Raw genomic sequence first — 230,686 nt, 5'->3', positions numbered from 1 at the left:
CCCAGTTCTGCCAGTTTGCGTAGGAAGACATAGCTTTCGGAGAGTTGCGAGGTCTCGCGGACATCGGGGATGTGCAGCGGTTCGCTGGTGTTGATGCACTCTTCGAGCAGCGTCTGATCGGGGTGAAAGCGCAGCCGCCCGATCGGTTCGGGCTTGCCGTCGCTGTACGCCTTCTCGAGATAGATATCGCCGCCCGGCGCGATGATCAATACGCCGATCCAGTCGACGGGTATCAACGGTGGCAGCGTCTCCGACAGGGTTTTCAACGTGCCCTCGAGATCGGCGCCCTGTTCAAGGCGGGTCAACAATTTGCGTAGGCCATCCATGCGGGTCGCGAGGTGGTTGAAGGCGCTCGCCAGCCAGCCGATTTCGTTGTTACGCAGCACCGGTACGCGGTGCGAGAAATCACCGTTGGCGACCTGCTTAAAGCCCTCGACGGTGGTCGTCATCGGCGCCATGACACCGCGATAGAACCAGACGGCGATGCCGACCGATACCAGCAGCGCCGCGCCGAGCAGCAGGCGGTTTACCATGTAGGCCCATTGTGCGCGGGCCTCGACGTCTTTCTTGAGTGTCGACATCAGCGTCTGCGAGATCTTTTCCAACGTCTCGTTCTGCTCACCGATCAATTCCGCCGCCCACTCGAGACGGGGTTCGTCCTTGTCCGGCCCGATGCGCTCATCGAACTGCTGCATGAAACTCTCCCATTCCGCCGCGAGCTGCCCGGCGACGGCGTGCGATTCGGGCGGCAGGTGCGGCTGCATCGCCATGTGCCGCCCGGTCAGCGACGCGTCGAAGCGGTTGTTGGCGAACGCAGTGATCAGTTGATCGAGTTCGGTGCGGGTCTTTTTCAGATCTTCGAAGTACAGCCGCAGGTCGCGGTAGTAGCTGGGATAGTCGCGCGGTGCGTTCTCGCGGTAGCGCATCGCTTGTACGGTCAGGTGTTGCTGATTGAAATGCACCCGGCCGGCGAGCTGAACCAGCACGTCGTCACTGTGCTGCTGGTCGATCACATGCAGGGAATACAGCGTGGAGGCGGCAAACAGCGCGGTCAGCACAGCGATTGCGACAATGATCTGCAGTTTCAGAGAGTGGAAGATTTTCGGCAAAAGGATGTCCTGACCGTCGTGGGGTTGCGGCGTCGCCTGTGTGGGCCAAAGTATAAGGAAAGCAGCTTTGCGACTATAGTGTGCGCCGCGCCACCGGCAGCAAGGTCTGAAATCTACCGGTGCCGACGAATCGGGGTAGGGCATCAATGGGAGCGGGCATGCAGAGTCCTCAACAACATGAACTGATAACACTACGGGATTGGATCCGTTGGGGCGCCAGTCGGTTCAATGAGGCCGGTCTTTTCTACGGACACGGCACCGACAACGCGATCGACGAAGCGCTCGCGCTGGTGCTGCATTCGCTGCACCTGGATCACGATCTGCCGGCGGACTATCTCAATGCACGTGTCACCGGCGATGAGGCGGCGCGCATCGAAGGGCTGTTTACCGAGCGCGTCGATCTGCGCGTACCGGCGGCCTACCTGATCGGCGAGGCGCGTTTTGCCGGGCTGAAATTCTTCGTCGATGAAAACGTGCTGATCCCGCGGTCGCCGATCGCCGAGTTGATCGAGGAAGGCTTTCAACCGTGGCTGGATGCCGATCACGTCGGCAGCGTGTTGGACCTGTGCTGCGGCAGTGGCTGCATCGGTATCGCCTGCGCTTATGCCTTTCCGAACGCCCTGGTGGATCTCGGCGACATCTCGCAGGCCGCGCTCGACGTGGCGGCGCGCAATATCGAACGCCACCAACTCGATAACCGGGTGCGTGCGCTGCACGCCGACGTGTTCGATGGGCTCGACGGCGAGCGCTACGATCTGATCGTCAGCAATCCGCCGTACGTCAGCACCCGCGAGATGGCGACCTTGCCGGCAGAGTACCGGCATGAGCCGGAGCTCGGCCTCGAAGCAGGCGACGACGGTATGGATGTCGTCGCGCGCATCCTGGCGGGAGCCGCCGATTACCTTCAGCCCGGTGGTATCATCGTGATCGAAGTCGGCGCCAGTGCCGATCTGCTGATGGCTCGCTATCCCGATGTGCCGTTTTTGTGGCTGGATTTCGAGCGCGGCGGCGACGGGGTGTTCCTGCTGACCGCCGAGCAGGTGAACGAGTATCGTGAGCAATTCGAGGAGAGCCTGGCATGAGTCTGCACCGCGCACGCAGTGCCGAAGAGTATGCGGAATGGGTCAAACAGGCCGTGTTCGAGGTGGGTGATCTGAAAGACTGCCTGCTGTACGAAATGGAAGACCTGCAGCGTTTCCCGGCGTTTATCGAACCGCTCGAGGAAGGAGTGCAACAGGTCTACGATGCGATGCTATCGGGCAGCTACCAGTTCGGCCGCGAAGACCTGGCTTTTATGGACGTGGTGCGTCGCTACGAAGACCAGATTCCCTTTCATACGCTGCTCAAACAGATCAACGAAACGCATCGAAAAGGTCTGGATGTGCCCGACGAGGGCTGACAACCTTTTTGACGCTCGTCAGTCCGCGCCGGGTGGGGGACGTCTAGAATGACCGCTATGCAACAGACACTCGTTCTCGATCAGGATCTGATCAAGCGTTACGACCAGTCCGGCCCGCGTTACACCTCGTACCCGACCGCGGTGCAGTTCCACGACGGATTCGGGCCGCAGCAATACCGCGCTGCCGCCGAGGCCAGTAATGCCAGCGGCCGACCCTTGTCGCTGTATTTCCACATCCCGTTCTGCGACACCGTGTGTTTCTACTGCGCCTGCAACAAGGTGGCGACCAAGGACCGCACGCGTGCGCAGCCGTATCTCGACCGCGTGTATCGCGAGCTGGCGATGCAGGGCGAACTGTTCGACCGCAGCCGCCCGGTGGAGCAGCTGCACTGGGGCGGCGGTACGCCGACCTTCATCAGCCACGACCAGATGCGCGAGTTGATGACCAAGACCGGCCGTCACTTCCAGTTACTGGACGACGACAGCGGTGAGTATTCGATCGAGATCGATCCACGCGAGGTGACCGACGAGACCATCGGACTGCTGCGTGAGATCGGCTTCAACCGCATGAGCCTGGGTCTGCAAGACCTCGATCCGGCAGTGCAGAAAGCGGTCAACCGCATTCAGACGGCCGAGCAGACCTTCGGCGCCTTGACCGCGGCGCGGCGCGAAGGCTTCCGCTCGATCAGCATGGACCTGATCTACGGCCTGCCACTGCAGACGGCAGATTCTTTCATCGCAACATTGGATCGGGTGCTCGAAGCCGAGCCCGAACGGCTGTCGGTATTCAATTACGCGCATCTTCCCGAACGCTTCAAGCCGCAGCGGCGGATCAACGAAGACGAGCTGCCGTCAGCAGAACAGAAGCTCGAGATCCTGCAGCAGGTGGGCGAGCATCTGGCCAAGGCAGGTTATGTCTATATCGGTATGGATCACTTCGCCCGACCGGACGACGAGCTCGCCGTGGCGCAACGCGAAGGTCACCTGTATCGCAACTTCCAGGGTTATTCGACACATGCGCACTGTGACCTGGTTGCCCTGGGGGTGACATCTATCGGACTGGTTGGCAACACCTACGCGCAAAACGTACGCACGCTCGACGAATACTATGCACGCATTGATGCCGGCGAGCTGGCCGTATTCCGCGGCATCGAGTTGAGTCGCGACGACGAACTGCGGCGCGATGTGATCACCGACCTGATCTGCAACTTCGCGCTCGACATGGCCCGCGTCGGCAAGCGATGGGATATTCAGTTCGACGACTATTTCCGTGGCGAGCTCGAACGCCTGCACGGCATGGCAAAAGACGGTCTGCTCACTATTGACGGCGGACGCATCGAGGTGATGCCGGCAGGGCGCTTGTTGATCCGCAACATCTGCATGGTGTTCGACCATTACCTCGGTGCCGACGGCCAGACGACGCGCTTCTCCAAGGTTATCTAAGCCAGAAGACTCTCCGGCAGGCGGGCCCGGTCCTGGGCGAAACGCGACCGCCTGCTAAGCTTTTCGACATTCGCTAAACGGAGTACCCGGATGTCGACACCCGAATCGATCCCAGCCGTATTTCGTCGCACTGCCGGGGAGTTTGCGCAAGCGCCCTTGGTCATCACCCCGGAGCATCAAACGTCGTTCGCTGCGGTGGATCGGGCGTCCGACGGCATCGCCACGACATTGCTTGAGCGCGGAATCCGCAAGGGCGACCGCATCGCACTGTATTGCCCGAACTGCGCCGAATTTCTGATCACCTATCTGGGTATCGTCAAGGCCGGGGCAGTGGTCGTGCCGATCAACCTGCTGATCCAGCAGGAGGAGATTGCCTATATTCTTGAAGATGCAGCGGTCAGCGGCGTCGTCTATCACGGTCTATTGGGCGAAAGGCTGCAAGCGCTGCGTCACACACTGCCATCGGCAGGCCTGTGGATAGGCGTCGGCGGGTCGTCGCTCGACGACGCCGATCTGGACTTTGCCGATGTTGTGGAGAACGCGGACGGCGCATCGCTGCCGGAGCCGGCATTGGATGCCGAATGCGATCTCGCTGCGATCCTGTACACCTCGGGTACCACCGGCAAACCCAAAGGTGCGATGCTGACCCACCACAACCTGGTGGTGAACACGCGCAGTGTGCTCACTGCGCTGCAACTGCGCCCCGGCGCGGACCGCATGCTGGTGGTGTTGCCGATGTTCCATTCTTTTGCGGCAACCGGCGGCATGCTGACACCGGCACTGCACGGCGTGGCCATGGTGCCGGTGCCGAAGTTCGATCCAAACCTGGTCAGCGACGTGATCGGCGCGACCGCGGCCACCGTGTTTCTCGGTGTGCCGTCGATGTACAACCTGATCCTGCGAATCGACGACGACCAGTTGGCCAAGTGGCGCAGCGTGCGTTTCGGTGTCGCCGGCGGCGCGGCCATGCCGGTTGAGCTGATGCGGCGTTTTGAACAGCGCTTCGGTTTTCCGATTCTCGAAGGTGATGGCCCCACCGAGTGTTCGCCGGTCACCTGCGTCAATCCGCTGAGCGGCGAGCGCAAACCCGGCTCGGTGGGACTGGCCGTCGATAACGTCGAGATCGCGATCTTTGACGATGATGGCCACCCGCTGCCGGCCAACGAGATCGGCGAGATCTGCGTGCGTGGGCCGAACGTGATGGCCGGTTACTGGCGTCTGCCCGAGGCGACGGCAGAGACGTTTTTTGGCGAATGGCTGCGCACCGGCGACCTCGGCTACCTGGACGACGACAGCTACGTGTTCATTGTCGATCGCAAGAAAGATCTGGTGATCGTCAACGGCATGAATGTCTACCCGCGCATGGTCGAGGAGGTGCTCTATCGCCACCCGGACGTACTCGAAGCGGCCGTGATCGGTGAGCCTGACGATCTGCACGGCGAGGTCGTGGTGGCCCACCTGGTGCCGTGTGAGGGGTGCACGCTCGACCCGGGCGAGTTGCGCGCTTTTTGTCGCAAGCACCTGGGCCCGCACCAGCTGCCGCGGCGTTTCGTGGTGCGCGAATCGTTGCCGAAAAACGCGACCGGCAAGATCCTCAAGCGCGAACTGCGACGTGCCGGAGAGCTCGAAAGGGGCGTCGATTTGTCCTGACCGAGTGCACGGTCAGGCTCTTGATCAGACCGGCCGCAGGCCCGATTGCACGGCGATACCGGTAACCGTCGGGACCGGGGGAGATCGAGTGGCCGGGCCTGGATCGCAGATGTCGGAGCAATCTCGCGGCATTCCGCTGTTTCGGGGCCCCGTGGGTTTTGTATAATGCGCGATTCGCATCGGCATGGCGAAAGTGGCGGAATTGGTAGACGCGCTGGATTTAGGTTCCAGTGGGGTAACCCGTGAGAGTTCGAGTCTCTCCTTTCGCACCATCTGACCGGTGCCCAACCATTCGGCCGGCCTTGTGCCGGGAAGTTTAATCCGACAAGAGTTAACAGGCAGTACAACTGCTGGAGTGATTTGGAATGCAAGTTTCTGTGGAATCGGGCGAGGGCCTCGAGAAGCGTCTTTTGGTTGATCTGCCGGCGGAGCGCGTCACCGCTGAGATGGACAAAAAACTGAAGGATCTCGCGCGCAACGTTCGTTTGGACGGTTTTCGTCCCGGCAAGGTGCCGATGCGTACCATCAAGCAGCGCTTTGGTGAGCAGGTGCGCCAGGAAGCCTACGGCACCCTGATCCAGGAAACGCTGTACGAAGCCGCCAACCAGGAGAAACTGACCCCGGCCGGCGAACCCAAGGTGGAATTGCGCGAGGCGGCCGAAGAAGGCGGTCTTGGCTACACCGCGACCTTCGAAATCATGCCTGACGTGCAGTTGAACGATCTTTCGGGTCAATCGATTACCCGTCCGGTCGCCGAAGTGACCGAGTCCGACATCGACGAGATGATCGACAAGCTGCGCAAGCAGCGCACGGTCTGGAACGAAGTCGACCGCGGCGCCAAAGACGGCGACACGGTCCATATGAATTTCAAGGGCTTTATCGATGGTGAGGCATTCGAAGGCGGCACCGCCGACAACGTGCCGCTGGTACTCGGTTCCGGGTCGATGATCGCTGGATTCGAATCGGGCCTGCTCGGCGCAAAAGCGGGCGATGATCGCACCCTCGAGGTGAAGTTCCCCGACGACTACCGCGCTGAGCATCTGGCCGGCAAAGACGCGACCTTCGAAGTCCAGGTGCTGCGCGTCGCCGAACCGCAGTTGCCGGAGATCGATGAAGAGTTCGTCAAGGCCTTTGGTGTCGAAGAGGGCACGGTCGAAGGTCTGCGTGAGGATGTCGCCAAGAACATGCGTCACGAGCTGAAGCAGAAGCTGGAGAACATGGCCAAGGAAAAGGTCATGGATCTGCTGATCGAGACCCATCCGATGGATATCCCGAAGGCCATGGTCGACCATGAAGCCGGGCGGATGAAACAGCAGATGCAGCAGGAAATGCAGCAGCAGGGTCAGCCTTCGAGCGTCGACCTGCCGTTGAGCGTTTTCGAGAACCAGGCCAAGCGCCGCGTTCACCTCGGCCTGCTGGTGGCCGAGATCATCGAGCAGCACAAGCTCGAGGCCGACGAAGACAAAATGCGGGCGACCATCGCCGATTTCGCCGAATCGTACGAAAACCCGCAGGAAGTCATCGACTACTACCTGCAGGATCCGAACGCACGCGCCAGCATTCAGAACCTGGTCCTTGAAAATCAGGTGGTTGGCTGGGTTATGGACCAGATTCAGGTCGGCGACGAGAACAAGGAATTCTCCGACATCATGGATAATCAGGGGTAATCCGAGGCTTGCGGGGTCGGGGTTTTAGGGGTAGCTTCAAGTAATCCCAGTAACATCCGATAAGCAGGACATGAACCAATTGGAACCGATGAATCTCGGCCTCGTGCCGATGGTTGTGGAACAGAGCGCGCGCGGCGAGCGGGCTTATGACATCTACTCGCGGCTGCTCAAAGAGCGCGTGATCTTCTGCGTCGGTCCGGTTGAAGACCACATGGCCAACCTGATTGTCGCGCAGTTGCTGTTTCTCGAGTCCGAGAACCCCGACAAAGACGTTCATTTATATATCAACTCGCCCGGTGGTTCGGTAACCGCCGGGCTCGCCATCTACGACACCATGCAGTTCATCCGTCCGCACGTCACTACGATGTGTATCGGGCAGGCCGCGAGCATGGGTGCCCTGTTGCTGGCCGGCGGCGAGAAAGGCAAGCGTTACGCACTGCCGCATTCGCGGGTGATGATTCACCAGCCGCTGGGCGGTTTCCAGGGCCAGGCCACGGATATCGAAATTCACGCCAAAGAAATCCTGTTGATCCGCGAAAAGCTCAACAAGATTCTGGCCCACCATACCGGACAGGATCTCGACCGGATCGGCCGTGACACGGATCGCGACAATTTCATGAGCGCGGACCAATCTGTCGCCTACGGTCTGATTGACCAGGTTTTGAACCGGCGACCGGAAAAAGACGCATAAAAAGCGCCCTAAAGCCATGTGGTTAGAGTGGCTTGTTATCCGAATTCATTCGGATATTATGAGTTCGAGGGGCCGCGGTTTCTGCGTGGTCGGCACAACGAGGTGATGCGGTCACGCAGGTTAATTAGGTGAACGACTATGAGCGACGATAAGAAGCACGGCAAAGGCGAGGACGGCAAACTTTTGTATTGCTCGTTCTGCGGCAAAAGTCAGCATGAGGTGCGCAAGCTTATCGCGGGCCCATCTGTCTTCATCTGCGACGAATGCGTTGAACTCTGCAACGATATTATCCGCGAGGAAATGCAGGAAAGCGTCGGCCAGACGACCGACAAACTGCCGATCCCGGCGGAAATCAATGCCACCCTCGATCAGTACGTCATTGGTCAGTCGCGCGCCAAAAAGGTGCTGTCGGTAGCGGTCTACAACCACTACAAGCGCCTCGAGGCCAAGAGCAAGAAAGACGATGTCGAGATCGCCAAGAGCAACATTCTGCTGATCGGTCCGACCGGTTCGGGTAAAACGCTGCTGGCCGAAACGCTGGCGCGTCTACTGAACGTGCCGTTCACGATTGCCGACGCCACCACGCTGACCGAAGCCGGTTATGTCGGTGAAGACGTCGAGAACATCATCCAGAAGTTGCTGCAGAAGTGTGATTACGACGTCGAGAAGGCGCAGACCGGTATCGTCTATATCGACGAAATCGACAAGATCTCGCGCAAGTCGGACAACCCCTCGATCACCCGCGACGTTTCCGGCGAGGGTGTGCAGCAGGCGCTGCTCAAACTGATCGAAGGTACCGTCGCCTCGGTTCCGCCGCAGGGCGGCCGCAAGCATCCGCAGCAGGAATTCCTGCAGGTGGATACGGGCAACGTGCTGTTCATCGTCGGCGGCGCGTTCGCCGGCCTCGACAAGGTGATCCGCGACCGTTCCGAGAAGGGCGGCATTGGTTTCTCTGCAGAAGTCCGCAGCAAGGAAGACAGCCGTTCGGTGGGCGAGATCCTGACCGCTGTCGAACCCGAAGACTTGATCCGCTACGGCCTGATCCCGGAATTCGTCGGTCGTCTGCCGGTGGTGGCCACGCTCGAGGAACTCGACGAAGAGGCGTTGGTGCAGATCCTGACCGAGCCGAAGAACGCGTTGATCAAACAGTATCAGCGCCTGTTCGAGATGGAAGGCGCCGAACTCGAGGTGCGCGAAGATGCGTTGCGTGCGATTGCTCGCAAGGCCATGGATCGCAAGACCGGAGCACGCGGCCTGCGGACCATTCTCGAACATGTATTGCTCGACACGATGTACGACCTGCCGTCGCTTGAAGACGCCAACAAGGTCGTGATCGACGAGTCGGTCATCAAAGGCGAATCGGCACCCTATATCATCTACGGCGGTTCTGAACCGCGTCAGATCGCCGCTTCCGATTGACGTCAATCCATTAAGCAAGCAAGACCCCGATGCACCCCGCATCGGGGTCTTGCTTTTGCGTCAATCATTCCAACGCCTCGTCCGCCGAGTCTCCACAGGGGCTGTCTTCGACAGCAGCGCTCCGTACCCAGCATTTTGCAGTTTTTTTGCCGCGTCGGTTTCTGGTGGTATAAAGATCACGCGAGCGTCACGATGCTTGAAATTCAGGCCTTAAGTCCTCATGTTGACCGGAATCGTGACCTTACTGAACCCGCGCAGGCGCGTTCACCCAATTATTCACCGCACGGTTGTGCGGTCGGAGGAAAGCAATGGGACAGGAAGACAAGACACTGAGTGTGCGTGAAGATCAGCCAAGCGCTGTCCCGGTACTTCCGCTGCGCGATGTAGTGGTATATCCGCATATGGTAATTCCACTGTTCGTCGGGCGCGAAAAATCCATCAAGGCGCTCGATGCCGCGATGTCCGACAATAAACAGATTCTGCTGGTGGCGCAGAAGAGCGCCGATGTCGACGAACCGCAACCGGACGACATGTATGAGATCGGAACGCTCGCCAGCATCCTGCAGCTGCTCAAGTTGCCCGATGGCACGGTCAAGGTGCTGGTAGAGGGCGGCGAGCGCGCCAAGATTACCAGCATGATCGGCGGCGACGGTTTCTTTGCCGCCGACCTTGAGCCGGCCGAAGACGTCATCGAGCTTCCCGAACGCGAAATGGAAGTGCTGATGCGCTCTGCCACCACGCTGTTCGATCAATACGTCAAGCTCAACAAGAAGGTGCCGCCCGAGGTGCTGACCTCGTTGGCCAGCATCGATGAGCCGTCGCGCCTGGCCGATACCATGGCCGCCCATATGGCGCTCAAGCTCGATGAGAAACAGCATGTGCTCGAGATGTTCAACGTCCGTGAGCGCCTCGAACACCTGATGGCCTTGATGGAAGGCGAGAACGATATCCTGCAGATGGAAAAGCGCATCCGTGGGCGCGTGAAGCGTCAGATGGAGAAGAACCAGCGCGAGTACTATCTGAACGAACAGATGAAGGCCATCCAGAAAGAACTGGGTGAGCTGGATGACGCCCCGAATGAGCTCGAGGACCTGGCCGACAAGATCGAGAAGGCGGGCATGAGCAAGGAGGCCAAGTCAAAGGCGACGGCCGAGCTCAACAAGCTCAAGCTGATGTCGCCGATGTCCGCCGAGGCGACCGTGGTGCGCAACTACATCGATGCCCTGGTCAGCGTGCCGTGGAAGAAGCGCTCCAAGGTGCGCAACGACATCTCCAAGGCCGAAGAGGTGCTCGATACCGATCACTACGGGCTGGAGAAGGTCAAGGAGCGCATCCTTGAGTATCTCGCCGTACAGCAGCGCGTACGCAAGCTCAAAGGGCCTATTCTGTGTCTGGTCGGACCACCGGGCGTTGGTAAGACCTCGCTCGGACAATCGATCGCCCGCGCGACCAATCGTAAGTTCATCCGCATGGCCCTGGGTGGTGTGCGCGACGAGGCCGAGATCCGTGGTCACCGGCGTACTTATATCGGCGCCATGCCGGGCAAGATCGTGCAGAACCTGACCAAGGCCGGCACCAAGAACCCGTTCTTCCTGCTCGACGAAATCGACAAGATGGCAATGGACTTCCGCGGCGACCCGGCATCGGCGCTGCTCGAGGTACTCGACCCTGAACAGAACCACACGTTCCAGGACCACTATCTCGAGGTCGACTTCGACCTGTCGGAGATCATGTTCGTGGCCACTGCCAACAGCATGAACATCCCGCCGGCGCTGCTCGACCGCATGGAGGTCATCCGCCTGTCGGGTTATACCGAAGATGAGAAGGTCAATATCGCCGAGAACTATCTCATTCCGAAACAGATCACGAACAACGGCCTGAAAGAAAAAGAGTTGACGATCGGCGAGAACGCGGTGCGCGACATCGTGCGCTACTACACGCGCGAGGCGGGCGTACGAAATCTCGAACGCGAGGTTTCGAAGATCTGTCGCAAGGTCGTCAAAGATGTGTTGCTCGACGAAAAGAAAGGTAAGCACGTTACGGTCACGACCAAAAACCTCGACAAGTACCTCGGGGTCAAGCGCTTCCGCTATGGTCGCGCCGACGAGCACGATCAGGTTGGTCAAGTGACCGGTCTGGCGTGGACCGAGGTGGGCGGCGAGCTGCTGCGCATCGAGACCGCGTTGACGCCGGGTAAGGGACGTCTGACCCATACCGGCCAGCTCGGCGATGTGATGAAGGAATCCATCCAGGCGGCCATGACGGTGATCAGGAGCCGCGCAGAGGCCCTGGGGCTCGACGACGACTTCTACCAGAAGAAAGACGTGCACATCCACGTACCGGAAGGTGCGACGCCTAAGGACGGTCCCAGCGCCGGTATCGGCATGGCGACATCGCTTGCCTCTGCGCTTACCGGCATCCCGGTGTGTGCGGATGTTGCGATGACCGGTGAGATCACCCTGCGTGGCGAGGTGCTGCCGATCGGCGGTCTCAAAGAAAAATTGCTGGCCGCACATCGCGGCGGAATCCAGACCGTCATCATCCCGGAAGAGAATGAGCGCGACTTGGTCGAGATTCCGAAAAACATCAAACAGAATCTTGATATAAAACCGGTTCGCTGGATCGACGAAGTGCTGGAAATCGCGCTTGCCGACCGCCCTACGCCACGTTCGGGAAAGGGTGAAGCAGAGCCGAAGTCCGCAGAAAATAAAGACGAAAATGCCGAGGATGTGAATGACGCCCTGCGTCATCATTGAAACTAACCGGCAACGCTGGTAGAAAACGGTGTCTAGCGAGTTGAGCCGTATACCGACAATGCTCGCTTGACACTGTTTTTTGGCTGCTGCTATAAAGCGGCCCGCATAACAGAGTCAGGCCAACTGACACTTTCGCATTCCACCAATATCTGCAGCCAACCAAGGACAGGGTTGTATTTTTCCAAAAAGGGGGCACCGACCGAATGAACAAATCTGATCTAATTGAGGCTATGGCCGATTCCGCTGACATCTCCAAGGCCGCAGCCGGTCGGGCACTGGACGGCTTGATTGAAGCAATTACCAATGCCGTGAAGAACGACGACTCTGTGTCGATCGTGGGCTTCGGCACCTTCCTGCTGCGCGAGCGTGCAGCACGCACCGGTCGCAACCCGAAGACCGGTAAAACCATCGAGATCGCCGCTTCAAAATCGCCTGCATTTAAGGCTGGCAAAGCGTTCAAAGACGCAGTAAACTAGCGCGCCTCGTAACCGGGGTGCTTAGCTCAGCTGGGAGAGCATCGCCCTTACAAGGCGAGGGTCGCAGGTTCGATCCCTGCAGCACCCACCACGAATTAGGAGTGGTAGTTCAGTTGGTTAGAATACCGGCCTGTCACGCCGGGGGTCGCGGGTTCGAGTCCCGTCCACTCCGCCAACTCTAGGGTCAAACGGGGTATCATTCGATACCCCGTTTCTCTTTGCACAGCTTCCGACAAGAAAACCTCAACCATGCTTCAGGCCATAAGAGAAAAAGCCCAAGGCTGGATTGCCTGGGCCATCGTTATCCTTATCAGCATTCCGTTCGCGCTGTGGGGCATTCAGGAATACCTGGGTGTCGGCGGCGAGCCGGAGGTGGCCGAGGTCGATGGTGATGCGATCACCGAACGCATGCTCGACCAACGCGTACGTGATTTCCGCGACCGTATGCGCAATCAACTCGGTGAAGCCTATCGCGCCGACCTGTTCCAAGAGGGCGTGCTGAAAGAACAGGTTCTCGACGCAATGATCGACGAGATGGTTCTGGTCAACAGTGCACGCTCGTGGAATCTGCGTACCAGCGATGCGCAGGCTTACAGTTTTATCTCCAGTGTTCCGTCCTTCCAGCGCGATGGCCAGTTTGATCAGCAGATGTATCAGGCCGCCGTGCGCAATCGCGGTATGTCGGAAGCCGGTTTCGAACAGACCGTTCGCCAGGACATGGCGGTTGCGCAGATCCGCAACGGGATCGAGGCTACCGTCTTCGCAACGCAGAACGACGTCAACACGATGCTTCGCTTGTATGAGCAGAAGCGCAAACTGCGTTTTGTGCGAGTGCCTGCAGATGCGTTTCGCGCTGACGTGAAGATCGATGCAGATGCGGTGCGCGCTTATTACGAAAAGCATCCGGCGCAGTACCGCGTGCCTGAACAGGTGAAGCTCAATTACCTGTTGTTGGATGAAAGCACGCTCGGTGGCCTCGTTGAAGTCAATGAAAACGCGTTGATGGAGTACTACGAAGGCCACAAGTCAGAATTTTCTGCGGCGGAAACTCCGCAAGCGATCGACCAAGCAAAGAAGAAAGCCGAACAGTTGCTGCAGCAGATTCGTGACGGTGCTGATTTCGCGGAGTTGGCCAAACAAAATTCGGACGATCCAGGATCTTCAGAAAATGGCGGAGATCTCGGATGGGTAGAACGGGGCATGATGGTCCCGCAATTCGAAGATGCCGCGTTTGCGCTGGACGCAGGCGCCGTGAGTGATGTGGTAAAAACCGATTTCGGTTACCACATCATTCAGGCTGTTGAGATCCGAGACGAGAAAAGATCTTTGCGGCATATTTTGGTCGCGGCCAAAGGCAATGCCGATGATACGGAGTTCGCCGATGTGCGCGCTCAGGTCGAAACCGCCTACCGCAAGTTCGAGGCGGAGAATCTCTACTTCGACTATGCCGAACGTCTGGCCGAAACCGCCTACGAGAACCCTTCGACCCTCGGGCCGGCCGCCGAAGCACTCGGTATTGCGGTGCAATCGACCGATTGGTTGAGCCGCGAATCTCCGCTGCCGGCACAGCTCGATTCTCCGAAGGTGATCGACGCTGCGTTCGCAGACGATGTGCTGAACGAAGGCAACAACAGCCAGTTGCTGGAAATCGGTCCGCAGCGCGCCGTGGTGTTGCGTGTGGTCGAACATGCGCCTGAGACGGTCAAGCCGTTCGAAGACAACCGCGTGGAGATCGAACAGGACTTTGTGAACGCGCAGGCGTCAGAAGCGGCGGCTCAGGCCGGCCAGCAGGCGCTTGAGGCGTTGAAGTCCGGACAGGAGACGCTGGAGCAGCTCGTGTCGAGCAGGCAGTGGGAGGCCAAGGAGCCGGGGCTGGTGGGTCGTAACCACGCCGATGTCCCGGCCGAGGTGCTGGACGAGGCTTTCTCGCTGCAGCCGCCGGCTGAGGGCGCTGCGGCGTTCGGCGGCGTGGTATCGGCCGAGGGTGACTACTTCGTTGTCGCGGTGGATGCGGTTGAGTACGGCAATCCGGACAAGCTGACGGAAACGGAAAAGCCGATGTTGGATGCCCAGATCGGGCGCAAGGTCGCCACGGCGCAGATGCAGGATCTAATCAACAGCCTGCGTGCGCGTGCCGCCATCGATATCAAGCTCAAAGAAGAATAGCGGCCCAAGTGCTGCACGAAAAAAGCGGCCTGTCGGCCGCTTTTTTTTGCTCGGTAGGACGGTGGTTAGACCATGCCGAGAATGTGGTAGCCGGAGTCCACATACAGCACGTCACCGGTGATGCCGGACGCCAGGTCCGAGCACAGGAACGCGGTCGCGTTGCCCACCTCGTCGATCGTCACGTTGCGTCGCAACGGCGTCTTCTGCTCGACCTCGGCCAGCATGCTGCGGAACCCGCTGATGCCGGATGCAGCCAGGGTACGAATGGGGCCTGCGGACACGGCATTGACGCGCGTACCTTCCGGGCCGATCGAATCTGCGAGGTAGCGCACGTTCGCTTCCAGTGCTGCCTTGGCGACTCCCATAACGTTGTAGTTCGGTACCGTGCGCACGGCGCCGAGGTAGCTCATCGTCACAATCGATCCGTTGCGGCCTTGCATCATGCCGCGCGAGGCCTTGGCCAGCGCTGCCAGGCTGTATGCGCTGATGTCGTGCGCCACGCGGAACCCCTCGCGATTGACTGCGTCTATATAGGTGCCTTCGAGTTGATCGCGTGGGGCAAAACCGACGGAATGGATCAGGCAGTCCAGCCCATCCCAGTGTTTACCGAGTTCGGCGAACACGTTGTCGATCTCTTCGTCGCTGGTGACATCCAACGGCAGCACGATGTCTGAGCCGAATTCGGCGGCGAAGCCGGCCACACGGTCACGCAGTTTTTCGCCCTGGTAGGTGAAGGCGAGTTGTGCCCCTTCGCGATGCATGGCCGCGGCTACGCCGTAAGCAATCGAGCGGTTGCTGGCGACACCCACGATCAGTGCACGCTTGTTGTCCAGAAATCCCATGTATAGTGCCTCGCGGTGGTTGAGGGGAACAAACGGGCTGACAGAAATCGGCTGCGATGCCATCATCGGCAACTGGTAGCCAATCCCGGAGCCTGAAGTCGATATCGTGAAAGAATGGCGCGTAAATTAACCCAAAGGTACTCAGCGTTCAAAGTTTCGCCGGCACTCTTGGGGCGGGTGGCCATCGTGATTCTGGCAGGTGCGATTGCTTTGCTCGGCGGTTGCGGCGATCAGAACTGGAACAATCCCTACCGCGCGGGACAGGCATCCGAGCCGATTTACTACAGTTCCTTCTCAGAACGCCCCAAGCACTTCGATCCGGCACGTTCGTACAGCGCCAACGAATGGGCCTTCATCTCGCAGATCTACGAACCTCCGCTGCAATATCATTTTCTGCAGCGCCCCTACAGCCTGGTGCCATTGGCCGCGGCCGATATGCCGGAGGTCACCTATTTCGACAAAGACGGCAATCGCCTGCCCGATGATGCGCCGGCCGAAGAGGTCGCCTATACCGACTATGTCGTGACCATCCAGCGCGGCATTCAATATCAGCCGCACCCGGCATTCGCGACCGATGATTCCGGCAAGCTGCATTACTGGCCACTCGCGCCGGGCTTGTTGGACGAGATCAACACGCTCGGTGATTTCGAACACGTGGGCACGCGCGAACTGGTTGCCGACGACTACGTCTATCAGATCAAGCGCTTGGCGTTTACGCCGAACCATTCACCGATTGCCGGCCTGATGGCAGAACACATACGCGGTTTTGCGCAGTTCATGAAAGCGGCCAAGCAGGCTAATGATGCGCTCGATGGTGAAGGGGATAAAAAGCCCTGGCTCGACCTGCGCCATATCGAACTGTCGGGTGTCGAGGTGCTCGACCGTTATCGCTACCGAATCCGTATTGAAAACAAGTACCCGCAGTTCATCTATTGGCTGGCGATGAATTTCTTTGCCCCAATGCCGTGGGAGGCAGAGCGCTTCTACAAGCAACCGGGGCTCGACGAAAAGAACATCAACCTGCACTGGTACCCCGTTGGAACCGGCCCCTTCATGCTGGCCGAGAACAATCCCAATCTACGCATGGTGCTGGTGCGAAATCCCAACTTTCATGGCGAACGCTATCCGTCTGACGGCACTGACGAAGATCGGAACGAAGGGCTGCTGGACGATGCCGGTAAACCGATGCCGTTCATTGAGCGCGCCGTTTATTCGCTTGAGAAAGAGGCCATCCCGCGCTGGAACAAGTTCCTGCAGGGTTATTACGATGTCTCGGGGATCGGGTCAGACAGTTTCGATCAGGCGATTCAGTTCACCAGCGGCGGTGATGCGGCATTGACCGACTCGATGAAGGCGATGGGCATCAAGTTGGACACGGCCGTTGAGACGTCCGTGTTCTATACCGGGTTCAATATGCTCGATCCGATCGTCGGTGGAGACAGCGAACGTGCCAGATTGCTGCGACAGGCAATAGCGATTGCCGTCGATTTCGAAGAATACATCTCGATCTTTGCCAACGGGCGAGGGGAGGTGGCGCAAAGTCCGCTACCGCCGGGTATCTTCGGCAACCGCGAAGGCGAAGCCGGCGTCAATCCAGTTACGCATGTATGGAAAGACGGCCAAATGCGCCGCCGACCGATCGATGATGCGCGGCAGTTGCTGGCGAAGGCTGGTTACCCCGATGGGCGAGACCCTAAGACCGGTGGACCGTTGGTCTTAAACTACGACACGCCGGCTGCCGGGCCCGACAGCAAGTCGGTGTTGCAGTGGTATCGCAAGCAATTCGACAAATTGGGTATCCAACTCGTCATTCGAGCTACCGACTACAACCGTTTCCAGGACAAGATGCTGAAAGGCACGGCGCAGATCTACTCCTGGGGTTGGAATGCAGACTATCCCGATCCCGAGAACTTTTTCTTTCTGTTGTACGGCCCGAACGCCAAGGTTGAGACCAAAGGTGAGAACGCGTCGAACTTCACCAACGCTGAGTTCGATCGCCTGTTCGTGAAGATGAAGGATCTGCCGAACGGGCCGGAACGCCAGCAGGTCGTCGACGAAATGGTCAGCATCTTACGCGTTGAATCACCCTGGTTGTTCGGTCATTTCCCCAAGGGATTCAGCCTGCATCATGCCTGGTACAAGAATGCCAAGCCGCACCTGATGGCCAACAATACGCTGAAGTACAAACGTATCGATGGCGAACAACGTGTGGCTGCGCAGGCCGAATGGAACACGCCGGTGCTGTGGCCGGTCGTGCTGTTCGTCATCGTGTTGATCGTTTCCGTGGTTCCGGCGGTTCGCGGCTTCCGGCAGCGTGAGAGGAGTAAGGCGCTGTGACCGCGTACATCGTACGTCGCCTGTTGTACGCGATTCCGATCCTGATCGGGGTCAACGCGTTAACCTTCGTGTTGTTCTTTGTCGTCAATTCGCCGGACGACATGGCGCGGATGCATCTGGGCAACAAACGCGTAACCGATCAGGCTATTCAATCGTGGAAAGAAGAGCATGGATACGAAAAACCGCTGCTATACAACGCGGGAGCGGATGGTGCCGGTAAGCTGACAGAGACCATTCTTTTTCAGAAGTCGATCAAGCTGTTCGTGTTCGACTTTGGTCAATCAGATAGCGGGCGGGATATCGGTTTCGACATCTCGCAGCGCATGTGGCCGAGTCTTGCGATCGCAGTGCCGACCTTGATTGTCGGATTGCTGGTCAACATCACCTTTGCACTGACACTCGCGTTTTTCCGCGGCAGCTACCTGGATTTCTGGGGGGTGGTGCTGTGTGTGGCGATGATGTCGATATCCGGTCTGTTCTACATCATCGGTGGGCAATACCTGGTCGGCAAGCTACTCAATCTGGTGCCGATATCGGGCTATGACACCGGTATTGCCGCGTGGAAGTTCATGGTGCTGCCGGTGGTTGTCGGGGTGATCGGCAGCGTCGGGGCGGGCACGCGCTGGTATCGCACCCTGTTCCTTGAAGAGATCAATCGCGACTTCGTACGCAGCGCGCGCGCCAAGGGCCTGTCGGAACACTGGGTGCTGTTCCGCCACGTGTTGCAGAACGCTTTAATACCGATTTTGACGGGTGTAGTCGTTGTGTTGCCGGCGCTGTTCATCGGCAGTCTGTTGACTGAGTCGTTTTTCGGTATCCCGGGCCTGGGCAGCTACACGATCGATGCAATTCAGAACCAGGATTTCGCGATTGTGCGCGCGATGGTGTTTCTCGGTGCGGTGTTGTACATCATCGGTCTGCTGTTGACCGATATCTCGTACACGATCGCCGATCCGCGGGTGAGGCTCGAATGAATATCGGTGGATTCCAACCGGTCATCCTGTGGACCGATGCCCTGGTGTTCCTGCTGGTGCTGCTGGTCGCCGCCGGATTCTGGTATGCCAGTAAGCACGAACATCTGATGCAGCCTTGGCGCCGCGTGGTTGACAGCCGCACCGGTCAGGCGGCATTGGTGGTCCTGCTGTTCTATATCGTCGTTGGTCTGCTGGATACGGTGCATTTCAACGAGCAGATCGATACCGACGACCAGGGCGCGCCGATCTACTCCACGGAGATCGTCAGCCTGTTCGATGTGGTCGCCGGCACGCTCGAGAGTCAACGCGAAAAAAGCTATTCGGCACCGTTCGCCACCCATCTCTACAGCAAAGAGACGGTCGAGTTGGCGGACGGCACCAGCACGCGCGAATACCCGCTATTGGAATACGGCGGACAACATCTTGCCGAAGGCGACAGCAAGGCGGCCGACATTGCGGCCAAGGCGCTGACGGGTGCGATCAAGGGCACGCTGATATGGGCGATCCTGATTGCCGTCATCGTGTTGATGAAAGGCAAGGGGGCGGTATTGGTCGGCCGACTGCTGCGCGCAGAACTCGACAAGCCGTGGCATGTGGGAGCCTGGACGGCCTTGTTCGTGTTTGCGGTATTCGGATCTTTCTGGGAACTGTCCGCCTACTACCACATACTCGGCACCGACAAGGTCGGCGAAGACGTGTTCTACCAATCCCTGAAGAGCATACGTACCGGCCTGGTTATCGGAACCCTGACCACGCTGGTGATGCTGCCGGCGGCCTTGCTGCTGGGCATCATGGCCGGCTATTTCCGCGGCTGGGTCGATGACGTCATCCAGTACCTGTACACCACCTTGAACTCGATCCCCAGCGTGCTGTTGATTGCCGCGGCCGTGCTGATGATGCAGGTGTACATCGACAACAATGCCGATCAGTTCAACAGCGTCACCGAGCGCGCCGACCTGCGCCTGCTGTTTCTGTGCCTGATACTCGGAGTGACGAGCTGGACAGGTCTGTGCCGGTTGTTGCGTGGTGAGGCGTTGAAGCTGCGAGAGCTCGAATATGTGCAGGCTGCGCGCGCGTTCGGTGTGCGTAACTTCCGCATCCTGATGCGTCATGTGTTGCCCAATGTCATGCACATCGTGTTGATCACCATCGTGCTGGACTTCAGTGGGCTGGTATTGGCCGAGGCAGTGCTGTCTTACATCAGCATCGGTGTCGATCCGTCGACCAACAGCTGGGGCAATATGATCAACGGCGCGCGCCTCGAATTGGCGCGTGAACCGGTCGTCTGGTGGTCTCTGCTGGCCGCCTTCGGCTTCATGTTCACCCTGGTGCTGGCAGCCAACCTGTTTTCGGATGCGGTACGCGATGCGTTCGATCCTCGCCTGAGAAAACAACGATGAGCATGATCGAGAAAGCGATGAGCGAGCGGCCCGACACACAGCAGGCGCTATTGACGCTAGACCAACTGTCGACACACCTGGGCAGCGAGAGCCGTCCCGTGCGTGCGGTCGACGGCGTCAGCCTACATATCCACCGTGGCGAGACGTTTGTGCTGCTCGGTGAATCCGGCTGCGGCAAGTCGATGATCGCGTTGTCGATCATGCGCTTGTTGCCGCATTCAGGACGCATCGTCGGTGGTGACATTCAGATCGACGGTCGCTCGCTGCGCGGCTTGTCGGAGGCCGACATGCGCAATGAGCGCGGCGGTCGTATCGGCATGATTTTTCAAGAGCCGATGACCTCGTTGAATCCGGTCATGCGCGTCGGCGACCAGGTCGCCGAGGCGGTACGGCTGCACGATCCGGATAGCCGCAACAATATCAATGGGCGGGTCGTCGAGCTGTTCCGGTCGGTCGGCATTCCCGATCCTGAGCGACGCGTCCGAGAGTATCCGCACCAATTGTCCGGCGGCATGAAGCAGCGCGTGATGATCGCGATGGCGCTGGCCGGTCGACCCGAACTGCTGATTGCCGACGAACCGACCACGGCGCTCGACGTGACGATCCAGGCGCAGGTACTCGATCTGTTGAAAGACCTGCAACGCGAAACCGGTATGGCGATCCTGTTGATCACTCACGATCTTGGGGTGGTCGCCGAGATGGCCGACCGGGTGGGCGTGATGTATGCCGGGCAGTTGATGGAGGTGAACGACGTCCAGAACTTCTTCGATCAGCCGGCGCATCCCTACAGCCGCAAGTTGTTTCGTTCGGTGCCCAAGGCCGAGAAGCGCAACCAGGGGCTCGATGTGATCCCGGGTATTGTCCCGTCGCTCGATCGCGAATGGGATCACTGCCGGTTTGCGGACCGCTGCGCCGTGGTGCGCGATGTGTGCCGCGAACAACTGCCCCCGTGGCAAGGCGAAGAAGATACCGGTTATCGCTGTCACCTGTCGCTGCAGGATGTGCGTGAGGCCATGCCGTCGACCCAGGCCGTCGGCGATACTGCGCCGAGCAGCGACGGCCTGTTGCTCGAGGTCCGCGACCTGAAGGTGCATTTCCCGATCCACAAGGGTGTACTGCGGCGAGTCGCTGGGCATGTAAAGGCCGTCGATGGCGTGGATCTGGCGATCGCGCGCGGGCGCACCGTGGCGTTGGTCGGCGAGTCGGGCTGCGGCAAGACCACGGTCGGCAAGGCCATTCTGCAACTGCATCGGCCCACCGGGGGCAGCGTGCTGTTCAATGGCACCGATCTGGCGACGGTCACGGGCAGCGCGCTACGCAGTCTGCGTCGTGAGTTCCAGATCATCTTCCAGGATCCCGCCTCGTCGATGAATCCGCGCATGCTGGTCGAGGATGTGATCGCCGAAGGCATGGTCGCGCAGAGTATCGGCAGCAATCGCGCCGAACGCCGCAGCAAGGTCGAAGAGCTGCTGACGCAGGTCGGCATGCAGGCGAGTGCTGCGAGCCGTTATCCGCACGAGTTTTCCGGTGGCCAGCGGCAGCGTATCGCGATCGCGCGGGCCCTGGCGGTCGAGCCACGTCTGATCGTGTGCGACGAGCCGACCAGCGCGCTCGATGTATCGGTACAGGCGCAGGTGCTCAATCTGCTGAAGAAGCTGCAGCTCGAACTCGGCCTGTCGTACCTGTTTATCACCCACAACATCTCGGTCGTCGCCTACCTGGCGCACGAGGTTGCGGTGATGTACCTGGGGAGGATCGTGGAATACGGTTCGGTCGACCAGGTGCTGCAGCAACCGCTGCATCCTTATACGGCGGCCTTGCTCAGTGCCGTGCCCGTACCGGACCCGAAACACGAGCGCGAGGTGATCCGTCTCGAGGGCGACATGCCGTCACCGATCAACCCGCCGAGTGGTTGTCATTTTCATCCGCGCTGCCCGCAGGCGATGGATATCTGCCGTTCACGGTATCCCGCATCGACCGATGCCGGCGATGGCCGGCGGGTGAGCTGCTGGTTGAATGTACCCGAGGATGAACGTCGCTGAGGCGGTCAGGTATCCGCGTCGGGGTCGATGAACACCGTGATGCGTTCGCCGGGGCGGATGAAGCGACCGACCTGGTTCCAACGCTTGAGATCGGCGATCGATACCTGGAAGCGGCGGGCGATCTTGTACAACGAATCGCCCTTACGCACTCGGTACTTCAGGCGTTGCTTGGCATTACCGTTGGAGGCCGTGGTGGTGAAGTTGGCGCCGTCGGACAGCGGTATCTTCAGGTGTCTGCCGGCGCGGATCGATGAGCCTTTGAGGTTGTTCGCCTGGCGGATCACATCGGCGGTAACCCCATAGCGACGCGCGATCTGGCTGAGAGTGTCACCGGGTTTGATGGCGTGGCGTTGCCAGCGCAAACGCTTGTCCGTCGGCAGATCGGCCAGCGCCGTTTTGAAGAGTTCGGCGTTGTCCGCCGGCATCAGCAACTCGTGCGGCCCGTCCGGGCTGCTCGCCCAGCGTCGGTGGCCGGCGTTCAATGCCAGCAGTTCTTCGACCGACATCTCCGCCAATTCGGCGGCAACGTTCAGATCGATCTGGCCGGCCGTATCGGCGACCACGAAATAGGGTTGGTCGAGGATCTCGGGCAGATCGAGCGCGTAACGATCCGGATTGGTGACCACGGCGGTCAAGGCGAGCAGACGCGGCACGTATTGGTCGGTCTCGCGCGGCAGGTCGAGCGACCAGAAATCGGTCTTGCCGCCCTTGCGCTCGGCACGCCGAATAGCGCGGCTGACGGTGCCGGCGCCGGCATTGTAGGCCGCCAGGGTCAACGCCCAATCGCCGTCAAAGCGCTCGTTGAGCTGCTTCAGGTATTTGATGGCGGCCCGGGTCGAGGCGCGTACGGTGCGCCGCCGGTCGACCCACCAGTCCTGCCTGAGGCCGAGCATCTTGCCGGTAGCGGGCATGAACTGCCACAGGCCGGCTGCGCCCGAGGTCGAGTAGATCTCAGGTCTGAAGCCGCTCTCGACGGCCGGTAGCAGGGCCAGTTCATAAGGCAGGCCGGCTGCGTCGATCTCGTTGAGAATGTGATACAGGTAGGGCTCGGAACGCGCCATCATTGCCCGATAGGCGTTCGGATGGCGCTGCAGGCGGCTGATCTCCTGCTTGACCCGCGGGTGTTCGAGAACGTCTAGAGAGAATCCTGAGCGCAGGCGGGTCCAGATCGGTTCGGGCGGGATGACGATCTCTTCGGCGTCGGCCAGATCGTTGTGTGTCAGCATCTCCAAGGCATGCTTGTCGACGATTTCCTGCTCGTTCGATTTCGCATGAGGCGAGGTCGCATCGGTCTTGGTACCCTGTGTGCCGCAACCGCCTAATAGGGCGGCGAGGGCCAGGGTCAGAGCCGGAATAGTAGTGCGGCGACGTTGCCGACCGGTGATGCTTTGTTCAGAATCAGACATGCTACTCGCCGCTGTGAAAGCCGGTGCAGTTTACGAAATGCAAGAACCAGGTTCCAGCACCCAACCGCCAGATGACGTCATCCAGATTCTGTGATCGCGAAAACAAAGAAATCGGCCAAGCTCTGTCAGATTGGTATTTGACATCGCCGGGCAGCCGTGTCGCGGCACATGAGCGTGAAGTCGTGTCATCGATGGTTACCGACCTCTTTGGTTACCAGTTGCTGCAACTGGGTGAATTGGGTTCCGATACCGCCTACCTCGCACAGTGTCCGGTGCGTAACAAGACGTTGATAAGTCATCGACCGGATGCGGGGCATCCTGAAGTGATCGTCGGCGCATCGCAGTTGCTGCCGATCACGGCCGACAGCATCGACGCGATGATCCTGGTCCACACGCTGGATTTCTCGCCCGATCCGCACCAGGTATTGCGCGAAGTTGAACGGGTGCTCATTCCGGAAGGTCGGGTGATCGTTATCGGCTTCAATCCGTACAGCCTGTGGGGCCTGTGGCGACTGTTCGGCCGCTGGCGAGGCAGTCTGCCCTGGTGCGGCAATTTCCTGTCGTATCCGCGCATGAACGACTGGTTGACCCTGTTGGGCTTCGGTGTGGAACGCATGGACGTGATGGAATTTCGACCGCCGACCAAATCGAACCGCTTCGAATCGATCGAACGCGTCGGTCGCCGCGTCTGGCCGATGCTGGCCGGTATCTACGTGGTCAGGGCAGTCAAACGGGTATCGCGCATCACACCCGTTGGCCAACGTTGGTCGCGTCTGCGGGTGCTGGGTCCGCGAGCTATCGAGCCACACGCGCCGGCCCCGGGGCATTCGGCGATGGATTGGCCGCCGATGGAAGATGAACCGCGCAAACGAGGTTTTGGATAGAGTCGCATGTCAGATCGCGTCGAATTGTTTACAGATGGTGCCTGCAAGGGAAACCCAGGTCCGGGCGGATGGGGCGCCATCCTGCGTTTCAGCGGCAAAGAGAAAGAGTTGTTCGGCGGTGAAGCCGAAACCACCAACAACCGCATGGAACTGACGGCCGTCATCAAGGGCCTGGAGGCGCTCAAACGGCGCTGCCCGGTGGATATCACGACGGATTCCCAGTATGTGAAAAACGGCATCACGCAGTGGATTCATAATTGGAAACGCAATGGCTGGCGCACCGCGGCCAAGAAACCGGTCAAGAACGAAGACCTGTGGAAGCAGCTCGAACAGGCCGTCAACGAACACGATGTGACCTGGCATTGGGTCAAAGGGCACGCCGGACACCCGGAGAACGAGCGTGCCGATGAGCTGGCCAATCGGGGCATCAGTGCGCTGCATACCAATATCGATTGACCTGCCTGCACCTCGAACACCGCCTGAAGGACAGCGACAGCATGAGACAGATCGTACTGGATACGGAAACCACCGGCCTCGAGCCCGAGCAGGGGCATCGCATTATCGAGATCGGCTGCGTCGAACTGATCGAGCGCCGTCTGACCGGCAACAACTTTCATGTCTACCTGCAGCCGGATCGCGAGATCGATGCAGCCGCCGTTGAAGTACACGGCATCACAAACGAGTTTCTCGCCGACAAACCGCACTTCGACGACATTGCCGATGATCTGTTGACGTATCTGAAGGGCGCCGAACTGGTGATCCACAATGCGCCCTTCGACGTCGGCTTTCTCGATGCCGAACTTGCACGTCTCGACGGCATGGGGGCGATCGTCGATCACTGTGAGGTGCTCGACACGTTGGTGATGGCGCGCAAGAAGCATCCGGGGCAGCGCAACAGCCTCGATGCACTGTGCGGCCGCTACGAGGTCGACAACAGCCGGCGCGACAAACATGGCGCCTTGCTCGATGCCGAGATCCTCGCCGACGTGTATCTCGCCATGACCGGCGGACAGGGCGCGCTGTCACTCGATGCCAGCAACGACAATGAAGGTGAAGGACAAGGGCAGGCAGGTGTTCGCCGGGTCGACCGCGCCGGCCTGTCGCTGGTAATCGTCAGTGCCAATGAAGAAGAACTGGCGGCGCATGAGGCGCGCCTGGATGCGATCGACAAGGCAGCCGGCGACGGTGCCGTGTGGCGTCGTCAGTAGGCCAGATCGAATTACGCCGGTTTTAACAGGCGAACCGGAACCTGCAGATCAAATGCGGCGTCAGTCGAGGCGTGCGCTGTTCGAGCCCGGCAGCACCAGTCTGCCTTCGATGCGCCACGACTCGTCCTCGGGACGTAACTGCAGTTTCCAATGGGCCGGCCCGAGCGGATCGAGCCTGCCTGCGTAACGGCCGTTACCCAGTGGCGACAACTGCTGTTGTTGATCCTGGTCGGGGCGGGTGGGGTGAATCACTTTCAATACCAGCAAGCCTGCGCCGTTGGTCAGTGGTTTGTCCAAAGCCAGGGTCAAGGCGCCGGTATCGGTATCGAAGGTAATCTCGCCGGCAATGCCCAATGCCGCGGCTTTCGCAGCGCTGTCGGCATCCTTATGGATCGCCAGGCCTTCTTTGTAGTAATCGTCGGTGACCAGGCCGTCATCGGTCTGGATCGCGATGTTGATCGTGATGATCGCAGCGATCACGACACTCAGCGGCAGGGCGATCAGGAACCATGGCCAAAACTGCTTGTACCATGGCACGGTATCTTCGCGGGGCGGTCTCATTCAGTTGTCTCAGCGCATCACCGGTCCGAGGAAGCGGGCGTGTTCGTCGATCGCTATCTCCGGCGTGATCTCGGATTGGATGTGGAACAGGATTTCACTGCTGGACGATTTTATCGCAATCGGGTCGACCTGCACGCGTAGCGGCAGGTCGGCAACCGCGCCGCTATCCAGTTCGATGCCCGTGGTTTGACCAATCACTTCCATGCCTTCCAGGCCGGACACCGCCAGGGTGTAGCGCTGCGGCCGATGATCCATATTGATCAGTTTGAGGTTGTAGACGTTCTGCACCAGGCCTTCATCGGTCTCGGTGTACAGCACGTTGCGGTCACGAATGATATCGACCTCGAGCGGTATGCGGGTCAGCAGTGCGTAGATCAACGCGACACCGACAAAGGTCAGTATGCCGATGTAGACCATGATGCGCGGGCGAACGATCTTGGTCTTCTGGCCCTGCAAGGCGTTTTCGGTGGTGTACTTCACCAGGCCGCGCGGATAGCCCATCTTGTCCATGACTTCGTCGCACACGTCGACGCACGCCGCACAGCCGATGCACTGGTACTGCAGGCCGTCGCGGATATCGATACCGACAGGGCAAACCTGAACGCACAGCGTGCAGTCGATGCAGTCGCCCAGGCCGGCTTCGGCCGATGGCGTGCCGCGCTTGCGTGAACCGCGCGGATCGCCGCGTTTTTCGTCGTACGAGATGATCAGGGTGTCGTGGTCGAACATCGCGCTTTGGAAGCGCGCATAGGGGCACATGTAGATGCACACCTGCTCGCGCATGAAACCTGCGTTGCCGTAGGTGGCGAAGCCGTAGAAAAAGATCCAGAAGGTTTCCCAGGGGCCCAGGTTCCAGCCGATGAAGCTGGTCCACAGCTCCTGAATCGGCGTGAAGTAACCGACGAAGGTGAAACCCGTCCACAGAGAGAACACCAACCATGCCGCGTGTTTGGCTGCCTTGACGCTGTAATACGATGCGTCTTTCGGCCCCTGGTCGCGTTTCTTCTGTTTCTTCGATCCGCCTTCGATCTTGCGCTCGATCCACATGTAGATCTCGGTCCACACGGTCTGCGGACAGGCATAGCCGCACCACAAGCGTCCGGCGAGCGCGGTAAACATGAACAGCGAGATCGCTGCGAGGATCAGCAGCATCGACAGGTAGAAGAAATCCTGCGGCCAGAAGGTCAGGCCGAAGATGTAGAACTTACGCGCCGGCAGGTCGAACAATATCGCCTGGTGACCGTCCCAGTTGATCCATGGCGTACCGTAGTAGATGCCGAGCAACACCCCCATGGCCGCCAGGCGCAGTGCGGCAAAGATGCCGTGCACCTCTCGCGGATAGATCTTCTCGCGCTTCTTATAGAGATCGGACTCGAGCGCGGAATCGTTGTTGTTTTCGGCAGGCTGCGACATCGTCTGCGGTTCCGTGGTCAGGGCGTTTAGTTGGATTTGGGCATGTTCTGCCGATGTGTGGGTCGGCGGAAATAGCAAGTCAGCGCGCAGCTCATCGACGTCAGCAACCAGAAACAAAAGAAGCCGATGGTATAGCCGCCCATCCGGGTGATATCCGGAAAGCCGCCGATCATGCCCAGTTCGGTCGGATCGAACAGGGTGAAGAAGATGATGGTGGCCAGGCTCGCGGTAAGGAACGACGGCCACATGACGGAAACGATCTGCTGAACAACCGGCAGCTGATTTTTGTCTTGCTCAGTAGCTGGCAGGGTAGACATGCTGGGTTCCTTAGGTCGCGCCGGACAGTGGTGTCCGACTTTGGTCATCGTTCAGCTACAACTCCCGGGTGGAGCCGATGCTGAAGGGCGCCTAAGGAGAGAAATAGCCGTTGAATTTTGGCCCTGAACCCCCGCGGAAGTCGTTGATAAATCGCATTATCGACGTTTTCCGAGGGGCCAGGGCCAGGGTACCGCTTATTGGTTCGACAGACTATAGACGTAAGCGGTCAGCAGGTGCACCTTCTCGTCGCCCAGCAGCTCCTTGTGAGCTGGCATGACGCCGGCACGGCCCTTGGTCAGGGTCTGCTTGATAACGCCTGCGCTACCGCCATACAGCCAGACCTTGTCGGTCAGGTTCGGCGCGCCGAGCATCTGGTTGCCGGTGCCGTCGACACCGTGGCAGCCGATACAGCCGACGCTCATGAACACCTCTTTGCCGGCTTCGGCCTTGGCGGCGTCCACGTTGCGGCCCGAGAGGCTCTCGACGTAGCTGGCGACCTGGTCGATCTTGTCGTCGCCGATGTGGGCGTGCGCCGGCATCACGCCGTTGCGGCCACTGGCGATCGACATCTTGATCTGCTCAGGGCTACCGCCCCACAGCCAGTCGCCGTCGGTCAGGTTGGGGAAGCCCGGCGTTCCGCCGGCATCCGAACCATGACACTGCATGCAGTAGGTCAGGAACAGACGCTTGCCCATTTCACGCGCTTCTTGGTATTCCGGCTTGCCCGCCAGATCGGTCACTGCGACGGCCGCGAACTTCTTGAAGATCGGGTCGTACTTCTCGGCGGCCTGCGCCATCTCGCCCTGGTACTGCGAACCTTCGATCGAGCCCAGCGTGTTGCCCGATGACCAGCCCCAGATGCCCTGGAACTTGCCCAGGCCGGGATACAAGGCCAGGTAGCCGGCGGCGAAGATCAGGGTGATGTAGAACAGCCACAGCCACCAACGGGGCAGGGGGTTGTTGTATTCCTGCAGATCGCCATCCCAGGTATGACCGGTAACGTCACCTTGCGCCGCCTCGTCGGTACGGCGACGCATGGTCCACCAGACGAGCCACAGACAGGCGAGGATGTTGCCGACGGTAAGTACGATAATCCAACCACTCCAGAAACTGCTCATGACAGATTCTCCTTCTCAATCGATGCCCGGTGCTTTTTCTCGTCGGCAAAGGGCAGGTTTGCGGCCTCGTCGAAATCACGCTTACGACGTTTGCTGTAGGCCCAAAATACGATCCCGATGAAACAGATCAGCAGGACGACGGTGTGCCATGCACGCAGATCGTTAAGTTCCATAACGATCACCACTGCTTGGAAGCGAGGCCCAGACCTTGCAGATAAGCAACGAGTGCTTCCGCCTCGGTTTTTTCAGCCACTTGCTTCTGGGCATCCGCCATGTCCTGCTCGCTGTAGAGCTCGCATTTCGGACAGGTCGCACCGATCGCGATGTTGAGTGCCTTCATCTTCGCGGCAGTGTCATTGCCGGTCAGTTTGTTGTCGCTCAACCATGAGTAGGAAGGCATGTTCGACTCCGGCACCACGTCGCGTGGGTCGTTCAGATGGGCGTAGTGCCAATCGTCACTGTAGCGACCGCCAACGCGGGCCAGGTCCGGACCGGTGCGCTTCGATCCCCACTGGAAGGGGTGGTCGTAAACCGACTCACCCGCAACCGAGTAGTGACCGTAACGCTCGGTTTCCGCACGGAACGGACGGATCATCTGCGAGTGGCAGTTGTAGCAACCCTCGCGGACATAGATATCCCGACCTTCCAGACGCAACGCACTGTACTTGGTGACGCCAGGCGCCGGCTCAGTGGTTTCCGTGAGGAAGAACAGCGGGACGATTTCGACCAGGCCGCCGACACTGATAACCAGGATTACCAGGATCGCCAGCAGGCCGACGTTCTTTTCAACGACTTCATGTGACATTTTCGGTACTCCTTTCTTATCAGTGGGCTGCCGGTGCCGGAATGGCATCGTCAGCGTCGGCTACACGGCCCTGCGAGGCCGTTTTCCAGACGTTGTAGGCCATCAACAGCATGCCGCCGAGGAACATGGCCCCGCCGAGCAGACGGACGTAGTAGAACGGATAGGTACGTTCCACCGATTCGATGAAGGAGTAGGTCAGGGTGCCGTCGGCGTTAACTGCACGCCACATCAGGCCTTGCATGACACCGGCGATCCACATGGCAGCGATGTACAGCACAACGCCGATGGTGGCCGTCCAGAAGTGCAACTCGACCAGCTTCATGCTCGCCATCTCAACCCGACCGAACATACGTGGGATCAGGTAGTACAGCGAACCGATCGATACCATCGCAACCCAACCCAACGCACCCGAGTGCACGTGGCCCACGGTCCAGTCGGTGTAGTGCGACAGCGCGTTGACGGTCTTGATCGACATCATCGGACCTTCGAAGGTCGACATGCCGTAGAACGACAGCGAAACGATCAGGAATTTCAGGATCGGGTCGGTGCGCAGCTTATGCCAGGCGCCCGACAGGGTCATGATGCCGTTGATCATGCCGCCCCAGGACGGTGCCAGCAGGATCAGCGAGAAGATCATACCGACCGACTGTGCCCAGTCGGGCAGTGCGGTGTAGTGCAGGTGGTGCGGACCGGCCCACATGTAGGTCGAGATCAGTGCCCAGAAGTGGACGACTGACAGACGGTACGAGTAGACGGGGCGACCGGCCTGCTTCGGTACGAAGTAGTACATCATGCCGAGGAACGCAGTGGTCAGGAAGAAGCCCACGGCGTTGTGGCCGTACCACCACTGGACCATCGCATCGATGGCACCGGGGTAGAAGCTGTAGCCCTTGGTCAGGGTGGCCGGGATGAACGCGCTGTTGACGATGTGCAGTACCGCAATCGTCAGGATGAAAGCACCGTAGAACCAGTTGGCTACGTAGATGTGCTTGACCTTACGTGTGGCGACCGTGCCGAAGAATACGATCGCGTAGATCACCCAGATGACGGCGATCAGCAGGTCGATCGGCCATTCGAGTTCGGCGTATTCCTTACCGCTGGTGATACCCAGGGGCAGCGTAATGGCAGCCAGTACGATGATCAGGTTCCAACCCCAGAAGGTGATGGAGGCCAGCGGACCACCGAACAGCCGGGTCTGACAGGTGCGTTGCACCACGTAGTACGACGTGGCGAACAAGGCCGAACCGCCGAAGGCAAATATGACAGCGTTCGTATGCAACGGACGCAGGCGGCCGTAGCTGAGGAACGAAATACCATCGGTGAGTGTCGGAAAGGCCAGCTGAGCCGCGACGATAACGCCGACGAGCATCCCGACGATGCCCCAGATAACCGTCATCACCGCAAACTGGCGCACGACCTTGTAGTTGTAGGTGGTCTGTGACTCCATTACGCGTCTCCCAAGTGAAAAAACCATCGGTTGGTTTCAACACGGAACCAACCGATCTGGGGCGCACACTAATTGTTAATAAGGAGTCGCTACTTTGATGTGGGTCAACTGGGTGTCGCAGACCCACATCGCAATGATTTTTGTCGCTTTCAAATTGAGCTAGATCAATTTGATGGTCTTGCGCGATGACGCTCGCAATGGGTTTGATGCGTAACCATGGAACGCAGTCGTTCCAGATCGAGGATCTGCACGTGTTTGCGCTCGACCTTGAGGATCTTCTCCTCCTGGAAGCGGGTAAACAGCCGGCTCACCGTTTCCAGCGCCAGGCCGAGATAACTGCCGATCTCCTGGCGTGACATGCTGAGGAAGAAATCCGACGCCGAGAAACCACGTCGATGAAAGCGGTCGGACAGGCTCAGCAGGAACGAGGCAACCCGCTCTTCAGCCGTGCTGCGTCCGAGCAGCGTCATCATCTCTGCGTCCTGGCTGATCTCTTTGCTCAGCAGACGGAACATCTGGTGCTGCAGGCTGGGGATGTTGGAGGCCAGGTCTTCAAGCCGCTCGAAGGGCAGCTCGCAGATTGCGGTGGTTTCGAGTGCACGCGCGCTACAGCCGTGCAGATTTTCCTGGATCGCATCCATGCCCAGCACCTCGCCGGGCAGATGGAAGCCGACGACCTGTTCATCGCCGTCATTGGTCTGCGTATAGGTTTTGACCGCCCCCGTCTTGACAACGTACAGATTGCGGAACGGTTCGCCCGAGCGGAAGAGGTGATCGCCGCGTTGCAGCGGTCGATTACGTTTGACGATCGCATCCAGACGATCGACATCCTCCGGTCTCAGGCCCATGGGGAGGCACAGCATGGAGAGGCTGCAATCACGACAAGCAACCTTGATTTTATCGAGTGAAATGACGTTCTTCTCAGCCAAGGTGAATGCCTTTGTTGGTTCCCTGAGGGTTGATCGGAAACTGCACTGTGATTGTGCGAATTTTTTTGACCTTGATCAATAACCTTAGTTAGGTAGAAAGAGACGCGCAAAAAAAACCCGTCCACGACGGGACGGGCTTTGGTGCTCGAGCGAGAAGCTTATTCGCTCGCGGCCGGTGCTGCGGGGGCCGCAGGCGGTGCTACCGGAGCACCCCAGCCGGGGCCGTAACCGCCGCCCCATGGGCCGTAACCGCCGTAACCGGGGCCGTAACCGTAGCCGCCCCAGCCGGGGGCGCTGTAGTTGTAACCGCGGCCATAGCCGTCACCGTAGCCGTAGCCACTGCCGTAGCCACGCATATTGGTGTTGCCGCGGCCGCTCATATTCATGCTGAAATCACCGGCGCCGGCGGCATCGCCCGAGCCCCAGCCGTCGCCCCAGCCCGAGGTGTTGCCGTAGCCGTAACCGCGGTTGTAGTTGTTGTCCCAGTTGTTGCCGCCCCACGGGCCACCGCCGCCCCAGGGGCCGCCACCCCACCAGGCGCTAGCCGATGACATGGTTAATGCAGCTGCGCCGGCGACGAGCGCAGCGCTAAGTGCTTTTGCGAACTTCCGCATTTCGTTAACTCCTTGAGTGAGCTTTTGTGTGAGTGAGGTGAGCCTCCCTGCGTCGACGGGACTCATGGCACTGCCGGGGAGATGAGTCGTCGGCACGGAGTCGGGATCGTTCCTTCCCGAGCAAGACTGAATATAGACCAATGCATTGGCTGCCACTAGCGCCAAAACCGGCGAATTGCCGCTAAAACGTTGGAATATAAGGGCAAATTGACACTGCCTCTGATCCTGATCAAGTTCCCAGAAGTTAAACCCGGTCGCGATTTGTGATTGAGTGCAGAGGGGCTCTCTGGTACCGTTTAAGCCCGTCCGTTGCAACCTCCTTTTTGAGCCCTCCGGCCCATGGCTAAATGCATTTTTATTACGGGCGGCGTTGTGTCGTCCCTAGGCAAAGGTATTGCCTCTGCTTCGCTTGGCGCTTTGCTCGAAGCGCGTGGCCTCAAGGTCACGATGATCAAGCTGGATCCCTATATCAACGTCGACCCGGGCACGATGAGCCCGTTTCAACACGGTGAGGTATTCGTCACTGACGACGGTGCCGAAACCGACCTCGATCTGGGGCACTACGAGCGTTACATCCGTACCACGATGGGACGCAACAACAACTTCACGACCGGCCAGATCTACGAGAACGTGATCCGCAAGGAGCGCCGTGGCGATTACCTCGGCGGTACCGTGCAGGTCATTCCGCACATCACCAACGAGATCAAGGAAAGCGTGCGCCGCGGTTCGGCCGATGCCGACGTTGCGCTGGTCGAGATCGGCGGTACCGTGGGTGACATCGAATCGCTGCCGTTTCTCGAGGCCATCCGTCAGATGGGCGTCGAGATGGGGCGCGAGAACGCCTTGTTCATGCACCTCACGCTGGTGCCGTACATCGCGGCCTCGGGTGAGATCAAGACCAAGCCGACGCAGCACTCGGTCAAGGAACTGCGTTCGATCGGTATCCAGCCGGATGTGCTGGTGTGCCGCGGCGACCGTCCCGTGCCCGACGGTGAGCGCCGCAAGATCGCGCTGTTCACCAACGTGCCTGAGCGCGCCGTCATCTCGGCAGTCGACGCCGACAGCATCTACCGCATCCCGTTGCTGTTGCATGCGCAAGGCCTGGACGAGATCGTCGTCGATCAACTGCGCCTCGATGTGCCGCCGGCCGATCTGAGCGAATGGCAGGCGGTCGTCGATGGCCTGGATCATTCGAAAGGCGAAGTCGATATCGCGATGGTCGGCAAGTACGTCGATCTGACCGAATCGTACAAGTCGCTCAACGAAGCGCTGATCCATGCCGGCATCAAGACCGGCCACAAGGTCAATATCCACTATATCGATTCCGAGGCCCTGCAAAGCGACGGCATCGGTACGCTGAAGGATATGGACGCGATCCTGGTGCCGGGCGGCTTTGGCGAGCGAGGCGTGGAAGGCAAGATCGCCGCGGCGCAGTATGCGCGTGAAAACCGCATCCCTTATCTGGGCATCTGCCTGGGGATGCAGGTCGCTGTCATCGAATTTGCACGTCATGTTGCCAAACTCGAAGGTGCGCACAGCACCGAGTTCGATCCGGCGTCGCCTTATCCGGTGATCGCGCTGATCACTGAATGGCTGAACGCCGACGGCTCGATTGAGCAACGCGCGGCGGATGCCGATCTCGGCGGCACGATGCGACTGGGTGCGCAGCAGTGCAAACTGGCCAAAGGCACTATTACGCGCAAGCTGTACGGCAAAGACATCATCAGCGAGCGTCATCGGCATCGTTACGAGTTCAACAACGGCTACCGTCAGGATCTCGAGGACAGCGGCATGAAAGTGGCGGGTACATCGATCGACGGACGACTGGTCGAGATGATCGAGATTCCGTCACATCCGTGGTTCGTCGCCTGCCAGTTCCACCCGGAGTTCACGTCGACACCGCGCTACGGCCATCCGCTGTTTCAGGGGTTCGTCGAGGCAGCCGCTACCCATCGCAATAAAAACGTCGAAGAGGCAGTTTCAGCATGAATCTATGCGGTTTCGAGGTCGGCCTCGATCATCCGTTCTTTCTGATCGCGGGTACCTGTGTCATCGAGAGCGAGGCATCGGCGCTGTCGGTTGCTGAAACGCTCAAGGGCATCACCAGCGAACTGGGTATTCCCTTCATCTACAAATCGTCTTTCGACAAGGCCAACCGTTCGTCGCACAGCAGCCCGCGCGGTCCTGGTCTCGAAGAAGGCCTGCGCATCCTCGAACGCGTCAAGACCGAACTGAACGTGCCGGTGTTGACCGACGTGCATGAGGACACGCCGATGGACGAGGTGGCCTCGGTCGTCGACGTATTGCAAACGCCGGCATTTCTGTGTCGCCAGACCAACTTCATTCAGAGCGTCGCCAAGGCGGGCAAGCCGGTCAATATCAAAAAGGGCCAGTTCCTCGCGCCGTGGGACATGAACAACGTCGTCGACAAGGCCAAGGCCACCGGCAACGAACAGATCATGGTGTGCGAGCGCGGTGTGTCGTTCGGTTACAACACGCTGATCTCCGACATGCGCGGTCTCGCCGTCATGCGTTCTACCGGTTGTCCGGTGGTGTTCGATGCGACCCACTCGGTGCAGCAGCCCGGTGGCATGGGCAATAAATCGGGCGGACAGCGCGAACACGTGCCGGTGCTGGCGCGCGCGGCTGTCGCCGTCGGCATCGCCGGTCTGTTCATGGAGACCCATCCGGACCCGCAAAACGCGATGTCCGACGGCCCCAATTCCTGGCCGTTGGATAAAATGCAGCGCCTGCTGCAAACCCTGGTCGAGCTCGACCGCTGCGTCAAACAGCGCGGTTTTATCGAACAGGAACTCGTCGGCTGACACGGCATTCCGCTGTCGCCGACCCGACAGTTGACTAGGTTTATCGGAGAGCCGGCAGCATGCGCCTTCCAGCGCGGCTGCCGGCTCTGCCACGAATTTTTTTGAGTTCAGGAGTACCCATGTCTGACATCATCGATATCCGCGCCCGAGAGATCCTCGATTCGCGCGGCAACCCGACTATCGAAGCCGATGTGCTGACCGCCGACGGTGCGATTGGTCGGGCGGTAGCCCCTTCCGGCGCATCGACCGGTTCGCGCGAGGCGCTCGAACTGCGCGATGGCGACAAGCACCGTTTCCTCGGTAAGGGGGTTTTGACTGCGGTAGGCAACGTCAACGGCGAGATCCGCGACGCCTTGCTGGGGCAGGAGGTCGGCGGACAGGAAGCCATCGATCGGCGCATGATCGACCTCGACGGCACCGACAACAAATCGCGCCTCGGCGCCAACGCCATCCTCGCCGTGTCGCTCGCTGCCGCGCATGCCGCGGCGCAGGAAAAGGCGATGCCGCTGTATCAATCGCTGGGTAGCGGCACCTACAAGATGCCGGTACCGATGATGAACATCATCAATGGCGGCGAGCATGCGGACAACAGCGTCGACCTGCAGGAGTTCATGATCCTGCCGGTGGCGGCAGGCTCGATTCGCGAGGCCATCCGCTACGGCGCCGAGGTGTTTCATGCACTGAAATCCGTACTCGGCGGGCGCAAGCTGGCGACCACCGTCGGTGACGAGGGCGGTTTCGCCCCCGACCTGCGCTCCAACGAAGAGGCCATCGAGGTCATCCTCGAAGCGATCACCAAGGCCGGCTTCAAACCCGGCGACGACATCTACCTCGGCCTGGATGCCGCCAGCTCGGAATTCTACAAAGACGGCAAGTACGTGCTGGCCTCGGAAGGCAAGTCGTTCGACTCTGCCGGTTTTGCCGACTTCCTGACCGGCTGGGTCGACCAGTACCCGATCATCTCGATCGAAGACGGTATGGACGAAGGCGATTGGGACGGCTGGAAGCTGCTGACCGACAAACTCGGCAAGCGCGTACAACTGGTCGGCGACGATCTGTTCGTGACCAACACCAAGATCCTCAAGGAAGGCATCGACAAGGGCATCGCCAACTCGATCCTGATCAAGTTCAACCAGATCGGCACCCTGACCGAGACACTCGAAGCCATCGGCATGGCACACGATGCCGGTTACAGCGCGGTGATCTCGCACCGCTCGGGCGAGACCGAGGACACGACGATCGCCGATCTCGCGGTCGCCACCGCGACCGGTCAGATCAAGACCGGTTCTCTTTCGCGCTCCGACCGCGTGGCCAAATACAACCAGTTGATGCGCATCGAGGATCAGCTCGGTGATGAAGCAGAGTACGCCGGTAAGAGTGCGTTTCCCTGCTTCTGACTCTTGATCCGCGCGCTGTGAGCTGGAAGCTTCAGGTAGCGGTTGGCGTTCTGCTGCTGGTGCTGCTGGGATTGCAGTACCGGCTGTGGGTCGGTGAGGGTAGCCTCGCCGAGGTTGCGATGCTGAAGCGCCAGATCGCCGACCAGCGCGCGGAACTCGAAGATCTTCAAGAACGTAACGCGACGCTCCAGGCCGAGGTCGATGACCTCAAAGAAGGCCTGGCAGCGATCGAGGCGCGAGCGCGCAGCGAGCTCGGCTTGATCCGCAAAGACGAGACCTACTTTCAGTTGGTTCCGCCCGAGAGCCGCAAGCCGTGAGCGCACCGTCGTTTTGGTGCATCGTGCCGGCGGCCGGCGTCGGTCGTCGCATGGGCAGCAAGGTCCCCAAGCAGTATCTCGACCTCAACGGTCGCAGCGTGATCGATTACACCATCGAACGCCTGTTGCTGCATCCCATGGTCGATGGCCTGTATGTGGCGCTTAGCGAAGAAGACGGCTGGTGGGACGACAGCGAGTTTGCCGGCCATCCGGACCTGGTGCGGGTTACCGGCGGTACCGAGCGTTGTTTCTCCGTGTTGAACGCGCTGGCGGCGCTCGAACCGCGTGCTGCGGCCGACGACTGGGTGCTGGTGCATGATGCGGCGCGGCCCTGCGTTCGCCGACACGACATCGATCATCTCGTTTCCATGGTGCGCGATCAGGAGATCGGCGGGCTGCTGGGTATGCCGGTGCGCGATACGATGAAACGTACCGACTCGGCCGATCGCATTCTCAACACCGTTGAACGCACCCACCTGTGGCATGCCTTCACACCGCAAATGTTTCGCTTCGGCACCTTGTTCGATGCGATGCGCGGCGCGCTCGAAGCCGGCGTGTTGGTGACCGACGAGGCGAGTGCCATCGAGTGGGCCGGTCACCAACCGATCATGGTCGAGTGCTCGGCCGACAACATCAAGATCACGCGTCCTGAAGATCTGCCGTTGGCCGCTTATTATCTTGAGCGCCAACGCGACGGCAAACCCTGGTAGTCGCGGTTCGTCGATACCGAAGTCGTCCGCTCGCGGTCGGCTCAGATCAATCCCAGTATTTGCTTGGCATTGGCTGTCGTCTGCGCGGCAACCTCGTCCTCGCTCATCTGCTTAAGCTCGGCCAAGGTTTTTAAGACGTCGGGAAGGTAAGCGGGGCTGTTGCGTTCGTACTGGTGCGACGCGACCGTCATATCGGGGGCATCGGTTTCGAGCACGATGGCCTCGACTGGCAACTCGGTGGCGAGCCGGCGCAGGCGCGATGAACGTTCGTAGGTCAGCATGCCGCCGAAGCCCAGGCAAAAACCCATGTCCAGATAACGCCGTGCCTGTTCGAGGCTGCCGTTGAAGGCATGGCTGAAACCGCCTGTCAGACGATAGCGCTTGAGCGTGTTCAGCATTGCATCGTGCGCCTTACGCACATGCAGCACCACGGGCAGCCCGGCATCCTGTGCAACCTGTAGTTGTCGCTCCAACAGTGCCTGCTGTTTGTTGCGATCAAGGCCGTCGACATACCAGTCAAGGCCGATCTCGCCAATGGCGATCGGTTGATGCCGCTCCACGGCCTCGACCAGTGCCGGGATGTCCGTATCCTGATGCTGTTGCAAGTAGACCGGGTGCATGCCCAGCGCCAGGTGGAGATGCGGATCACCCTCGCACAAAGCGATCAGCGAAGGCCACGTCGAACGCTGTACGCCCGGCACCAGCATGTCTTGCACCCCCGCAGCGCGTGCCGCGCGCAACACCTCGGCGCGATCGGCGTCGAAGTCTTCTACATCGATATGGCAATGGGTATCGAAGATCGGCATCTCGTAAGTTTAGCGCTCCCTGAGTGCTATCATCGCCCCGGTTTGATGAGGGGAACAGCATGCGGGTTGGTCACGGTTATGATGCTCATCGGTTCGGTGTGGGCGACTTCGTTACGATCGGCGGTGTCAGAATCGATCACGACAAAGGGCTGGAGGCACATTCGGACGGCGATGTGCTGATACATGCCGTATGCGACGCGTTGTTGGGTGCTGCGGCGCTGGGCGATATCGGCAAGCATTTCCCCGACAGTGACGATGCCTATCGTGGCATCGACAGCCGCGTGCTGTTGCGCCGCGTGCGCGATGCCTTGGCCGAGCGCGGTTGGCGCGTCGGTAACCTCGACAGCACGATCGTTGCGCAGGCGCCACGCATGGGACCGCATATCGCCACGATGCGCGAGCATCTGGCCCAAGACATGGGCGTTGCGCTCGATGCCGTCAACGTCAAGGCGACCACCACCGAACGCATGGGGTTTACCGGGCGTGAGGAGGGCATCGCCGCACACGCCGTGGTGCTGCTGCTCAAAATCTGATGGACGAGACTGTTTTCTCTGCTGACCCGACACGCGATCTGCCGTACGCCTTGGGCGGTCCGGTAGTGACCGGCGTGCTACGCCAAACCCCCGAAGATTTCATCGTTGTCGAAGAGCTCGGCTATGGTCCGTCGGGTGACGGCGAGCACGAGTTTCTCACCGTGCGCAAACGCGAACGCAACACGCACGAGGTGGCGCGCGAGTTGGCCAAGCTGGCCGGTGTCGGCCAAGTCGCCGTGGGCTATGCCGGTCTGAAAGATCGCAATGCGGTGACGACACAACACTTCACCGTGCAACTCCCCGGTCGCGAGGCGCCTGATTGGCGTTCGATCGAGGATGACTCGCTGCAGATCCTCGATGCGCAGCGTCACAATCGCAAGATCCGCCGCGGCTCGCTGCGCGGCAACCGTTTCGAGATCACCGTGCATTCGGTTGGCGGGGATCGCGATCTGGCGGAACAACGGCTGCGGCAGATTGGTGAGAGCGGTGTGCCGAACTACTTCGGTACGCAGCGCTTTGGCCGCGAAGGACAGAACCTGGCCCGCGCGGATGCGCTGTTTGCCGGACGTGGGCGCAAACCGAAGCGCGAACAGCGCAGCCTGCTGTTGTCCGCGGCGCGTTCGCAGCTGTTCAACCAGGTGCTTGCAGCGCGTGTTGCGGCCGGCACTTGGGATGCAGCGATGGATGGTGACGTGTTGCTGTTGGCCGGTGCGATGCGCCAGTTCATGCACGATCCCGACGATGCATCGATCGCGGAGCGGATAGCGGTTCGCGATATCCATCCAAGTGGTCCGCTGTGCGGTCGTTCGAGTCGCGCCTTGCTACCCGCTGGAGAAGTGCTGCTGCTGGAGCAACAGGCGCTGGCCGACTGGCAGCATTGGATCGATGGACTGCAGCGGTTCGGTCTCGACGCAGACCGTCGCGCGCTACGCCTGGTCGTCGACGATCTGACGTGGCGATGGCAGGACGACGCCTTGGCCCTCAGCTTCGGCCTGACCTCGGGTGCCTATGCGACATCGGTGTTGCGCGAGTTGGTCAGCGAGCCACAGCGCGCAGCGTCGATCAGCTAGCGGTATCTGCACTCACAGAAAGTCAACGCGCAGATTTACGCGGCGGTTGGCGGCGCGACCTGCCGCGGTGGCGTTGTCGGCGATCGGCTTGGCATCGCCATAGCTGATCGAGCGTACACGATCGGCATCCAGGCCGGCGTTCAACAGGAAGTGCGTAACCTGATTCGCGCGTGCCGCGGCCAGCTCCCAGTTCGATGCGAAACGACCGTGGTGGATCGGACGGTTGTCGGTGTGGCCTTCGATCGAGATCTCGGCGTTGACCGTCTCTTTCAACGACAGCGCGATCTGTTGCAGCACGGGTGTGGCGTGCGGTTTCAGCTCGGCCTTGCCGGAGTCGAACAGGATCACCTCGGCGATTTCCAGCGAAACGCCGCGTTCCTGCGGGATGATTCTGACTTCGTTGCCGAGGGTGTTTTCGATCGCATTGACCAGGCGGGTCTGGGCCGAGTCGGCGGGTGCCTCTGCTACGGCCGATGGGGCCAGTGGCTCGTCGAGCGCCGCCGGCGCCGCTACGGGGGTGGGCAGCCACATCGGCGATTGCAGATCGAGCAGGGCAGTGGTTGCCAGCAAGTCCGACATGGTTTCGCGGGGTGCTGCTGGCGTGGCCAGCGGCGGTTCGACGATCTGTGTCACCGGCTCGTTCACCGCGGTGGTCAGAAAGCCGGGCTGCGACGCTGAATCTTCAGGCAGCTCGATCGTCAGCGGCGGCGGGATGCGTAGTGGGCGCGTTACGGTTTTCGGCTTCGCCGGTGCAGTCACCTTGGCAGGTTCGACCGGCACGGCCAGGCGCTTGTCGGGTTCGGTCTCGATCAACTCGGTTTGCATGATCGCGGTGTGCCCGAGCAGCACCACCATTACCACCAGGATGATGCTGAGTACGTCGACATAGGTGAGCAGCCAACTGGTTTCCGACTTCTCGGTATCCCAGGAGTACCAGTTGAGCGCGTCCAGCGGCGACTGGCCGTTGGACGGGATGGCTGCGTCGAAATGCGACATCAGGCGTGTGCCTTCGCCAGTTGCAGTTGCAGCGACACCTTCTGCATATCCTGCAGCGCGTTGAGTTCATCCATCATCTCGCGGATCAGCTCGGCGTGCTGGCGATCGAACAGCATCATGATGGCCTGCAGATGGGCCACGCGACGGTTGATCACGCGGCGGCCGCGTTGTTCGAGTTGGCTGGCAAGCGGCTTGAACACGAGGTTCGACAGCACCAGGCCGTACACGGTGGTCAGCATGGCGAATCCGGTGGCCGCACCGATACTGCCCAGGTCGCCCGAGCCCAGGCCGAACAGCATCTGCACCAGGCCGAGCAGGGTGCCGAGCATGCCGAATGCCGGCGCGTAGTTGCTCATGGCGCGCAACATGTCGACCGGGTGGCGCAGTTGGTCGCGCTCTTCGGCGATCTGGCGTTGCAGGGCCAGGCTGATTTGCTCGCGCGGAAAGCCGTCGAGCACGAGTTGGGTGCCGCGTCGCAGCACCGGTTCGGCAATCTTGCGGGCGGTGACCTCGGCCGGCCGGATTTCGCCGCGGCGGAAAGCATTTGCCGCATGGAAGAAGCGTTGCAGGCTTTGCTCGTCGTCGCCCAGGTCCTTCGGCTGGCGGCGAAAATCCACGACCAGTTGCCACAGCATCTTGATCGAGCTGCCCGAGTGGCTCATCAGCGCGGTCAACAATGTGCCGCCAAGAACCAGGAAAAAGCCCGAAACGATCGCGATCAGGCCGGAGCCGGGGGCAAAAACCTGAATGGCGACCGCGGTCAGCACGGCCAGCGAAAGCGCTTCAATGCGGTAACGTTCGAGCATGGTGAATCTCCGTCATCGTTCTCTCTGAGCGGAATTCAGCAAGATGCAGGCCAAGCGCTTCGGCGACTGCGGGTGAGTGGCGAGGAACGGGATTCGGGTTGTGCGCGTCGGATCAATCGGTGCGACGAAACTTGCCCGATAGCAGCACGTAGACCGCCCCGGTGCCGCCGTCCCAGCGCGGTGCGGTGGCGAACGCCAGCACGTCTTCGCGCTGCCGCAGCCACTGGTTGGTTTTCTGCTTGAGTACGGGCTGCTGGCCGGATCCGCGACCTTTGCCGTGGATGATGCGCACGCAACGTCGACCGATGTCGCGGTGGTAGTTCAGAAACCGCACCAGGGCCGGCTTGGCCTCGTGCACGCGCAGCCCGTGCAGATCGAGCGTGCCTTCGGGTTCGATCACGCCGCGCTGCAGGTCGCGGAACAGGCGGTTCTGGATGCCCGGGCGGCGGAACTCGAGGAACTCGCCGGTTTCGATCGCCAGGTCGGCGAGTTCGTCTTCCTGTTCGTCGCCCACCGGCAGGTTGAGCGGCTCGGGGCGACGTTTCTTACGGTACGGCTCGACCTGCTCCGGCGTGATCGGCTCAACGTCGCCCATCGCGGTCTGAAACAGGTCGCTGTCGTCGTTTTCGGGGGTGTCAGGTGGATCGCCCATGCTGTCGATTGAAACGGGTTCCCAACCATAGATCAAGGTGAGGCGGTGCACGGTTTGCAGTATCATCGGCGGCTTCAAGACCGGCCCGCAGTTGGGGGCGGTGCACAACTAGGACGGCATGCGAATTCTCCTCAGTAACGACGACGGCTATCAGGCACCGGGCCTGAAGGCACTGCACGATGTGATGGCGACGATCGCCGACACGGTGGTGGTCGCGCCGGACCGCGACCGCAGCGGTGCGAGCAACTCGCTGACGCTGGAGATACCGATTCGTGCTGCGACCGCGGAGAACGGTTTTATCCGGGTCGACGGCACGCCGACCGACTGCGTGCACCTGGCGATTACCGGATTGCTCGAACAGGAGCCGGACATGGTCGTCTCCGGCATCAATGCCGGCGCCAACATGGGTGACGACGTGCTCTACTCGGGTACCGTGGCGGCCGCGACCGAGGGACGGTTTCTGGGATATCCGGCGATCGCCGTGTCGATGTCGTCGCACACGCCGCAGCATTTCGATACCGGCGCTCGCGTGGCCGCCATGCTGGTGAAGCGTTTGTGCGAGCAGCCGATCGCGTCGGATTCGATTCTGAACGTGAACGTACCCGATATCCCGTTCGATCAGTTGCAGGGATATGCAGCGACCCGTCTGGGGCACCGCCACAAGGCAGAGCCGGTGGTGAAATCCGAAGACCCGCGCGGGCGACCGATCTACTGGGTGGGCCCAGCCGGCGCAGAGCAGGATGCCGGTCCCGGCACCGACTTCTACGCGGTGAGAAACGGCTTTGTCTCGATCACTCCCTTGCAGGTGGATCTGACCCGACACCAGGCGCTACCGGATCTTGCCGCCTGGTTGGAGGCCGGCGTATGACGCCGCTGAATCAAGGCATCGGCATGACTTCGCAACGCACGCGCGAGCGTCTGATTCAGCGTCTGCGCGACGAGGGTGTGCGCGATACGCGTGTGCTCGACAGCATGCGCAACACGCCGCGTCACATGTTCGTCGACGAAGCGCTGGCCAGTCGTGCCTACGAAGACACGGCGCTGCCGATCGGCAACGGCCAGACAATCTCGCAACCCTACATCGTCGCGCGTATGACCGAGGCGCTGATCGCCGAAGGACCGCTGGAAAACATTCTCGAAGTGGGCACCGGGTCCGGATATCAGACTGCCGTGTTGGCACCCTTGGTGCGCCGCGTCTACACCGTCGAGCGCATCAAGGTACTGCTCGATCAGGCGCGGCGGCGTTTTCAGGCACTGAAGATTCGTAACATCGTGACCAAACACACCGACGGCGGAATGGGGCTGCCCGAGTACGCGCCGTTCGACGGCATTATCGTGACCGCAGCACCGGAAGGGATACCGCTCGCCTTGGTCGAACAGCTGCGTCCCGGCGGACGCATGGTGTTGCCGATCGGTTTGCGCGATCAGCAGGCCCTGGTGCGTGTGCATCGCACCGATGACGGCTACGAGCATGAGATGTTGGAGCGCGTCAGTTTTGTTCCTCTGCTCGGCGGAGTCATCTGAGTGAAAATCTTTTCGTCGTTGTACGCCAAGGCGATGGTCTGGGCGCGCCATCCGCATGCGCCGTGGTATCTCGGTGGCCTGAGTTTCGCCGAATCGTCATTCTTTCCGATTCCGCCCGACGTGATGCTGGCGCCGATGAGTCTGGCGCAACCCAAGCGCGCCGTGTGGTTTGCCACGCTGGCCACGCTCACCTCGGTCGCCGGCGGTATCTTCGGTTACCTGATCGGCATGTTTGCCTTCGAGTTGGTGCAGTCGCTGCTGACGGAAGGCCGTTACGCCGAACCTTTCGCATTGGCCAAGCAGTGGTTCGAAGAGTGGGGCTTTGTCGCCATCTTTGCCGCCGGCTTTTCACCGATTCCGTACAAGGTCTTTACGATCACCGCCGGTGTGCTCAGCATGGCGTTTCTGCCGTTCGTGCTGGCATCGTTCATCGGACGCGGTATGCGCTTTTATCTGGTGTCGTTGCTGATGGCCTGGGGCGGTGAGTCGATGGAAGCGAAACTGCACCGTTGGGTCGACTGGCTGGGTTGGTTGACGGTCGCCGCCATCGTCATCATAGTGCTGGTGTATCGTTATTAAGTATGCGCTGAAGAAGCGGGGATCTTGAAGCAGGCAACCTTCTGGACACGCGGGCAACCCTACAGGTCTCTCAGGAAGGGAAACCTGCCGGCATTGCTCTGCTCGCTGTTGATCGTCGCGATGCTTGCCGGTTGTACAGCGAGTTGGCGTGCGCCGGTAGAAACGCGCGGTGCCAAACCGCCGGCCCGCACCGCACCGGCGCCGCGTCCGACGGTAAGCGGTGATGTCTACCGCGTGCAACGCGGCGACACCCTCTACGGTATAGCCTGGCAGAAGGGCATCGATTACCGCCTGGTCGCTGCATGGAACGGTATTCGCCCGCCTTACCGCATCTACCCCGGGCAAACCCTAAGATTGTCGGCACCCACGACGCGCCGTGCATCGTCGGCCACCTCGCATCGCTCATCGACGCAGACGCGCGCGCTGCCGGCTACGCGCCCACCGACGCGATCGACGGCCACGCCGCTGCCGAAAACGAAGCCGCGCACCTCGGCCAAAACTTCTCCGCCGAAGAAATCTACACCGCCCGTGGCAAAACCCACATCGACCAAAAGTGGTCCGACGTACCTTGCATGGGCATGGCCCGTGAGAGGAAAAATCGTATCGCAGTTCAATGCCTCTGATCCGTCGCGTCGCGGCATCAAGATCGGCGGTCGGATTGGGAACACGATTCAAGCCGCCGAAGGGGGACGCGTGGTCTACAGCGGTAGTGGACTGATCGGCTATGGGCGGCTTATTATCATCAAACATAATGATAAATATCTGAGTGCCTACGGACACAACAGAAAGATCCTGGTCAAGGAAGGCGACCAGGTCACCAAAGGACAGAAGATTGCAGAGATGGGTACCGCGAATAACGGCGACGCACTACTGCATTTTGAAATCAGACGTGACGGTAAACCGGTCGATCCGAAAGGGTTGTTGCCCAGACTGTAAAACCGGCAGTTACTGCACCTTTGGTTCACGTAGTCACAAAAGTGATGGAGGGGTCGCATGCCCGCTAAGCGCGAGGAAGCCGACGTAGAGGTCGATGACGATATCGAAAATCTCGAAGAAGATTTGGAAGTTGACGGCGACGACGAGGTAAAAGCCGAATCGTCGAATGACGACAACGACGATAACGACGACAGCGAAAAGAAGTACGCTGCCGGCGAGGTGCCCGATAGCCAGTTGGATGCAACGCGTTTGTATCTCAACGAAATCGGTTTTTCCAAACTGCTGACCGCCGAAGAAGAGGTGTACTACGCGCGATTGGCGCAAAAGGGTGACGCCTCGGCACGCCGTCGCATGATCGAATGCAATCTGCGCCTGGTGGTGAAGATTGCGCGGCGTTACATGAACCGTGGGCTGGCATTGCTCGACCTGATCGAGGAAGGCAATCTCGGGCTGATTCGTGCGGTTGAAAAGTTCGACCCTGAACGCGGTTTCCGTTTCTCGACCTACGCGACCTGGTGGATTCGCCAGACGATCGAGCGCGCGATCATGAACCAGACGCGCACGATCCGCCTGCCGATTCACGTGGTCAAAGAGATCAACGTCTACCTGCGTGCGGCGCGTCAACTTACGCAAACCCTCGACCACGAACCGACCGCCGAGGAGATCGCCGATCTGCTCGACCGTCCGATCGACGAGGTCAAACGCATGCTCGGCCTGAACGAACGCGTGACCTCGGTCGACACGCCCTACGGCAAAGACGCCGACAAGCCGCTGCTCGATACGATCGCCGACGAAAGCGCGACCGATCCCACCGAGCACATCCAGGCGGATGATATCTCCGGTCACCTCGATGCCTGGCTGGCCAAGCTGAATGATAAGCAGCGCGAGGTCGTCGAGCGGCGTTTCGGATTGCATGGCTACGAGAACTCGACGCTCGAACAGGTGGCCAACGAACTCGGCGTCACGCGTGAACGCGTGCGCCAGATCCAGATGGATGCGCTCAAACGCTTGCGCGGTATCCTCGAGCAGGAAGGCTTCTCGATCGAGACCATCTTCAAGTAGACGTAATTCGCTCAGGCGTCCGTGGGCCGATATTGGCTCACGGGCCGCATGGCTTTGGTCAGGACGATTCGGGTATCCTGTCGGCAATCAAGCTACGGAGCCCGGATCATCATGAGCGATGAGAGCCGCAAAGAACGAGAAATCCTGGTGGTGATGCGCAAGGTATTGGCGCAGATCATCAAGGACACGACCCCGCCCAGCCGGGCGATGAAACATCCCCTGTCAGACCAGACCATCCAGGACGTGCGGCATTGTCTCGGCCTGATCTCGTTGCGTGAGCGCGAGCTGGCCGATGCGGCAGGCGTTGCCCAGGAGCGTCCTTACTTCACCGACGAACCGGCGCCGGCCGACGTGGTGCCGATCAGCCGGATCGGCAAGGCGCCGAAGAAAGACGACAGCTGAACGAGTAGGCCGATAACAGAACCCGCCTGGCAGTTCGTGCCGGCGGGTTTTGTTTTGCTTACTGGGCGGCTTCCTGAACTTCGATATTGGCCTTCTTGCGGATTGCCGACACCGCCTCGGTCACCTGTTCCTGCTGGATTTTCTGCGTAATCTCGGCGCGTACCGTATCCAACGAAGGCGGGGGCGACTCACGGCTCTCTTCACGCAGGATCACGTGCCAGCCGAACTGCGTCTGAACCGGCGCCTTGCTGTAGGCGCCGTCTTCCAGCGCAGCAGTTGCGTCGGCGAACTCCGCAACCATCTCGTCCGGTGCAAACCAGCCCAGATCGCCGCCGACTGTCTTGCTCGGTCCGATCGAGCGCTGCTTGGCCAGCTCGGCAAAGTCGGCGCCGCCATCCAGCTCCTTGATCAGGGCCTTGGCGTCTTCTTCGCTATTGAGCAGGATGTGGCGCGCCTTGAATTCCTGACGTTTCTTGTTGCCGTACTGTTCGTCGTAGATCTTCTTGATCTCGTCTTCGTCGATCTTGACCTTGGCGATCTCCGAGCGGATGAAGCTCTGCGCCAACAAGCGGGCGCGCGCCACTTCCAAAGCCGCTTTGACCTCGGGTTCTTCGGCCAGGGCCTGGCCTTCTGCCGATTCGGCCACCATGAAGTTGTTGATCATCTCGTTCAACAGGTCGATCTGCGACTCGGCATCCTCCGGCTGGCGGCCGGTCTGGGTGACGAACAGCGCAAAATGCAGGTTGGTGATCGGCTTGCCATCGATCGTCACGATGGTTTGCGGTTCGGTGGTTTCCTGGGCTGCCTGATCCTCGGTGGCAGTCTGTTCGGCGGTCGCCGGCAGGGCGAGCCCAAGGCACAAGACCAGTGCGCCGAATCGAGTTGCGGTGATTCGCATTGCGGTTTTCTCCTGACGCCTTGGCGGCGTTATTTGGGAAAGACTTGTTTGAAGGGTTTGACGATCACGTCGGCATAGACGCCGGCGGCGATGTACGGATCGGCATCGGCCCAGGCCTTGGCGGCATCCAGGTCGGCAAACTCGGCGACGATCAGGCTGCCGGTGAATCCGGCCTCACCGGGATCATTGCTGTCGACCGCCGGGTTTGGGCCGGCCAGTACCAGGCGGCCTTCTTGTTGCAGTTGTTCGAGTCGCTGCAGATGGCCTTCGCGCGCACTTTTGCGCAGCGGCAGGCTGTCGGCTACATCGGTGCCAACGATGCAGTAAAGCATGGCATCAATCCTCTTGCGTTTGCGGTGAATCGGGTTCGGCTTGCAGGTACTTCGCGAGATAGAAACCCTGGGCGATCATGAACAGCAGCGTCAGGCCGAGGAAGCCGAACAGCTTGAAATTTACCCAGGTGTCTTCCGAGAAGTTGTAAGCAACAAACAGGTTGATCGCGCCCGAGGCGAAGAAGAACACCACCCAGGCGATGTTCAGGTTGCGCCACACGGCATCGGGCAGCGTCAGCGACTGATCCATCATGCGACGTAGCAGATCGCGTTTCATGAAGATTGATGACAGCAGGAAGCCGGCGCCCAGCAACCAGTTCACGATGGTTGGTTTCCACTTCAAGAAGGTTGGATCATGCAGGAACAGGGTCAGTCCACCGAGGACCACCAAGAAACCCAACGTAATCCAGTGCATCGGTTCGACACGACCGCGGCGCAGTTTGAGGTAAGCCACCTGCAACACGGCAGCGCCGATGGCGACTTGCGTAGCCACGTAGATATCGGTCAGCTTGTAGGCGACGAAAAACAGAATGACCGGAAACAGGTCGACGAGCATCTTCATCGGCAGTTGTCGTTCCTTTAGTGCAGGCGCCGCGACGAGGCAAACATCAGAAAATAGCGCCGAATCACATCGCGTACCGCTTCGGGATAATCGATGATGGTGATCTGCTCCATCCCCTCGGCGAAGAATCCCCGGGCATCGTTCGGCAGCATTTCGACCACGGCGTCGAAGGCGGGTTCCATGAGTTCGGGATTGTGGCTGCGGGTGGCGACAATCGCGCGATTGAGCAACAGCAGGCGCCACGGGTGTTGCGGATCGGTTCCCGAGGCATCTTCACACGCCGGGCTCACCGCATCGATCAATTCGCAGCACTGGGTGTAGAGCGCCGCCATCTCCTGCGGGTGGCTGACCTGGTTGGCGTAATGCGCCAGGGCGTTGACCACCGGCTGCAGGTGACGGATCTCGCCGCCATGACGCGCAACCCACAGGGCGAACGGCATGGCCAGGTGTTCGATCTCCGACGCGAGCCGGGTCTGATCGAGGCTGGCCGCGACCTTTGCCAGTTCGTCGATCAAGTGCAGGCCGTATTCACCCACCGTGTTGATCTCGGCGCTGTCGGCCGGCGACTCGTCGGTACCGATCAGCCGCAGCATGTCGATCAGCTGCGACATCGCGTCGCGCAACAGTTCCGGGGTGTCGACGTCGTCGTGGGCGAGGTTGGACGATTCCCATAACTCGTGCACTCGCGTGGCCAGTTCGCGATAGCGTTCTCGAAGGTGGGAAAGGTCGACCGGCGGGACTTTCATGGCGCGGAAGTGTAGCACGCACAGTTGATCGCACAGGGTGCATAGCGCCGATTACCACGGCCTTTGTCGGCGAACGGCGGCGCGGGTGTTCCTGTAAAATCGGCGCTATGCCCAGTTCATTTGATTTACATGCCCATTCCACCGCCTCCGACGGCACGCTGACGCCGCGCGAGCTGATCTGCCGCGCCCAGGCCGGGGGTGTGGAGGTGATGGCCCTGACCGATCACGACACGCTCGAGGGTGTCGCAGAGGCTGCCGACGCGGCGCGCGAGGTCGGCATCGGTTTCGTGCCGGGTGTCGAGATCTCGGTCACCTGGCAATCACTGACCATTCACATTGTTGGTCTGAACGTGGCCGCGGACGACGAGCGCTTGAACGGCGGCCTGGCAGGTTTGCGCGAGTTTCGCGATTGGCGCGCTGAAGAGATCGGTCGGCGCCTGGCCGCCAAGGGCATCGACGGTGCGTTCGAGGGCGCACGCGCACTATCCAACGGTCGTTTGATCAGTCGCACCCATTTCGCACGATTTCTGGTGGATAATGGCCACGCCAGCGATGTGCGCGCGGTGTTCAAAAAGTACCTGGTGAACGGCAAGCCGGGCTATGTGCCGGGCGAATGGGCCGAACTCGAGGATGCGGTGCGCTGGATTCGGCTTTCGGGTGGGCAAGCGGTAATCGCACACCCGGCGCGATACCCCCTTACGCGAACCAAGCTGCGGCGGCTGATCGGCGAATTCGTCGAGGTCGGCGGCGCGGCGCTTGAGGTCGTCTCGGGGAGTCATAGCAAGGACGACTACTTCACGATGGCGCACCATGCGCGTGATTTTGGTTTGCTGGCATCCGCCGGTTCCGATTACCACGGACCGGAACAGCCCTGGATCGAGCTCGGTCGATTGCCCGAGCTACCGCAGGGATGTAAACCAATTTGGAAGGATTGGCTGATAAGCCATTGATTTAAGATGTCTCAGTTTTTTCAGATCCACCCTGAGAACCCTCAGGCGCGGTTGATTCGTCATGCCGCGGACATCGTGCGCGACGGCGGGGTGGTGATCTATCCGACCGATTCCAGTTATGCCATCGGCTGCCAGATCGGCGACAAGACGGCGATGGATCGTATTCGTCAGATCCGGCGTCTCGACGAACAGCACAATTTCACGCTGATCGGACGCAGCCTGTCCGAGCTCTCGGCCTACACCAAGATGGACAACCAGGCCCACCGCCTGATCAAGAATCTGACGCCGGGTCCGTACACCTTCATCCTGCAGGCGACGAAGCAGGTTCCCAAGCGGCTGATGCACGCCAAGCGCAAGACGATCGGCGTGCGCATCCCGGACAACCGGGTGGCCCTGGCGCTGCTCGACGACCTCAACGAGCCGCTGCTCAGCAGCACGCTGATCCTGCCGGGCGAAGACATGCCGATGATGGACCCGTACGAGATGCGCGATACCCTCGGCCATGCGGTCGATCTGATCATCGACGGCGGCTACTGCGGCTATGAGCCGACCAGCGTGATCGATCTGCACGAAGACCCGCCCAAGGTGCTGCGCGCCGGACTGGGCGATGTGTCGCTGTTCACCGACTAGCCCGAACACTTCACCAGTATTCGCAGAACTGGCGCGTTTCGCAGCCGTTGAGGCGCCGGCTTGGAGCGAAAGGTCATAGCCGTCGCTATGGCTTGATTGAAAGCCAAGCCGCAGCGAGCGAGAAACCGCAGGAATCCGAATAGAACGACGCCGGGTACAAACTGTAAATGTGGCGTTCGCATCACGATTCAAGGAAATCCTTGCCGCTCCAGATACTTAAAACAATGGCGTTGTTCGGCTGGTGAAATGTTCGGGCTAAGCGACCCATGCAGGCGCGCCAGCGGCACAACGCAGCGATATAATCGCGGCCATGGAAGAATTATCCCTCGTGCAGTGGATCGCGGTCTGGGCGTTGCCGCTGATCTTTGCCGTCACCGTTCACGAGGCCGCACACGGCTGGATGGCCGACCGCCTGGGCGACCCGACGGCGCGCAAACTCGGCCGGATCACCTTCAATCCGCTGGCGCATATCGATCCGATCGGCACCGTGCTGGTGCCGCTGCTGATGCTGAGCTTCACCGGCTTCGTGATTGGCTGGGCCAAGCCGGTACCGGTCGTACCCGAGCGCCTCAACTCGCCGAAGCGTGACATGGCGATCGTCGCGGCCGCCGGTCCCGGCGTAAATTTCCTGATGGCGGTCGCCTGGTCGCTGCTGTTGCTGCTGGCGCACAACCTGCTGCACACGATGCACGCCGTGGCGCTGCCGTTACTGTTGATGGGCATCGCCGGCGTGATCGTCAACGTCATGCTGATGGTGCTGAACCTGCTGCCGATTCCGCCGCTCGACGGCGGGCGCATCATGACCGGGCTACTGCCGGCCGAATTGTCGAAAATGTACGCGCGGATCGAACCTTTTGGGATGTTCATCCTGATAGGATTGCTGGTCACCAAGGTGCTGGGACAGCTGCTGTGGCCGATGGTGGTCGCCGTGGTCGGATTGCTGCCCGGCAGCGACGTCGTCTTGGGTATACTGCCGGTCCCGTCTTGAGTGGAGTAATCAATTGGCTGCCGTAGCTGCGCAACACGCACGCGTTCTATCCGGGATGCGCCCGACCGGGCGTTTGCACCTGGGTCACTATCATGGGGTTTTGCGCAACTGGGTCGAGTTGCAGCACGAGTACCAGTGCTTCTTCTTCGTCGCCGACTGGCATGCATTGACCACGGATTATGACGATCCAAGCAAGGTGCCGCAGGCCACCTGGGACATGGTGGTCGACTGGCTGGCCGCCGGCGTCAACCCGGGCGAAGCGACGCTGTTCGTGCAGTCGCGGGTGCCCGAGCATGCGGAGCTGCACCTGCTGCTGTCGATGATCACGCCGCTGGGTTGGCTCGAGCGTGTGCCGACCTACAAAGACCAGCAGGAAAAGCTCAAAGAGAAAGACCTGTCGACCTACGGCTTTCTGGGCTACCCGCTGCTGCAGTCGGCCGACATCCTGGTGTATCGCGCCGGCCTGGTGCCGGTCGGTGAAGACCAGGTGGTGCACGTCGAACTCACGCGCGAGGTGGCGCGCCGTTTCAACCACATCTATGGCCGCGAACCCGACTTCGAAGAGAAGGCAGAGCAGGCGATCAAGAAGATGGGCAAGAAGAACGCCAAGCTGTATGCCGGCTATCGGCGTTCCTACCAGGAGCAGGGCGACGAAGCGGCACTCGAAGCAGCGCGCGCCTTGCTCGAATCGCAACAGAATATCGGCATCGCCGATCGCGACCGTCTGTTCGGCTACCTCGAAGGCGGTGGCAAGGTAATCCTGCCCGAGCCGCAGCCGCTGCTGACCAAGGCGTCGAAGATGCCGGGCCTGGACGGGCAGAAGATGTCCAAGTCCTACGGCAACACCATACCGTTGGATGCCCTGCCCGAAGACGTCGAGAAGAGCCTGCGCACCATGCCGACCGATCCGGCGCGCGTGCGGCGTACCGATCCGGGCGATCCGGCCAACTGCCCTGTGTGGCAGTTCCACGAGGTGTATTCGGATCAAGGTGTGCAGGAATGGGTTCAGCAGGGCTGCAAGTCGGCCGGCATCGGCTGCATCGAATGCAAGCAGCCGGTGATCGATGCCGTGCTCGCCGAACTCAAACCGATGCAGGAACGCGCCAAGGAATACGCCGAGCAACCCGACCTGGTGCGCAACATCATCAACGAGGGTTGCGAACGGGCGCGTGAAGTGGCGCGCGAGACGATGGACGAAGTCCGACACGCGATGTCGCTCGACTACTGACAACAACGGATAGCCCTGCATTGAGCGAGCCACAAGCCGAAGCCGTCAAAACCCCGCAGCAGGAAGAGATGCCCTTTGCCGTCGTGCAGGGGCAGCCGCAGTACAACCTGCCCAAAGACCTCTACATTCCGCCCGACGCGCTCGAGGTGTTTCTCGATGCGTTCGAAGGCCCGCTCGATCTGCTGCTGTACCTGATCCGGCGGCAGAACCTCGACATCCTCGATATTCCGATTGCCGATATCACCAAGCAGTACATGGAATACATCGAGTTGATGCAGGATCTGCGTCTCGAACTCGCTGCCGAGTACCTGGTGATGGCGGCAATGCTGGCAGAGATCAAGTCGCGCATGTTGCTGCCGCGCCCACCGGCCGACGAAGAAGAAGAGCACGATCCGCGCGCCGAGCTGATTCGCCGGCTGCAGGAGTACGAGCGCTTCAAACAGGCGGCCGAAGATATCGAGGCACTGCCGCAACTGGGGCGTGACGTGTTCCCCGTGGTGGTCGAGGTGCCGCACAAGCACATCGACCAGGACCCGCCGGAAGTCGACCTCAAAGAGGTGCTGCTGGCACTCAAAGATGTGCTGCACCGCGCGGACATGTTCAGCAGTCACCATGTCGCGCGTGAACCCTTGTCGCTGCGCGAGCGTATGAGCCGCGTACTCGAATCGGTCAACGCCGAGCGGTTCACCCAGTTCACCGATCTGTTCGATATCAGCGAAGGCCGCCAGGGCGTGGTCGTGACCTTCATGGCGGTACTCGAACTGATCAAACAACAGTTGATTGAATTGGTGCAGGCCGAGTCGTTTGCACCGATCCATGTGAAGGCACGCTAATGGCTGCACCTGAGTTAAAGAATATCGTCGAGGCGGCATTGCTCGCCGCCGGTCGGCCCTTGTCGTTGGACGCATTGCAGACGCTGTTCACCGAGATCGAGTGTCCGGAAAAGAAAGAGCTGCGCGAGGCGCTCGAAACGTTGGCGCAGGACTATGAAGGTCGCGGTATCGAGGTGGCCGAGGTCTCCAGCGGCTGGCGCATCCAGGTGCGCGCCGACTGTTCGCCGTGGGTGTCGCGTCTGTGGGAAGAAAAGCCGGCGCGTTATTCGCGTGCGCTGATGGAAACGCTCGCGCTGGTCGCCTACCGACAGCCGATCACACGTGGCGAGATCGAAGACATCCGAGGTGTGTCGGTCAGCACCAACATCATGAAGACGCTGCTCGAACGCGAGTGGGTGCGTGTTGTTGGGCATCGCGATGTACCCGGCAAACCATCGCTGTACAGCACCACCCGGGAGTTCCTCGACTACTTCGGCCTGAAGTCGTTGGACGAACTGCCGACGTTGGCCGAGTTGCGCGATCTCGACGAGATCAATCGCGAGCTGGATCTGAGCGATCCGGACAAGGCGGGCGAAGAGGGTGCAGAAGGCGCTGAGGGCGATGGCGAGTCGCTTGACGCAGAAGCGACCGAGGACACACTTGCCGAAGCCGAAGCCGAAGCCGAAGCCGAAGCCGAAGCCGAAGCCGAAGCCGAAGCCGAAGCCGAAGCCGAAGCCGAAGCCGAAGCCGAAGCCGAAGCCGAAGCCGAAGCCGAAGCCGAAGCCGAAGCCGAAGCCGAAGCCGAAGCCGAAGCCGAAGCCGAAGCCGAAGCCGAAGCCGAAGCCGAAGCCGAAGCCGAAGCCGAAGCCGAAGCCGAAGCCGAAGCCGAAGCCGAAGCCGAAGCCGAAGCCGAAGCCGAAGCCGAAGCCGAAGCCGAAGCCGAAGCCGAAGCCGAAGCCGAAGCCGAAGCCGAAGCCGAAGCCGAAGCCGAAGCCGAAGCCGAAGCCGAAGCCGAAGCCGAAGCCGAAGCCGAAGCCGAAGCCGAAGCCGAAGCCGAAGCCGAAGCCGAAGCCGAAGCCGAAGCCGAAGCCGAAAAGCGCGAGCGGCCGATTCTGAGCAGCGATGAAGTCTGATCCAAAGGGTGGCGAGCGCCTGCAGAAACTGCTCGCCAATGCCGGCCTCGGCTCACGCCGTTATCTCGAAACGCTGATCGACGAAGGCAAGGTCAAGGTCAACGGCAAGGTCGCCAAGCTGGGCGACCGGGCAACGCCTGACGATCACATCGAGGTCGACGGTCGACCGGTGGGCGGCAAGCGCCTCGCCGGCAACCAGCGATTCGTGATTCTGTACAACAAGCCGGAAGGCGAGTTGGTCACGCGCAATGACCCCGAAGGTCGCAAGACCGTATTCGATCGTCTGCCGCGTCTACCCTACGGCCGGTGGATCGCCGTTGGTCGTCTCGACGTAAACAGTGCGGGCCTTTTGCTGCTCACCAACGATGGCGAGCTGGCCAACCGCCTGATGCATCCGCGCACCCAGATCGATCGCGAATACGCCGTGCGCGTCAAAGGCGAAGTCACCGATGACATGGTGCGGCAGCTGGTCGAAGGTGTGCAGTTGGAAGACGGGCCGGCGCGCTTCGAAGACATCGTCGATGCGGGTGGCGAAGGTGCCAACCATTGGTTCCACCTGGTGATCATGGAAGGTCGCAAGCGCGAGGTGCGCCGTCTGTGGGAAGCGGTCGGTGCGACCGTGTCGCGACTGAAGCGCGTGCGCTACGGACCGATCTTTCTCGACAGCAGCGTCAAAGCGGGTCAGTGGCGCGAACTGAGCGCTGAAGAAAAACGCGAGCTGCTCAACGTAGTCGACCTCAACGACAAACGCCCCTGGGGCACGCTGGAACGTACGCCGGGCAAAAAGCCACCGGCCAAGAAACCGTCTGCTCACGGTTCACCGTGGAAGTCGCGCCGCGAGCGTTAGGCACAATCCGTTCGTGATTCGATGGCGAGTCGCAAGTCACCTGCATTTGCTCCACCCGCGAAGGTACTCGTCAAGCTCTACGACGATCTGCTCGCTGCCTACGGTGAGCAGTCGTGGTGGCCGGCGGATACCGCCTTCGAGGTCGTCGTCGGTGCGGTACTCACGCAGAACGCCGCCTGGTCGAATGTCGAGAAGGCGATCGATCAACTCAAGCGTCTCAACTTGCTTTCGCTCGACAGCATTCTCGCCAGCGATCACGACACGCTGGCCGATGCAATCCGTCCGTCAGGCTACTTCAACATCAAGGCACGTCGCCTGCGCAACCTGTGCGAATACCTGGCGGAGCAGGGCGGTCTGGAACGGTTTGCCGAACGTGATCTGGCTGCGCAGCGCGAAGGCTTGCTCAGCGTCAATGGCGTCGGGTGCGAAACGGCTGACGATATTCTGCTCTACGCCCTCGAACAGCCAGTATTCGTGATCGATACCTACACGCGCCGTCTGTTGGAACGCATGAACCTCGCCAAAGGCGATGAACCCTACGACGACCTACGCCTCGGCTTCGAGCGTGCGTTGCCCGCCGATGTGGCGATGTTCAAGGAATACCATGCGTTGATCGTTATACATGCCAAGGCGGCGTGCCGGAAGTCGCCGATGTGTCAGGCGTGTACCATTGCAGGTGGATGTCCGACTTCATCGGTTTAGCGTTGCCTCGCCCTAACGCGCGCTTGAACGCCGACTATCGGATCGCTGGAGCCAGGCCGACAAACACAGCAAACGGAGTAGCTGAGAATGACGTTCAAATATCAGAACAAGAGACGCGTCGCTTTTCGATTTGGCCAAATCGCCACCGTGTTTCTGCTCTTCGTGCCACTCGCCGGTTGCAGCGACATCAAGGACATCACGTCAGAGATGCGGGCGGAAGAACTTGCGCGCAAGTACGGCGATCGTCTGTCGGTGGACGAATTGGGACCGTATGCGGATTTCACCCGCGAGCAATACTTCAAGCATAAGTGTGAGACCGAGGCGGGCGAGTTGATCTATAAGACTGTCGGTGATGTTGAAGGCATTCTTCAGATGCGACCTCGAGATCCACGGGACTATTTCCAGCGGCTAAGGGTCGAAGATGTGCCTGAAGACCCCTGGGGCCACACCAATTCTGATGCACGATCGCCGTGGGGACCGTTTATATCGCGGTATCGGTTTTTCGAAACAAACAAAGCGTTGCCTGATTTGAAAGACGATTGGAAACGGAGTGTTTTCTCATCGGCACCACCGCGTGGTCAATCTCTGTACTGGCGTTTTCGGCTCGGCTCGCAAGATGGGAAAGATTATTTCTACCGAAGAGTAGGTGAAAGCGTTGGCCGTCCACTGGTCATCGAGCCTATACAGCGGCCGGAAAGTCGCTTCGGATATACATGGCGTGAAGTTCGAGACAAATATGATCGTCACTTCGGGGTGTGGGGCGGCGAGATGCGCGTCGTTGACCTTCAAAGCAACGAAGTGCTCGCCGTAAAGCGAGGGTTCTTTGACGCGCGATACGAGATCTGTCCCAAAGACAAGGATGTGTTCTATACCTACGACTTCGTCAGCAAGGTGCTGAAGCCCAGACCCTTCGAACCATCAGCAAGCGGAAAACCAGGCGAAGAAAAGCGCCAATAGGGCAAATAAACCCGATCTCGCCTGTCGCTTTCGAGTCACGCAGTTCAACGAACTATCGTCGGATTCACTCGATGTTGCGCTACGCTAGCGAATCTGCAAGAGAATGCTTAGAGGTAGATGTGCCACAGCTGCTGCAGGTGGATTGGCCGGTTTAATCAGCGCTTAAATTTGCTCAGTAGATTTGAAGGAAGATTCGGTGAGGATGTCATGGCTTTTGAGAATGTCTGGGCGACGCCTGAAGATGTGAAGAAATACAACTTGTCCAGGTTCTGGACAAAGTATCACCTCTACCAATGGCAAGACGAGAACGTTCGTGGCAGGGGTGTCGGTTTCACGATTGATCGTAAAACGGGTATCTATCTCGTGCCTTATTCGGGTTTTCGGGAATCGATATATAAGAGGGAGTTTGTATTACATTGGCGCGACGAAGATGTCTTTATGAGAGTTGATCGCGATACAGAAAAGAGTTCCGGTTGGTTTGATGAGATATCACCATATCGAATCGTTTGGGATCTACTACATGTTGGTCCGCCGAGTCATATGAATGAGCAAAACCAAGAACTTCTCGATGTGTTCAAGGGCGCTCTGCGAGCGTATCGCGACTGTGGCGTGCATAGCGAGTATCCGGACGCGATCGTTGATTTTAACTTTTAGATGAACGCGTTTTGGAACTCAGTTGGGATCAAACTGTTTCAAAGATTTTGACCTTAGTTCACCAGCAGATTTGATGCTCGCATCGCGATCGAATGCAGTGGGCGATGACTTTGGGCGAATCTCGGTTCTTTGCCTGCTCAGTGGCGAGCACTCAGGCGAATCAGTTTAGACGCCAACGATACCGCTCTTGATAGTGGAGCGCGAACGAGTTTTGTTGTCTTGGCTTCCAAAGTGATCCGGTAGCTCGATCAAGCGGTAAGGTTGTCGATGAGCCTCACCAGCAAGTCTTAGGGCTAAGCTCATTTCACATTGCTGAAAGTCCCACCTTGCGTTCGGGTCTGGGACCTCTCAGAAGAGTTCATAACGCCAAATTCCATCCGTAAGGTTCTTTCACCACAACGTCGTTGGATTGCAACGCGGCTAAGACACGTCTTCCCTTGATGCGCCTGGTCATGGATGAGGTACAGCCGTGTCCGCTAATCGAAATCCGGCAGTTTCTATCACTCGTATCGTTAACCAACCATCGTCCGATTACGCCCATTGCGCTTGGCCGAGTACAGGGCTTGGTCTGCACGTTCAAACAAGCCTTCGGCTGTATCGGCTTCGTTCAATTGCGCAACGCCGACACTGGCGGTGACCTGAGTATCGCGACCACGGATGGTGGCGATAGCGGCGATGTTTTCGCGGATTCGCTCAGACAGCAGCTTGGCGCCTTCTTCGGCGGTGTGGCTCGCCAGCACGACGAACTCTTCACCACCGAAGCGGAACATCAGGTCGCTGCGGCGGATCGTGTTGGCGATGCTCTGCGCGACGGCGACGAGCACGTCATCGCCGAAGGCGTGACCGAAATCGTCGTTGAAGCGTTTGAAGTGATCGACGTCGATCACGAGGATCGACATCGGCAGGCCTTGGCGATGCGCCAAGTCGACCTCACGTGCCAGTGAACTGTCCAATGCCATACGGTTGGGCACACCGGTCAGCGGATCGCGCGAGGCGAGTTCCACCGCCTGCTTGTAGGTGAGGGCGTTGCGCAACGGGTAGACCAGCGCACACAACAGGTTCTCGAGTGACGCGATCTCCTTTTCGGCGAACGGCACTTCGCGGTAGACGCGCACCGAGCCAAGCGAGCGCTCTTCGAGCTTCAGGTCGTAGGTGGCGCGATGCGATGCCTCCTGTCCGTACAGCAGGCGATTCTCGCCATCGGGCAGGGTGTACAGCAGACCGTCCACGGAGAGGTAGCGCTGAATTTCCTTGCCGAACATCTGCACCTGCAGTTCGAGTTCGAGGGTGGTTTGCAGAATGCTGGATAACTCGAGTACACGCGGGCCGAGGTTTTCGGGCGCTGTCGGTACGACGGTGCCGTGAGACTGAAGCGGGTTCACCAAAGCGAGGTTGCCTGTGTTTTTGAAGCCAAGAGTTTCCATGTTCTGCGGTCTCGTTTACGAATTGAGCGCTTACAGTTCTGCGAAACTCGTGCCAAAGGTGGTAAATCTTTAATAAACAGTAATTTAGGGTTCATCATCGGGTCGGTGACGGTTTGGTGTCGGAATTTCCGCACTACCCCGCATTCCCAAAGCGTCGAAACTCCGACGAAATCCGGGAATCAGGTTCACCGGCAGTATTCCGACATAGTAGCCAAAGTTTGACACTTGACCACCACTGTATGCCGTAAGATATCGCCACAAAAAGAAGAAATAGTTTCGTAGCGGAGAGGATGAGAGATGCATGTAGGCCGAATTCTTGGGTTGGCGCTCTGCTTGGTCGGTCAGCTTGCGACAAGCTTTGCGGCGCAAACGGGGGCACACGAAGGGGGGCTGACCCCGGGTTTGGTGAACCCCGGTTATCACGACAAACCGGCCTGGTTCAAAGAGTCGTTTCTCGATATCCGCGAAGACATCGGCGAGGCGGAAGCGGCGAACAGGCGTGTGATGCTGTATTTCTACCAGGACGGCTGCCCTTACTGCGCGAAGTTGTTGAACGATAACTTCGGAAACCCCGCAATCACCGAGAAGACTCGCAAGCACTTCGACGTGATTGCGATCAACATGTGGGGTGACCGCGAGGTTGTCGGTATTGACGGCAAGGCGACGACCGAGAAAGCGTTCGCCAACAGTCTGCGCGTTCAGTACACGCCAACGCTGTTGTTTTTGGGTGAACAGGGCGACGTGGTGTTGCGCATCAACGGCTACTTCCCGCCGCAGAACTTCGATGTTGCGTTGGACTATTTCGCCGGCCGGCACGAAAACAGTGGCCCGTTTCGCGACTATCTCGCCCAGTCGAGATCGGCACCCCAGGATCAGAAGATCAAACCGATCGCCGAAGCCTTGCCGCATCCCTTGCGGTTGCGCGAGCGGCCAACGCCGCAACGTCGGCTGCTGGTGTTGTTCGAGGAAGCGCGATGCGCGGCCTGCGACGACCTGCATCAGATTCTCTCACGCGACATGATTGCGTATGCGTTGACGAACCTCGACGTCGCGCAGGTGGATATCGATGCGAATGACGTTGTGCAGACCCCGGACGGGCGTGAGCTGAAGGCGGGTGATTGGGCGCGCGAGCTGGGTATTCAGTATGCGCCGAGCCTGGTGTTCTTCGACGCGGCGGGCAATGAGCTGTTTCGTACCGAGGCGTTGTTACGGTCGTTTCATGTGCACGGCGCGATCGACTATGTCGTATCCGGCGCGTACCTGTGGCAACCGTCTTTTCAGCGCTTTCTACAACACCGTACCGAAACGCTCAGGGCGCGGGGCAAAGACATCGACTTGATGCAATAGCATCGCAGCTGCCGCCCGTCACCCACGCAATCTGGGTGACATGGCGAAGGACATGATCGACCAACCCGGTCGATCATCAGGCGTTAGACGAGATTGGTGATCTCGTCGTCGGACATGCCCTTGATCTCGTCTTCGAGCAGGCCGATCGCATCGATCAGGGTTCCCGATACACCGAGCAGGTCGCGCATCAGCGTCTCTGCCTCTTCGTGCTGCTTCTGCTTCAATTTACTTTTTGAGCCGAACAGTTTTGCAAAGGCGGAGCGGTCGTCTTCACCAAACATCAGCTGGAAGATCTTCATATAGATCTGGTGCAGCATCTCGTGAGGTGTGTCGATAGCGGCGTAAGTGCTGAGCGAGGCCAGTCGCTGGCCGGGCCCGTAATACCATTTACCGAATTTGCAGTTGGTGTGAATGACCGGCACGTGATCTTGTTCGACCGGAATGCCGGCAATCAGTGCCTGTGCATACGAGCGCCACTGAATGTGGGCCGACTTCGCAGACCGAAGCTGGGTCAAGATCTCTTGTTTATTCATTTGCTTCCTCGAATTTCCCTATGAAGCCAAACGAACGGGCTGGCGCCGACACGTGGCGAAGCCGTTTCGACCGTCAGGCGAATCATCGTAAGTGATCTATCGGCTATATCGGTATTTACTAAAGTGCGAACGCGATCGCATTGCGAGTTTTGATTTGGATTCACTTGCGTTTTATCAATGCAAAACGTAGAAAAGAACGGAATTCATGTAAAACTCTGCAAAGCGCCGTTGAGTAAGAACGCCGCGTACTGAAGCAAGCGGGGAAGGTCGATGGGTTGCCGAGGTGGCGACCGTTATGCGTCCCAGCTCAGACGTTTGCCGGTGGTTCCCTTGCTGTCCGGGCCGATCGCCCACAGGTAAAGCGGGGCCAACGCGTCGGGCGTTTTCAGCACGCTGTTGTCTTCGGCGGGAAACGCGCGCTTGCGCAAAGCGGTGCGCGTGGCACCCGGATCGATACAGTTGACGCGGACCGTGCTGTTCTCGAGTTCGGCGGCGAGAATCTGGGTGAGCCCTTCGATACCGAACTTGCTGACGCCGTACGCCCCCCAGAATGCCTTGCCGTCGTGACCGACCGCATCGGTGGTGAAGATTACGCTGGCGTCTTTCGATGCCTGCAGCAACGGCATGCAGATCTGGGTGATTTCGAACGGGGCATTCAGGTTCACCTGCATGACCTTCAGCCAGTCTTCGATTTCATAGTCCTTGATGCGCGCGAGGTAGGGCAGGATGGCGGCGTTGTGCACGATACCGTCCAATCGCCCAAACGCCTGCTGCAACGATGCCGCCAGCTCGTCATAGTCGTGCGGTGTCGCGCCTTCGAGGTGGATCGGATAGATCGCCGGTGTCGGTCCACCCGCTGCCTCGATCTCGTCGTACACCGATTCGAGCTTGGCGACCGTCTTGCCGAGCAACACCACGGTCGCGCCGTGCGCGGCGAAACTCAATGCGATGGCACGCCCGATACCTTCGCCGGCGCCGGTAACCAGAATCACACGCTCTTTGAGCAGGTCGGGGGCGGCGTCGTAATCAGCGTACATTGAGTGTGTTGTCTCCATAATTCAGTGGCAACGCCAGGCGGTCCATAGATGCGCGAGCGGCGACCGTTCCACCGGTCGGTCGGCGACCGCGTAACCTGTGCGCTGCATTTTACGGTCGATAGCGCTCGACAGGGCAAACAGTCGCCGCGCAACACCGGCCAGCGTCGCGGTGACGTCGCGATCGAGCTGCAGGTGCTGCAAGAGTTCGCCGATTCGCACACGGCGTTGGTGCGTTGACCAATCGCGCAGCGCATTCAACGTCATGTCCGGCGGCAGACGATCGGGATAACGCGCAAACTGGCGTATGCTCTCGATCGCTGCGCAATAGGCGCCATGATCGATGATTTGCCGGCGCTTGCCAACGCCTGCGCGGTTTTGCGTCAACAGAAGAAACAGCTTGCCGCCGTCGCCTCTGCAGTTTTCGATGAAAGCTTTGTCGTTGGCGGGCTGTGGTTGTCGAATCCGTTGTTCGGCGGCATCGACGATGTCTTGCATGATGCTCACCGTGGCCGGCTCGATAGATCGCTGTAACGCGAAAGCAAGCGGGTGACGCGCGCGACCGGCGGCCAGCTCCTTGAGCTCGGTATGCCACCAATCCAGTTTCAGACGCGCGACGCCCGGATCGTTCGGGTGGTCGCAGATGTCGCGGATGGTCTGATGCCATGCAAGCAGCTGTGCCTGGTGGTCGCGTTCTTGCGGTGCGCTGAAACGTACGGCGTAGTATGCGGCTGATCCGACCGGTGTCGCCCGATTGGGAAAGCTCCACTCGTCGATGTCGTCAGACGGAGCGGTCCGCATCGGCCAACAGGTCGAGGAGCTGGGTCGGTTGCTCTATGGTGATGTCGCATTCCCAGGTATGCGGCGGATCGTCGGGATGCAGATAGCCGTAAAGCGCGCCGATGGTGTAGCAGCCGGCGGCATTGCCGGCCTGCATATCGCGCCCCGCATCGCCCACGTACCAGGTCTGCTGCGGTGCGCGGTCGAGCAGTGCGCAGGCATGCAGGATGGGTTCGGGGTGTGGCTTGCGGTTGCTGCAGGTGTCGCCGCTGACCACGCAGCCGGCGCGCGTCACCAGTTGCATGGCCTCGATCAAGGGATCGGTCAACCAGGCCGGCTTGTTGGTTACGATGCCCCACGGGATAGCGGCGCGCTCGAGCGTTTCCAGCACGGCCGCCATGCCGTCGAACAGCACCGTGTCCCGGCACAGGTTGTCGGCATAGACATCGAGCAGGTACTGGCGGCGCTCGTCGAACCCCGGCGCATCCGGCTGCATGCCGAAGCCGAGCTTGGTCAATGCGATACCGCCGTGCGATACCACCGGCCGAATGGTCTCGTAGGGCAGGGTTGCCTGCCCATAGTGTGTCAGCGTTGCGTTGAGTGCACTGGCCAGGTCGGGCGCAGTGTCGGCGAGCGTGCCGTCGAGATCGAACAGTACGGCGCTTGGCTTGTGTCCCACAGTCACTCCGCGCGCGTGGTGGCGACCATGTAGTTGACGTCGATATCTCGCGGGTTGAGCTTGTAGATGCCGGTCAGCGGATTGTAGGTAAGGCCGATGATGTCCTGGTTGTCGAGCCCGGCGTCGCGAATCCAGCGCACCAGCTCCGAGGGGCGGATGAACTTGGCGAAGTCGTGCGTGCCCTTGGGCAGCAGTTTCAGCACGTATTCTGCGCCGATGATCGCAAACAGGTAGGACTTGGGATTGCGATTGATCGTCGAGAAGAATACCTGTCCACCCGGTTTGACGAGGGTGGCGCAGGCCTTGATGGTCGAAGCTGGATCGGGCACGTGTTCGAGCATCTCCATGCAGGTGACGACATCGAAGGCACCGGGGGATTCTTCAGCGAGGGTCTCTGCCGGAATGCGGCGATAGTCGACATGTTCACCGCTTTCGAGCAGATGCAGACGCGCCACTTCCAACGGCGCCTCGCCCATGTCGATGCCGGTCACCTTGGCGCCGCGTGCCGCCATCGATTCCGACAGGATGCCGCCGCCGCAGCCGACATCGAGTACCGTCTTGCCGCTGAGCCCGACGCGCTCATCGATGTAGTCGAGGCGTAGCGGGTTGATCTCGTGCAGCGGTTTGAATTCACTGTTGGGATCCCACCAGCGCGATGCGAGCTGCTCGAACTTGTTGACTTCGACATGATCGACATTTGCGGCAGACATGACGGGGTTCCTGCAGTTGAGTTCCAAGCCTGATTATACGGTCTCGACCGGATACGCGGTGGCGACTCTGTTGTGCTTTACGCGGTTATTTCCATGATTTTCTCGCGCCATGCCGCGGCACGCGACAAGGTCTGGCCGAGATCTATGCTGGTCAATGCACGATCGTTGAGCACGTGTCGGCCATTGATCCATACATGGCGGACCTGCTCGCGGCCGGCGGCATACACGATCTGCGACAAGGGATGGTAGACCGGCTGTGTTTCGGGTTGTGACAGATCCACCGCGACGATGTCGGCCGATTTGCCGACGGTCAGCGAACCGATTTCGTCTTCCAGGCCGAGGGCGCGTGCGCCGTTCAGCGTCGCCATCTGCAGGGCCTGCTCGGCGGGCAGGGCGCAGGCGTCGCCTTGTTGACCTTTTGCCTGCAGTGCGGCGCTTTGCATCTCGGCCAGCATATCGAGGTCGTTGTTGCTCGCCGCGCCGTCGGTGCCCAGGGCGACATTGACCCCGGCATCGACCAGCTTGGAAACCGGGCAGTAACCGGACGCCAGTTTCAGGTTCGACTGTGGACAATGCACGACGTGCGCGCCGTTCTCGGCGAACAGCTCGATCTCGTGTGGCTGGAGTTGGGTCATGTGCACCGCGATCAGCGACCGGTCGATCAGGCCGAGATCGTTCAGGCGCTCGATCGGGCGAACGCCAAACTGATCGATACCGCCCTGTACCTCGGCAGTCGTTTCGTGCACATGCATATGGACCGGGATCTGCAACTCGTTGGCCAGCTTGGCAACCCGTTTCAGCGGCGCATCCGATACCGAGTAGGGCGCATGCGGTGCAAAGGCGGTACGCACCAGGGGATCGCCGCGAAACTGGTCGTGCACGGCGTTCGCTTTTTCGAAGTAGGTATCGGTGTCGCCGGCCCACGCAGACGGAAAGTCGATCAGGATCAATCCGATCGATGCGCGAATACCGGCCTGGGCGGCGACGCGGCCGGTGACATCGGGAAAGAAGTACATGTCGTTGAAGCAGGTCGTCCCGCTGCGCAGCATCTCGGCAAACGCCAGGCGCGAACCATCGGCCACGAACTCTTCGTGCACCCAGCGACCCTCGGCCGGCCAGATGTGGTCGTTGAGCCAGGTCATCAACGGCAGGTCGTCGGCCAGTCCGCGGAACAGGCTCATGGCTGCATGCGTGTGCGTGTTCACCAGGCCCGGTATCAGCGCGTGACCTTTAAGCTCGAGCGTTCGCTCGGCGCTGATCTGCGACTCGGCCTCGCTGCGTGGGGCTATCGCGGCGATGCGTCCGTCGTTGACGGCGATGCTATGGGATTCGAGAACACCTGCGGAGTCGACCGGAACGATCCAGTCGGCGTGGATAAGAAGTTCTACCTGCACGTTTCGTTGCCGTTGCTGCTTGTCTGCGGGCTAAAATACCGCAAAAACCCGTTGTTCGCGCCATTGCCTGTGCGGCGACTGCCGGCAGCGGCCCTTTCCCGACTCGATTTGAGAGCATTCCCGAACCGTCATGCAAGAAGTCAAACTCGATATTCCGGTCACCGCCGATTCAGCCGTGCTGTGGCGCGAGGATTCTCTGTATCTCCTCGACCAACGCCGCCTGCCGGCGACCGAGCTGTTCATTCACTGCCGCAACGTGCAGGAGACCGCCGATGCGATACGCGCCATGGTTGTGCGCGGTGCGCCGGCTATCGGGCTGACTGCTGCGTATGGTGTCGTGGTCGCAGCACGTGCGCGTTTTGCCGAGGACGCGGCGAACTGGCGTAAGGCCATCGAGGCGGATCTCGACGTGCTGGCGGCATCGCGCCCGACGGCGGTCAACCTGTTCTGGGCGATCGAACACATGCGCAAGCGGATTGCCGACAGCGGCGACGGCGACCCGGTGCCCGGCCTGCTCAGCGAAGCCATCGCACTGCACGAACGCGACCGCACCGACAACCGCCGCATGGGCGACTTCGGTGCCGGATTGATCCACGGACCGACTTCGGTCATTACCCACTGCAATACCGGTGGCCTGGCGACCGGCGGTTGGGGTACGGCGTTGGGCGTGATCCGCAGCGCGCATGCCGCGGGCAAGCTCGACATGGTGTATGCCGATGAAACGCGACCCTGGCTGCAGGGCGCGCGCCTGACCGCATGGGAGCTGGCGCGCGACCACATACCGGTGAAGCTGATGGCCGATAGCGCGGCTGCTGCACGCATGGCGGGTGGCGGTGTTGGCTGGGTGATCGTGGGGTCGGATCGCATCGCCGCCAACGGCGACGTGGCGAACAAGATCGGCACCTACAGTCTGGCAGTCGCAGCGCGCTACCACGGGGTTAAGTTCATGGTGGCGGCGCCCACGTCGACAATCGACATGCACACCGCAGACGGGGCATCCATCCCGATCGAAGAGCGTGCGTCCAGCGAGGTGCTCGAATGCCTGGGGCAACGCATCACGGCCGAAGGGGTGGGGGCGTGGAATCCGGTGTTCGACGTCACGCCGGCTTCACTGGTGGATGCGATCGTCACCGAGCGCGGCGTTATCGAGAAACCTGACCGGGAAAAGATCGCGGCGCATATGGCCGGCGTGGCATAGCGCGCAAAAAAATGCCGGCCCTCAAACGGGCCGGCAGCTCAACAGCTCCACACGACTTTTGGTCAGCTTTGCATCTTGAATCGACTGACCAGCGATACCAGTCCGTCTACATTGTGCGACAGGCCGCGCGCCGCTTCTGACGACGACGAGATCTGTGCAGCGTTTTCTTCGCCCATGTGGCTGATGTTGTTCACGTTGCGGTTGATGTCTTCGGCCACGTGACTCTGTTCTTCAGCCGCGGTCGCGATCTGAATGCTCATCTCGGTAATGGTGTTCACCGAATCGGAGATCGCGGTCAGGCTGTTGGCCACGCGCGTGGCGCGCTCGACCGTGTTGTCGGCGCGATCGTGGCTGCGCTTCATGACGTCGACCGTCTGCGCAACGCTGTTCTGCAGGCTCTCGACCATCTCCTGGATCTCGGTGGTCGACTCCTGGGTGCGGTGGGCGAGCTGACGGACCTCGTCGGCGACCACGGCAAACCCGCGACCCTGTTCACCGGCGCGTGCGGCTTCGATCGCGGCGTTCAACGCCAGCAGGTTGGTCTGCTCGGCAATCCCACGGATCACTTCGAGTACGGTGCCGATGCGCTCGCTTTCGCCATGCACACGCTGCACGGTGTTCGACGCCACCTCGATGTCGCCGGCCAGGTCGTGAATCGCCTGCGAGGCGTCGCCGACGGCGGCGTTGCCTTCGCCGACCGCGCTCATGGTCTTCTCCGCGGTAGAGGCCACCTCGGAGGTACGGTTGGCCACTTCCTGAACGGTGGATGACATCTCGTTCATCGCAACTGCGATCTGCGCGGTCTCGGCCTGTTGTTGCGAGATCCGTTCGCTGCTCTGCAGCGATGCCTCGGCCAGCGAATTGGCGACCACGTCGATCTCCTTGGCCGAGCGTTTCACCTCGCTGACGAGGTCGCGAATGGTCTCGACGAATCCATTGAAGCCTTTGGAGAGGCAAGCAACCTCGTCTTTGCCCTGGTCATCCAGCGCCACATCGAGGTCGCCATCGCCCTTGGAGATCTCGTTCATCATCGCGGTGGCGGTCTGCAGCGGCTTGGCGACGTTCTTACCGATCATCCATACGCCCAGGCCGAACAACAGCATGCCGATGGTGGCGGCGGTGAAGAACGACATGTTGATTGCGCCCAGCTGGTTGGCGAAGAAGCTGCGGTCCTTGCCGACCATCAGCACACCGATCACGTTGCCGGAGAAATCGCGCACCACGTCGGCATACACGGCATAAGGCGTGTCGCCGATCTTGGCGCCGGTGCTCGCCGGTTCGCCGCGAGCAACCGTCATCAAGGTGTCGGTCGACATCGGTTCGGCGTCGCCGAAGGTGCTGGCGAAAGGATCGAGTTTGCCGTCGCGCAGCAGGTGCAGGCTCAGTTTCACGTCATGCGCTGCGGTGTAGTCATCGAAAAACGCCTGGCCGAACGACATGCCCATCTCGACGGTACCGACATGCTGGCCGTCGGCACGGATCGGCACCACGCCGCGAACGCCGAGCCCTGCGACACCGATCTCGAGCCCCTTGATCGCGCTCGACGAGTTATTTGCCTCGACAACGGTTTTGCGGAAGCTCGACAGGTCGTCACCGAACTTCTGCGGCTTGTGCACGCGCAGGAAAGAGGTTGCCGGCGGCAGGTGGAACTGGAACTGGCGCACCTTGTGGTCGGCCTTCATCTTGCCGAATCCCGGTACGAATACGTTGGCCAGGGCTTCGCGGTCCTGATTTTTCATCGCCTCCTGCACTGAGGGCATGCCGGCGATGAGGGCACTTAGCGAAATCGCCTCGTTGCCCAATGCGCCGATCTCGGCCGACACGTTCTGATAGACGGCGCGCAACTCGCGCTGCTCGGCGGTGGCGAAGCCGTCGTTGATCAATTGATAAATAATGATGAACACCGCCGCGCCGACGATGGCGCCGCCGGCCAGCACGGTGCCGACGAGTCGCGGGACGATAGGAATATTGCGAAGCATGGGTTCGGATCTCTCGAGTGTTATGCCGCGGTGTTCGGCACGAGATTCGCGATCTTTAGCTTCCCGACGCAATAATGTCGCCGAAAAGGCCGCACGATGCGGCCGGTTTATCGGCTCAGGCCGCGATGCGGCTCATTTCGGCCCGGTTGAGCGCCGCCAGTACGGCGCGCATCGAGGCGCTGACCGTATCTTTGTCGAATGCGACCCCCGAACTGCGGTGCCCGTCGATATTGAGCTGCACATAGGCCACCGCTTCGGCCGCGGTGCCCTCGCCGAGGGCGTGCTCGCTGTAGTCGACCACGCTGATTTGGTTGCCATAGGCACTTATCCAGGCGTTGACGAAGGCCTCGATGGCGCCTTCGCCACTGCCGCGAATCGTGCGCTGGACACCGTTGTGATCGACCTGGGCATCGATCGTGTCGATGCCGTTCTGACGGTCCAGCCGGTAACCGGCCAGCGCGACCGGGTGGCTGGTGGTCGCGAAGTGCTGCATGAACAGTTCATGGATGCGTTCGCCGCCGATCTCGCCGCTGACCGATTCGCTCTCGTGCTGAACCACCTGCGCCAGTTCCACCTGCATCCAGCGCGGCAGCGTCAGGCCGTAATCGCGCTCCAGCACGAAGGCCACGCCGCCTTTGCCCGACTGGCTGTTGACACGGATCACCGCCTGGTAATCGCGCCCCAGGTCTTTCGGGTCGATCGGCAGGTAGGCGACCTGCCAGTGTTCGTCGTCCGACTGGCGGCTCAGGCACTTGCGGATCGCATCCTGGTGGCTGCCGGAAAACGCGGTGTACACCAGCTCGCCGATCCACGGATGGCGCGGGTGCACCGGCAGGCCGGTCGATTGTGTGTATACCTGGATGATCTCGTCGGGCGACGACAGGTCGAGCTTCGGATCGACACCCTGGCTGTACAGGTTCATCGCCATGGTCACGATGTCCATGTTGCCGGTGCGCTCGCCGTTGCCCAGCAGGGTGCCCTCGACGCGATCGGCGCCGGCCATGATCGCCAGTTCGGCGGCAGCCACGGCGCAGCCGCGATCGTTATGCGTATGCACCGACACGATGATGCCGTCACGTCGCGCGACATGGTTGCAGAAGTACTCGACCTGGTCGGCGAACACGTTCGGTGTGCTGCTCTCGACGGTGGCCGGCAGGTTGATGATGCACGGCTTGTCTGCGGTGGGCTGCCACACGTCGGTAACCGCATCGCAGACCTCGACCGCGTAATCCCATTCGGTATTCGAAAAACTCTCCGGTGAATACTGGAAGACCCACTCGGTGTCGGGATAGCGCGCCGCGGTATCGCGCAACATGCGTGCGCCATCGACGGCAATCGCCTTGATGCCGTCGCGATCGCGGTTGAACACGCGTTCGCGCTGCACGGTGGAAGTCGAGTTGTAGACGTGCACGATGGCGCGCCTGACGCCTTTCAAGGCCTCGAAGGTGCGCTCGATCAGGGCCTCGCGCGCCTGCACCAACACCTGGATGGTCACATCTTCGGGGATGCGGTCTTGTTCGATCAACCAGCGCACGAAGTCGTAGTCCGGTTGGCTGGCCGACGGGAAACCGACCTCGATCTCTTTCACGCCGATCTTGACCAGCAGGTCCCACAGGCGACGCTTCTGCGTGACGTTCATCGGTTCGAGGAGCGCCTGGTTGCCATCGCGCAGATCGACACTGGCCCAGATCGGTGCGGCGTCGATGGTGTTGTCCGGCCAGCGGCGGCTGTGCATCGGCACGGGCCGGGTCGGGCGGTATTTGCGGTGGTCGAATGTGCTCACGTGCGGCGCTCCTGTTTCGCTGTTGTGTTCCTCGACCCTCCCCCTGGTCGGGGGGAGGTTCAGGGTCGACTCGGCCCTTGTGGGGCGCTGTGTCTGCGCGGTGCCGGGTCGGCGGTGCGCGGGGTGCCGGCTTGTGGCCGACGTAGGAAAGCTTAGGGGTAAACTGGTGGCAAAAGATTGCGAATTGGCTGTTGATTCGGTCTTTTCGTTTGCATATATGCTAAGTTTTGTTTTTTAGACGCAATAAAAAGTTTCTCAGTGCCAAAAGGGGGCAATCTTGGAGCTCGATCGTTACGACCGGCGGATACTCGAGGTGCTGCAGCAGGACGGCCGGATCAGCAACCAGGATCTGGCCGAGCGCATCGGCCTGTCGCCGTCGCCTTGTCTGCGCCGAGTGCGTGCTTTGGAAGAGAGTGGAGTGATCGCCGGCTATCGGGCGATCGTCGATGCGCGCCAGCTGGGCCTGACGCTGCTGGCGCTGATCCATATTTCGATGGACCGCCACACCCCGGAACGCTTCGCCAATTTCGAGGAGCGCGTCGCCGCCTTGCCGGAGGTATTGGAGTGTCTGCTGATCACCGGCCAGGACGCCGACTACCAGCTCAAGGTCATCGTGCGCGACATGGAGGCCTATCAGGCTTTGCTGCTCAACAAGATCACGCGCATCGAGGGGGTCAGCGGGGTGCATTCGAGTTTCGTCATGCGCCGCGTGGTCGACAAAACCGCCGTGCCCCTGCCCTGAATGACCTGGGTCAAGCGGGTTCGGCGGCGTGTTCGGTAGACTTTTGTCGTTTCCGCCGCCGTGCAAGGTGTCTGTTGATGCGAGCTTGGGTGTTTGTGGTCGCGTTGGTGTTCGTAGGCCAGCCGCTGTGGGCGGCCGATGCGGCGACGAACGACGACTATTGCCGCTGGCAGGCCGAGAACTTCGCGATACAGCAACCGTTGTGCGGCCTGCAGGGCGACCCCGAGCGCGGCCGTAAGATCGCGGCCGACAGTCACGCCGGCAACTGCCTGGCGTGTCATAAGATGCCGATCGACGAAGAGCCGTTTCACGGCACCGTCGGGCCGCCGCTGCTCGGTGTCGGCGCACGCTATACGGCGGCCCAGATCAGATTGCGCATCGTCGACGAACAGCAGATCAACCCAATGACGATCATGCCGGGCTTCTACCGTGATCCGAAACTCGCCAACCGGGTGGCCGAAGAGTTCTGGGGCAAGACGTTTTTGACGGCGCAGCAGGTTGAAGACGTCGTCGCCTACCTGGTGACCCTGAAGTGACCCGCTTACTCGCAGCCTTATTCGTTGTGCTCGCTGCGCCCGCATTGAACGCGGAGCCGATCAGCGGCTATGAGTTTCTCGATGAAAGCACGCGCGCCATGCAGGACGACGAGTTCGAGAACCCCGGCATGGTGGCGGTCGATCGCGGCCGTGAACTGTTCAACGAACAACGCGAAGACGAGATCGCCAGTTGCGCCACCTGCCACGGCGAAGACGGTGTCGACCTGAATACCGAGGCGATCGCGCAGTACCCGGTCTTCAATCCGAACATCGGCGGCCTGCTGACCCTGCAGGAACGCATCAATCACTGTTACGAGATCAAGCTCGACCGTTTTCCGCTGGTGTCCGGACATGCCGACCTGATCGCCCTGGAGACCTTCGTGCGTTTCACGGCGCGCGGCGAGACGGTGAACGTGCAGACCGAGGGTGACATGGCGCCGCTGATCGAACAGGGCAAGAAGCTGTACGAGACACGCTTCGGCCAGATCGACATGTCGTGCTCGCACTGCCATGTGCAGCACCAGGGCCAGATGTTGCGTGGCCAGAAACTCAGCCAGGGGCAGGCCAATGGCTTTCCGGAATACCGCCTCGGCAAGGGCCGGATCACCAGTCTGCATCAGCGCCTGACCGAGTGTTTCGTCTCGTTCCGCGCCGAGCCATTTGAGCCGGGCTCGCAGGAATACAAACTGATCGAGCTGTACGTGATGTCGCGTGGCAACGGGCTGAAGATCGAGACCCCGGCGGTCAGATTCTAATTCCCTCAGCCGGTACCGGTTCGGATTCAGGCAATTGTCGAAAACGTCTGATTTTCGGCCGTGAGTTTCTCTCTGGCGGGCTGTAAGCGCGTCTGTGCCGTTTTTTCTCTGTGTCGCACTATCGGCATTGTGTTACTATTCAGCGCTTGATTCGCCCCAAAAATTATTACAAGCACCGGGCCACGAAGACCCGGTTTCCCGGCAACAGGGGGCAAGGTTCAGGAACCGTTTATGAGCGAATTCGCTAAGGAAATCCTCCCCGTCAATCTCGAAGACGAGATGCAGCAGTCCTATCTGGACTATGCGATGAGCGTCATCGTCGGGCGCGCACTGCCCGATGTGCGCGACGGCCTCAAGCCGGTACACCGACGCGTTCTGTTCGCCATGGGTGAGTTGGGCAACGACTGGAACAAGCCATACAAGAAATCCGCGCGCGTCGTCGGTGATGTCATCGGTAAGTATCACCCACACGGTGATACCGCCGTGTACGACACCATCGTGCGTATGGCGCAGCCGTTCTCGCTGCGCTACATGCTGGTCGACGGGCAGGGCAACTTCGGCTCGGTGGATGGCGACGCCGCCGCGGCAATGCGTTACACCGAAGTGCGCATGGCGAAGATCGCACATGAACTGCTCGCCGACATCGACAAGGAAACGGTCGACTTCGTACCCAACTACGACGAGTCGGAGCACGAGCCGCAGGTACTGCCGGCCAAGATTCCGAACCTGTTGATCAACGGGTCGTCGGGTATCGCGGTCGGCATGGCGACCAACATTCCGCCGCACAACCTGACCGAAGTGATCAGTGCCTGCATCAAGGTCATCGAAGAACCGGCGGTCAGCATCGACGAACTGATGGAGATCGTACCGGGTCCGGATTTCCCGACCGCCGGCATCATCAACGGTGTTAGCGGCGTGCGCGAGGCGTATCGCACCGGGCGCGGCAAGGTCTACATCCGCGCGCGCACCTCGGTCGAAGACATGGATGGCGGCAAGCAGCGCATCGTCGTCACTGAGCTGCCGTACCAGGTCAACAAGGCGCGGCTGCTGGAAAAGATCGCCGAGCTGGTCAAAGACAAGAAGCTTGAAGGTATCACCGACCTGCGCGACGAGTCCGACAAGGACGGCATGCGCATGGTGCTCGAGCTGCGCCGCGGCGAGGTCGCCGAGGTGGTGCTGAACAACCTGTTCCAGCAGACCCAGATGCAGAACGTGTTCGGCATCAACGTGGTCGCGCTGGTCGACGGTCAGCCGCGCACGCTGAACCTCAAGCAACTGCTCGAATACTTCATCCGCCACCGTCGCGAGGTCGTCACACGGCGCACCCTGTACGATCTGCGCAAGGCGCGCGAGCGGGCGCACATTCTTGAAGGCTGGGCGGTCGCGCTGGCCAACATCGATGAGGTCATCGCAGTCATCAAGGCGGCAGCGAGTCCTGCCGAGGCCAAGAAAGAACTGGTCGAGCACACCTGGCAGTCCGGTACCGTCGAGGCGATGTTGGCGCGCGCCGGCGCGGACGCCTCGCGCCCCGAGGATCTGCCGGATGGCTTCGGTCTGACCGATGCAGGCTACCGCCTGACCGAGACCCAGGCGCAAGCGATCCTCGACCTGCGGCTGCAGAAGTTGACGGGTCTCGAGCAAGACAAAATTATCAGTGAATTCCAAGAGATACTGGATAAAATTGCCGATCTACTTGAGATTCTTTCCAGTCCCGATCGCTTGATGCAGGTGATCAAGGACGAGCTGACCGACATCCGCGAGCAGTTCGGTGACGAGCGCCGCAGCGAGATCGTGGTCAACCAGATGGACCTGACGCTGGAAGATCTGATCACCGAGGAAGACGTGGTCGTGACCCTGTCGCACCAGGGCTACGCCAAGTCGCAACCGATCGGCGACTACCGGGCGCAGCGCCGCGGCGGTCGCGGCAAGACGGCAACCTCCACCAAGGACGAGGACTTCGTCGAGAAGCTGTTCGTCGCCAACACCCACGACACCATTCTGTGCTTCTCCAGCCGCGGCAAGTGCTACTGGCTGAAGGTCTACGAGTTGCCGCAGGCCGGTCGAACGGCACGCGGTCGGCCGATGGTCAACCTGTTGCCGTTGGAGCAGGGCGAGCGCATCAACGCGGTGCTGCCGGTGCGCGAATACGCCGAAGACCTGTTCATCTTCATGGCGACCGCCTCGGGCACGGTCAAGAAGACCCCGCTGATCGATTTCTCGCGGCCGCGTTCGAGCGGCATCATCGCCGTCGATCTGCGCGAAGACGATCAATTGATCGGCGTGGACGTCACCGACGGCTCGCAAAGCATCATGCTGTTCACCTCGGCCGGCAAAGCGATTCGTTTCCAGGAATCGGACGTGCGCGCCATGGGTCGCACCGCGTGCGGTGTGCGTGGTGTGAAGCTCGGCAAGGATCAGCGCGTGATCTCGCTGATCATCGGCAATGAAGGCGATGTGATGACCGTCACCGAGAACGGCTACGGTAAGCGCACGCCGATCGATCAGTTCCCGATCAAAGGTCGCGGCGGCATGGGCGTGATCTCGATCAAGACCTCGGAGCGCAACGGCGACCAGGTCGGCGCGGTCAGGGTCGACGAAGAAGACGAGATGATGCTGATCACCAACGGCGGCACCCTGGTGCGCACCCGCGTGGCCGACGTGTCGCGCATGGGTCGTGATACCCAGGGCGTGACCATGATCCGCTTGTCGAGCGACGAGAAGTTGATCGGCATCGAGCGCATCGAGGCCTTGGAAGGGGACGAGGACGAAGGCGTCGAAGATACGGAAGGTGCCGGCCCGGACGACGCTGCTGAGCAGCCAGAGGGCGGCGACGAGGATTGACGGATTCCCCGGACCGCTACGGGCCGCACCTAGAATTGACATGAAGGTAGGAAGATAAGTTATGACTCGCGTTTATAATTTCAGCGCCGGACCGGCCGCGCTTCCGGAAGAAGTACTGGCCCAGGCGCAGTCCGAGTTGCTCGACTGGCACGGCTCGGGGATGTCGGTGATGGAGATGAGCCATCGCGGCAAGGAATTCATGTCGATCGCCGAAAAGGCCGAGGCCGACCTGCGTGAACTGATGAACGTGCCGGCCAACTACAAGGTGCTGTTCCTGCAGGGCGGCGCGTCGAGCCAGTTTGCGATGATCCCGATGAACCTGATCGGGCGCACCGGCAAGGCCGATTACATGCGCACCGGTTCCTGGTCGAAGAAGGCGATCTCCGAGGCCAAGCGCTACGGCGAGATCACCGTGACGGTGGATAGCGAAGTCGACGGCAAATTCACCAGTGTGCCGGCGGCCGGCGACATCGAGGTCTCGTCGCGTGCGGCCTATGTGCACTACACGCCGAACGAGACGATCGAGGGCGTCGAGTTTCCGTACATTCCGGATACCGGCGATGTGCCGCTGATCGCGGACATGTCGTCGACCATCCTGTCGCGCCCGGTCGATGTGTCGAAGTTCAGCATGATCTACGCCGGCGCACAAAAGAACATCGGCCCGGCCGGCCTGACCCTGGTCATCGTGCGCGAAGACCTGCTGGGCAATCCGCTGGACGGTACGCCGACCATGTTCAACTATGCGACGCACGCCGAAGCCGGTTCGATGTACAACACGCCGCCGACCTACGGTTGGTACCTGGCGGGCCTGGTATTCCAGTGGTTGAAGGACAAGGGCGGTCTGGCCGGTATGGCCGAGATCAACGAACGCAAGGCGAAGAAGCTCTACGATGCGATCGATGCCTCGAGCTTCTACGCGAACCCGGTCGATCCGGCGTGTCGTTCGTGGATGAACGTGCCGTTTACCTTGGCCAACGCCGATCTCGATGCCGACTTCCTCAAGCAGGCCGGTGAAGCAGGCCTGAAGACGCTCAAAGGCCATCGCTCCGTCGGTGGTATGCGGGCGAGCATCTACAACGCGATGCCCGAAGCAGGCGTCGACACGCTGATCGAATTCATGCAGGAATTCGAACGCAAGAACGGCTGACAAACACAATAAAAACTCAGTAGGGTGACCGGCCGTGGTGTGGCCGGTCGAACACACAGGACTGGCCGCCGGCTGGCGGCCGCGCAATGGCAGGCAGAGCCCATGTTCAAGATTCAAACCCTGAATAACATCTCGGTGGTCGGTCTCGACCGCTTCCCGCGAGACGCGTACGAAATCGCCTCGGAGATCAGTCGACCCGACGCCATCCTGGTGCGTTCGGCCAAGATGCACGATATGTCCCTGCCGGACAGCATCAAGGCCATCGGACGTGCCGGCGCAGGGGTCAACAACATTCCGGTCAACGACATGACCGCTTTGGGTATCCCGGTATTCAATGCACCCGGCGCCAACGCCAACGCGGTTAAAGAGCTGGTGGTGGCCGGCATGTTGATGGCGGCGCGCAACATTCCGCAGGCCTGGCGCTTCGCGACCGGCTTGTCCGGTGAGGATGCGGCGATCAACAAAGAGGTCGAGGCCGGTAAAAAGAACTTCGTTGGTTTCGAACTGCCGGGACGCACGCTCGGCGTGGTCGGCCTCGGCGCGATTGGCGTCAAGGTGGCCAACGCGGCACGTGCGCTGGGCATGAACGTGATCGGCTACGATCCGACCATTACGGTGCGCGCGGCATGGGCACTGGAGTCGGATGTCGAGCAGGCGCTGTCGGTCGACGACCTCGTTGCACGCGCCGACTTCATCACCTTCCATGTGCCGCTCACCGATGCGACGCGCAACATGATCAACGCCGAGCGTCTGCGCCTGATGAAGAAGCAGTCGGTGCTGCTCAACTTTGCGCGCAACGGCATCATCGATGACGAGGCAGCCGTTGCCGCGCTCGACAGCGGTCACCTGTATGCCTACGTATGCGACTTCCCGAGCAACCTGCTGAAGGATCATCCGCGCGTAATCACACTGCCGCATCTTGGTGCATCGACCGGCGAGGCGGAGGAGAACTGCGCGGTCATGGTCGCAAACCAGGTGCGCGACTGGCTGGAGAACGGCAACGTCAGCAACTCGGTCAATTTCCCCGAGATCATGCTGCCGCGCACCGACGACGGTTACCGCATCGCGGTGGTCAACAGCAACGTGCCCAACATGGTCGGACAGGTCTCGACCGATCTCGCCGACGCCGGCCTGAACATCGTCGACATGATGAACAAATCGCGTGGCGATATCGCCGTCACGTTGATCGACGTCGACAAAGAGCCGGGCGAGGAGGCGATCAAGCGCATCGCCGATATCAAGGGCGTGTTGTCGGTGCGTTGCCTGGGTTGCGAAGGACGCTGAATGCGGTGCCGCGGTCGTCGGGCTATCATGCATAACCATCGAGGTTTGAGCCTCGGGCTGACCCAGGCATTCGAAGGCAACGGCGAGTGAGCAGCGAAGAACAGAAACTGGCGGAGATCCGCGACCGCATAGATTCCATCGACCAACAGATTCAGGATCTGTTGAACGAGCGTGCCAAGGCCGCCCAGGACGTCGCGCACATCAAGCTCGCGTCCGACCCGCAGGCGGTGTTCTATCGTCCGGAGCGCGAGGCGCAGGTGCTGCGTAAGGTCAAAGAGCGCAATACCGGCCCACTCGACGCCGAGTCGATGGCGTGGTTGTTCCGCGAGATCATGTCGGCCTGCCTGGCATTGGAAATGCCGCTGAAGATCGCCTTCCTCGGTCCGGAAGGCACCTTCACCCAATCGGCCGCGCTCAAGCATTTCGGACATGCGGTGACGACGGTGCCGCTGGCCGCGATCTCCGACGTGTTTCAAGAGGTCGAGAGCGGCAGTTGCCACTACGGGGTCGTGCCGGTCGAGAATTCCAGCGAAGGTGTGGTCAACCATACCCTCGACATGTTCCTGAACTCGCCGCTGCAGATCTGCGGTGAGGTGACCTTGCGCATCCACCACAACCTGCTGGGCACCCAGGCCGACCTGAGCAAGCTGCGCGTTGTCTATTCGCATCAGCAGTCGTTGTCGCAGTGTCGTGGCTGGCTCGATCGCCACCTGCCGCACGTCGAGCGGGTCGCGGTCGGCAGCAATGCCGATGCCGCCAAGCGCGCGGCCGAGTCGGACGGTGTCGCGGCGATTGCCGGCGTGACCGCGGCCGAGCTGTATGGCCTGCAGGTGCTTGCGCCCAACATCGAAGACGAACCGGGCAACACCACGCGCTTCCTGGTGATCGGTAAACAGGCGGTGCCCGCATCGGGTGATGACAAGACCAGCCTGCTGTTGTCGACGCGCAACGAGGCCGGTGGTCTGCACCGGTTGTTGGCCCCTCTGGCCGAACACAGCATCAGCATGACGCGTATCGAGTCGCGTCCGTCGCGCCGCGGCAACTGGGACTATGTGTTTTTCATCGACATCAACGGTCACCGCGACGATCCTGAGGTGGCCGAGGCGCTGGCCGCGTTGAAGGCGCATGCCGGCATGTACAAAGTACTCGGCTCATTTCCCAAAGCGGTACTTTGATGACCGGCAGACCGGGTCGCCTGAGCTGACCGGTTCATCATTCGCCATCACGAGCTGCCGCAGGTTCCACCGCTAACTGGTTCGACACATAACTGTATGACTAATCGATTCATCGAATCCGCTGCCCCCGGCCTGGCTTCATTGAAGCCGTACGTGCCCGGCAAGCCGTTGTCGGAACTCGAACGCGAGCTAGGTATCACCGGCTCGATCAAACTGGCTTCGAACGAGAATCCCTTGGGGCCGAGCGAACGCGTCAAGCAGGCCTTGAGTGCACAGATCGCCGATCTCACTCGCTACCCCGATGGCGGTGGTTTCGAATTGCGCGGTGCGATTGCAAAACACCACGGTGTCGAGCCGAACCGCGTGACCATCGGCAACGGCTCAAACGACGTGCTCGACATGATCGCGCGCGTGTTTCTGTGGCCGGGTCGCGAAAGCCTGTTTTCGCAACATGCCTTTGCGGTCTATCCGATCAGCAGCATGGCGGTCGGTGCCACGCTGCGTGTCGCCCCGGCCGTGGACTATGGACACGACCTCGACGCGATGCGCGAGATGATCACCGACGCGACCGGTGTGGTGTGGATCGCCAATCCGAACAACCCGACCGGCACCTATCTCGGCGAATCGGCACTGCGTGCGTTCGTTGAATCGGTTCCGGCGCATGTGGTCGTCGTAGTCGATGAGGCGTACTTCGAGTACGTGCAGCGGCAAGACTATCCCGACACCAGCACCTGGCTGAACGATTTCCCCAACCTGATCGTGACCCGCACCTTCTCCAAGGCCTACGGACTTGCGTCGCTGCGCGTCGGCTACGGTTTGTCGCATCCGGATATGGCGGATCTGCTCAACCGTGTACGCCAGCCGTTCAATGTCGACAGCTTCGCGCAGGCCGCCGCGGTTGCCGCGCTCGGCGATCAGGCATACCTCGAGCAATCGATCGCGCTGAACGATGCCGGCATGCAACAGTTGGTCGACGGTGTGAACAAACTCGGGCTGTCGTACATCCCGTCGGTTGGTAACTTTCTGACGATCGATATGGGGCGCGAGGCGGCGCCGATCGATCAGGCGCTGCTGCGGCTTGGTGTGGTGACGCGTCCGATCGCCAACTATGAGCTGCCGAATCATCTGCGGGTCAGCATTGGGCTGCCCGAGGAAAACGCGCGCTTCCTGTCTGCCTTGGAGCAGGTGCTTTGAGCTTTCGCATAAAGCGGCTGGCGATCATCGGTGTCGGCCTGATCGGCGGTTCGCTGGCGCGTGCGTTGCGTGCCGCCGACGTGGTCGATGAGATCGTCGGCTGCGGTCGTGGCAAGGCCAATCTCGATCTGGCCGTCGAGCTCGGTGTGATCGATCGCTACAGTCACGACATCGCCGAAGCAGTGCAGGGCGCCGACATGGTGTTTCTCGCCGTGCCGCTCGGCGCGATGCGCGATGCCTTCGCCGCGATGTGCGATGTGCTGGGTGACGATGCCTTGATCACCGACGGCGGCAGCGCCAAGGGTAGCGTGGTCAACGACTGTCGCGACGCCGCGCCGGACCTGCTCGCGCGGTTCGTGCCGGGCCACCCGATCGCCGGCACCGAGAACAACGGTGTGGCCGCGTCGTTTGCCGAGCTGTATCAGAACCGTCGCGTGATACTGACTCCATTGCAGCAGAACAGCGCAACGGATATCGATCGGGTCGCGCAGATGTGGCAGACCTGTGGTGCCGAGGTCACGAAGATGTCGGTCGCACATCACGACGAGGTGCTTGCCGCCACCAGCCATCTGCCTCACATGCTGGCGTTCGGCCTGGTCGACATGCTGGCCCGCCTGAAAGAGAACGATGAGATCTTCCGTTACGCGGCCGGCGGTTTCCGCGACTTCACGCGGATCGCTTCGAGCAACCCGGTTATGTGGCGCGACATCTGTATCGCCAACCGCGAGGCACTGAGCCCGATGCTGGCGGCGTTCGCCGAAGAGATGAACGAGTTGGCGCAACGTATCGGCTCGGCCGATGCCGATGCCTTGCTCGAGATCTTCGAGCGCGCCAAGGCGGCGCGCGATCGCTACGTCGACGGCCTGAAGCAAGACTGACGACAACGCGTTGTTTTCCCCGTAAATGGTTGTTTTTTCGGCGGTCTGCGACTAGCCTTTCGCCCCTTCTTTTCGACAGGACATTCCATTGGCGTCTGACAAGGTTCAATTCGTCGCCCGTCCCGGCGGCAAACTGACCGGCAGCCTGCGCGTGCCGGGAGACAAATCGATCTCGCATCGTTCGTTGATGCTCGGCTCACTCGCCGAAGGCACGACCGAGGTCAGCGGTTTTCTCGAAGGCGAAGACAGTCTTGCCACATTGAACGCCTTTCGCCAGATGGGTGTGTCGATCGATGGGCCGCATGACGGCCGGCTGGTGATTCAGGGTGTCGGCATGCACGGACTGAAAGCACCGCAAGCTGCGCTCGATCTGGGTAACTCCGGCACCGCCATGCGTCTGATGGCCGGATTGATGGCCGGGCAGGGCATGGAGGTCACGGTGATCGGTGACGAGTCGCTGTCGCGCCGGCCGATGAAGCGTGTCACCGATCCGTTGGCCAAGATGGGTGCGAGCATCGATACCACGGAAACCGGCACGCCGCCGCTGCAAATCCATGCCGCGGATGCGCTCAACGGTATTGACTACGACATGCCGGTTGCCAGTGCGCAGGTGAAGTCCTGTTTGTTGCTGGCCGGTTTGTATGCGCAGGGCAAGACCTGCGTCACCGAGCCTGCGCCCACCCGTGACCATACCGAACGCATGCTGCAGGGCTTCGGCTATGCCGTGCAGCGTGATGGTAGTCGTGTGTGCGTCGAAGGCGGCGGCAAGCTCAGTGCCTGCAACATCGATGTGCCGGCCGATATCTCGTCGGCGGCGTTCTTCCTGGTCGGCGCAAGCATCGCACCGAATTCCGATCTCACCCTGCAGCATGTCGGTATGAACCCGACCCGCGATGGCGTGATCAACATCCTGCGCCTGATGGGCGCGGATATCACCGTGATGAACGAACGCGAAGTCGGCGGCGAGCCGGTCGCCGATCTGCGTGTGCGCTCGGCTGCGTTGAAGGGCATTCGCATTCCTGAAGACCAGGTGCCGTTGGCGATCGATGAGTTTCCGGTGCTGTTTGTCGCCGCAGCCTGCGCTGAAGGCGAGACGGTGTTGACCGGTGCTGAAGAGCTGCGGGTGAAAGAGTCTGATCGCATCCAGGTGATGGCCGACGGTCTGCACACCTTGGGCGTCGATGCAAGGCCGACGGCCGATGGCATCGTCATTCAGGGTGGGGCGATCGGTGGCGGTCGGGTCGACAGCCACGGTGATCACCGCATCGCGATGGCGTTCACGATGGCCGCGCTGCGCGCCCAGGGCGATATCGTGATCGACGACTGCGCGAACGTGAACACGTCATTCCCGAGATTCGTCGAACTCGCCGCCGGCGTCGGCTCGCGCGTCGAGGTGAGCAATGGCTGACCAGGTGCCGGTCATCACGATCGACGGACCCAGCGGCTCGGGCAAGGGCACGGTCAGTCAGCTCGTCGCCGATCATCTCGGTTGGCAGATGCTTGATTCCGGCGCCTTGTACCGGCTGGTGGGATACGCCGCGAGCTCGACCGATGCGGACTTCGGTAATGAAAATGAAATCAGTGAGATAGCATCGAATCTTAAAGTTGATTTTGACGCTGGACGCATTCTGCTGGCAGGTGCCGACGTGACCGATCTGATCCGCACGGAAACGGCCGGCAACAATGCCTCGAAGGTCGCCGCCATGCCCGCCGTGCGCGCCGCATTGCTCGATTGGCAGCGTGATTACGCGCGTTCGCCGGGCCTGGTCGCCGACGGCCGCGACATGGGCACGACGGTTTTCCCTACTGCGGGGGTCAAGTTTTTTCTTACCGCCAGCGCTGAAGAACGCGCGCAAAGACGCTATAAGCAGTTGAAAGAAAAAGGATTGCCTGCTAATCTCGCCGCCCTTACGGCAGAGATCGAAGAGCGCGACGCGCGTGATCGAAGTCGGACGGCGTCTCCCCTGGTGCCGGCAGCGGATGCAATCGAAATCGATTCGACCGTGCTGGGCATCGATGAGGTCGTTCGCATTGTGTTGCAAAAGGCGCACGACGTCTACGCCACAGCGCTGTAGTTGTCTGCCGTTAGGTAATGGGTGCCCGCCTGAGCGGGTTGTCTTTAAATCGGAAAAATCCGGATAGCCCTCGGGTTACCGGTACTAATGGTTCGTTCCGATACGAACCGGGAAACTTACATGTCTGAAAGCTTTGCAGAGCTCTTTGAACAGAGTCTCGTCAACACCAACCTCCAACCGGGTGCCATCGTCATCGGCACCGTCGTCGCCATCGAAAATGACCATGTCATCGTCAACGCCGGATTGAAATCCGAAGGCGTGATCCCGAAGAGTCAGTTCACTGACTTCGACGGTAATGTCGAATGCGCGGTAGGCGACCAGGTTGAAGTCGCACTCGACGCCGTAGAAGACGGCTTTGGTGCCACCCGTCTGTCACGCGAAAAAGCCAAGCGCCACCACGCGTGGAACAAGCTGGAAAAAGCTTTCGATGCGGACGAAATCGTTATTGGCCGTATCAATGGCAAGGTCAAAGGCGGTTTCACCGTCGAACTCGATCAGATTCGTGCGTTCCTGCCGGGCTCGCTCGTCGATGTCCGTCCGGTACGCGACACCTCTTACCTCGAAGGTAAGGACCTCGAATTCAAGGTCATCAAACTCGACCAGAAGCGCAACAACGTTGTGGTTTCGCGTCGTGCCGTCGTTGAGCAGGAATACAGCGAAGAGCGCGACAAGCTGCTCGAGAACCTGCAGGAAGGCCAGGAAGTCAAAGGCGTGGTCAAGAACCTCACCGATTACGGTGCGTTCGTCGACCTCGGCGGCATCGACGGCCTGCTGCACATCACCGACATGGCGTGGAAGCGCGTCAAGCATCCTTCGGAAGTCGTCGAGATCGGCGACGAAGTCACCGTCAAGGTCCTCAAGTTCGATCGCGACAAGATGCGCGTGTCGCTTGGCCTGAAACAGATGGGCGACGATCCGTGGACCAACATCACCCGTCGTTATCCGGAAGGCACGCGTCTGTTCGGTAAGGTCACCAACATCGCCGATTACGGTGCGTTCGTTGAGATCGAAGACGGTGTTGAAGGCCTGGTGCACGTCTCCGAGATGGACTGGACCAACAAGAACGTTCACCCGAGCAAGGTCGTTACCCTGGGCGACGAAGTCGAAGTTGTCGTACTCGACATCGACGAAGAGCGTCGTCGTATCTCGCTGGGCATGAAGCAGTGCCAGGCGAACCCGTGGGAAGACTTCTCGCAGAAGTTCAACAAGGGCGACCACGTGCGCGGTGTTATCAAGTCGATCACCGACTTCGGTATCTTCATCGGTCTGGATGGCGGCATCGATGGTCTGGTGCATCTGTCCGACATCGCATGGGACGACACCGGCGAAGCGATGATCCGCAACTACAAGAAGGGTCAGGAACTCGAAACCGTCGTGCTGGCCGTCGATCCGGAGCGCGAGCGTATCTCGCTGGGTATCAAGCAGTTGGATAAAGATCCGCTGTCGAGCTTCCTGGCGCTGAACGAGAAAGGCGCTATCGTTACCGGTACCGTGCAGGAAGTCGACGCCAAGGGTGCTGTGATTGCACTGGCCGATGGTGTTGAAGGTTACCTGCGCGCTTCTGAACTGTCGCGCGATCGCGTTGAAGACGCCCGTTCGATGCTGAAGGAAGGTGAAGAGATCGAAGCCAAGTTCATGGGCATCGATCGTAAGAACCGTTCCATCAGCCTGTCGGTCAAAGCCAAGGACTACGACGAAGAGAAAGCGGCTATCGCCACTTACTCGAGCGATGCGTCCAGCGCGGGTACCACGGCCTTCGGTGATCTGCTGAAAGATCACCTGGATGCCAACAAGGACTAAGCGATCGGACTGTCGCTAACTTAATGACGGCGGCTTCGGCCGCCCGATTCACCTGGAGATTGGGCTGGGTTTTAATGACCAAATCAGAGTTGATCGAAGTCATAGCTCGGGAGCAAAGTCATCTGGCGTATCGTGACGTCGAGCTGGCGGTTAAATGCATGATCGAGCAGATGAGCCAAGCATTGGCATCCGGAGAGCGAATCGAGATTCGCGGCTTCGGCAGCTTTTCATTGCACTTCCGCCCGCCACGCATGGGTCGCAATCCCAAAACCGGTGATTCGGTAGAACTCAGCGGTAAATACGTCCCGCATTTCAAGCCGGGCAAAGAGCTGCGCGAACGCGTCAATCTCAAGTTCCAGTCAGATCAGGACGATCGCCAGGAGAACGTCGGCTGACAGTCTGCAGGCGTCCTTGAAAGGTTTGAAAAACCGGCTTCGGCCGGTTTTTCTTTGTCTGTAAGAAATGCGGGGGTGGCGTTCCAGTCGCTGCAATGAATCGAACTCAGTTTGCTGAGTAACGCGGAGACAGGGCTGTTAGCGCAAACGCTACGCGGCGGCAACTTGAATATTCCGCGTTCGCCGACAATTATTAGGCAGATATCTTCTGCAAACCGCCCGAAGGAACGAGCAACAACAATGACGGAACATCAATGCCGCCCGATGCTTACGACAGGGCGCTCACATGCCGCTGCATGCAATAGGCAGACTCTGCCTATCTCGGCAAACACAGAGTCTATGCATGTTGTTTCGCGCAGAGTCTGTCTATTCTCCTGTTAGATTTACAAAGGCAACTGAGCATGGAGAGAAAAAATTTCGCCTATATCGATGAGTCTGGAAACGCGGATCTTGAAACCCAAAAAGCTGGTGCCAGTAAGTATTTCATCGTGTGTGCGATTCTTGTATCGGAACAAGATAAAAGCGTTCTTGCGGAAGAAGCTGAAAAAGTCAGAAAGAGGTATTTTCAGTCTGGTGAAATGAAGTCGAGCAGTGTCGGCAGTAATGCCCAGCGAAGAGCGAAAATTCTCAATTCTCTTATCAGCCTTGATTTCAAATTTTATGCTCTTTGCATAAACAAGGAGCGTGTTCTAAGAGATAGCGGTCTTCAATTCAAGAAGTCGTTTCTCAAATATACAAGCGGTAAGCTCTATAGTGTCTTATTTTCATCATTTCTCGATGTGCACGTAATCGCTGATGAACACGGCGGTGCTGAGTTTAAGGCTAGTTTTAAGGGGTACATAGAAGAGAATCACAAACCAGATATGTTTTACCGGTCCGAATTCGATCTTGTGAACAGCAAGGGCGAAATACTCGTCCAACTAGCAGATTTTCTTGCCGGTACACTTGGGAAAATCTACGAACAGAAGATTTCTGGTGAACTGAGAGAAGCGTACATAAAGCTCATTGAGAGTAAGGCGTTGTCGATTGAGGAATGGCCTACCAAATATCAAGCGTACTCTCCGAAAGATCGAACCACCAAGGAGTTCAGTGAACTGATCTATCGATATTCGCTCGGGAAGGCCGAGGCGTTTATTGAGAAGAACGAAAAACACCACGCAGAAGAAACGCGCTTGCAAGTGGCGACATTGAGGCACTTGGTATTTCATAGTCGCATGGTCGAAAAGCAGGCTTACATCGCAACCGCAGCCATAATCAAGTATTTACAGGGTCTAGGCTTTTCGGAAGTAACGAGTTACACCATTCGGTCAAAAATAATTGCTCCGCTGCGAGATCTTGATGTCATTGTTACCAGTTCGAACAAGGGCTACAAAATTCCCTGCGATTTTTCCGATATGGAAGAGTTCGTTGAGCGTGTTAATTCCATAGTTACCCCTCTGCTGAACCGCCTAGGGAAAGCAAGAAAAAGCCTGAATATCGTCAGTAAGGGCGAAGTCGATATTTTGAAAGGCCCGGATTATCCACATCTAGTGACGTTCATCGAGATGCTAGAAAAAAGTGAAAAAAGAGAAATCTAACAAGGCGTTCAAGTCGCTCGCTATGCTCGCTGGGACGTCCAGTACTCCGCGCCTTATTGCGCATGGCTTCGCCATTTTTGCGCAAACGGCGCTACGCACTGGCCGCCCCTTAACACGGCGTTAAGCAATCAAAAAGGAACTTACATTAAATGGTCAGAGTAATATTGCTTTTTATAGTCTTTCTATCCAATTCACCTCATGCGGCAAGTTTTGATTGCAGTATGGCTGAAAGAGAATTAGATAAAATAATTTGTTTTAATAAGGAGCTCAACAGGCTTGATGAAGACATGTCTTCATATTATTTAAAAATTAAAAACACTCTCGATAGTGACAAAGCTGGAGAGCTTATTGAGGATCAACGAGTATGGCTAAAGCAAAGAGCCGTAGAGTGTGTGGATAACAATTCTGACTGTCTTGTAACACTTTACAAAGAAAGAATTCTGGAGTTGCGAAAGGAGCACGAAAACTTTATCCCATATACGTATGCGACGAGCCGCAAGTTTCAAGGAGTAAAAGGAGCATGTAGCTTCGACACAGAAGTTATTTCTAGTAATACAGATATATACGCTGGTGGATCATATAGTGGAAATGAAATCAACTTTCAGATCGACCAGAGTGGGCATCAAGCAACTCAATTTGAAGTGATCGTAAATTCTCCTGACAGGCCAGTTGCTTTAATTCTAGGCGCTTATGAGCCTTCTATATGGAATGTGGCCTGGACACAGGGAACAGAGATATCAGCGGTTGTTGCTACAGGCTATCACAGACAGGCTGTAGCAGGCTTGCCAAAAGATATTCCAATACTTATAAGCTCCTACGACAATCGTGGTCCATGTGGTTATACCTATATCACTGAGAAAAACTTAAGAAAGATTAACCCTCTATCTAGGAGGGTTTTTGGCAGAGATGTTACTTTGGTGCATTACGCTAGTAAAGGCAGCTTGGTTTTTGGCAACGAGATCAATCAGAACGATAATTTACTTACTTCGAAAGACACTCCGCCAGAAATGTTTTTCGATAAAACTGTTCCGCTAGCAGGTCAAGCTGGCTTGGAAGATTTTGCAAGGAAGGGATTGATCCGAAAACATACTAATCAAGATTCTGAAAGATGGGCAAAAATGAAGGCCGATATGTATAAAGGTGAATTGCCACCAGTAGCTTCAGGTTCTAGCTCATCGACATTTAAACCGAGATATGTTCATAACGGTTACGTAATACTTAAAAAAATCACCATTCCTGCAGGCTTGTATGGTGGCAATTCTGCTACATTTTTTTTAAACGAAGGTGTGCCTTATCCTGAAGGTAAACTAGGTCATTCTACATTGTATGATTTTAATACCATGTCTTGTTCTGGTACTGGCTGTGGGAGGTGAAAAATACCTAACAAGCGCATGTTGATTGCTCCTGCGGGGCGGGGACCTCCGTTCCGTTGCGCATCAATGCGGCCCCAAATGCGGGCGTTAGGGCAAAAAAGAAATGAATACCTCGGCGCATAACGGATCGATTCGCGCTTCTGTCGTTGCCGGGGTAATCAAGGGGTCAGAGTTCTTGATCACGAAAGGCCATACTCTTGCGGCAGTTCGGAAAATCTGATCACCAGATTCACCGGGTGAAGGTATGTCCAAAAAATGCCTCAAATGTGGGTTCGAGCGATTGCCGACCAGCGAAGTGCCCGACTACGAGTGTCCAAATTGCGGGGCCATCTACGCGAAGGTGGAAGCTGCGCTCAACAGATCGAAGGGAGAGGGCGTACCTCAATCAGCAATCACCCGGTCTAGGAATCAAGCAGTTCAATGTCGGAAAGAAGGGCTTGGCGGCACAAAGTCACTGCTTGGGTGGACGGGCTCAATTGCACTTCTGGTTAGCGTTTTCGCACCAATTGTCAGCATCCCACTTCAGGGGGAGATGCGTTACTTCGATATCGGAAAGGCGGAAGGAGTACTCGTTGTCGTACTCGCGATCACTGCATTCATGTTCGTATTGACGAGAAAGTTCGGCTTGCTATGGGTTCCGGGAATTGGCGGTCTAGGATACTCACTGATGGCGTATGACCATTATCGATCGCTGACGATCCAAGCCAAAGCAAGGCTGGAAAGACTCTCGGAAATGGTTTTCTTGCCTGGCATGGAGGATCCCGCCCTGGCGGAATTTCCACTTCAGTGGGGATGGGCCTTGCTTTGCATGGGGGCATTGTCGCTGATTGCTAGCGCAGCAATAGATGACAGATCAAGAAAGAATGGTTAGCGAAGGATCGATTTCAGGTGCTGGGTTCTTGATCTACTGCTTGGGCTTTGGCGATAGAGAACTCTGACCCTTTGATTCCCACACCGGTCTTTCGCAGGTCCAGCATTTCGTGCCGTTGCGGAAGCCGGCATGGTGCGGCGGCGGATATTTGGGTCGCGCAAGTCGATCAGGCAGGACCAAGTGCTGCGAGCCACCAAAAAGCCGGTTTATACTGCCTATGCGCCGCGACCTGTCGCCATGCCTCGAACAGCAGAGCTTGTTCGACCCGCTCCAGCGATGAAAGGCGGCTGCGGCGACCCGCTATTCGAAGTCGCGATAAGCGATTGAGGCGAAGATACTTCTAAACTCGTCTGTAGAAACGAGGCAGTACCCAAAGAATGTCAAGACAGCGTGCCCCAAACAGAAAGCGGATCGCGATTCTAGGTTCGCGTGGAATTCCATCCGAGTTTGGTGGCTTCGAAACCTTTGCAGAACAGTTGTCGATACGACTCGTCGAAAAAGGATTTGACGTTACTGTTTTCTGCGAGCGTTTCCAGCAATACCACGAGCCAACCTACAAAGGCGTAAAGCTGATCTATATCGCTACGCCGAGACTTGTTGGTCTTCGCTCCGTGTGGTTCGACATTGCCAGTGTTGTCAGAACCCTGCGGGGTTATGACGTCGTCTACATGCTGGGCTACCACGCAGCATTCGCCTTCGTGCTTCCATGGATCTTCCGAACCAATTTTTGGACGAACATGGATGGACTGGAATGGAAGCGAGACAAATGGTCATCTGGGGCGAAGCGATACTTGCGCGTAATGGAATGGTTCGCCGCCCGTTTCTCGCGGCGCCTCGTCGCCGACGCAGAAGGCATCGCGGAACATCTCCGTACTCATTACGGTGCGGCTGAAGAGATCAGCATGATTCCCTATGGTGCGCACGTGGTCGACGACTCGTCCGCTCCGAGTGCGGAAGATCTTTTCGGACTGTCAAAAGACGAGTATTACCTTGTCGTATGCCGCCTTGAACCGGAGAATCACGTCAGGGAGATCATTGAAGGCTTTGTGATGTCCAGTAGCAGCCGGTCGCTGATCATCGTCGGCGATCATGAAACCCACACGGCCTACGTGCAGAGTTTGTTGAATGTGGCCGACGATAGGGTGCGTTTCGTCGGAGTGATTTTTGATTCGGTCCGGCTTGCGATGTTGCGTCGCAACTGTCGCGCCTATTTTCACGGCCATAGCGTCGGGGGTACGAATCCTTCGCTGCTTGAGGCGATGGGTTGTGGAAATTTTGTCGTTGCCCATGACAATAGATTCAACCGTGAGGTAACGGGAGGTCATGCAATGTTCTTCAGCACGCCAGATGATGTGCGCCAAAGCATTGAGCGCCTTGAGTCAGACGTGCCCACCGGTCCGCGGCAAGCATTGCTCGCCAGGATAGAAACCATCTACAACTGGGAAATTGTTGCAGATACGTACGAAAAGCTTATCGAGTCCAGCTGATGAGATCTGTAACTGGAGTTGATTTTCGACGCTCAGCATCATTCTCGCGAAGGGGTGAAAGGCCTGCTGTTTGCGGTCTCTCCGTATGAACTAATGGACGCCAACGCCTCACCTGTCATCATTTATGGAATGCATCGGTCTGGAACAACCTTGGTAACAAAGGTTCTCGAGGCTCTGGGGTTATTCGTAGGATTCCGGAAGGACACAAACCAGGAGGCACAGTTCTTTCTGCAGCTCAATGATTGGATGATGCTGCAAGCCGGGGCGGCCTGGGATCAACCCGAGCCAATTGGTGCCATGCTGCAGGACGGCGAATTGAAGCGGGCTTTGCGCGAGTATGCGTGGGATCTAATGCATAGTGGCCGCAGCATCTCGTATCTGGGAGTCGGAAAGTATCTGCGGTACCGCAACGTCTCCGCATTAAGCATCCCCTGGGGCTGGAAAGACCCTCGCAACACTTTCGTGCTGCCGATCTGGAGCGACCTTTTCCCAAACGCCCGTTACATACACGTGAAGCGGCATGGGTGTGATGTGGCGCATAGCCTTAAGACTCGCAGCGATCAACTCAAGCCGAAGCTGGCCTTCTTTTTGAACCGGCGCTACCCAAAGTTTCTTCCGTTTCCACCGCGAAGAAGGCCCGTCGCGCGGCAGATTTCGGCAAGGCTCAATACGTATGCTGGGGCATTCTCACTCTGGTCAGAGTATATGCTTCAGGCACAGCAAATGGAGTCACAACACCACGGCAACTCCCTCTCGATACGCTATGAAGATTTCCTCGAGCGACCTCTCGAGTTTCTACCTGAACTTGCGTCGTTTGCCGGGCTTCCGTCAAGCACATTGGAAGAGCATGAACGCATCGCTTCGACCATCAAAGCGTCGCGGGCTTACGCATACCGCGGATCAGAAGAGTTGTTGAAACTCGCGACAGAGAACGAAGAGACGTTGTCACGCTTCGGGTACTAATCGGCGTCGCATAGTTCGATTGCCTTGAGCGCTCCGTCAAGGTACCTTGCAGAACAGAATAGTCTCACTCGTATGGGTAGTCGCGTGCCTGAAGTAGAACTCGTAGCCAAGATCAAGTTCATTGATCTGATGGATTATTCCAGAGAAATCACTCATCCCATGGTAGATACTGATCGCCAGTTTGGGCTTGAATCGTCTGAGGGTTTTGACAGCGCCCGCAATCGCGAAGGGTTCAGCGCCCTCGATATCCGTTTTCACCAGATCAACACGATCAAGTTTTTCGCTTTCCACAAAGTCGTCGATCGTTGTTGTCAGGCTCTGACCATCGCTCCCGGGGAAATTCGAAAAATTGACCGTACTCGATGCGCCCTTGTCGGTGTAATACACGTCCAGGTCTGACGTGTCCCACAGAGGCTTTTCGACAACCTCGATGCGTTGACTTAATTCCGGATTCAGGTCCAGATTCTTGCGGAGAATCTCGAGGTTTCCGGGGATGAACTCGAAAACAAAGACTTTGCCACCCGCACCGACCTCGTTAGCGAAATACAAAGCAGTGTCACCATAGCATCCGCCCAGATCCAGAACGGTGTCGCCAACCTCTGGGCCGATACGAATCGCCGCATGCGCTTCCTTGTGACAATAGTGCGGCAGGCAGAACACCGTATGCACCGCACGAGCGTACAGGTACAGTTTTATCGGGTAACCGTAATCCGAGAGATCATGAAGGGGCAGAACCCAGGGCTTGTAGGGTACTTTCAACGCCCGCTCCTTGTCGCCGGCGTCATCCACAGCTTTTCTGGTCGACCAATAATCTGGTGTATCCAAAGGCAACCTGACCTTGACGGCTCCGAGGATTCTATACGCGAGAAGCTGAAGGAATAAATCCTTCGACTGGTCGGTGGCTAGGAGATCGTGGAACTTATCCAGTCTTTCAAAGTAAGGCTGGATGTTCCCATTGACTTTCAAGAAGACGCTGCGAAAAAACCACGGACTGAGGAAAGCAACGTGAAGCAACGTCGGTCGAAAGAGCACTCGCTTCGCCAGGCCTATTGCCTTTTTCTTGAACGGCCTTTTCTGACCTTCGTATAAATTGTTGAACTTGTCTGGATAGTAATTGCGTGCTTCACGAAGCAATCGCTGTTTAAGTAGCTGTTCGAACTTGCTCATTTCCATCTGCATCCGGATCAAGGTTGTGCACTGCCCTGAACACCCGGGCTTCTCAGGCATTATCTTCAACGATAGGCCACAACACCAACATGGCCGCCCTCAGGTCCGAGAAACGCCGATTCAGCCCTTGCGATCATATTCTGCCAATTGATCGCGAACGGTAACTGCCGCATCGACCGGCTACCCGAGGAGAGCGGGTAGCCAAGTCATGAGCCGGGTAGGGCGCGCTGTGAGAACCGGATCTGCGCTGCCGCACCACCTCGTCAACCGGACCATGTCAGGTCTCGCTCGGCACTCCCTCCACGCCAACAACCGAAGACTCACCGGATCATTTCACGTAAGGGCTCGAGATCGCGGCGCGTTGTCGTCATTTGTCGCTTGCTGATATCTTACTCTGGCAGTTCGAGATAGCCTGCCGACGATGACTTTACGCGCTACACGGATTTCCCGCACAACAGCCTCGTGCGTGATGTTGGCGATATTCGGTCGAGTCGGCAAACGCTCGCGGTCGATCGATATCGGAGATTCGTACAATGAACGTGTTTACCGAGGGTTTCGTGCAACACACTCAGGCAAGGCCGACTGGCAACTCGAATCGGGTGCTGTTGAGGCCGGGGATGTCTCGCCGCTCAGAACCTTCTAAGGTCAACGGGTCGCGCAATGCTGGCTAAGTGTTACTTTCTCAGATGGACGCATGCCGTCCGCTATTGGTTGCAAAGGCGACACACAACGAAACCGAGTGTTCGGATAGTGCGCAGCCAGTCCAATCCATTGTTGAGCACGGACTTCAACCCTGAGCTTGGCGACAACATCAACGGCCCATCGGTAATATCCGTTCCGGAATGGCTGCCGAATCCGCTCGGCCGCTACTATCTGTACTTCGCACATCATAAAGGCAAGTACATACGATTGGCTTATGCCGACTCGCTAGACGGGCCATGGCAGGTGTACGCGCCGGGCGTTCTGCACATCGACCAAAGTGATGTTTTCCATGACCATATCGCTTCTCCTGACGTTCACGTCGACGCGGAACGGCGCGAGATCCGCATGTATTTTCATGGGCGCGTTCAGAATAGAAGCGGGCAGTGGAGCGGCTGCGCCACCTCCGTTGATGGTCTGAACTTTGTTTCGCGCGAAGAAGTACTGGGACAGTTCTACTTTCGCGTCTGGCGCTACGGTGGATATTGGTATGCATTGGCGAAGCTGGCCAATACCGGTTGGCAACAAGTGTATCGCTCACAGGACGGCTTTACCGGCTTCGAGGCGGGCGGGATTACCCTTCCGTGCGCACGACATACGGCGGTCGTGCGCCGAGATGACCAATTGTTGGTTTTTTACAGCCGCGTTGGCGATGCGCCGGAGCGAATCCTGTTGTCGACGATCGATTTGACGCAAGATTGGCGGGGCTGGCTCAGCAGTAGTCCAGTCGAAGTGCTGCGCCCTGGCGTCGAATATGAAGGTATCGGGTATCCACTGCGACCTTCCAACTTTGGGGCCGCCACCCGGGTACGGCAACTGCGGGATCCATTTGTGCTTCAACTCGAAGACCAAACGGCCTATCTTTTCTACACCATTTCAGGCGAGATGGGCCTTGCGCTGGCTGAGTTGAAAATCGATGCTGAGTCCTGAAAAACCAGGCAATTCAATAAAAGGTGCAATTGCCATCTTTGTGAATCAGAGGGTGGTCTTTTGCGCAGAATATTGATGGTTCATGGCATGAAGCGAAGCGGCAATCATGCCATCGTCAACTGGCTCGTCGCACAAGGGCAATTTGTCTTTCTGAACAACGTGATCCCCATCGCCCCGGTTTTGCAGGGTATTCGCAGCATCCCCGAGCCGGCGCCCTTCAACAGATGGTTCTTTCGGCAGTTCGGAGTTAAGAACGTCGTGTCAGCATTACGGGCGCGTTGGCGGCTGCGAGAACGGGACCTCATCGTGAGTCTTGAAGACCATGATCTGAATCTCGAGCCGTTTTATGCGGCGCCGGTTCCGGTTCAGGAAATCGTGATTCTCCGGGATCCTGCCAATCTGTTTGCCAGCCGAATCCGTAAGGCTTCTCGGACCGACAATCCGGCATATGCCCGTGAGCCTGGGGAGTTCAACAACCGCGCGGTAAAGCACTGGAAGCAGCATGCACATGCGTTTCTGAACGATGATGCCGAGAGATCAGGGGTGATCGGCATCCTATACGATGCCTGGTGTCAGAGTAGCGCCTATCGGCAAGGTATCTGTGAGCGATTGGGGCTTACGTTTACCGACGCGGGTCTGGACAACGTGCCTGGTGACGGTGGTGGCAGCTCTTTCGAAGGTACTGCATTCGATGGCCGGGGACAGGAAATGGCTGTCACACGTCGGGCGGAAATGCTGGAGCCGCAGGAGCGTGATTTTCTGGAGTCTATACTGGCGGACGAAGAAATGGCGACGTTGAGTGAGAGACTTGAGCGGTACACCCATGAACTCGTCCGCTAAACCGCCGACATCAGTTTCTGCCGAAACAGATACGCAGATTCCGCGACTTATTTGGATGTTGTGGTGGCAGGACATCGAGCATGCCCCCGAGGTTGTGCGCGTTTGTCTAAAGTCCTGGCAGCATCACAATCCGAACTGGAAGCTGGTATTACTGAATCAGCAAAACGTGTTCGACTACGTGAATGCGGAAGATATGCCGGATCTGTCCCGCGAAGATATCTCGATCCAGAAGATGGCGAATCTCATCCGTATCAATCTGTTGAAACAACACGGGGGAGTATGGGCCGATGCCACCAGTTTCTGCGCCAGGCCGCTGGATGACTGGTTGAACGAGGCTGCGCCTAGTGGATTTTTCGCCTTCGCAAATCCGGGGCGTGACCGCAAGCTGTCGAATTGGTTTCTTGCATCGAGCAAACAACATCCACTGATTTCCTCTTTCTGTGCTGCGCACCAAGAGTATTGGCAGCGCAACAGGTTTGACAGACAGAACACGCTCTTCGGCAAGCTCGCAAGTGCTTCTTCCTCGCGTATCGTTTCCGCTTTGCCGTTCCTCGGTGACTTCTGGTTCAGCGATTTCTGCACCCGCTATGTGCGCGTTTATCCATACTTTGTCTTTCACTATCACTTTGCGCTTCTGCTGAGGCAGGATGCTGATTTCGCGCAACAATGGGCTGCAGTGCCAGAGCTTTCGGCGCGCGATGCGCACAAAGTGCTAAAGTTTGGTGTCTATTCGCGCTTGTCCAAGGAGGCCATACGCCTCATCGACGACGTGTGCAGTCCTGTACACAAGCTCAGCTGGAAGGCACCGAAAGAGCGCGGGGATGGAATGACCATACTCGATTACCTAGCAGCCACGCTTTCCACCGAAGGCATCGCCGGCGATATCGACAGCCATGGTGATTCAGGGGATTCGCTCGCTTGAATCTGGCGCTCGCTGAAACCGAAGGGTCAGCGTCGTGCGGCTACCGCAAGCGCATAGCCTCTCGTGATCAGTATCTCCGGCCCTTTGAGTCCAGGTTGATAGCCGAACTTCCTTTCTGAAAGACGAGTTTCGGTGCTCGTTATGTCCGTCAATCGACAACGACCGCGAACGCAAGGTAGTTTTGTTCTCTGCGAAACACCGTAGAAAAGCTGACCAGGACCGATTTCGAATGAGGCTCGTAGATACCGAACCTCGGCCAAGAGATTGTGGTGCTCGATTGGGCGCGAAGGTTTGCAATATTCACAGAGTCGTCGAAAGCATCGGCAGTCGGCATGTCCGTGAAATCGAAGTTGATTTTTCGGAAGCCTATTATTTCTTGGAACCCAGGCATCAATAAACTGAGCATTTCTTTTTGAGAAATACTGATATCTCGAAGGTCCGAGCGACCGACATTTGTGAATACGATACTGAAAATATCGTCGTTCGCAATTACCTTGATTTGCAGCTGCGATGTCTGCTCGTAGCCCATGGCGTCGGAGTCGATTCTGTAACGGTCCATGAACTCGAAAATGTTCCTAGCAGGGGGGGCGGGGGGTCTGAGGAAAGGGAAAGTACGATAAAGCCACATTCGTCGGTGGGTACGGCGACGCAGGTGGTTCTTCGATAGGCCTTCTACGAACTTGCGATGGTTGAGGACGCCTTTTTCGTGTCGATTCGGCTCGCCTTCGGCCTTGAGGTTGAAGCGTCCCCAACGCGGCTGCCATACTCGCTCGATCTCCCTTATCGTTTCTACGATACGGCTGGTTGGGTATTTGCGGGTTACAAATGTCTCGGACATCCATGCTGGGTTCCATTCGGTAAATACGATGGGATCTTGCCCAAACACGAGTACCGAAAAACCCTGAAAGGCATCTCTGTCTTCCCATATCGTCGTTTTCAATCGGAAAAAGAGGATGCCGCGTTCTTCGTCGTAGGCGCACGGCACCCAATCCTGCTCGCGGGCTCTAGGCATCCGGTCATCTGAAATTTTTAGTCCGTTGAAATTCAGATGATGTCGGGGAATCTCAGATAACTTCCTTATTTCGAACGTCACGTAAAACTCCGTTTTCGATCTGCGACGCGAAAGTTTTGAGGCTCTCGCAGAATAATCAATGCCTCGCTTTACGAATTTTCTAGCTGGGGGCTCAAAGTTACAACTGTTGCGATCCATTGGGATGAGGGTGAGCGTTACGTTCGTAGCCGAAAAAACGCGACTTGCGGCATACTGGTTTCTGTTCACACACCGAATTTCTCTTCAAAATCCGGATAGGCAGTAGCCTTCTGCGAAGCTCGACTTGCAGTCACGCAGTCATTTATTGCCTCGGCCGTATCCACTTTCTGAGACATGTTCGAATCAGCGTGAGTCTTCGTCAAAGTTGGTCTATGCCATCAAACCTCTGAATGCCAGACATCACTCATCACTTTTATGCGGCAAAGCCGGCGGCTCTTCGTCGCGAAATCGAACCGACGATATTTGATCGCCGTTCGGTTGGTTCTGATCGGTCGACGTTACTGGACTGCGCCGACCGACCTGCTGTTTTCCCTCAACCTGCCGTTCGCCGGCCGACAGCAGTTCCTGGTGCAAGGCTTTGCCGTACGCCAGTCGGTGTACCCGAGGTTCGTCTCCTTCTTTCGATCTGATCCACAAGAGTATCTGGCCGGCGGTATTGGTGGGTTTGTCCGGTTCAACCACCTCGTAGGCAACCAATCTGAACTCGTCGGGAAGCTTGGCATCGCTGGGCCAGCCTTGCAGGCGATCGAGCAGGTAGTAGTGGCCAATGTAAAAAACGGGCAGCAACGTGAGCGCGGTGATCAGCAGCCAGCGCGGCCGGTACGTTTCGCGAGCGAACAGCAGCCCCAGTAAGGCGAGAGGTACGCTGTACAGCAGGGCTATCGCGAGTTCACTGGGCAACGCCATGCTCATCCCCCTGCATCGAGTGCATAAGGCGTCAGCCGCTTCGGAAGCTGGTTGATCGCTTCGATGGCACCGGTGTTGTCGAGCGTGAATCGCACAACGGTTTGTTCGTCGTCCTGTTGAGGCAGCGCAACCTTGCGCACATAGACGGTCTGTAGCGTCGGGTTCACCTTTTCGACCTTTACCAGGGCCTGGACCGGTAGGGGGTCTGCTGCTGCGTAGTAATACAGGTTGACTGTGTATTCACCGGGAATGATCCCGCGGATCGTGACGACCTCCTGGTTGATGGGATAGACCACCTCTTTGCCGTCGATGATGATGGTGTCGTTGACCTCACCGCGGTCGTCGCGGTCGAGGTGCAGCCAGCCGGCGTCTTTGCGCAGATACGACACGGTATCCCCGATCGGGTCTTGCACCCACAGATCGATGTCGTCTGACAGGTAGTCCGCCCAGGTGACGGAGATGATGTACTCGGCTTTCAGGTTGATCCGGCCCTTGCGTGCGTCCGGGTTCATGAACATGACCGAGACCAGAAACAGAAAGGTGAAGCCGAGCAGGGCATTGAATAACAGATCGATGAACGGATCGGTTGAGCGGTACTGGCGACGTTGCCGGCGACGAGACACGCTCGGTCAGACCTCGAGCAGACGCCGCAGTTGCGAGGTGATATGCACCTCAGCCAGCTCGATGATCTCGGCCATCAGGCGGTCGACTGCACTGTCGAGCAACCGGTATTGAAACCCGAGCAGGATGCCCGCGCCGAGTCCGGTCAGCGTCGTGTACAGGGCGATGCGCATACCGCCACTCATGTTGGTCAGCAGTTGTTGCAGGGCATGGATGTCGACGCTCGATACATGCGCCACCGAGCCCAGCATGAAGATGAAGCCAATCACCGTGCCCAGCAGGCCCAAGCGGATCATCAGGTCGGCAATGAACCAGCCGGTTTCGTGGCCTCGGCCCAGCGTGGTTTCGAGCCGTTCGAGCAGCAGGTCCTGGCTGCACAGCGTGCCGTGTTGCACCGTTTTGTTGGCGAGCAGCAGAACGTGGTGGTGAGCGAATGAATCGCCGGACTCGGCGTCGACGAACCGCAGAAGGTCTTCGTCGCGCTTGTGCTCGAATAGGAGCTGCTTGGTTTGCGCGCGCTGCGACAACTGCATTGCGGTGCACAGTTCGTTTCCCAGTCGCCAAGCGCGTCGGCCGGCATCGAGGCTGGCGATCAGAAACAGCGCGAGGATTACCGCGGACAGGTAGCTGTTGTCGGTGCCGAACAACGCGGCGAACAGGTCGTGGTGGAATGCTGCGAATGCACCGAATACCACGAGACCGAAGAAGATCAACCAGCGGTAGAAGGTGCTGTAAGCCCCGGCGCAATGAGCCATGGAAGACGGGTTACCTGGGTGACACGACTACCGCAGTATAAACAAAGCAGGCGGAGCGGCGTTCAGGGCAATCCGAACGGGTGCAGGAGGTTAGGGTGAGGCAGTCCTTTGCCTCGGGGGTTCTCACCTTGGGTGGTTAGGCACCCAGTGCAAGGGCGAGGACGTAGCCGGCAACGGCGGCCGCGAACACGCTGATCTCGAGGATCGAGCGGGAGCGGTTCTGGCGCATTGCGACGTTGAAATTCATGATGTTGTCGACCTTGCGGCCGTTGAGATCGCGCATCAAGTAAGGGCTGTTATGCATGGTCGCTACCTTCAATGTTCTGTTTACGTTCTCCATATGCTAGCAGCAAAAGAGAACAAAGCAAGAACAATTTGAGGTAAAGAAACGTCAGGGGGTAATCTCCCTAATTGAGACTATGTGGGTATATGCCGTTATACTTATGTCTCAAACTCGCTGGGGGGCGCGGTTTTGAATCAAAGACTCGTTGAGCAATGTGTCGAAAGACTCTGTCAAAAGGGCTGCCGATCGGTGTGGTCCGATATCGATGCATTGGAAGCGGGTAAACGGTTGCCGGAGGCCGCCGGTCTTTCGGCGATGGAAGTCGGCGAGGTGGTCACCGAACTCAAGGCGATCATGGCCGTTTACGAAGGTTCCTGCGTCGCCAACTGACCTTGTCAGCATTTTGTCGGACGTTCACACTTAGCGTTCGTATTCCTAATTAAAATCTCTGTTCCATGCGTGTTGCCTTGCGCATCGAGGTCAGTTCCGTGCGCGGTCTGCGCGAAGGAATCCCGAACCTCTTGCGGTTATTCAGCGAATTTCAGGTTCGCGCCAGTTTCTTCTTTCCCTTCGGTGCCGATTATTCGGGGCGACAGCCGCTGCAGACGTGGCGGCAACGGCAGGCCCTGGGTACGTCGGCACTGGCCTACGGTACCTTGATGCCGGCACCGCCGTTGGCCGAGCTCAGCACGCATTGGATGAAGAACGCCCGCGACAACGGCCACGACGTCGGCCTGCTCGGGCTTTCGCCGCAGCTGTGGCGTATCCGGCTGGGCTATGCCGACGATGAGTGGGTACGCCAGCAAACCGATGAACTGTGGTCGACATACACCGCGGCGCTCGGTGAAGCGCCGGTCGCACTGGCCACGCCCGGGTGGCAGGTGCATCCGGCCCTTATGGGCGCGTTGCAGGGGGCGCGCTACCAGTACTCGGCGATGACGCGCGGTAAGTTCCCTTATCTTCCGTTGTTGCAAGGCAGGCGTTCGTCGGTTCCCGAGATACCGACCACGCTGCCGACCATCGGTGAGCTGCTGCAACAGGCGGATGTCGACGAACACAATGTGCACGAATACCTGTATGCCGAGAGTCGTCACGTGCTGCCGGCCGGTCACGTGTTTGCGGCGAGCGCCGAATACGAGGGCATCCTCGCCCTGCCTTTGATGGAGAAGCTGTTGGTTATGTGGAAAGGTCAGGATGGTTCGGTGCGCGCACTGGCCGACGTACTGAAAGATATCGATACCGCAACGCTGCCGCATCATCAGATCGGCTGGGGCGATGTGGAAGGCGCCGGTTCGCCGATGGCGATGCAGAGCGTGCAGGTGCCTGCATGAGCAAGCAAGACATGCGGGCGACCGACGGGCAACTCAGTGTGGTGGTGTATGTCAGCGAGTCGGGCATTCACGGCAAGGGCGTATTCGCGGCGGCGTCGCTGCGCAAAGGCGACTACATCGGCACCTTCTCCGGGCCGGTCGCCAAGCGCAACGGTACGTATGTGTTGTGGGCCTATGAAACGGAAGACGCCGAAGAAGCGGTTGGCCGTAGTGGCCGCAACATGCTGCGCTTCCTCAACCACGCGCTGCCGCCCAACGCCGAGTTCGACGGTTTCGAACTGTATGCCCGTCGCCGCATCCGACCCGACGAAGAGATCACCATCGACTATGGCTGGCGTGATTGACCTCGTGGCGCGTCGGTTAGAACTGCCATGAGCGATAAGCCCGACCAAGACCGGCTGTATGCCGGCGACGGCCAGTCGGCGAGCGGTGACTTCGTGTTCGACGAGGCCGTTGCCGCGGTCTTCCCAGACATGATCAAGCGCTCGGTGCCCGGCTATCCGGCGATCATCAACATGATCCAGCTGTTGGCGGAGCGCTACGTTCAACCGGGCAGCCGGTTGGTCGACCTCGGTTGTTCACTGGGCGCCTCGACGGTTGCCCTGGCGTTGGGTGCAGGAGAGGAAGACTGCACGGTGGTGGGTGTCGACAACGCACCGGCGATGCTCGAGCGCGCACGCGACAACCTGGCCTCGCGCCATCCGGCAATTGAATGGGTCTGCGCCGATGTGCGCGACTATCCGATCAGTGACGCGTCGGTCGTCGTGCTGAACTTCACGCTACAGTTCTTGCCGCGCGAAGACCGGCTGACGCTGTTGAGCCGCATACATGACAGCCTGCGGCCCGGCGGGATCTTGATCCTGTCGGAGAAGATCGCCGGCCGCGACGAAGCGGCCGATACCTTGCTGACCGAGATGCACCATGCCTTCAAACGTGCCAATGGCTATAGCGAGTTGGAGATCAGCCGCAAGCGCACGGCGTTGGAGAACGTATTGGTACCGGAAACCATGCCCACGCATGAGCAGCGCCTGACGTCGGCGGGATTCTCGCGGGTCGACCTGTGGTTTCAGTGTTTCAACTTTGTCTCGATGGTGGCGCATAAGTGATCGATGCCTCGCAGGTCGCCGCCATGCTGCGTGCGAACGGACTTGAAGCGTGGTCTGAATGCATTACGGTGCAACTCGATCGTGCCTTGGAGCAACAAAGGCACGGCGACTGGGACCGCTGGCAGGATGCCATCGATGGTCTTCCGTCGATCGGTGAGGGCGCTGTGGCCTGTGTCGACGGAGCCATTGCATTGCAGCCCGCGCAAACGCCGGACGCTGCAAAACTTGCTGAGCTGGCGCAACGGTTGAAGGAGATGCATCCCTGGCGCAAGGGTCCGTTTCGTATCGCCGACGTGCACATCGATACCGAGTGGCGATCGGATTGGAAATGGGATCGCGTGTTGCCGCATCTTGCGCCGTTGCAGGATCGCTTGGTGCTGGATGTGGGTTGCGGCAACGGCTACCACTGCTGGCGTATCGCGATGGACGGCGCACGGCAGGTTATCGGTATCGATCCGACCAATGTGTTTCTCGCGCAGTTTCTGACGATCAGAAAACTGTTGGCACCGATGGACGCCGACCTCGCGCAACGCGTCGAACTTCTGCCTTTCGGTATCGAAGACGTACCGGCGAAACTGAAGCGCTTCGATACCGTGTTTTCAATGGGTGTGCTTTACCACCGCCGTTCGCCGATCGACCACCTGTACGAGCTGCGCGATACGCTGCGTCCGGGCGGGCAGTTGGTGTTGGAAACGCTGGTGATCGAAGGTCCCGACGATCAGCTTCTGGTTCCCAAGGGACGCTACGCCAAAATGCGTAACGTGTGGTTCATACCGACGACAGGAATGTTGCATAACTGGCTGGAACGCTGCGGGTTTTCATCAGTCCAAGTAGTAGACGTCACGCCGACCGGCACCGACGAGCAGCGTGCGACCTCATGGATGACATTCGAATCGCTTGCAGATTTTCTCGACCCCGCCGATAACGGGTTAACGATCGAGGGATATCCGGCGCCGAGGCGTGCGGTACTGATCGCTGAGGCCTGATCAACCGGGTTTGGAGACTTGCAAAATGACGGCGAATCCTAAATTTTTTGTCGGACAGATCGTCCACCACAACCGCTTCAACTACCGTGGCGTGATTGTCGACGTCGACGCCGATTTCCAGGGTTCGGAATCCTGGTACGAGCACGTTGCGCGCTCGCGTCCGCCGAAAGACAAGCCCTGGTATCGCATCCTGGTCGACGGCAGTGAACACGAAACCTACGTCGCCGAGCGTAACCTCGCCGCGGCCCCGGACATGGCACCCGTGTCGCACCCGGCGGTTGAAACGATGTTCAAGGGTTTCAAAGACGGCATCTACTTTCCGCAGAAACACTAAGCACACCTTCAAGCGGTGGTTGCGTTAACCGCAACCACTGCCGGCGCTATCCGCTTCAGTGATAGCGCCGCATCTGACCGACCAGCACTCCCTGAATCTGCACCCGCTCGGGTGAAAAATGCATCGGCGACAGGCTCGCGTTGGCCGGATGCAGCACCACTTCGTTTGAACCTTTCTCCAGACGTTTCAAGGTCGCCTCTTCGCCATCGACCAGGGCCACGACGATCTCGCCGTTACGCGCCTGATCGCGGTGTTCGATCACCACCCAGTCGCCGTCGAAGATGCCTTCTTCGATCATCGAGTCGCCGCGCACCTCGAGCACATAGCAGGGGTTGGGCGTGCGTAGCTGCGGCGGCACCTCGATCGTTTCGGGATTGCTGATGGCCTCGATCGGTCGGCCGGCGGCGATGTAGCCGTACAGGGGCAGGGCGTCGTTGTCGGCGCCGACCACCGGCTCGTCGTCTTCCACCAGGCGGATGCCGCGGCGCAGGTTGTTCATCGGTTCGACCAGACCGGCCTCGATCAGCGCTTGGATCTGTTTGTGCAGCGATCCTCGCGACTTGAGCCCGAGTGCATCGCACAGCTCGTCGAGCGTCGGCGGGTGGGCAAACTCGTCGAGGTGTTCGCGCAGGTAGTCGAAGATTTCCTGCTGGCGCCGCGTCAATGTCGGGGGGACCATGCTGTTCTCCCTGTGTTGTCGAAAAGTTCTGAATCTGTTCTATACTGGCCCGATTATAGAACATCGAGAGAACTTTGCCATGTCGGCATTGCCATCGCCGTTACCTGCCGTTGAAGCCGATCCGGTCGACCGCCTGACCGAGCGCCTGAAGTCGCGCTACAAGGACCGCATCTGCGCCGAGCTGACCTTGCCGGCCAAGGCGGCACAGCAATGCCCGTTGCCGGAGTCGCTCGACGCGCGCCTGCGTGCGGCGCTCGCAAGCCGCGGCATCACCCAACTGTATTCGCATCAGGCCGAGGCCTGGGCGCATGCCGAGCAGGGGCGGCATTTCGTGGTAGTAACACCGACCGCGTCGGGCAAGACGCTGTGCTACAACCTGCCGGTGCTGCAGACGGTAGCCAACGGCCAGGGCAAGGCGCTGTATCTTTTTCCGACCAAGGCGTTGGCGCAGGATCAGGTCGCCGAGTTGTTGGCGCTGAACCAGGCGGGCGACCTGGGTGTGCGCGCTTATACCTTCGACGGCGATACGCCGGGCGATGCGCGCAAGGCGGTGCGCACGCGCGGCGACATCGTCGTCAGCAACCCGGATATGCTGCACCAGGCGATCCTGCCGCATCACACCAAGTGGGCGCAGTTCTTCGAGAACCTCAAGTACGTCGTGATCGACGAGATGCACACCTACCGTGGGGTGTTCGGCAGTCATGTCGCCAACCTGTTCCGCCGTCTGAAACGCATCCTGGCGTTCTATGGTGCAAAACCACAGTTCGTGTTCTGCTCGGCGACCATCGCCAATCCCGTCGAACTGGCCGAACGACTGCTGGGCGAGCCGGTGTCTGCGGTCACACGCAGCGGTGCACCGCAGGGCGAGCGTCGCCTGTTGTTGTGGAATCCGCCGGTGATCAATCCCGATCTCGGCATCCGCGCGTCGGCGCGTTCACAGACCAACCGCATCGCGCGCTATGCCACGCGCAGTGGGCTCAAGAGCATCGTGTTTGCGCGCTCGCGCTTGATGGTCGAGGTGCTCACCAAGTACCTCAAGGACGTGTTCGATAAAGACCCACGGCGCACGCCACGCGTGTTTGCCTACCGTGGCGGTTACCTGCCGACGCAACGTCGTGAGACCGAGAAGCGATTGCGCGACGGCAGCATCGATTGCGTGATCAGTACCTCGGCGCTGGAACTCGGTGTCGATATCGGCAGCCTGGATGTGTGTGTGCTGAACGGCTACCCGGGTAGTATCGCCGCGACCTGGCAACGCCTGGGGCGGGCGGGGCGGCGCAATCGCACGTCGCTCGGTGTCATGGTCGCCGGCAGCGAGCCACTCGATCAGTACATCGTGCGCAACCCCGACTTTTTTCTCGGCGCCTCGCCCGAGCATGCCCGCATCGACCCGGACCAACTGCTGGTGCTGCTCGATCACATCCGCTGTGCGGCGTTCGAACTGCCGTTCAAGCCCGGTGAAGACTTCGGCACGCAGGCGTCTTTGAGCGAGTTTCTGCAGTACCTCGCCGATCAGGGCGTGCTGCATCACGAGGGGGATACCTGGTACTGGGTAACCGACGCCTATCCGGCCAACTCGGTGTCGCTGCGCTCGGTGGCCGAGGGTAACTTTCTGGTGATCGACCAGGAACACGACGGACGCCAGATTATCGCCGAGGTCGACTATCACTCGGCGCCCGATACCTTGTACGAAGGTGCGATCTACATGGTGCAGGCCGCGCCGTACCAGGTGGAGTCGCTCGACTGGGAAGGTCGCAAGGCCTATGTGCGGCCGACACGCGCCGACTACTACACCGATGCCGTCGTCTACACGCGGCTGAAGATCCTTGAACGTTTTGCCGAGGCCGCCCTGGCGAAGGCGCGCGTCGCGCACGGCGAGGTGCATCTGGTGCGGCGCTTCGCCGGCTACAAGAAGATTCGCTATTACACCCATGAAAACATCGGCTACGGCAACATCAATCTGCCGGACCAGGAGATGCACACGACCGCCGTCTGGTGGGAGATCAAGCCGGGCGAGCTCGAAGCTGCGCTGCCGTCGCGCCAGATGGCGCTGGACGGCTTTCTCGGTGCGGCCTATGCGATGCATCACGTTGCTGCTTTGCAGTCGATGAGCGAGGCGAGTGACCTCGGGCGTGCGGTCGGTGACGGTGACGGCCGCTGGTTTGCGACGCAGGGCGCCAACGGCCGTGGCCAGATGCGCGATGTGTCGGGTGACGAAGTGGCGCCGGACTTCCAGGGCCAGTTCAGGCCGGCCGTGTTTCTGTACGACAACCACCCGGGTGGCATCGGCTTGTCGGAGCCGTTGTATCAGCGTCAGGCCGGGATCGTGAGCGGTGCGCACGACATGGTGCTCGCCTGCGACTGCCGCTTCGGTTGTCCGGCGTGTGTCGGCCCGGTGCTGGCCAGTGACGAAGAGCGCGGCTACTCGCCCAAGGCCCTGGCGTTGACCGTGCTCGATCTGTTGCGCGGCGATGCAACGGGCGAGCGTCCGTCGTGAGTCTCGCCGGCAAACTCGACCGCTTGCGCGGGCAGGCGCCACCTCGGGCAGCGATGTCGGTTGCCGATCGTTTGCAGCACACCGTGCGCTCGCGCGGCACAGCGCAACAATGTAAATCCTCGGCGAACCTTGCGACGGCGTTGTCGGCCGATATCGAGATCGACGGTGTCGTCGTTCACAGCGCCACACGGTCGATGTGTTGCGATCCGCACGACCTGCCGCTGACGGCGCTGCCCGAGGTCGCGCACCTGCGCGATCCGAACTGGGTATACATCGATACGGAAACCACCGGCCTGTCCGGCGGTGTCGGCAACCTGGCCTTCATGGTCGGCATGGCGCGCTACAACGAAGATGGCACATTGGCCCTGCGTCAGTTCACGCTGGCCAACATGGCCGGTGAGTCGCGCCTGTTGTGCGAGCTGAGTGACTGGTTGGGCGAAGACCCGGTATTGGTCAGCTACAACGGCAAGTGCTTCGACATTCCGCTGTTGGCGGCGCGCCTGCGGCTGCATCGTGTCGATGACGTGTTGAGTGGTGCTGCCCATCTCGACCTGATGTACACGGTACGCCGCGCCTATCGATTGCACTGGCCCGATTGCCGCTTGCAGACCGCCGAACGTGAACTGCTCGATCTGCACCGGCTGAACGACCTGCCGGGTGCCGAGGCACCGGTGGCATGGCGTGCCTGGCTACAACGGGGCGCGACGCGGCAACTGGCGCAGACGCTGGCGCATAACTTTCAAGATGTGCTGTCGCTGGCACAGCTGCACCGCCGCCTGCTGGCCGATTACAACGGCAGCAAACGCACCGGCGTTGATTATGCCTCGATCGGTCGCACCTGGGATGACGCGGGCTACCCACAGCTGGCACTGCAGGTGTGGGAGGGCGCGGCGGACCAGCTCGATGAACGCGGGCAGCTATGGAAGGCCCGACGCTATCGACGCCAAGGCGATTGGCGACGCGCGGTCGCGGTGTGGTCGACGTTGTCGGCAGACGGCAATGCCGAGGCGGCGCTCGAACTCAGCAAATACTACGAACATCGCCGGCGCGATCTGCATGCCGCGATGCATTATGCGGTGCAGTGCGAGACCCATGAACGTCAGACACGCTGTGCAAGGCTGCGCGCCAAGCTCGAACCGGCGCGCCGTCAGCTGCCGCTAATTGCCGTCTGACGCCTCGCCACCGAAGGCAATGAAGTAGCCGGTGCCGTCGGATGCCGGCAGGCAGCGGCTGATCCGGCCGTCGCGGCGCGCCTGCAACAGGCGTCGACCGAGCGGCAGAAACAGGGTCTCGCGGCCGTCGTCGCGTGCGCCGTCGAAGGTGATCAGATAGCTTGCTGCCGATACCTCGGCGGCGAGCAGGTCTTCGACCTTCTCCATCGCCTCATTGGTGGCCAGGCCTTTCAGATCGAGCTCGGCTTCGGCGTCGCCGGGCTTGAAGACCAGTTTCTCCAGCGGATTCTCTTCAAAAAATGGCATCGTTCTCGCAACGGCTTGGGCGTGGACGTTTGATCTGTGGTGCACCGTAGGCGCGACCTGCTTGCGACACAGTGGTGTTCCGTGACTTTGCTTTTTAACAGGTCACGGCAGAACTGTCTAAACGCGAACGCCATGCCTTAAATCGGTGCGCCACGGTCTGGGGCACGCGTTGTGGCGGTGCGAACGGGAGCCAGCTACTGGGTTTCGTCGAGGATGACGAACGACAGGAAGGTAGTGCCGAGCGCCATCGCCATGATGATGCCCGGCGAGGCCTGGATGATCATCATGACGCCGCTGGCGATCCAGATGTTTTTGACGATGCCCTGCTTGCGCCGATAGCGGCGGGTGAACCGACGGCGGTGCGGGTGTTCGTGATCCGGCGAATGATCGTCGGACCATTTGGGAAGCACGTACTTCGAGAGCCAGTCTTTGCGCATCAAAAAACACTCCACTGCCGCATACTGTGGCGGCCAGAAGGGCCTTTTTTGAACTGTAGACCAATTACGCGACCTGCAAATCCGGGCGGTCCCGTATAACCTTCGAAACTGGGCAACGGTAAGCATTGTGTTAAACCATGACGTCCCTACAGTCACTGGGGCATAGTGGCGGGCACAACAACAGGAGTGGATTTGATGCAGGAATACGACGTCGTCGTCATCGGTAGCGGTCCTGCCGGCGAGGGCGCCAGCATGAAACTGGCGAAGGAAGGCAATCGTGTCGCCGTCGTCGAGATGCACGACCAGGTCGGTGGGAACTGCACACACAAGGGCACGATTCCCAGCAAGGCCTTGCGCCATGCCATCCAGTTGTTGGCGGATTACCGCCACCATCCCTTGTTCGAACATACCGTCGGCACGATGGATGTCTCCTGGCCGCAACTGCTCAAGACCGCCGATGAGGTCATCGCCAAGCAGGTCAGCATGCGGCACCGCTTCTACGGCAGAAACTTCGTCGACGTGATCCATGGCCGGGCACGCTTTCTGGATGCCAATTGCATCGAGATCGAAAGGCCGTCGGGCAATGCGCTGCGCGTGCGTGCTAAGCACTTCGTCGTCGCCACCGGCTCGCGCCCGTATCGGCCGCCGAACCTGGATTTCACCGACCCGCGCATTCTCGATAGCGATACCGTACTGGAGCTGACGCATACCCCGCGGCGGGTCACCATCTTCGGCGCCGGCGTGATCGGCTGTGAGTACGCGTCGATCTTCGCCAACCTCGATGTCAAGGTGACGCTGATCAATACGCGTGACAGTCTGTTGTCGTTCCTCGACGACGAGATCACCGATGCCTTGAGTTACCACTTGCGCGATCAGGGCGTCGTGATCGTGCATAACGAATCGATCGACAAGGTCCAATCGACCGATGCGGGTGTGGTCGTGCGCTGCAAGTCGGGCAGGGAGGTGCGCTCGGATGTGCTGTTCTGGGCCAACGGGCGCAGCGGCAACACCGAAGACATGGGGCTGGCCGAGGTTGGGGTGGAGATCAATCAACGTGGCCAGATCGAGGTCGACGAGACCTTCCGCACCGCGGTCGAGAACATTTATGCGATCGGCGATGTGATCGGTCCGCCGGCGTTGGCCAGTGCGAGCTATGACCAGGGGCGTTTCGTCGGTCACCTGATCGCCGACGGCAGTTGCGACTGGCAGCTGCTGGGCGAGTTTCCGACAGGCATCTACACCAGTCCCGAGATCAGTTCGGTCGGCAAGACCGAAAAAGAGCTGACGGAGCAGAACATTCCTTACGAGGTCGGTCGGGCCGACTTCAAGAACCTGGCGCGTGCGCAGATCGCCGGGCGCCGGGTGGGCATGCTGAAGATTCTATTTCACCGCGACACGCTCGAACTGCTCGGCATCCACTGCTTTGGTGAACAGGCTTCGGAGATCGTGCATATCGGCCAGGCCATCATGTCGCAGAAGGGCGAGGCCAATTCGATCAACTATTTCATCGGCACGACATTCAACTACCCGACGATGGCCGAGGCCTACCGCGTGGCGGCGCTCTACGGCCGCAATCGCATCAGTTGAGTGTTCGCCAGCAGGTTGGCTGAGGCGTGAGGCGCGGACTCACTTGATCGTGAACATGCGATCGAATTTCGCGACCTCGAAGATTTTCTTCAGCATCTCGTTGGCGCCGACGATGGTGACCGCGCCGCTCTTGCCGCCGGCATGTTCATGCAGGCGAACCAGCATGCCGAGTCCGGCGCTGTCGATGTAAGGCGTTTTTGAGAGATCGACTACCACCGGTTGGTTGGCAGGGACCTGTTGGTAGGTGGAGCGAAAGGTGCGGTTAAGTTCGAAGACGAAGTCGCCGTCGATCGAGATGGTATGTCCGTCTTTGCTGTTCGAGTAAGAAACTTTCGACATGGGCTGATGTTCAGTGTGACCGATTCCGTTACATGGAATAGGTATAGTCCATTGTTGCCGGCGGTCCATCGGCCGGCTCCGTTTTTTACAGCATCGCCGAAGATCAGGATTCTTTTTTGCGCGTCGTCGAGGCGCTCAGCATGTCTCCCCAGATCTTCATATTCTGCTCGCCCAGTTTCATCCAGTAGTCCATGGGCGTGCCTTCGAGCGCCTTGCCCATCTGTTCCTGAATGTTCTTCTGCTGTTCGCTGAAGAAACGCAGACTGGTGTCGAGATACTCGGCAAAACCGCTTTGCGCCGCCTCGCCGTAGTTGCGAATGAAGCGTGACAGCACGTCCGCCGAAAACAGCGGCTCGCCGCCGGATTCCTGTTCCATGATGATCTGCAACAGGATGTTGCGGGTGATGTCTTCGTCGCTTTGTCGATCGACCACCTTGAAGGGGATCTCCTGCAATACCATCTGCCGGACTTCATCCAAGGTGATGTAACGACTCTCTGTCGTGTCGTAGAGACGACGGTTGGGATACTTTTTTATCAGCCGTTCAGCAGGCATAGTCGGGCACCTCTCGTGCCTTGGTTTATTGCGTTTTCCCTCTGCACGAGAACATTATACGCAACCGCAACCTGTGGCGGGTGTTTTGCCCGCCACAGGGTGATTTCACTGCATATGTTGACCGCCGTTGGCGGCCAGATTGGCACCGGTGATGAAGCCGGCATCGTCGGACACTAAGAAGGCGATCAGCCCGGCGATCTCTTCCGGCCGGCCGAGCCGTCCTACCGGGATCTGGGCAATGATCTGCTCGCGTACATCTTCGCGAACGGCCATGACCATGTCGGTGGCGATGTAGCCGGGCGATACCGTGTTAACGGTCACGCCCTTGCGCGCCACTTCCTGCGCCAGCGCCATGGTGAAACCGTGCATGCCCGCCTTGGCGGCACAGTAGTTGGTCTGGCCGAAACAGCCTTTCTGCCCGTTGATCGACGACACGTTGACCACCCGTCCCCAGCCGCGTTCGGCCATGCCGTTAACGAACTGGTGGCAGACGTTGAACACGCTGTCGAGGTCGGCGTTGATTACCGCACGCCAGTGTTCGACAGAGGTCTTCTTAAACGACGCGTCGCGTGTGATCCCGGCATTGTTGATCACGATGTCGACGTTGCCCAGCGCGTCATCCAACTGGGTTTTCATCTTTGCGCAATCGTCGTAATCACCGACGTCACAAGCGATCAGGACCGGATCGTAATCCTGCTCGGCGGCCCAGGCCTCGGCCTTTTCCTGGTTTCTGTAGGTGGTGGCGATACGGGCACCGGCGGCTGCCAATCGTTGACAGATCGCCGTGCCGATACCACCTGTTCCACCGGTTATTAGTGCTACCTTATCTTTTAACTCATGCATATCACTCCACGCTCTCTACGGCCATGGCGACGCCTTGACCGCCGCCAATACAGAGTGTAGCCAAACCTTTTTTGGCCTGTTCACGCTGCATGCCGTGGAGGAGAGTGACGAGTACGCGCGCACCGGATGCGCCGATAGGGTGACCAATCGAGATGGCGCCGCCGGAGACGTTGACCTTGGCGGTATCCCAGCCCAGTTCCTTGTTGACCGACATCGCCTGGGCGGCAAAGGCCTCGTTGGCTTCGACCAGATCCAGATCGCCGACCGACCAGCCGGCCTTTTCCAGGCATTTCTGGGTGGCCGGGATCGGGCCGGTGCCCATGATCGCCGGATCGACGCCGGCGCTGGAGAAGGACACGATTCTGACCAGCGGCTTCAGACCCAGCTCGGCGGCCTTTTCCGCCGACATGACCACAACAGCGGCCGCCCCATCGTTGATGCCCGAGGCGTTGCCGGCGGTTACGGTGCCGTCTTTCTTGAACGCAGGACGCAGGCCGCCGAGTTTCTCTGCAGTGGTGCCGGCGCGTGGGAATTCGTCCTTGGCGAAAACTACCGGATCGCCTTTGCGCTGCGGGATCTCGACCGGCACGATCTCGGCATCGAAGTTACCGGCCGCCTGGGCCTTCTCGGTACGGTTCTGCGATTCGGCGGCGAACAGATCCTGCTCGGCACGGGTGAAGCTGTACTTCTCGGCGATGTTCTCGGCGGTGATGCCCATGTGGCAGTCGTTGAACGCGCACCACAGACCGTCTTTGATCATGGTGTCGGTCATGGCCCAGTCACCCATCATCTTGCCGTTGCGCGACGAGGGCAGTACGTGCGGCGAGGCGCTCATGTTTTCCTGGCCACCAGCGATCACGATGTCTGCGTCACCGCACTGCACGGCCTGGAAGGCGAGGTGCACGGCTTTGAGGCCACTTCCGCAAACCTTGTTGATGGTCATGGCCGGCGTTTCCTGCGACAGGCCTGCCTCGATGACCGTTTGGCGCGCGGGGTTCTGGCCGCTACCGGCGGTCAGCACCTGGCCCAGAATGACCTCGTCGATCTGGTCCGATTTGAGACCGGTGCGTTCCAGCAGGTTTTTGACCACGGTGGCGCCCAGGCGGTGTGCGGGAACGCCCGCCAGGCTGCCGCCGAAAGAACCGATTGCGGTGCGCGCGGCGGCGACGATAACGACATCTTTGCTCATGAAATCCTCCGATTGATACGTCCCCTGGGATTGAGCAGGGGGCGCTAAAGATCACTAGAATGCCAGCGTTGCGCCGGATTTATTCTGCTGCTGCCCGGTCGCGCCGTCTGAACTTTGTTGCACTGCACAAGAGCGCATGTTAACGTGTTTTGGTGCAACGCACAATTCCGGAATCAAACCCGGTTGATGGGCCGCATTTGCTACTGCCAACAATTATCTGGACCTCCAAATTATGAGTACCAATCCGAATTTCTGGAACGAGTCAGTGCTGAAAGACTGGGCAGAAACCCAGCGCAAATACTGGGAAACCTGGAACGACTTTGCCAAAAACAGCGGTATGGGCCTCGGCATGGGCAGTACGCCGAACAACCCGTTTGCCGGCATGAATCCGTTCGCCGCCAATGCCTTCGCGCAAAACCCGTTTGCCGCCAATGCATTCGCCCAGAATCCATTCGCGCAAAATCCGTTCGCGCAGAACGCATTCAGCGTCAACCCGTTTGCCAACGCCGCCAACAGTAACCCTTTCATCGGGGCACTGGAACAGTGGTGGTCGAGTCTGAAACCCGGCGTCGAGGGCGACCTCAGCTCGGTTGCGCAGCGTTTCTACGATATGGGCAAGTCTTTCATGTCGATGGCCGAGGGCGCGTTTTCGGCATCGTCGGATGATCAGCCGGAAGCGGCCATGCAGTTCTGGATGTCGTCGATGCAGGCGATGCTGCAGCAGTGGATCACCCAGATACAGAACAACATTGATATCGCGACACCTGATCTGCCGGGTATCAGCGGCACCGCACTGAGCAGCTGGGCGCAGCTTGCCGATTCGGTTGCGCCCTGGCTCAACATGTCGCAGAGCTACCTCAAGGATGTCGCCGAAGGCCACCTGCCGGGCGGTGTCGAGATGCCGGGTATCGGTGCGGCGCAGGAGCAGTTCTGCCGCGCGCTGTCGATGCCGGGCCTGGGTTACAACCGCGAGCAGCAGGAGCGTCTGCAGCAGCTGGCGCGTCACCTCCTGGCTTATCACGACTCGCTGCGCGCCTATAAGCTGGCGTTCGCCAAGACGGCGCTGGCCTCGCTCGAGTCGGTGCAGAACGGCTGGCGCGAACTGCACGAGAAAGGCGAGAAGATCGAGAGCCTGCGTGCCCTGTACGACATGTGGGTCGACGCCAGCGAAGAGGCTTACGCCGATTTCGCGATGAGCGACGAGTACCAGGTGGTCTACGGCGATCTGGTCAACGCCCTGATGCGCGTTCGCCAGGATATGAACCACCTCGCCGAACAGCAGTACGAGCTGATGAACCTGCCGACGCGCACCGAGATGGATACCGTGCAGCGTCGCCAGCAGGAGCATCGCCGCGACAAGCGCCACCTGGAAAAAGAGATTGCCGAGTTGCGCGCCCAGATCGAGAAACTGAGCAAGGGCAGTGCGGCCGGCGGCAGCCGCGCTGCATCGGCCAAAGCCAAGCCGAAGGCCAAGGCGCCGGCACAGGACAGCCTGCCGATCGAAGACTCGGAAGACGACCTGACCCAAATCAAGGGCATCGGTCCGAAGATGGCCGAGAAGCTGTACGAGCAGGGCATCAAGAACTTCGCGCGGCTGGCGGAGATCAACACCAAGTTTGCCGAAGAGCTCGATGAAACGCTCAAGGCGCAGGGACGTATTCTGCGCGAAGACTGGATCGGGCAGGCCAAGAAACTGCTGGGTTAACGACACGAGATTCCACAGGGGATATTCCGCATGCTTCCTTTTCAACTGCGTCCCGACGAGATCCTCAACGAGGCTCGCGACTTCAACGAAAAACTGGCCAAAGGTGTCGGCAACCTGATGGACGTCGGTGACATCCCGTCCGGGGTGACGCCGAAAGAACCGGTCTACAAAGAAGACAAGATGGTGTTGTATCGCTACAAGAGCGAAACGCCGGCGAAGAACAAGACACCGTTGCTGATCGTTTACGCGCTGGTCAACCGGCCGTACATGACCGACCTGCAAGAGAACCGCTCGACCATTCGCGGTCTGCTCGATGCCGGTCAGGATGTGTACCTGATCGATTGGGGCTACCCGGATGCGGCCGACCGCTTCCTGACCATGGACGACTACATCAACGGCTACCTCGATCGCTGCGTCGACGTGATCTGTGCGCGCCACGGTATCGACAAGGTCAACCTGCTCGGCATCTGCCAGGGTGGGGCATTCAGCCTGTGCTACAGCGCGATGCATCCGGAGAAGGTCAGGAACCTGGTGACCATGGTCACCCCGGTCGACTTCAAGACGCCGGACAATATGCTCAGCCACTGGGTACAGAACGTCGACATCGATCTGCTGGTCGACACCCAGGGCAATATCCCGGGCGAGATGCTGAACTGGACCTTCCTGAACCTGAAGCCTTACCAGCTGATGGCGCAGAAGTACCTGGGCGTGGTCGACCTGATGGACGATCCCAAGGCGCTGAAGAACTTTATGCGCATGGAGAAGTGGATCTTCGACAGCCCCGACCAGGCAGGCGAGACCTTCCGTCAGTTCATCAAGGATTTCTTCCAGCAGAACAAGCTGATCAAGGGCGAGGTGCAGATCGGCGACGAGATCGTCAACTTGCGCAAGGTCACGATGCCGGTGCTCAACGTGTTCGCCGAGCAGGATCACCTGGTGCCGCCGGACGCCTCCAAGGCGCTCGAAAAGCACGTCGGTACCAAGGACTACACCGAGCTGTCGTTCCCGGGTGGCCACATCGGTATCTATGTGAGCGGCAAGGCGCAGAAGACCATTCCGCCGGCGATCGGGGAGTGGCTGGATAAGCGCTCCTGAGTCAGACCCGTCCAGCGGGTGCCGGTGTGTATGCGCCGGCACCCCATCCATCTCGTTTCATTCCTAACGCTTTCTCTCCTACCACCCGGTGGTACGCCGCAATAACCGTTTCCACATCGTGGAAGAAAAGGTGGATTTTGCGGTCGATTCGGCGCTCACCATTGGATCGCACAGTGCGCAATCCGTGCGCCCGGTAAGCGGGTGGGTGCCACTTTCAGTGCGCTCGCTTACCGGGCACCGTGTTCCTGTTTCGCGTAAGGGATTGGTTTGTAGCCATGTGCGGCGCCCAAGGCCGCGATTAGACACGGTGAAAACCGGCGCGCAGTGTCGGATTTATCCACGGATGGCATGCACCATAATTGCGCTGGCTTATGATGAGGCCGGCAGATTCCCTATAAGAATTTCGCCTGTGGCGCTCTTAGTCTATCGCCCCACAGATTAGGCGTAGATTAGGGAATTGTTGTCATGACAGAACGCGTAGCCGCCGGCGACCTGCAGGTCGCGAAACCCCTTTACGATTTCATCCAAGAGCAGGCGTTGCCGGGCACCGGCGTCGCTGCCGAGGCATTCTGGCAGGGCTTTGCCAAGCTCGTTGTCGACCTCGCGCCGGTCAACAAGAGTCTGCTCAGCAAGCGTGATCAGATCCAGGCCCAGATGGACGAATGGTGCCAGGCGCGCAAGGGCCAGGCACTCGACATGGGCGAGTACAAATCGTTTCTCGAAGCGATCGGTTACCTGGTGCCCGAAGGCGATGATTTTTCGATCACCACGGCAAACGTGGATGACGAAATCGCGAACATCGCAGGTCCGCAGCTCGTGGTGCCGGTCAACAATGCGCGCTACGCATTGAATGCCGCCAATGCGCGCTGGGGCAGCCTGTACGACGCCTTCTACGGTACCGACGTGATCCCGGAAGACGGCGGCCTCGAAAAGGGATTGACCTTCAATCAGAAGCGCGGCGAGGCAGTGGTTGCACGTGCCATTCAGTTCCTCGACAAGGCAGTACCGCTGACCGACGGTTCGCACGCCGACGTCACCGAGTATTCCTTGGTCAGCTTCAACGACCACGTCGGCCTGGCAGCGACGCTCAAGGACGGGGTCACGACAGGCCTGGTCGATCCGGCCGAGTTTGTCGGCTACCGCGAAAAAGACGGTGCGCTGAGCCACATCCTGATCAGCGATAACGGTCTGCACATCGACATCGTGATTGACCCGGAGCACCCGGTAGCCAAGCTGCATCCGGCCGGCGTACGCGACGTCGTTGTCGAATCGGCGATCACCACGATCATGGATTGCGAAGACTCGGTCGCGGCCGTCGATGCCGAAGACAAGGTGCAGGTCTACAGCAACTGGCTGGGCCTGATGCGCGGCGACCTGACGGAAACCTTCTACAAGAAGGGTCAGCCGGTCGAGCGTGTGTTGAACTCCGATCGCGTCTACACCTCGTCGCGCGACGGCGACCTGGTGCTGCCCGGTCGCAGCATGATGCTGGTGCGCAACGTCGGCCACCTGATGACCAACGATGCGATCCTGATGGCGGATGGCAACGAGATTCCGGAAGGCATCATGGACGCGATGGTGACCAGCCTGATCGCGATGCACGATCTGCTCGGCAAAGGTAAGTACCGCAACTCGCGCACCGGCAGCGTCTACATCGTCAAGCCCAAGATGCATGGCCCTGAAGAGGTCGCCTTTACCAACACCTTGTTCGGCCGCGTCGAAGACGTGCTGGGCCTGGCGCGAAACACGCTCAAGGTGGGCATCATGGATGAAGAGCGCCGCACCACGGTCAATCTCAAAGAATGCATCCGCGCCGCCAGCGAGCGCGTGATCTTCATCAACACCGGTTTCCTCGATCGCACCGGCGACGAGATCCACACCAGCATGGAACTGGGTCCGGTGCTGCCGAAGGCGGAAATCAAGAACGAGAAGTGGATCGCCGCCTACGAATACTGGAACGTCGACAACGGTTTGGCCTGCGGGCTGGCCGGACGTGCACAGATCGGCAAGGGCATGTGGCCGATCCCCGATCAGATGGCCAATATGCTCAAGACCAAGGGCGCACACCCGAACGCCGGGGCAAACTGTGCGTGGGTTCCGTCGCCGACCGCCGCGACCCTGCACTCTATGCACTATCACGACATCGACGTGGCGGCGCGCCAGGAAGAGCTCAAGTCACGCCCGCGGGCCAGCCTCGATGACATCCTGACGCCGCCATTGCTGCGTGATCCGACGTCGTTGAACGCTGAACAGATCCAGCGCGAACTCGACAACAATGCGCAAGGCATCCTCGGCTATGTGGTTCGCTGGATCGACCAGGGCGTCGGTTGTTCGAAGGTGCCCGACATCAACGATGTCGGTCTGATGGAAGACCGTGCAACGCTGCGTATCTCGAGTCAGCACATGGCCAACTGGCTGCACCACGGCATCTGCGACGAGGCGCAGGTTATGGAGACGTTCAAGCGCATGGCCGTCGTCGTCGACAAGCAGAACGCGCAGGATCCGGCCTACAAGCCGATGGCCCCCGGTTTCGACGGCGTCGCTTTCCACGCCGCGCTCGACCTGGTGTTGAAGGGGCGGGTGCAGCCCAATGGTTACACCGAACCGGTATTGCACGCACGGCGTGCACAGTTGAAAGCTACGCTTGAAAACGTAGCCTGATCACTTTGGAGCAGCAATGGCGCGCCTGAGCCCCTATTTCTCGTACAAGCACGACGACAACGGCAACGCTTACCTGGAAGTTTATCTGCGAGGTAATGCGCTGTTGAGGATGGCCGCCACCAACAAGGGCACGGCGTTCAATGAACGTGAGCGCCTCGAACTTGGGCTCGAAGGCATGCTGCCGCCGCAGGTGTGCGGTCTGAAACAGCAGGTTGCGCGCCTGTACCGCGGCTATTGCCGACAGCCGGATGACATCTCCAAGTATCAATACCTGCGCGGTATGCAGGAACGCTCTGAGGTGCGCTTCTACGCAATGCTGCAAGAGCATCTGCAGGAGATGATGCCGATCGTGTATACGCCGACCGTCGGCAAGGCGGTGCAGCAGTACAGCGATCTGTACCAGGCGCCGCGCGGCATCACGGTATCGCCGGCCAACATCGATCACATCGATCAGATCCTGGCCGACTATCCGCTGTACAACGTGCGCATGATCGTTGCGACCGACGCATCGGCGATTCTCGGTATCGGCGACCAGGGCCACGGCGGACTGGCGATCTGCATCGGCAAGCTTGCCCTGTACACGGCAGGGGCCGGCGTCAGCCCGTTCCATACGATGCCGGTCAATATCGATGTCGGCACCGATCGCACCGAGTTGCTCGAAGACCCGGACTATCTCGGCGTGCACCAACCGCGTCTGCGCGGTGATGCCTATTTCGAATTGCTGGATCGTTTCGTCGACGCCGTCAAACGTCGTTGGCCCAAGGCCACGATCCAATGGGAAGACTTCGCCAAGGACGTCGCCTTCAAGGTGCTGGCGCGCTACAAGGATCGCATCTCATCGTTCAACGACGATATCCAGGGCACCGGCGCGGTGACCCTGTCCGGCCTGATCGCGGCGTGCAAGCTGAAAGGTGAATCGCTCGCCAAACAACGTATCGTGGTTGTCGGCGCCGGCGCCGGCGGTGTGGGCGTCGCCAAGTCGATTCAGGATGGCCTGGTGCACGAAGGCCTGACGCGCGAACAGGCCCGGCGGCAGATGTTCGTGATGGATGCGCACGGTCTGGTGGTCGACGGCGTGTCGTCGCAGGAATACCAGCTGCCAGTCAGCCAGTTTGCCGATACCTATGCCGGTTGGACGATCGCCGGCGAGGTGCCGTCGCTGATGGAAGTTATCGATCAGGCCAAGCCGACCATCCTGCTCGGCCTCACCGGTGTCAGCGGGTTGTTCTCGGAACCGATCGTGAAACACATGGCGCGCAACGCCGAGCGACCGATCATCTTTCCGTTGTCGAACCCGACCTCGAATTGCGAGGCGATTCCGCAGGACCTGGTCGCCTGGACTGAGGGTAAGGCGATCATTGCGACCGGCAGCCCGTTCGACGATGTCGAATACGAGGGCAAACGCCATCCGGTCGGGCAGGGCAACAACGCCTTCGTGTTCCCCGGCATCGGGTTCGCCGCCATTCTCGGCCGCTGCCACCGGATCAGCGACGCCATGATCATCGAATCGGCCTTCGCGCTCGCCGAGTACACCGAACGCCACTACCAGTCGCGTGAACTCATCTTCCCGCCGATCAACGATCTGCGCGAGGTCAGCATGACCGTCGCCGCACGCGTGCTTGCGGTTGCGTTGCGTGACGGTTCGGCGGGCCGTTCCGACCTCGATCCCGACGATCTGGCCGGTTTGAGCGAATACGTGCGTTCGCGGGTGTGGGAGCCGCAGTACCTGCCGTACGTGCTGGCCGAGAACGCGCTGTAGGTAGCGGAAGGGTGCGTCGCTCGACGCCGACGGGGTGTTCGAGGATAGGGTTTATCAATGCTTTGCATTTAGCGCGATTGGCGCGCGGAGCAAATTTATACAAGCTGCTATAACTTGTTGTTATTTAATATTAAAAAATCATCATGCACGAATTCTCCAGGCACGGCAGCACGGCGATTTTGTGATTGATCAAAACCTACGCTAGAGGTTAGTTTTACAAGATTGTTGCAACGCAACAAAACGTTCGACTTGTAGATGCTCGCTGCGGTCCGGCTGGTTGCCCGGTTTTATGTCCGGCCCGGCGCATCTCGACAGAAAACAATGGCATAGACGGGAGTTAGACCATGACCAGAGACGAACAGATCAAGGCGCTCGAGAAGGATTGGGCCGAAAATCCACGTTGGGCGAACGTCAAGCGCGGCTACTCGGCGGAAGACGTTGTCCGCCTGCGCGGATCGATCCAGCCTGAATACACCCTGGCACGCCGCGGCGCGGAGAAGCTGTGGGAGCTGGTGAACGGCAGCGCCAAGAAAGGCTACGTGAATGCGTTCGGCGCAATCACCGCCGGTCAGGCAATGCAGCAGGCCAAAGCCGGCCTGGAAGCGGTTTACCTGTCGGGCTGGCAGGTCGCCGCCGACGGCAACACCTCCGAAACCATGTACCCGGACCAGTCGCTGTACGCCTACGATTCGGTACCGACCATGGTTCGCCGCATCAACAACACCTTCAAGCGTGCCGATGAGATTCAGTGGGGCCGCGGTGTAAACCCGGGCGACGAAGAGTTCGTCGACTACTTCCTGCCGATCGTCGCTGACGCGGAAGCCGGTTTCGGCGGCGTGCTCAACGCATTCGAACTGATGAAGAACATGATCGGCGCAGGCGCCGCTGGTGTGCATTTCGAAGACCAGCTGGCAGCCGTTAAGAAGTGCGGCCACATGGGCGGCAAGGTGCTGGTTCCGACCTCGGAAGCCGTACAGAAGCTGATCGCCGCGCGTCTGGCAGCAGACGTGATGGGCGTTCCGACCATCGTTTTGGCACGTACCGATGCCGAAGCAGCCAACCTGCTGACCTCCGACGTCGACGCAAACGACAAGCCGTTCTGCACCGGTGAGCGTACTGCGGAAGGCTTTTACCGCGTGAAGAACGGCCTCGAGCAGTCGATCAGCCGTGGCGTGGCCTACGCACCGTACGCCGACCTGGTGTGGTGTGAGACCGGCAAGCCGGACATCGGCTTCGCGCGTGAATTCGCCCAGGCGGTTCTGGCAGAGAACCCGGGTCAGCTGTTGTCGTACAACTGCTCGCCGTCGTTCAACTGGAAAGCCAACCTCAGCGAATCGCAGATCGCCTCGTTCCAGGACGAGCTGTCGGCACTGGGCTACAAGTACCAGTTCATCACCCTGGCGGGTATCCATGTCAACTGGTACAACACCTTCCAGTTCGCGCATGCATACGCTCGTGGCGAAGGCATGAAGCACTACACCGAAATGGTCCAGGAGCCGGAATTCGCTGCACGCGAGAAGGGTTACACCTTCGTATCGCACCAGCAGGAAGTCGGCGCCGGTTACTTCGACGATGTCACCACCGTGATTCAGGGTGGCGCTTCGTCGGTTACCGCACTGACCGGTTCGACCGAAGAGGAGCAGTTCGGCTAAACGAACCGCCGGGGCCTGGGCCGTTACCGGTTGGAAGACCAGCCGTGACGGTTCCGGGCCCTGTCGTTTCGATAACGACACAACGGACCAGACTCAGTGGCCGAAACCTTGCGCGAACCCAGTGGTGTGACGCCATCGAAGAACGGTGGTGGTGCCGAGGTGCGACAGACGTCATCATTGCACCCGAACACAGCGGCACCATTGGTAGAGCAAGCGCGCGTGACTGAACTCAATGCACGTCGTATCGCGGAGACGATACTCGACGGTTTCAACCGCCACTATCGTATCTTTCTCGAGATCACCGCCCAGGCACGCGAACGCTTCGAAACCTGCGATTGGCAGGGTCAGCGCCAGGCGGCCAGCGATCGTATCAATCTCTATACGCAGCGCGTCGGTGAAGCCACCGAGCGTCTGAAAACCGAATTCAAACTCGCGGGCGTGGTCGACGAAGAACTGTGGCGCGAGGTCAAGCTGCGCTATATCGGCCTGCTGTACGAACACAAGCAACCGGAACTGGCCGAGACCTTCTACAACTCGGTATTCACCTGGTTGTTCGACCGTCGCTATTACAATAACGACAACATCTTCGTCCGCCCGGGACTGTCGACCGAGTATCTCGACGAGAACGACCCGGTCTACGACAGCTACTATCCGACACGCCGTGGCCTTACCCAGTCGGTGCGCGCGATCCTCGAGGCATTTCCCTGTTCATTGCCGTTCGAGAATCTGAAGCGCGATGTGCGCCGCCTGGTCACCCACGTCAAGAAGACCCGTCTGCCGGGGCTCGAGCTGCGCCGGCATTTCCATTTCCAGGTACTGCGCGCACCTTTCTACCGTAACAAGGCGGCGTACATCGTCGGGCGGGCGATCAACGGCGCCGAAGTGTTGCCGTTTGTCATTCCGATTCTCAACAACGGCAAAGGGCAGGTGTACGTCGACACGGTGTTGATGGACGGCGACGACATCGCCAACCTGTTCAGTTTTGCGCGCGCCTATTTCATGGTCGAAACGACCACGCCAGCCGCAGTGGTGCATTTTCTCAACCGCATGCTGCCGACCAAGACCAAGGCCGATCTGTACACTGCAATCGGCCTGCAGAAGCAGGGCAAGAGCGAGTTCTACCGCGGCTTTCTGCATCACCTGTCGCACTCGACCGATCAGCTCGAGATCGCACCCGGTGTGAAGGGCATGGTCATGACGGTGTTCACGATGCCGTCGTACCCGTACGTGTTCAAGGTGATCAACGACTACTTTCCGCCGCCCAAGGAAGTCGACCGCGAGACGGTCAAGCGCAAGTACCAGATCGTCAAGATGCACGATCGTGTCGGACGCATGGCCGATACCTTGGAATACTCGCATGCTGCATTTCCGTTGGCGCGGATCACCGACGATCTGTTGGAAGAGCTGAAGAAGAAGTGCGGTAAGAGCTTGGAGTTCGAAGGCGATCAGGTCATCGTGCGTCACCTCTACATCGAACGTCGGCTCGATCCGCTCAACCTGGTCTTCCAGTCCGCTTCGAAAGAACAGAAAGAGGCCTGCATCATCGGCTTCGGCAATGCGGTGAAAGAAATGGCGGCAGCCAACATCTTTCCCGGCGACTTGCTGTACAAGAACTTCGGTGTGACCCGCCATGGCCGCGTGATCTTTTACGACTATGACGAGATCGAGTTCATGACCGATATGAACTTTCGTCATATCCCGGCGCCTCGCACACCCGAGGACGAGATGGCTGCCGAACCCTGGTACTCGGTGGCGCCGAACGATGTGTTTCCCGAAGAGTTCGCCAGTTTTCTGCTGGTTGACCCGGAACTGCGCAAGGCCTTTATGCAACATCATCGCGACCTGTTGGACGCCGAGTATTGGAAAGGTGTGCAGTCGGACATTCGCGAAGGTCTGCAACGTGACGTCTTTCCCTATGCGAGCAGCAAACGATTTCGCACAATCTATGGCAAGGAATAACGAACGACCATGAGTTTCAAGACAGCTGATCTATGCGATGACCATGCAGAGTCTGTGCAGATCTGTGAGCCGATCTTCTCGAGCTTCGGTGGAAAGGCGAGGTTTGCGGGCCGGATCTCGACCATCAAATGCTTCGAAGACAACTCGCTGGTGCGCGAAGCGGTCGGTGAACCCGGTGAAGGGCGTGTGCTGGTGGTCGATGCGGGCGGTTCAAAGCGCTGCGCGATGCTCGGCGACCTGCTGGCCGCCAAAGCCGTCGACAACGGCTGGTCGGGTGTCGTGATGTACGGCCTGATTCGCGATTCGGCAGACATTGCGCAAATGGACCTCGGGGTGAAGGCGCTGGGAACCTATCCCCTCAAGAGCGTGAAGAAGGGGATCGGCGAACGCGACGTACCGGTCAAGTTCGGCGGTGTCAGTTTCGCGCCGGGGCATTATCTGTACGCTGACGAAGACGGCATCATCTGCAGTGAATCGTCGTTGCTCGCGTCGGGGGAATGAAACACGGATCGGCGTTCGCGTCGACGCGTGTCCGGATTACTGACAGACTACACTGACACTGAGAGATCAAGGTTCATGTGCCGGGGTGCGCGCAACGCGTGAAGCGGTTGAACCGGCACACAATAGAGGTGGAGGGGTTACACGATGAGCAGACCTGAAATGGTCGCCGAACCGATTGCCGCACGGATCGTCCACAAGTCCGAAATGGAGGGCGAAGTGGGGTCGGTGCGCGTCATCAAGATGATGCTCAACCTGATGCCGGCCGGCCGCAAGTTTGAGGCGGGTTCGGACATCGCGTTTCTCGCACCGGGCTATGCGGCAGACGATCTGGAGCACGGGCTGCGCCACTTCACGATCGAGGCCGTCGGCAGGGTACCGTTTGAAGACTCGGTCGATCTGACGATCTATGTCCGCGATGTTCGTTCCGCGGATAAAAAGGGTATCGCTCAGCATCTCGCCGGTTTGAACCAGGGCGACTCGGTCCAGGTCTACGGCCCGGCGCCGTATCCGTTCTATCCACCGATGGGTTCGCGCAGCAACGTCATCATGATCGGCGCCGGCACGGGCATGGTGCCGTTCCGCTGGCTGGCGCTGAAGATTCAACAGCGCAAGCTCGACTGGATGGGCAAGGTGCTGATGCTCGAAGGCAACGAGACCGGTGTTGAACACCTGTACGCCAACGAGCCGGGCATCAACCAGGATCAGTATTTCGACGCGGCGACCTACCGCGCATTCGAGGCGTTGAAAACCCGCTATTCCGCGACCGCGTCGGACAGTGCCCCGGGGGCAGAGGCCAACATGGAGGCCATGTGGCGATTGATGGGCCAGGGCAGTGTGTTTGTCTACCTCGCCGGCCACCGCTCGGTAGCGAAGGCCTTGGACGAGGCGATGTCGAAGCATCTGCGTCTGGCCGGTCGCTGGGATGAGGCCAAGGCGGCCTTGAAGCGCGACGGCCATTGGCTGGAATACCTGTATGACTGAAGCCGTCAGTCGCTCGGTGTACTTCGTCTCCGAAAGCACGGGGATCACGGCCGAGGCGTACGGGCAGAGTCTGTTGTCGCAGTTCGGCGATACCAAGTTCATCAAACGCTACACGCCGTTCATCAACACGCGTGAGAAGGCGCAGGCACTGGCCAGTGAACTGGGGCATCGGGCGGAAGCGGAAGGGCAGCAGGCGATCGTGTTCGCCACCATGGTCGATGAAGAGATCAACTCGATTTTGAAACAGGCCCAATGCCACTATTTCGAGTTATTCGATCGCTTCATGCCGGAGCTGATAGAGGCAACCGGTTTGCAGCCGACGCGCAAATCGGGCATCAGTCACGGACTGGTGAACCTGGACAACTACGAGGCGCGAATCGACACGATCAACTACGCGCTGAGTAACGACGATGGCATGCGCCTGAACAAGTTCGACAAGGCGGATGTCATCCTGGTCGGCGTGTCGCGGTCGGGCAAGACGCCGACCTGCCTGTACCTGGCATTGCACTTCGGTATGCGGGCGGCGAACTATCCGATCACGGAAGAGGACTTTGAGCGCGGCGAATTGCCCGACGAACTGCTGAAGCAGTCCGCCAAGGTGTTTGCGCTGACGATCGAGCCCGAACGTTTGGCCGCCATCCGCGAGCTGCGCCGACCGGAGAGCGACTATGCAACGCTGCGTCGTTGCTACAAGGAAGTGCAGATGGCGCAAGACATGTTTCACCGTTACGGTTTTACGGTGTTGGATTCCACGACGCATTCGATCGAAGAGTTGGCGTCATTGATCAAGAAGAGCCTTTGAGCGGGCAAAGTAGAGGAAAACAATGAGCGATTACATCCTGTGGCTGCATGAGGTCGAGATGAGCGATGTCGACCGTGTGGGCGGCAAGAATGCGTCTCTGGGAGAAATGCTGCGCAACCTGACGGCCGACGGCAGTGTGAAAGTGCCCGGCGGCTTTGCGACGACCGCGCACGCCTATCGCGAGTTTCTGGCCCACGAAGGCCTCGCCGACAGGATCAACAAGACGCTGGATGAGCTCAACGTCGACGATGTTGCAACCCTGGCGCAGACCGGCAAGCAGATCCGCCAGTGGGTCATGGACACACCGTTCCCACCGGCTCTGGACGCGGCGATCGCCGAAGCCTATGCGACGTTGGAAAAAGAATACGGCACCGAGGTGACCTGGGCCGTGCGTTCGTCGGCGACCGCCGAAGACCTGCCGGATGCCTCGTTTGCCGGTCAGCAAGAGACGGTGCTCAACGTCTCGGGCCTGGCCGATATCAAGATGCGTATCCATGAGGTGTTTGCCTCGCTGTTCAACGATCGAGCGATCTCGTACCGCGTGCACCAGGGCTTCGATCACTCACAGGTCGCCCTGTCGGCCGGCATTCAGAAGATGGTGCGTTCCGATATCGGTGCGTCGGGCGTCATGTTCACCCTCGATACCGAAAGCGGCTTCCGCGACGCGGTATTCGTTACCGCCAGTTACGGCCTGGGTGAAATGGTCGTACAGGGCGCGGTCAACCCGGACGAGTTCTACGTGCACAAGCCGACGCTGGCCGCCGGTCGCCCGGCGATCCTGCGTCGCAATGTCGGTAGCAAGGCGATCAAGATGATCTATGCCGAGGGCGGTGAGCATCCGGTGGCGACGGTGCCGGTCGACGAAGCCGAGCGCCGCCAGTTCTGTCTGACCGACGAGCAGGTGGAAGAACTGGCCAAGCAGGCCGTACACATCGAGAAGCACTATGGCCGACCGATGGACATCGAGTGGGCACTCGACGGTCTCGATGGCGAACTGTACGTGGTGCAGGCGCGGCCGGAGACCGTACAGAGCCGTAGCGGTAACGTTATCGAACGCTACGAGATGAAGCAGAAGTCGAAGGTGCTGGTCGAGGGGCGCTCGATCGGCGCGCGTATCGGCAAAGGCAAGGCGCGGGTCATCGCCAGCCTCGACGACATGGACAAAATCGCTGAAGGCGATGTGCTGGTCACCGACATGACCGACCCGGACTGGGAACCGATCATGAAACGTGCCTCGGCGATCGTGACCAACCGCGGTGGGCGTACCTGTCACGCGGCCATCATCGCGCGTGAGTTGGGTGTACCGGCGGTCGTCGGTTGCGGCGACGCGACCGACCTTGTCAAAGACGGTCAGCCGGTGACGGTTTCGTGCGCCGAGGGCGATACCGGCTTCGTGTATGACGGTGAACTCGATTTCGAGTTGAAGACGGTCGAGCTCGACAGCATGCCGGACGTGCCGGTCAAGGTCATGATGAACGTCGGTAACCCCGAGCGTGCCTTCAGCTTTGCACAGATTCCGAATGCCGGCGTGGGCCTGGCGCGCCTCGAGTTCATTATCAACAACATGGTCGGCATCCATCCGCAGGCCCTGCTGCAACTCGAACGGGTGCCGGCCGACGTGCGTGCCGAAATCGACGAACGCATTGCTGCCTACGGCGATCCGCGTGAGTACTTCGTCAAGCGTGTCGTCGAAGGTATCTCGACGCTGGCGGCGGCGTTCCATCCGCAACCGGTCATCCTGCGTATGTCCGACTTCAAGTCGAACGAATACGCCAACCTGGTCGCGGGCACACTGTACGAGCCGGACGAAGAGAACCCGATGATCGGCTTCCGTGGTGCGTCGCGCTACCTGTCGCCGAACTTCCGTGCCTGCTTCGATATGGAGTGCGAGGCGATCCGCCGGGTGCGCAACGAGATGGGGCTGACCAACCTCGAGATCATGATCCCGTTCGTGCGTACGCTGGAAGAGGCCGATGGCGTCATCAAGCTGCTGGCCGAGAACGGACTGGAGCGCGGCAAAGACGGTCTGCGCGTGATCATGATGTGCGAACTGCCTTCGAACGCAGTGCTCGCCGATGAGTTCCTCGAATACTTCGACGGCTTCTCAATCGGTTCCAACGACATGACGCAGCTGACGCTCGGCCTCGACCGCGATTCGGGCCTGATTGCACATCGTTTCGATGAACGTAACCCTGCGGTACTCAAGATGCTGGATATGGCGATCACCGCATGCCGCAAGGCGGACAAGTACGTCGGCATCTGCGGTCAGGGTCCGTCGGATCACCCGGACCTCGCCAAGTGGCTGCTCGATCGTGGTATCAACAGCATCTCGCTGAACCCCGATACCGTTATCGATACCTGGCTGTATCTGGCAGGTCAGAAAGACGTCTGACCGGAGATCGGATCGCCGCGTGCTCAGGGATGCTGGGCGGCGCGGCGAGACTCTGCTTCGCTGGCGATAACCGCCTGTTCGAAGGCCTCGGCATCCAGCGGCCGGTGGAGCAGGTAGCCCTGGGCGAAATCGCACCCTTGTCGGCGGACATAGGCCAACTGGTCCCCCGACTCCACGCCTTCGGCGAGTATCTTCTTGCCCATGCTGTGTCCCATGGCGACCACCGCTTGCACGATCGCGCAATCCTGCGGGTCGTCGGGAAGGTCTTTGACGAAGGTGCGGTCGATCTTCAACACGTCCACCGGCAGGTGCTTGAGATAGCCGAGCGACGAATAGCCGGTGCCGAAGTCATCCAGCGATACGTGACTGCCGAGGGTGCGCATATGTTCAAGGCCCGAGATGGTCTCCTCGGAGGCCTCGATCAACGCGCGCTCGGTCAGTTCGATGCCGATGTCTGCGGGATTCAGTCCGTGTTGTTTCAAGGTTTGCAGCAGGTAGGGGATCACGTCGCGGATCACCAGGCTGCCACCTGACAGATTGATATCGACACGCACATCGCGCATGCCTCGATGCTTCCATGCCGCGCGTTGCTGAATCGCCTGGTTGATCACGAAGGTCTGCACCTGCTTCATCAGCGCCGACTGCTCGGCAATCGGTATGAACTCCTCCGGCGAGATGTGCGTACCGCCGGTTCCCCAGCGGATCAAGGCCTCGCAACTGACGATCAGGCCGGTTTCGATATCGATCTGCGGTTGATAGACCAGGTACAGCTCGTCGTTCTCGAACGCGCGGTGCAGGCTCTGCTCGATGTGTTGTCGATGGGCGACCGCTTCGTTCATCGATGGCGCATAGAAGCGGAAGGTATTGCGGCCGGCTTCTTTGGCGGTGTACATAGCCGCATCCGCCTTGCGCAGCAGGTCGCCGGGCGACCCGCCATCGTCGGGGTACATGCTGATACCGATACTCGAGGACACCACCAGTTCCTGGCCGACGACCTCGATGCGCGGCTCGAGGGCGCGAATGATCTTTTCCGCCACGTGTTCGACCTCGTCGACCGAGCCGATGCTCGACAGCAGCACGATGAATTCGTCGCCGCCGAAACGGGCAAGCAGGTCGTAACCGCGCAGGCAGGTGCCCATGCGATCCGCCACCGATTTGAGCAGCGTGTCGCCGGCTTCGTGGCCGAATGAATCGTTGATCGTCTTGAAGTTGTCGAGGTCGATGAACAGCAGGGCGAGCTTGCGTTTGAAGCGCCCGGCCTCGGCGATGCGCAGCCAAAGCTGTTCGTCGAGCATGTAGCGGTTCGGCAGCCCGGTGAGGGCATCGAGTGTGGCCATGCGTTCCAAGGCGTTTTGTGCCTCGAGCCGGCGGTCGTATTCGTCCTGGGTCAACTGAACCTGGCGGCGATGGCGCATCAATTGATAGATCATGATCACGCCAAGCAACTCGAGCGTGACGAAGGCGCCGGCCAGTTGCCAACCCAGCATCGCGATGTTCTCGTAAACCGGCTCGAGCGTCTGTTCGATGAACAGCGTGGCGGTGCCGCGGTAGGAGTACGGCAGCTCTTCGGTTTGCTGTTGTACCCGGTCGTCGCGCAGGTCGCGGCGGAATTCACCGAGTACGAAACCGTTCTCGGCAGTGAGGCGCAGCTGCGTGGTGGTGCTGTTGAGCTCGCCCCAGGCCTTGATCTGATCGCGCAGCTGGTAGAAATCGCCGTTGCGTAGCGATGACCCGAGGATATGGCGCAGGTATGAAGACTCGGTTGTGATCGCAGCGCGTGCTTGGTCGAGCCGCGCGATCCGTTCGTTGGTATAGATCGACAGGGTGATGGCACCCGCCAGCACGGTAATGATGCCCCACGAGAGCCAGAACCCACGAAACTGCCGAAATCTACTTTGCGGCACGTTCTTGCTCCGCTGGTTGTTCCACTGTCGACAGCAGTTGGCGCAGTTTGTCGAATCGCTCGTCGCTGGCGGCAACCAAGCCGGTAGCGTGTGAATTTATCGCGCGCAGCGCCATTCTGCCCCGGTAACTATATTGCAGGCCGAGCAGGAGTTCGCGCAGTTTTTCGACCAGTGCCGGCGGCATGTCCGAGCGGGCGACGAACAGGTGCTCGGGAGCGTCCGGCAAGGTTGCCAGGGATCGGATGCCCAGCGGCGCAAACTCGTGATAGGTGGTGTCATTGACCGCGCCGGCGTCATTGTGGCCGCTCAATACGGCGAGGGCGACGTTGGTGTATCCGCGGTAATGGGTATATCCCGACAGGTCCTTCAGGCGCACACCCTGGTCCGCCAGCGCGGCGCTCGGAATCACGGTGCCCATCGTCGAATACGGATCGGAGAATGCGAACGACTTGCCCTTGAGATCGCGGATGCCGCCCAGATGGCTGCTGGTCGGGACGATGATGTGCCCCTTCATCGAGGGTATGCCCTGGTGGGACATCTGCGCGAGCAAGGGTTTCCTACCAAAGCGTTTGACCATCTCGATGTACGACACCGGTCCGAGAAAGGCGATGTCGATAGCGTCCTTACCGATCTCGACCAGGTGTTCCTCGTAGTCCCTACCGATACGCACGTGCACCGGTCGATCGAGTTCTTCAGCCAGGTAGTGGGCCAGTGGTTGAAATCGGCCCTGCAGGTCGGCGTAGGGCAGAAACGGATGAACGCCGATGATCAGGCTTTTTTTGGAGGGTGACGCGGCTGAGGCCGGGCCGAGGGGCGAAGCCAGGACAGCGAAAAGGAGCAGAGCGACGGCTACCCGCCATGCTGGCCAGAAACTGCAGCACTGGTTCGACATGCTCTCCTTCTCGCGGCACCCACGCGGCCGAGTCGGCCGGTCTAACGGGTGGCCGGACCTCGTTATTAGGAATCTTAGTGTTATCGGTGTGTTCCGCCAGGGCTTTAACGACTTACTTCACATTTTCGGTCATCGCCGGCCATCCCGGCCGCCCGCCCGAAGGCCCGAATCCGTCGACAATTGAATTCCATGTGTCGACACATTTGAAAAACCAATAGTAGAAAGTGGCTGTTTTTATGTCGCAGCGGCGGCTTCGCAGCTAATATTGTCGACAATAACGAGCCGGTAGCGATGTTCAGCCGGCCTGGCGTTCGCACTAGTTGCACCGCAACCCGAACTCACCTGCGCGCAAGGCCCGGGTGCTGACCCAACGACAAAGAGGCAAAAATATGAGCAATTACAAGGCGCTCTACGAACGATCGTTAGCGGACCCGGCCGGGTTCTGGGGTGAAGCAGCAGCCTCGCTGCATTGGGACAAGCCGTGGGAGCAGGTACTCGACCTCGACGCCAAGCCCGTCCCGCGCTGGTTTGCCGGCGGTCAGCTCAATACCTGCTTCAATGCGGTCGACCGGCACGTCGAGGCCGGCCATGGTGAGCGCGCCGCGCTGATCTACGATTCGCCGGTCACCGACCAGAAAAAGACCTACACCTACGCCGAGCTGCGCGACGCGGTCGCGAGCTTTGCCGGCGCGCTGCGCGAGCAGGGTGTCGAGAAGGGCGATCGCGTACTCATTTACATGCCGATGATCCCCGAAGCGGCCATTGCCATGCTGGCGACGGCGCGCCTCGGCGCGATCCATTCGGTGGTGTTCGGCGGTTTCGCCGCCAACGAACTGGCCACGCGAATCAACGACGCCAAGCCGAAGGTCATCGTCAGTGCCTCGTGCGGCATCGAGCCCAACCGCGTGGTGGTGTACAAGCCGCTGCTGGATGCGGCGGTTGAGCAGTCGGTGCACAAGCCGAGCGCCTGCATCATCAAGGCGCGCCCGCAGGCCGAGGCGCCGCTGGTAGATGGTCGCGACCTCGACTGGGATGCGGCGGTCAGCGCAGCCACGCCGGCCGATTGCGTAGCAGTCGAAGCGACCGACCCGCTGTACATCCTGTATACCTCGGGCACCACCGGTCAGCCCAAGGGTGTGGTGCGCGACAACGGCGGCCACGCCGTGGCGATGCACTGGACCATGAAGAACATCTACAACGTCGAGGCCGGCGATGTGTACTGGGCGGCCTCCGATGTCGGCTGGGTGGTCGGCCACAGCTATATCGTTTATGCGCCGCTGCTGGCGGGCTGCACGACCCTGATGTACGAAGGCAAGCCGGTCGGCACGCCCGACCCAGGCGCCTTCTGGCGGGTGATCAGCGAGCACAAGGTAAAGGTGTTGTTCACCGCGCCGACCGCGTTCCGCGCGATCAAGAAAGAAGACCCCAACGGCGATCACTTGAAGGACTACGACCTGTCGTGCATGCAGGCGCTGTTCCTCGCCGGTGAGCGTTGCGATCCCGACACGCTGTTCTGGGCGCGCGACAAGTTGCAGAAGCCAGTGGTCGACCACTGGTGGCAGACCGAAACCGGCTGGGCGATCGCCGCCAACCCGATGGGTATCGAGCCGATGGAGATCAAGCCGGGTTCGCCGACCGTGGCGATGCCGGGCTACGACGTGCGCATCCTGTCCGAAGACGGTGACGAGATGCCCGATGGCGAGATGGGCAACATCGTAATCAAGCTGCCGATGGCGCCGTCGTGCCTGCCGACCCTGTGGGGCAACGACAAGCGCTTCATCGACTCGTACCTGAGCAAGTACCCCGGTTTCTACCTGACCGGCGACGCCGGCTACCGCGATGCCGACGGTTACCTGTGGATCATGAGCCGCACCGACGACGTCATCAACGTGGCCGGTCACCGTCTGTCGACCGGCGCGATGGAAGAGGTGCTGGCGGGCCATCCGGATGTCGCAGAGTGCGCGGTGATCGGTGTCAGTGACGCGCTGAAGGGGCAATTGCCGCTCGGCCTGATCGTGCTGAAGGCCGGCGTCGATCGACCGAACGACGAGGTCGCGGCCGAGTTGGTCAAGCGGGTGCGCGATCAGATCGGGCCGGTCGCCGCGTTCAAGCTGGTCGCGATCGTCAAACGCCTGCCGAAGACTCGCTCGGGCAAGATCCTGCGCGGCACCATGGTCAAGATCGCCGATTCGGAAGAGTACAAGATGCCGGCGACGATCGATGACCCGGCGATCCTCGAAGAGATCGCTGCATCGCTGCGCAGCCTGGGATATGCGAAAGGCTGAGCCGCCATGAATGATCTGAGCAGCGTTTCCGCTGATATCGCCGCCGGCAATATTCCCGATCGGATCTTCAATCTGTTGAAGGAAGCGATCGTCGAAGGCGATATCGCGGCCGGCAGCAAGATCAGCGAGCCGGAGCTGGCGCGGGCCTACGGCATCAGCCGCGGCCCGTTGCGCGAAGCGATCGGTCGCCTCGAGGCCTGTGGTCTGGTCGTGCGTAAGCCGAATGTCGGTGCGCGCGTGGTCACGCTCAGCAGTGAGCAGTTGCTCGAGATCTTCCATGTGCGCGAGGCGCTCGAAGGTATGGCCGCGAGGCTGGCGGCGCAAAACATGAGCGACGACGAGATCGCCGACCTGCGCGGTCTGCTCGGTCAGCACAATGAACAGATCGAGCGTGACGCCGAACATGCGTATTTCCAACGCGAAGGCGACCTCGATTTCCACTACAGGATCGTTCAGGGCAGTCACAACGGTCGCATGATCGAACTGCTGTGCAACGACCTCTACCACTTGGTGCGTCTGTATCGCTATCAATTCGGTATGCCGTCGAAGCGCGGTCCGCGTGCGTTCGTTGAACACGAACACATCGTGGACGCGATCGAACGACGCGACCCCGAGATGGCGGAATTAATGATGCGCTCACATGTTCGCGCCTCGCGCGAAAACGTCGAACGCCTGCTGCGCGAGCAGGAATAAGAGCAGTCGGCAGGGCAGGGCCGGGCGGGTACCCGTCACCCGCTCGGCATTGTCCGATTCGACAACCGGGGCACCGGCGCGACGCAACCACGCGTCGGTGCCCCACCCACAGACAGGTATTTGAATATGAGCATTGAATCGGCAGGTAAGAAGTTCAGAGACGCGGTGGCCAATGAAAAGCCGCTGCAGTGCGTCGGCGCTATCAACGCCTATCATGCGCGCTTGGCCGAGGCATCGGGCTTCAAGTCCTTGTATATCTCCGGCGGTGGCGTCGCGGCCGGCTCGTGCGGCATTCCGGATCTGGGCATCACGACGATGGAAGATGTGCTGACCGATCTGAAGCGCATCACCGACGTGACCACCTTGCCGGTGCTGGTCGATGTCGATACCGGCTGGGGCGGGGCATTCAACATCGCGCGTAGCGTGCGCTCGATGATCAAGTGCGGCGCCGCGGCGATCCATATCGAAGACCAGGTGCAGCAGAAGCGTTGCGGGCATCGGCCGAACAAGGCGATCGTGTCGCAGGCCGAGATGGTCGACCGGATCAAGGCGGCGGTCGATGCCAAGACCGATCCGGATTTCGTCATCATGGCGCGCACCGATGCGTTGGCCGTCGAGGGCATGCAGTCGGCGATCGATCGCGCCTGCGCCTGCGTTGAGGCCGGCGCCGACATGATCTTTCCCGAAGCGATGACCGAACTGCCGCAGTACCGCGAGTTTGTCGACGCGGTCAAAGTGCCGGTGTTGGCCAACATCACCGAGTTCGGCTCAACGCCGCTGTTTACCACCGAGGAACTGGCCAGTGTCGACGTCAGCATCGCGCTGTATCCCTTGTCGGCATTCCGTGCGGCCAACGCGGCCGCGCTGCAGGTGTATCAAACGCTGCGCGGCGAAGGTTCGCAGAAGAACGTCATCGACATCATGCAGAGCCGCATGGATCTGTACGAGTACCTGGGCTACCACGACTTCGAACAGAAGCTCGATCAACTGTTCCGCGAGGAAGGTGCCTGAGCGCACAACGGTATCCGATACAAAACCGGCGATCTGATGTGCGCCGCCAACGAATCAGAGGACTTCAGTCATGAATGATGCAGTACTACCGAAACCGAAAAAATCCGTAGCCCTGTCCGGCACCGCTGCGGGCAACACCGCGATCTGCACCGTCGGGCGCACCGGCAACGATCTGCACTATCGCGGTTACGACATCCTCGATTTCGCCGAGACCTGCGAGTTCGAAGAGATCGCCTACCTGCTTGTGCACGGCGAGCTGCCGAACCGCGCCGAGTTGGAGACCTACAAGCGCAAACTGCGTTCGTTGCGCGGTCTGCCGACCTCGGTCAAGCAGGCGCTCGAAGCGCTGCCGCCGTCGGCGCATCCGATGGATGTCATGCGCACCGGTTGTTCGGTACTCGGTACCTGCCTGCCGGAGAAGGACGATCATGCCGAGGCCGAGGCGCGCAACCTGATCGATCGCATGATCGCCAGCTTCGGCTCGATGTTGCTGTACTGGTATCACTTCTCGGTCAATGGCAAGCGCATCGATGTCGAGACCGATGACGAGACCGTCGGCGGTCACTTCCTGCACCTGCTGCATGGCGAAAAGCCGCGCGATTCGTGGGTGCGTGCGATGCACACCTCGCTGATCCTGTACGCAGAGCACGAGTTCAATGCGTCGACCTTCACCGCGCGCGTCGTCGCCGGCACCAACTCCGATATGTACTCGGCGATCGCCGCGGCGATCGGCGCGTTGCGTGGGCCGAAGCACGGCGGTGCCAATGAAGAGGCGTTCCGCATCCAGAGCCGCTACCACACGGCGGACGAGGCGGAGGATGACATCCGCGAGCGCGTCGGGCGCAAAGAGATCGTGATCGGCTTCGGTCATCCGGTATACACCACCGGCGATCCGCGCAACGACGTGATCAAGCGCGTCGCCAAGTCGCTGTCGGAAGAGAACGGCGACATGAAGATGTACAACGTGGCCGACCGGCTTGAGTCGGTGATGTGGGAGATCAAGAAGATGTTCCCCAACCTCGACTGGTTCTCGGCCGTTTCGTACAACCAGATGGGTGTGCCGACCGATATGTTCACGCCGCTGTTCGTGATCGCGCGGGTTACCGGTTGGGGCGCGCACGTGATCGAGCAGCGTCAGGACGGCAAGATCATCCGTCCGTCGGCCAACTATGTCGGTCCGGAGAACCGCCAGTTCATGCCGATCGGCGACCGTAGCTGAAGTAGCGTCAACAACGCGTAACGAGGCGCGCATCCGGCGCGCCCGAGTTCCGGCGGCGAGACGGCCGATCCGTTGCTGCCGGGTCCATTGGATGTTTTGTGGAACACACTATGAATACGACTCACCGTAAGCCGTTGCCCGGTACCCAGCTCGATTACTTCGATACGCGCGAGGCGGTCGAGGCGATCCAGCCCGGTGCCTATGCCAAGCTCCCGTACACCTCGCGCGTGCTGGCCGAGCAGCTGGTGCGTCGTTGCGATCCGGCGATGCTCGAGGATTCCTTGAAGCAGATCATCGAGCGCAAGCGCGATCTGGACTTCCCGTGGTATCCGGCACGCGTGGTGTGCCACGACATCCTCGGTCAGACGGCACTGGTCGACCTGGCCGGTCTGCGCGATGCGATTGCCGACAAGGGCGGTGATCCGGCGCAGGTCAACCCGGTCGTGCCGACCCAGTTGATTGTCGACCACTCGCTGGCTGTCGAATACGGCGGTTTCGATCCGCAGGCGTTCGAGAAGAACCGCGCGATCGAGGATCGACGCAACGAGGACCGGTTTCACTTCATCGAATGGACCAAGACCGCGTTTCAGAACGTCGACGTGATCCCGGCCGGCAACGGCATCATGCACCAGATAAACCTGGAGAAGATGTCACCGGTGATCCAGGCGCGCCCTGACGAAAACGGAAAGCGCGTTGCGTTCCCGGACACCTGTGTCGGCACCGACAGCCACACCCCGCACGTCGATGCGCTGGGCGTGATCGCGATCGGTGTGGGCGGCCTGGAAGCCGAGAACGTGATGCTCGGCCGCGCATCGATGATGCGTCTGCCCGAGATCGTCGGCGTCAAGCTCACCGGCAAGCGCCAGCCCGGCATCACTGCGACCGACATCGTGCTCGCGCTGACCGAGTTCCTGCGACAGGAGCGCGTCGTCTCCGCCTACCTCGAGTTCTTCGGCGAGGGTGCCGAGAACCTCACCATCGGTGACCGTGCGACCATCTCCAACATGACGCCGGAGTTCGGTGCCTCGGCCGGCATGTTCTACATCGACCAACAGACGATCGATTACCTGAAGTTGACCGGGCGTGACGCCGATCAGGTCGCACTGGTCGAGAACTATGCCAAGACCACCGGCCTGTGGGCCGATGCGTTGAAGGATGCCGAATACGAACGCGTGCTCGAATTTGATCTGTCGACCGTGGTGCGTAACATGGCCGGTCCGTCGAACCCGCACCGTCGCCTGCCGACCTCGGCACTGGCCGAGCGCGGCATCGCCGGCGAGTGGCAGGAGAAGCAGGGCGAGATGCCCGATGGTGCCGTGATCATCGCGGCGATCACCAGCTGTACCAATACGTCCAACCCACGCAACGTTGTTGCGGCCGGTCTGATTGCACGCAAAGCCAACGAGTTGGGCCTGGTGCGCAAGCCGTGGGTCAAGTCGTCGTTTGCACCGGGTTCGAAGGTGGCGCGCCTGTATCTCGAAGCGGCCGGCCTGCTGCCGGAACTGGAGAAGCTCGGCTTTGGCATCGTCGCCTATGCCTGTACCACCTGTAACGGCATGAGCGGTGCGCTCGATCCGAAGATTCAGCAGGAGATCATCGACCGCGATCTGTATGCGACCGCCGTGCTGTCGGGCAACCGCAACTTCGATGGACGCATCCACCCGTATGCCAAGCAGGCGTTTCTTGCATCGCCGCCACTGGTCGTTGCCTACGCGATCGCCGGTACCGTGCGTTTCGATATCGAGAAGGATGCGTTGGGGCACGACAAAGACGGCAAGCCGATCACATTGAAGGATATCTGGCCGAGCGACGAAGAGATCGATGCGATCGTCAGCGAGTTCGTCAAACCGGAGCAGTTCCGCTCGGTCTACGACCCGATGTTCAAGCTGTCGGTGGTCGAGGCGGCCAAGAGTCCGCTGTACGACTGGCGACCGCAGAGCACCTACATCCGCCGTCCGCCTTACTGGGAAGGCGCGTTGGCCGGTGAGCGCACGATGCGCGGCATGCGCCCCTTGGCCGTGCTCGGCGACAACATTACGACTGACCACCTGTCGCCGTCGAACGCGATCCTCGCCAGCAGTGCAGCGGGTGAGTACCTGGCCAAGATGGGCCTGCCGGAAGAGGACTTCAACTCGTACGCGACCCACCGCGGCGATCACCTGACCGCGCAACGCGCGACCTTCGCCAACCCGAAGTTGTTGAACGAGATGGTGCGCGACGAGAACGGCGAGGTAGTCCAGGGATCACTGGCGCGCCTCGAACCGGAAGGCGAACGGATGCGCATGTGGGAGGTCATCGAGACCTACATGGAGCGCAAGCAGCCGCTGATCATTATCGCCGGCGCCGACTATGGCCAGGGCTCGTCGCGCGACTGGGCCGCCAAGGGTGTGCGCCTGGCCGGCGTCGAGGCGATCGTTGCCGAGGGCTTTGAACGCATCCACCGCACCAACCTGGTCGGCATGGGCGTGCTGCCGCTCGAGTTCAAGGCGGGCGAGAATCGCAAGACCTACAGCATCGATGGCACCGAGACCTTCGATGTCAAAGGCGAGCTGTCGCCGCGCGCCGAGCTGACCGTCGTCATGCACCGCAAGAACGGCGAGAGCGTCGAGATCCCGGTGACCTGTCGCCTGGATACCGCCGAAGAGGTGTCGGTGTACGAGGCCGGCGGCGTGTTGCAGCGTTTCGCCCAGGACTTCCTCGAATCCAACGCCGCGGCCTGAACCGGAGAGAACGCAAACATGGCGCATGTTCCGCAGATCAAGATCCCGGCCACCTATATGCGTGGCGGTACCAGTAAGGGTGTGTTCTTCAACCTGACGGATCTGCCCGAGGCAGCGCAGGTGCCGGGCGAGGCGCGCGACAAACTGTTGCTGCGCGTGATCGGCAGCCCCGATCCGTACGCCAAGCACACCGACGGCATGGGCGGGGCGACGTCGAGCACCAGCAAGACGGTGATCCTGGCCAAGAGCGACCGGCCCGATCACGACGTCGATTATCTGTTCGGCCAGGTCTCGATCGACAAACCGTTCGTCGACTGGAGCGGCAACTGCGGCAACCTTACCGCGGCCGTCGGCTCGTTTGCGATCGCCAGTGGTTTGGTCGATGCGGGGCGTATCCCTGAGAACGGCGTGGCCGTGGTACGCATCTGGCAGAAGAACATCGAGAAGACCATCGTCGCGCATGTGCCGATCACCAACGGTGAGGTGCAGGAGACCGGCGACTTCGAACTCGATGGCGTGACCTTCCCGGCGGCCGAGGTGCAGGTCGAGTTCATGAGCCCGGTCGATGCCAGCGAGGCGATGTTCCCGACCGGCAACCTGGTCGACGATCTCGAGGTACCGGGCATCGGCACGTTCAAGGCGACCATGATCAATGCCGGCATCCCAACCGTGTTCCTCAATGCCGAAGACATCGGCTACACCGGCACCGAGCTGCAGGAGGCGATCAACGGCGATCCTGCCGCACTCGAACGCTTCGAGACCATCCGCGCCTATGGTGCGATGAAGATGGGCCTGATCGGCAATGTCGAAGAAGCGGCCGCGCGTCAGCACACGCCCAAGGTGGCGTTCGTCGCCAAGCCGCAGTCGTACGTCGCCTCGAGCGGCAAGCAGGTCGGTTCAGGCGATATCGATCTGAACGTGCGTGCTTTGTCGATGGGCAAGTTGCACCACGCGATGATGGGCACCGCGGCGGTGGCCATCGGCACCGCGGCGGCGATACCCGGCACGCTGGTCAATCTGGCGGCAGGTGGCGGCGACCGTGAGTCGGTCACCTTCGGTCATCCGTCGGGCACGCTCAAGGTCGGCGCGGCGGCCAGCGAGAACAACGGCGAGTGGGCGGTCGACAAGGTCGTCATGAGCCGCAGCGCACGCGTGCTGATGGAGGGCTGGGTGCGTATTCCCGGTGATGCCTTCTGACCGGGAGACCGTAAAACAATTCACGCGATCGCGCCCACCGCCGGCGTGATCGCCAGTCGAGCAACCTATGGGCCGGCGTCGTTCCAAAATGGATGTATCTGCTACGCATCCGGTTTCGATGTCGGCTCGTGCTCTCAGCGTTGCAAGGGCCCTTCGGGGCCCTTTTCTGTTGGCGACGCGCGCTGCTTGCACGAGTCCCATCCCGGCCACGACTCGCGACCGTACCGGGACGCGGACTAAGGTGCCGACTTCTCGTGCCAGGTCACCTGCAAGGGGGTGCGCTTGGTGAACATGCCGACATGCTGATCGATTACGTGCTGCATACGCTGCATGCCCTCGTGGTCGGCCGCACGACATTCAAAGGTCAGGCGTTGGTCTTCGGCGACCATGCGACAGTAACCGAAAGGAAAATGGGCGTGACCGACGTCTTCGGTGTAGGTGACATCGATCTTCTTGCCGAAGTGTTTGCACAGGCGTTGCAGGTAGGTCGACGCAGACGCGGCGACCGTATGTACTTCACCGACACGCGACGGCATGTTGGGTTTCCTCCGGATGTGAAAGTGGTGTGGACGCCGTGGCGCGAGGTGGATCGGCCAGTACCAGCAGATGGCCTTGCGAACAGCGTTCGATGCGGGTGTCGACGCCGTAGGTCTGGTACAGCAGCTCAGGGTCCAGCACCTTGGCCGGCGGGCCGCTCGCCAGCAGGTTACCGTTGTTGAGCACGATGACCTGATCGCAGAAGCGCAGCGCCAGGTTGAGGTCATGGATCGCGAACAGCGTGGTGGTTTTCAGACGGTCGGCGCGTTCGCGAACGGTCGTCAGCACCTTGAGCTGCCAGCGCAGATCGAGTGCGCTGGTCGGCTCATCGAGCAGCATTATGCGAGGCTCGCGTACCAACACCTGGGCGAGGCCGACCATCTGGCGTTGGCCGCCGGAAAGTTGATCGAAGCGGCGGAAGGCGAGGTCGCCCAGGCCGAGTTCCGCGAGCACAGTATCGACTGCCGCGGCGGCGTTCGCCACATGCATGCGGGTGGTGCGCGTTGCCGCCAGCAGCGCCTCGTACACGACCAGCGAGCTGGCGCTGGGCAGGGTTTGCGGCAGGTAGCCGATGTGTTGCAGACGTTGCTCACTGTGCAGGGCTGCCAGGTCGGTGCTGCCCAGGCGGATCGTGCCCTGGCTGGGCAGCAGGCCGGCGATGGCCTTCAGCAACGTCGATTTGCCCGCGGCGTTGGGGCCAATCAACGCGACCAGCTGACCCGGCGGCAGACCGGACAACGTGATATCGCGCAGCACAAACTGGCGCGCATAGCCGCAGTTGAATTCGCAGATCTGCAGTTGATCGATCATGCCGCGCGCCGCTTGCCGAGGACCAGCGCCATGAAGATCGGCACGCCCACCAAGGCGGTCACGATGCCGATCGGCACCGTGATGCCCGGAACCAACGATTTGCTAAGCGTCGATGCGCCGGACAGCATGATCGCGCCGGCCAACGCGCTACCGGGCAGGAAGTAGCGGTGGTCTTCGCCCAAGGTAAGCCGGGCGATGTGTGGGCCGACCAGACCGACGAAACCGATCGTGCCGACGAACGCAATCGCAGTGGCGGTCAACAGGCTGATGCGCAGCAGCACGGCGACCCGAACCCGCTCGACCGCGACGCCGATGCTGCGTGCCTGTTCTTCGCCGTTGCACAGTGCCGTCAGTTGCCACACCTGGCGCGCCGACAGCGTGATGCACACCAGCAGCACAACCGTGATGATCGCGACATGCTGCCACTCCACGCGCCCGAGGCTGCCCATGGTCCAAAAAACGATCTGTTGCAGGGCGTCGCTGTCGGCAATGAATTGCAGCAGCCAGACCAGTGCCTCGAAGGCAAACAGCAGTGCAATGCCGAACAGCACCACGGTGTGCGCTCCGCCGCCGAAGCGCTTGGTCATCACCAGGATCAGCACGGTCGCAATCGCCGCGGTGACGAACGCGAAGGCGGTGACCGCATAGGTTGCGCCGAGACCGAAGAAGTCCCAACCCAGGACGATCGCCAGACCGGCGCCGAAGGTTGCGGCCGCTGATACGCCCAGGGTGAACGGGCTGGCCAGCGGGTTGTGCAACGCGGTCTGGATCTCGGCGCCGGCGAGGCCGAGCGCCGCGCCGACCAGCAGTGCCATCAGCGACTGCGGCAAGCGTATATCCCACAGGATGACGGCTTCGCCGGCCGATAGATTTGCCCGGTCTTGCAGCCCTCGGAGAATGGTGGCGAGATCAAGCTCGGCCGGGCCAAGCGATACATCGAGCATCCAGCAGCCCACGGCGACGATCGCGAAGGCTCCGAGCGCGAGCTGCCGGCGAAAGACGAAGCGCCGGTACTGGCTCGATAGCGGCGTGTGCGTGCTCGCCACCCCGATCGTCATGAGGGGCCTACCCAGTAGGTACCGTCAGACGGTATTGGCTGGAAGCGCTCGTACATCGAATGCAGGGTCGCTTCGGGATCCAGATCGGTGAACGCGTCCGGGTGCAGCCACTTGGCGAAGGCCTGCACAGCGATCACATTGAATGGTGAATCGTAGAAGTGGTGCCAGATGCCGTAGGTGTGCTTGCTGCGGATTGCCTTCAGTTGAGCGATGCCCCGACGCTCGAGCGCCAGACCGAGCGATGTTCTCGCATGGTCGCCGTCGATGCCCGGCCCGAGGAGCAGCCGACCGTCGGCGGCGTCGGCAGATTTCGCGTTGCCGATCGCGGTGCCGATGTAGAAATCGGGTTGCACGCGCAACAGATATTCGAGATTGATCATGCCATGGGTACCGCTGACCAGCGGCTTGGCCACGTTGTAGCCGCCGGCGGCCTCGACCAGACTGCCCATCATGCCGTCGCCCATCGTCGCGCAGCAGTCTTTCTGCAGACCGACGCGGTTCTCGATGAACACCGACGGCCGGCTCAGCAATCGATCCGACACCTGCGTCACGCGGGCCAATTCGCGTCGGTAGGTTTCGATGTACTCGGCCGCGCGCGTTTCACGACCCAGCACCCGCCCCATCAGTTCGATGCTGCGTGGTGCGTTGACCAGTGGCTTGCGACGAAAATCGACAAACACGATGGCAACGCCGGCGCGTTCGAGTTGCTCGATGACTGCGGTGTCTTTCGGTGACGGGCCGTGGCCTTCGAGACCGAAGAAGGCAACATCCGGCATCAGCGCAATGGCCTTTTCGGCGCTGAAACTCGACGGAGCGACCTGGCCGACACGTGCGATGTCGTCGATGCCGGGGAAGCGCGCCTGGTACAGGGCGTAGCCATGCTGGTCGACGCGTTCGAAGTCGCCCTGCATGCCGACGATACGCTCGATCGGATTATCGCGATCGAGGATGGCGATGGCGGCCATGAAGCGACCTTCGCCCAGCAGCACGCGGTCGACCTTGGCCGGGACTTCGACGTGGCGCCCGGCGAGGTCGGTGAGTGTGCGGCTGTCGGCGGCGTCGGCCGCCGTGCTGGTGCTCAGCAGCGCCAGCGCGAGATAGGCGATCGTTTGCAGTCGTCGGAGTAGGGTGCGGTTGAACATGCTCATCGATCCGCGATCAGAAGGTGGCGTTCAGGCGCAACGTGGCATTCAGCGGTTCGCCGTAGAAGGTGCCGCGCGACGTCTGATTGATGCGTTCAACGTAGTCTTCGTCGAACAGGTTGTTGACCAGTAACTGCACGTCGACGTTGCGGCTGACCTTGTAGCCGACCAGGGCATCGACAACCGTGTATGACGGGGCCTCGATACGCGTGCCGCCGCTTTCGATATCGAAGCTACTGGCGTAACGCACGCCGCCACCGATGTACAGGCCATTCAGATCGCCGCCGGAGAAGCGGTACTTGGCCCACAGGCTGACGTTGTGATCGGAGGTGGGATCGCTCTCCAACTCGGTATCGACGTAGGCATAGCCGGCGACGATGTCGAGGCCGGGCATCACCTCGCCGCCGATCGAGGCCTCGAAGCCGGTGGTATCGGCTTCGCCACTTGCGAGAAACGCACCCGGGTTGTTCGGATCATCCTCGGCGCGGTTTTCGTCTTCCAGCCAATAGACCGCGGCCTGCGCGTTGAGACCGTTGAATTCAGCCTTTACGCCGAGCTCGACCTGCTGACCAATGACCGGTTCGAGTTGTGAACCGTCGGCTTCCTGTTCGCTCTGCGGTTGGAAGATCTCGGAAAAGCTGACATAGGCAGTGGCGCTCTCGCTCATGTCATAGCTCAGGCCGGCGAACGGGATCACTTCGGTTTCGTCGATCGAGGTCTCGACCAGCGTGTTGTTGTTGACGGTGTCGCTGTCATAGTCGGCATAACGTGCGCCGATTGTGGCTTTCAGGCGATTGGTCAGGCCCAGTCGGGTGACCGCATACACGCCGAACTCTTCGGTCTCGGTCGTGGTATCGAGCCAACCCGGCCCCGGCGTGTCGAAATCGATGACCGGTTCGGCAATGCTGTCGGGGTCGAAGTTGTTGATGTTGTAGGCGCCGAGGATTGCAAACTTCTGCTGCATGTCCTGATCGGTCTTGCGCATGTCGGCGCCGACCGAAAACTCGCTGCGGTTGCCGAAGAAGCTGAACGGGGCCGTATAGTTGGCGTCGAGGTACTGCGTCGATTCATCGAATTCGCGGGCAAATCCGAGCATCGAGAAATTGCCGGTCACCCGGTCGACGGCGCTCGACGGCAGGGCGCTCTTGAGATGCGCATCGCGGTCGTACTGACGTGCCATGACCTTGGCGACGCCGCCATTGCTGAAGGTGTGTTCGAGTTCGATGAAGCCTTCGCCGGTTTCGTAGTCGGCCTGTGACCAGGGCGCGCCGAGGAAGGTGTCGCGGTCGAAATTGATCAGTGTGCCATCGGCATAGGTGGGCAGGCCGCTGTGTCGCAGCACGTCCTGTTCTTCGATGATGCCGCCGATCGACAGCGTTGTGCTTTCGCCGATGTCGAACTCGACCGTGCCCGAACCGCCGCTGCGCTCGCGCCCGGTCACGTCGACAAACGAATCTTCATCCAGCGCATAGACGATGGCGCGGCCGCGCACACTGCCGTCGTCGGTGAACGACCCGGTGATATCGAGTTCGCCACGCTTGGCGTCAAACGAGCCATACGATACTGCGCCTTGCAGTCCGAATTCGGCCTGCGCGCGCTTGCGCACCAGGTTGATCGTACCGACCGGTTCGCCCGAACCCTGGAACAGGCCGGATGGACCGGACAACACCTCGACGCGATCGAAGAACACCATATCGGGCGCCGTACCGTAGATGCTCAGGTAAGGACGAGGCGCGCCATCGACATTGTAGGTAAACACCTCGTGTCCACGAGAATACAGCGAGCCCGAGAAACCATCGCCGGTGGTTGTCGTGATGTTGGGCAGCAGGTAGGCCGCTTCTTCGAGACTGTGGGCACCGCCGTCGTCGAGCCGCTGCTGGGTGATCACGTTGACGGTCTGCGGGACATCGCGCAGATCGACAGGTTGTTTGGAGCCGACCGTGGCGTGGTAGGTGGTGTACGAGTTCGAGTCTTCGGTAGCGACCCCGGGCGTTGCCTCGACGACGATGCCCGGCAGCAGCTGCGCATCGTCGGCATTGGCCACGCCGGAAAACAACGAGCCACCACAGGCCAAGGCAAGTGTCGCAGGTACTAAAACGGCGGGCGATACGGCAATTCGGCAGGGGCTGACGGGGTATCTCTTATTCATTGCATTCTCGGCGTTGGGTCGGGCAGGGTGCCTGTGAGGCGCGCCGGACCACGTGGATTACGATAGCATATTGACGCAGATACGAATCATTTGCATTCGTATTACTGGGCCGATAGTATCCCACGACGTCTCCGGGAAAAGGTTTGCGGAAAGAAGAAAAATGTTTGTATGGGCTGCAACAGCCACCGTGGTCGACGTAGGGTCGGCATCGGTGCGCGGCGACTTATCAATGGGGCAAGCGTGAACGCGGGCATGGTCCGCTGTTCGGATCTCGCGACCATGGCGTCATCCGTCGGCCACGGCTACCGCTGCGTGCGCCCCACGGCGGCAGATGCCGGACCGGCTTTTCATGGAACGGTCGATCTCACCGAGGTGCGCCCCGGTCTCGTCGTGCATTCGACCGATATCGAGAACCTGCAGCGCGTGACCACCGAGATGACGTTGTCGCCGCGCCTGACTGTCGTGCTGGCGCTGGCCGGGCAGACCAATGTGTCGTTCGGTGACCGTCCTTTGCCGCTGAACATGGACAGCGGTGGCACAAAGGGGGCGACCGCGGATGGCGCCATTGTCTCGCTTGCCCGCCCCGAGGACTTCGTACGCTCCGCGCAGGCCGGTTTTCGTGAACGCAAGGTCTGTGTGTCGGTCAGTGCCGACTGGCTGACGTCATCGGGGTTGTGCGAACAGGGCGATGCCGAGCCCGTGCTCGAATTCGCCAATCGCCATCTGTCGATGATGCAATGGCGCCCGTCCGCCAAGGCCGCCGCGATGGCGGAACAGCTGATCAATCCGCCGGTGCTGACGCCATTGATGCGTCGGCTGTATGTCGAAGCGCGTGCCCTGGAGGTTTTGAGTGAGGCGTTCGCGGCGATCGATGGGCGGGGTTGCGCAACAGCCGCTATGTCACGCAACCGCCCGCAGGACGAACAGCTGATGCGCGAGGTGGGCGTGTTTCTCGACACTGCCGATCCCGATACGCTGTCGCTCGTTGATGTGGCGCGGCATTTCGGCACCAACCCGAGCAGTCTGCAACAGAAGTTCCGTCAGGCCTTCGGCATGACCGTTTTCGCGTACATGCGTTCGCAACGACTGCAACGTGCGCGCCAAGCGCTGGAGCGCGACGGTATCTCAGTGGCCTTGGCGGCCGACATAGCCGGCTACACAAGCGCAGCCAACTTCGCGACTGCCTATCGCAGGGCCTTCGGTCTGACCCCTAAGCAATCGCGCGCGCGCGTCTGAGCGAACCACGCCATCCAGCCGGCGGCATCAACGTCGCTTCGGGGCTTGGCCTACCGGATTCGTTCCCCGATTGTTACATCGTGTTACACGCCTGCGCGTGCGTCATCGCCGCTAACAATTCGCCGCTTGAGCGTAACCAAGCGGGTGTTTCTCCCGCCTACAGTGACAACCGTCGACCACACGGGGTCGGCGTCAAATCACCGTAATAGGAGAAGAACATGAAATCCCGAATCAATGTCCTGACGATGTGTGCGGTCGTAGCCATCGGCAGCATGCTCAGTACCTCGTCGGCCTTTGCCGATCGCACTACGCGCTTCAGCCGCGACAACGCTGCCGGTGGGCAGACGTCGGGCGTCAATCGTTTTCGCAGCGGCGCAAACGGCGGGGCGGCGGCACAGCGCCGGGTGGTGCGCACCGACGGCAACGGCAATGCCATGGTCAACCGCGGCGGTGGGTTCGTCGCCCCCAACGGCGCCAAGGGCGTGCGCGGATCGAGCACGGTATATGGCGCCGATGGGTCGGTACAGCACAAGAGCGGCATGGCCACCAGCGGTTCGCGCGGCAGCATGACGACCTCGGGTAGCGCGACCAAATCGGCGGACGGCACGATCACGCAAAATCGCAATACGAACGTCACCAACTCGGCGACCGGCAACAGCTATCAGGGCAGCACCAGTTACAACAGTGACACCGGTCTGACCCGCAGCGGTACCTGCTACGACGCGGGCGGCTCCGAGATTCCGTGTCCGACCCGCTGAGCCAGCGTTGGGAGCAGTCGACATGAAAAGCCAACATATCGTAACGGCAACCCTGTGCCTGGCCCTGCTTGGTGCGACCGGGCTGGCCAACGCGGACAACACCTCGCGCCAGGAGCGCTTGATCCAGAAACTCACCGAAAGGTTTACGACGGCAGACGTGAATGCCGACGGCCTGCTCACCGCGGCTGAGGCCGAAGGCAAGATGCGCTTTGTGCACCGCCACTTCAACGAGATCGACAGCGGCCAGCAGGGCGCGGTCAGCCTCGATCAGATAAAGGACTATGTCGCGCACAAGGCCATGGCACGCGGCGCCGTTTTCTGAGCCATCGGCAATTGCCGGGGGCACGGCAGACAGTGCCGCCCGGCGTCGACTTGCTACACTGCCGGCTGCTTGGCAGATGCAACGGGAATGCGGCGGACAACATCGATGGCGGAATCAGCGGGAAAGATACTGGTACTGGATGACGAGCCCGAGCTGCGCTCGCTGCTGGGCGCTTATCTTGGTTCGCGCGGTTACACGGTGCGCCTGGCGGAGGATGCCGCGCATCTCGACCGACTGCTCGCACGCGAGAGCTTCGATGTGCTGATCCTCGACGTGATGATGCCGGGCGAAGACGGTCTGTCGATCTGCAAACGCCTGCGCATGGGCGGCGAAACCATCCCGATTCTGATGCTCACGGCGCGCGGCGAAACCGTCGACCGGATCGTCGGCCTGGAGATGGGCGCGGACGATTATATCGCCAAGCCGTTCGAGCCCCGCGAATTGCTTGCGCGGATCGAAGCGGCGATGCGCCGACAATCCTTGCTCGGCGCGCACCATAAGCAGCACGTCGATACGGTTGTCGAGTTCGCCGGTTACCGGCTCAGCAGCGGACAGCGCACCTTGCACAAAGGCAGCTCGGCGATCCCTTTGAGCAGTACCGAGTTCGATCTGTTGAGCGTGTTGGTCGCCAACCAGGGGCGGGCGCTGAGCCGTGAGCGCCTGATCGAACTAACCCACGGTCGCGACTCGGATGTTACCGAGCGCAGTATCGATGTGCAGATTCTCAGGCTGCGCCGCCTGCTCGAGGCCGATGCCTCGAAACCGACACTGATTATCACGGTGCGCGGTAAGGGTTACATGCTCAGCGCAGGCGAAGGTGGACCGTGAGACTGTGGCCGCGCAGTCTGTTGGGCCGCAACGTGTTGTTGCTGGTGGCGTTGATCGTCATCGGCCAGCTGATTGCCGGCATTGTCTTTCGCCAGTTCGTGCAGCGTCCGTTTGTCGAGCGGCTTGCCGACCGCTTGGCGACCAACCTGGTCGCGATCGAATCGGGGCTCAAGGGTTTGTCGCCAGCGGCACGTGAGCAGTTCGTCGCGACGTTCAACGCCGTCAGCAATCAGCAGGCATCGCGCCAGGAGGTCGGCCGCCTGGTGTTGCCGGCCGAACGCATGCTGATGCGCAGGGCGTCCGAGGTGCTGAACGAGAAAGGCATAGAAGTCACCTGGCGCCGCGACCCCGGCGGTGTGTTTTTCGTCCGGCTGAATGTCGACCAAGATACCTATTGGCTTTACACACCGGGTTTCGAGGCGACGATGCAGTTGCCGCGTGCTGCGCTGTTCTCGTGGCTGGCCGGCATGTTGCTGGCATTCCTCGGTGCCTACCTGATTCAACGACGCATCAACCGGCCATTGGCGCAGCTGGTCAAGGCGTCTCAGGCGATCGGCCAGGGGCGCTCGGTATCGCCGTTGGCCGAACAGGGGCCGAAAGAGATTGCCGATGTCTGCCGTAGCTTCAACCAGATGCAGCAGCAGTTGGTCGAGCAGGAGAAACAGCGCGAACTGATGCTCGCCGGTGTCACACACGATCTGCGCACGCCGTTGACCAAGATGCGCCTGGCGACCGAGATGGTGGCCGCGCAGGCGGACGCGACTTACATCGATAGTATGGTGCGCAGTTGCAACCAGATTGACGCCATCATTGGGCAGTTCACCGATTTCGCCGGTGTGGGCAGCAGCGAAGATACGCAGCCGGTCGATGTCAATGAGCTGATCCGCGAGGTCGTCGACGATGCCGAGGCGCCGTTTGCACTCGACCTCGACGACTGCCCGCCGCTGGCCTTGCGTCGCCGCGCGTTCAAACGTCTGTTGCTGAACCTGATCGAAAATGCCGAACGCTACGCCAGTCCGCCTTTCGAAATCAGTACGGCCTGTGCTGCCGGCGAGCTGGTTCTGCAGGTGAAGGATCGCGGGCCTGGCATCGAGCAGTCGCAGTTGGCCAACATCATGCGACCTTTCTTCCGCGGCAATGAGGCGCGCGGCGGCCCGCCCGGCAGTGGCCTGGGTCTGGCGATTGCCTCACGCATCGTTCACCTCGAACAGGGCCACATTGATCTCGCATTGCGTGAAGGTGGCGGACTTTGCGTACGTGTCAGCTTGCCTCTGCCTGCGCGCGTGGGTAATCAAAGCATGGTGTAGCTACCGGCAGACTTCGGTCGCGCACCACCTTGACTCGCTGCGAGCGGCAACGCACATTGGTCAATGTGATCACCAGCCCCTCCATTTCCGGTGTTTGACGGCGCGTATCGGCGACATGGGCTGCGATGCGTGCTGGTCGCCTGGCTATCGGTGCTGCCGTGTACGCCCTGGGCATCGATCGATATCACGCTCGGCGTTGAAAATATCCAGCACGAAACCTGGCAGGCCCAGGGCATTGCATTTCGCATCAATGAGAACGACCAGCGCGAACTGTCGCTCACGATAACGTTCGCGCAGCTGGTCTTGCCGGACGAACAGGGCGTGCTGACGTCCGCCGAGTTCTCGTGTGCGGCGATGACCCTGGTCGATACCACATGGCGTTGCGAACAGGGAAAGCTGAGCATCGGCGATTCACCGCTCGGCGCCCAGGAGACGACCTGGACCGGCAGCTTCAGCGGAACCGACGACTTCGCACTGCATGTTGCCAAACTCGCACTCGGTTCAGGCAGCGTGGCGTTGGAACTCTCCGGCGTCGCCGGCCAATGGCGCGCGAAGCTCGACGCCAGCCGCTTGCCGATCGCGCAGTTGCAACAGCTACCCAAGACGGCAGCGCTGCTGCCGCGCGATTGGGGGGTAAAAGGCACGCTCAGTGCCGATGTCGAGGCGGCGGGCGAGGCGGGCGAACCGCAGTCATTGAGCGGCAATTGGCGCGTGGCCGGTATCAGCTACGGTTCGCCGGACGGTCTGCAGGCGGCCGAGAAACTACAACTCAGCGGCCGTCTGACCGCCAGGGCCGTGCCGGGCGGTAGCTGGAAGATCGATGCCTCGGCGGACTGGCCGCAGGGGGCGCTGTATTCCGACCCGCTCTATCTGGATGCGCAGAACACGCCGATCAAGGCCTCCATCGCCGCGGTCTGGAAGCCGGATGCCGGGCAATGGCAGCTCGACAACTGGTCGGTTGACGCCGGCAGTGCCCTCAAGGTGTCGGGCACCGGTCTGTGGGACGACCGCGGGCAGCGTTTCACCAACCTGGTGGTCGCGGCCGTGATCGACGATGCCGGCGCTTTGTACCGCGGCGTGCTGCAGCCATTCATGATCGGCACGGCGGCCGACGAGTTGGAGATGGCCGGGCGGGTCGGACTGGTGCTGCATTTCGATGAGCAAGGCATCGAGCAGGCCGGCCTCGAGCTCAACCAGCTGGCGATGGACGACAAGCGCGGTCGCTTCGGTCTCGGCAGCACCACCGGCAGTGTCGCCTGGGATCGCGACCAGCAGGTGCCGGCATCGAAGATGGCCGTCGGCGGTGCCAGTATCTACGGCATCCCGACCGGCGAGTTCGCGATCAACGCGCAATTCGCCGGCGATCGTTTCGAGCTGCTCGAGCCGGTGGTCGTGCCCGTCGCAGGCGGCGCGCTGGCGCTGGACGCCTTTGCGCTCAACGGGGTCTTGATGGCCGGCGCGCCGCCGAGCTGGACGGCAACGGCCTCGCTGCGCGACGTGTCGCTCGAACAATTGACGACGATGCTCGAATGGCCACCGTTCGGCGGCGAGATCAACGGTCAGCTGCGCGAGATGCATTACGCCGACAAGGTGTTCAGTATCGGTGGCGGTCTCGAGCTACAGGCGTTCGATGGCATGATCCGCGTCGCGGGACTGAAGATCCGCGATCCACTGGGTAGCCTGCCGGTGCTGACCGCCGATGCCCAGCTCGACGGTCTCGATCTGACGGCGCTGACACAGACGTACTCGTTCGGCCGCATCGATGGCCGGCTCGACGGCACCGTCAGCAACATCGAACTGGCCGCCTGGCAGCCGGTGGGCTTCAAGCTGCATCTGTTCACCCCGCAAGACGACGATTCGCGCCACCGCATCAGCCAGCGTGCGGTCGAAAACCTGACCGAACTGGGTAGCGGCATCCCGGCCGGCCTGTCGGCCACGGTGCTGCGGATTTTCGATGATTTCCGCTACGACGCGATCGATGTGCGGATCGCGCTGAAGGGCAATGTGGCCACCCTGGACGGACTTGCGCGGCCGGATGGCGGCTACTACCTTGTGAAGGGCGCCGGCTTGCCGCGGATCGATGTCATCGGACGTAACCGCAGCGTGGCCTGGAAGGATCTGGTGGAACGCCTGCAGCAGATCCAGGTCGAAGGTGCAACGATCGAATAACTGACCTGGTTAGGAGCAAGATGAAAAAGATTCTCGGATACCCTCTGATGGCGTTGGTGTTGACCGCCTGCGTAACGATCAATATCTACTTCCCGGCTGCGGCTGCGGAAGAGGCCGCGCGCACCATTGTGCGGGATGTGCTCAAGGCGGAAGAGGGTGCCGTGAAACCGGAAGGCGACGCAACGACCCCGCCCGATGGCGACAAGTCGTCTGAGGTGATCGACGCCAATCCGTTACTGATCGTCGTGGGACGGCTGCTGGAGGTCATCGTACCGACCGCCGAAGCGGCCGAGGCGGATATCAATATCAACACGCCGGCGATCGGCGCGATCCGCGCCAGCATGCAACGTCGCCAAGGCAGTCTCGCGCCGCTCTACAAGAGCGGTGCGATCGGTTTTGCCGACAACGGTTCGGTGGCCGTGCGTGATATGAACGCGGTGCCCTTGCCGCAACGCAACCAGGTGAAGAAGCTGGTCGCCGACGAGAATGCCGACCGCACCAAGCTATACCGTGAAATCGCCAAGGAGAACGGTCATCCCGAGTGGGAGGGCAAGGTGCGCGGAACCTTCGCCAAAGTGTGGGTACAGGAAGCGCCCGGCGGCTACTTTTACCAGCAGGGTGGCGGCTGGAAGCAGAAGTGATGCGTTGACCGATTCGCTACTTGCCGGAGGCGATCCTGCCGATCGTCTTTGGCGGTAGCAGCCAGCGCAGTTCGCCTTTCTCTTTACCGATCTGCTTCCATGCCTCGATGTCGAAGTCGATGCGCAGCATCGAACCCGTCGGCACCCTGATCAGGCCACCGCCGATCAGCTTTGCCGCCAGTGCCGACCAGGTCGGCTCGTGGCCGGTCAGCAACAGCGTTTCAGGCGTCTCGTCCAAAGCAGCGATCCACTCGATAATGTCGTGCGGCGTGTTTTCGTACAAGGTGCTTTCGATACGCATCGGGCAGCGCCAGCGGCCGGCGCGTGCCGCCAGTTGCAGCGTGTCTCGGGCGCGCAGTGCCGACGAACTGATGGCGAGATCGGGGATCTGCCCCATTGCAGCGAGCGCACGACCCATAACACGAGCCGCGTCCTTGCCGCGTGGTGCAAGCGGTCGTTCGTGGTCGGAGGCGTAGTTGGCGTCCCAGTCGGATTTTCCGTGGCGAAACAAAATCAGGCTGAGCATCTTCTTCGTACAGGCGGTGTGAGCAGAGCCGACAAGCTACCACGAAGCCGCCAGCGTTCACACCGCGGCTTGCGACCCGAAATGTGCGACGGCGTTAGGCAGGTTTGCGCAGCAGGTCAACGCGCAGCGGGTTCAGGAACTCGGCGATGCCGTCATCGTCGACGTGCGGCGCAAAACGCGTTTTGACCGCTTCGTACACGTCGTCGTTGATCTCGTATTCCGAGTGAGTCGCACCCATGATGCGGCGCTCGAACTCCTCGAAACCTTCGAACCGCGAGGTGCCGGCAAAGTGAACTTCGCGCTCGAGTTCCAGGATGCCTTTCTGCACGGCGCGCTGGATCGCCTCGAAGGCGGCTTCGCGAACGCTTTTCTCGTCGTTGAACAACCGGAGGATCTCGTTGAAATCGCCGGCGTAGACGGGTTCGGAGATGTACGCCAGGCCACCGGGTCGCAGCACGCGGGCGACCTCCGACAGGGCCTTGTCCATGTCCTCGATCGGCACATGATGCAGCGATTTCAGCATGATCACGGCGTCGACGGAGTCGTCTTCCAGCCCGATCGACTGCGCGCCGCCATACACGAAGCTGACATTCGGCAGGTCGGGAATAAGAAGATTTTTTTCGTGTTGGACCTTATCTACTTCCATCGCCACGATCTCGCGAATCGCAAAGCTCTCGGCGAGCCGACGGGTGGTAAAGGCCGCGCCACAGCCCAGTTCCAGCAGTCGTGCACCTTCGAGCGGCAACAATTCACTGATCTGTTCGAAATCGGACGAGCGTGGCAAAGCGCCATCAACAGCTATCTGCATCATCAACCTGCTCCAATACAGCTTGTTGTTTTGTTGTTTAGTTTATGCAGTGTGAGGCACCGATGACAATCGGGTGACAAGGGTCCACCGGATGTCATCAGACGGGTACACTGCATGCCTGATTTCAGCCGTTGCGAAAAAGCATGCAAGATACCGACCCTGCCGTCTTGTCGGTTCTCCGACAAACCTTTGGCTACGACAGCTTCCGTCCAGGACAGGGGGAGGTCATCGCCGACCTGACCGCCGGACACGACGCGTTCGTGCTGATGCCGACCGGCGGTGGTAAGTCCCTGTGCTACCAGGTCCCGGCCCTGGTGCGCTCGGGGGTGGGCATTGTCGTGTCTCCGTTGATCGCCCTCATGAAAGACCAGGTCGACGCGTTGCACGCCAACGGTGTGGCGGCCGCCTGTTACAACTCGACGCAAGACAGCGAGGAGGCGCGCCGCGTGCTGGCACAGTTGCACAACGGCGAGCTGCAGTTGCTGTACGTCAGCCCCGAACGCCTGCTTAACAGCAGCCTGCTGGAACGCCTGGCGGATATCGAAATCGGCTTGTTCGCGATCGACGAGGCGCACTGTGTCTCGCAGTGGGGACATGATTTCCGCCCGGAGTATGCCGCGCTCGGCACGCTGCGGGAGCGGTTTCCTGCCGTACCCCTGGTCGCGCTGACCGCAACCGCCGACAAGCAGACGCGGAGCGATATCCTGCGCGTGCTGCACCTGAACGATGCGCGCATCCACGTCAATGGCTTCGACCGTCCCAACATCCGCTACACCGTGCTCGAGAAACACAAACCGTTCGATCAGCTGATCGCGTTTCTGCGCGGACGAGACAGCCAGTCGGGCATCGTCTACGCCTTGAGCCGCAAACGGGTCGACGAGATCGCCGAGCGATTGAGCAACGCCGGCGTATCGGCTGCGGCCTACCATGCCGGCATGTCCGCCAAGCGGCGCGCCGAGGTGCAGGAGGCATTCCTGCGCGACGACATCCTGGTGGTTGTCGCAACCGTGGCCTTCGGCATGGGTATCGACAAACCCAATGTGCGTTTCGTCGTGCACTACGATCTGCCGAAGAACATCGAAGGCTATTACCAGGAAACGGGAAGAGCGGGGCGCGACGGTCTGCCTGCCGATGCGTTGCTGTTGTTCGGCGCACAAGATGTCGTCACTGCCCGGCGGTTGATCGAGTCAGGCAACAACAACGATCAGCAACGTGTGGAGACGCACAAGCTCAATGCGATGATCGGTCTCGCCGAAAGCGTGACCTGCCGGCGCCGCGTATTGTTGAATTATTTCGGTGACCGCCATCAGGAAGACTGCGGCAACTGTGACGTTTGCGACGATCCGCCGCAGCGTTTCGACGCGACCAACGACGCACGCAAAGCGTTATCGTGTGTCTACCGTGTCGGACAGCGCTTCGGCATCAAGCATGTCATCGATGTGTTGCGCGGCGCCGATACCGAACGGATTCGCCTGTTCGGCCACACGCAGCTGTCGACCTACGGCATCGGTAGTGACCGGAGTGAGATCGAGTGGCAGTCGATCCTGCGCCAGTTGATTCATCACGGCTACCTCGAGCAGGACATTGCCCACTACTCGGCGCTGAAGCTGACCGAAGATGCCCGACCGCTGCTGCGCGGCGATGAGGAGCTGTGGCTTGCGAAGCCGCGCATGCAGGAGAAGCCGGCGGGCAAACGCAAGTCGTCTTCGGTGGTTGCACCCGCCGACGAGGCCTTGTTCGAGGAACTGCGCCAGTTGCGCAAACAGATCGCGCAGGATGCCGGCGTGCCGCCGTATGTTGTCTTTGGCGATGCGACGCTGGCGCAGATGGCGCGTGAACGTCCACTCGACGATGATGCGATGCTGGCGATCAGCGGCATTGGCCAGCATAAACTCGCCAAGTATGGCGCCGAGTTTCTCGATGCCATCACTGCTTACTGCGTCGACAGCAACGATTCGGCGCTCAATCTCACCCCGCTGCACCGTCGCGTCCTGCAGGCTGCGCGCGACGGATTGGATCTCGATCAGATCAGCGGTCAGTGTGCCCAGACCCTGGGTGATACCAGCCGCATCCTCGTCGAGCTGATCGAGGCGGGGGAGGCCGTCGATCCACAACGCCTGATCGCGCCGCGCAAATACGCGATGATCGAGGCGTTGCTGGACGACAGCGACGGTGAACCGGATCTGGCCGACCTGCGCGCTGCGTTGCCGCCGCTGATCGCCGATCACGAGATACGCCTGGTGTGTGCGGCCTGGTAAATGGCGCGACCGGCACGGTGGTAACGTCGGTATCAGGGTAGCGCACGAGGTCGTGCGGAATCGGAGCGAGCAACGGTGACTGTCGAAACGCCCGAACAACATGAAGCCTTGATGCAAGCGCTGATGTCGGCCGAGCACTGGCCGCAAGGTGGCGCAGACCGCCGTCGTATCGATACCCATATTTCCACGGTGATACTGGCCGGGGATACCGCCTACAAGATCAAGAAACCGCTCGACCTGGGCTTTCTCGACTTCCTGTCGCTCGAATCGCGCCGCAAGGCCTGCCTCGAAGAGCTGCGATTGAACGGGCGCTTGGCGCCGCGTGTTTATCAGACGGTGTGTGCCATCACCGGTCCGATCGAGTCGCCGTGTATCGACGGCGACGGCGAGGTTATCGACTGGGCCGTGCAGATGCGCCGCTTCGACCCTGATGCCATCCTCTCCAATCCCGCAACGCCGTTGACGATGCAGATCATCGATGCGCTGGCCGATCGGGTTGCGGAGTTTCATCGCACGGCCGCGGTCTGTGATCCGGACGAAGCATTCGGCTCGCCGGACGCTGCGTTTGGACCGATGCTGCAGAACTTCAAGCAGATCATTGCTTTCGGTGCGGCCGATGAACAGCGTCTTGCGGGGTTGAACGAGTGGACGACGATTCAGCGCGACACACTGACGCCTTTGTTGCAACAGCGTAAACGCGACGGCCACACGCGCGAATGCCACGGCGATCTGCATCTGGGCAATGTCGCTCTAATCGACGGTCAGCCGGTGGTCTTCGACGCCATTGAGTTCAATGCCGGCCTGCGTTGGATCGACACCATCAACGATCTGGCGTTCATGACCATGGACCTGCAGGAGCGCGGCGAGACCGCGTTCAAATACCGCCTTCTCGATCGCTACCTGCAACATACCGGAGACTATGCAGCGCTGAAGCTGTTGCGGTTCTACGAGGTGTATCGCGCCATGGTACGCGCAAAGATAGCCGCGATCCGCCTGCAGCAGCCGCTGAACGATGCGGAACATAGCGAGGTGATGGCGACATTCAATCGCTATGTCGCCCTGGCAGAGACGCTGACCCAGGAGGCTAGTGGCGCCCTCGTGATCATGATGGGCGTATCGGGCAGCGGCAAGAGCTACGCCGCCCATCGCTTGGCAGACGGCTTGCCTGCGGTGCGAGTGCGCTCGGATGTCGAGCGCAAGCGCCTGCTCGGTGTTGACGCACGGCAGGATGCGACCGCCTTGGGCGCCTATTCGGCCGACCTGACGGAGCGTACCTACGACTGTCTGAGATCGCGGGCGCGAGAGATCATCGATGCCGGTTACGTGGCTATCGCCGACGCGACCTTCTTGCAGCGGGAAAAACGGGCGCCGTTTCAGGCATTGGCCAAAGAGCTGGGCGTGCCCTATGTGATCGTTGACTGCGATGCGCCCGTCGAAGTCTTGCAGCAACGTATCGTCGCCCGTCAGGACGACGCCGCCAATGTCTCAGATGCCGACCTTCAGGTACTCGAAAAACAACTTGCGGCCCGCGAGCTGCTAACCGAGCAGGAACATCCGTTCAGTATCGCGGTCAGGCCGGATCGGCCGCTGCCGCGGGAAGCATTGCGCCAAATGTTGATCGGTTAATCGATAGTCGTAATCAAGTTGTCATTTTGCGATCACACCCGGTGCCCGCCAAATAGCATTCTGAATCCGTGACATCGTTCATGCTGCGATCGCATATCGCACCGCCCGGATCGAGTAGAATTGGCGATTGGCCATAGCCGGTCATTGCACCCAACCGGTGAGCCTTTCGGCGCAGATTATTCTCGAGCATAGCCGCACCGAAATCTCTGCGTCGGCCGGTGGACCAGGGATCGTGGCTCGACGACCCATTCGTACAGCGCTGCGACGAAGCGGGTGGTGTCAGCGCCGCGGTATCGCGATATTGCGCCCATTACGCTGGCGTGCGCTGGCCTTGGATTGGTGTGCCAGGGTAAGAACGATTTTGAGGTGGTCGAGCAACGGAACCGAGACAAGCGGGTAGGCGTTCTGAAGCCGACATGAACTCCGGACGCCAGCCGGAGGCAATATGTGGTCCGGCAGGGGTGGTGCGAAGGCATGTCAGCGTCGTGTCTGCTTGCTGCACCACGTTCGTTGGTGGTTGAGCCAGGCAAGCACGGTGATCGTAGGCGCGTTTCGGAGGGCTGGAATCACTCCGGTTCAAGCGGCCTTGGTTGCAGATTACGCGCCGAGAATATAACGTTCCGGCTTCACTTCCTCCATGTGGAATAAAGCCCACCCAGGTTGCAGAAGACAAGCGTAGAAAATTGAACAATAAAAGCTGAGCTTAGCGGTCGGACGGCATGACTGCCTGTAAATGGACATTCGATGCACGTTTCGCTAAAGGCGAAAACAAAGGATTACGATGGCACTTAACGATTGTCGCATCTTGGATTTACCGCGCATCAATGATCGCAGGGGAAACTTGACCTTCATCGAGGGCGGGACCCACATCCCTTTCGATATCGCGCGAACATACTACCTTTATGACGTCCCCGGGGGCGCTGAGCGAGGCGGGCATGGACACAAAGCCCTCTCCCAGTTGATCGTTGCTATTTCAGGTAGCTTCGATGTACATCTGGATGACGGTGCCGAGAAACGGAGTTTCCATATGAACCGCTCGTACTATGGGTTGTATGTGACTCCGATGATTTGGCGGGAGATCGATAACTTTTCGTCTGGGTCTGTCTGCTTGGTTCTGGCCTCCGATCATTACGACGAAACTGACTACTACCGTAACTACGACACTTTTAAAGAGGCTGCAAAGCGCTATTGGGGTCACCAATGACATTTCCTTTTTTGGACCTCAACCGGATGCACGAGCAATTGCAGCCGCAGCTCGACGAAGCTTATCTAAGGGTAATGAAGAACGGATGGTTCATCCTTGGCGATGAGGTCAATGCGTTCGAGAAAGAGTTTTCAGACTATTGCAACGCGGACCATTGTGTGGCGGTCGGCAATGGTTTGGATGCGCTGGCCCTGACGCTCAGGGCTATGGATATTGGACCAGGCGATGAAGTGTTGCTGCCGGCTCACACCTTTATCGCCACGGCATTGGCCGTCAGCATGTCGGGGGCGACGCCGGTACTGATAGACGTCTCTGCAGACAGTCCGCTGATCGATCCTCGACAACTGGAAAACGCCATTTCCTCAGTCACGAAAGCGATCATCGCGGTTCACCTGTATGGGGAACCAGCAGATATGGATCCGATTATGGCTGTGGCGGAAAAGCACGGATTGAAAGTAATCGAAGATGCTGCGCAAGCGCACGGCGCCCGATACAAAAACCGCAGAACGGGTTCGATCGGCCACGCCGCGTGTTTCAGCTTTTATCCAGGGAAAAACCTGGGGGCGCTCGGAGATGGTGGTGCAGTCACCACCAATGATCCGCAATTGGCGGAACGTTTGAGAATGTTGCGCAATTACGGCAGCCGCACGAAGTATTTGCATGAGGCGCAAGGAGTAAATTCTCGTCTGGATGAACTGCAGGCCGCCTTTTTGCGGGTCAAGCTGCAGCATCTCGACGAATGGAACGAGCGTCGAAATATCATCGCAGAAAAGTTGTCTTCCAGCCTGCGGGACTTGCCGGGTCTACAGTTGCCGCGAATTGCGGAAGACTCGTCGGCTGTTTGGCATCTCTATGTCGTGCGCCACCCCGCGAGGGATGCACTGGTGGAATCCTTGTCGGATAGGGGCATCCAATGCCAGATCCACTATCCGCAGTGTGTACCCGATACTCCCGCTTATGCAGATGGCATTGAAGGTGCCGATCGCGCGATATTCAGTCGTCGCTGGGCAGCCGATTGTTTCAGTCTTCCTATCGATCCCTATCTAACGGATCAGGAAGTGGAAGAAGTCATTGTCGCTGTTCGAGATGTCGTGCGCGCGCATGCAGACAACACCTGCAGCTGAGCGACAGATTCAGATCGGCATGGAACAGGGGGAAGTTCGAGTGGGAACGGCACCAATTTCATCCTGGCTCTTCAGGATGTTGTCGCCTTCCAAATGCCTGCTTGATGAGACGGCAATCCTGATCATTCACCGTCTGTCAACTTCCTTCATCAAGCCGCGTTCTATCTCTCCGAAGAACGGCAGCTGTTGTTCAATCCGTTAGAGGATAAAGTCTGATGCACCAGCTAAGCGATTTCTTCGATACTGCGCAAAAAAACGGCAAATTCAGACAGACACAATTCGTCAACTCTGACCAACCGGATAGCATCTGTTTTGTCGGCGCGTCACGTTACGTGCAGATCGCCAACGAGAATCCAGCGATCACTTGTGTGGTAACGACCCCCGAGTTGGCAAAAGAGATTGAACAGAGCAAGGGGCTCGTTGTCGTTGATTCGGCGGAGGAAACGTTTTATCGCTTGCACAACCTTCTGTGTGAACAACAGCAAATGCGTCCGGCACTTAATCCGGGTATTGCTGAAACCGCAAAGATTCATCCTCGAGCTTATGTCGACGAATACGTCGAAATCGGTGAAGACGTCGAGATCGACGTTGGCGCTGTCGTTTTGTCGGGAACGGTTCTGGAAGACGGCGTAAGAATCGGTCCCAACGCAGTGATTGGCGCGGAAGGACATTTTTTCAAACGCTTTCCGTCCGAACTCTTTTGCGTTAAACATGCGGGCGGAGTTCGCCTTCGTAGGGGCGTGCACGTGTTGGCGGGGGCGGTGGTTTCAAAGGCGTTGCATAGTAATTTTACAGAAATAGGTGAACAATCGGTCGTCAGTGTGCATGCCCATATCGCTCACGGTTGTAGTATCGGTAGCCGGACGATCATTGCAGGCAACTCGCAGATCGCTGGCTACACTTCTGTAGGCAACAATGTTTGGATCGCTCCATCGGTTACTGTCGGAAATCTCCGCGAAATTGGCGATGATGCCAAGCTGGAGATCGGCAGCGTAGTGATTGAAGACATCGATAAAGGCGAGCGAGTGTCAGGCAATTTTGCGGTTCCTCATGCGCGGAATATGTTCAGCCACGTCCGGCGCAAGAAGGGTTGAGGTGGATTGAGTGTTTTTGCACGATTTAGATCTGAATTTTGCTTACCGTGGCCAGCGTAATTACATCCAGGGTGCTGACTTATTTAATTCAGTATTGGAATCTACAAGTTCCGGTGAGATTTCTGATATTCGAATGACGGCACATGGCTTGATCCAGAACTGTAATTGTCGCGTCAAGTTCTTCGATGCCGACCCCAAACAATATGAAGGTAAGTTCCGCGGACGTTTCCACCTCAATGGAAAAGCCGTTTGGTTTGATTTGCTGGAACTGACAGATGGCTGCGATTGCCGGAGAATACCGTATGACGAACAGTCGATCGTCGATGCATGCCGAATCAATGATGAGCAAATCTACTATGACGGTAGTTCACAATACACATTCATGGAGATTGCCGTTGCCATGAATAAACATCTTTTGTCGCAAACACACCCCGATATCCAAGGACGCTGGATTTTCACCGGTATAGAGCTAGACAGCTTTCGTAAATCTGGCGGGCCGACCAGCTTGCGAGTTACACACAACTTTCAAAACAAGCTGGTGAAAACCCGCATTTTGGATGACGGCCATGCCGCAGGTACCATTTACTTTTCTTTGATCGACAGATGATCGGGATACAGGACATCGGGATCTACATTCCCGAGAAGAAAGTAGATAATTTGACCCGGTTGAGCGAGTTTGAAACCGACGAGGCTTTCATCCGCGAGAAGACGGGTATGCTTCAGGTCGCGCACAAGTCAGACGATCAGGAGACCTCGGACCTGGGCATTGCCGCACTCGCCGATCTGGTTGCTCGGACGGGCCTGGAGTTGGACGAAATTCAGTGCCTGGTGGTTTGCACCCAGAACCCGGACGGGCATGGTTTGCCGCATACCTCGGCAATCGTTCACGGCAAAGCGGGCCTATCGCGAGATTGCGCCGTCTTCGATGTATCGCTGGGATGTTCCGGTTATGTCTACGGGCTTTCTATCATGAAGGGGTTCATGGAGGTAAACGGATATAACAAAGGCGTACTCATAACGGCAGACCCTTACTCCAAAGTGGTTGACGAGAATGACAAGAATACTGCTCTGTTGTTCGGCGACGGTGCCACCGCAACCCTATTGAGCGACAAACCAAAATGGAACATTGGCAAGTTTCTGTTTGGTTCGGATGGGAAACACGCCGGGGCTATCGAAGTTGACGACACCGGTGAACTGCATATGGACGGACGGGGAGTTTTCAATTTTACGGCAACGGTCGTTCCGAAGAATATCCGCGACACCTTGATGTCAAACGAAGTTGATGTGGACGAAATCGATCTGTTTGTCCTTCACCAGGGTAGCCGGTATATCCGTGACACGCTCGTCAAGCGTTTAAAAGTTGCGCCGGAGAAAGTACCCTTTGCCGCCAATGCTTACGGAAATACGGTGTCCTCTTCGATACCGATGATTCTTGCGGACGTGGATCACGATGTGCCCAGAATTCTGATTTCGGGATTCGGGGTTGGGTTGTCCTGGGGAAGCTGCGTACTTACAACTGCTTTAAGAGACACAAGAGGCTAAGCTTCATGAAAGCCAACGTAGAAGAAATCAAAGCCATCATCAAAGATGTGGAAACTGCCGCTGACGTTGATGCAATGTCAGAAGGTGACGACTTTGCCGACGTCGGGATAGATTCCCTCGAAATCTTCAATATCCTGCTTGGAGTCGAGGAAAAATACGGCATCAGTATTCCGAATGAGCAGGCAGAAAACCTTAACTCAATTGCTGCGATCCTTGGTTTTCTGACTGAACTCGATTGAAGAAATCCTAATTATGTGGCTTTGAACACACGCCACGCTACCCGGCAAGTTGTGCAAAGAGTTGCAGGACACTATTGAAACCACAGTTTACTGCCGAGAGTGGGCGGCAGATTGCGTGCGCCAGTTGATTGCCTCTAGCCCTGCGGAAAGGGATTGGAAGAAGGTGATGGTTTCTATCGTGACGTAGAGCGCGCATATTCAGACAGAAACGACGGTTCACCGATAGGAAGACGCTTGTGCGGAAAGCAGGTGGGATCACTGTCAGACGTTACGAACCCGATTCCAAGCATCGATGGAACGAGTTCGTCGACAACGCGAAGAATGGTCATTTCATGTTCATGCGCGATTACATGGACTACCACGGCGATCGCTTTGCCGATCATTCGCTGATGTTCGAACAAAAAGGCAAACTGATCGCTTTGTTGCCCGCTAATGAGAAGGAAAGCGAGCTGATCAGTCATGAGGGCCTTACTTTCGGTGGAATCCTATCGAGCCAGCGCACGGGCGTAACCCTTATGTCGGAAGTGGTTGCTGAGCTTCGCGCCTACACTTCCTCGAAGGGTTTCTCGCGGATCGTTTATAAGGCAATTCCTTATATCTACGCTGCCTTGCCGTCAGAAGAAGATCTCTACGCGTTGTTCAGCCAAGGCGGCCGATTGTTCCGGCGAGATATCTCTACGGCGATACGTCTGTCCTCGCGAATTGCATATTCGAAAGGTCGTAAGGAGAACATTAAAAAAGCACAGCGGGCCGGCATCGGTTGTACTGAGGCCGCAGATCTGAGTGAATTTTGGTTGTTGCTCAATGAAGTTCTTGTCGAGCGTCACGGAGTCAAAGCGATTCACAGTCGAGAGGAAATGGAACTTCTCCACAAGCGTTTCCCCAAGAATATTCGCCTGTGCGAGGCTCGAGATGCGGATGGCACGCTGCTGGCTGGCGCGCTTCTTTACATAAACCGTGGTGTGGTACATGCCCAGTATTTGGCCAATTCCACAGCGGGCCGCGAGGTCGGTGCGCTGGACGCGGCGATAGAATTCGCAATCGGCTTGGTACCAGATGCGCGGTACTTCGATTTCGGTATCTCGACCACCGATGCCGGCATGTCGATTAATCGTGGTCTGCAGGCTCAGAAAGAGGGTTTCGGCGGCCGCGGCGTAGTACATGACTTCTATGAACTACAGTTGGCTTGAGGCCAGAAACGACTGCAGGCTCAAGAAAACGCAATGAAAGGCCATGTCAGTGATGAAGGGTTTGTTGTTCGACCAATCGCGCACAATCATCCAGCGTTTCTTCTGATTCCGGTAACCGCCGGAGATATGGCGAGCAATGCCGCACGGCTCACCAGTAACGTCACCGATAATGGTTGTTCGTTGGTCGAACAACGCTATCCCGGCAAAGTATGTACACCCACCACAAGTGGCCGTCATGCACTCGAGCTGGTACTCGGGGACATTGGTGTGCAGCGAGGCGACAATGTTGCAATCTACACCACAACCGGAAATCACTACGTTTCTGGTTGTGTTACTCAAACGATCGAATCTCGAGCAGACTGGATCAGAGAGGGAATTGACAGCAACACCCGTGCGATCCTGGTCAACCATGAGTTCGGCTATCCATTCGACATAGAACGGCTGCGAGTCCTCAGGCATTACGGATTGCCGATCATCGAGGATTGCGCGTATTCGATGGGCTGTCATTACGAAGATGGCGAACCAGTCGGAAGCTTCGGCGATTACGCAATATTCAGTCTACCCAAGTACCTGCCTGTTCAAGTAGGGGGATTTGCCTTATCTGCGCAGCCCTTGCTATCTGAAGCCACGTCGAACAACGACAGGCGATACGTAGAGGTTGCGCTCGCAACCTATTACCCTCAGCTCGAAAGCATTGCCAAAAGCCGATGTGAGAATCACTTGGCGTTAGCTGAACGTTTGCAGGGCTTGGGAATCAGGCCATTGATGAAACTGAAGCAAGGCGCGGCTCCCGGGGTGTTTTTGTTCCAGTACGAAGGGCCACTCGATTATCCCGCACTGAAGGACTACCTATGGGCCATGGGTGTTCAGTGTAGTGTCTTTTACGGAAAGGAGGCCTTTTTCCTACCGTGCCATCAAGCAAGTTCACGAGCATACATGAACATGATCCATGCGTTGCTCAAGGCCTTCATCGATGCAAACTAACGTTGCCTTGCTTACCGGTTTCGACCGTTCCGGCACAAGTGCCATTTCCAAGGCGATCGCAACGCATCCTCAGGTGGAACTTCTTTGGCGCGTGTTCAATAGTGGCAGCATCCGTCGCAAAATGAACGTGCTGCTGACGGACGAATCAGCCTCGGATGAAGACCGGCATTTTTTCTCCGAACTAGAGCATGGACGCTTGTACACCGACTACATAGAGACGGTTTACCATTGGAAAACCTCGACTACAACAGAAGGCTTGGTAGAAGGTCGGCTCCATGTCTTGATAACAAATATCAATCATCTCGCCGTGCCATGGTCCATGGCCAAGTACCCGAAGATTGGGCACTGGGGGATTTGGCGTGATCCTTACCATATATTGCAGTCATGCGTGGAGAACAAATTTCTAGAGGACTGGTATGAGGGGGCAGTGCTTGAATTGGCGGAACTGGTGACAAGCCATCCTTTCCTGAAGGAGCGGTTTGCTTGGGCATTGTCGACACTTGATTCCGTTACGCGAAAAACGGCATTTATCCTGGCAGTGAGAAACTACGTGCTCTTCAATGCCGTTGGTGCTGAGAATCTGTTGGATTACGATCTGTTCTGTGAAACCCCCGGTCGTGCTTTGTTCCCTTTGTTGAATCGCTATGGAATAGCGAACGATCATGATTTCGACAAGGTGCTGGACGTGGATCTAAATACCATACCGGGCGTAGTACCTTACGAACGCGGACGAGTTAAGACGCTATATTTCAGTGATCGCGATATGTCTTTTTTGGCGGATTTGTTCGCGCCATTATTTTCGGCAGCTCGCCGAAATAATGATCATGCTTAAGCGAGCGGTAGTTCAGACCATTGATCTCGGCGTGAATGGCACAATGATCCCACCTTTTCGAATGATCACAGACTTCCAACTCTGCGGAAGCTTCAATCGCAAGCATTAAGTTGTCTTCAGGAATAGTCATGGGTACTCCCTCTACGCTACCACTGATAAGTGTTCGCATCCCCGCATATAACCACGAGCAGTTCGTCACCGAGACACTTGAGAGCGTTCGACTGCAGTCCTACCCGAACAAAGAAATCGTGATCATTGATGACGGTTCGACCGACCAAACTGCTTCGCGAATTGAAGAATGGATTGAACTACATGGCGATCAGATACCGGTTACTTACGTTAGCCGGCCGAACAAAGGCGTATCGGCAACAATCAATGAATTGATTGGCCTGACGAAGGGTGACTATTTGGTCGGGCTTGCGAGTGACGACAAGCTCGTACCTGGTAGCCTGCAAGCGCGCTACGACTACCTTCAAGCTCACCCAGAGAAGATGGCTGTATTCGGTGACAGTCAAGTCATTGATATGGATGGCAACGTGATATTTTCTAGTGGTTTGGTTGATTTGCATTCAGCGAGGAAGTCCGAATACCGGACAGATAGCGGATTGAAGCGACAGATCATTCAGAACTGGTCGGTAACAGGCAGCGTAATCATGACCAGGAAAGAGCTACATGAAGAGTTTTTGTTCGACGAGAACCTTAAGGTTGAGGACAGAGATTTCTACTTGAGATTGGTTGCGAGAAACTTGCTCGGGTTCATCGACACCCCCGTCTCTGCTTATCGAGTTCATGATGCCAACACTTGCTTCGACAGACAAAGCAAGCTATCGAAGTCGCTCATAAAATTCAACGTACTCAAGAAGAACATGAAGGAGTTCTCATGGCGCGACAAGCACTTGTTCTTTGTCCCGCTGTTAAGCTCCTTTGTTGGAATAGTTATCCGCTCGTTAACGTCGAGATAAAAGCCAAGCCCTTACGGGTACCTCGCACGACAGCGCACTATGCGCAAAGCAGCAGCGGCCGGATGGATTGGGTGGAGATTGGATGCAGGTAAGCTTTTTTGATCAGAAGATCGGCGGGCCAGAACTCCGCTCGCATTGTTGGCAAGGGCCGAACCACTGGGCCAGAGGTCTCGGAGTACTGCGGGCATCGCTGTACTCAGCGGACAAGCTCAAGTGGTAGTTTCATGAGCCCGACTTCTTGTGCATGCGCGCCGAGTATCGGGCGCAGTAATTCCGAGTTATTTATCAGAGTCTTTTATGATCAGTGATTGTTTGCCGAACTTCATTATTGCCGGGTGTTCGAAATCGGGTACCACAACGATTGCGGACTATCTTGCGTCTCATCCCGAAGTGTATTTCAGCCGCATTAAAGAGCCTCGTTACTTTGCGTTTCCCGGCGTGAAGCCGGAATTCGAAGGGCCGGGAGACGAAGGGAGGTTCAACAAAACGACTGTTTGGGACTGGGGTGAGTACAAGAATTTGTTCGCGGAGGCAGCCTCGGGCAACTACAAAGCGATCGGGGAAGGCTCACCTATTTATTGTGCTGCTCATGAGCCTGCAGCGTTGATCAAGAAAACGCTGCCGGACGTGAAAATCGTCATCGTCATTCGCAATCCAATCGAACGAGTCATTTCGTCATATACGCATAATGTTAGGGATGGCTACGAGAATCTGCCTCTGGCCGAAGCGCTGCGTGCGGAGGAATCTCGCAAGAGAAGCAATTGGGCCAGGCATTGGCATTACAAGTCGCTTGGTCATGTTTCGGAGTTCCTGCAAACGTATCTAGATACGTTTGACGCTCAAAATCTGATGTTTGTCTTGTACGATGATTTCAAAGTGAACAACCAACAGGTAATGGACGATATTCATGGTTTTCTCGGCGTTGAAGCGAGGGAGATAGCCCAGTACAGGTTGAATGCCGCCGGAATGCCGAGGTCGCGGCTGTTGGCGCGGCTGGCGTCTAGTGACAACGTACTGAACAAAGTCGCGATGAAATTGACGCCGCCAGCGGCTAGAAAATGGATCAGAAGAAACTTGATAACGAACTCGGCAGGTCGGCCTGATGTTCAGAAACAAGTTCGTATCCAATTGTTGGAAGAATTCAGCCGCGAAATCGATAGCCTTGCCGGACTGTTAGGGCGAGACCTTTCTCACTGGAAGACAATTGATGATCGCTAGTTCCGGTGGGCGCGATCAGTATGAAGGAGGATTGCGCTATCACCACTGGAACGATCATTCAGTATCCGTGTAAGACCGGATCGACCGCTGCCTATCGAAGAACTGCGTCAGCGATTGCGTTGCTAGCAAACGCACGCGGCGTTTGCTTTGCAAGAATCACCCGCTGCGTATCACCCTCGTGTAACACGCCTGTAACTTAACCGACATCAAGCAGTTCAGCCCTAAAGGTTGTTTTCGTGTGGCCGATTTAAATTCCGTAGGCGGGTCGAGTGCCATGGAACAGGTCCGCTTTTCGTCTCGCCGCCGCATCCAAATAACAACCAACAAGGGATAACAATGCAGCAGCGCCAAGAGGGGTTGGATGGTGTCCGCGATTTACTCGCCAACGTGGACGCCAAGCTCAACCAACTGCGGTCGATCGAGCCGTTTTTCATCGATCTTTCGTTACGTGAGAATCCGGTCGGAGCGCGTGTCGGCCAGACGCTCGACGAGAAACTCACGATACTGCCCAAGCTTCGCGACTTCGGTTTTCGCAACATTCTGTTGGGTACGCTCGACTATTCGATGCCCGACGAGCTGGAAGTCGACGACGATTTCATGATGTACCTGCGCGACCACGACATCGATATGTCGGGTTGCTTCGTGTTCACCGATATCGGGATCAGCGCGGCAGACGGCAGCTTTACCCCGTCGAGCTCGATGATCAAGATGCGTGACTACGGCGTGCCGAACACCCTGCACGAGATCTATCTGAGCGATTCGGGTATGGCAGGGCAGTATGATCTGCCGACCTTGCTGCGCAGCATTCCTGCAAGCGTCGATTGGCTGAACCAGCACATCAAGGGCGACGATGGCGGCAAACCACGCATCCTGATCAACATCGTCGACGGCTGCGATGCGTTTGCCGAGAATCCGCAACGCGTTTGCCAGGTGTTGCGGATGCTCGATGGTCTCGCGATCGAGGGTGTGAGTATCGAGGACGACAGAGGTACCTATCTGCCGCTACAGGTTGGCGCCTACGTGGCCATTGCCCGGCAGATGATGCCCGCACCGCACAAGATCCTGGTGCACATCCATGCCGGCGGTGGTTTCGAAAACGCATCGGTTATCGAGGCATTGCTCAACGGTGCCGACGGCGCCTGGGGCGGGTTGCCGAAACGCGCTGCGATCATCGGTCATGCCTCGCTCGGCGAGCTGATAGCCAACCTGGTGCGTGTCGGTAACCCGCACATGCAGCAATACCAGCTCGACCAATTGCTGCCCCTGGCAACCAGGCTGCAGATCCTCGACGAGGAAGAGGTCGTGCCCGACGATTTGCCGATCCTCGGTCACAATGCCTACCGTCTGCCGCTGAGTTTCTTTCGTCAGGTGCCGGATCGGGCGATGGACCTGGTACCCGAGGCGATCGGCGGCACCTACCGCTACCGCATCTGTCCGGTGGTCAGCGATGAAAAGGTGATTGCCGGCCGCCTGGCCGAGGTGACGGGCAAGCCTGCCGACAGTTTCCCCGAACCCGTCCTGCAGCAGATGATCCGCTTGATGCGCCGCGAGCTGCGCGCCGGCAAACGAATCGTCTACGACGAACCGGAACAATTGCTGGCGTTGTATCAGCGGGCGTCGCAAGGCTGAGCTCACCGTGTCGCGGCCGTCCGAACCATGAACCCGGGTATCAATAAACAACAACAAGGTTCAACCATGTCTCTCGATGAAAATTGCATCGACTCCGATAACGCCGTCTATAAAACCCTGCTCGAGTCGACCAAGGCGATCCCGTGGCGGATCGATTGGGCAAGCATGCGCTTCACCTACATCGGTCCACAGATCGAGGAATTGCTCGGCTGGACGCCGGCCAGCTGGACATCGGTCGAAGACTGGGCGGCGCGCATCCATACCGACGACCGCGAAAGCGTCGTCAACTTTTGCGTCGCGCAGTCGCAGGCCGGTATCGACCACGAAGCCGATTATCGCGCACTGACCAAGGACGGCGGGCACGTCTGGATTCGCGACGTGGTGCACGTGGTGCGCAACGAGGCCGGAGAGGTCGAGGCCCTGGTCGGCTTTATGTTCGACATCAGCGAGCGCAAGAAAACCGAACAGACGCTGCTCGAGTTACAGCGAGAACTCGAATCGCTGTCGTTCAAGGACGGCCTGACCGGCGTGTCGAACCGTCGCATGTTCGATTCGATCTTCGAGGCGGAGTGGATCGATGCCAAGCGCAATGCGCGGCCGCTGTCGCTGATCCTGCTGGATATCGATTTCTTCAAGCAGTACAACGATCACTATGGCCACATACAGGGAGACACCTGCCTGAAAACGGTCGCGTCGGTGCTTAATACGGCCGCGACGCGCTCGCGCGATGTGTTTGCGCGTTACGGCGGAGAAGAGTTCGTGTTCATCCTGCCCGAGACCGACGGACGTTCGGCGACCAAGGTGGCTGAACGCTGTCGCAATCTGATCTTCAAAGAGCAGATACCCCACGAGGGGTCACTGGCAGGCCAGTTGTTGACGATCAGTCTCGGTGTTGGCTGTCTGGTGCCGACCCACCAGGACGATCCGGTCGCCTTCATCGAGACGGTCGACCGTCGGCTGTACGAAGCCAAGCAACGTGGGCGCAACTGCATCGTCAACGACCATTAGCGGGCCGCGCGAATCCTTGTGCAACACCTGCGGCCGCCAATCAATGGCGGCACGGTGCTCTGCGCAGAGTACCGTGCGCGGCGATTGGCGTCGAAGCGGCGGCGATGTCAGTAGGGTATCGTCGGTGGTTCGACGACAACCGGGTCGGTCAGGGCAGCCATAAAGGCGACCAGGTCGAGTACTTCCTGGCGCGACAGTCCTAACGGTTTGATCAACGCGCTGCGATTGTCGGTGCTGTCGCCGCCACGGTTGTAGAACTCGATAACACCTTCGAGCGTGCCGATCGATCCGTCGTGCATGTAGGGCGCCGTCAGCAGCACATTGCGCAGGCCGGGTGTCTTGAACGCCCCCTGCATCGCCTTGTCATCCACCTTTGCGCCACGCCCGGGGTCGTTGGATGCGACACCGATGTTGTGGAAAGCGTGGTCTGAGAAGGTTGGGCCGTTGTGGCACAAGGTACAGTTGCCTTTGCCGCTGAACAGTGCCAAACCTCGTTCGGCGGACGGGCTCAGCGCCGCCTTGTCGCCGCGCAGATAGCGGTCATAGGCGGCATTGTCACTGATCAGCGAGCGTTCGAAGGCGGCGATGGCCGCAGCCATGTTCTGCTGCGTGATGCCTGATTCGGGAAACACCTTGGCGAACTGTTCCTGATACCACTGTACCTTGCTGATCTTCGGGATAAAGGTTGTGTCGACGCCGCGTTTGCCCATCGATTTGAATGCCTGGCTTTCGAGGCTTTCCGTGCGGCCGTCCCAGTGGATGATCGGCGAATAGGCGAGATTCACGATCGAGGGCGAGTTGCGTTTCTGCTGCTTGCCTTTGTGATCCACGCCGAAGGCCGCGCCGTCGCTCCAGCCCTGGTTGGGGTCATGGCAGCTTGCGCACGACTGGCCCTCGTTGGGTACCAGCCGGGGATCGAAAAACAGAACCTTACCCAACTCGATCATCTCGGCGGTTGCCGGTTTGCCGCCGGGCCAGGGGATCTGGTCGCGGTCGGGTGTGCCCGGCGATGTGGCGAACGAGGCTGTTGTTGCGGCAGTCAGGATGAAGACTGCGGCGAATGTCGTTGGCAGTGTGTGTTGCAGTGGCATGTGGGTCCCTCCATGTTTTTGATCGGGCCGTGGGGCGTTGCAACGATAGGCAGCGAACCACGGCCGCATCGGCTGGTTGTCGATCCTGCAATAGTCCTGGGCGGATGAACGGCGCCCCCTACGGCCGGCTCGCCGGTGTTCCCCGTGGTGAGCCGCCGATGACTGCGGATGTTGTACGCCGCGAGCCCGGTCAAAAAGGTGGGAAGATCGGCAAACGACGTAGGATCATTCCGACCTTCGACAAGCGTAGCCCGCGAAACCTGCTCACGCTACCGAAGCCGAATTGCAACGCCGAGGTGCGGTGCCTGATCAATCGGCGTAGCCGCTGAGTTCGAGATAGCCAACGCCCCGGTGGCTACCGCTGACGGTTACGGCACCCTCCCAATAGCGCACGGTCAGTGGCATCTCCTGATTGTCGAACGCCGCTTTCACGACCAGATCGAGATTGAGGGCGTCGCTCACCAGTTGCCATTCAACCGGGTAACGCGTGCCATCGGCCGTTTGCCAGTAACGCACAGGCGTCAGACGGGTATTGTCCAACGTCAGCGGCTGCGTGCTGCCGTCCCGGTCGACCAGAATCCCGGAACTGAAACGGTGCGCCGCACCTTGCAGGTCGCGCAGTTGATAGAACATCAGGTCTTGCCCGTTATCGAGCTGCAACGCGAACCAATCCCAGCCTTGTTGGTCGGCAGCGAGCGCTGAACTCGACCATTCTCGGTCGAACCAGGAATTGCCGCTGACCCGATGGCGTTTATCGGCAATCCTGATCTCGCCCTGCGTAGGCAAGCGTGTGAAAGAGTAGTAGTAAGAGGCATTGCCCGGTGTCGCACTCTTTTGCGACAAGCCCCGGTCGCCCTGTAGTACCAGCGGTTTAGAACCTGCTTCCAAAGTCAGATCGATGGCGAAGCCGTCGCTGTCGGCTACCAGGTGCAACGGAAAAAACTCGTCACCCTTGCTGCGGATCGACCAGGGGCCCAGCCAGACGCGAAAAGGTTCGGCCTCTGCGCCGGCCAATCCCACCGCAGCGCGCGCGAACCGTTCGGCGCTGTAGTGTCGGCCATCCTCGATATCGCTGACTGCGAGATGTCCCATGTACATCTGGCGCGTACGCCAATCGGAATCGGCCGTCGGCTGACCTGCGTCGAGCGCGATGCGAAACAGTGTGAGTTGATAGCCGAAGCGGTTGTTGAGATTGCCGGTGAAGTACCACCACTCCGTGGCGAATGTCGGGTGAGCACCGTGGTCTTGCGGAAAACGGAATGCGCGAACATCGATAGCGCGCTCGAATCCTGCAGCCGGCTCGGTCGCCATGCGCTCCCCCAGCGATACCGTCGTGTCGGCCGTCGTTGGCGGGGATTGGTCGCAGCCGGCGGCCAGCAAGCCGACCAGTACAAGGTAGTGCCAACGCATCATCAGTCTTCCCTCAGCTGCGCGGCAGGTGGCTGGCTACCGGCCTCCCAAGCCGGGTAGATACTGGCGATCAGCGCGGCGCCTATTCCCAGTACAACAGTAATGGCCAGCGGGGCGGGATCGAGCAGAAACGGCATGCTCCAGCCAAACGCGTTGACCTGTATCGAATCGGTCAGCACCCATGCCATCAACATGCCGATCGGCAGTGACATCAGGGCGGCAATCAGGCCGAGCGTCGCAGATTGGATGGTGATCAGACCGCTGAGCTGGAGACGGGTCAGTCCCAGCGCGCGCACCACCGCATATTCTTTTCTGCGCTCGAGCTGCAGTGCCATCAGGGCCGTCAGTACTCCGATAAAGGCAACACCAAGCGACAGGTAACGCAACACGTCGGTAATACGAAAGGTGCGGTCGAACACCGCCATCGATTCGTCGAAGATGTCACCGGCGGCGGTCAGTGCGATCCCGTCAATGTCTGTCAACGCCGCGGCGACCTGGTCGCGCAGCACCGCTTTGTCCGATGCTTCGGTAAACAGCGCCAGGGTGTTGATGGCGTCGTCCTGCCATGCGCTGCGATAGTTCGGCAGGGGCATGAAGATTCGCCCGTGCTCGCTGCCGAAGTCGCGGAACACCGCGGCAATCGAGAACGCTGCGTTGCCTGCCGCTGTCGGCAGCTCGATCTGTTGCCCCGGTGCGAGCCCGAGACGATGCGCGAGCGGTTCAGAGACCAGGATGCCGCCGTTGTCGAACGCCTCCCAGGCACTGCCCGCGACGCTCGACAGCAGCGTGAACCCGCGGCGCGATGCCGGTGCAAGCTCGGCACCGCTGAGCTCGACCCGGTGCCCGTCGAGCTGGATGCGGCGGTGGCGATAGCGACTGGTCGCGTTGACCGCTGCGACCGTGGCGACGCGCTCGATGACCCCGCTCGACAGTGTGGCGCCATCGCGGAAATCGTCGCTGGCCACGTACAGGTCGGCCGTCAGCAGGTTGCCCAGCCAGTCGCTGACTGCACCGCGCATGCTGTCGACCATAATGGCAACACCGACGCTGGCGGCAAGTGCGACCATCAGCGCTGCGACCGCGGTGCCGAGGCGCGACAGGTGGCGATCGATATCGCGGATCGCCATGCGCCAGATACCGCGCAGCGGCAGGCGAACCAATACGCGATGGGTCAGTCGCACGGCCAAGGGACTGAGCATGGCCGCGCCGATCAACAACACGAACAGGCCGGCGAAACCCGCGATGAGGCCCAATCCGCTGAATGCGATCGCCAGGCCGACGATGATCAGCGCCGCGCCGAGGGTGGCGAGTACCGGGACCTGGCGTTGTGTGGATTGCTCGAGCGCGGCACGCGACAGCGTGGTCAATGGTGGTGTGGCCGCGGCCTGGCGCGCCGGCAGCCAGGTTGCGAGCAGGGTGCCGCCGAGACCGAGCGCGACGGCCTTGGCAACCGACAGCAACTCGATGTGCAGTGCATCGACACTGACGCTGTAGTACAGCTCGCTCACCGTTGCGGCGACGATGCGCGTCAGCCCCTGGCCCAACCAAGTGCCGACGAGCAGGCCGATCAGGGTACCGATCGCGCCGAGCACCAGTGCCTCGGTCATGACCAACCGCGCGATCTCGTCGCTACGCACGCCGATCGCCCGCAGCCGACCGAGCAGTCGGCGGCGCTGCACTACCGAGAAACTCATCGCGTTGAAGATCAGGAATATCCCGACCAACAGCGCGAGCAGGCTCATTGCCGTCAGGTTGAGCTCAAACGCAGCGGACAGACCCGCGGTGCCGGCGGTCTGCTGTTGAATGTCGACCAGTTCTACGTCGGGCGGCAGTCGCTGCTCGAGCCATGTTCGGGATTCGTCCGACAGGATCAGGTCGACATGACTGAGGTCGTTGCCCAGCTTGCCGATGGCCTGCGCCGTTGCGATGTCGGTGATCAGCAGGTCTCTGCTGGCCGCATGATCGTCGCTGCCGACGGCCCAGACTTGCAGACGGTGAACGACGCCTTGCGCGCTGATCTCGAGTGCGTCACCGGTCGACACATTGAGCGCACGCGCAGCCGAGCGGCTGAGTGCGACGGCCCTGTCGCTGGTCAGCCAATCGGAAGCAGCGGCCTGGCCTTGGGTGAGCGAAGAAAGGTCATCACGGAATGCACCCTCGGCGAACAGGTCGACGCCGAGCAGGGTCAGGGGGGCAGGGCGCCCGGCGACGCGCACCCGAGTTTGAATGACCGGTGCCATGGGTGGGTGTCCCGGCGTGGTGAACAATCGGGAGTACAACGATTGCGGTAGCCGATTGCTGGCGGAGAGCAGGCGATGCGTGGCCTTGCCTTGCAGTTGTTCGGCCGACAACAGGAACGATGCCTTGGCGGCGCGGTTGGCCAGGTCGACCGCCATGACGACGGCGACGCCCATGACGATGCCGATCAGTGCCAGTGCCGCCTGCCAGCGGTGGCGGCTCTGATAGCGCAGCCCGGCTCGCGTCAGCAGGTTGCCGGTGGCTGACTTCATGCCCCGGCCACGCGGCCGTGGTCCATGCGCATGACTTGGTCGGCGGCATCGGCAACACGTGCGCTGTGGGTCACGATCAGCAAGGTCACGCCCTGTTCGCGGGCGAGGGCGGTCAGTAGGCGGATGATCTGCTCGCCGGTGTCTTCGTCGAGGTTGCCGGTGGGCTCGTCGGCCAGCAGCAGTTTAGGGCGGTGCGCCAAAGCGCGCGCGATCGCCGTGCGTTGCTGTTCGCCGCCCGAGAGTGTCTCCGGGTAACGCTCTGCCATGCCGTTCAGGCCAACCTGTCCGAGCAGGTCGTCGACACGCTCTGCGATCTGGTCGGCCGGTTTGCCGATCAATTCCATCGGCAGCGCGATGTTCTCGCCGACGGTCAGCGTCGGGATCAGGTTGAAGAACTGGAACACGAACCCGATATGGCGGCGCCGGAACAGCGTGAGTTCCGGCTCGCGCAAGGCGTGCACGTCGACCTCATCGATCAGTACCCGGCCTTCGTCGGGCCGGTCGATCCCGCTGAGCAGATTCAACAGCGTGGTCTTGCCGCTGCCGCTGGCGCCGATCAAGGCGGCGATGGTGGCGCGCGGTACCTGCAGGCTCAGGCCTTGCAGAACGGTTTGTCGGCGGTCGCCGGAGCGATACGACTTGCTGAGTAGCTTAACGTCGAGCATGTGTTGTGCGGCGGGCCGGTCGGGCGGTTTCCTGTTCAACGACAACGAGGCGCGCCGGTATCCGGAGATCCCCCGATCTGGAGGCACAGCGGGGCGCCACCCCATTATCGGGGATCGGCGGGCAGAAGTAAGGGCAGATCAGCCCGCCAGCGTTGGCCGACGTTGCGGGTTGTTCAGGTCAGATTGGCGCCGTTTCCCGAATTCTTCGCTGCGGTGCAACAGAAAAGCGTTAAACCCTACGTTTGCTGTATTGAAATCCATCGCTCGGGGCCCTAGAAATAACCTACCAAATTACTTGGATAAGCAGGTGTGGCATGAGTTCTTCGGCGAAACAAATGGATGATCTGGTCGCGCGCGGCTACGAACACGGATTCGTGACCGAAATCGATACCGACGTGATCCCGCCCGGGCTCAACGAGGATGTGATCCGTCTGATATCGGCGCGCAAGAACGAGCCCGAATGGGTGCTCGAGTACCGTTTGAAGGCGTATCGCCACTGGCTGACCATGGATCCGCCGCAGTGGGCGTCGGTGCACTATCCGCCGATCGATCACCAGGCGATCTCATACTTTGCCGCGCCAAAGAAAAAGCCGACCCTGGACAGCCTCGACGAGGTCGATCCTGAGCTGCTGCGCACCTACGAGAAGCTCGGTATCCCGATCGAGGAGCAGAAGGCGCTGTCGGGTGTGGCGGTCGACGCGGTGTTCGACAGCGTGTCGGTCGCTACCACCTTCCGCGAGAACCTTGCCGAGGCCGGCGTGATTTTTTGTTCGATCTCCGAAGCGGCGCACGATCACCCAGAGTTATTGCGTGAATACCTGGGTTCGGTGGTGCCGCACACCGACAACTACTATGCCGCGCTGAATGCGGCGGTCTACACCGATGGCACGTTCGTCTACATCCCCAAGGGCGTGCGTTGCCCGATGGAGTTGTCGACCTACTTCCGCATCAATGCGCAGAACACCGGCCAATTCGAGCGCACGCTGATCGTCGCCGACGAGGGCAGCTACGTGAGCTACCTCGAAGGCTGCACTGCGCCGCAGCGCGACGAAAACCAGTTGCATGCGGCCGTCGTCGAACTGGTCGCGATGCAGGATGCGCAGATCAAGTACTCCACGGTGCAAAACTGGTATCCGGGCGACGAAGACGGGAAAGGCGGCATCTACAACTTCGTGACCAAGCGTGGCGATTGCCGGGGCGCGCGCTCGAAGATCTCCTGGACCCAGGTCGAAACCGGCTCGGCGATCACCTGGAAATACCCGAGCTGCCTGCTGCGTGGCGAAGATTCGATCGGCGAGTTCTACTCGGTCGCTGTCACCCGCGGCAAACAGCAGGCCGATACCGGCACCAAGATGATCCACATCGGGCCGAATACGCGCAGCACGATTGTCTCGAAAGGTATCTCTGCCGGTGAAGGGCAGCAGGCCTACCGCGGTCTGGTACGCATGAGCCAGCGCGCCGAGAACGGGCGCAACCACACCCAATGTGATTCGCTGCTGATCGGCGATCGCTGTGGCGCACATACCTTTCCGTACATCGAAGTGAAGAACCCGTCGGCCAAGGTCGAGCACGAAGCGACCACGTCGAAGATCGGCGAAGACCAGCTTTTTTACTGCCGCAGTCGCGGTCTGTCGGAAGAAGACGCGGTGTCGTTGATCGTCAACGGATTCTGTAAAGAGATATTCAACGAGTTGCCGATGGAGTTCGCGGTCGAGGCGCAAAAGCTGCTTGCGATCAGTCTCGAAGGCGCAGTCGGTTAACAAGGGAGGACAAGATGCTTTTAACGATCGATAACCTGAAGGCGAGTGTTGACGGCAAGGAGATCCTCAAGGGTCTCAGCCTGAATGTCGGTGCCGGTGAAGTGCATGCCATCATGGGGCCCAACGGCTCGGGCAAGAGCACGCTTTCGCACGTGCTCGCCGGGCGCGACGGTTACGAGGTCACCGGCGGCTCGGCGATGCTCGACGGCCAAGATCTGCTCGCCCTCGAACCCGAGGAACGTGCCGCACTGGGCGTGTTCCTGGCGTTTCAGTACCCGGTTGAACTGCCGGGCGTAAACAACACGCATTTTCTGAAAGAAGCCTTGAACGCGCAGCGCAAGGCACGCGGCGAACCCGAGCTGGATTCGGTCGCCTTTCTGAAGCTGATCCGCGAAAAGATGGCACTGGTGTCGATGAAGCCCGAGTTGCTGAAACGCCCGGTGAACGCGGGTTTTTCCGGCGGCGAAAAGAAGCGCAACGAGATCCTGCAGATGGCCCTGTTCGAGCCGAAGCTGGCGATCCTCGATGAGACCGATTCAGGTCTCGACATCGATGCCTTGCGCACGGTGTCGGAAGGCGTCAATGCGGTGCGCAGTCCCGACCGCTCGATCATCCTGGTGACGCACTACCAGCGGTTGCTCGACTACATCGAACCGGACTATGTGCATGTGCTGGCCGACGGCAAGATCGTGCGTTCCGGCGACAAGTCGCTGGCCAAAGAGCTGGAGCAGAAGGGCTATGCCTGGTTGACGGGCAAGGATGAAGCGGCATGAACACATCCACAGGTACCGACCTGCATCAGGTGCTCGACGTCGGCTTACGTAAGTTGAACGCGGACATGCCCGGCGATTGGGTACAGGCGCTTCGGACGCAATCGGCCGAGCAGGTGTCGAGCATGGCCTTGCCGACACGCAAGGACGAAGCCTGGCGCTACACCTCGCTGAAGTTTCTCGAGGAACTGGCTTTCGTGCCGGTCGACAAAGAACCGTTCAGCGCGTTGCAGCTTGAGGATATCGACGAGTTGCTGCTGACGGGGAACGACGGTACGCGGCTGGTGTTCGTCAACGGCTTTCTAGCGCCACAGCTGAGCCGGCTTGAGGCGGATCGGCCGGGCGTGCTGGTGACCAATCTTGCCAGTGCTTTCGAGCTCGATAAACCGGCGATTCAAAGCGAGTTCGACCGGATTGCACAAACGCGCAACATGTTCACGGCACTCAATGGTGCGTTGATGACCGACGGCGCCTGCGTGGTCATCGACCAGGATACGACGGCCGACGCGCCGATCGAGCTGTTGCATATCAGTGTCGGCACCGACGATCCGTCGATCTGTCATCCGCGGCACTTGATTGTGCTGCAGCAAGGCGCGCGTGCCGAGGTGATCGAACGCTATGCGAGTCTGGGTAACGCCAGTTATTTCAACAATGCGCTGATCGAGGTTGCGCTTGGCGAGAACAGCGAGCTGATTCATGAACGCGTGCAGGAAGAGAGCCTGAATGCACAGCATTTGAGCGACCTGCAGATTCGTCAGGCGGCCGGCAGCCGCTATCGATTGGCCAACGCTTCGTTGGGCGCGGCCTGGTCGCGTTGCGATGTCCGCCTGGTATTCGATGGCGAGGGCGCGGATGCGCAACTCGACGGCCTGCTGATGGCAGGCGATGGTCAGCTTGCCGATACGCACCTGGATATCCAGCACGCGGTACCGCACTGCAGCAGCCGCGAGACCTTCAAAGGCATCCTCGACGGCAAGGGCCGGGTGGTGTTCGATGGCCGGATTCTGGTCGCCAAAGATGCGCAAAAGACCGATGCGCAACTATCGAATGACAACCTGATGTTGTCGCGTTCGGCCGAGGTCGATACCAAGCCGCAGCTCGAAATCTACGCCGACGACGTCAAATGCAGCCACGGTACGACTGTCGGTGAACTCGACGGCAACATGCTGTTCTACCTGCGCTCGCGCGGTATCCCTGAACGTCAGGCTACGCAGATGTTGTGTCTCGGTTTTGCCGAGGAGATTCTGGCAGCCATGCCGGCGGAGGCACTGAGGGCGCGCAGCGCCAGTCTGCTGGCAAGCCGGCTGGGCGGTGGAGCATGAACGCAGGGGTAAGTAAGCAGATGGCCGCCCCGATGTTGCAACCCATGACTCAAGCAGGTAACGCCATGGCAGAGGAGACGAGTGATGACCCGCGTGCGGAGCACATCATCGAGGCATTGAAGACGGTATACGACCCTGAGATACCGACGAATATCTTCGATCTGGGCTTGATCTATGCCATCGATGCGGCCGGCGAACGTGGTATCGCGATCAAGATGACATTGACTGCGCCGGGCTGTCCGGTTGCCGGTACGCTGCCGGGGATGGTCGAGCGGGCGGTGGAAACGGTCGATGGTGTCGACCATTGCAAAGTCGATCTCGTCTGGGATCCGCCGTGGAGCAAAGACATGATCAGCGACGAAGCGAAACTTGAATTGGGGCTGTTGTAAACAACTGGCCCGACGGAGAAATCAGATGGCAGTGCAATTGACTCAGGCAGCGGCGCAACACGTCGCACGAGAGATGGCGAAACAGGGTAAGACCGGAGGCTTGCGCATCGGTACCAAGAAGAGTGGTTGTACCGGCTTTGCCTATGTCGTCGACTATGCCGACGAGATCGGCGATACCGATCACGTGTTTGACAGTCATGGCGTGCGCGTGGTCGTTGACGACGCATCGCTCGCTCAGCTGGATGGCATGGTGGTCGATTTCGTGAAAACCAATCTTCTCAACGAAGGTTTCGAGTTCCGCAACCCGAACATCAAGGATATGTGCGGCTGCGGTGAGTCGTTCAGTGTCTAACCATGCTGACGACGCAGGAAGTTATCGAAAACTTTGAGTTCCTCGACGACTGGGAGGCGCGTTATGCCTACCTGGTCGAGCTGGGCGAGGCGTTGCCACCGCTGGCGGAGGCACTGCGCACCAAAGACAACAAGGTGCAGGGCTGTATCAGCCAGGTTTGGGTGTGTCCGCTGCAGGACCCGGGCGATCCCGCCAAGCTGGTTTACGTGGGCGACTGCGACACCGCGATCATCAAAGGCGTATTGGCATTGCTGATCGGACTGATGTCCGCTCGAACACCCCAAGAAATCGACGCACTGGATATCGACGGCCTGTTCGACGAACTCAAACTTGCCGAAAACCTCAGTCCGAATCGTCACTTCGGCATCTATGCCATCGTCGAGCTGATGAAAGCGCAGGCGAGAAAGGTCGCTGAAGGTGACGCGCCGTCGGTTTTGGCATAGGTAACGCCTCCCGCCTTCGATCAAAACGGTTATTCTGTCGTGCAAGACCGGTAGCTGGTTCCGGTCCGGTAATAGCCTGGAAACCGACATGATCGCACTGCAGACCTTTGTCGATCGGCATTCGCCGTCGATTACCGAGAAAGCCGATCCCGCCGTGGTGGAGCACTATCGCGGTCATCTGCCGAACGCGCTGTTGGAACTGTGGCGTCATAGCGGCTTCGGCACCTATTCGAACGGTCTCATCCAGATCATCAACCCGGATGTCTATAAAGCATCGCTATGGAAATGGCTGATGCGCGACAAGGACGACTACACCCGCCTGCCGATTGCCTTGTCGGCATTCGGCAGCATCTTCTACTACCGCAGGCTCAACAACGAAGGGGTTGAAGACGTCGCCTTTGTCGACCCTCACACCTCCGACAGCTCGGTGCTGTCATGGTCGGCGACGGATTTTTTCAACGGCGTGTTGTGTGACCATTCGTCGATCAACTCGGTGCTCGACCAGGCGCTGTTCAACAAGGTTGTCCCATTGAAAGGCGAGCTGGCGCCGAACGAAATGTACTATTTCGTGCCGGCTCTGAGATTGGGTGGCGAAATGGTTGCGGACAGCACCGAGCGCGGCGATGCCTTGGTGCATCTCGATATCCTGCTGCAGCTTGCGTTGGGGTAGGCCAGGAAGCAGGCGACCGCGCGGTTGTCATCCAAACCCTCGAAGTAACGCGGTATGCTCGGGCCCTCGGTGGCGCTGGAGGCGGCCCCGCAAAGCGAAATTCATCAGATGGCTCAGGAGTCTGTCGATATGCTCGAAGAAGTCAAACACTACTACGGCAAGGTGCTGAAAACCTCGGCTGACCTGCAGACCAACGCCTGCTGCACCGGTGAGCAGATGCCGCCGACGATTCGGGATGTGTTGAACGAGATGGTGCCCGAAGTGGTTGAGCGCTATTACGGTTGCGGCCTGATTGTGCCGGCGCAGCTCGAAGGCCTGCGCGTGCTCGACCTGGGGTGCGGGGCCGGACGTGATGTCTACCTGTTGTCCCGGCTGGTCGGCGAGCAAGGCGCCGTGGTTGGAGTCGACATGACGCGTGAACAGCTGGATGTTGCCGAATCTTACATCGACGAGCATGCCAAACGGTTCGGTTATGCCAAGCCCAATGTGTCTTTTGTGCAGGGCGAGTTGGAGCACCTCGATGAATTGGATCTGGAGCCGGCCAGTTTCGAACTGATCGTTTCCAATTGTGTGATCAACCTGTGCCAGGACAAGGGCCGTGTGTTGCAGAACGCCTACCACCTGCTCAAGCCGGGTGGAGAAATGTACTTTTCTGACGTGTACGCCGACCGTCGCGTACCCGAGAAGGTTGCCCAGCATCCGTTGCTGTACACCGAGTGCCTCGGTGGCGCTTTGTATTGGAACGACTTGGTTTCACTGGCCAAACAGGCCGGTTTTCTCGATCCGCGACTGGTGACGGACAGCCCGATTACCGTCAACAACACCGAGTTGACCGATCTTATCGGCAATGTGAATTTCTATTCGGCAACCTACCGGCTATTCAAGCTCGAAGGCCTGGAACCCGCGTGCGAAGACTACGGCCAGGCCGTCGTCTACCAAGGGTCGATCCCGGAGCATCCCAACCATGTGGAGTTGGACAAGCACCATCGATTCGACAAGGGTAGGGTTGTACCCGTTTGCGGAAACACCTGGCGAATGTTGAACGAAACGCGCTTCAACCCGCATTTTGAGTTCATCGGCGATACAAGCACCCATTTCGGCATCTTCGCCGATTGTGGCAGCACGCTGCCTTTCGACGAAACGGCGTCAGATAGTCCACCTGCAAGTACCGGTTGCTGTTGATGTAGAAAAGGCGATTCGGTGCGAATCGCCTTATAGAGTCAACGCAGGCCAAGCTGGGTGCGATGTCGGGGTGCAGAACTCGGGAGTTGGCTATTCCCGCAACCTTAAGCGACCCCTGAATCTCCACATTTCTGCCCCTTTTTGCGCATTTTTGTCGGTGATCATCGGCTTCCTATCGAAAGGAGTTGCAGATGATCATAGGGCACCTTCCCGCAGGCTATATTCTTGGGCGATGGATTGCAGACAGAGGCTTTGTTGTCACGCCGAGTTCCCGTTTGGTTGTTGTCGTAAGCATGTTGGGAGCCATTGCTCCTGATATCGACATGTTCTATTTCTATTTTGTAGACCAGCGGCAGACCCATCACCACACGTATTTGAGCCATATTCCGCTGTTCTGGGTATCTTTGCTCTTGGTTGGCGTCGCCTGGCGATGGTTCAACCGAAGTGGGGCAACAAGGTCGTTGCTGGCAGTCTTTGCCAGCGGAGGTCTGCTACACCTATTACTCGATACTATCGTCGGCGATATCTGGTGGTTGGCTCCATTTGTCGACCGACCGTTTGCTGCCTTCGAAGTCACGGTGAGGTATGAGCCTTGGTGGTGGAACTTCGTTTTGCATTGGACATTTCTGTTTGAGATAGCGCTCTGGTTGTGGGCTTACCGGCTATGGCGAGTGCGCGAGAAAATGGCTTAGCAAGGCAATCCTGCTGCCGTGCACTGTGCCGCTAAGCTCGCTACACTTGGTCGCGACTAGCTGGGTATCTGTTAATCGGGTTGACGATCTGAGCAGATCGTCGTGCATCGAGACATCGGCATCGATGGAGGTGCCATCGCAATGAATCTGCTATTCAAGGAAGAACGTGCAGCCGTGATACGGTCGGTTTTCCGTCAAGTGCAGATTATCTGGCGAATCTATGAGCCATATAACTAGAATATTGTGCTTCATGGCGGCTGCCGGCGTAGCCGCGGGAGCGCAAGAGCGATGTTACTTCGAGGGAGAGTTTCACGACTTTGCAGTTTCGCACCCGCTTTGTTTCTATTACACGGGCACGGAACACTTCAGAAACCAAGAATACGGGTTGGCGGCGCGTCAATGGAAGAAGCTGTTGTCGCTGAAAGACGTGGAACAAGAGTTTCCTCGGCTCGTGGCCGGTGCGAACAACAACCTCGGCTATTTTCACTATCATGGCCTTGGGGTGGAGCAGAACACAGAGGCGGCCTTGGCGTACTGGAGGAAGGCGGTTTCGTGGGGTAGCGAAGAAGCCGATTTTCACTTGTGCTACGCCTTAGGCGATCCCGCGTCGGCAGCGTACGCGCCAAAGAATGCATTATTGCATTGCGCCAAAGCCGAAAAGATTTACCTGGGAAAGGAATACAGCGATCCATCCGACGCCGAGATTCTCGATACGATACGCAGGTACAAGGAAATGGCCGAACGTGAAAACGGCTCCTAGCAAGTCATCATTGCAATGGATGGCAACTCACTCCGTCCCAGGGGCTACCGCTAGTACAACCGGCTCTATGCTTGATCGATTGGATTCGATTGCTATGGCCCTCGCTGTTGGGTCCGGCAGATGATCTACGAATGTCGCCTCAACAAAGTTACGCGGCAGCACCTCTACGCGGCGCTGCTGGTGATCTTGGGCATGTACCTGCTGAATCTCTTCGGGCTTTGGGCCTCGGAGTATTGGTGGGCTACGTCGATTGGTATTGTATTGGCACTTGGCTTTTCGTTCGTGATTGGCAACTCGAGGGTGCGGGTCGAAATCGGCGACGGAACCATTATTGTTGAGTACAGCGGGATGGTGCAGGCAAATATCGCGGCCGATGCCATTGAGAGCGTCACAATGAGTGGCTCGGATAGCCTGCAGAGAATTGTGATTGTCACCGACGACGGATCGAAATACTTCATTCCTTGCGAGTGTTTTACGAGTACCCAGTTGGAAGGGCTGCTCGGTGCGCTGAAAGGCGGTAGCTAATGGACTTTGCGAGTACTTGGTATGCCGATGGTTGCTGACAGCTTGCCGCTACCCCCTTTGCTGATTGAGCTGGCCGATGCCGGAGTATGGCCGTCGTTCGGGTCGCGCCGGTCGAACGCCACAGACCTCGGGCGAGAAAAGGCGCGATTGCTTTCGAGCACTGACGACAGCCTGGTGCTGATGCCGGCACCATTCCATACGATCGCTGACGAGGTGGCCGAAGGCAATGAGTTCTGGGTGGGCGCGCTGAGCAATGTCGGTGAGATCGACTATGCGAAGGCCGTCATCATTGCAGATTTCGGTCCCGGCTCCGATTCGGTGGTGGTGCTGTACTACGGAGAAGGTTCCGAGCCCGATATCCGGTATCTTAAGTGGGAAGGAGAGGGCAACCGGCTTCGCCATGCCTGGATACGAACGCATCGCTCGTTCGAGGCGTTTGCGCAGACGCTGGGGCTGGTGTCGTGACAATTCGAGTGCTGAACGTCGTGCGATAGTCACTCAGCGCCGGAGTAGAGAATGCTTTACAGAATCGAGACGAAACATGGTTGAGAAAGCCGCGAAACTGAAACGGGCCAGGCAGCCGATGCCGTCGTTTGTACGCGACGCCTTGCGAGATGCAAACCTCATGGAAAAGTATCTCGAACGCCCTGCGTACCAACAGAACGATTACCTGTTATGGATCAACAAGGCCAAGAAAGACGCAACGAAACAGAAACGATTGGCGCAGATGCTGAACGAGCTCAATGCGGGAGGTGTCTACATGAACATGAAACACGCGCCTTCTGCGCGCAACGATTGATACCTGCACCTGTCATCGCAATGCGACGCGTCTGCTGCATGCTCCTGTTCTGCCTGATGTCGGCCTCTGTCTGTGCAGCGGAGAGTATCTGCTATGGGTCGACGAGCAACGGTCGCCTTGAAGGAGGCGTCCAACTGCCGGGGGAGGGCAGCAACTTCGTCAGCTACAGCGACACCGCTGCACTGATGGGGCGCACGTATGTGCACAGCGTGGTGCGACGTGCTGTCGTCGGTGCCTACGGATCGCTTGAGTCGTCGATGCCCGACAAGGTGTTCAAGTATGCCGAGACCGGTTTGCAGGGTGGCGGCCCGTTCAGCCCGCATAAAACCCATCAGAACGGCTTGTCGGTCGACTTCATGGTGCCGGTGATCGACCGGCAGGGTCGTTCGGTGCATCTGCCGACCCACTACTTCAACAAGCTGGGCTACGCCGTCGAGTTCAATCGCCAAGCTGAATACGACGGTCTTCGCATCGACTTCGAGGCGATGGCGGCGCATCTGGCCGCATTGCATCGCGCCGCGCAGGCTGAAGGCATCGATATCTGGCGGGTGATTTTCGATCCCGACCTGCAGCCGAAGCTGTGGCAGACCGAACAAGGTGCCTACCTGAAAAAGCACCTGACGTTTTCGACACGACGTTCATGGGTCCGACACGACGAACACTATCATGTCGACTTCACCGTCGCGTGTCGCCCGATGTAGTCTCATCGGGCAGCGATTCATTTCCACCGGGTTGCGAGTATGCCGGGGTGGCGCTAAGATCGCGCCGCCGAGGCAGTCTGTTGCCTCAATCATCACACCTTCAGGGGATCGGCTACCTGGAGGACATCAATAGCCGGAGAATGTGTATGTATGTGAGCATTGTCACGCGGTAATCGCCTCCAAGGTACCTTCCTACCTGCTTCCCATCGTCGTCCGTCGAAAAATCTATCCCTTTCGGGCGGCTGCCAATACCTATATCGACCCTGTATCGGGCCTTAGAAAACCGAGAGACGACCCCGGCGGTAGTGGATACGAAACAGTCCGCGAGATTCGGGTTTGCAGGCACTGTCTCGAACAAGCGCCACCTCCGCAACAGGAATAACCGGCTAGGCCGGTGCGCCCGCAGTCAGTTGCCGGCTTCGACTACCCTCTGAAGCCGGCGACGGCGAACACGGCGGTTGTGTGCCTGCACGCACTGCTGCCGATTCGTTGACGGTCTGTTTGCCGAACCGACGCTCCCGCCATCCGGCGGGAGTATCAGACGCGATTGGCGCGGGGCGATCATCGAGGATGATGTATCGTCAGCGATAAACGGTATCGCGCACCGGTTGGCTACGCAGTGCACGCAGTGCTCCCGGTAGCTCGAGTGCGCTGGTCCACACCGCAAGTGCCATGGCAACAGGCACCTCGAACGCGCGTACGCCAAAGTGCGACGGTACCCGGATGCATTTGTTCCATTGCTGCAGCAAGCGTCCGACAAAATAGACGGGCAGACCGATAACACCCATGTTGGCAACCCACGCGTAGGGCAGGCTGGGATCGGCCTGGCGCATGCTGATCAGGTTGTGAGCCATCTGGTGGCGGATGTCGCGTTCCATATTCCAGCCTTCGAAATCGTGGATGACCTCCATACCCGGCTCGAACGCCATCGTCCACCCACCTCGTTCGATCGCGATGGCCTGCAGCCGCGACGCATAGATTCCCGAGCTTTCCGGCAACGGGTATTGCAGAAAGATGGCTCGTCTGAACCCTGCATTATTGTTGGATATGTGGCGTGTCGCCTGCCGGTCGCTCGGCACAACATATGAACGTGAAAGCAATGCCAGGCAGCGTTCGCGCAGCGATTCGCCTGGATAGCGGGTTTTTCCGCTGACCACGCCGATCATCTGGTTAGAACGGAGGCGCTTGATGCAATGCTGAAGCCAGGCTTTGGCGGGAATGCAGTCGGCATCGAGAAGGACGACGAACTCGCTATCAGCAGCATCGACGCCGACGTTGGCCAGCGCATACGAGTTGGTTTTTGTCGACGATACGATCTTCAGATTCGGGTGCAATGTCGCCAGGTCTTCCGGTATCTGCGAGATATAGCGTTCTTCTTCGACGAGCAAAACTTCAACACTGCCATCAAAGTCCTGCTCGGCCAATGCACTGAGCGCAGCGCGCATATCGTTCCATGATTTGTCTTCACCGGCTTTGTAATCTGAAACGAATATGATGCTGGCGTCGCATGCCATTACGTGTTTCCCCAATCGATAATCTGATGTGTTGCCTTGCGGATGGGGCCGTGCGAATGGTACGGATGGCTCAAATTCGCTGCGAGCCCGATCGGTAAGGCATTAATGGCGGGCTGCAATTATCGTGCTTGACGGCTATTAGTTCGAGAAAACAAGGGGTTATTAGGTGCCGGCAACGACGGGGCCTGGTGGATGTAAAAAGCTTCGACAGCAAACCAACGCCTGGCCATACCGACGCTCCCGAACCTCATCCGACGAACCGCCTTGCTCAGGCCCTGTTCAGAAGGGCGCCACTACGGCAGCAAACTTTTGTGCCCAAGCCAGCTGCGAAGGGGCGGTCAACCCGATCAGGCGTGACATACCCTGGTCTTCGATCAGGTCGATGAAACTGCCTGCTGCCGGGAAGTTCGCGGCATCGGTGATCTCGATGCTCATGCCATGTACTACCGATATTGGTAGTGCGCGGTTCATCATGTCGTCTTCGTAGATCTTTTGTTCTTGAGCCGGTACGTTCAGCGGCAGCCAGTCGTCATTGTGATCGTGACCCATCATGTGACACAGCTCATGTGCCAATGTGAAGCTGTCGTAGCGCGCCAACATATGTAGGTGAATCGTCGTTAGGCGCGTCTGTTCTGCGGCGCTGAGTTGACTTGGCATCGATCGCAGCGAGCGAAGTTTGTCGATGACCATGGAGGGACTCTGATTGGGGCTATTGAAATTCATTGGTCTATTGTTGCGATAGTCCGTACCTTCAAGCACTTCGCAATCGCCACTGTAGACAGAGGCTTGTACATCGGCGAGATAGCCCTGCGTCTTCGTCAATGCCTGTGTTGTATCAAAAGGTGCATCGGAAAGCTTGACGCTGTACGTCAATCCGACCGTGAAGTTCTGCTGGTCATCTTTTATTGAGTTCTTTTCTTTCAGCGCTGCTTGGCAGACATATCGCTTGCCTTGATCTTTCAACGGCTGACTGGCGTTGACATCCGACGGTGCCGCGAACAACAGCAATCCGGCACCGGTGGTGGTTGAACTGCTTGCAGGGTCGAACTGAAACGGAATCGGTTCGTTGAACGGCGTCACGCGCCAAATGATTCGAATATTTGCCGCGCGCAAGCGCCGCTCTGTATAGCATTTGAGGAGGCGGATGTAGTCATCGTGCTCGGCTGCAAGCGCTTCGTTGCTGAGAGTGTTGTTTACCCCCGTCGCGTCTTCGCCAATGATTGCGAAGTATGGCGTGCTGATTCGCCGCGCCGATTCGTCGAGCACTGTGCCGCTTGCATCGAGCCGACGCAGAAACACGGTGACCGGGCCGGGTTCGAGGGCGGGCATATCGATTGAGGGTGTGGAGGTGGCCACTGGCGAGATCGATTGTATTGACCACTCGAACTGCGTTGTGCCAGCCGGTGAGTTGCCGCCGACCAGGGTTGTGATGCCAGTCAGATCGCCGAGAAACGAGCTGTTGGACAACGCCGTCCACGCCGCGGTATCGAACATGCTGACGCCTTGAAGGTCATCCGCACGACTGCCGGGTTGAAACGCTTCATGGGAATCGCGGATCGCAGCCAGTGCTCGTGCAAGATCGCGCAGTGCCTGGGGAATGTCCTGCAGTGTGAAGATGGCCATTGGTGGAATGCTCCAGGATCAATACGCGTATTCAGCGCGGACCACACTGTCCGCATCAATCAGGTACACGGTGTCACCGCGGTTGTTCCACACCGCAGCCTTGCGCCCCCAAAAGATGTCGGTCGCTGAATCGACACCGATGCCGGTGTGCAGCGTCAGCGTTGTCGCCGGTGCGAGCGATATATTGCCAAATGAATAAACGTGCCGGGCACGATCCGCAATCTGCCAACCTTGGAGCGCGATCGTGTCTCCCGTGTTGTTGGCGATAACGACGTATTCTTCGCTCGTGCGCTGGTGATCGTCACCGGGTGCGTCGAACTGCGACAATTCGTCGACAATCAGCAGCCCCGCCTCCAATCCCGGTGAGCGGATGTCGACAACGAAGCTGACGGTCTGGCGCCGTAGCGGCTCAGCGTTTTCGGGTGCATGGGTATCCGAGACGCTGCACTCGAGCATGTTCAGACCCGCGTTGAGCGGTGACTGCCCGTGTCGTAGCAAGACGCGCAATGACATCGCCCCCGCTGCCTGATCGTAATGCCACGCCTCGGGCGGCAATGAGAGTTCGACACCGTTGATGGCGACGAAGATACGTTTGAAACCCGGTTCGACGAAGCTGGGCGATGCCCCCGATACCTTGAGGTGCAACGGTAAGGTTCGGCCGTATTGCAGTACCGGCGGCTTGTCGATGTCGGTATGCGCCGGGCTCACGATCTCAATATCTATCGGACCGCCGAGCGAAGCGCGGTAGGTGGCAGAGGCCTCCTGGTGTTGTTGCGCGAAGTGCTCGACGTGAATCGCCGCGTGCGCAGAATTCAGCAGGGCGGCGAGTTCATCGGTCACCAGCAGTTGCTTGACTGCAGCGGCGATGGTCGTCGGTGTGATTTCATCGGGCAGGGAAAGTCCGGCGGCCCCGATCAGGCTATTGACGGATACCAGCAGCTGATCGGCAAGTCGCGCTGCGACGGCGTTGCTCGCATCGGTAGACATGGCGACGACCTGCTCGGATACGCTGATCGTACTGCGCAGCAGATCGACAATGCCGTCACCGACGCTTTCTATGCCGTCCAGCGCCTGCATGAGCACCGGGCGAACGAGCTCGAAGGCGGTTTCGAAGGTAGCGATTGCAACCGCCAAGGCATCGGCCTTCTGCTGCGCGGTCAGTAAGTCCCAGCCTTCGGTCGTGGTGCTCACGGTATGCATCACGACGGCGATCCCTTCGGCTTTTATTGCATTCAGCAACGCGGTCTTCTGCGCATTGGTCGAGAACGCGGCAAGCAAGGCGTCTACCATGTCCGGCACGCCTGCGATCTGGCGGCCGATTGCCGCAAGCCGTCTTTCGAGTTCGCGCCGCCAACGGCCCAGCGTGCGCAGGATATCGTCGGCGATCGCAGCCAGTCCATCGATCGCTGCGCGTGCGCTGCGATCCAGTTCTTCCACAACATCGGCAGAGACGGCGAGGAAGAAGCGCGACAGCACCGGCAATAGGCGCCGAATCAGTATCTGCAGTTCATCGAGTGTGATCTGCCAGGAGAGGTCGGCGAGCGCCTGTAGTGCCTCAAGATTGGGCCGGGTTTCACAGTCCACCACATTGATGAAGAATTGCTCGACCTGCGTGGCCTGACGATAGTCGAGACCGCGATCTTCGTTCAAGGCTGCCTCGAGCATCAGCTCGCGCATGCGCGTGCGGCGCGCGTCGGTCCAAATGGCTTCGCTGAAGACTTCCTGCGCGATGGCCAGGATGTCGCTGATCAGCATCTGGACATTGTCCGGTGAAACGGCGCCAATGGTCGCAAGGTTCGGCACCAGCGACACGGCGAAGCGATGCGCATCGGCCACCATGCGCGCGCCGCTGTCAGAATCCACCTCTTGTTGCAAGGCTTGAAAACCTGCGCGGGCCTGTTCTATTCCGCGGAACACGATGATGTCACCGAGGACGATCACGTTGCGCGCAGCGATCTTGTAAACCAGCGTGCTCAGTGCCTGCTTGAATGCATTGGATTTAAATAGCCCCAGGTTGCCGTCAACCAGGTGGTCGAGCTGGACGAAGACAAAATTATTGACCCCGAGCAACACGGGCTCGACCACCTCGTCGATATACAGTAGCGCATCGGCTTGTCCGTCAAGGCGGGTTCGCAGTTCCGGTAGCAGGCGACCGACGACGTCCTCTTCGATACCTCGCTGTACCACCGCCTTCATCTTGCGGTACAGATCGGTAGACGACGGGTTGGCGCCGAACTGGGTCAGCAACAGGGCGGCCATGATGTCGCCCGTGCTGATATCGAACTCGGCCTCGATATGCAGCATCAGGCGACCCAACTCGGGCAGGGTCTCGTGGATCCGGTCACCGATGCCGTGCTCGACGAAGTAGTCCACGCCATCGGCAAAGCGGATGCGGTTGGGCCGTCCGCCAAGGAGCGCTTCGTATTGCTCCAGGACGAGATCGGGCGGTGTACCAAGGTCGAAGTTTTCTTCCGATGAGCTGAACGAGGCCGAGGCTCCGAGGCCGAGTATCGAACCACCGACGCCGGCCCTGGCCGCCGCCGAGCCGAGCTTCTCCGCCATGCTCAATGCCGTCCACATCACCGTAAGGTGTGACTTCCAGCGTTCGAGCTCATTCGGCGCTACGATCGTGGCGATATTCACGACGCCGCTGATGATCGGCAGAAGGTCCTCGGTATCGAGCTCTCCGTCATCCAGATACTGCAGCAGCGAATCGACTTCGGCGCTGATCGAATGGCGCTCTTGTGCAGTGAGCAAATCTCCCAGCGTAGCTACGATTGCCTCTTCCAGCAGATCGCTCAGCAGGCGGTCGCTGAGTTTGATGATCTGGCGGAGCATGAATCGCTGCATCTGTGATGCGACCACGTGCACAAAGCCTTCGACGGACCTGTCGCGATCGGGCGTTGTCGTGATGTATTCGGCGCTGACTTGGCCGAGTTCGAATGTCGCGAGTATCCCGATAGGTAGGCACAGCTCAAGTATGGGGATAGCCTGCTGATACTCTCGTGGCAACTCGCTGCGTGCGACTCGTACCACCTCGTCGACAATCAGCTGCGTCGCTCTGCCATAGAAGCGGCGGGGGTCACGCAATTCGGCAACCGCGAACAGATCCCATCCCGTGCCGCCCTTCAAGCCGACCGAGCCGCCCGCCTCGAACACGAAGCCCGACGTTTCGTCAGATTTCAGCGAGCCATGGATCTCGAGGTGGCCGCGCGCCATGGCTGAGAACGAGGCACGGCCCCAGATACCGGCGCGCACATTGAGTTCATCCATGAAGGCGCGAAACAGGTCGATGGCCAAGCCGTTTGGCAGTCTGCTCTCGGCAAGTTGCAGTATCTGGCCGATATCCAGTCCGATTGATAGCCGTCCGGCGACCGAGGCCTCGGCGAAAGCGCCCGCGTCGACGACTACGCCGAACTCGTCGAACAGGTTGGGGCTGAATCGTACCTTGACCTGCGCGCCGGCAGCGGCAAAGGCCTGTACCTCGGCAGCGGCGGCGACGAAGACCGAGACGGCGGCCTGCGCCGAAGCGCTGAGATTGCCACCGACGCTGATATCGACACCGTGGCAGAAATTCAGAGATCCTTCGACGGTGCCGCCGACATCGACACCAAAGTCGGCCCTCAGGACGGAGAGGCCTCCCCATTCGCCTTCGTACTCGCCGTTGGCCCCGATTGAGAAAACGTCGAGTGTGAGGTCCGTCGACATGTTTTCGTCCCCGGCGTTGTTGTTGAGCGTTCCCGGTTTTGATCGGTGTGGATGAACGCTGTATTTTTCAGCTAACTATGGTTGGGGTTCTGTGGGAAATCAAGAAAGGCAGGGGTTTGCCCGGACTGCGATAATGATGCGGTGCCAGTGGGCAGGCCATGGTGTAGCGATGGGCGTGCTGATTCCGTGAGGCGCGGAAAGATGCCGCCTTGCGTAGCCTGCCGTTGGTTCTTGAGCGATTGAGATATTGTCTAGGGCGCAGGTTTTAACTGAGAACACGGCTCGCGTCGGGTACATAACGATGGAAGCAAACGAGGGAACGATGACGCAGGCTACGACACTCCGGCGAAGCTATTCGTGGGTGCTACTTCTAGCGCCGTTGCTGTTCTCGTTCTTGAGAGGGGCGCCCGAACAGCCGGATTTTGCGGCGCTGCTGTTGCCAAAGGCCTCATCGGACCGCGTGCTGATTGGGGTGTCGTTCTTGATTCTGGTGATTGTCGTGGTCATCGCATGGATGGTTGACTGAACGATATGTCCGATGTCTTCGTATTGACCCGCAACCCGCCTCCCTGGGGCGATTTCGGCAAGATCCTGATCCACGGCATGACAGCGAACAGCCCAAGGTCAAACGGTTTACTCTGCCTCGAACGCACAGGCCCCTACGTGCCGCCGATCACCTTTCCGTCAGTCTCCGATATCGTGGTTACGGATGCCTTTCGGCAAGCACTCGAGCCACAGGGGTTCACGGGGTTCGAGTGGCGACCGGTGATCAAGAAGCACATCGTGCAATTTGCCTGGGAGCATTGGGATAGGGCAGCCTTGGAACCCGAGGTGTATCCACACGACGGTGGGCCGGAAGACTACGTTCTGTCCGGCGAACATTCGCCAGGCATGGCGGATGCAATGGGAGAGCTTTGGGAGATCGCTTTGCCCGACATTACCGGGCTGCAAGGAGACAGCGGCAGTATCAATTTGAGTGCCTATGACGGTCAGGATATCTGCCGCGTAAACCGGTGGGGTCGGTTGTTCGTGTCGGCACGTTTTGCCGCTTGGCTCGAACGGCATTTTGCACAATGGATATCGCTGCATCCAGCAATCGTAAATCCCCGTCCACTACAGAATTGAACGCATGGAGCACACTCATAGCATGAGGATATTTGAGTTATGAATTTCAGAAAGGCATGTGTACTAGCGGTTGTTTTTTTGCTTGCGGGCTGCGCGGGCCAAGAGAGTCTCACGCGCGAGCAGATGGAAACGCAGAATCGCGCGGATGCGGTCGTTGCCGGCGTGCTTTTCGAGTACGACGTGGATGACGCAGCCTCTTACAACGTTCATCGTGACGGCTCGGTGGTGATCAAGTTTGCCGCATCCGTACCGCAGGTGACTTACACGCAGATCGTTGATCGGTTGAGGGCGAGTGATCAGATCAACGGTGTCAGGGCAGAGCAGGGCGGTCGGGAGGTCTGCAAGCTCAGCGGCTATCGATGACGATGCCGGCGACCATGCCCTGTCGGATCGGGGCAGTCGGAAGCTGCCGGACGCAATGCGTGGTGCTTCAGGCGTGATGCCGATCGTTAACCGAGAAAACTTTGTCGCAACCTTGCTGTCGGTCGAGGGTGTGCAGCAGCACCTGGACTTGCTGCACGCACTGATCCTTGCCGGCGATATGGATGTTGTGCGCGACTTGGTCGACCGCACCTTGGCGCTGTGCGTCGATGAGGATGAAGCATGGGCACCGCCGTTGCTGGTACGACGCGCGATAGAAATGCTCGCGCTGCAAGCCGGTGTTGAGCCTGCGTTGGCCGCGCTAGCCGTCGTCGACAGGGCCCACGCACAAGGCGTGGCCGAAGAATTGCCGATGGCAGAAGTGCTGTCGTTGTTGGTGTCTGCGCAATCGACAGAGGCGATTTGCAGAATCGCGGCCGAGACACAGACGCCTGAAACCCGGCTTCATCTGTTGCACGAGGCTGTGGTGTGGAACAAGGCCGATGCCGGCTCGATTGCGATCATCGACGCATGGAAGTCGCTCGATGCGATCGTCGACCATGCATTGTCGGCACTTCCCCGCGAGCTGCTCGCGATCGAATCGCAGCTGATGTTGCCCACCTACGATCTGTACTCGATGATGACCCCGTTGCCGTACAACTCGACCTACTATCATGCAGCTACGCTGACCGATGATTCGGTTGAACACACGGCCTGCATCGATACGACCGGCGCGGATCGGCAGCGGCTGATGTGTACAGCGGTACGCAACTGGGTGACGGACTATGTGGGCCGGATCGAGGCACGAACCTTCAAACTGCCGGATGCAAGCTTGCCTTCATTACCGCAGGTGTTGAGAAGCGTGGGTCTGGCGTGCTTGGTGTCTACGGGAGCCCTGCAGGTGCGCGAATCGCAATCTGCAGCTGACGTATTCAGTGTGTTGTTCTCGGCCGCTGCATACGGCGGCGCCAACGGTGATTGCTCATACGGGGCTATCGGGCGGCTCATGGCCTGGCGGACGCTGGCCGGCTTGCTCGGTCTTTCCGATAGCGCTCCCGTTGAACGCGTGGCGCAGTGTGCAGTGGAAGCCAGTTGGTGTCTGTTCCGGCCGTCAGGCGGTTGGGCTGAAGATGCGGTGTATTCCTTGGGCGTCGCATGCCTGAACCCGGTGCGAAATGAACTGGCGGTGTTGGCGGCGGTCGATACCTGCTGACGAAACTGCGTTTGCGATAGCATGCGTTAAAAATCTGTGAACAAATCGCCGCAAACACGCTAGAATTTCCAACGTGCATTCACCGCAGCTTCCGTCATCTGGGATTCGCGGGCATTTGCAGCATGAAACTATCTGTCAGGAAGGCAAGCAATGATCAATAATAGGGAACCCCATCTCGACGTCGCAATACGCGATCAGTCGCACCCCTTCGCCTAGCTTTTTGAGCTCTCGCTGAATTTTTTCAGCAAACCTTCGCTGTCGATCTGCCTCTAGGCACTGTCGACCGATCACACGTGGCTTTCTGAAGCTGGTCGCAAGGCCGAGCCGGCCGATGTCGTGATCGCGTTTTCTGGTTTCAGACGAGAAAACTCAACATGCAAAAAGAATCATTGCAATTTATTCGCTCGGTGTTGCCGAAAGGGCGCACCGTTTTCTACGACTTTGCCGATCGCTACGCGTTGCTGCTGCTCGAGCGGAGATTGCTGCAGGGCAGGTGTTCTGTCGCCGAGCTGAAGCAGAGCCAATGGGCCCCTTTGCTCGACAAGCCATGCGTCAAGCGGATATTGGCGAGTGTCGGGCGCAACTGGATTGAGGTCGATGATCTGATCCTCGGCTGGCCGGCGGAGCGCCAGGGCTATCGCCTGACCTTGGGTACATGGCCCGATCTGCGAGAGAAACCGAGTCGCCGTTGGAGCCAGGTTACGCGCCTCGGTTGGAACCTGGTGCTGCAGCTCAACCTGCCGCAATCGCATAAGCGCGCGTTGAGCAAATCGGTGCCGGACTGGCCTGACGTGGTCGCCTGGTCGGGGCATCCGATCGCGGGCGATGGCGAGTTGACGCTCGCCTGGTCGCGGATTGACATCGATTTCGATACCAGCGAAGCGTTGATCGAGGAGATCCAGTCGGACTGGATTCGCGATGCGCGTTACTATGCGCAACCGAGCCGCTATTGGTCCGGCGATTGGGGAACCTACTACAACTCGGTGCTCAAACCGCAGGCGAAGAAGTGGCCGGAAACGATGCTGACGGCAACCTTGTGGTTTCTGTTCGAAGAACTCGGTATCGAAACGGTGTTTTACCATACGCATGAAACGGGGGCTGAGCTCAAGGGCATCGGTCATCGGCTGCCGCCACGGTCCTTGTATACCGATCTGCCGCGCAGATTCTGTTTTCGCACCACGCATAACGGACCGCGGTTTATCCGTGATGCCCCGAATCGAACGCTGCGACGCAAGTTCATCGAGCCGTCTACCAAGTGGTTCGTTCATAACTTCGCAGCGCGGACGTGAGCAGAGAAGACCGCCGATGATCGTGCTGTCTGCGCAATTCCAGTGGACGGTGATATGACCGAAGAAGCGTTTTGGAAACTGATCGATCAGAGCCTGGCCTGCATGGAGGCGGGGCACTATCAGATCGATTGCCTTGCCGAGCTGCTACAGGCTCAGAACCCGCGCGAGATCGTAGAGTTTCGTCAACATGTGGACCGTTTGCTCGCATCAGCCTACTCGGGCCCGTTGTGGGCTGCCTGCACTCTGCTCAATGCAGGCTACGGGTCAGACGATGTGTTTCTCTACTTTCGCTGCTGGCTGGTGTCTTGCGGCAAAGCGGTCTATTACCGGGCACTCCAGGCCCCTGATTCGCTGGCCGATGTCGAGGTTGAGATGACCGAGCATGGACCCTCGGCGGAGTTCGAAGAGTTTCTCTACGTGGCGGTCGATGCTTACGCGCACGTGACGGACGGCGGAGATATCTACGAACAGTTGCCGGACGCAGCAAGCAGTGATGACGCCGACGACCATTGGGGGAGTGGGGACTACGAGTCGCAATCGTGGCTGGAGGAGAACCTACCCAGGCTTTGGACCAAGTACGGCAGTTTCTGGTTGGTGCATAGTGAGCAGATTGCGCAACTTGTTAATATGCGCCAAGGCTCTCTAGTCGAGGAGTATCACTTTCCCGGCGTTGGGTTGGTCAAGGTAGGCAGATATATCTATCACAAGGCGTTCGGCAGAGGTACCGTACGCGGCATCGAGGTTACTGGTTTGGGCGTCGCGTTGGCATATATTGAGTTCGACACGCCGCCATACGGAGATGAACGGTTCCATACTATGGGCTTGCTGGAGTTACATGATGTCTTTTCTCTTGAGCCTTTCGAGTAGCCCGAAAATCGCTGGCTGCGATACGTGCAGCTAAACTGAAAGTCTTTCTATATTCGTCGACTCCATGAGACTGTTCCGACTTTTTAAAAACGATACCGCACGCGAAGTCAGTCGCTGGGTCGACGATGGCTTGATCGAGCGATCGCAGGGCCAGGCGATCCTGGCGCGCTACGGCCTGTCGCTGGACGATGCACATGGCACATCGTTCGGTTACTACGTACTGACCTCGCTTGCCACGGCCTTTTTCGGCCTGGCCCTGATCCTGATCGTGTCGCACAACTGGGACGATATTCCTCGAATGGTGCGCATGCTGGGACTGGTCGGCTTGACGCTGGTCGTCAACATCATCGGCATCCGCTATATGCTGAACGAGCGCTACCGCGCGGGCACCTTGTGGTTGTTCTTCGGCGGTATCTGCTACGGCGCATCGATCATGCTGATCGCGCAGATCTATCATCTGGGCGAGCACTTTCCCGACGGTATCTATTTTTGGGCCTTGGGCGTGCTGCCGTTGGTGTTCTTCACCCAAAGTCGCCTGCTCGCGTTGCTGTGCCTGACGCTGGCCACGATCTGGCTGGTGGTTGAGCGTGAAAGCGGGTTCATGCCTTATAGCTACCCGCTATTCGCGTTGCCGGTGCTCTGGTTGCTGGTGACCCGAAAGGAATCGGTCTTATTGTTTCTGTTTGCCGTGGTCGGGCTGATCGTCTGGATGAACATGCTGTTCTCCTGGCATTTCAGTGGAACGCAGTATTTCCATTTCATCGATGACCAGGTACCGCTTAACGTCGCAGTTGGCCTGTTGCTCGCAGGAGTCGCCTGGTGGCTGACGCGTAGAACACGCCACGCCCTGCGTGACTATGGGTTCGCGCTGCACCTCTGGCTGTTGCGCGCGCTTCTGGTGCTGTTGCTGGTGCTGAGTTTTGCCGACGCGTGGGATGGATTGGATACATTGCGCATCGATTCGGCATTCCTGGTGCCTTTGGTGATCGGTGTGTGCGGGGCTGCTGGGGCCTGGTTGGCGTGGGCATCCGGCAGGCACGCCAGCGGGCCGGTGTTGGCCAACACGCTGTTTTTCGTCGCGGTGTTTTACTGGCTGTATGCCGGCCGGTCGCCGGATCAGGACGGGCTGGCGATAGCGACCAATCTGATGCTGCTGATCAGCGGCATCTGGCTGATTCGGCGCGGCATCGATGCGTCGATGACACACTTTTTCTATACCGGTGTGGTCGTGCTGCTGTTAACCGCGTTGTTCCGCTATTTCGATCTAATCGGCGACTATCTAGGCGGGGCGGCTTTGTTTGCCGTTGCCGCCTTGATCCTATTCGGCGCGGCGCGTTATTGGCATCTACGCATGAAGACGCAGGGGAAAGGGCATGGCTGAGCAACAATTGGCGGCCCCAACCATACCGCGACGCTTTTTGGCGGTCGGCCTCGTTCTGACGCTGCTGTTTCAGTTGGCCGTTCTGGCGGTCGAGTACCTGGGATCGGTCTGGCCGCTATGGTTTGGTTCGCCAGTCAAGTTGGAAACGGTGCCGATAGACCCGCGCAGCCTGTTCCGCGGCAACTATGTGCGCCTTGATTACGCGATCTCGGAGATCGACGAAAAGCTCGTCAAAGATGACTTTCGATATGGCGAAGTCGGCTATGTGACGCTGCAACAGGACGGGCCATACTTCGTACCCACCGGGTTGCAGCGCACCGAACCGGCAGAAGGCCTGTTCATTCGTGGCCGGGTCCGTTCCGTGTACGGTAGCCATCGGATGGAATACGGTATCGAGGCGTACTTCATGCCGAAAGACGCGGCGCTGCAGACAGAGCGCGAGGTAGCGCAAGGCGCCGCTGCGGAGGTCTACCTACTGCCTTCCGGCAGGGCCGCAATTGCCCGGCTCTTGTGTGACGGCGGCCCCTGTGGGGAAGGGTGACGGCAGTTTTGATCGTCCTACCGCGTGTCGAAGCGCGCCTTTAGGATGCCAATTCGTATTAAGCGAATAGAATTCGTCCAAATACTAAAGCTTTTTTATAGTCACGCCGAAAAACAGCTAACAAGCAACCACGAAAGGGCTCAGTTCTCAATGAGGGGCGAGCAAGTGAGAGAGCAAGATGTTGGCAGCAGATCAGCGACGGGAATCAATCATGGGTAAGGAAGAGCGGAGAAAGCATCCGCGTCTGCCGTTGTCGGCACGCGTAACCGTACGCGACCCCTCGTTTGGCTCGATGGTGGTCAACACGCGCGATATCTCCGATTGCGGGCTGTTTGTTGAAAACGGGGGGCACCCGTATCCCGCGCTGGGTACTGTCATCGAAGTTCAGGCGATGGATCTGCCCGAAGAAGCAGAGCCGCTGAAAGCGCGTATCATCCGCACCTGTATCGACGGCGTCGGGCTGGAGTTTCTGGTCGCGAACGACTGAAGGCTCGTTTCAGGAGTCTGGATATCCCACCGAGCCGGCGACCAGCATGCGTGCGTTGGCTCGCTCACTGCTGCTGGACAGAGGAAGGGGAGTCTTCGGGTACCTGGACGTGGCGTGCGAGACCCGTTTCCCAAACATTGCATAACCCCGGTTGCTCGCTGTCGGGCTCCAACAACTTCAACCATTTCGGCGTTGCTTTAGAGGCATTTCGCAGTTGATCAGGCGTTGCGTTTTTCCGTTGGCCCTTTTCCATATGGTTTGTTGCTCCGGCGCGGTCGCGGCATCGACCACGTCCTGTTCGCCATTGCTGGGTGCCTGGCGGTCGGACGAGGCCAAGACATTGGCGAACATGGCGTCCGTGGCGCTGCCCGAGGAGGTGCGCAAGATGTTCGAGCACGACTTTTTCGGAAGCATGGTCGTAGAGTTCGATTGCTCACAGGTGCGCAGTTATTATCAAGGGCAGGTGCGTGAAGCCGACTACGAACTGGTATTCGTCAGCCCCGGCGAGTCCGATGTGATCATCCAGGCACACGACCGGCAGAGTCCGCACAGTTCGGTGTTGACCTACGTGATGGACGGCAACTGCTTCTCCAGGGACATTGACGGCTTGGGTTTCTCCGAGGTGTTCTGTCGGCTGAGCGATCAGGAGACTGCGCGTTTCAAGGCGACCCTGCAGTGAGAAACGATCGCCGCCGACGGAGTGGCTCATAACGACAAGAGGTGCCGCATGGAAGTGAAGTTCGCATTGAACCGACCGGAATTTGCTGAGTTCATCAACGCGGCGACGCACCGGGTGCAGTCGCGCGATAAGCACGCCTCGCTCAAGGCAACACTGGCAAATCTAGCGCTGTGGCTGCTCATTGGGCTCGGTTTCGCTGCCGTGGTGCAGTTTTACCAGCGGAACCATGAGTCGGTTGACATGTTGCCGCTGTACTTGGCCGTCGGTGCCTGGCTGTGCGCCTTCGTGCTCTACCTGTTTTGGGGCGTCGAACAACAAAAACACCTGATGCGGAATATGCTTTCCGACAGCGGATGCACCCTAATAGAACAACAGGTTGTTTTGACTTCGGACGGCGTCACGGTTACGTCGGCGATGGGCACGCAGAGCGTCGCTTGGGAAGGTGTCCTCGATTACGACGAGACCGCAAGCCTGCTTTGCCTTTATGTGGATAATTCGATCGCCCTGTTGGTCCCCAAGCGTGCTTTCGAAGATGAATCCGATATGGCTGCATTCAAACAGTTCGTCAGCGCCAACTGCCGCTGCGATAGCTGACGCCGGGCAAATACGAACCAACCGCTCACCGCTTGGCCCGGTGGCTCGCTATGGCTCAGCCGTATAGCAGTACTACAGGGTGGGGTAGTCCGTGTAGCCGGCCGCGCCACCGCCATACAGTTTGTCTTCTTGCAGCTGGTTCAGTTCAGCACCCTCCTCAAAGCGACGTACCAGATCCGGGTTGCTGATGAACGGTCGACCGATAGCGATCAAATCGGCAGAACCCTGGGCAATCGCCGACCCGGCCATCTCTTTCGAATACCCGTTGTTGACCATCCAGCAGCCGCCGAAAGCGGCCTTGAGGGCGTTGTAGTCGAAGGGTCGCGCAGCGTCTTCAGGTTCGCGTGCGCCGCCGGTTTCGCCTTCGACGACGTGAACATAGGCGATGCCCAGCGGTTTGAGCTGTTCGACAAGGTACGTATAGAGCGCCTGTGGGTCGCTATCGCGTGGTGTGTCGTTGAACGTGGTCATCGGACTCAGACGAATGCCGACACGGTTGGCGCCGACCTCACGACAGACCGTCTGCATGATCTCGACGACCAGTCGCGTGCGGTTCTCGATGCTGCCGCCGTAGGGTCCGGATCGATCGTTGACGCTGTCGCGCAAGAACTGTTCGAGCAGATAGTTGTTAGCGGAATGTATCTCGACGCCGTCACAGCCGGCATCGATCGCGTTGCGCGCCGCCTTGCGGTAGTCATCGATCAATCCCGGCATCTCGTCGTCGCGCAGGGCGCGTGGCGCGGAGACCTCGACAAACCCCTCGGCAGCGAAGGTCATTGCGTTTGGCTTGCGATCGGTCGACGAGACGGGCGAGGCGCCGTCGGGCAGCAGGGAAGTGTGTGAAATGCGACCCACGTGCCAGAGCTGCATGAACAGCTTACCCCCGGCCGCGTGAACGGCGTCACTGACGCTGCCCCAGGCCTCGATCTGATCGGCGCTATAGATACCGGGCGTGTCGATGTAGCCTTGGCCCATCGGGCTGATCTGCGTCGCCTCGGTGATGATCAGGCCGGCCGTGGCGCGTTGACGGTAGTATTCGACGGTCAGCGCATTGGGCTTGTTGCCGGGCGTTGCACGGTTGCGCGTCAACGGTGCCATGACCAGGCGGTTGTCCAGGTGGATACCGCTCAAATCGAAGCTATCGTACAAGGTGGGCATGCCGCACTCCGTGGTCGCTGAACGAAGGCGCTAAGCTAACACTTTTTGATGACAGGTGGTGAGTGCCGGCGCAACGATGGCAGCCGTGTTCCGGGGTAACCCGAATCGTTCAGGCGCCGATGCGTGGGCGAATGCCGGGGTTTCTCAAGGGTGGGGCCGGTCGGCCGATGTCTGGTTGCAGCCGAGCGCGAGGCAGATCGATTCAGTCCCGCATCGGCACCGCGATTTCGGAGACATCATGGAAGAGAACCCTTACAAAGCACCGCAATCCGACGTGATCGATGACGACCGCTTGCCGGACGACGTCTATCGTCACCTGGCCATCGGCCAACGCTTGATCATTTTTGCGATCGCACTGTACCTGTCGTCTTTTGTGATCGTGAACTATCTCGGCAACATCGGCACCTGGACGGGACTGCTGTCTTTGGTGCTGGCATTGATCGGAACCGTACGCGCCCTGATGGGCGTGGACTGGAACATCTTCGTCAAGGTGTTGTACGTGATCATGATGTTCATCCCGCTGCTCAACCTGCTGGCTCTGGCGAGCCTGAGCAGCAAGATTACGACCATGCTGCGCGATGCCGGTTACCAGGTAGGGTTCTTCGGCGTCAAACGTTGAGTGAACGAATAGCGCGAACTGGTCAACGCCGGTATCGGATGGTCGGGCACTGCTGCAGCGCCTCAGCCTGCCGATGGAAACGTGATGCGAAACTCGGCGCCCGGGTCGACATTGACTACATCGACCTTGCCGTTCATTGCCGTAGTGAGTTGATTGACCAACGCCAGTCCAATGCCCGTTCCCACGGTTTCGCGCGTCAGTTCGTTCTCGCTGCGATAGAAAAGGCGGAAGATCTTTTTCATCTGGTCTTTGGCGATACCCGGGCCATAGTCTCTGATGGTGAAACCTATCGCTCCATCCTGCAGGCGGCGGCAACCGATATCGATGGCGCGTTTTTCAGACTTGGCTGAGAACTTGACGGCGTTGTCGACCAGGTTGATCACGATCTGAGTGAAATAGTCCTTGTCGATATCGATCGCTCGCGATGCGACGTCTTCGGGGCAATCTACAGTGAGCGTATAGCCCGCCTGTTCGACCTGCGACGCGACTTTGGAACGCAGCATGTCGATGAGTTCGGCGACGGAGACCGGAGAGGATTGGATCTGGAGATCATTGCGGGTCATGCGCGCCAGTTGCAGAACATTGTTGATGAGTCGCGACAGGCGCTCGCTTTCGTTGTGGATATAGTCGTAGTACTCGCGCTTCTTCTCTTCGCTGGCCCAGCCTTCGCGCAGCATCTCGCCATACATTCGAATGGAGGTCAGCGGCGTTTTCAACTCGTGGCTGACCGCCGAGACGAAATCCTGTTGCTGGCGGGCGAGGCGAATCTGGCCGACCCCCAGCCGGTACATGAAAACGAACCCGCCGATCAATACCAGCGTCAGGATCACGGCGACCCAGGTGATCAGTGGCGCCTCGGCTCCCGCGGGCAGCCGGTTGAGACTGAAGATAAGATGCAGGTCGCCCATCGGTGCGTTCAGTTGCGTCTGTAGCAGCAAGGCGCCGCGCAGCTCGTCGCTTCGCATGGCAGCCGGTGTCGGTTGTGCGCCGAAGTCGGCTACGACCTCGCCTTGAAAGGCGATGATCAGGTCGCTGACCTGGGCCAGCGCGGTTTCGTTGAAAACGCTTTCGATCATGCCGCGCAGGAATGGTTGCTGGTCGATCAAAACGCCTTGGATATAGCGTTGTTCATCGCGCCAGACTTTGCGAAACAACACAAAGTGTCCGCTTTCGAGCCGACTGAACTCCAGCGGATCGATCTCGCTTTCAAAGGTTCGTACGCGAATCCCGGTGGTCGGCGGCGCTATCTCGTCGGCCGCCATCTGTGGCATCGGTTCGGCCTGGCGGATCTCGGCGATCGAACTGAGTTCGCGCCGGGCCGCGCGGGCTGCATCGTCCTTACGTCGCCGGTCGGCGTCTTCCTCGACCGCCTTCTGTTCCTCGGCCTCCTGCGCGTAGCGCTTTTCCAGCCTCAGATCATCGACCTTGCCCAGCGTGGTAGCGCTCTTTTGCTTCTTGACGATCTTGCTCGCCGGCGCTGCCTTGTTCAGGCGGTCGAAGCCGGCCTGTGCAGGTATCTCGGCCTCGCGTTTGGCGAACGAGCTGATCGCGTTGTCGAGCGGCGCTGCTTGCCGAGTGGGTGCGACTGACTCTGCCGGTAAGTCTTCGAGCGCAGCAATGGCCCCTGCGGCATCGTCTGCAGCCGCCGGGCTGCGAACGAGCCGGTTGCTGCTTAGAATCTGACGGATACTGCCGGCCAACGCCTGGCGTTGCTGTAGTTCACGACTGCCGATGCCGAACGTTGCGGCATCGGTGCCGGACTGTGGCAGCAAGGGTGTGCTCAGCACACCTTGCGAATCGACCTGGAAGTAGCCGATGACTCCGGGAAGGGTATTGCTGACGGGAAATGCCGACAGCGGCGAGCGTTCGACATAGTTGGCCGCGGGATCGCCGGCGACGACCAGAAAACTGTAGTCGGCAAACCCGCGTGCTTCCTCCTGCGCAACCGCCAGCGATATCCTGTTGCGGATTCGGTCGGCCAATTCTTCGGCCATCAAGCGATGTTGATGGAAGGCTTCCCATTTCAGCTGGCTGAACGATTGGTAGATCAGCACCCCGGTCGGTGCCGCGAGGGCGATGAAAAACGCCAGCAGCCAGCCGCGCAACTGGCGCGTGGTGAGGCCGTTGAGTTTGCTGCGCATGGGGTTAGCTGCTCAACAGACGGTATCCCGCACCGCGGACAGTGATCAGATAGCGCGGGTCTCGCGGTTCCGGTTCGATCTTGCGTCTCAGCTTCGCGATATGAATGTCGACTGTGCGCGTTTCCAGCTCGGCATTCTTGGCGTATCCCCACACCTTGTTCAGCAATTCTTCGCGCGAGACGGGGCGTTCGTGATTGCTGTGCAGGTACTGCAGGATCTCCATCTCGCGCCGCGTGAAGCTGCAATCGCCTTTGTTGCCGGTCGCACTCAGATTGCGGATATCGATCGCCAGCTCGTCGCCCAACTGGATCTGGTGATCATCGTTGGCACTGCCCCCGGCGCGACGCAGCACCGCCTGTACGCGCAGCACCAACTGCGCGACCGAGAACGGCTTGGCGACATAGTCGTCTGCACCCAGCGACAGGCCCTGGATGATGTCTTCGTCGCTGGTCTTCGCCGTCAGCATGATGATCGGCTGTTCTTTGTCCTGCTCGCGGATACGGTTGCAGATATCGAAACCGTTCATGCCCGGCAACATCACATCCAGCAGGATCAAGTCGAATCGGCCGGTCAGCGCCTTGCGTAGTCCTTCGGGCCCCTCTTCGGCGCTATCCACCTCGAAGCCGTGAAACACGAAGACATCGATCAGGCCCGTACGTATGGCGCCTTCGTCTTCGACAATCAATATCCGTCGTTTCGTCGTCATTGGCCTGTTCGTTCTGCCGCGATGGCGTTTCCGCAGTCGTGATCTGTATAGATGTTACCCGCTAAGCCTACCGGTGGGGGCGCCGGTGCATTGTAAACGCTTTGTAAACCCTGCCGGACGCCTTTTACCAAACCGGGCCTACGGTCGGTGCGTGGCTGTTTCTAGACTGGCAGCGTACCCAGTGACACATGGACCAAGGAGACCGACATGGCATTGATTACACGTGTTTCCCGATTGTTCAGGGCCGACGTCAACGCGGTTTTGGACCGAATCGAAGAACCGGAGGTTTTGCTCAAGCAGTCCGTACGCGAGATGGCCGAGGCGCTCGATGCTGACCGGCAGCAGGCGCAGCGATTGGATCTAGAGATCAAACAGCTTTCGACGCGCGAGACCGAAGCACAGCAGCGTTTGGCGGACATCGACGAACAGCTCGACCTGTGCTTTGTCTCGGGCAACGAGAGCCTGGTGAGGGGGCTGCTGAAGCGCAAGCTCGAGTCCAAGCGGCTGTTGAAGTTTGTGTTGGGCAAGCGGGACGAGCTGCGCAGCAGGTCGCAGGTGCTGACGGCGCGCATCAGCGAGAACGCGTCACGTCTCGAAAGCATGCAGCAGAAAGCCGCCTTGTTTGCTGAGCACGAAGCGCACGACGAGGTGGCGGAGTTCAACGCGGATAGCGCGACCGCTGCGCAGTTCATCGTCACCGATGAAGACGTCGAGCTCGAGCTGTTGCGCGAACGTCAGAAGAGGGCGCCGCAATGAAAAAACCAACGTTTCTCGAAGGGGTCGGCGTGGCGTTTGGGGCAGCGCTGGTCGGCGCCGTCGTAGCGGGATCGCTGGGCGCCGTCTACTCGGCAGGCTTCGTGCTCAAGCTCGTCATCAGTGGGTTGAGCCTGGCATACAGCGTCTACCTGCTGTCGCGCAGCCGTGAGCGGGTCGGGCGGGTTACCACATTCGTCAGTTGGTCGATCGGAACGGTCTTGATCTGGATGGCCGCAGGCGGCATACCGCTGTTCCTGGCCGGGCATCTGCTGATGATCTGGCTGGTGCGCTCGTTGTACTTCCATTCGTCCGCCATACCGTCGCTAGCCGACCTGGGCCTGGTTGGTTTCGGCTTGATGGCCGCCATCTGGGCATGGCTCGAGACCGGCAGTGCATTCGCGACCTTCTGGTGTTTCTTCCTGGTACAGGCGTTGTTTGTCCTGATACCTAAACGGTTCGGGCGGCGCACGAGCGATGCCGGACTGCAGAACACCACCACAGACAGATTCCAACAGGCGCATCGCGCCGCTGAAGCCGCCGTTGCCAAGCTTTCCGGCGGCCGCTGATTGCAAGGAGAAAATCATGAAGACTTTTGCGATAGCTATTGCTTTGTTCGGGGTTACCGCGGCCGTCGTGGCGACCTATCCGCGCGATACGAACGGTGTCGTCAATAACCATGGAAACACTTCCCCGATTGTCGAGCTTGTCGGTCAGCAGACACCGATGGCGCAACGACCGAAGATCGACGTTGTTTTTGCGCTCGATACCACCGGCAGCATGGGTGGGCTGATCGAGGCGGCCAAAGAAAAGATCTGGTCGATCGCGACGACGATGTCGCAGGCTGAACCCGCGCCGGAGATCCGTATCGGCCTGGTGGCTTACCGTGACCGCGGCGACACCTACGTTACCCAGGTGCACGACCTGTCGACCGATCTGGACAGCCTGTACGCGACCTTGATGGATTTCGCTGCGGCCGGTGGCGGCGATGGTCCGGAAAGCGTCAACCAGGCGCTGTACGATGCAGTCAACGGCATCTCGTGGAGCACCGATCAGAATGCCTATAAGGTTGTGTTTCTGGTCGGCGATGCGCCGCCGCACATGGATTACCAGGACGATGTGAAATATCCGCAGACCTTGGCACAGGCCAAAGGCAAGGGCATCGTCATCAACACGATCCAGGCGGGAAGCCAGGCCGATACCCGTATTGCGTGGTTGCAGATCGCCCAGGCCGGTGCAGGCAAGTACGCTCAGGTAGACGCGACCGGCAACGCGGTGGCGATTGCAACGCCATTTGACGAGCGGCTTGCTGCTTTGTCATCGGAACTGGACGAGACGCGCATGTACTACGGGTCTCGCGAGGAAAAGGCAAAGTGGCAGGCCAAGCAGGATGCTGCGCGCAAGCTGCATGAGTCGGCGTCGGTGAGCTCGCGTGCACGGCGCGCCACGTTCAACGCGACCAAGAGCGGTGAAGCCAACCTGCTGGGCGAGAGCGAGTTGGTGGATGATGTCGCGGCGGGTCGAGTGGATATGGGGGCGCTGCCGGTCGAGGCCTTGCCGGCACCCTTGCAGTCCATGACGGCGGACGAGCGCCATGCGGTTGTCGAAAAACAGGCGGAACGCAGACAGCAGCTGAAGAAAGAGATCGAGGCATTGTCGGCCAAACGTTCGGCGTATCTCGAGGAAAAGGTCGAAGAGAAGGGCGGTGCCAGCGCGTCGCTCGATCGCAAACTCTACGATGCCATCCGCAGCCAGGCAGCCGACAAGGGACTGCACTACGAAGAGGATGCACTGGCCTATTGAGAGGCGGGCTGTAAGCCGCGGTTATGCCGCGGCTTTCGCATGTGCCGGGCGCCTGGTATGCATCCAATGAGATGCCGATCAGGCGACGGCCTGTTCGCTGCGCTGCGAAGCGGGAATGGATACACAGAACTTGGCACCGCCGTTGTCGCCGTCTTCCACCCAGATCCGTCCCTGATGCAGGGCCACGATATCGCGGCTGATGGCCAGGCCCAGGCCGGTACCCCCGGCGCCGGTCTTGGTTTTCTTCGACTGGATGAACTTGTCGAAAATCGCCTCTTTCTCTTCGTCGGGGACACCGACTCCGTTATCCAGCACACTCGTCACGACGTCATTGCCGGCTGATGTGATGGCGATCTCGACGTGACCGCCATCCGGCGTGAACTTGACCGCGTTGCTGACCAGGTTGCGCACGACCTGCTTGATCCTTTCCGAGTCGCCGTCGATACAATCGTTATTGGCCCGTTCGTGCACATCGAAGGAGAGCCTGCGTTGCGCGATCATGGCTTCGAACTCGGCAAGCACCTGGGTGATGAGCAGGCCCATCTTGACCGGCTGCCGATGGATTTCGACCCGGCCGGCTTCGAGTTTCGCCAGGTCGAGCAAATCGTTGACCAGTGCCAGCAAGGTGTTGCTCGACGTGGCAATCTTCTCAAAATAGCTGTGCAGTTTTTCGGCCGGCGACGTTAAGGCACGCTTGGTGCCGAGGTCGGCGAAGCTGATGATCGCATGCAGCGGCGTGCGCAGTTCGTGTGACATATTGGCCAGAAATTCGCTCTTGGCCTGGTTCGCCGACTCGGCCAAACGGGTTGCCTTGACCAGGCTGGCGGTCTGTTCATCGACCTTGTCTTGCAGATTGTCGCGGTGGGCGCGCACTTCTTCTTCTTTCTCTTCGAGCAGGTGCAGGGTGTCGGCCAATTGCCGTGTGCGGGTTACGAGCGACTGCTGGGTGTGCAGTCCTGCGAGATAACGTTGCGACAGCTTCTTGCCGATACTGCCGGCGAAGGCGATGAAGGCAACTGCAGACAGCAACAACGGCCAGGCGCCAGGTGCGTCGGCAAACACGCCGAAGGCAGTTGCGATCAGAATCGGCGTCCAGAGTACGACCATGAAACTGGTCCACAGGCGGACCGATATAGCAACCGTCCCCATCGCCGCACCGGTGATACCCACAGTGCCCAGGAGTGCCAGAATCGTGATGTAGTCGTAATTGCGCAGGAAGGTCAGCGGGGCGAACAGCGCACCCCAGAGGCCAGCATTGATCAAGGTGTGCATCACCTGGCGCCCGAACCAGGGGCTGTGAACCGGATCGGGATCTTTCGCCAAATGGTGACCGGAGATCGCCCTGAGGATCGCGCTGATGATAAGCAGCAGGTAAGAGCCCCACAGAATCGGGTGTGCCGAAACCGTTTCCCAACTCGGCACGACATAGAAGGCGGCTACGATCGGATAGGCCAGGGGGGTCCAGCGGGCGCGTACGCCGAATTCATGGATTGCGGCGGCTCGAACGTCGTTCTCATCGCCCGGTTCGGTGTCTCGAAACTCGTCGAGCAACCAACGAATGTATCCCACACCTGCCCCTTAAGTTAGCAATGTTCCAGACTGCGCTGCACAACCACTTGACCCAACTCCGCGTATTCTAAATGTAGACACTGTTCCTGTTTCGTCTAACACTTGGTGTTTTCGGCCGGTACGCAGTTGGGTTCCTCAATTGGCATCGTCGAAAGATGCCGACTTGCCGCTGTCGCCTGGAAGCGAGGCTACGTGTTTCGTGGCAGAATCCCTTGAGCCGTTCGCATGCGGATACGTATTTCTAACTGTAGCGTAGATGTAAAGGAAACGATATTGAAGAAGTTAAGCGCCTCGGTCAGTCCGGAAGGAAGCCTCGAGGTATTGTCGCAACGTGAGGTTCAGACGTTGCTCGATTCCAGCGCGGCGGGGCTCTATCGCCTGTTCCGCAGTTGCGCGCTGGCGGTGTTGAACAGCGGCAGTCAGACGGACGACGCGCGCGCCATCTTCGATACCTATCGCGATTTCGGCATCAACCTGATGCAGCGCAACCAGGGCATCAAGCTGCGCCTTGAGAATGCGCCGGCCGCGGCTTTCGTCGACGGCAAGATGATCCAGGGCATCCGCGAGCACCTGTTCGCTGTGCTGCGCGACATCATCTATACGCACAACGAGATCCAAGGCGATCCGTCGATCGACCTGACGCGCAGCGATCACATTACGTCTGCCGTCTTCCATATCTTGCGCAACGCGCGGCTGTTGCAGCCTGGTATCGATCCGAACGTCGTCGTCTGTTGGGGCGGCCACTCGATCGGGCGCATCGAGTATGAGTACACCAAGGAAGTCGGCTATCAGATCGGACTGCGTGGCATGGATGTCTGCACCGGCTGCGGACCGGGTGCGATGAAGGGTCCGATGAAGGGGGCGACGATCGGCCATGCCAAACAGCGCATCGGCGGCGGGCGATACCTCGGCGTGACCGAACCCGGCATCATTGCTTCCGAACCGCCGAACCCGATCGTCAACGAGTTGGTGATCCTGCCGGATATCGAAAAGCGCCTGGAGGCATTTGTACGATTAGGGCACGGCATCATTATCTTCCCCGGCGGCGTCGGTACCACGGAAGAACTGCTGTACCTGCTCGGTATCCTGATGCATCCGCAGAACGACGGGCATCCGGTGCCGTTGGTGCTGACCGGTCCGGCCGAGAGTGCGGACTACTTTGCTGCGGTCGACAGTTTTATCGGGGCGACGCTCGGCGAGGCGGCCCAACGCCACTACGAGATCGTCGTCGATGATCCGGTGGCAGTCGCACAGGCGATGAAGAACGGGATGAACGCCGTCAAACAGTTTCGCATCGATGGCCGCGACGCCTTCTATTTCAACTGGCAGTTGTTCATCGAGGAAGAGTTCCAGCATCCGTTTCAGCCGACCCATGAAACCATGGCGGCGCTCTCGCTGAGCCGTGAACAAGAACCGCACCGCCTGGCCGCGCACCTGCGGCGTGCGTTCTCGGGAATTGTTGCGGGCAACGTCAAAGAAAGTGGGATACGCGCAGTCGAAGAGTTCGGGCCGTTCGAGATTCACGGCGACCGCGAAATCGTCGACGCGATGGACAGCCTGCTACAGCGTTTCGTCGAACAGCGGCGCATGAAGCTCGAAGGCGAATACACACCTTGCTACACCCTCGTTAAGTAGGTCTCACAGACGCGGCGAAATGCTTGGGTTGAACTGTTCCGACCATCACTAAGCCGCTGGCCGGCTCACCGGGCATCGATCCCACGAGCGGCGTTTCCAGCGGGCTTGCGGCCAAAAACCACGCCGCTTTGGGGCCCGCGGCGACGTTGATCTGCGGCAATCCCGGGCCTTGAAAAACTTGTCCGTCGGGTCCATTTATCCATTAGGAAAGGTAGGGCAGCAAGCCCTTGGTAAGCGCCTTCGTCGGCCTTCGGGAGCCTCAGTGTGTTACGGAGTTTCCCGCTTGGCCCCGTGATGGCGCGTATAGCTAAAGGAGGTGACTGTCATGACCCTGACACGATACGAACCCTGGAGCATGCTCGAGCAGATGCGACGTGAGATGGAGCGTGCGTTTGACAACCGTACCGGCGAAAGCAGCAATGTCGCAACCAGCGATTGGGTGCCGGCGGTCGATATTCGCGAAGAGAAAGACGCCTTCGTGATCGTGGCCGATATCCCGGGTGTCGACCCGAAAGATATCGAGGTCCACATGGACAACGGTGTTCTGACGATTAAAGGCGAAAAGGAAACGGAGAAGAAAGACGAGAAGGAAGGTTACAAGCGCGTTGAGCGCAGCTACGGAAGCTTCTACCGTCGTTTCAGCCTGCCGGACACCGCTGATCCGGAGAGTATCGACGCCAAGAGCGCAAACGGCGTACTCGAGGTACGCATTGCGAAGCAAGAGAAGGTACAACCACGCAAGATCTCGGTTAGCCACTGACGGGCTATCTGCCGGCACCGCTTCGGCGGTGCCGTGCCGTATACAGGTTCGTGGACCGGATGTTGTGCATGTTTAAGGCATTGATCCATGAATTACAAAGATTACTACGCCGTGATGGGGGTGGCGCGCGATGCCACCCAGGACGAGATCAAGCGGGCCTACCGCAAACTGGCGCGCAAATACCATCCTGATGTCAGCAAAGAGTCCGACGCCGAGCAGCGCTTCAAAGAACTCGGCGAAGCCTACGAAGTGCTCAAAGACCCCGAAAAGCGAGCGGCCTACGATCAACTCGGCAGCGATTGGCGCGCCGGGCAGGACTTCAAGCCACCACCGGGATGGGATGCGGGCTTCGAATTCTCGGGTGGCGGCTACACCGAAGCCGATCAAGCGGCATTTTCCGATTTCTTCGAAAGCCTGTTTGGCCGCGGCGGTCAGTTCCACGAGGGCGGTTTCTCTCGTGCACGCCGGCCATCCGGTCGTGGCGAGGATCATCACTCACGGATCGAGGTCACGTTGGAAGATGCCTATAACGGTGCCGTCCGTGGAATTCAGTTGCGCGTACCCGAGTATGACGCCCAAGGCAGGTTGAGCTACAAGCAGCGCACCTTGCAGGTCAAGATCCCCAAAGGTGTCACGGCGGGCAAACGCATTCGCTTGGCGGGTCAGGGTGGCCCCGGATTCAACGGCGGGCCGGCCGGTGACCTGTTTCTAGAGGTGGAGTTTGCGCCGCACCCGCGGTTCCAGGTCGAAGGCAAAGATATCTTCACGACGGTGCCGATCGCGCCGTGGGAGGCTGCGCTGGGCGCCAAGGTGAATGTGCCGACGCTGGGCGGAACCGTTGGATTGTCGGTTCCGGCGGGTGCGCGCAGCGGGCAGAAGCTGCGCCTGAAAGGCCGTGGTCTGCCGGTGCCCGGTGGTGCACCCGGCGACCAGTACGCCGTGTTGCAGGTGGTGGTGCCGCCGGCCGATACCGACGACAAGAAAGCCCTGTACGAAAAGATGGCTCAAGAGATGGCGTTCGATCCGCGAGCGCAATTGGGAGGTTGACGTGAGCGGCAAGGGACAAACTCTGCAACCGGAAGTCGACTACAGCCTGACGCTGGCCGAGATCTCGCAATGCTGTGGTGTCGCGGCGGAAAGAATACTGGTTCTCGTCGCCGAAGGTGTGCTCGTTCCGCAAGGGCGACGGGAGCCTGAATGGCGATTCGCGGGGATCGACTTGGTGCGCGCTCGCAGTGCCTTGCGGCTGGAGCACGACCTGGGTGTCAACGCCGCCGGCGCGGCGTTGGCGATCGACTTGATGGAAGAAATGGAGCGCCTGCAACGACGTGTGCGGCTGCTCGAGTCATTGGTGTTTCCGGACTGAACGATCATTGGCGATCGACGGAGGGCATCATGATTGCGCCAGGAAAAATACACCGAGGTCAGCAAACCGACTAACGGACTTCTCGCTGATGACATCTAGAAGAAACCCCGCACTGGCGGGGTTTCTTGTGCCGGCAACATAACTGTCATTAGCAAACACATTCGATCTGCCATATATTCGGTTTTGTGAATATATCGCCGACCGAGCTTTTCTCCGCACTTGCCCACCAGACTCGCTTGCGTTGTCTGATGCTGCTGATGGTCTACGACGAACTCTGTGTCTGTGACCTCACCGAGGTTATTGGGGTGACGCAACCCCATATGTCGCGTCACCTGGCGCAGCTGCGGTCGTGCGGATTGGTGGTCGATCGGCGCGACGGCCTGTGGATCCACTATCGCTTGACGCCGAACCTGCCCGCATGGGTCGATGAGGTACTCAGTTCCGCACGCCGTGGCAATCAGCGACAGGCGCCGTTCGAGGACGACCTGGCAGCTATCGAACATCGTTTTGCAACGCTCGGCAGTTGCGCCACGTGACGCCCTCGAACACGCGCGCGGCTTCGCCTTTGTCGACCAGAACAACGCAACAAGGACAACACCTATGACAGCAGTAATCGGTATCAACGGCTTCGGGCGCATGGGGCGACTGGCTTTGCGCGCGGGGTGGGACAGAAAGGCGCTTTCGGTTGCACGCATCAATGAGACGGCGACGGATGCCGCAGGCTCTGCGCACCTGCTCAAATTCGATTCGGTGCATGGCACCTGGGCGAATGAGTGCGACGGTGAAGGCGATACCCTGCGGATCGGCGATTGCGATATCCGCTATTCGCGTGAATCCGGCATCGATGGGGTGGATTGGTCGGCCTGCGACATCGTCATCGAGGCGACCGGACGACATCACAAGCAGCCGGCGACATTGCAGGCTTACTTCGATCGGGGTGTGAAGAAAGTCATCGTCGCGGCACCGACCGAAGGTGCGTTGAATATCGTGTACGGCATCAACCACGATCGCTACGATGCCGAAGAGCATCATCTGTTGACGGCGGCATCGTGCACCACGAACTGTCTCGCCCCGGTGGTCAAGGTGATGCATGAGCGGATCGGTATCCGGCACGGTTCGATGACCACCATCCACGACATTACCAACACCCAGACGATTGTCGATAAGGGGCACAAAGATCTGCGGCGGGCACGTGCCTGCGGCCAGTCGTTGATTCCGACGACAACCGGGTCGGCCAAGGCGATCACCAAGATCTTTCCCGAGCTGCAAGGTCGCCTGAATGGCCATGCAGTGCGCGTACCGCTGTTGAACGCGTCGCTGACCGACTTCGTTTTCGAAGCCTCGCGAGCGGTGAGCGCCGAGGAGGTGAACGGCTATTTTCGCGAGGCCGCGCAATCCGAGTTGGCCGGTATCCTGGGTTACGAGGAACGCCCGCTGGTTTCGGTCGACTATGTGAACGATCCGCGTTCGTCGATCGTGGACGCGCTGTCGACCATGGTGATCAATGACACCCAGGTCAAGATCTACGCCTGGTACGACAATGAATGGGGATACGTCAATCGCTTGATGGACATCGTCGACATGGTCGAGAAAGGGTTCGAATAATGGATCTCAAGATGCTGGCCGTGGTGTTCGGTACGGTCTTTCTCGCGGAGTTGGGCGACAAGACCCAATTGGCGACGCTGCTGTTCGCCGCCGATAAAGAAGTCAACAAATGGCTGGTGTTCGCCGGTGCGTCGCTGGCATTGATCGCCACATCGGCATTGGGCGTGCTCGGCGGCGGCCTGATCTCTCAGTATGTATCGGAACGCACGCTGAACATCGTCGCCGGCATCGGCTTCATTGCGATCGGCGCCTGGACCCTGATGCGGTAGCAAGATGGAAACGGCACTGCGCAACTATCTCGTCGTTACCGGGGGCTATTGGGCCTTCACCATCACCGACGGTGCGATCCGGATGCTGGTGGTGCTGTATTTTCACCAGCTGGGCTATTCGCCGTTCGAAGTGGCGATGCTGTTCCTGTTCTACGAGTTCTTCGGGATCGTGACCAACCTGGTCGGCGGCTGGTTGGGTGCCCGTATCGGGCTGAACCTGACTATGCATGCCGGCATGGCTTTGCAGGTGGTCGCGCTTTTGATGTTGACCGTGCCCGACGAATGGTTGTCGGTGGTCTACGTGATGTTGGCCCAGGCCTTGTCCGGCATCGCCAAGGATCTCAACAAGATGTCGGCCAAGGCCAGTGTCAAGGCGTTGAGCGGTCAGGGCAGTGAATCGCGACTGTTCCGCTACGTGGCTGTACTGACCGGTTCGAAGAACGCCTTGAAAGGTGCCGGGTTCTTCATCGGCGCCGGCCTGCTGGATGCGATTGGCTTCCGCGATACTTTGTACGTGCTTGCCGGCATCCTCGCCGTTGTGCTGGTGGTGACGGCCGGCCTGCTGCCGTCGGGTGTCGGCAAGATGTCGTCCAAGCCGAAGTTCAAGCATGTGTTCTCCAAAGAGCCTGCCATCAACTGGCTGGCGGCCGCACGCTTCTTTCTGTTCGGCTCGCGCGATGTTTGGTTCGTGGTCGGTCTGCCGGTGTTCATGTACTCGGTACTGGGCTGGTCTTTCACCGAGGTCGGCGCCTACCTGGCACTGTGGGTGATCGGCTATGGGTTTGTGCAGGCGGCGGCGCCGATGCTGATCAAGCGGCTGCATCATGGGCGCGGTCCCGGCGGCGACACGGCCCGGGCGCTGGCGGCCGTGCTCGCCGTGGTGCCCGCGGGCATCGCCTTGGGGCTGCAAGACTCGGATGCCGCCAGCATCTGGCTGGTTGCCGGCCTGATCGTCTTCGGCGTGATCTTCGCCCTGAACTCGGCGGTGCATTCCTACCTGATTCTGGCGTATTCCGATGCCGAAAAGGTCTCGATGAACGTCGGTTTCTACTACATGGCGAATGCCGGCGGGCGCCTTGCCGGCACCGTGCTGTCGGGTTGGGTCTACCAGCAGGTCGGCCTGGTCGGCTGCCTGTGGACGTCCGCCGCTTTCGTCGTGGCCGCGCTGGTGCTGTCCGTCCGGTTGCCGGGCGTGACGGCGGCCGGTCAGCTCGCGGGCAGCCGCTCGGATTGAAACGACGCGAGATCGTCGACCTGCCTCACCGGCCTCAAATCGGGCCCAAATGACGAAAAATCGACACATGAATAGAGAATGCGGCAATTTGCGGCTAAACTGGGCGTTAAATGCAGGAAAGGCGACTATTTCCGCGGTACTCGTATGAGCAGCCCATGCAACTGGTTGGGCTGGACGGCGAGCTATTCGATGCCGAATCAAGCGATATCTCGGTAAACGGGATCGTTTTACAGACGACGCGCCACGCGGTGGTCGGTCTTGCCCAGGGCGGAGCGATCCTCACGGCGGGTGATCGCGTCAAGCTGCGGCTATATCCGGAAACCGCAAATAACGGCAACGGCATTCTTCTCGAAGGTCGTGCGCGCCATGTCCGCCGGCTGTCGCAGGATCGCTATCTGGTGGGCGTGTGGTTCGATCGGCAGACCGATGAGGGATCTTCGGGCCTGGTGGATCTCGTCGAGATGCTCAGCAACTCGGGGTAGCGGCGAGCTATCTGTCGCTTGCGATCGTCAGGGGATCAGGTTGGCGTCTGCGATTTCCTGGGCTGTCTTCTTGGCTTCGACGAAAACCATCCCCAGGTTGCGCGTCGTGCGCGACACGACGGTCAATACAGCACGTGCGCCGATCTGCACGATCAACACATTGCCTTCTTCGCCTTCGATCAGTACCCGCTGCAGGCGACCGCACGCCAGTTCCATTGTCGTTTTTTCGGCCAGTGACAACATCGAGGCACACATGGCGCCGACGCGTACCGTGTTGGCATCGTTGGCGAGCACCGCTGAGACGGTGTGACCATCGCGCGTCATCACGGCGCTGGCTTGGATATCCGACGAAGAGTGGTTCAGGCGCTTGAGAATGCGCCGGATTGCGCTGTTGTCTGCGGTTGCCTGGTCAGCTTCGTCCATTTGAGTGTATCCGTCGATTTTGGTAATAGCAGTGCAATGTAATCAAAGTGACGTGCAATCGACAAGCATTACCCGGGACCGCAGCACCCCCGGCGCGCAATCTCGCGATTGCCGCCGGGGATTCACGTGACTCGATCAGACCGACGCCTCGAGTTCAGGCATTGCCTGGCGGGCCTTGGTGATCGCCATGCCCAGGTTCACATTGCGTCGGCAGACGAAGGTAACAACATAGTCCTGGTTCTTCTTGCCACGCAGGAAAAGGTGCACCAGGTTGTCGCTGTTGACGATGATCTCCTGGAAATAATGGCGCGCTTCTTCGACACCACGAGCGCGTTTGAACAGGTTTTCGATCGATACGACGTTCGAACCCTGGAACAGGTCCGCAGTTGCGGCAGCCAGGATCTCGAGGACTTCCTGCGGGTGTGAATCGACGGTCTTGATGCCGAGCAGCATACCCGTGGAAAGATCGACGAAACCACCGGCGACGCATTCCGGCACGTTGCTGACGGCCGCTGACAAAGCTGAGTCTAGGGACATTTACTGTACTCCTGCAGTATTAGTTGCATTGGTTGGTTCGGCCGGTTTGGCCTGTCTGCGGCGATGCAACTGCATCACCTTGTGAAACTTTTCGAGAAAATCGACCTGGATTTCTGACTGCACCCAGCGTGGCTCGACCGCGCGCACCGCCTCGAGTGCTTCGAGTGCGCCATAGCCTTCCCAGATCAGCTGGCAGGCCAGCATGGTGCCGGTGCGGCCGAGTCCGGCGCGGCAGTGGTAGGCCACAACGCGACCTTCTTCCAGCAGTCCGGCGACGCGCTCGCACATCGAGAAGGCATTGCCAAGGCGCGGTGCATCCATATCGGAAATGGGCATCCACACACACTCGATGGCGTGCCCTTCGAGGTCTTTTTCGCGTAGTGGCTTGGAGGTCAACGAGATCAGGGTATCGACACCGACGCGCTCGAGTGCCTCGAGGTCGTGTTCGATAGGCTGCACGACACCCGGCATCGGGGTGCCGGCGAGTTGGCCTTTCTTCAGCCACATAAAGCCGCGCGGCCCGAGAAAGGCGCTGCTGGCATTCTTGATGGCCTGATCGGCTGCCGGCGGAGGCTCACGGAAGGTAGCATTGGCTTCTTCGTCGAGTTCCTCGGGTTTGGCATCCGGCGACGGTGCGCTGCATGAACCGGTGCGCACGAAATCCTGCGCCAATTGCGATACAGGTGCGCCGAAGAACACGTCCGTCGGTGCGACTTCCTGGATCCAACCGCCTGCCAGCAGCGCGGTATCGCCACCGAGTGACTTGGCCTGCTTCTGGTTGTGCAGTACGACCAGCACCGCTTGCTTGTGGCCCAGGCTGCGCAGGTATTTGATCAGGCGGTCAGTGCTAGCATCATCGAGGCCGGTGGTCGGTTCATCGACGCACAGCAGCGGAGGGCGCGAGACGGCCGTGCGCGCTACCGAGAGATGTCGGGCAATACCGGGTGGCAGATCGACGACGGGTTGATCGATCACCTCGACCAAGTCCTCAAGGCCCGCATCGTTCAGCAGGCGTATCGCCAGGTCACGCTTCTGCCGCTTGTTGAGGTTGCCCTGTTCTGGCAACTCGCTAAGGATGTTCTCCATCACCGTCGACATCAGCAGGCGTGCGTTCTGTGCGACCAGGGCAGGGTAGCCGCTCTCGCCGAGCGGTTCGCCGGCGTAAGTGGCGTCGCCCCAGGAGCGAAAGGCCGGCGACGCATTGTTGATGCCCACGATCGAGCGCAGCAGGGTCGATTTGCCGGTTCCCGCCGGACCCATCAACACCGTCACGCCCGGCGATTTGATATCCATGGTGACGGAACTGAGGATGATACGGTCGCCGAAGGCGACACCGTACTCGCGAAGGCTCAGTACGGTATCTCTGTTGTCGTCCATGTTGTCTGCGCTCATGCGGTTGCCGTATCCCGTAGTTCAGGGTCAAGGTCGAAAAGCAGGGCCTGCGTAAGCAGGATGACGTCTTCGGGCTTGCGTGGATCGACTTCGAACATGGGCGCGTTCAGCCCCCGTCGGCGCAGTTCGGCTGCGTATTGGTCCAGCGTGGGTGTTTCGCCCGGTTGCATCCGGTTGACGCCAATCGCGACGCCGGTGCGCTGGATGAATTCGTCGAACTGATCGAGATAGAAGTTGAGGTCCGCAATCGGGTCTTTTTCCTGATTGTTGATCAGAAGGATCAAGCCAACACCGCCTTCGGTCAGGATTTCCCACATGAAATCGAAACGGGTCTGCCCGGGCGTACCGCACAGGTGAACGACTTCGCCGTTGCCCAGTTCCAGCAGGCCATAGTCCAACGCGACCGTGGTGTGCGTTTTCATTTCCTGCACGTCGTCGGTTGCTGCCTCTTCGGTGGTGAACGGCTCGACGTCGCTAATGGCGCCTATTGCGGTGGTCTTTCCGGCACCGACCGGGCCGGTGAAGATGATCTTGTGCATGGCTGCCTCAATCCGTCGTTGCAGCGCTGTTCTTGCGCTTCAAGCGCCCGAAGATCGCCGAGAACAGGCGACCCATCTGACCGTTCTTGCGTTCAGGCGCTGCATTGGAGGTTCCGTTGCTTGGGTCGACCATGCTGATTAATCCCGCTTCATAGGCTGCGCTGTACACGCTGAAGATGTCTTTCAGAGGCACCGACAGGTGCTCAAAGATCTTCAACAGACTTTCGGGTTTGCGCTGCCAATGGGTGACGATCCTCAATGCGTTCGGCGGTAAACACATTTTCGCCAGGTTCGGCCAGCGCTTTAGGTAAACCACATCATGTAGAGGGGTTTCGGGCTTTACCCGGCCGCGGCAGGTCAGCAGGCCGAGGTTCCAGAAAAACACCTCCGTGGACATCAGCCGGCCGACGATTTTTACGTCGGCGTAGAGTTTGTCGGGCGGCAGGTACTCGATATGGTTGGTAAAGGTGTTGTCGTCGCTGATCGGTACGAGTGCCAGCGATCGGATCTGCTGGTCGCTCATATCGGTCCCGACCAAGTGCTGAACTCCGTCGATGACGATACGTTTGCCGTTCAGGTAGGTGAGTATCGCCACCTGACCTTTCTGCCGCACATGCTTGTAGGCCTTGCTGAGCGCACCAAGCAGGAATTGTTCGGGCTGGTAGTAGAAGATTTCCGCAGATTCCGTGTTGTACTCACGGGTCATCTTTTTGCGGCTGCTGTTTTTGCTCGTGCTGCGTTCGCTGAGCGCTTCAGCGGTGTCTTTGGTGCCGGACTTGCGCGCGGACTTTGCATCGATGGCGGCCTGGGCCTTCCTGATTTTGTCCTCCGTGATCATCGCTTTCTCTCACTCCACAACTGAAAATGCCGAAATGCTCAAAGCGCCAGCCGGGGCGTTGATGCCATTCGCATACGCTGGGGATACGCAACACGTGCCGAGCAGCGCGTTGTTGCAACGGTCAGTGGAACAAGGATCGTTTGGCACGCGACGTTACGTCGGATAGTCACGCGAGTTTCGTATCCATTTCCCTCTCGAGTTCCCCCTCGAAGCCCCGTCAAAACTGCATGACTGCCGCAAAACGGGATTCGAGTCGATCGGGTCGTCGAGTCAAGCGACGTTCCCGCCAATCTTCAAAGCCGTGTGCACGATGGGCCTGCGGTGGTTAGCGGCTAGCGCGATATTCGCTTTAATCGTAATGTAGCTAGGCTTTTAATTCATCGCTGGATTTTCGGCGCCAATAAGTCCCGGTAAAGACGGGAGTTATCCCTAACATTCATAAGGAATTGGGTGCGCCTGGCGTGAGCGGCACGCTGCGTCACTTGGTTCAGCGTTAACAATCCTTTGCATGTTGACCGCTGCGACACGGCTGCTTGGTAATGCCGTGGCACGGTCTCGCCTGTGTGGATGGTCGGTGGTGTCGGTCCAGCAGTACTCAGGCTATACACGCCGATCGTCATCACTGTCGTTAGGTCGCTGTTGCCCGCGGACGATGTTTGTTGTCCGCGCGGCAAAAACCATCGCCCGTCGACCTACGCAAGGCGATCGCTTGGCCAACGGTTGCTCGACGAACTCAGATACCCCATCCAACGTGCTGCGGAGATAGCGTAGTGCGCGCCTTCGACACTGATCCGATGTCGGTCCTCCCACGTATAACAGAACGTATGCAGTTCGATTGCATATCGCTTACCGCTGTTGCTTATTGATCATGGCGGCCGGGGCCTTTCGGCGGCATGGCAAGGACAGGGTGGTCGTTTCAACCAACAAGGAGAGAAAGATGCAAAACGTAAATGACAGCACTTCGGTTGCGCCCATGGCCGCGAATACGTCGGTCCGATCCAGCGTTCGTCGGATCCTGGGCTTGGTATTGATGGCGGGTACCTTCGCCGCTTCTGCAAATGCCGCTACCACAGTGGACGTCGGTTCGCTGACCAAAGAATCCGTCAAGACGAGTTTTCCGATACTGAATCTGCAACCGTATCTCTACGCCACGAAATTTGTGTGTGGGCAGCAATTGAATGCAGGTGTGCAGATTGGACAGGATGTGACGTACGCTGCGCTCGAGCCCGGCGTCTATTCGACGGCGCTCAATATCCTCACGTTGAAACGTGACGCACCGGGCATCACGGTACGCGCGTCGATGGATGGATTCGCCCCGGTCACCGTGGCGTCACAGTTGTCGAGCGCTTCGGCTTTCGACACGCACACGCTGACCTGCGACGAGATACTCGACGCGTTCAACGCGAAGCAGCCGGGCCGGGATGCCTACGAGGGGTTCCTCTACCTGCAGAGACAACGCCCGGACCTGCGCGTCGATACCGTCTATACCTATGCCTCGCAAGATGAGGAAGAAGTCCTTTGGGGCGTAACGGAAAAGGGCAACGTCATCCGCAATCCGGAAACCAACGTGATATCGGTCGGCGGCGGCAAGGGCATCGGCCTCGGCGCGTCCATCGACATCGAGCGTGTCGACCCGGTGAATCTTGACGATATCTAACCATTTGTCCGCCCTTCCTCCCGTGTTTGTCGGGGGAGGGAGGGCCCCGCCGCGATACGCAGTATGCTCGGTGAAAACATCCTGTGTTTCAGCTGTGTGACGTGGCGGGTTCTTGTCTATATTTTCCCCACGCGATGTATCTCGGGTATTCTGAGCGTACAAGAACAACTTACGGCGTTGTCGCCACGGTCCGCTCAAGTTGAATTGGCCCGGGCCGTTGATAATGCCAAGAACAAGGGATGGGTGGGGCCTGATGTTGATTAAGCGGATTTTGTTTGTCGTCATGCTGGCGTTGTTGGCGGCATGTCAAACCAATCCGGAGAAACCTTCCACAACTGATGGTGTGTCGAGTGATTTGAGCGTGCGCATTGCGTCGTCCGATCCGCAACCCGGTCATTTCGCCGTGGTCGACGCAAACGGCAGGGCGCTGTATGTGACGCCGGAGCCGGTGATGAACTCAAAGGACTTCAAGCGTGTCGATGCTGCCGTCGATCAGCTTGGAGAGCCCGTTGTGATACTCGAACTATCGGAGGCCGCGGTCGATCGACTGGCTGAAGTCTCAGAGCACTACAAGGGCAAAAAGCTGGCCATTATGCTGGGCAACAAGGTGTTGACCGCACCTGTGCTCAAGAGTCGCATGAGCGTCAGCCGATTGATGATTTCAGGGCTCGGCTCGGCGCAGGAAGTGGATGCGCTGGTGCAAAAGATGCGCGGCCGGTCTGAGAATGATTCCGAGCAAGATGCAGAGCCGGCGGTTGCCGAGTAGCGCTCACCCCGCGGGCGCCTTCGGGTGTTCCTCTTCCCAACGAGATTTCTCGCATCGAATCGCGTGAATTCGCGCCTTGTGCAATTGTTCGCCGATGTCGGCGCCGGTGTAGCCTTGTTCGATAATGTGGTCGCTATCGACCGCCAATGCTGCGTTGAAGCACCGTCTTAGATACTCGCTTTGCGGATAGGGTCGGTCCTCGCGCCCGAGCCTGCCGCGTGCATCGGCCTCACAGGCCAACAGGAACTGATCCAAGCGCTCGGGTTTGCGGAATGCGCCGAGCTGGTCGAACAGGTTCTTCAGTGTCTTCTGTTTGAGCTCGAATGCCCGGTGTGCCTCGAGGTGGTATCTCGACGTCAACGTGCCGAGCACGCGGCATTCATTCGGTGCGCGGTATCTCTTGCACAAATCCTCGACCAACGGCACTCCGGCGGATTCGTGCCCGTGATGGGCTGGGAGTTTTTCTGCCGGCGTAACGCCTTTGCCCAGATCGTGAACCAGCACGGCGAAACGGATCAGCGGGTCAGCGGTCAAGGTGGTTGCCTGATCGAGCGCCATCAGGACATGCACGAGCGAATCGACTTCCGGATGGTGTTGCGCAGGTTGTGGCACTCCGTCGAGCGCGGCCAGTTCGGGGAACAGGCGTTCGAGCGCGCCGCAGGCGTGCAGCACGCGAATGAAGCGCGAAGGCTGCGCTTCGCTCAACGCCTTCCACAGTTCCGACCACACCCGTTCCGGCGTCAGTGCATCGACTTCGCCTTCTCCTACCATGGTACGCATCAAACCTTGGGTTTCGGGTGCGATACTGAAACCGTAGCGCGCCGCGAAGCGCGCACCCCGCAATATGCGCACTGGGTCTTCGCAGAACGCCGGGCCGACGTGCCGGAGAATACCGGCGTGCAGATCGCGTTCGCCATGGAAAGGATCGATCAAATGTCCGTCGGCGTCCATTGCCATGGCGTTGATGGTGAAGTCCCGACGCGCAAGGTCGTCTTCCAGCGTGACCTCGGTCGAGCTGTTGACCTCGAAGCCGCGATATCCGGGGCCGATTTTTCTCTCGACGCGCGCGAGCGCATACTCGTCTTTGGTTTCTGGGTGCAAGAAAACCGGAAAATCTCTGCCGACCTGGATGAAGCCGCACTCGATCATTTGCTGCGGCGTATGTCCGACTACGAGCCAGTCGCGGTCTTTCGGGTGAAGGCCAAGCAAAGTGTCGCGCACGTAGCCGCCGACGTGATAAGCCTTGATGTCGTCACAGTGATGTTTGCCGTTCATGAGTCGCAATGTAACTGTATTTTGACGGTGATTACGAACGTGATGGCTGTTTGGTATTCAGGTGATGCCCGGCGCGCGGGTGTCAGTTACGGGGCTTTCCGCGGCCATAAAGCGGGTTTGGCAGGCCAACTCGGAATTGTGGCTGGCGGCCGACGCACGTCGCTTGAATCGTGTCTAAACCTGCCTATTTCCCTGCCGATGTAAAGGGTATCGCGTGTCGATTCGAATGCGCATTCGCCCAGGGAGAAACCATGGCTATCAATCTCGCAGCACTGACTCGCGGCAATTCGGTGCGCGGCAAAATCTATCGGATGCTGGTTTCGCTGTTCGCCGTGATGCTTGTCGCGACCGCGTCATATCTGGCCTACAGCCAGAGTACGATGGTTGAGCACCTTGTCGAGCATCAGACACGCGATCTCGCCGATTCGTACTTCGACAACATCAATACCCTGATGTTGACGGGTGGCATGGCCAACCGGGACATTGCGCGCAACAAACTGCTGACGCGAAAGGAAGTCGTGGACGCGCGCATCGTTCGCGGTGAAAGCGTTATCAAGCTGTTCGGCGCGGGAAGCGACTACGCGAAAGCGCGCGACGATCTGGACCGACGCGGGCTGAGTGGCGAAGAGATCATGCAGATTGCGGACGGCGACAATGGGCGCGTGTTGACCGTCGTTGTCCCATTGCCGGCAAGCGATAATTTTCGTGGCACAAACTGCATCAGCTGTCACGCTGCGCAGCCGGGCGAGATACTCGGCGCGGTGCGCGTGGATTACTCGTTGAAAGCCCTCGACGGTGCGGTGCGCCGCGACCTGCTCGCCAACATCGGTATCAACTCGGCGTTGATGGTGCTCGGATTGTTGGTGATCGGTGCATTGTTTGCCCGTATCGTTTCCAGACCGCTCAAAGAGCTTACCGGCATGATGCGCCAGGTCGCCGAGGGCGACGCCGACTGGTCGCAGCGAATCGAGGTCCGGTCACGTGACGAGATCGGCGATCTGGCGGGGCATTTCAATACCGCTATCGAGCGCTTCGGCGGCATCATCGACGACACCAAGCGTCAGAGCGACGCGGCGACCCGTATCAAGACGGCGCTCGATTGTGTCAGCACCAACGTGATTGTTGCCGACAAAGACTACAACATCATCTACACCAATCAGGCAGTGGAGCAGATGTTCAGTGATGCCGAGCAGGACCTGCGCGAGATGCTTCCGGGCTTCGATGCGAAAAACCTGATCGGCCGCAACATCGATGTGTTCCACCGCAGTCCGGCGCATCAGCGACGCCTCCTCGAAACCCTCAAAGACACCTATGAGTCGCAGGTGACGGTTGGTGCGCGCACCTTCCGGATCATCGCCAACCCGGTGGTGGATGCGCAGGGTGAGCGCCTCGGCACCGCAGTGGAATGGGCGGACCTCACGACGGAACTGAAGGCGGCCGAGGAAGAAAAACGCCGGCTCGAAGACGAACGCCGCTATGCGATGGAAAACCTGCGCATCCGTACCGCGCTGGACAACGTCAGCAGTTCGGTGATGGTCGCGGACAAGGACTACAACATCATCTATATGAACAAGACGCTCGAGCGGATGTTCACAGATGCCGAGCCCGATCTTCGGCGTGTGCTGCCGGGCTTCAATGCTGCGGAGCTGCTGCACGCGAACATGGATGTCTTCCACAAGGACCCGAGTCACCAGCGCAGCCTGCTCGAAGGAATGACGTCGACCGTCAGCAACGAGATCGAGGTTGCCGGCCTCACGCTCAAGGTCGTCGCCAACCCCGTGCTCGACGGCGAGGGTAGCCGTCTGGGTACTGTTGTCGAGTGGACCAATCGCACTGCCGAGGTCGCGGTTGAACGCGAGATCGATGAGATCGTCGCCTCCGCACGCGATGGCGAGCTGGGTGAACGTGTTCGATTGGACGACAAACAGGGCTTTTTCCGTCGCCTGGCTGCCAATATCAATGAGTTGGTCGAGGTCACCGATAACGTATTCAGCGATATCGCCGATTCGATGGGATATATGGCCAAGGGCGATCTGACGAAGGCGATCGAACGCGATTACAAAGGGGCATTCGGCAAGGTGCGCAACGACGTGAACAGCACCATCACGAATATTGCCAAGACAGTGAACGAGATGCGCGAGGCCGCTGATGCCATCAACGACGGTGCTACCGAGATCTCGTCCGGCAACAACAACCTGTCGTCGCGTACCGAGCAGCAGGCGTCGTCACTGGAGCAGACGGCCGCATCGATGGAGGAACTGACCTCGACGGTGCGCAACAATGCCGACAATGCGCAACAGGCCAGCCAGGTTTCCGCGAGTGCGAGTCAACTGGCAGCGCGTGGCGGTGAGGTCGTCGGCCGTGCCGTGTCGGCGATGGCAGACATCGATGCCTCGAGCAGCAAGATTGCAGAGATCATCCGGGTGATCGACGAGATCGCGTTCCAGACCAACCTGCTGGCGCTCAATGCCTCGGTCGAGGCAGCGCGCGCGG

Annotated in this window: 219 protein-coding genes and 3 tRNA genes (2 of these 222 running past the window's edge); 154 read left to right on the top strand and 68 right to left on the bottom strand. The window is 59.5% G+C overall.

All coding sequences use genetic code 11. The features are described 5' to 3' along the window. On the bottom strand, positions 1-1,109 hold the 5' portion of the coding sequence (locus B1781_RS14085; RefSeq protein WP_164513397.1) for a sensor histidine kinase. It extends 871 nt beyond the left edge of the window; only the first 1,109 of its 1,980 coding nucleotides appear in the window; its start codon is at positions 1,107-1,109; the stop codon falls past the left edge of the window. A gap of 158 nt (positions 1,110-1,267) precedes the next feature. Between B1781_RS14085 and prmB the strand changes: the two genes are divergently transcribed. From prmB to B1781_RS14020, 13 genes are all read left to right on the top strand, one after another. Further along, positions 1,268-2,191, top strand: a complete 924-nt coding sequence (prmB, locus tag B1781_RS14080; RefSeq protein WP_125932092.1) for a 50S ribosomal protein L3 N(5)-glutamine methyltransferase — start codon at positions 1,268-1,270, stop codon at positions 2,189-2,191. Next, positions 2,188-2,508 carry a general secretion pathway protein GspF gene (locus tag B1781_RS14075; protein ID WP_078120261.1) on the top strand — a complete coding sequence of 107 codons (321 nt, stop codon included), beginning with the start codon at positions 2,188-2,190 and terminating at the stop codon, positions 2,506-2,508. Before prmB ends, B1781_RS14075 begins: the two co-directional genes overlap by 4 nt. A gap of 57 nt (positions 2,509-2,565) precedes the next feature. After that, entirely contained in the window at positions 2,566-3,951 is a 1,386-nt protein-coding gene (gene hemN / locus B1781_RS14070; protein WP_078120260.1) for an oxygen-independent coproporphyrinogen III oxidase, read from the top strand. A 90-nt stretch (positions 3,952-4,041) separates the two neighbouring features. Then, the gene (locus tag B1781_RS14065; RefSeq protein WP_078120259.1) at positions 4,042-5,601 is read left to right on the top strand and encodes a long-chain-fatty-acid--CoA ligase; all 1,560 of its coding nucleotides are present in this window, start codon (positions 4,042-4,044) and stop codon (positions 5,599-5,601) included. A 187-nt stretch (positions 5,602-5,788) separates the two neighbouring features. Beyond that, positions 5,789-5,873, top strand: a tRNA-Leu gene (locus B1781_RS14060). A gap of 93 nt (positions 5,874-5,966) precedes the next feature. After that, entirely contained in the window at positions 5,967-7,268 is a 1,302-nt protein-coding gene (gene tig / locus B1781_RS14055; protein ID WP_078120258.1) for a trigger factor, read from the top strand. A gap of 70 nt (positions 7,269-7,338) precedes the next feature. Beyond that, positions 7,339-7,959, top strand: coding sequence for an ATP-dependent Clp endopeptidase proteolytic subunit ClpP (gene clpP / locus B1781_RS14050; RefSeq protein WP_078120257.1), 621 nt, complete (start codon positions 7,339-7,341; stop codon positions 7,957-7,959). Positions 7,960-8,097: 138 nt separating this feature from the next. After that, the gene (gene clpX / locus B1781_RS14045; RefSeq protein WP_078120256.1) at positions 8,098-9,378 is read left to right on the top strand and encodes an ATP-dependent Clp protease ATP-binding subunit ClpX; all 1,281 of its coding nucleotides are present in this window, start codon (positions 8,098-8,100) and stop codon (positions 9,376-9,378) included. A 308-nt stretch (positions 9,379-9,686) separates the two neighbouring features. Continuing rightward, positions 9,687-12,134, top strand: coding sequence for an endopeptidase La (lon, locus tag B1781_RS14040; RefSeq protein ID WP_078120255.1), 2,448 nt, complete (start codon positions 9,687-9,689; stop codon positions 12,132-12,134). Between the two features lie 203 nt (positions 12,135-12,337). Further along, the gene (locus B1781_RS14035) at positions 12,338-12,610 is read left to right on the top strand and encodes an HU family DNA-binding protein (protein ID WP_078120254.1); all 273 of its coding nucleotides are present in this window, start codon (positions 12,338-12,340) and stop codon (positions 12,608-12,610) included. A gap of 15 nt (positions 12,611-12,625) precedes the next feature. Beyond that, positions 12,626-12,701, top strand: a tRNA-Val gene (locus B1781_RS14030). Positions 12,702-12,708: 7 nt separating this feature from the next. After that, positions 12,709-12,785 (top strand) — tRNA-Asp (locus tag B1781_RS14025). A gap of 74 nt (positions 12,786-12,859) precedes the next feature. Next, on the top strand, positions 12,860-14,776 hold the full coding sequence (locus B1781_RS14020) for a SurA N-terminal domain-containing protein (protein WP_078120253.1): 1,917 nt from the start codon (positions 12,860-12,862) through the stop codon (positions 14,774-14,776). A 65-nt stretch (positions 14,777-14,841) separates the two neighbouring features. Here B1781_RS14020 and B1781_RS14015 read toward each other — a convergent pair whose 3' ends face one another. Then, the gene (locus tag B1781_RS14015; RefSeq protein WP_078122072.1) at positions 14,842-15,618 is read right to left on the bottom strand and encodes an enoyl-ACP reductase FabI; all 777 of its coding nucleotides are present in this window, start codon (positions 15,616-15,618) and stop codon (positions 14,842-14,844) included. 186 nt (positions 15,619-15,804) lie between these two features. Between B1781_RS14015 and B1781_RS14010 the strand changes: the two genes are divergently transcribed. Genes B1781_RS14010 through B1781_RS13995 form a run of 4 tightly spaced genes read left to right on the top strand, consistent with a single transcriptional unit; the run spans position 15,805 to position 22,371 of the window. After that, positions 15,805-17,955 (top strand): ABC transporter substrate-binding protein, encoded by a 2,151-nt coding sequence (locus B1781_RS14010; RefSeq protein ID WP_334223732.1) that lies wholly within the window; start codon positions 15,805-15,807, stop codon positions 17,953-17,955. After that, the gene (locus B1781_RS14005; RefSeq protein WP_078120251.1) at positions 17,952-18,929 is read left to right on the top strand and encodes an ABC transporter permease; all 978 of its coding nucleotides are present in this window, start codon (positions 17,952-17,954) and stop codon (positions 18,927-18,929) included. The genes B1781_RS14010 and B1781_RS14005 overlap by 4 nt, the downstream gene beginning before the upstream one ends. Then, entirely contained in the window at positions 18,926-20,329 is a 1,404-nt protein-coding gene (locus B1781_RS14000; RefSeq protein WP_078120250.1) for an ABC transporter permease, read from the top strand. The genes B1781_RS14005 and B1781_RS14000 overlap by 4 nt, the downstream gene beginning before the upstream one ends. Next, the gene (locus B1781_RS13995) at positions 20,326-22,371 is read left to right on the top strand and encodes an ABC transporter ATP-binding protein (RefSeq protein ID WP_334223731.1); all 2,046 of its coding nucleotides are present in this window, start codon (positions 20,326-20,328) and stop codon (positions 22,369-22,371) included. The genes B1781_RS14000 and B1781_RS13995 overlap by 4 nt, the downstream gene beginning before the upstream one ends. Positions 22,372-22,376: 5 nt before the next feature. Here B1781_RS13995 and B1781_RS13990 read toward each other — a convergent pair whose 3' ends face one another. Beyond that, on the bottom strand, positions 22,377-23,777 hold the full coding sequence (locus B1781_RS13990; protein ID WP_078120249.1) for a LysM peptidoglycan-binding domain-containing protein: 1,401 nt from the start codon (positions 23,775-23,777) through the stop codon (positions 22,377-22,379). Positions 23,778-23,968: 191 nt separating this feature from the next. Between B1781_RS13990 and B1781_RS13985 the strand changes: the two genes are divergently transcribed. From B1781_RS13985 to dnaQ, 3 genes are read left to right on the top strand one after another with little or no spacing between them, the layout of a single operon-like run. Then, positions 23,969-24,661: a class I SAM-dependent methyltransferase gene (locus B1781_RS13985; RefSeq protein ID WP_334223730.1), complete on the top strand. Its 693-nt coding sequence runs from the start codon at positions 23,969-23,971 to the stop codon at positions 24,659-24,661. A gap of 6 nt (positions 24,662-24,667) precedes the next feature. Continuing rightward, positions 24,668-25,117, top strand: coding sequence for a ribonuclease HI (gene rnhA / locus B1781_RS13980; RefSeq protein WP_078120247.1), 450 nt, complete (start codon positions 24,668-24,670; stop codon positions 25,115-25,117). Positions 25,118-25,158: 41 nt separating this feature from the next. Then, positions 25,159-25,869, top strand: coding sequence for a DNA polymerase III subunit epsilon (dnaQ, locus tag B1781_RS13975; protein ID WP_078122070.1), 711 nt, complete (start codon positions 25,159-25,161; stop codon positions 25,867-25,869). A 60-nt stretch (positions 25,870-25,929) separates the two neighbouring features. Here dnaQ and B1781_RS13970 read toward each other — a convergent pair whose 3' ends face one another. The 9 genes from B1781_RS13970 to B1781_RS13930 form a co-directional block, all read right to left on the bottom strand. Then, on the bottom strand, positions 25,930-26,430 hold the full coding sequence (locus tag B1781_RS13970; protein ID WP_078120246.1) for a FixH family protein: 501 nt from the start codon (positions 26,428-26,430) through the stop codon (positions 25,930-25,932). A 9-nt stretch (positions 26,431-26,439) separates the two neighbouring features. Then, a complete protein-coding gene (ccoG, locus tag B1781_RS13965; protein WP_078120245.1) occupies positions 26,440-27,843 on the bottom strand; it encodes a cytochrome c oxidase accessory protein CcoG in 1,404 nt (467 codons plus the stop codon). Positions 27,844-27,869: 26 nt separating this feature from the next. Beyond that, positions 27,870-28,160 carry a hypothetical protein gene (locus B1781_RS13960; RefSeq protein ID WP_078120244.1) on the bottom strand — a complete coding sequence of 97 codons (291 nt, stop codon included), beginning with the start codon at positions 28,158-28,160 and terminating at the stop codon, positions 27,870-27,872. A 195-nt stretch (positions 28,161-28,355) separates the two neighbouring features. Beyond that, the gene (gene ccoP, locus B1781_RS13955; protein ID WP_078120243.1) at positions 28,356-29,279 is read right to left on the bottom strand and encodes a cytochrome-c oxidase, cbb3-type subunit III; all 924 of its coding nucleotides are present in this window, start codon (positions 29,277-29,279) and stop codon (positions 28,356-28,358) included. Continuing rightward, positions 29,276-29,452 carry a cbb3-type cytochrome oxidase subunit 3 gene (locus tag B1781_RS13950; RefSeq protein WP_078120242.1) on the bottom strand — a complete coding sequence of 59 codons (177 nt, stop codon included), beginning with the start codon at positions 29,450-29,452 and terminating at the stop codon, positions 29,276-29,278. The genes ccoP and B1781_RS13950 overlap by 4 nt, the downstream gene beginning before the upstream one ends. Positions 29,453-29,457: 5 nt before the next feature. Then, entirely contained in the window at positions 29,458-30,084 is a 627-nt protein-coding gene (gene ccoO, locus B1781_RS13945) for a cytochrome-c oxidase, cbb3-type subunit II (protein WP_078120241.1), read from the bottom strand. Positions 30,085-30,103: 19 nt separating this feature from the next. Next, a complete protein-coding gene (ccoN, locus tag B1781_RS13940) occupies positions 30,104-31,531 on the bottom strand; it encodes a cytochrome-c oxidase, cbb3-type subunit I (protein ID WP_078120240.1) in 1,428 nt (475 codons plus the stop codon). Between the two features lie 164 nt (positions 31,532-31,695). Beyond that, on the bottom strand, positions 31,696-32,460 hold the full coding sequence (gene fnr, locus B1781_RS13935; RefSeq protein WP_078120239.1) for a fumarate/nitrate reduction transcriptional regulator Fnr: 765 nt from the start codon (positions 32,458-32,460) through the stop codon (positions 31,696-31,698). 158 nt (positions 32,461-32,618) lie between these two features. Then, the gene (locus tag B1781_RS13930) at positions 32,619-33,014 is read right to left on the bottom strand and encodes a sulfur globule protein CV1 (protein ID WP_334223729.1); all 396 of its coding nucleotides are present in this window, start codon (positions 33,012-33,014) and stop codon (positions 32,619-32,621) included. Between the two features lie 399 nt (positions 33,015-33,413). Between B1781_RS13930 and B1781_RS13925 the strand changes: the two genes are divergently transcribed. From B1781_RS13925 to ispD, 5 genes are all read left to right on the top strand, one after another. Beyond that, positions 33,414-35,063, top strand: coding sequence for a CTP synthase (locus B1781_RS13925; RefSeq protein WP_174575410.1), 1,650 nt, complete (start codon positions 33,414-33,416; stop codon positions 35,061-35,063). Next, entirely contained in the window at positions 35,060-35,899 is an 840-nt protein-coding gene (gene kdsA, locus B1781_RS13920) for a 3-deoxy-8-phosphooctulonate synthase (protein WP_078120237.1), read from the top strand. Before B1781_RS13925 ends, kdsA begins: the two co-directional genes overlap by 4 nt. A gap of 119 nt (positions 35,900-36,018) precedes the next feature. Then, positions 36,019-37,296 carry a phosphopyruvate hydratase gene (gene eno, locus B1781_RS13915; RefSeq protein ID WP_078120236.1) on the top strand — a complete coding sequence of 426 codons (1,278 nt, stop codon included), beginning with the start codon at positions 36,019-36,021 and terminating at the stop codon, positions 37,294-37,296. Between the two features lie 17 nt (positions 37,297-37,313). Continuing rightward, the gene (ftsB, locus tag B1781_RS13910) at positions 37,314-37,613 is read left to right on the top strand and encodes a cell division protein FtsB (protein ID WP_078120235.1); all 300 of its coding nucleotides are present in this window, start codon (positions 37,314-37,316) and stop codon (positions 37,611-37,613) included. Next, positions 37,610-38,323: a 2-C-methyl-D-erythritol 4-phosphate cytidylyltransferase gene (gene ispD / locus B1781_RS13905; RefSeq protein ID WP_078120234.1), complete on the top strand. Its 714-nt coding sequence runs from the start codon at positions 37,610-37,612 to the stop codon at positions 38,321-38,323. The genes ftsB and ispD overlap by 4 nt, the downstream gene beginning before the upstream one ends. Positions 38,324-38,364: 41 nt before the next feature. Here the strand turns inward: ispD and B1781_RS13900 are convergent, their stop codons facing one another. After that, entirely contained in the window at positions 38,365-39,129 is a 765-nt protein-coding gene (locus tag B1781_RS13900) for a TatD family hydrolase (RefSeq protein ID WP_078120233.1), read from the bottom strand. A 59-nt stretch (positions 39,130-39,188) separates the two neighbouring features. Here B1781_RS13900 and ispF point away from each other — a divergent pair, with 59 nt between their 5' ends. Together ispF and truD are read left to right on the top strand one after the other, a co-directional pair. After that, positions 39,189-39,662: a 2-C-methyl-D-erythritol 2,4-cyclodiphosphate synthase gene (gene ispF / locus B1781_RS13895; RefSeq protein WP_078120232.1), complete on the top strand. Its 474-nt coding sequence runs from the start codon at positions 39,189-39,191 to the stop codon at positions 39,660-39,662. After that, complete coding sequence (gene truD, locus B1781_RS13890; RefSeq protein ID WP_078120231.1) at positions 39,662-40,732, top strand: tRNA pseudouridine(13) synthase TruD; 1,071 nt, start codon at positions 39,662-39,664, stop codon at positions 40,730-40,732. The genes ispF and truD overlap by 1 nt, the downstream gene beginning before the upstream one ends. A gap of 12 nt (positions 40,733-40,744) precedes the next feature. Here the strand turns inward: truD and B1781_RS13885 are convergent, their stop codons facing one another. The 3 genes from B1781_RS13885 to B1781_RS13875 form a co-directional block, all read right to left on the bottom strand. Beyond that, entirely contained in the window at positions 40,745-41,728 is a 984-nt protein-coding gene (locus tag B1781_RS13885; RefSeq protein ID WP_078120230.1) for an OmpA family protein, read from the bottom strand. Beyond that, positions 41,728-42,534, bottom strand: a complete 807-nt coding sequence (locus B1781_RS13880; protein WP_078120229.1) for a motility protein A — start codon at positions 42,532-42,534, stop codon at positions 41,728-41,730. The genes B1781_RS13885 and B1781_RS13880 overlap by 1 nt, the downstream gene beginning before the upstream one ends. 112 nt (positions 42,535-42,646) lie before the next feature. Beyond that, complete coding sequence (locus tag B1781_RS13875; protein ID WP_334223728.1) at positions 42,647-43,252, bottom strand: Smr/MutS family protein; 606 nt, start codon at positions 43,250-43,252, stop codon at positions 42,647-42,649. Between the two features lie 52 nt (positions 43,253-43,304). Between B1781_RS13875 and surE the strand changes: the two genes are divergently transcribed. The 6 genes from surE (at position 43,305) to B1781_RS13845 (ending at position 47,689) form a co-directional block, all read left to right on the top strand. Beyond that, a complete protein-coding gene (gene surE, locus B1781_RS13870) occupies positions 43,305-44,054 on the top strand; it encodes a 5'/3'-nucleotidase SurE (protein ID WP_078120228.1) in 750 nt (249 codons plus the stop codon). Beyond that, positions 44,051-44,710 carry a protein-L-isoaspartate(D-aspartate) O-methyltransferase gene (locus B1781_RS13865; protein ID WP_078120227.1) on the top strand — a complete coding sequence of 220 codons (660 nt, stop codon included), beginning with the start codon at positions 44,051-44,053 and terminating at the stop codon, positions 44,708-44,710. Before surE ends, B1781_RS13865 begins: the two co-directional genes overlap by 4 nt. Next, complete coding sequence (locus tag B1781_RS13860) at positions 44,711-45,289, top strand: YqaA family protein (protein WP_078120226.1); 579 nt, start codon at positions 44,711-44,713, stop codon at positions 45,287-45,289. Positions 45,290-45,523: 234 nt separating this feature from the next. Next, entirely contained in the window at positions 45,524-46,225 is a 702-nt protein-coding gene (locus tag B1781_RS13855; RefSeq protein WP_164513396.1) for a peptidoglycan DD-metalloendopeptidase family protein, read from the top strand. A 57-nt stretch (positions 46,226-46,282) separates the two neighbouring features. Next, a complete protein-coding gene (gene rpoS / locus B1781_RS13850; protein WP_078120224.1) occupies positions 46,283-47,287 on the top strand; it encodes an RNA polymerase sigma factor RpoS in 1,005 nt (334 codons plus the stop codon). Between the two features lie 111 nt (positions 47,288-47,398). Further along, positions 47,399-47,689, top strand: coding sequence for a segregation and condensation protein A (locus B1781_RS13845; RefSeq protein ID WP_078120223.1), 291 nt, complete (start codon positions 47,399-47,401; stop codon positions 47,687-47,689). 58 nt (positions 47,690-47,747) lie between these two features. Here B1781_RS13845 and B1781_RS13840 read toward each other — a convergent pair whose 3' ends face one another. Genes B1781_RS13840 through B1781_RS13825 form a run of 4 tightly spaced genes read right to left on the bottom strand, consistent with a single transcriptional unit; the run spans position 47,748 to position 50,227 of the window. Then, a complete protein-coding gene (locus B1781_RS13840) occupies positions 47,748-48,587 on the bottom strand; it encodes a peptidylprolyl isomerase (RefSeq protein ID WP_078120222.1) in 840 nt (279 codons plus the stop codon). Positions 48,588-48,616: 29 nt separating this feature from the next. Next, a complete protein-coding gene (locus B1781_RS13835; protein ID WP_078120221.1) occupies positions 48,617-48,919 on the bottom strand; it encodes a YciI family protein in 303 nt (100 codons plus the stop codon). Between the two features lie 4 nt (positions 48,920-48,923). After that, positions 48,924-49,481, bottom strand: coding sequence for a septation protein A (locus B1781_RS13830; RefSeq protein ID WP_078120220.1), 558 nt, complete (start codon positions 49,479-49,481; stop codon positions 48,924-48,926). 17 nt (positions 49,482-49,498) lie between these two features. Continuing rightward, positions 49,499-50,227, bottom strand: a complete 729-nt coding sequence (locus tag B1781_RS13825; protein ID WP_078120219.1) for a hypothetical protein — start codon at positions 50,225-50,227, stop codon at positions 49,499-49,501. Positions 50,228-50,334: 107 nt separating this feature from the next. Between B1781_RS13825 and B1781_RS13820 the strand changes: the two genes are divergently transcribed. From B1781_RS13820 to B1781_RS13775, 10 genes are all read left to right on the top strand, one after another. Further along, a complete protein-coding gene (locus B1781_RS13820; protein ID WP_078120218.1) occupies positions 50,335-51,177 on the top strand; it encodes a PHP domain-containing protein in 843 nt (280 codons plus the stop codon). A 6-nt stretch (positions 51,178-51,183) separates the two neighbouring features. After that, on the top strand, positions 51,184-51,807 hold the full coding sequence (locus tag B1781_RS13815; protein ID WP_078120217.1) for an L-threonylcarbamoyladenylate synthase: 624 nt from the start codon (positions 51,184-51,186) through the stop codon (positions 51,805-51,807). Positions 51,808-52,117: 310 nt separating this feature from the next. Beyond that, entirely contained in the window at positions 52,118-52,795 is a 678-nt protein-coding gene (locus tag B1781_RS13810) for a site-2 protease family protein (protein WP_078120216.1), read from the top strand. 13 nt (positions 52,796-52,808) lie between these two features. Next, entirely contained in the window at positions 52,809-54,023 is a 1,215-nt protein-coding gene (locus B1781_RS13805) for a tryptophan--tRNA ligase (protein WP_078120215.1), read from the top strand. 68 nt (positions 54,024-54,091) lie between these two features. Continuing rightward, positions 54,092-54,856, top strand: coding sequence for a segregation and condensation protein A (locus B1781_RS13800; RefSeq protein ID WP_078122067.1), 765 nt, complete (start codon positions 54,092-54,094; stop codon positions 54,854-54,856). Continuing rightward, the gene (gene scpB / locus B1781_RS23620) at positions 54,856-55,968 is read left to right on the top strand and encodes an SMC-Scp complex subunit ScpB (protein WP_078120214.1); all 1,113 of its coding nucleotides are present in this window, start codon (positions 54,856-54,858) and stop codon (positions 55,966-55,968) included. The genes B1781_RS13800 and scpB overlap by 1 nt, the downstream gene beginning before the upstream one ends. Beyond that, on the top strand, positions 55,958-56,815 hold the full coding sequence (rluB, locus tag B1781_RS13790; RefSeq protein ID WP_078120213.1) for a 23S rRNA pseudouridine(2605) synthase RluB: 858 nt from the start codon (positions 55,958-55,960) through the stop codon (positions 56,813-56,815). The genes scpB and rluB overlap by 11 nt, the downstream gene beginning before the upstream one ends. A 21-nt stretch (positions 56,816-56,836) precedes the next feature. Continuing rightward, positions 56,837-57,517 carry an endonuclease III domain-containing protein gene (locus tag B1781_RS13785; RefSeq protein WP_078120212.1) on the top strand — a complete coding sequence of 227 codons (681 nt, stop codon included), beginning with the start codon at positions 56,837-56,839 and terminating at the stop codon, positions 57,515-57,517. An 87-nt stretch (positions 57,518-57,604) separates the two neighbouring features. Beyond that, entirely contained in the window at positions 57,605-58,474 is an 870-nt protein-coding gene (locus tag B1781_RS13780) for a hypothetical protein (RefSeq protein ID WP_078120211.1), read from the top strand. Between the two features lie 207 nt (positions 58,475-58,681). After that, positions 58,682-59,128, top strand: coding sequence for a hypothetical protein (locus tag B1781_RS13775; RefSeq protein ID WP_078120210.1), 447 nt, complete (start codon positions 58,682-58,684; stop codon positions 59,126-59,128). Between the two features lie 512 nt (positions 59,129-59,640). Here B1781_RS13775 and B1781_RS13770 read toward each other — a convergent pair. Further along, positions 59,641-60,552, bottom strand: coding sequence for a GGDEF domain-containing protein (locus tag B1781_RS13770; RefSeq protein WP_078120209.1), 912 nt, complete (start codon positions 60,550-60,552; stop codon positions 59,641-59,643). Positions 60,553-60,957: 405 nt separating this feature from the next. On the opposite strand from B1781_RS13770, the gene B1781_RS13765 reads away from it, so the two are divergent. Then, positions 60,958-61,899, top strand: a complete 942-nt coding sequence (locus tag B1781_RS13765) for a thioredoxin family protein (protein WP_334223727.1) — start codon at positions 60,958-60,960, stop codon at positions 61,897-61,899. Between the two features lie 83 nt (positions 61,900-61,982). Here the strand turns inward: B1781_RS13765 and B1781_RS13760 are convergent, their stop codons facing one another. The 6 genes from B1781_RS13760 to B1781_RS13735 form a co-directional block, all read right to left on the bottom strand. Next, on the bottom strand, positions 61,983-62,432 hold the full coding sequence (locus B1781_RS13760) for a CZB domain-containing protein (protein ID WP_078120207.1): 450 nt from the start codon (positions 62,430-62,432) through the stop codon (positions 61,983-61,985). Between the two features lie 293 nt (positions 62,433-62,725). Beyond that, positions 62,726-63,469 carry a YciK family oxidoreductase gene (locus B1781_RS13755; protein ID WP_078120206.1) on the bottom strand — a complete coding sequence of 248 codons (744 nt, stop codon included), beginning with the start codon at positions 63,467-63,469 and terminating at the stop codon, positions 62,726-62,728. Between the two features lie 21 nt (positions 63,470-63,490). Next, positions 63,491-64,267, bottom strand: coding sequence for a squalene/phytoene synthase family protein (locus B1781_RS13750; protein ID WP_078120205.1), 777 nt, complete (start codon positions 64,265-64,267; stop codon positions 63,491-63,493). Continuing rightward, positions 64,248-64,925 carry an HAD family hydrolase gene (locus tag B1781_RS13745; protein ID WP_078122066.1) on the bottom strand — a complete coding sequence of 226 codons (678 nt, stop codon included), beginning with the start codon at positions 64,923-64,925 and terminating at the stop codon, positions 64,248-64,250. Before B1781_RS13745 ends, B1781_RS13750 begins: the two co-directional genes overlap by 20 nt. A 2-nt stretch (positions 64,926-64,927) precedes the next feature. Continuing rightward, a complete protein-coding gene (ubiG, locus tag B1781_RS13740; protein WP_078120204.1) occupies positions 64,928-65,635 on the bottom strand; it encodes a bifunctional 2-polyprenyl-6-hydroxyphenol methylase/3-demethylubiquinol 3-O-methyltransferase UbiG in 708 nt (235 codons plus the stop codon). Positions 65,636-65,712: 77 nt separating this feature from the next. Further along, the gene (locus B1781_RS13735) at positions 65,713-67,029 is read right to left on the bottom strand and encodes a TRZ/ATZ family hydrolase (RefSeq protein WP_078120203.1); all 1,317 of its coding nucleotides are present in this window, start codon (positions 67,027-67,029) and stop codon (positions 65,713-65,715) included. A 130-nt stretch (positions 67,030-67,159) separates the two neighbouring features. Here B1781_RS13735 and mtnA point away from each other — a divergent pair, with 130 nt between their 5' ends. Then, positions 67,160-68,227: an S-methyl-5-thioribose-1-phosphate isomerase gene (gene mtnA, locus B1781_RS13730; protein ID WP_078120202.1), complete on the top strand. Its 1,068-nt coding sequence runs from the start codon at positions 67,160-67,162 to the stop codon at positions 68,225-68,227. 62 nt (positions 68,228-68,289) lie between these two features. Here the strand turns inward: mtnA and B1781_RS13725 are convergent, their stop codons facing one another. Together B1781_RS13725 and leuA are read right to left on the bottom strand one after the other, a co-directional pair. Then, the gene (locus B1781_RS13725) at positions 68,290-70,206 is read right to left on the bottom strand and encodes a methyl-accepting chemotaxis protein (RefSeq protein WP_078120201.1); all 1,917 of its coding nucleotides are present in this window, start codon (positions 70,204-70,206) and stop codon (positions 68,290-68,292) included. Positions 70,207-70,321: 115 nt separating this feature from the next. Then, positions 70,322-71,989 carry a 2-isopropylmalate synthase gene (gene leuA / locus B1781_RS13720; RefSeq protein ID WP_078120200.1) on the bottom strand — a complete coding sequence of 556 codons (1,668 nt, stop codon included), beginning with the start codon at positions 71,987-71,989 and terminating at the stop codon, positions 70,322-70,324. Positions 71,990-72,266: 277 nt separating this feature from the next. On the opposite strand from leuA, the gene B1781_RS13715 reads away from it, so the two are divergent. The 18 genes from B1781_RS13715 (at position 72,267) to B1781_RS13630 (ending at position 93,082) form a co-directional block, all read left to right on the top strand. Beyond that, entirely contained in the window at positions 72,267-72,731 is a 465-nt protein-coding gene (locus B1781_RS13715; protein WP_078120199.1) for an Lrp/AsnC family transcriptional regulator, read from the top strand. A 77-nt stretch (positions 72,732-72,808) separates the two neighbouring features. Next, positions 72,809-73,267 carry a sulfur oxidation c-type cytochrome SoxX gene (gene soxX / locus B1781_RS13710; RefSeq protein ID WP_078120198.1) on the top strand — a complete coding sequence of 153 codons (459 nt, stop codon included), beginning with the start codon at positions 72,809-72,811 and terminating at the stop codon, positions 73,265-73,267. Then, positions 73,264-74,022 carry a sulfur oxidation c-type cytochrome SoxA gene (gene soxA, locus B1781_RS13705; protein ID WP_125932089.1) on the top strand — a complete coding sequence of 253 codons (759 nt, stop codon included), beginning with the start codon at positions 73,264-73,266 and terminating at the stop codon, positions 74,020-74,022. Before soxX ends, soxA begins: the two co-directional genes overlap by 4 nt. A gap of 231 nt (positions 74,023-74,253) precedes the next feature. After that, positions 74,254-76,863, top strand: a complete 2,610-nt coding sequence (gene gyrA, locus B1781_RS13700) for a DNA gyrase subunit A (RefSeq protein ID WP_078120196.1) — start codon at positions 74,254-74,256, stop codon at positions 76,861-76,863. 61 nt (positions 76,864-76,924) lie between these two features. Continuing rightward, positions 76,925-78,010 (top strand): 3-phosphoserine/phosphohydroxythreonine transaminase, encoded by a 1,086-nt coding sequence (gene serC / locus B1781_RS13695; RefSeq protein ID WP_078120195.1) that lies wholly within the window; start codon positions 76,925-76,927, stop codon positions 78,008-78,010. A gap of 102 nt (positions 78,011-78,112) precedes the next feature. After that, on the top strand, positions 78,113-79,294 hold the full coding sequence (locus tag B1781_RS13690) for a phosphoglycerate dehydrogenase (RefSeq protein WP_078120194.1): 1,182 nt from the start codon (positions 78,113-78,115) through the stop codon (positions 79,292-79,294). An 86-nt stretch (positions 79,295-79,380) separates the two neighbouring features. Next, the gene (gene pheA / locus B1781_RS13685; RefSeq protein ID WP_078120193.1) at positions 79,381-80,469 is read left to right on the top strand and encodes a prephenate dehydratase; all 1,089 of its coding nucleotides are present in this window, start codon (positions 79,381-79,383) and stop codon (positions 80,467-80,469) included. Positions 80,470-80,565: 96 nt separating this feature from the next. Then, on the top strand, positions 80,566-81,663 hold the full coding sequence (hisC, locus tag B1781_RS13680) for a histidinol-phosphate transaminase (protein WP_078120192.1): 1,098 nt from the start codon (positions 80,566-80,568) through the stop codon (positions 81,661-81,663). Then, entirely contained in the window at positions 81,660-82,541 is an 882-nt protein-coding gene (locus B1781_RS13675) for a prephenate dehydrogenase (protein WP_334223726.1), read from the top strand. The genes hisC and B1781_RS13675 overlap by 4 nt, the downstream gene beginning before the upstream one ends. 88 nt (positions 82,542-82,629) lie before the next feature. Beyond that, on the top strand, positions 82,630-83,949 hold the full coding sequence (aroA, locus tag B1781_RS13670; RefSeq protein ID WP_078120191.1) for a 3-phosphoshikimate 1-carboxyvinyltransferase: 1,320 nt from the start codon (positions 82,630-82,632) through the stop codon (positions 83,947-83,949). Further along, positions 83,942-84,616: a (d)CMP kinase gene (gene cmk / locus B1781_RS13665; RefSeq protein ID WP_078120190.1), complete on the top strand. Its 675-nt coding sequence runs from the start codon at positions 83,942-83,944 to the stop codon at positions 84,614-84,616. The genes aroA and cmk overlap by 8 nt, the downstream gene beginning before the upstream one ends. A gap of 87 nt (positions 84,617-84,703) precedes the next feature. Continuing rightward, on the top strand, positions 84,704-86,416 hold the full coding sequence (rpsA, locus tag B1781_RS13660) for a 30S ribosomal protein S1 (RefSeq protein WP_078120189.1): 1,713 nt from the start codon (positions 84,704-84,706) through the stop codon (positions 86,414-86,416). A gap of 74 nt (positions 86,417-86,490) precedes the next feature. Next, positions 86,491-86,811 (top strand): integration host factor subunit beta, encoded by a 321-nt coding sequence (gene ihfB, locus B1781_RS13655; protein ID WP_078120188.1) that lies wholly within the window; start codon positions 86,491-86,493, stop codon positions 86,809-86,811. Positions 86,812-87,212: 401 nt separating this feature from the next. Further along, positions 87,213-88,388: a DUF3800 domain-containing protein gene (locus tag B1781_RS13650; protein WP_078120187.1), complete on the top strand. Its 1,176-nt coding sequence runs from the start codon at positions 87,213-87,215 to the stop codon at positions 88,386-88,388. 221 nt (positions 88,389-88,609) lie between these two features. Then, positions 88,610-89,761 carry a lysozyme inhibitor LprI family protein gene (locus tag B1781_RS13645; RefSeq protein WP_334223725.1) on the top strand — a complete coding sequence of 384 codons (1,152 nt, stop codon included), beginning with the start codon at positions 88,610-88,612 and terminating at the stop codon, positions 89,759-89,761. 244 nt (positions 89,762-90,005) lie between these two features. Continuing rightward, positions 90,006-90,632, top strand: a complete 627-nt coding sequence (locus B1781_RS13640) for a hypothetical protein (protein ID WP_078120185.1) — start codon at positions 90,006-90,008, stop codon at positions 90,630-90,632. Between the two features lie 377 nt (positions 90,633-91,009). After that, a complete protein-coding gene (locus tag B1781_RS13635) occupies positions 91,010-92,119 on the top strand; it encodes a DUF1972 domain-containing protein (RefSeq protein WP_078120184.1) in 1,110 nt (369 codons plus the stop codon). 54 nt (positions 92,120-92,173) lie between these two features. After that, positions 92,174-93,082, top strand: coding sequence for a sulfotransferase (locus B1781_RS13630; RefSeq protein ID WP_164513395.1), 909 nt, complete (start codon positions 92,174-92,176; stop codon positions 93,080-93,082). A gap of 36 nt (positions 93,083-93,118) precedes the next feature. Here the strand turns inward: B1781_RS13630 and B1781_RS13625 are convergent, their stop codons facing one another. After that, positions 93,119-94,249 (bottom strand): FkbM family methyltransferase, encoded by a 1,131-nt coding sequence (locus B1781_RS13625; RefSeq protein ID WP_164513394.1) that lies wholly within the window; start codon positions 94,247-94,249, stop codon positions 93,119-93,121. Between the two features lie 750 nt (positions 94,250-94,999). Here B1781_RS13625 and B1781_RS13620 point away from each other — a divergent pair. The 3 genes from B1781_RS13620 (at position 95,000) to B1781_RS13610 (ending at position 97,640) form a co-directional block, all read left to right on the top strand. After that, a complete protein-coding gene (locus B1781_RS13620; protein WP_334223724.1) occupies positions 95,000-95,878 on the top strand; it encodes a glycoside hydrolase family protein in 879 nt (292 codons plus the stop codon). Positions 95,879-95,953: 75 nt separating this feature from the next. Next, on the top strand, positions 95,954-96,718 hold the full coding sequence (locus B1781_RS13615; protein WP_078120181.1) for a hypothetical protein: 765 nt from the start codon (positions 95,954-95,956) through the stop codon (positions 96,716-96,718). Further along, a complete protein-coding gene (locus tag B1781_RS13610; protein WP_164513393.1) occupies positions 96,687-97,640 on the top strand; it encodes a capsular polysaccharide synthesis protein in 954 nt (317 codons plus the stop codon). The genes B1781_RS13615 and B1781_RS13610 overlap by 32 nt, the downstream gene beginning before the upstream one ends. 148 nt (positions 97,641-97,788) lie before the next feature. On the opposite strand, the gene B1781_RS13605 is transcribed toward B1781_RS13610, so the two are convergent. The 5 genes from B1781_RS13605 to B1781_RS23200 form a co-directional block, all read right to left on the bottom strand. Then, complete coding sequence (locus B1781_RS13605) at positions 97,789-98,733, bottom strand: hypothetical protein (protein ID WP_125932087.1); 945 nt, start codon at positions 98,731-98,733, stop codon at positions 97,789-97,791. Between the two features lie 357 nt (positions 98,734-99,090). After that, the gene (locus B1781_RS13600; protein ID WP_125932086.1) at positions 99,091-99,597 is read right to left on the bottom strand and encodes a hypothetical protein; all 507 of its coding nucleotides are present in this window, start codon (positions 99,595-99,597) and stop codon (positions 99,091-99,093) included. 2 nt (positions 99,598-99,599) lie between these two features. Then, on the bottom strand, positions 99,600-100,220 hold the full coding sequence (locus B1781_RS13595) for a hypothetical protein (RefSeq protein ID WP_078120177.1): 621 nt from the start codon (positions 100,218-100,220) through the stop codon (positions 99,600-99,602). 6 nt (positions 100,221-100,226) lie between these two features. Then, positions 100,227-100,973, bottom strand: a complete 747-nt coding sequence (locus B1781_RS13590; protein ID WP_078120176.1) for a MotA/TolQ/ExbB proton channel family protein — start codon at positions 100,971-100,973, stop codon at positions 100,227-100,229. A gap of 136 nt (positions 100,974-101,109) precedes the next feature. Next, positions 101,110-101,277, bottom strand: a complete 168-nt coding sequence (locus B1781_RS23200; protein WP_164513392.1) for a hypothetical protein — start codon at positions 101,275-101,277, stop codon at positions 101,110-101,112. Between the two features lie 228 nt (positions 101,278-101,505). Between B1781_RS23200 and B1781_RS13585 the strand changes: the two genes are divergently transcribed. From B1781_RS13585 to hspQ, 6 genes are all read left to right on the top strand, one after another. Next, positions 101,506-101,646, top strand: a complete 141-nt coding sequence (locus B1781_RS13585; protein WP_334223723.1) for a hypothetical protein — start codon at positions 101,506-101,508, stop codon at positions 101,644-101,646. Positions 101,647-101,711: 65 nt separating this feature from the next. Beyond that, on the top strand, positions 101,712-102,587 hold the full coding sequence (locus B1781_RS13580; protein ID WP_078120175.1) for a polysaccharide deacetylase family protein: 876 nt from the start codon (positions 101,712-101,714) through the stop codon (positions 102,585-102,587). After that, the gene (locus tag B1781_RS13575; protein ID WP_078120174.1) at positions 102,584-102,931 is read left to right on the top strand and encodes an SET domain-containing protein; all 348 of its coding nucleotides are present in this window, start codon (positions 102,584-102,586) and stop codon (positions 102,929-102,931) included. Before B1781_RS13580 ends, B1781_RS13575 begins: the two co-directional genes overlap by 4 nt. Positions 102,932-102,958: 27 nt before the next feature. Further along, positions 102,959-103,693 carry a carboxy-S-adenosyl-L-methionine synthase CmoA gene (gene cmoA / locus B1781_RS13570; protein ID WP_078120173.1) on the top strand — a complete coding sequence of 245 codons (735 nt, stop codon included), beginning with the start codon at positions 102,959-102,961 and terminating at the stop codon, positions 103,691-103,693. After that, complete coding sequence (gene cmoB / locus B1781_RS13565; RefSeq protein ID WP_334223722.1) at positions 103,690-104,679, top strand: tRNA 5-methoxyuridine(34)/uridine 5-oxyacetic acid(34) synthase CmoB; 990 nt, start codon at positions 103,690-103,692, stop codon at positions 104,677-104,679. Before cmoA ends, cmoB begins: the two co-directional genes overlap by 4 nt. A 25-nt stretch (positions 104,680-104,704) precedes the next feature. Further along, entirely contained in the window at positions 104,705-105,013 is a 309-nt protein-coding gene (hspQ, locus tag B1781_RS13560; RefSeq protein ID WP_078120172.1) for a heat shock protein HspQ, read from the top strand. A 55-nt stretch (positions 105,014-105,068) separates the two neighbouring features. Here the strand turns inward: hspQ and lexA are convergent, their stop codons facing one another. After that, positions 105,069-105,692 (bottom strand): transcriptional repressor LexA, encoded by a 624-nt coding sequence (lexA, locus tag B1781_RS13555; protein ID WP_078120171.1) that lies wholly within the window; start codon positions 105,690-105,692, stop codon positions 105,069-105,071. A gap of 79 nt (positions 105,693-105,771) precedes the next feature. Between lexA and B1781_RS13550 the strand changes: the two genes are divergently transcribed. Further along, positions 105,772-108,189: a DEAD/DEAH box helicase gene (locus B1781_RS13550; RefSeq protein WP_078120170.1), complete on the top strand. Its 2,418-nt coding sequence runs from the start codon at positions 105,772-105,774 to the stop codon at positions 108,187-108,189. After that, a complete protein-coding gene (locus B1781_RS13545; RefSeq protein WP_078120169.1) occupies positions 108,186-109,361 on the top strand; it encodes a ribonuclease H-like domain-containing protein in 1,176 nt (391 codons plus the stop codon). Before B1781_RS13550 ends, B1781_RS13545 begins: the two co-directional genes overlap by 4 nt. Here B1781_RS13545 and B1781_RS13540 read toward each other — a convergent pair. Both B1781_RS13540 and B1781_RS13535 read right to left on the bottom strand, forming a co-directional pair. After that, positions 109,347-109,667: a hypothetical protein gene (locus B1781_RS13540; RefSeq protein WP_078120168.1), complete on the bottom strand. Its 321-nt coding sequence runs from the start codon at positions 109,665-109,667 to the stop codon at positions 109,347-109,349. The two genes, B1781_RS13545 and B1781_RS13540, sit on opposite strands and share 15 nt — an antisense overlap. A 194-nt stretch (positions 109,668-109,861) precedes the next feature. Further along, complete coding sequence (locus B1781_RS13535) at positions 109,862-110,104, bottom strand: hypothetical protein (RefSeq protein WP_125932084.1); 243 nt, start codon at positions 110,102-110,104, stop codon at positions 109,862-109,864. Positions 110,105-110,299: 195 nt separating this feature from the next. Here B1781_RS13535 and sthA point away from each other — a divergent pair, with 195 nt between their 5' ends. Next, the gene (gene sthA / locus B1781_RS13530) at positions 110,300-111,691 is read left to right on the top strand and encodes a Si-specific NAD(P)(+) transhydrogenase (protein ID WP_078122061.1); all 1,392 of its coding nucleotides are present in this window, start codon (positions 110,300-110,302) and stop codon (positions 111,689-111,691) included. 39 nt (positions 111,692-111,730) lie between these two features. Here the strand turns inward: sthA and B1781_RS13525 are convergent, their stop codons facing one another. From B1781_RS13525 to B1781_RS13510, 4 genes are all read right to left on the bottom strand, one after another. Further along, positions 111,731-112,030 carry an STAS domain-containing protein gene (locus B1781_RS13525; protein WP_078120166.1) on the bottom strand — a complete coding sequence of 100 codons (300 nt, stop codon included), beginning with the start codon at positions 112,028-112,030 and terminating at the stop codon, positions 111,731-111,733. 103 nt (positions 112,031-112,133) lie between these two features. Continuing rightward, positions 112,134-112,583 carry a polyhydroxyalkanoate synthesis repressor PhaR gene (gene phaR, locus B1781_RS13520; RefSeq protein ID WP_078120165.1) on the bottom strand — a complete coding sequence of 150 codons (450 nt, stop codon included), beginning with the start codon at positions 112,581-112,583 and terminating at the stop codon, positions 112,134-112,136. A 105-nt stretch (positions 112,584-112,688) separates the two neighbouring features. Then, positions 112,689-113,426, bottom strand: coding sequence for an acetoacetyl-CoA reductase (phbB, locus tag B1781_RS13515; protein WP_078120164.1), 738 nt, complete (start codon positions 113,424-113,426; stop codon positions 112,689-112,691). 1 nt (position 113,427) lies between these two features. Then, entirely contained in the window at positions 113,428-114,615 is a 1,188-nt protein-coding gene (locus tag B1781_RS13510; RefSeq protein WP_078120163.1) for an acetyl-CoA C-acetyltransferase, read from the bottom strand. Positions 114,616-114,847: 232 nt separating this feature from the next. On the opposite strand from B1781_RS13510, the gene phaE reads away from it, so the two are divergent. The 10 genes from phaE to ppsA all read left to right on the top strand — a co-directional run bounded on the left by phaE (position 114,848) and on the right by ppsA (position 130,122). Then, on the top strand, positions 114,848-116,320 hold the full coding sequence (gene phaE, locus B1781_RS13505) for a class III poly(R)-hydroxyalkanoic acid synthase subunit PhaE (protein ID WP_078120162.1): 1,473 nt from the start codon (positions 114,848-114,850) through the stop codon (positions 116,318-116,320). A 30-nt stretch (positions 116,321-116,350) separates the two neighbouring features. Further along, a complete protein-coding gene (locus B1781_RS13500) occupies positions 116,351-117,415 on the top strand; it encodes a class III poly(R)-hydroxyalkanoic acid synthase subunit PhaC (protein WP_078120161.1) in 1,065 nt (354 codons plus the stop codon). Positions 117,416-117,880: 465 nt separating this feature from the next. After that, complete coding sequence (locus tag B1781_RS13495; RefSeq protein ID WP_078120160.1) at positions 117,881-120,076, top strand: malate synthase G; 2,196 nt, start codon at positions 117,881-117,883, stop codon at positions 120,074-120,076. A gap of 16 nt (positions 120,077-120,092) precedes the next feature. Beyond that, entirely contained in the window at positions 120,093-121,835 is a 1,743-nt protein-coding gene (locus tag B1781_RS13490; RefSeq protein WP_078120159.1) for an NAD-dependent malic enzyme, read from the top strand. Between the two features lie 344 nt (positions 121,836-122,179). Then, complete coding sequence (gene aceA / locus B1781_RS13485) at positions 122,180-123,487, top strand: isocitrate lyase (protein WP_078120158.1); 1,308 nt, start codon at positions 122,180-122,182, stop codon at positions 123,485-123,487. A gap of 96 nt (positions 123,488-123,583) precedes the next feature. Beyond that, the gene (aceK, locus tag B1781_RS13480) at positions 123,584-125,446 is read left to right on the top strand and encodes a bifunctional isocitrate dehydrogenase kinase/phosphatase (RefSeq protein WP_334223721.1); all 1,863 of its coding nucleotides are present in this window, start codon (positions 123,584-123,586) and stop codon (positions 125,444-125,446) included. A 9-nt stretch (positions 125,447-125,455) separates the two neighbouring features. Then, positions 125,456-125,947 (top strand): ribonuclease E activity regulator RraA, encoded by a 492-nt coding sequence (gene rraA / locus B1781_RS13475; RefSeq protein WP_078120157.1) that lies wholly within the window; start codon positions 125,456-125,458, stop codon positions 125,945-125,947. A gap of 144 nt (positions 125,948-126,091) precedes the next feature. Continuing rightward, positions 126,092-126,928 carry a ferredoxin reductase domain-containing protein gene (locus tag B1781_RS13470; RefSeq protein ID WP_125932083.1) on the top strand — a complete coding sequence of 279 codons (837 nt, stop codon included), beginning with the start codon at positions 126,092-126,094 and terminating at the stop codon, positions 126,926-126,928. After that, positions 126,921-127,730, top strand: a complete 810-nt coding sequence (locus B1781_RS13465) for a pyruvate, water dikinase regulatory protein (RefSeq protein ID WP_078120155.1) — start codon at positions 126,921-126,923, stop codon at positions 127,728-127,730. The genes B1781_RS13470 and B1781_RS13465 overlap by 8 nt, the downstream gene beginning before the upstream one ends. A 22-nt stretch (positions 127,731-127,752) precedes the next feature. Next, the gene (gene ppsA / locus B1781_RS13460) at positions 127,753-130,122 is read left to right on the top strand and encodes a phosphoenolpyruvate synthase (RefSeq protein ID WP_078120154.1); all 2,370 of its coding nucleotides are present in this window, start codon (positions 127,753-127,755) and stop codon (positions 130,120-130,122) included. A 23-nt stretch (positions 130,123-130,145) separates the two neighbouring features. Here the strand turns inward: ppsA and B1781_RS13455 are convergent, their stop codons facing one another. Both B1781_RS13455 and phnD read right to left on the bottom strand, forming a co-directional pair. Further along, positions 130,146-132,026 (bottom strand): putative bifunctional diguanylate cyclase/phosphodiesterase, encoded by a 1,881-nt coding sequence (locus tag B1781_RS13455; RefSeq protein ID WP_125932082.1) that lies wholly within the window; start codon positions 132,024-132,026, stop codon positions 130,146-130,148. Further along, a complete protein-coding gene (gene phnD / locus B1781_RS13450; protein ID WP_078120152.1) occupies positions 132,013-132,918 on the bottom strand; it encodes a phosphate/phosphite/phosphonate ABC transporter substrate-binding protein in 906 nt (301 codons plus the stop codon). Before phnD ends, B1781_RS13455 begins: the two co-directional genes overlap by 14 nt. A gap of 359 nt (positions 132,919-133,277) precedes the next feature. Here phnD and B1781_RS13445 point away from each other — a divergent pair, with 359 nt between their 5' ends. From B1781_RS13445 to prpF, 6 genes are all read left to right on the top strand, one after another. Further along, on the top strand, positions 133,278-135,203 hold the full coding sequence (locus B1781_RS13445; RefSeq protein WP_334223989.1) for a propionyl-CoA synthetase: 1,926 nt from the start codon (positions 133,278-133,280) through the stop codon (positions 135,201-135,203). A gap of 6 nt (positions 135,204-135,209) precedes the next feature. Next, the gene (locus B1781_RS13440) at positions 135,210-135,896 is read left to right on the top strand and encodes a GntR family transcriptional regulator (RefSeq protein WP_078120150.1); all 687 of its coding nucleotides are present in this window, start codon (positions 135,210-135,212) and stop codon (positions 135,894-135,896) included. Positions 135,897-136,022: 126 nt separating this feature from the next. Beyond that, positions 136,023-136,907 (top strand): methylisocitrate lyase, encoded by an 885-nt coding sequence (gene prpB / locus B1781_RS13435; protein WP_078120149.1) that lies wholly within the window; start codon positions 136,023-136,025, stop codon positions 136,905-136,907. Positions 136,908-136,977: 70 nt separating this feature from the next. Continuing rightward, positions 136,978-138,126 (top strand): bifunctional 2-methylcitrate synthase/citrate synthase, encoded by a 1,149-nt coding sequence (gene prpC, locus B1781_RS13430; protein ID WP_078120148.1) that lies wholly within the window; start codon positions 136,978-136,980, stop codon positions 138,124-138,126. A 110-nt stretch (positions 138,127-138,236) separates the two neighbouring features. Beyond that, positions 138,237-140,846 (top strand): Fe/S-dependent 2-methylisocitrate dehydratase AcnD, encoded by a 2,610-nt coding sequence (gene acnD / locus B1781_RS13425; protein ID WP_078120147.1) that lies wholly within the window; start codon positions 138,237-138,239, stop codon positions 140,844-140,846. Positions 140,847-140,864: 18 nt separating this feature from the next. After that, complete coding sequence (gene prpF, locus B1781_RS13420) at positions 140,865-142,043, top strand: 2-methylaconitate cis-trans isomerase PrpF (protein ID WP_078120146.1); 1,179 nt, start codon at positions 140,865-140,867, stop codon at positions 142,041-142,043. A gap of 236 nt (positions 142,044-142,279) precedes the next feature. Here the strand turns inward: prpF and B1781_RS13415 are convergent, their stop codons facing one another. From B1781_RS13415 to B1781_RS13395, 5 genes are read right to left on the bottom strand one after another with little or no spacing between them, the layout of a single operon-like run. Then, on the bottom strand, positions 142,280-142,579 hold the full coding sequence (locus B1781_RS13415) for a DUF2218 domain-containing protein (RefSeq protein WP_078120145.1): 300 nt from the start codon (positions 142,577-142,579) through the stop codon (positions 142,280-142,282). Next, a complete protein-coding gene (locus B1781_RS13410) occupies positions 142,560-143,390 on the bottom strand; it encodes an ABC transporter ATP-binding protein (RefSeq protein ID WP_078120144.1) in 831 nt (276 codons plus the stop codon). Before B1781_RS13410 ends, B1781_RS13415 begins: the two co-directional genes overlap by 20 nt. Continuing rightward, complete coding sequence (locus tag B1781_RS13405) at positions 143,387-144,448, bottom strand: FecCD family ABC transporter permease (protein WP_078120143.1); 1,062 nt, start codon at positions 144,446-144,448, stop codon at positions 143,387-143,389. Before B1781_RS13405 ends, B1781_RS13410 begins: the two co-directional genes overlap by 4 nt. Beyond that, positions 144,445-145,596 (bottom strand): ABC transporter substrate-binding protein, encoded by a 1,152-nt coding sequence (locus tag B1781_RS13400; RefSeq protein ID WP_334223720.1) that lies wholly within the window; start codon positions 145,594-145,596, stop codon positions 144,445-144,447. Before B1781_RS13400 ends, B1781_RS13405 begins: the two co-directional genes overlap by 4 nt. 10 nt (positions 145,597-145,606) lie before the next feature. Then, a complete protein-coding gene (locus B1781_RS13395) occupies positions 145,607-147,739 on the bottom strand; it encodes a TonB-dependent siderophore receptor (RefSeq protein WP_078120142.1) in 2,133 nt (710 codons plus the stop codon). A gap of 279 nt (positions 147,740-148,018) precedes the next feature. Here B1781_RS13395 and B1781_RS13390 point away from each other — a divergent pair, with 279 nt between their 5' ends. From B1781_RS13390 to B1781_RS13360, 7 genes are all read left to right on the top strand, one after another. Next, entirely contained in the window at positions 148,019-148,975 is a 957-nt protein-coding gene (locus B1781_RS13390) for a helix-turn-helix transcriptional regulator (RefSeq protein WP_164513391.1), read from the top strand. 218 nt (positions 148,976-149,193) lie between these two features. Beyond that, positions 149,194-149,733, top strand: a complete 540-nt coding sequence (locus tag B1781_RS13385) for a hypothetical protein (RefSeq protein ID WP_078120140.1) — start codon at positions 149,194-149,196, stop codon at positions 149,731-149,733. 22 nt (positions 149,734-149,755) lie between these two features. Continuing rightward, on the top strand, positions 149,756-150,055 hold the full coding sequence (locus tag B1781_RS13380; RefSeq protein ID WP_078120139.1) for an EF-hand domain-containing protein: 300 nt from the start codon (positions 149,756-149,758) through the stop codon (positions 150,053-150,055). A 105-nt stretch (positions 150,056-150,160) separates the two neighbouring features. Next, on the top strand, positions 150,161-150,883 hold the full coding sequence (locus B1781_RS13375; protein WP_078120138.1) for a response regulator: 723 nt from the start codon (positions 150,161-150,163) through the stop codon (positions 150,881-150,883). Continuing rightward, entirely contained in the window at positions 150,880-152,190 is a 1,311-nt protein-coding gene (locus B1781_RS13370; protein ID WP_078120137.1) for an ATP-binding protein, read from the top strand. The genes B1781_RS13375 and B1781_RS13370 overlap by 4 nt, the downstream gene beginning before the upstream one ends. Before the next feature lie 129 nt (positions 152,191-152,319). Further along, positions 152,320-154,359, top strand: a complete 2,040-nt coding sequence (locus B1781_RS13365) for a hypothetical protein (protein ID WP_078120136.1) — start codon at positions 152,320-152,322, stop codon at positions 154,357-154,359. Between the two features lie 20 nt (positions 154,360-154,379). Further along, the gene (locus tag B1781_RS13360) at positions 154,380-155,000 is read left to right on the top strand and encodes a DUF1318 domain-containing protein (protein WP_078120135.1); all 621 of its coding nucleotides are present in this window, start codon (positions 154,380-154,382) and stop codon (positions 154,998-155,000) included. Positions 155,001-155,016: 16 nt separating this feature from the next. Here B1781_RS13360 and B1781_RS13355 read toward each other — a convergent pair whose 3' ends face one another. After that, positions 155,017-155,526, bottom strand: coding sequence for a SixA phosphatase family protein (locus B1781_RS13355; protein ID WP_078120134.1), 510 nt, complete (start codon positions 155,524-155,526; stop codon positions 155,017-155,019). Between the two features lie 94 nt (positions 155,527-155,620). Further along, positions 155,621-156,337 (bottom strand): class I SAM-dependent methyltransferase, encoded by a 717-nt coding sequence (locus B1781_RS13350; protein ID WP_078120133.1) that lies wholly within the window; start codon positions 156,335-156,337, stop codon positions 155,621-155,623. Positions 156,338-156,477: 140 nt separating this feature from the next. On the opposite strand from B1781_RS13350, the gene recQ reads away from it, so the two are divergent. The 15 genes from recQ (at position 156,478) to B1781_RS13275 (ending at position 173,244) form a co-directional block, all read left to right on the top strand. After that, the gene (gene recQ / locus B1781_RS13345) at positions 156,478-158,592 is read left to right on the top strand and encodes a DNA helicase RecQ (RefSeq protein WP_078120132.1); all 2,115 of its coding nucleotides are present in this window, start codon (positions 156,478-156,480) and stop codon (positions 158,590-158,592) included. 75 nt (positions 158,593-158,667) lie between these two features. Continuing rightward, complete coding sequence (locus B1781_RS13340; protein ID WP_078120131.1) at positions 158,668-160,218, top strand: bifunctional aminoglycoside phosphotransferase/ATP-binding protein; 1,551 nt, start codon at positions 158,668-158,670, stop codon at positions 160,216-160,218. A 781-nt stretch (positions 160,219-160,999) separates the two neighbouring features. Continuing rightward, a complete protein-coding gene (locus B1781_RS13335; RefSeq protein WP_078120130.1) occupies positions 161,000-161,422 on the top strand; it encodes a sugar 3,4-ketoisomerase in 423 nt (140 codons plus the stop codon). After that, positions 161,419-162,546 (top strand): DegT/DnrJ/EryC1/StrS family aminotransferase, encoded by a 1,128-nt coding sequence (locus B1781_RS13330; RefSeq protein WP_078120129.1) that lies wholly within the window; start codon positions 161,419-161,421, stop codon positions 162,544-162,546. Before B1781_RS13335 ends, B1781_RS13330 begins: the two co-directional genes overlap by 4 nt. Before the next feature lie 215 nt (positions 162,547-162,761). Then, on the top strand, positions 162,762-163,640 hold the full coding sequence (locus B1781_RS13325; RefSeq protein WP_078120128.1) for an LbetaH domain-containing protein: 879 nt from the start codon (positions 162,762-162,764) through the stop codon (positions 163,638-163,640). 10 nt (positions 163,641-163,650) lie between these two features. Further along, positions 163,651-164,247 (top strand): hypothetical protein, encoded by a 597-nt coding sequence (locus B1781_RS13320; protein ID WP_125932081.1) that lies wholly within the window; start codon positions 163,651-163,653, stop codon positions 164,245-164,247. Beyond that, a complete protein-coding gene (locus B1781_RS13315; RefSeq protein WP_078120126.1) occupies positions 164,244-165,182 on the top strand; it encodes a ketoacyl-ACP synthase III in 939 nt (312 codons plus the stop codon). The genes B1781_RS13320 and B1781_RS13315 overlap by 4 nt, the downstream gene beginning before the upstream one ends. A 5-nt stretch (positions 165,183-165,187) precedes the next feature. Then, positions 165,188-165,421, top strand: coding sequence for an acyl carrier protein (locus B1781_RS13310; RefSeq protein WP_078120125.1), 234 nt, complete (start codon positions 165,188-165,190; stop codon positions 165,419-165,421). Positions 165,422-165,657: 236 nt separating this feature from the next. After that, entirely contained in the window at positions 165,658-166,611 is a 954-nt protein-coding gene (locus tag B1781_RS13305) for a GNAT family N-acetyltransferase (RefSeq protein WP_078120124.1), read from the top strand. A 33-nt stretch (positions 166,612-166,644) separates the two neighbouring features. After that, positions 166,645-167,595 (top strand): DegT/DnrJ/EryC1/StrS family aminotransferase, encoded by a 951-nt coding sequence (locus tag B1781_RS13300; protein ID WP_078120123.1) that lies wholly within the window; start codon positions 166,645-166,647, stop codon positions 167,593-167,595. Further along, positions 167,585-168,427: a hypothetical protein gene (locus B1781_RS13295; RefSeq protein WP_078120122.1), complete on the top strand. Its 843-nt coding sequence runs from the start codon at positions 167,585-167,587 to the stop codon at positions 168,425-168,427. The genes B1781_RS13300 and B1781_RS13295 overlap by 11 nt, the downstream gene beginning before the upstream one ends. Before the next feature lie 128 nt (positions 168,428-168,555). Next, complete coding sequence (locus tag B1781_RS13290; RefSeq protein ID WP_078120121.1) at positions 168,556-169,389, top strand: glycosyltransferase; 834 nt, start codon at positions 168,556-168,558, stop codon at positions 169,387-169,389. 297 nt (positions 169,390-169,686) lie between these two features. Then, complete coding sequence (locus tag B1781_RS13285) at positions 169,687-170,607, top strand: sulfotransferase family protein (RefSeq protein WP_078120120.1); 921 nt, start codon at positions 169,687-169,689, stop codon at positions 170,605-170,607. A gap of 336 nt (positions 170,608-170,943) precedes the next feature. Continuing rightward, entirely contained in the window at positions 170,944-172,236 is a 1,293-nt protein-coding gene (locus tag B1781_RS13280; protein ID WP_078120119.1) for a beta/alpha barrel domain-containing protein, read from the top strand. A gap of 66 nt (positions 172,237-172,302) precedes the next feature. Beyond that, entirely contained in the window at positions 172,303-173,244 is a 942-nt protein-coding gene (locus B1781_RS13275; RefSeq protein WP_078122058.1) for a GGDEF domain-containing protein, read from the top strand. Positions 173,245-173,351: 107 nt separating this feature from the next. Here B1781_RS13275 and B1781_RS13270 read toward each other — a convergent pair whose 3' ends face one another. The 4 genes from B1781_RS13270 to B1781_RS13250 form a co-directional block, all read right to left on the bottom strand. After that, positions 173,352-174,335 (bottom strand): cytochrome-c peroxidase, encoded by a 984-nt coding sequence (locus B1781_RS13270; RefSeq protein ID WP_164513390.1) that lies wholly within the window; start codon positions 174,333-174,335, stop codon positions 173,352-173,354. Positions 174,336-174,644: 309 nt separating this feature from the next. After that, complete coding sequence (locus B1781_RS13260; protein WP_078120116.1) at positions 174,645-175,748, bottom strand: lipocalin-like domain-containing protein; 1,104 nt, start codon at positions 175,746-175,748, stop codon at positions 174,645-174,647. Beyond that, positions 175,748-178,255, bottom strand: a complete 2,508-nt coding sequence (locus B1781_RS13255) for an FtsX-like permease family protein (protein WP_078120115.1) — start codon at positions 178,253-178,255, stop codon at positions 175,748-175,750. The genes B1781_RS13260 and B1781_RS13255 overlap by 1 nt, the downstream gene beginning before the upstream one ends. Further along, positions 178,252-178,920: an ABC transporter ATP-binding protein gene (locus tag B1781_RS13250; protein ID WP_078120114.1), complete on the bottom strand. Its 669-nt coding sequence runs from the start codon at positions 178,918-178,920 to the stop codon at positions 178,252-178,254. The genes B1781_RS13255 and B1781_RS13250 overlap by 4 nt, the downstream gene beginning before the upstream one ends. 314 nt (positions 178,921-179,234) lie before the next feature. Between B1781_RS13250 and sufB the strand changes: the two genes are divergently transcribed. The 14 genes from sufB to B1781_RS13180 all read left to right on the top strand — a co-directional run bounded on the left by sufB (position 179,235) and on the right by B1781_RS13180 (position 189,285). Then, a complete protein-coding gene (sufB, locus tag B1781_RS13245) occupies positions 179,235-180,680 on the top strand; it encodes a Fe-S cluster assembly protein SufB (RefSeq protein ID WP_078120113.1) in 1,446 nt (481 codons plus the stop codon). Positions 180,681-180,694: 14 nt separating this feature from the next. Next, entirely contained in the window at positions 180,695-181,453 is a 759-nt protein-coding gene (sufC, locus tag B1781_RS13240) for a Fe-S cluster assembly ATPase SufC (protein ID WP_078120112.1), read from the top strand. Continuing rightward, positions 181,450-182,772: a Fe-S cluster assembly protein SufD gene (gene sufD, locus B1781_RS13235; protein ID WP_078120111.1), complete on the top strand. Its 1,323-nt coding sequence runs from the start codon at positions 181,450-181,452 to the stop codon at positions 182,770-182,772. The genes sufC and sufD overlap by 4 nt, the downstream gene beginning before the upstream one ends. A 65-nt stretch (positions 182,773-182,837) precedes the next feature. Next, positions 182,838-183,161, top strand: a complete 324-nt coding sequence (locus tag B1781_RS13230) for an SUF system Fe-S cluster assembly protein (RefSeq protein WP_334223719.1) — start codon at positions 182,838-182,840, stop codon at positions 183,159-183,161. Positions 183,162-183,186: 25 nt separating this feature from the next. Continuing rightward, positions 183,187-183,513 (top strand): HesB/IscA family protein, encoded by a 327-nt coding sequence (locus B1781_RS13225; protein WP_078120110.1) that lies wholly within the window; start codon positions 183,187-183,189, stop codon positions 183,511-183,513. A gap of 2 nt (positions 183,514-183,515) precedes the next feature. Further along, complete coding sequence (locus B1781_RS13220) at positions 183,516-183,956, top strand: SufE family protein (protein WP_078120109.1); 441 nt, start codon at positions 183,516-183,518, stop codon at positions 183,954-183,956. A gap of 88 nt (positions 183,957-184,044) precedes the next feature. Beyond that, complete coding sequence (locus B1781_RS13215; protein WP_078120108.1) at positions 184,045-184,626, top strand: GAD-like domain-containing protein; 582 nt, start codon at positions 184,045-184,047, stop codon at positions 184,624-184,626. A gap of 108 nt (positions 184,627-184,734) precedes the next feature. Then, complete coding sequence (locus B1781_RS13210; protein WP_334223718.1) at positions 184,735-185,808, top strand: methyltransferase domain-containing protein; 1,074 nt, start codon at positions 184,735-184,737, stop codon at positions 185,806-185,808. A 191-nt stretch (positions 185,809-185,999) separates the two neighbouring features. Next, positions 186,000-186,500: a metal-dependent hydrolase gene (locus B1781_RS13205; protein ID WP_078120107.1), complete on the top strand. Its 501-nt coding sequence runs from the start codon at positions 186,000-186,002 to the stop codon at positions 186,498-186,500. Positions 186,501-186,750: 250 nt separating this feature from the next. After that, positions 186,751-187,260, top strand: coding sequence for an SEL1-like repeat protein (locus B1781_RS13200; RefSeq protein WP_078120106.1), 510 nt, complete (start codon positions 186,751-186,753; stop codon positions 187,258-187,260). Between the two features lie 120 nt (positions 187,261-187,380). Further along, positions 187,381-187,785: a hypothetical protein gene (locus tag B1781_RS13195; protein ID WP_078120105.1), complete on the top strand. Its 405-nt coding sequence runs from the start codon at positions 187,381-187,383 to the stop codon at positions 187,783-187,785. A gap of 21 nt (positions 187,786-187,806) precedes the next feature. Then, entirely contained in the window at positions 187,807-188,250 is a 444-nt protein-coding gene (locus B1781_RS13190; RefSeq protein ID WP_078120104.1) for a hypothetical protein, read from the top strand. Between the two features lie 76 nt (positions 188,251-188,326). Beyond that, positions 188,327-188,584, top strand: a complete 258-nt coding sequence (locus B1781_RS13185; RefSeq protein ID WP_078120103.1) for a YdeI/OmpD-associated family protein — start codon at positions 188,327-188,329, stop codon at positions 188,582-188,584. Between the two features lie 38 nt (positions 188,585-188,622). Beyond that, entirely contained in the window at positions 188,623-189,285 is a 663-nt protein-coding gene (locus tag B1781_RS13180; RefSeq protein ID WP_334223717.1) for a penicillin-insensitive murein endopeptidase, read from the top strand. A 581-nt stretch (positions 189,286-189,866) separates the two neighbouring features. Here B1781_RS13180 and B1781_RS13175 read toward each other — a convergent pair. The 3 genes from B1781_RS13175 to B1781_RS13165 all read right to left on the bottom strand — a co-directional run bounded on the left by B1781_RS13175 (position 189,867) and on the right by B1781_RS13165 (position 196,130). Next, positions 189,867-190,799, bottom strand: coding sequence for a glycosyltransferase (locus tag B1781_RS13175; RefSeq protein ID WP_078120101.1), 933 nt, complete (start codon positions 190,797-190,799; stop codon positions 189,867-189,869). Between the two features lie 279 nt (positions 190,800-191,078). Then, the gene (locus tag B1781_RS13170; protein WP_164513389.1) at positions 191,079-192,293 is read right to left on the bottom strand and encodes an ImmA/IrrE family metallo-endopeptidase; all 1,215 of its coding nucleotides are present in this window, start codon (positions 192,291-192,293) and stop codon (positions 191,079-191,081) included. A 147-nt stretch (positions 192,294-192,440) separates the two neighbouring features. After that, the gene (locus B1781_RS13165) at positions 192,441-196,130 is read right to left on the bottom strand and encodes a lamin tail domain-containing protein (protein WP_078120099.1); all 3,690 of its coding nucleotides are present in this window, start codon (positions 196,128-196,130) and stop codon (positions 192,441-192,443) included. Between the two features lie 301 nt (positions 196,131-196,431). Between B1781_RS13165 and B1781_RS13160 the strand changes: the two genes are divergently transcribed. The 11 genes from B1781_RS13160 (at position 196,432) to B1781_RS13110 (ending at position 204,666) form a co-directional block, all read left to right on the top strand. Further along, positions 196,432-196,656: a hypothetical protein gene (locus tag B1781_RS13160; RefSeq protein ID WP_125932078.1), complete on the top strand. Its 225-nt coding sequence runs from the start codon at positions 196,432-196,434 to the stop codon at positions 196,654-196,656. A 5-nt stretch (positions 196,657-196,661) separates the two neighbouring features. After that, positions 196,662-197,255 carry a hypothetical protein gene (locus B1781_RS13155; protein ID WP_078120097.1) on the top strand — a complete coding sequence of 198 codons (594 nt, stop codon included), beginning with the start codon at positions 196,662-196,664 and terminating at the stop codon, positions 197,253-197,255. 123 nt (positions 197,256-197,378) lie between these two features. After that, entirely contained in the window at positions 197,379-197,618 is a 240-nt protein-coding gene (locus B1781_RS13150) for a hypothetical protein (protein ID WP_125932077.1), read from the top strand. A 76-nt stretch (positions 197,619-197,694) separates the two neighbouring features. Next, positions 197,695-198,828 (top strand): DUF6183 family protein, encoded by a 1,134-nt coding sequence (locus tag B1781_RS13145; RefSeq protein WP_334223988.1) that lies wholly within the window; start codon positions 197,695-197,697, stop codon positions 198,826-198,828. A 374-nt stretch (positions 198,829-199,202) separates the two neighbouring features. Then, the gene (locus B1781_RS13140) at positions 199,203-200,117 is read left to right on the top strand and encodes a hypothetical protein (protein WP_078120094.1); all 915 of its coding nucleotides are present in this window, start codon (positions 199,203-199,205) and stop codon (positions 200,115-200,117) included. A gap of 54 nt (positions 200,118-200,171) precedes the next feature. Next, positions 200,172-200,984 carry a DUF4240 domain-containing protein gene (locus tag B1781_RS13135; protein WP_078120093.1) on the top strand — a complete coding sequence of 271 codons (813 nt, stop codon included), beginning with the start codon at positions 200,172-200,174 and terminating at the stop codon, positions 200,982-200,984. A 64-nt stretch (positions 200,985-201,048) separates the two neighbouring features. Next, complete coding sequence (locus tag B1781_RS13130) at positions 201,049-202,365, top strand: DUF2157 domain-containing protein (RefSeq protein ID WP_078120092.1); 1,317 nt, start codon at positions 201,049-201,051, stop codon at positions 202,363-202,365. Further along, a complete protein-coding gene (locus B1781_RS13125) occupies positions 202,358-202,906 on the top strand; it encodes a GDYXXLXY domain-containing protein (RefSeq protein ID WP_078120091.1) in 549 nt (182 codons plus the stop codon). The genes B1781_RS13130 and B1781_RS13125 overlap by 8 nt, the downstream gene beginning before the upstream one ends. 211 nt (positions 202,907-203,117) lie before the next feature. Then, on the top strand, positions 203,118-203,393 hold the full coding sequence (locus tag B1781_RS13120; protein WP_164513388.1) for a PilZ domain-containing protein: 276 nt from the start codon (positions 203,118-203,120) through the stop codon (positions 203,391-203,393). Positions 203,394-203,631: 238 nt separating this feature from the next. Then, on the top strand, positions 203,632-204,072 hold the full coding sequence (locus B1781_RS13115) for a hypothetical protein (protein ID WP_164513387.1): 441 nt from the start codon (positions 203,632-203,634) through the stop codon (positions 204,070-204,072). Positions 204,073-204,120: 48 nt separating this feature from the next. Further along, a complete protein-coding gene (locus B1781_RS13110; RefSeq protein ID WP_078120088.1) occupies positions 204,121-204,666 on the top strand; it encodes a YcxB family protein in 546 nt (181 codons plus the stop codon). A gap of 72 nt (positions 204,667-204,738) precedes the next feature. On the opposite strand, the gene B1781_RS13105 is transcribed toward B1781_RS13110, so the two are convergent. Next, positions 204,739-205,824, bottom strand: coding sequence for an alkene reductase (locus B1781_RS13105; RefSeq protein WP_078120087.1), 1,086 nt, complete (start codon positions 205,822-205,824; stop codon positions 204,739-204,741). Positions 205,825-206,062: 238 nt separating this feature from the next. Here B1781_RS13105 and B1781_RS13100 point away from each other — a divergent pair, with 238 nt between their 5' ends. Then, on the top strand, positions 206,063-206,443 hold the full coding sequence (locus B1781_RS13100) for a hypothetical protein (protein ID WP_125932075.1): 381 nt from the start codon (positions 206,063-206,065) through the stop codon (positions 206,441-206,443). A 62-nt stretch (positions 206,444-206,505) separates the two neighbouring features. Here B1781_RS13100 and B1781_RS13095 read toward each other — a convergent pair whose 3' ends face one another. Both B1781_RS13095 and B1781_RS13090 read right to left on the bottom strand, forming a co-directional pair. Further along, on the bottom strand, positions 206,506-208,584 hold the full coding sequence (locus B1781_RS13095; RefSeq protein WP_078120085.1) for a sensor histidine kinase: 2,079 nt from the start codon (positions 208,582-208,584) through the stop codon (positions 206,506-206,508). A 4-nt stretch (positions 208,585-208,588) separates the two neighbouring features. After that, positions 208,589-209,290 carry a response regulator transcription factor gene (locus tag B1781_RS13090; protein WP_078120084.1) on the bottom strand — a complete coding sequence of 234 codons (702 nt, stop codon included), beginning with the start codon at positions 209,288-209,290 and terminating at the stop codon, positions 208,589-208,591. A 207-nt stretch (positions 209,291-209,497) separates the two neighbouring features. On the opposite strand from B1781_RS13090, the gene B1781_RS13085 reads away from it, so the two are divergent. Genes B1781_RS13085 through B1781_RS13075 form a run of 3 tightly spaced genes read left to right on the top strand, consistent with a single transcriptional unit; the run spans position 209,498 to position 211,846 of the window. Further along, positions 209,498-210,046 (top strand): PspA/IM30 family protein, encoded by a 549-nt coding sequence (locus B1781_RS13085; RefSeq protein ID WP_078120083.1) that lies wholly within the window; start codon positions 209,498-209,500, stop codon positions 210,044-210,046. Then, on the top strand, positions 210,043-210,612 hold the full coding sequence (locus B1781_RS13080; RefSeq protein ID WP_078120082.1) for a hypothetical protein: 570 nt from the start codon (positions 210,043-210,045) through the stop codon (positions 210,610-210,612). Before B1781_RS13085 ends, B1781_RS13080 begins: the two co-directional genes overlap by 4 nt. Positions 210,613-210,628: 16 nt before the next feature. Continuing rightward, positions 210,629-211,846: a vWA domain-containing protein gene (locus tag B1781_RS13075; RefSeq protein ID WP_078120081.1), complete on the top strand. Its 1,218-nt coding sequence runs from the start codon at positions 210,629-210,631 to the stop codon at positions 211,844-211,846. A 78-nt stretch (positions 211,847-211,924) separates the two neighbouring features. On the opposite strand, the gene B1781_RS13070 is transcribed toward B1781_RS13075, so the two are convergent. Then, positions 211,925-213,415, bottom strand: a complete 1,491-nt coding sequence (locus tag B1781_RS13070) for a sensor histidine kinase (RefSeq protein ID WP_078120080.1) — start codon at positions 213,413-213,415, stop codon at positions 211,925-211,927. A 273-nt stretch (positions 213,416-213,688) separates the two neighbouring features. Here B1781_RS13070 and ppnN point away from each other — a divergent pair, with 273 nt between their 5' ends. The 9 genes from ppnN (at position 213,689) to B1781_RS13025 (ending at position 220,766) form a co-directional block, all read left to right on the top strand. Then, entirely contained in the window at positions 213,689-215,050 is a 1,362-nt protein-coding gene (gene ppnN / locus B1781_RS13065) for a nucleotide 5'-monophosphate nucleosidase PpnN (RefSeq protein WP_125932074.1), read from the top strand. 325 nt (positions 215,051-215,375) lie between these two features. Beyond that, positions 215,376-215,810, top strand: a complete 435-nt coding sequence (locus B1781_RS13060; protein ID WP_078120078.1) for an Hsp20/alpha crystallin family protein — start codon at positions 215,376-215,378, stop codon at positions 215,808-215,810. Positions 215,811-215,897: 87 nt separating this feature from the next. Further along, complete coding sequence (locus B1781_RS13055) at positions 215,898-216,857, top strand: DnaJ C-terminal domain-containing protein (protein WP_078120077.1); 960 nt, start codon at positions 215,898-215,900, stop codon at positions 216,855-216,857. Between the two features lies 1 nt (position 216,858). After that, positions 216,859-217,176: a chaperone modulator CbpM gene (locus tag B1781_RS13050; RefSeq protein ID WP_125932073.1), complete on the top strand. Its 318-nt coding sequence runs from the start codon at positions 216,859-216,861 to the stop codon at positions 217,174-217,176. A gap of 248 nt (positions 217,177-217,424) precedes the next feature. Beyond that, on the top strand, positions 217,425-217,712 hold the full coding sequence (locus B1781_RS13045; RefSeq protein WP_408646243.1) for a metalloregulator ArsR/SmtB family transcription factor: 288 nt from the start codon (positions 217,425-217,427) through the stop codon (positions 217,710-217,712). 64 nt (positions 217,713-217,776) lie between these two features. Beyond that, on the top strand, positions 217,777-218,781 hold the full coding sequence (locus B1781_RS13040; protein WP_078120076.1) for an ArsJ-associated glyceraldehyde-3-phosphate dehydrogenase: 1,005 nt from the start codon (positions 217,777-217,779) through the stop codon (positions 218,779-218,781). Further along, the gene (locus B1781_RS13035; protein WP_078120075.1) at positions 218,781-219,050 is read left to right on the top strand and encodes a TMEM165/GDT1 family protein; all 270 of its coding nucleotides are present in this window, start codon (positions 218,781-218,783) and stop codon (positions 219,048-219,050) included. The genes B1781_RS13040 and B1781_RS13035 overlap by 1 nt, the downstream gene beginning before the upstream one ends. Before the next feature lie 4 nt (positions 219,051-219,054). Beyond that, entirely contained in the window at positions 219,055-220,284 is a 1,230-nt protein-coding gene (gene arsJ, locus B1781_RS13030) for an organoarsenical effux MFS transporter ArsJ (RefSeq protein ID WP_078120074.1), read from the top strand. Positions 220,285-220,394: 110 nt separating this feature from the next. Continuing rightward, positions 220,395-220,766: a PilZ domain-containing protein gene (locus tag B1781_RS13025; protein WP_078120073.1), complete on the top strand. Its 372-nt coding sequence runs from the start codon at positions 220,395-220,397 to the stop codon at positions 220,764-220,766. Positions 220,767-220,793: 27 nt separating this feature from the next. Here the strand turns inward: B1781_RS13025 and B1781_RS13020 are convergent, their stop codons facing one another. The 5 genes from B1781_RS13020 to B1781_RS13000 all read right to left on the bottom strand — a co-directional run bounded on the left by B1781_RS13020 (position 220,794) and on the right by B1781_RS13000 (position 224,495). Then, complete coding sequence (locus B1781_RS13020) at positions 220,794-221,189, bottom strand: roadblock/LC7 domain-containing protein (protein ID WP_078120072.1); 396 nt, start codon at positions 221,187-221,189, stop codon at positions 220,794-220,796. A 135-nt stretch (positions 221,190-221,324) separates the two neighbouring features. Beyond that, positions 221,325-221,726 carry a hypothetical protein gene (locus tag B1781_RS13015; RefSeq protein WP_078120071.1) on the bottom strand — a complete coding sequence of 134 codons (402 nt, stop codon included), beginning with the start codon at positions 221,724-221,726 and terminating at the stop codon, positions 221,325-221,327. Continuing rightward, positions 221,727-223,118: a phosphatase domain-containing putative toxin gene (locus tag B1781_RS13010; protein WP_078120070.1), complete on the bottom strand. Its 1,392-nt coding sequence runs from the start codon at positions 223,116-223,118 to the stop codon at positions 221,727-221,729. Continuing rightward, positions 223,115-223,657: a GTP-binding protein gene (locus tag B1781_RS13005; RefSeq protein WP_078120069.1), complete on the bottom strand. Its 543-nt coding sequence runs from the start codon at positions 223,655-223,657 to the stop codon at positions 223,115-223,117. The genes B1781_RS13010 and B1781_RS13005 overlap by 4 nt, the downstream gene beginning before the upstream one ends. A gap of 7 nt (positions 223,658-223,664) precedes the next feature. After that, complete coding sequence (locus B1781_RS13000) at positions 223,665-224,495, bottom strand: hypothetical protein (protein WP_078120068.1); 831 nt, start codon at positions 224,493-224,495, stop codon at positions 223,665-223,667. Positions 224,496-225,330: 835 nt separating this feature from the next. Here B1781_RS13000 and B1781_RS12990 point away from each other — a divergent pair. Together B1781_RS12990 and B1781_RS12985 are read left to right on the top strand one after the other, a co-directional pair. Beyond that, positions 225,331-226,152: a hypothetical protein gene (locus B1781_RS12990; protein ID WP_125932072.1), complete on the top strand. Its 822-nt coding sequence runs from the start codon at positions 225,331-225,333 to the stop codon at positions 226,150-226,152. A gap of 253 nt (positions 226,153-226,405) precedes the next feature. Continuing rightward, positions 226,406-226,918: a SecDF P1 head subdomain-containing protein gene (locus B1781_RS12985; protein ID WP_078120065.1), complete on the top strand. Its 513-nt coding sequence runs from the start codon at positions 226,406-226,408 to the stop codon at positions 226,916-226,918. Between the two features lie 3 nt (positions 226,919-226,921). Here B1781_RS12985 and B1781_RS12980 read toward each other — a convergent pair whose 3' ends face one another. Then, positions 226,922-228,166, bottom strand: a complete 1,245-nt coding sequence (locus B1781_RS12980) for a multifunctional CCA addition/repair protein (RefSeq protein WP_078122053.1) — start codon at positions 228,164-228,166, stop codon at positions 226,922-226,924. Between the two features lie 278 nt (positions 228,167-228,444). Between B1781_RS12980 and B1781_RS12975 the strand changes: the two genes are divergently transcribed. After that, on the top strand, positions 228,445-230,686 hold the 5' portion of the coding sequence (locus B1781_RS12975) for a methyl-accepting chemotaxis protein (RefSeq protein WP_078120064.1). 629 nt of this gene lie beyond the right edge of the window; 2,242 of the gene's 2,871 nt are visible here — the first part of the coding sequence; the start codon lies at positions 228,445-228,447; its stop codon lies beyond the right edge, outside the window.

It is taken from the genome of Thiosocius teredinicola (assembly GCF_002009425.1).
In the GTDB taxonomy this organism is placed as follows: Bacteria; Pseudomonadota; Gammaproteobacteria; order Chromatiales; family Chromatiaceae; genus Thiosocius; species Thiosocius teredinicola.
This window is presented reverse-complemented; position numbering and strand designations above follow the sequence as displayed.

Coding starts and splice junctions, on each gene's coding strand:
- prmB (WP_125932092.1), top strand. CDS start 1,268: ATGCAGAGTCCTCAACAACATGAACTGATAACACTACGGGATTGGATC.
- B1781_RS14075 (WP_078120261.1), top strand. CDS start 2,188: ATGAGTCTGCACCGCGCACGCAGTGCCGAAGAGTATGCGGAATGGGTC.
- hemN (WP_078120260.1), top strand. CDS start 2,566: ATGCAACAGACACTCGTTCTCGATCAGGATCTGATCAAGCGTTACGAC.
- B1781_RS14065 (WP_078120259.1), top strand. CDS start 4,042: ATGTCGACACCCGAATCGATCCCAGCCGTATTTCGTCGCACTGCCGGG.
- tig (WP_078120258.1), top strand. CDS start 5,967: ATGCAAGTTTCTGTGGAATCGGGCGAGGGCCTCGAGAAGCGTCTTTTG.
- clpP (WP_078120257.1), top strand. CDS start 7,339: ATGAACCAATTGGAACCGATGAATCTCGGCCTCGTGCCGATGGTTGTG.
- clpX (WP_078120256.1), top strand. CDS start 8,098: ATGAGCGACGATAAGAAGCACGGCAAAGGCGAGGACGGCAAACTTTTG.
- lon (WP_078120255.1), top strand. CDS start 9,687: ATGGGACAGGAAGACAAGACACTGAGTGTGCGTGAAGATCAGCCAAGC.
- B1781_RS14035 (WP_078120254.1), top strand. CDS start 12,338: ATGAACAAATCTGATCTAATTGAGGCTATGGCCGATTCCGCTGACATC.
- B1781_RS14020 (WP_078120253.1), top strand. CDS start 12,860: ATGCTTCAGGCCATAAGAGAAAAAGCCCAAGGCTGGATTGCCTGGGCC.
- B1781_RS14015 (WP_078122072.1), bottom strand. CDS start 15,618: ATGGGATTTCTGGACAACAAGCGTGCACTGATCGTGGGTGTCGCCAGC.
- B1781_RS14000 (WP_078120250.1), top strand. CDS start 18,926: ATGAATATCGGTGGATTCCAACCGGTCATCCTGTGGACCGATGCCCTG.
- B1781_RS13995 (WP_334223731.1), top strand. CDS start 20,326: ATGAGCATGATCGAGAAAGCGATGAGCGAGCGGCCCGACACACAGCAG.
- B1781_RS13990 (WP_078120249.1), bottom strand. CDS start 23,777: ATGTCTGATTCTGAACAAAGCATCACCGGTCGGCAACGTCGCCGCACT.
- B1781_RS13985 (WP_334223730.1), top strand. CDS start 23,969: ATGGTTACCGACCTCTTTGGTTACCAGTTGCTGCAACTGGGTGAATTG.
- rnhA (WP_078120247.1), top strand. CDS start 24,668: ATGTCAGATCGCGTCGAATTGTTTACAGATGGTGCCTGCAAGGGAAAC.
- dnaQ (WP_078122070.1), top strand. CDS start 25,159: ATGAGACAGATCGTACTGGATACGGAAACCACCGGCCTCGAGCCCGAG.
- B1781_RS13970 (WP_078120246.1), bottom strand. CDS start 26,430: ATGAGACCGCCCCGCGAAGATACCGTGCCATGGTACAAGCAGTTTTGG.
- ccoG (WP_078120245.1), bottom strand. CDS start 27,843: ATGTCGCAGCCTGCCGAAAACAACAACGATTCCGCGCTCGAGTCCGAT.
- B1781_RS13960 (WP_078120244.1), bottom strand. CDS start 28,160: ATGTCTACCCTGCCAGCTACTGAGCAAGACAAAAATCAGCTGCCGGTT.
- ccoP (WP_078120243.1), bottom strand. CDS start 29,279: ATGAGCAGTTTCTGGAGTGGTTGGATTATCGTACTTACCGTCGGCAAC.
- B1781_RS13950 (WP_078120242.1), bottom strand. CDS start 29,452: ATGGAACTTAACGATCTGCGTGCATGGCACACCGTCGTCCTGCTGATC.
- ccoO (WP_078120241.1), bottom strand. CDS start 30,084: ATGTCACATGAAGTCGTTGAAAAGAACGTCGGCCTGCTGGCGATCCTG.
- ccoN (WP_078120240.1), bottom strand. CDS start 31,531: ATGGAGTCACAGACCACCTACAACTACAAGGTCGTGCGCCAGTTTGCG.
- B1781_RS13930 (WP_334223729.1), bottom strand. CDS start 33,014: ATGTCATCGGCTAGCGCCTGGTGGGGTGGCGGCCCCTGGGGCGGCGGT.
- B1781_RS13925 (WP_174575410.1), top strand. CDS start 33,414: ATGGCTAAATGCATTTTTATTACGGGCGGCGTTGTGTCGTCCCTAGGC.
- kdsA (WP_078120237.1), top strand. CDS start 35,060: ATGAATCTATGCGGTTTCGAGGTCGGCCTCGATCATCCGTTCTTTCTG.
- eno (WP_078120236.1), top strand. CDS start 36,019: ATGTCTGACATCATCGATATCCGCGCCCGAGAGATCCTCGATTCGCGC.
- B1781_RS13900 (WP_078120233.1), bottom strand. CDS start 39,129: ATGCCGATCTTCGATACCCATTGCCATATCGATGTAGAAGACTTCGAC.
- ispF (WP_078120232.1), top strand. CDS start 39,189: ATGCGGGTTGGTCACGGTTATGATGCTCATCGGTTCGGTGTGGGCGAC.
- truD (WP_078120231.1), top strand. CDS start 39,662: ATGGACGAGACTGTTTTCTCTGCTGACCCGACACGCGATCTGCCGTAC.
- B1781_RS13885 (WP_078120230.1), bottom strand. CDS start 41,728: ATGTCGCATTTCGACGCAGCCATCCCGTCCAACGGCCAGTCGCCGCTG.
- B1781_RS13880 (WP_078120229.1), bottom strand. CDS start 42,534: ATGCTCGAACGTTACCGCATTGAAGCGCTTTCGCTGGCCGTGCTGACC.
- B1781_RS13875 (WP_334223728.1), bottom strand. CDS start 43,252: ATGATACTGCAAACCGTGCACCGCCTCACCTTGATCTATGGTTGGGAA.
- surE (WP_078120228.1), top strand. CDS start 43,305: ATGCGAATTCTCCTCAGTAACGACGACGGCTATCAGGCACCGGGCCTG.
- B1781_RS13865 (WP_078120227.1), top strand. CDS start 44,051: ATGACGCCGCTGAATCAAGGCATCGGCATGACTTCGCAACGCACGCGC.
- rpoS (WP_078120224.1), top strand. CDS start 46,283: ATGCCCGCTAAGCGCGAGGAAGCCGACGTAGAGGTCGATGACGATATC.
- B1781_RS13845 (WP_078120223.1), top strand. CDS start 47,399: ATGAGCGATGAGAGCCGCAAAGAACGAGAAATCCTGGTGGTGATGCGC.
- B1781_RS13840 (WP_078120222.1), bottom strand. CDS start 48,587: ATGCGAATCACCGCAACTCGATTCGGCGCACTGGTCTTGTGCCTTGGG.
- B1781_RS13835 (WP_078120221.1), bottom strand. CDS start 48,919: ATGCTTTACTGCATCGTTGGCACCGATGTAGCCGACAGCCTGCCGCTG.
- B1781_RS13830 (WP_078120220.1), bottom strand. CDS start 49,481: ATGAAGATGCTCGTCGACCTGTTTCCGGTCATTCTGTTTTTCGTCGCC.
- B1781_RS13825 (WP_078120219.1), bottom strand. CDS start 50,227: ATGAAAGTCCCGCCGGTCGACCTTTCCCACCTTCGAGAACGCTATCGC.
- B1781_RS13820 (WP_078120218.1), top strand. CDS start 50,335: ATGCCCAGTTCATTTGATTTACATGCCCATTCCACCGCCTCCGACGGC.
- B1781_RS13815 (WP_078120217.1), top strand. CDS start 51,184: ATGTCTCAGTTTTTTCAGATCCACCCTGAGAACCCTCAGGCGCGGTTG.
- B1781_RS13810 (WP_078120216.1), top strand. CDS start 52,118: ATGGAAGAATTATCCCTCGTGCAGTGGATCGCGGTCTGGGCGTTGCCG.
- B1781_RS13800 (WP_078122067.1), top strand. CDS start 54,092: ATGCCCTTTGCCGTCGTGCAGGGGCAGCCGCAGTACAACCTGCCCAAA.
- scpB (WP_078120214.1), top strand. CDS start 54,856: ATGGCTGCACCTGAGTTAAAGAATATCGTCGAGGCGGCATTGCTCGCC.
- rluB (WP_078120213.1), top strand. CDS start 55,958: ATGAAGTCTGATCCAAAGGGTGGCGAGCGCCTGCAGAAACTGCTCGCC.
- B1781_RS13785 (WP_078120212.1), top strand. CDS start 56,837: ATGGCGAGTCGCAAGTCACCTGCATTTGCTCCACCCGCGAAGGTACTC.
- B1781_RS13780 (WP_078120211.1), top strand. CDS start 57,605: ATGACGTTCAAATATCAGAACAAGAGACGCGTCGCTTTTCGATTTGGC.
- B1781_RS13775 (WP_078120210.1), top strand. CDS start 58,682: ATGGCTTTTGAGAATGTCTGGGCGACGCCTGAAGATGTGAAGAAATAC.
- B1781_RS13770 (WP_078120209.1), bottom strand. CDS start 60,552: ATGGAAACTCTTGGCTTCAAAAACACAGGCAACCTCGCTTTGGTGAAC.
- B1781_RS13760 (WP_078120207.1), bottom strand. CDS start 62,432: ATGAATAAACAAGAGATCTTGACCCAGCTTCGGTCTGCGAAGTCGGCC.
- B1781_RS13755 (WP_078120206.1), bottom strand. CDS start 63,469: ATGTACGCTGATTACGACGCCGCCCCCGACCTGCTCAAAGAGCGTGTG.
- B1781_RS13750 (WP_078120205.1), bottom strand. CDS start 64,267: ATGCGGACCGCTCCGTCTGACGACATCGACGAGTGGAGCTTTCCCAAT.
- ubiG (WP_078120204.1), bottom strand. CDS start 65,635: ATGTCTGCCGCAAATGTCGATCATGTCGAAGTCAACAAGTTCGAGCAG.
- mtnA (WP_078120202.1), top strand. CDS start 67,160: ATGCAAGAAGTCAAACTCGATATTCCGGTCACCGCCGATTCAGCCGTG.
- B1781_RS13725 (WP_078120201.1), bottom strand. CDS start 70,206: ATGCTTCGCAATATTCCTATCGTCCCGCGACTCGTCGGCACCGTGCTG.
- soxX (WP_078120198.1), top strand. CDS start 72,809: ATGCGAGCTTGGGTGTTTGTGGTCGCGTTGGTGTTCGTAGGCCAGCCG.
- gyrA (WP_078120196.1), top strand. CDS start 74,254: ATGAGCGAATTCGCTAAGGAAATCCTCCCCGTCAATCTCGAAGACGAG.
- serC (WP_078120195.1), top strand. CDS start 76,925: ATGACTCGCGTTTATAATTTCAGCGCCGGACCGGCCGCGCTTCCGGAA.
- B1781_RS13690 (WP_078120194.1), top strand. CDS start 78,113: ATGTTCAAGATTCAAACCCTGAATAACATCTCGGTGGTCGGTCTCGAC.
- hisC (WP_078120192.1), top strand. CDS start 80,566: ATGACTAATCGATTCATCGAATCCGCTGCCCCCGGCCTGGCTTCATTG.
- cmk (WP_078120190.1), top strand. CDS start 83,942: ATGGCTGACCAGGTGCCGGTCATCACGATCGACGGACCCAGCGGCTCG.
- rpsA (WP_078120189.1), top strand. CDS start 84,704: ATGGTTCGTTCCGATACGAACCGGGAAACTTACATGTCTGAAAGCTTT.
- ihfB (WP_078120188.1), top strand. CDS start 86,491: ATGACCAAATCAGAGTTGATCGAAGTCATAGCTCGGGAGCAAAGTCAT.
- B1781_RS13650 (WP_078120187.1), top strand. CDS start 87,213: ATGGAGAGAAAAAATTTCGCCTATATCGATGAGTCTGGAAACGCGGAT.
- B1781_RS13645 (WP_334223725.1), top strand. CDS start 88,610: ATGGCTGAAAGAGAATTAGATAAAATAATTTGTTTTAATAAGGAGCTC.
- B1781_RS13640 (WP_078120185.1), top strand. CDS start 90,006: ATGTCCAAAAAATGCCTCAAATGTGGGTTCGAGCGATTGCCGACCAGC.
- B1781_RS13635 (WP_078120184.1), top strand. CDS start 91,010: ATGTCAAGACAGCGTGCCCCAAACAGAAAGCGGATCGCGATTCTAGGT.
- B1781_RS13625 (WP_164513394.1), bottom strand. CDS start 94,249: ATGAGCAAGTTCGAACAGCTACTTAAACAGCGATTGCTTCGTGAAGCA.
- B1781_RS13615 (WP_078120181.1), top strand. CDS start 95,954: ATGGTTCATGGCATGAAGCGAAGCGGCAATCATGCCATCGTCAACTGG.
- B1781_RS13600 (WP_125932086.1), bottom strand. CDS start 99,597: ATGGCGTTGCCCAGTGAACTCGCGATAGCCCTGCTGTACAGCGTACCT.
- B1781_RS13590 (WP_078120176.1), bottom strand. CDS start 100,973: ATGGCTCATTGCGCCGGGGCTTACAGCACCTTCTACCGCTGGTTGATC.
- B1781_RS23200 (WP_164513392.1), bottom strand. CDS start 101,277: ATGCATAACAGCCCTTACTTGATGCGCGATCTCAACGGCCGCAAGGTC.
- B1781_RS13580 (WP_078120175.1), top strand. CDS start 101,712: ATGCGTGTTGCCTTGCGCATCGAGGTCAGTTCCGTGCGCGGTCTGCGC.
- B1781_RS13575 (WP_078120174.1), top strand. CDS start 102,584: ATGAGCAAGCAAGACATGCGGGCGACCGACGGGCAACTCAGTGTGGTG.
- cmoA (WP_078120173.1), top strand. CDS start 102,959: ATGAGCGATAAGCCCGACCAAGACCGGCTGTATGCCGGCGACGGCCAG.
- hspQ (WP_078120172.1), top strand. CDS start 104,705: ATGACGGCGAATCCTAAATTTTTTGTCGGACAGATCGTCCACCACAAC.
- lexA (WP_078120171.1), bottom strand. CDS start 105,692: ATGGTCCCCCCGACATTGACGCGGCGCCAGCAGGAAATCTTCGACTAC.
- B1781_RS13550 (WP_078120170.1), top strand. CDS start 105,772: ATGTCGGCATTGCCATCGCCGTTACCTGCCGTTGAAGCCGATCCGGTC.
- B1781_RS13540 (WP_078120168.1), bottom strand. CDS start 109,667: ATGCCATTTTTTGAAGAGAATCCGCTGGAGAAACTGGTCTTCAAGCCC.
- B1781_RS13535 (WP_125932084.1), bottom strand. CDS start 110,104: ATGCGCAAAGACTGGCTCTCGAAGTACGTGCTTCCCAAATGGTCCGAC.
- sthA (WP_078122061.1), top strand. CDS start 110,300: ATGCAGGAATACGACGTCGTCGTCATCGGTAGCGGTCCTGCCGGCGAG.
- B1781_RS13525 (WP_078120166.1), bottom strand. CDS start 112,030: ATGTCGAAAGTTTCTTACTCGAACAGCAAAGACGGACATACCATCTCG.
- phaR (WP_078120165.1), bottom strand. CDS start 112,583: ATGCCTGCTGAACGGCTGATAAAAAAGTATCCCAACCGTCGTCTCTAC.
- phbB (WP_078120164.1), bottom strand. CDS start 113,426: ATGCATGAGTTAAAAGATAAGGTAGCACTAATAACCGGTGGAACAGGT.
- B1781_RS13510 (WP_078120163.1), bottom strand. CDS start 114,615: ATGAGCAAAGATGTCGTTATCGTCGCCGCCGCGCGCACCGCAATCGGT.
- phaE (WP_078120162.1), top strand. CDS start 114,848: ATGAGTACCAATCCGAATTTCTGGAACGAGTCAGTGCTGAAAGACTGG.
- B1781_RS13500 (WP_078120161.1), top strand. CDS start 116,351: ATGCTTCCTTTTCAACTGCGTCCCGACGAGATCCTCAACGAGGCTCGC.
- B1781_RS13495 (WP_078120160.1), top strand. CDS start 117,881: ATGACAGAACGCGTAGCCGCCGGCGACCTGCAGGTCGCGAAACCCCTT.
- B1781_RS13490 (WP_078120159.1), top strand. CDS start 120,093: ATGGCGCGCCTGAGCCCCTATTTCTCGTACAAGCACGACGACAACGGC.
- aceA (WP_078120158.1), top strand. CDS start 122,180: ATGACCAGAGACGAACAGATCAAGGCGCTCGAGAAGGATTGGGCCGAA.
- rraA (WP_078120157.1), top strand. CDS start 125,456: ATGAGTTTCAAGACAGCTGATCTATGCGATGACCATGCAGAGTCTGTG.
- B1781_RS13470 (WP_125932083.1), top strand. CDS start 126,092: ATGAGCAGACCTGAAATGGTCGCCGAACCGATTGCCGCACGGATCGTC.
- B1781_RS13465 (WP_078120155.1), top strand. CDS start 126,921: ATGACTGAAGCCGTCAGTCGCTCGGTGTACTTCGTCTCCGAAAGCACG.
- ppsA (WP_078120154.1), top strand. CDS start 127,753: ATGAGCGATTACATCCTGTGGCTGCATGAGGTCGAGATGAGCGATGTC.
- phnD (WP_078120152.1), bottom strand. CDS start 132,918: ATGTCGAACCAGTGCTGCAGTTTCTGGCCAGCATGGCGGGTAGCCGTC.
- B1781_RS13440 (WP_078120150.1), top strand. CDS start 135,210: ATGAATGATCTGAGCAGCGTTTCCGCTGATATCGCCGCCGGCAATATT.
- prpB (WP_078120149.1), top strand. CDS start 136,023: ATGAGCATTGAATCGGCAGGTAAGAAGTTCAGAGACGCGGTGGCCAAT.
- prpC (WP_078120148.1), top strand. CDS start 136,978: ATGAATGATGCAGTACTACCGAAACCGAAAAAATCCGTAGCCCTGTCC.
- acnD (WP_078120147.1), top strand. CDS start 138,237: ATGAATACGACTCACCGTAAGCCGTTGCCCGGTACCCAGCTCGATTAC.
- prpF (WP_078120146.1), top strand. CDS start 140,865: ATGGCGCATGTTCCGCAGATCAAGATCCCGGCCACCTATATGCGTGGC.
- B1781_RS13415 (WP_078120145.1), bottom strand. CDS start 142,579: ATGCCGTCGCGTGTCGGTGAAGTACATACGGTCGCCGCGTCTGCGTCG.
- B1781_RS13410 (WP_078120144.1), bottom strand. CDS start 143,390: ATGATCGATCAACTGCAGATCTGCGAATTCAACTGCGGCTATGCGCGC.
- B1781_RS13405 (WP_078120143.1), bottom strand. CDS start 144,448: ATGACGATCGGGGTGGCGAGCACGCACACGCCGCTATCGAGCCAGTAC.
- B1781_RS13400 (WP_334223720.1), bottom strand. CDS start 145,596: ATGAGCATGTTCAACCGCACCCTACTCCGACGACTGCAAACGATCGCC.
- B1781_RS13395 (WP_078120142.1), bottom strand. CDS start 147,739: ATGAATAAGAGATACCCCGTCAGCCCCTGCCGAATTGCCGTATCGCCC.
- B1781_RS13390 (WP_164513391.1), top strand. CDS start 148,019: ATGGCGTCATCCGTCGGCCACGGCTACCGCTGCGTGCGCCCCACGGCG.
- B1781_RS13385 (WP_078120140.1), top strand. CDS start 149,194: ATGAAATCCCGAATCAATGTCCTGACGATGTGTGCGGTCGTAGCCATC.
- B1781_RS13380 (WP_078120139.1), top strand. CDS start 149,756: ATGAAAAGCCAACATATCGTAACGGCAACCCTGTGCCTGGCCCTGCTT.
- B1781_RS13375 (WP_078120138.1), top strand. CDS start 150,161: ATGGCGGAATCAGCGGGAAAGATACTGGTACTGGATGACGAGCCCGAG.
- B1781_RS13360 (WP_078120135.1), top strand. CDS start 154,380: ATGAAAAAGATTCTCGGATACCCTCTGATGGCGTTGGTGTTGACCGCC.
- B1781_RS13355 (WP_078120134.1), bottom strand. CDS start 155,526: ATGCTCAGCCTGATTTTGTTTCGCCACGGAAAATCCGACTGGGACGCC.
- B1781_RS13350 (WP_078120133.1), bottom strand. CDS start 156,337: ATGATGCAGATAGCTGTTGATGGCGCTTTGCCACGCTCGTCCGATTTC.
- recQ (WP_078120132.1), top strand. CDS start 156,478: ATGCAAGATACCGACCCTGCCGTCTTGTCGGTTCTCCGACAAACCTTT.
- B1781_RS13335 (WP_078120130.1), top strand. CDS start 161,000: ATGGCACTTAACGATTGTCGCATCTTGGATTTACCGCGCATCAATGAT.
- B1781_RS13330 (WP_078120129.1), top strand. CDS start 161,419: ATGACATTTCCTTTTTTGGACCTCAACCGGATGCACGAGCAATTGCAG.
- B1781_RS13325 (WP_078120128.1), top strand. CDS start 162,762: ATGCACCAGCTAAGCGATTTCTTCGATACTGCGCAAAAAAACGGCAAA.
- B1781_RS13315 (WP_078120126.1), top strand. CDS start 164,244: ATGATCGGGATACAGGACATCGGGATCTACATTCCCGAGAAGAAAGTA.
- B1781_RS13310 (WP_078120125.1), top strand. CDS start 165,188: ATGAAAGCCAACGTAGAAGAAATCAAAGCCATCATCAAAGATGTGGAA.
- B1781_RS13300 (WP_078120123.1), top strand. CDS start 166,645: ATGAAAGGCCATGTCAGTGATGAAGGGTTTGTTGTTCGACCAATCGCG.
- B1781_RS13295 (WP_078120122.1), top strand. CDS start 167,585: ATGCAAACTAACGTTGCCTTGCTTACCGGTTTCGACCGTTCCGGCACA.
- B1781_RS13290 (WP_078120121.1), top strand. CDS start 168,556: ATGGGTACTCCCTCTACGCTACCACTGATAAGTGTTCGCATCCCCGCA.
- B1781_RS13285 (WP_078120120.1), top strand. CDS start 169,687: ATGATCAGTGATTGTTTGCCGAACTTCATTATTGCCGGGTGTTCGAAA.
- B1781_RS13280 (WP_078120119.1), top strand. CDS start 170,944: ATGCAGCAGCGCCAAGAGGGGTTGGATGGTGTCCGCGATTTACTCGCC.
- B1781_RS13275 (WP_078122058.1), top strand. CDS start 172,303: ATGTCTCTCGATGAAAATTGCATCGACTCCGATAACGCCGTCTATAAA.
- B1781_RS13270 (WP_164513390.1), bottom strand. CDS start 174,335: ATGCCACTGCAACACACACTGCCAACGACATTCGCCGCAGTCTTCATC.
- B1781_RS13260 (WP_078120116.1), bottom strand. CDS start 175,748: ATGATGCGTTGGCACTACCTTGTACTGGTCGGCTTGCTGGCCGCCGGC.
- B1781_RS13255 (WP_078120115.1), bottom strand. CDS start 178,255: ATGAAGTCAGCCACCGGCAACCTGCTGACGCGAGCCGGGCTGCGCTAT.
- B1781_RS13250 (WP_078120114.1), bottom strand. CDS start 178,920: ATGCTCGACGTTAAGCTACTCAGCAAGTCGTATCGCTCCGGCGACCGC.
- sufB (WP_078120113.1), top strand. CDS start 179,235: ATGAGTTCTTCGGCGAAACAAATGGATGATCTGGTCGCGCGCGGCTAC.
- sufC (WP_078120112.1), top strand. CDS start 180,695: ATGCTTTTAACGATCGATAACCTGAAGGCGAGTGTTGACGGCAAGGAG.
- sufD (WP_078120111.1), top strand. CDS start 181,450: ATGAACACATCCACAGGTACCGACCTGCATCAGGTGCTCGACGTCGGC.
- B1781_RS13230 (WP_334223719.1), top strand. CDS start 182,838: ATGGCAGAGGAGACGAGTGATGACCCGCGTGCGGAGCACATCATCGAG.
- B1781_RS13225 (WP_078120110.1), top strand. CDS start 183,187: ATGGCAGTGCAATTGACTCAGGCAGCGGCGCAACACGTCGCACGAGAG.
- B1781_RS13220 (WP_078120109.1), top strand. CDS start 183,516: ATGCTGACGACGCAGGAAGTTATCGAAAACTTTGAGTTCCTCGACGAC.
- B1781_RS13215 (WP_078120108.1), top strand. CDS start 184,045: ATGATCGCACTGCAGACCTTTGTCGATCGGCATTCGCCGTCGATTACC.
- B1781_RS13210 (WP_334223718.1), top strand. CDS start 184,735: ATGGCTCAGGAGTCTGTCGATATGCTCGAAGAAGTCAAACACTACTAC.
- B1781_RS13205 (WP_078120107.1), top strand. CDS start 186,000: ATGATCATAGGGCACCTTCCCGCAGGCTATATTCTTGGGCGATGGATT.
- B1781_RS13200 (WP_078120106.1), top strand. CDS start 186,751: ATGGCGGCTGCCGGCGTAGCCGCGGGAGCGCAAGAGCGATGTTACTTC.
- B1781_RS13195 (WP_078120105.1), top strand. CDS start 187,381: ATGATCTACGAATGTCGCCTCAACAAAGTTACGCGGCAGCACCTCTAC.
- B1781_RS13190 (WP_078120104.1), top strand. CDS start 187,807: ATGCCGATGGTTGCTGACAGCTTGCCGCTACCCCCTTTGCTGATTGAG.
- B1781_RS13185 (WP_078120103.1), top strand. CDS start 188,327: ATGGTTGAGAAAGCCGCGAAACTGAAACGGGCCAGGCAGCCGATGCCG.
- B1781_RS13180 (WP_334223717.1), top strand. CDS start 188,623: ATGCTCCTGTTCTGCCTGATGTCGGCCTCTGTCTGTGCAGCGGAGAGT.
- B1781_RS13175 (WP_078120101.1), bottom strand. CDS start 190,799: ATGGCATGCGACGCCAGCATCATATTCGTTTCAGATTACAAAGCCGGT.
- B1781_RS13170 (WP_164513389.1), bottom strand. CDS start 192,293: ATGTTCGATACCGCGGCGTGGACGGCGTTGTCCAACAGCTCGTTTCTC.
- B1781_RS13165 (WP_078120099.1), bottom strand. CDS start 196,130: ATGTCGACGGACCTCACACTCGACGTTTTCTCAATCGGGGCCAACGGC.
- B1781_RS13160 (WP_125932078.1), top strand. CDS start 196,432: ATGGAAGCAAACGAGGGAACGATGACGCAGGCTACGACACTCCGGCGA.
- B1781_RS13155 (WP_078120097.1), top strand. CDS start 196,662: ATGTCCGATGTCTTCGTATTGACCCGCAACCCGCCTCCCTGGGGCGAT.
- B1781_RS13150 (WP_125932077.1), top strand. CDS start 197,379: ATGGAAACGCAGAATCGCGCGGATGCGGTCGTTGCCGGCGTGCTTTTC.
- B1781_RS13145 (WP_334223988.1), top strand. CDS start 197,695: ATGCCGATCGTTAACCGAGAAAACTTTGTCGCAACCTTGCTGTCGGTC.
- B1781_RS13140 (WP_078120094.1), top strand. CDS start 199,203: ATGCAAAAAGAATCATTGCAATTTATTCGCTCGGTGTTGCCGAAAGGG.
- B1781_RS13135 (WP_078120093.1), top strand. CDS start 200,172: ATGACCGAAGAAGCGTTTTGGAAACTGATCGATCAGAGCCTGGCCTGC.
- B1781_RS13130 (WP_078120092.1), top strand. CDS start 201,049: ATGAGACTGTTCCGACTTTTTAAAAACGATACCGCACGCGAAGTCAGT.
- B1781_RS13125 (WP_078120091.1), top strand. CDS start 202,358: ATGGCTGAGCAACAATTGGCGGCCCCAACCATACCGCGACGCTTTTTG.
- B1781_RS13120 (WP_164513388.1), top strand. CDS start 203,118: ATGGGTAAGGAAGAGCGGAGAAAGCATCCGCGTCTGCCGTTGTCGGCA.
- B1781_RS13110 (WP_078120088.1), top strand. CDS start 204,121: ATGGAAGTGAAGTTCGCATTGAACCGACCGGAATTTGCTGAGTTCATC.
- B1781_RS13105 (WP_078120087.1), bottom strand. CDS start 205,824: ATGCCCACCTTGTACGATAGCTTCGATTTGAGCGGTATCCACCTGGAC.
- B1781_RS13100 (WP_125932075.1), top strand. CDS start 206,063: ATGGAAGAGAACCCTTACAAAGCACCGCAATCCGACGTGATCGATGAC.
- B1781_RS13095 (WP_078120085.1), bottom strand. CDS start 208,584: ATGCGCAGCAAACTCAACGGCCTCACCACGCGCCAGTTGCGCGGCTGG.
- B1781_RS13090 (WP_078120084.1), bottom strand. CDS start 209,290: ATGACGACGAAACGACGGATATTGATTGTCGAAGACGAAGGCGCCATA.
- B1781_RS13085 (WP_078120083.1), top strand. CDS start 209,498: ATGGCATTGATTACACGTGTTTCCCGATTGTTCAGGGCCGACGTCAAC.
- B1781_RS13080 (WP_078120082.1), top strand. CDS start 210,043: ATGAAAAAACCAACGTTTCTCGAAGGGGTCGGCGTGGCGTTTGGGGCA.
- B1781_RS13075 (WP_078120081.1), top strand. CDS start 210,629: ATGAAGACTTTTGCGATAGCTATTGCTTTGTTCGGGGTTACCGCGGCC.
- B1781_RS13060 (WP_078120078.1), top strand. CDS start 215,376: ATGACCCTGACACGATACGAACCCTGGAGCATGCTCGAGCAGATGCGA.
- B1781_RS13055 (WP_078120077.1), top strand. CDS start 215,898: ATGAATTACAAAGATTACTACGCCGTGATGGGGGTGGCGCGCGATGCC.
- B1781_RS13045 (WP_408646243.1), top strand. CDS start 217,425: ATGCTGCTGATGGTCTACGACGAACTCTGTGTCTGTGACCTCACCGAG.
- B1781_RS13040 (WP_078120076.1), top strand. CDS start 217,777: ATGACAGCAGTAATCGGTATCAACGGCTTCGGGCGCATGGGGCGACTG.
- B1781_RS13035 (WP_078120075.1), top strand. CDS start 218,781: ATGGATCTCAAGATGCTGGCCGTGGTGTTCGGTACGGTCTTTCTCGCG.
- arsJ (WP_078120074.1), top strand. CDS start 219,055: ATGGAAACGGCACTGCGCAACTATCTCGTCGTTACCGGGGGCTATTGG.
- B1781_RS13025 (WP_078120073.1), top strand. CDS start 220,395: ATGCAGGAAAGGCGACTATTTCCGCGGTACTCGTATGAGCAGCCCATG.
- B1781_RS13020 (WP_078120072.1), bottom strand. CDS start 221,189: ATGGACGAAGCTGACCAGGCAACCGCAGACAACAGCGCAATCCGGCGC.
- B1781_RS13015 (WP_078120071.1), bottom strand. CDS start 221,726: ATGTCCCTAGACTCAGCTTTGTCAGCGGCCGTCAGCAACGTGCCGGAA.
- B1781_RS13010 (WP_078120070.1), bottom strand. CDS start 223,118: ATGAGCGCAGACAACATGGACGACAACAGAGATACCGTACTGAGCCTT.
- B1781_RS13005 (WP_078120069.1), bottom strand. CDS start 223,657: ATGCACAAGATCATCTTCACCGGCCCGGTCGGTGCCGGAAAGACCACC.
- B1781_RS13000 (WP_078120068.1), bottom strand. CDS start 224,495: ATGATCACGGAGGACAAAATCAGGAAGGCCCAGGCCGCCATCGATGCA.
- B1781_RS12985 (WP_078120065.1), top strand. CDS start 226,406: ATGTTGATTAAGCGGATTTTGTTTGTCGTCATGCTGGCGTTGTTGGCG.